Source organism: Glutamicibacter mishrai, from assembly GCF_012221945.1.
GTDB classification, from domain to species: Bacteria; Actinomycetota; Actinomycetes; order Actinomycetales; family Micrococcaceae; genus Glutamicibacter; species Glutamicibacter mishrai.
The window spans coordinates 2063879-2289797 of the sequence record NZ_CP032549.1; the positions used below are offsets into that span (position 1 = coordinate 2063879).

At 59.0% G+C, this 225919-nt stretch carries 224 protein-coding genes, 2 tRNA genes, 1 other RNA gene, 2 pseudogenes and 1 riboswitch (2 of these 230 cut by a window edge); of the genes and pseudogenes, 128 read left to right on the top strand and 101 right to left on the bottom strand.

The features are described 5' to 3' along the window. From D3791_RS09745 to D3791_RS09775, 7 genes are all read left to right on the top strand, one after another. Nucleotides 1-175: the final stretch of a methionine ABC transporter permease gene (locus D3791_RS09745; protein WP_022875398.1), read on the top strand. 542 nt of this gene lie to the left of the window's left edge; the window shows 175 of its 717 coding nt (coding positions 543-717); its start codon lies beyond the left edge, outside the window; its stop codon occupies nt 173-175. A 43-nt stretch (nt 176-218) separates the two neighbouring features. Then, complete coding sequence (locus D3791_RS09750; protein ID WP_022875399.1) at nt 219-1091, top strand: MetQ/NlpA family ABC transporter substrate-binding protein; 873 nt, start codon at nt 219-221, stop codon at nt 1089-1091. 92 nt (nt 1092-1183) lie between these two features. After that, nucleotides 1184-2401 carry an acyl-CoA dehydrogenase family protein gene (locus tag D3791_RS09755; RefSeq protein ID WP_022875400.1) on the top strand — a complete coding sequence of 406 codons (1218 nt, stop codon included), beginning with the start codon at nt 1184-1186 and terminating at the stop codon, nt 2399-2401. A 2-nt stretch (nt 2402-2403) separates the two neighbouring features. After that, entirely contained in the window at nt 2404-3822 is a 1419-nt protein-coding gene (locus D3791_RS09760; protein WP_172512048.1) for an NtaA/DmoA family FMN-dependent monooxygenase, read from the top strand. 104 nt (nt 3823-3926) lie between these two features. Next, entirely contained in the window at nt 3927-4343 is a 417-nt protein-coding gene (locus D3791_RS09765; RefSeq protein ID WP_022875402.1) for a CoA-binding protein, read from the top strand. 11 nt (nt 4344-4354) lie between these two features. Further along, nucleotides 4355-4774 (top strand): MmcQ/YjbR family DNA-binding protein, encoded by a 420-nt coding sequence (locus tag D3791_RS09770; RefSeq protein WP_022875403.1) that lies wholly within the window; start codon nt 4355-4357, stop codon nt 4772-4774. 4 nt (nt 4775-4778) lie between these two features. Then, on the top strand, nt 4779-5102 hold the full coding sequence (locus D3791_RS09775; protein ID WP_022875404.1) for a putative quinol monooxygenase: 324 nt from the start codon (nt 4779-4781) through the stop codon (nt 5100-5102). 71 nt (nt 5103-5173) lie between these two features. On the opposite strand, the gene D3791_RS09780 is transcribed toward D3791_RS09775, so the two are convergent. The 3 genes from D3791_RS09780 to D3791_RS09790 all read right to left on the bottom strand — a co-directional run bounded on the left by D3791_RS09780 (nt 5174) and on the right by D3791_RS09790 (nt 8467). Next, the gene (locus tag D3791_RS09780; protein ID WP_172512049.1) at nt 5174-7234 is read right to left on the bottom strand and encodes a bifunctional metallophosphatase/5'-nucleotidase; all 2061 of its coding nucleotides are present in this window, start codon (nt 7232-7234) and stop codon (nt 5174-5176) included. A gap of 174 nt (nt 7235-7408) precedes the next feature. Continuing rightward, nucleotides 7409-7621, bottom strand: coding sequence for a hypothetical protein (locus D3791_RS09785; RefSeq protein ID WP_022875406.1), 213 nt, complete (start codon nt 7619-7621; stop codon nt 7409-7411). A 138-nt stretch (nt 7622-7759) separates the two neighbouring features. After that, nucleotides 7760-8467 (bottom strand): HNH endonuclease family protein, encoded by a 708-nt coding sequence (locus D3791_RS09790; protein ID WP_022875407.1) that lies wholly within the window; start codon nt 8465-8467, stop codon nt 7760-7762. Between the two features lie 252 nt (nt 8468-8719). Between D3791_RS09790 and D3791_RS09795 the strand changes: the two genes are divergently transcribed. The 3 genes from D3791_RS09795 (at nt 8720) to D3791_RS09805 (ending at nt 11630) form a co-directional block, all read left to right on the top strand. Continuing rightward, a complete protein-coding gene (locus D3791_RS09795) occupies nt 8720-9304 on the top strand; it encodes a hypothetical protein (RefSeq protein WP_172512050.1) in 585 nt (194 codons plus the stop codon). Nucleotides 9305-9326: 22 nt separating this feature from the next. Beyond that, a riboswitch (TPP riboswitch) is annotated at nt 9327-9420 on the top strand. A gap of 84 nt (nt 9421-9504) precedes the next feature. Next, entirely contained in the window at nt 9505-10305 is an 801-nt protein-coding gene (locus D3791_RS09800) for a 3-oxoacyl-ACP reductase (RefSeq protein ID WP_172512051.1), read from the top strand. Next, complete coding sequence (locus D3791_RS09805) at nt 10302-11630, top strand: LLM class flavin-dependent oxidoreductase (RefSeq protein WP_172512052.1); 1329 nt, start codon at nt 10302-10304, stop codon at nt 11628-11630. The genes D3791_RS09800 and D3791_RS09805 overlap by 4 nt, the downstream gene beginning before the upstream one ends. Here the strand turns inward: D3791_RS09805 and fepB are convergent. The 3 genes from fepB to D3791_RS09820 all read right to left on the bottom strand — a co-directional run bounded on the left by fepB (nt 11627) and on the right by D3791_RS09820 (nt 15801). Then, a complete protein-coding gene (gene fepB / locus D3791_RS09810) occupies nt 11627-12658 on the bottom strand; it encodes a Fe2+-enterobactin ABC transporter substrate-binding protein (RefSeq protein ID WP_172512053.1) in 1032 nt (343 codons plus the stop codon). The two genes, D3791_RS09805 and fepB, sit on opposite strands and share 4 nt — an antisense overlap. Nucleotides 12659-12835: 177 nt before the next feature. After that, on the bottom strand, nt 12836-14551 hold the full coding sequence (locus tag D3791_RS09815; protein WP_172512054.1) for an alpha/beta fold hydrolase: 1716 nt from the start codon (nt 14549-14551) through the stop codon (nt 12836-12838). Nucleotides 14552-14631: 80 nt separating this feature from the next. Beyond that, entirely contained in the window at nt 14632-15801 is a 1170-nt protein-coding gene (locus tag D3791_RS09820; protein WP_172512055.1) for a siderophore-interacting protein, read from the bottom strand. A gap of 206 nt (nt 15802-16007) precedes the next feature. Here D3791_RS09820 and D3791_RS09825 point away from each other — a divergent pair, with 206 nt between their 5' ends. Both D3791_RS09825 and D3791_RS09830 read left to right on the top strand, forming a co-directional pair. Then, nucleotides 16008-16355, top strand: a complete 348-nt coding sequence (locus D3791_RS09825; RefSeq protein WP_172512056.1) for a zinc ribbon domain-containing protein YjdM — start codon at nt 16008-16010, stop codon at nt 16353-16355. A gap of 167 nt (nt 16356-16522) precedes the next feature. Then, a complete protein-coding gene (locus tag D3791_RS09830) occupies nt 16523-17905 on the top strand; it encodes an FAD-dependent oxidoreductase (protein WP_172512057.1) in 1383 nt (460 codons plus the stop codon). On the opposite strand, the gene D3791_RS09835 is transcribed toward D3791_RS09830, so the two are convergent. From D3791_RS09835 to purS, 6 genes are all read right to left on the bottom strand, one after another. Further along, complete coding sequence (locus tag D3791_RS09835; RefSeq protein WP_172512058.1) at nt 17897-18553, bottom strand: NADPH-dependent F420 reductase; 657 nt, start codon at nt 18551-18553, stop codon at nt 17897-17899. The two genes, D3791_RS09830 and D3791_RS09835, sit on opposite strands and share 9 nt — an antisense overlap. Before the next feature lie 14 nt (nt 18554-18567). Beyond that, nucleotides 18568-19629, bottom strand: a complete 1062-nt coding sequence (locus tag D3791_RS09840; protein ID WP_022875418.1) for an LLM class flavin-dependent oxidoreductase — start codon at nt 19627-19629, stop codon at nt 18568-18570. A 143-nt stretch (nt 19630-19772) separates the two neighbouring features. Further along, nucleotides 19773-20237 (bottom strand): GtrA family protein, encoded by a 465-nt coding sequence (locus tag D3791_RS09845; protein WP_022875419.1) that lies wholly within the window; start codon nt 20235-20237, stop codon nt 19773-19775. 223 nt (nt 20238-20460) lie between these two features. After that, entirely contained in the window at nt 20461-22776 is a 2316-nt protein-coding gene (gene purL, locus D3791_RS09850) for a phosphoribosylformylglycinamidine synthase subunit PurL (RefSeq protein ID WP_022875420.1), read from the bottom strand. Then, a complete protein-coding gene (purQ, locus tag D3791_RS09855; protein ID WP_022875421.1) occupies nt 22773-23525 on the bottom strand; it encodes a phosphoribosylformylglycinamidine synthase subunit PurQ in 753 nt (250 codons plus the stop codon). Before purQ ends, purL begins: the two co-directional genes overlap by 4 nt. Next, entirely contained in the window at nt 23525-23776 is a 252-nt protein-coding gene (gene purS / locus D3791_RS09860) for a phosphoribosylformylglycinamidine synthase subunit PurS (protein WP_022875422.1), read from the bottom strand. Before purS ends, purQ begins: the two co-directional genes overlap by 1 nt. A 269-nt stretch (nt 23777-24045) precedes the next feature. On the opposite strand from purS, the gene D3791_RS09865 reads away from it, so the two are divergent. Continuing rightward, entirely contained in the window at nt 24046-24408 is a 363-nt protein-coding gene (locus tag D3791_RS09865; RefSeq protein WP_246241988.1) for a YchJ family protein, read from the top strand. Between the two features lie 3 nt (nt 24409-24411). Here D3791_RS09865 and D3791_RS09870 read toward each other — a convergent pair whose 3' ends face one another. Then, on the bottom strand, nt 24412-25410 hold the full coding sequence (locus D3791_RS09870) for an ankyrin repeat domain-containing protein (protein WP_172512059.1): 999 nt from the start codon (nt 25408-25410) through the stop codon (nt 24412-24414). A 179-nt stretch (nt 25411-25589) separates the two neighbouring features. On the opposite strand from D3791_RS09870, the gene rlmD reads away from it, so the two are divergent. After that, complete coding sequence (gene rlmD, locus D3791_RS09875) at nt 25590-26720, top strand: 23S rRNA (uracil(1939)-C(5))-methyltransferase RlmD (RefSeq protein ID WP_172512060.1); 1131 nt, start codon at nt 25590-25592, stop codon at nt 26718-26720. Here rlmD and D3791_RS09880 read toward each other — a convergent pair. The 3 genes from D3791_RS09880 to D3791_RS09890 are packed head-to-tail and all read right to left on the bottom strand — an operon-like array spanning nt 26717 to nt 29705. Then, nucleotides 26717-28294, bottom strand: coding sequence for a cation:proton antiporter (locus D3791_RS09880; RefSeq protein ID WP_172512061.1), 1578 nt, complete (start codon nt 28292-28294; stop codon nt 26717-26719). The two genes, rlmD and D3791_RS09880, sit on opposite strands and share 4 nt — an antisense overlap. A 50-nt stretch (nt 28295-28344) precedes the next feature. Continuing rightward, a complete protein-coding gene (locus D3791_RS09885; RefSeq protein ID WP_172512062.1) occupies nt 28345-28773 on the bottom strand; it encodes a hypothetical protein in 429 nt (142 codons plus the stop codon). A 32-nt stretch (nt 28774-28805) separates the two neighbouring features. Then, a complete protein-coding gene (locus D3791_RS09890) occupies nt 28806-29705 on the bottom strand; it encodes a 3-methyladenine DNA glycosylase (protein WP_172512063.1) in 900 nt (299 codons plus the stop codon). A 78-nt stretch (nt 29706-29783) separates the two neighbouring features. On the opposite strand from D3791_RS09890, the gene D3791_RS09895 reads away from it, so the two are divergent. The 3 genes from D3791_RS09895 to D3791_RS09905 all read left to right on the top strand — a co-directional run bounded on the left by D3791_RS09895 (nt 29784) and on the right by D3791_RS09905 (nt 33359). Beyond that, the gene (locus D3791_RS09895; RefSeq protein WP_022875429.1) at nt 29784-30341 is read left to right on the top strand and encodes a mycothiol transferase; all 558 of its coding nucleotides are present in this window, start codon (nt 29784-29786) and stop codon (nt 30339-30341) included. A gap of 313 nt (nt 30342-30654) precedes the next feature. Beyond that, the gene (locus D3791_RS09900; protein WP_172512064.1) at nt 30655-32004 is read left to right on the top strand and encodes a TIGR01777 family oxidoreductase; all 1350 of its coding nucleotides are present in this window, start codon (nt 30655-30657) and stop codon (nt 32002-32004) included. A 215-nt stretch (nt 32005-32219) separates the two neighbouring features. Continuing rightward, entirely contained in the window at nt 32220-33359 is a 1140-nt protein-coding gene (locus D3791_RS09905) for a ferrochelatase (protein ID WP_172512065.1), read from the top strand. Between the two features lie 138 nt (nt 33360-33497). Here the strand turns inward: D3791_RS09905 and D3791_RS09910 are convergent, their stop codons facing one another. Further along, entirely contained in the window at nt 33498-34922 is a 1425-nt protein-coding gene (locus D3791_RS09910) for a CitMHS family transporter (protein WP_022875432.1), read from the bottom strand. 162 nt (nt 34923-35084) lie between these two features. Between D3791_RS09910 and D3791_RS09915 the strand changes: the two genes are divergently transcribed. Further along, a complete protein-coding gene (locus tag D3791_RS09915) occupies nt 35085-36803 on the top strand; it encodes a sensor histidine kinase (RefSeq protein ID WP_246241991.1) in 1719 nt (572 codons plus the stop codon). Then, nucleotides 36800-37471 carry a response regulator gene (locus D3791_RS09920; RefSeq protein WP_172512066.1) on the top strand — a complete coding sequence of 224 codons (672 nt, stop codon included), beginning with the start codon at nt 36800-36802 and terminating at the stop codon, nt 37469-37471. Before D3791_RS09915 ends, D3791_RS09920 begins: the two co-directional genes overlap by 4 nt. 9 nt (nt 37472-37480) lie before the next feature. On the opposite strand, the gene D3791_RS09925 is transcribed toward D3791_RS09920, so the two are convergent. Beyond that, a complete protein-coding gene (locus D3791_RS09925) occupies nt 37481-38236 on the bottom strand; it encodes an aminoglycoside 3'-phosphotransferase (RefSeq protein ID WP_172512067.1) in 756 nt (251 codons plus the stop codon). A 115-nt stretch (nt 38237-38351) separates the two neighbouring features. On the opposite strand from D3791_RS09925, the gene D3791_RS09930 reads away from it, so the two are divergent. Next, nucleotides 38352-39962, top strand: a complete 1611-nt coding sequence (locus tag D3791_RS09930; protein WP_172512068.1) for an alkaline phosphatase D family protein — start codon at nt 38352-38354, stop codon at nt 39960-39962. A gap of 82 nt (nt 39963-40044) precedes the next feature. Here D3791_RS09930 and D3791_RS09935 read toward each other — a convergent pair whose 3' ends face one another. From D3791_RS09935 to D3791_RS09975, 9 genes and pseudogenes are all read right to left on the bottom strand, one after another. Continuing rightward, nucleotides 40045-41331, bottom strand: a complete 1287-nt coding sequence (locus D3791_RS09935; protein ID WP_022875437.1) for an aspartate kinase — start codon at nt 41329-41331, stop codon at nt 40045-40047. A 172-nt stretch (nt 41332-41503) separates the two neighbouring features. Beyond that, nucleotides 41504-42055, bottom strand: a complete 552-nt coding sequence (locus D3791_RS09940) for a hypothetical protein (RefSeq protein ID WP_172512069.1) — start codon at nt 42053-42055, stop codon at nt 41504-41506. Between the two features lie 103 nt (nt 42056-42158). Beyond that, nucleotides 42159-42635 carry a MarR family winged helix-turn-helix transcriptional regulator gene (locus tag D3791_RS09945; protein ID WP_022875439.1) on the bottom strand — a complete coding sequence of 159 codons (477 nt, stop codon included), beginning with the start codon at nt 42633-42635 and terminating at the stop codon, nt 42159-42161. A 10-nt stretch (nt 42636-42645) separates the two neighbouring features. Further along, a complete protein-coding gene (locus tag D3791_RS09950) occupies nt 42646-44346 on the bottom strand; it encodes a DHA2 family efflux MFS transporter permease subunit (RefSeq protein ID WP_172512070.1) in 1701 nt (566 codons plus the stop codon). A gap of 384 nt (nt 44347-44730) precedes the next feature. Further along, nucleotides 44731-45321: pseudogene (gene recR / locus D3791_RS09955) on the bottom strand (recombination mediator RecR); the annotation flags it as partial. Between the two features lie 90 nt (nt 45322-45411). After that, nucleotides 45412-48870, bottom strand: coding sequence for a DNA polymerase III subunit gamma and tau (locus D3791_RS09960; protein ID WP_172512071.1), 3459 nt, complete (start codon nt 48868-48870; stop codon nt 45412-45414). Between the two features lie 9 nt (nt 48871-48879). Beyond that, entirely contained in the window at nt 48880-49800 is a 921-nt protein-coding gene (gluQRS, locus tag D3791_RS09965; protein WP_172512072.1) for a tRNA glutamyl-Q(34) synthetase GluQRS, read from the bottom strand. 27 nt (nt 49801-49827) lie between these two features. After that, nucleotides 49828-49924, bottom strand: an RNA gene (ffs, locus tag D3791_RS09970) — signal recognition particle sRNA small type. Between the two features lie 56 nt (nt 49925-49980). Next, nucleotides 49981-51513, bottom strand: a complete 1533-nt coding sequence (locus D3791_RS09975; RefSeq protein WP_172512073.1) for an HNH endonuclease signature motif containing protein — start codon at nt 51511-51513, stop codon at nt 49981-49983. A 188-nt stretch (nt 51514-51701) separates the two neighbouring features. On the opposite strand from D3791_RS09975, the gene D3791_RS09980 reads away from it, so the two are divergent. Further along, nucleotides 51702-51789, top strand: a tRNA-Ser gene (locus tag D3791_RS09980). A gap of 57 nt (nt 51790-51846) precedes the next feature. Here D3791_RS09980 and D3791_RS09985 read toward each other — a convergent pair. Continuing rightward, complete coding sequence (locus D3791_RS09985) at nt 51847-53028, bottom strand: IS481 family transposase (RefSeq protein ID WP_281350584.1); 1182 nt, start codon at nt 53026-53028, stop codon at nt 51847-51849. A gap of 313 nt (nt 53029-53341) precedes the next feature. Here D3791_RS09985 and D3791_RS09990 point away from each other — a divergent pair, with 313 nt between their 5' ends. Continuing rightward, complete coding sequence (locus D3791_RS09990) at nt 53342-53707, top strand: VOC family protein (protein WP_172512075.1); 366 nt, start codon at nt 53342-53344, stop codon at nt 53705-53707. A gap of 107 nt (nt 53708-53814) precedes the next feature. Here D3791_RS09990 and D3791_RS09995 read toward each other — a convergent pair whose 3' ends face one another. Continuing rightward, the gene (locus tag D3791_RS09995; RefSeq protein WP_022875446.1) at nt 53815-54855 is read right to left on the bottom strand and encodes an isopenicillin N synthase family dioxygenase; all 1041 of its coding nucleotides are present in this window, start codon (nt 54853-54855) and stop codon (nt 53815-53817) included. A gap of 464 nt (nt 54856-55319) precedes the next feature. Between D3791_RS09995 and D3791_RS16755 the strand changes: the two genes are divergently transcribed. Together D3791_RS16755 and D3791_RS10000 are read left to right on the top strand one after the other, a co-directional pair. Then, nucleotides 55320-55631, top strand: a complete 312-nt coding sequence (locus D3791_RS16755) for a type II toxin-antitoxin system VapB family antitoxin (protein WP_082689318.1) — start codon at nt 55320-55322, stop codon at nt 55629-55631. A 72-nt stretch (nt 55632-55703) separates the two neighbouring features. Then, a complete protein-coding gene (locus D3791_RS10000) occupies nt 55704-56330 on the top strand; it encodes a LytR C-terminal domain-containing protein (RefSeq protein ID WP_022875448.1) in 627 nt (208 codons plus the stop codon). A 19-nt stretch (nt 56331-56349) separates the two neighbouring features. Here the strand turns inward: D3791_RS10000 and D3791_RS10005 are convergent, their stop codons facing one another. Continuing rightward, a complete protein-coding gene (locus D3791_RS10005) occupies nt 56350-57039 on the bottom strand; it encodes a DsbA family oxidoreductase (protein WP_172512076.1) in 690 nt (229 codons plus the stop codon). Nucleotides 57040-57169: 130 nt separating this feature from the next. On the opposite strand from D3791_RS10005, the gene D3791_RS10010 reads away from it, so the two are divergent. Then, nucleotides 57170-57889 (top strand): YoaK family protein, encoded by a 720-nt coding sequence (locus D3791_RS10010; protein ID WP_061952925.1) that lies wholly within the window; start codon nt 57170-57172, stop codon nt 57887-57889. A 77-nt stretch (nt 57890-57966) separates the two neighbouring features. Here D3791_RS10010 and D3791_RS10015 read toward each other — a convergent pair whose 3' ends face one another. Continuing rightward, complete coding sequence (locus D3791_RS10015; protein WP_172512954.1) at nt 57967-59316, bottom strand: amino acid permease; 1350 nt, start codon at nt 59314-59316, stop codon at nt 57967-57969. Between the two features lie 243 nt (nt 59317-59559). Here D3791_RS10015 and D3791_RS10020 point away from each other — a divergent pair, with 243 nt between their 5' ends. Next, complete coding sequence (locus D3791_RS10020; protein WP_172512077.1) at nt 59560-60129, top strand: histidine phosphatase family protein; 570 nt, start codon at nt 59560-59562, stop codon at nt 60127-60129. Here the strand turns inward: D3791_RS10020 and D3791_RS10025 are convergent. The 5 genes from D3791_RS10025 to D3791_RS10045 form a co-directional block, all read right to left on the bottom strand. Beyond that, nucleotides 60126-61199, bottom strand: a complete 1074-nt coding sequence (locus tag D3791_RS10025; RefSeq protein WP_246241994.1) for an alpha/beta hydrolase — start codon at nt 61197-61199, stop codon at nt 60126-60128. The genes D3791_RS10020 and D3791_RS10025 overlap by 4 nt on opposite strands. Nucleotides 61200-61334: 135 nt before the next feature. Further along, nucleotides 61335-62972 carry a malate synthase A gene (gene aceB, locus D3791_RS10030; RefSeq protein ID WP_172512078.1) on the bottom strand — a complete coding sequence of 546 codons (1638 nt, stop codon included), beginning with the start codon at nt 62970-62972 and terminating at the stop codon, nt 61335-61337. Between the two features lie 79 nt (nt 62973-63051). Continuing rightward, nucleotides 63052-64365: an isocitrate lyase gene (gene aceA / locus D3791_RS10035; protein WP_172512079.1), complete on the bottom strand. Its 1314-nt coding sequence runs from the start codon at nt 64363-64365 to the stop codon at nt 63052-63054. 538 nt (nt 64366-64903) lie between these two features. After that, on the bottom strand, nt 64904-65506 hold the full coding sequence (locus D3791_RS10040; protein WP_172512080.1) for a HutD family protein: 603 nt from the start codon (nt 65504-65506) through the stop codon (nt 64904-64906). A 9-nt stretch (nt 65507-65515) separates the two neighbouring features. Beyond that, the gene (locus D3791_RS10045; RefSeq protein ID WP_172512081.1) at nt 65516-66136 is read right to left on the bottom strand and encodes a nucleoside/nucleotide kinase family protein; all 621 of its coding nucleotides are present in this window, start codon (nt 66134-66136) and stop codon (nt 65516-65518) included. Between the two features lie 242 nt (nt 66137-66378). Between D3791_RS10045 and D3791_RS10050 the strand changes: the two genes are divergently transcribed. Further along, a complete protein-coding gene (locus D3791_RS10050; RefSeq protein WP_172512082.1) occupies nt 66379-67842 on the top strand; it encodes a helix-turn-helix transcriptional regulator in 1464 nt (487 codons plus the stop codon). Nucleotides 67843-67885: 43 nt separating this feature from the next. Here the strand turns inward: D3791_RS10050 and D3791_RS10055 are convergent, their stop codons facing one another. The 3 genes from D3791_RS10055 to D3791_RS10065 form a co-directional block, all read right to left on the bottom strand. Beyond that, nucleotides 67886-68554 carry an alpha/beta hydrolase family protein gene (locus D3791_RS10055; RefSeq protein WP_172512083.1) on the bottom strand — a complete coding sequence of 223 codons (669 nt, stop codon included), beginning with the start codon at nt 68552-68554 and terminating at the stop codon, nt 67886-67888. Nucleotides 68555-68615: 61 nt separating this feature from the next. Continuing rightward, entirely contained in the window at nt 68616-69527 is a 912-nt protein-coding gene (locus D3791_RS10060) for a hypothetical protein (protein ID WP_172512084.1), read from the bottom strand. A 64-nt stretch (nt 69528-69591) separates the two neighbouring features. Next, complete coding sequence (locus D3791_RS10065; protein WP_172512085.1) at nt 69592-70008, bottom strand: GNAT family N-acetyltransferase; 417 nt, start codon at nt 70006-70008, stop codon at nt 69592-69594. Nucleotides 70009-70216: 208 nt separating this feature from the next. Here D3791_RS10065 and D3791_RS10070 point away from each other — a divergent pair, with 208 nt between their 5' ends. Further along, a complete protein-coding gene (locus D3791_RS10070; RefSeq protein ID WP_022875461.1) occupies nt 70217-70858 on the top strand; it encodes a hypothetical protein in 642 nt (213 codons plus the stop codon). Nucleotides 70859-70947: 89 nt separating this feature from the next. On the opposite strand, the gene D3791_RS10075 is transcribed toward D3791_RS10070, so the two are convergent. Continuing rightward, nucleotides 70948-73506 carry an ATP-dependent Clp protease ATP-binding subunit gene (locus tag D3791_RS10075; protein ID WP_172512086.1) on the bottom strand — a complete coding sequence of 853 codons (2559 nt, stop codon included), beginning with the start codon at nt 73504-73506 and terminating at the stop codon, nt 70948-70950. Between the two features lie 125 nt (nt 73507-73631). Beyond that, nucleotides 73632-74306, bottom strand: coding sequence for a response regulator (locus tag D3791_RS10080; protein WP_022875463.1), 675 nt, complete (start codon nt 74304-74306; stop codon nt 73632-73634). A 307-nt stretch (nt 74307-74613) separates the two neighbouring features. On the opposite strand from D3791_RS10080, the gene D3791_RS10085 reads away from it, so the two are divergent. Next, on the top strand, nt 74614-75798 hold the full coding sequence (locus D3791_RS10085) for a sensor histidine kinase (RefSeq protein ID WP_022875464.1): 1185 nt from the start codon (nt 74614-74616) through the stop codon (nt 75796-75798). Nucleotides 75799-76141: 343 nt separating this feature from the next. Here D3791_RS10085 and D3791_RS10090 read toward each other — a convergent pair whose 3' ends face one another. Continuing rightward, nucleotides 76142-77347, bottom strand: a complete 1206-nt coding sequence (locus D3791_RS10090; RefSeq protein ID WP_022875465.1) for a hypothetical protein — start codon at nt 77345-77347, stop codon at nt 76142-76144. Nucleotides 77348-77669: 322 nt separating this feature from the next. Here D3791_RS10090 and D3791_RS10095 point away from each other — a divergent pair, with 322 nt between their 5' ends. Next, nucleotides 77670-78947: an NAD(P)/FAD-dependent oxidoreductase gene (locus tag D3791_RS10095; RefSeq protein WP_172512087.1), complete on the top strand. Its 1278-nt coding sequence runs from the start codon at nt 77670-77672 to the stop codon at nt 78945-78947. Nucleotides 78948-78987: 40 nt separating this feature from the next. On the opposite strand, the gene D3791_RS10100 is transcribed toward D3791_RS10095, so the two are convergent. Beyond that, nucleotides 78988-79842 (bottom strand): NAD-dependent epimerase/dehydratase family protein, encoded by an 855-nt coding sequence (locus tag D3791_RS10100; RefSeq protein WP_172512088.1) that lies wholly within the window; start codon nt 79840-79842, stop codon nt 78988-78990. Nucleotides 79843-79945: 103 nt separating this feature from the next. Between D3791_RS10100 and D3791_RS10105 the strand changes: the two genes are divergently transcribed. From D3791_RS10105 to D3791_RS10125, 5 genes are all read left to right on the top strand, one after another. Continuing rightward, the gene (locus D3791_RS10105; RefSeq protein WP_172512089.1) at nt 79946-80224 is read left to right on the top strand and encodes a hypothetical protein; all 279 of its coding nucleotides are present in this window, start codon (nt 79946-79948) and stop codon (nt 80222-80224) included. 68 nt (nt 80225-80292) lie between these two features. After that, nucleotides 80293-81429 carry a glycosyltransferase 87 family protein gene (locus D3791_RS10110; protein WP_172512090.1) on the top strand — a complete coding sequence of 379 codons (1137 nt, stop codon included), beginning with the start codon at nt 80293-80295 and terminating at the stop codon, nt 81427-81429. Nucleotides 81430-81506: 77 nt separating this feature from the next. Beyond that, nucleotides 81507-81923 (top strand): LexA family protein, encoded by a 417-nt coding sequence (locus tag D3791_RS10115; protein WP_028268586.1) that lies wholly within the window; start codon nt 81507-81509, stop codon nt 81921-81923. A gap of 612 nt (nt 81924-82535) precedes the next feature. Continuing rightward, nucleotides 82536-82844, top strand: coding sequence for a hypothetical protein (locus D3791_RS10120; RefSeq protein ID WP_172512091.1), 309 nt, complete (start codon nt 82536-82538; stop codon nt 82842-82844). Between the two features lie 57 nt (nt 82845-82901). Next, nucleotides 82902-83075, top strand: coding sequence for a hypothetical protein (locus D3791_RS10125; protein WP_172512092.1), 174 nt, complete (start codon nt 82902-82904; stop codon nt 83073-83075). A gap of 355 nt (nt 83076-83430) precedes the next feature. On the opposite strand, the gene D3791_RS10130 is transcribed toward D3791_RS10125, so the two are convergent. Beyond that, a complete protein-coding gene (locus tag D3791_RS10130) occupies nt 83431-83787 on the bottom strand; it encodes a heavy metal-responsive transcriptional regulator (protein ID WP_425483161.1) in 357 nt (118 codons plus the stop codon). Nucleotides 83788-84027: 240 nt separating this feature from the next. Between D3791_RS10130 and D3791_RS10135 the strand changes: the two genes are divergently transcribed. The 5 genes from D3791_RS10135 (at nt 84028) to merB (ending at nt 88137) form a co-directional block, all read left to right on the top strand. After that, nucleotides 84028-84348: a hypothetical protein gene (locus D3791_RS10135; protein ID WP_216847342.1), complete on the top strand. Its 321-nt coding sequence runs from the start codon at nt 84028-84030 to the stop codon at nt 84346-84348. Continuing rightward, nucleotides 84345-85313, top strand: coding sequence for a cytochrome c biogenesis CcdA family protein (locus D3791_RS10140; protein ID WP_172512094.1), 969 nt, complete (start codon nt 84345-84347; stop codon nt 85311-85313). Before D3791_RS10135 ends, D3791_RS10140 begins: the two co-directional genes overlap by 4 nt. Then, nucleotides 85310-85858, top strand: a complete 549-nt coding sequence (locus D3791_RS10145) for a TlpA family protein disulfide reductase (protein ID WP_172512095.1) — start codon at nt 85310-85312, stop codon at nt 85856-85858. The genes D3791_RS10140 and D3791_RS10145 overlap by 4 nt, the downstream gene beginning before the upstream one ends. Before the next feature lie 128 nt (nt 85859-85986). After that, nucleotides 85987-87432: a mercury(II) reductase gene (merA, locus tag D3791_RS10150; protein ID WP_172512096.1), complete on the top strand. Its 1446-nt coding sequence runs from the start codon at nt 85987-85989 to the stop codon at nt 87430-87432. A 39-nt stretch (nt 87433-87471) separates the two neighbouring features. Next, entirely contained in the window at nt 87472-88137 is a 666-nt protein-coding gene (merB, locus tag D3791_RS10155; RefSeq protein WP_172512097.1) for an organomercurial lyase MerB, read from the top strand. A 152-nt stretch (nt 88138-88289) separates the two neighbouring features. On the opposite strand, the gene D3791_RS10160 is transcribed toward merB, so the two are convergent. The 4 genes from D3791_RS10160 to D3791_RS10175 all read right to left on the bottom strand — a co-directional run bounded on the left by D3791_RS10160 (nt 88290) and on the right by D3791_RS10175 (nt 94112). After that, the gene (locus D3791_RS10160; RefSeq protein ID WP_172512098.1) at nt 88290-88691 is read right to left on the bottom strand and encodes a hypothetical protein; all 402 of its coding nucleotides are present in this window, start codon (nt 88689-88691) and stop codon (nt 88290-88292) included. Then, nucleotides 88688-90283, bottom strand: a complete 1596-nt coding sequence (locus D3791_RS10165; RefSeq protein ID WP_172512099.1) for a site-specific integrase — start codon at nt 90281-90283, stop codon at nt 88688-88690. The genes D3791_RS10160 and D3791_RS10165 overlap by 4 nt, the downstream gene beginning before the upstream one ends. A gap of 506 nt (nt 90284-90789) precedes the next feature. Then, nucleotides 90790-92034, bottom strand: a complete 1245-nt coding sequence (locus D3791_RS10170; protein ID WP_172512100.1) for a hypothetical protein — start codon at nt 92032-92034, stop codon at nt 90790-90792. Nucleotides 92035-92573: 539 nt separating this feature from the next. Next, nucleotides 92574-94112, bottom strand: a complete 1539-nt coding sequence (locus tag D3791_RS10175) for a site-specific integrase (protein WP_172512101.1) — start codon at nt 94110-94112, stop codon at nt 92574-92576. 53 nt (nt 94113-94165) lie between these two features. On the opposite strand from D3791_RS10175, the gene D3791_RS10180 reads away from it, so the two are divergent. Further along, a complete protein-coding gene (locus D3791_RS10180) occupies nt 94166-95428 on the top strand; it encodes a Y-family DNA polymerase (protein ID WP_172512102.1) in 1263 nt (420 codons plus the stop codon). 42 nt (nt 95429-95470) lie between these two features. Continuing rightward, the gene (locus D3791_RS10185; RefSeq protein ID WP_172512103.1) at nt 95471-96706 is read left to right on the top strand and encodes a glycoside hydrolase family 3 N-terminal domain-containing protein; all 1236 of its coding nucleotides are present in this window, start codon (nt 95471-95473) and stop codon (nt 96704-96706) included. Nucleotides 96707-96786: 80 nt separating this feature from the next. On the opposite strand, the gene D3791_RS10190 is transcribed toward D3791_RS10185, so the two are convergent. The 5 genes from D3791_RS10190 to D3791_RS10210 all read right to left on the bottom strand — a co-directional run bounded on the left by D3791_RS10190 (nt 96787) and on the right by D3791_RS10210 (nt 103595). Continuing rightward, the gene (locus D3791_RS10190; RefSeq protein WP_172512104.1) at nt 96787-100071 is read right to left on the bottom strand and encodes a S8 family peptidase; all 3285 of its coding nucleotides are present in this window, start codon (nt 100069-100071) and stop codon (nt 96787-96789) included. Nucleotides 100072-100431: 360 nt separating this feature from the next. After that, complete coding sequence (locus D3791_RS10195) at nt 100432-100920, bottom strand: FBP domain-containing protein (protein WP_022875480.1); 489 nt, start codon at nt 100918-100920, stop codon at nt 100432-100434. 370 nt (nt 100921-101290) lie between these two features. Beyond that, the gene (gene thiD, locus D3791_RS10200; protein WP_022875481.1) at nt 101291-102112 is read right to left on the bottom strand and encodes a bifunctional hydroxymethylpyrimidine kinase/phosphomethylpyrimidine kinase; all 822 of its coding nucleotides are present in this window, start codon (nt 102110-102112) and stop codon (nt 101291-101293) included. 35 nt (nt 102113-102147) lie between these two features. Beyond that, on the bottom strand, nt 102148-102762 hold the full coding sequence (locus tag D3791_RS10205) for a hypothetical protein (protein WP_022875482.1): 615 nt from the start codon (nt 102760-102762) through the stop codon (nt 102148-102150). Nucleotides 102763-102887: 125 nt separating this feature from the next. Next, on the bottom strand, nt 102888-103595 hold the full coding sequence (locus D3791_RS10210; protein WP_172512105.1) for a TetR/AcrR family transcriptional regulator: 708 nt from the start codon (nt 103593-103595) through the stop codon (nt 102888-102890). A 352-nt stretch (nt 103596-103947) separates the two neighbouring features. Between D3791_RS10210 and D3791_RS10215 the strand changes: the two genes are divergently transcribed. The 4 genes from D3791_RS10215 (at nt 103948) to D3791_RS10230 (ending at nt 107476) form a co-directional block, all read left to right on the top strand. After that, nucleotides 103948-104658, top strand: a complete 711-nt coding sequence (locus D3791_RS10215; protein ID WP_022875484.1) for a queuosine precursor transporter — start codon at nt 103948-103950, stop codon at nt 104656-104658. A gap of 66 nt (nt 104659-104724) precedes the next feature. Then, the gene (locus D3791_RS10220) at nt 104725-105420 is read left to right on the top strand and encodes an ABC transporter ATP-binding protein (protein WP_172512106.1); all 696 of its coding nucleotides are present in this window, start codon (nt 104725-104727) and stop codon (nt 105418-105420) included. Continuing rightward, complete coding sequence (locus tag D3791_RS10225; protein WP_172512107.1) at nt 105410-107011, top strand: DUF6297 family protein; 1602 nt, start codon at nt 105410-105412, stop codon at nt 107009-107011. The genes D3791_RS10220 and D3791_RS10225 overlap by 11 nt, the downstream gene beginning before the upstream one ends. A 9-nt stretch (nt 107012-107020) precedes the next feature. Beyond that, nucleotides 107021-107476, top strand: coding sequence for a GNAT family N-acetyltransferase (locus D3791_RS10230; RefSeq protein ID WP_172512108.1), 456 nt, complete (start codon nt 107021-107023; stop codon nt 107474-107476). A gap of 70 nt (nt 107477-107546) precedes the next feature. Here the strand turns inward: D3791_RS10230 and tgt are convergent, their stop codons facing one another. Further along, the gene (gene tgt, locus D3791_RS10235) at nt 107547-108845 is read right to left on the bottom strand and encodes a tRNA guanosine(34) transglycosylase Tgt (RefSeq protein WP_172512109.1); all 1299 of its coding nucleotides are present in this window, start codon (nt 108843-108845) and stop codon (nt 107547-107549) included. A 133-nt stretch (nt 108846-108978) separates the two neighbouring features. Between tgt and D3791_RS10240 the strand changes: the two genes are divergently transcribed. Then, nucleotides 108979-110064, top strand: a complete 1086-nt coding sequence (locus D3791_RS10240) for an FUSC family protein (RefSeq protein WP_231733567.1) — start codon at nt 108979-108981, stop codon at nt 110062-110064. An 8-nt stretch (nt 110065-110072) separates the two neighbouring features. On the opposite strand, the gene D3791_RS10245 is transcribed toward D3791_RS10240, so the two are convergent. After that, a complete protein-coding gene (locus D3791_RS10245; protein ID WP_022875490.1) occupies nt 110073-110612 on the bottom strand; it encodes an NUDIX hydrolase family protein in 540 nt (179 codons plus the stop codon). A gap of 207 nt (nt 110613-110819) precedes the next feature. On the opposite strand from D3791_RS10245, the gene D3791_RS10250 reads away from it, so the two are divergent. Further along, complete coding sequence (locus D3791_RS10250; RefSeq protein WP_172512110.1) at nt 110820-112268, top strand: MDR family MFS transporter; 1449 nt, start codon at nt 110820-110822, stop codon at nt 112266-112268. A gap of 140 nt (nt 112269-112408) precedes the next feature. Continuing rightward, on the top strand, nt 112409-113185 hold the full coding sequence (locus D3791_RS10255; protein ID WP_022875492.1) for an SDR family NAD(P)-dependent oxidoreductase: 777 nt from the start codon (nt 112409-112411) through the stop codon (nt 113183-113185). Between the two features lie 25 nt (nt 113186-113210). Here D3791_RS10255 and D3791_RS10260 read toward each other — a convergent pair whose 3' ends face one another. The 5 genes from D3791_RS10260 to D3791_RS10280 all read right to left on the bottom strand — a co-directional run bounded on the left by D3791_RS10260 (nt 113211) and on the right by D3791_RS10280 (nt 122000). Beyond that, entirely contained in the window at nt 113211-114110 is a 900-nt protein-coding gene (locus D3791_RS10260) for a hypothetical protein (protein WP_172512111.1), read from the bottom strand. Between the two features lie 74 nt (nt 114111-114184). After that, nucleotides 114185-115198 carry a pseudouridine synthase gene (locus D3791_RS10265; protein WP_172512112.1) on the bottom strand — a complete coding sequence of 338 codons (1014 nt, stop codon included), beginning with the start codon at nt 115196-115198 and terminating at the stop codon, nt 114185-114187. Between the two features lie 38 nt (nt 115199-115236). Next, complete coding sequence (locus D3791_RS10270) at nt 115237-116061, bottom strand: Fpg/Nei family DNA glycosylase (RefSeq protein ID WP_172512113.1); 825 nt, start codon at nt 116059-116061, stop codon at nt 115237-115239. 25 nt (nt 116062-116086) lie between these two features. After that, a complete protein-coding gene (locus D3791_RS10275; protein ID WP_172512114.1) occupies nt 116087-120751 on the bottom strand; it encodes an ATP-dependent helicase in 4665 nt (1554 codons plus the stop codon). Between the two features lie 58 nt (nt 120752-120809). Next, nucleotides 120810-122000 (bottom strand): Fic family protein, encoded by a 1191-nt coding sequence (locus D3791_RS10280; protein ID WP_246242009.1) that lies wholly within the window; start codon nt 121998-122000, stop codon nt 120810-120812. A 186-nt stretch (nt 122001-122186) separates the two neighbouring features. Here D3791_RS10280 and D3791_RS10285 point away from each other — a divergent pair, with 186 nt between their 5' ends. Further along, the gene (locus D3791_RS10285) at nt 122187-122717 is read left to right on the top strand and encodes a GNAT family N-acetyltransferase (RefSeq protein ID WP_172512116.1); all 531 of its coding nucleotides are present in this window, start codon (nt 122187-122189) and stop codon (nt 122715-122717) included. Between the two features lie 323 nt (nt 122718-123040). Here D3791_RS10285 and D3791_RS10290 read toward each other — a convergent pair whose 3' ends face one another. Further along, the gene (locus D3791_RS10290; protein WP_172512117.1) at nt 123041-124270 is read right to left on the bottom strand and encodes an MFS transporter; all 1230 of its coding nucleotides are present in this window, start codon (nt 124268-124270) and stop codon (nt 123041-123043) included. Between the two features lie 52 nt (nt 124271-124322). Here D3791_RS10290 and D3791_RS10295 point away from each other — a divergent pair, with 52 nt between their 5' ends. Both D3791_RS10295 and D3791_RS10300 read left to right on the top strand, forming a co-directional pair. After that, on the top strand, nt 124323-125357 hold the full coding sequence (locus D3791_RS10295) for a GlxA family transcriptional regulator (RefSeq protein WP_172512118.1): 1035 nt from the start codon (nt 124323-124325) through the stop codon (nt 125355-125357). Between the two features lie 99 nt (nt 125358-125456). Continuing rightward, entirely contained in the window at nt 125457-125912 is a 456-nt protein-coding gene (locus tag D3791_RS10300) for a GNAT family N-acetyltransferase (RefSeq protein ID WP_022875503.1), read from the top strand. Between the two features lie 54 nt (nt 125913-125966). On the opposite strand, the gene D3791_RS10305 is transcribed toward D3791_RS10300, so the two are convergent. Continuing rightward, nucleotides 125967-126446 (bottom strand): GNAT family N-acetyltransferase, encoded by a 480-nt coding sequence (locus D3791_RS10305; RefSeq protein WP_172512119.1) that lies wholly within the window; start codon nt 126444-126446, stop codon nt 125967-125969. Nucleotides 126447-126499: 53 nt separating this feature from the next. Beyond that, nucleotides 126500-127087: a TetR/AcrR family transcriptional regulator gene (locus tag D3791_RS10310; protein WP_172512120.1), complete on the bottom strand. Its 588-nt coding sequence runs from the start codon at nt 127085-127087 to the stop codon at nt 126500-126502. 143 nt (nt 127088-127230) lie between these two features. Between D3791_RS10310 and D3791_RS10315 the strand changes: the two genes are divergently transcribed. The 3 genes from D3791_RS10315 to D3791_RS10325 are packed head-to-tail and all read left to right on the top strand — an operon-like array spanning nt 127231 to nt 130404. Continuing rightward, nucleotides 127231-128700 (top strand): APC family permease, encoded by a 1470-nt coding sequence (locus D3791_RS10315; RefSeq protein ID WP_172512121.1) that lies wholly within the window; start codon nt 127231-127233, stop codon nt 128698-128700. A gap of 39 nt (nt 128701-128739) precedes the next feature. Continuing rightward, on the top strand, nt 128740-129072 hold the full coding sequence (locus tag D3791_RS10320) for a cupin domain-containing protein (RefSeq protein WP_022875507.1): 333 nt from the start codon (nt 128740-128742) through the stop codon (nt 129070-129072). Nucleotides 129073-129081: 9 nt separating this feature from the next. Continuing rightward, complete coding sequence (locus tag D3791_RS10325) at nt 129082-130404, top strand: flavin monoamine oxidase family protein (RefSeq protein WP_172512122.1); 1323 nt, start codon at nt 129082-129084, stop codon at nt 130402-130404. A 211-nt stretch (nt 130405-130615) separates the two neighbouring features. On the opposite strand, the gene D3791_RS10330 is transcribed toward D3791_RS10325, so the two are convergent. The 3 genes from D3791_RS10330 to D3791_RS10340 form a co-directional block, all read right to left on the bottom strand. Further along, the gene (locus D3791_RS10330) at nt 130616-130915 is read right to left on the bottom strand and encodes a transcriptional regulator (RefSeq protein WP_022875509.1); all 300 of its coding nucleotides are present in this window, start codon (nt 130913-130915) and stop codon (nt 130616-130618) included. Continuing rightward, nucleotides 130899-131372 (bottom strand): hypothetical protein, encoded by a 474-nt coding sequence (locus D3791_RS10335; protein ID WP_172512123.1) that lies wholly within the window; start codon nt 131370-131372, stop codon nt 130899-130901. The genes D3791_RS10330 and D3791_RS10335 overlap by 17 nt, the downstream gene beginning before the upstream one ends. 61 nt (nt 131373-131433) lie before the next feature. Beyond that, a complete protein-coding gene (locus D3791_RS10340; protein WP_172512124.1) occupies nt 131434-131892 on the bottom strand; it encodes a 23S rRNA (pseudouridine(1915)-N(3))-methyltransferase RlmH in 459 nt (152 codons plus the stop codon). 63 nt (nt 131893-131955) lie between these two features. Between D3791_RS10340 and D3791_RS10345 the strand changes: the two genes are divergently transcribed. After that, the gene (locus tag D3791_RS10345; protein ID WP_172512125.1) at nt 131956-132669 is read left to right on the top strand and encodes a phosphatase PAP2 family protein; all 714 of its coding nucleotides are present in this window, start codon (nt 131956-131958) and stop codon (nt 132667-132669) included. Here D3791_RS10345 and D3791_RS10350 read toward each other — a convergent pair. Together D3791_RS10350 and D3791_RS10355 are read right to left on the bottom strand one after the other, a co-directional pair. Continuing rightward, nucleotides 132638-133609 (bottom strand): D-2-hydroxyacid dehydrogenase family protein, encoded by a 972-nt coding sequence (locus D3791_RS10350; protein WP_172512126.1) that lies wholly within the window; start codon nt 133607-133609, stop codon nt 132638-132640. The genes D3791_RS10345 and D3791_RS10350 overlap by 32 nt on opposite strands. A 126-nt stretch (nt 133610-133735) precedes the next feature. After that, on the bottom strand, nt 133736-135583 hold the full coding sequence (locus tag D3791_RS10355; RefSeq protein WP_172512127.1) for a calcineurin-like phosphoesterase C-terminal domain-containing protein: 1848 nt from the start codon (nt 135581-135583) through the stop codon (nt 133736-133738). A gap of 179 nt (nt 135584-135762) precedes the next feature. On the opposite strand from D3791_RS10355, the gene D3791_RS10360 reads away from it, so the two are divergent. After that, the gene (locus tag D3791_RS10360; protein WP_022875515.1) at nt 135763-136890 is read left to right on the top strand and encodes a hypothetical protein; all 1128 of its coding nucleotides are present in this window, start codon (nt 135763-135765) and stop codon (nt 136888-136890) included. Nucleotides 136891-136938: 48 nt separating this feature from the next. Continuing rightward, nucleotides 136939-137385, top strand: coding sequence for an acyl-CoA thioesterase (locus tag D3791_RS10365; RefSeq protein WP_172512128.1), 447 nt, complete (start codon nt 136939-136941; stop codon nt 137383-137385). 62 nt (nt 137386-137447) lie between these two features. Here the strand turns inward: D3791_RS10365 and pcaC are convergent, their stop codons facing one another. From pcaC to D3791_RS10395, 6 genes are read right to left on the bottom strand one after another with little or no spacing between them, the layout of a single operon-like run. Further along, on the bottom strand, nt 137448-137846 hold the full coding sequence (gene pcaC, locus D3791_RS10370) for a 4-carboxymuconolactone decarboxylase (RefSeq protein WP_172512129.1): 399 nt from the start codon (nt 137844-137846) through the stop codon (nt 137448-137450). Nucleotides 137847-137861: 15 nt separating this feature from the next. Further along, on the bottom strand, nt 137862-138659 hold the full coding sequence (locus D3791_RS10375; protein ID WP_172512130.1) for an alpha/beta fold hydrolase: 798 nt from the start codon (nt 138657-138659) through the stop codon (nt 137862-137864). Then, nucleotides 138641-140050 carry a lyase family protein gene (locus D3791_RS10380; RefSeq protein WP_246242012.1) on the bottom strand — a complete coding sequence of 470 codons (1410 nt, stop codon included), beginning with the start codon at nt 140048-140050 and terminating at the stop codon, nt 138641-138643. The genes D3791_RS10375 and D3791_RS10380 overlap by 19 nt, the downstream gene beginning before the upstream one ends. A 47-nt stretch (nt 140051-140097) precedes the next feature. Further along, nucleotides 140098-140676, bottom strand: a complete 579-nt coding sequence (gene pcaG, locus D3791_RS10385; RefSeq protein WP_172512131.1) for a protocatechuate 3,4-dioxygenase subunit alpha — start codon at nt 140674-140676, stop codon at nt 140098-140100. Next, the gene (gene pcaH, locus D3791_RS10390) at nt 140676-141482 is read right to left on the bottom strand and encodes a protocatechuate 3,4-dioxygenase subunit beta (RefSeq protein WP_172512132.1); all 807 of its coding nucleotides are present in this window, start codon (nt 141480-141482) and stop codon (nt 140676-140678) included. The genes pcaG and pcaH overlap by 1 nt, the downstream gene beginning before the upstream one ends. 35 nt (nt 141483-141517) lie before the next feature. Next, nucleotides 141518-142714, bottom strand: a complete 1197-nt coding sequence (locus tag D3791_RS10395) for a 4-hydroxybenzoate 3-monooxygenase (protein ID WP_172512133.1) — start codon at nt 142712-142714, stop codon at nt 141518-141520. A gap of 160 nt (nt 142715-142874) precedes the next feature. Here D3791_RS10395 and D3791_RS10400 point away from each other — a divergent pair, with 160 nt between their 5' ends. Next, nucleotides 142875-143345 (top strand): DUF3237 family protein, encoded by a 471-nt coding sequence (locus D3791_RS10400; RefSeq protein WP_172512134.1) that lies wholly within the window; start codon nt 142875-142877, stop codon nt 143343-143345. A 15-nt stretch (nt 143346-143360) separates the two neighbouring features. On the opposite strand, the gene D3791_RS10405 is transcribed toward D3791_RS10400, so the two are convergent. Together D3791_RS10405 and D3791_RS10410 are read right to left on the bottom strand one after the other, a co-directional pair. Next, nucleotides 143361-144104: an IclR family transcriptional regulator gene (locus D3791_RS10405; protein WP_172512135.1), complete on the bottom strand. Its 744-nt coding sequence runs from the start codon at nt 144102-144104 to the stop codon at nt 143361-143363. Between the two features lie 9 nt (nt 144105-144113). Next, nucleotides 144114-145307, bottom strand: coding sequence for an MFS transporter (locus D3791_RS10410; protein WP_172512136.1), 1194 nt, complete (start codon nt 145305-145307; stop codon nt 144114-144116). Between the two features lie 206 nt (nt 145308-145513). On the opposite strand from D3791_RS10410, the gene D3791_RS10415 reads away from it, so the two are divergent. Genes D3791_RS10415 through D3791_RS10430 form a run of 4 tightly spaced genes read left to right on the top strand, consistent with a single transcriptional unit; the run spans nt 145514 to nt 148908 of the window. Next, nucleotides 145514-146725: a thiolase family protein gene (locus tag D3791_RS10415; RefSeq protein ID WP_172512137.1), complete on the top strand. Its 1212-nt coding sequence runs from the start codon at nt 145514-145516 to the stop codon at nt 146723-146725. An 18-nt stretch (nt 146726-146743) separates the two neighbouring features. Next, complete coding sequence (locus D3791_RS10420; protein WP_172512138.1) at nt 146744-147415, top strand: 3-oxoacid CoA-transferase subunit A; 672 nt, start codon at nt 146744-146746, stop codon at nt 147413-147415. Next, nucleotides 147415-148071 carry a 3-oxoacid CoA-transferase subunit B gene (locus tag D3791_RS10425; RefSeq protein ID WP_172512139.1) on the top strand — a complete coding sequence of 219 codons (657 nt, stop codon included), beginning with the start codon at nt 147415-147417 and terminating at the stop codon, nt 148069-148071. Before D3791_RS10420 ends, D3791_RS10425 begins: the two co-directional genes overlap by 1 nt. Before the next feature lie 51 nt (nt 148072-148122). Then, nucleotides 148123-148908 (top strand): IclR family transcriptional regulator domain-containing protein, encoded by a 786-nt coding sequence (locus D3791_RS10430; RefSeq protein ID WP_172512140.1) that lies wholly within the window; start codon nt 148123-148125, stop codon nt 148906-148908. On the opposite strand, the gene D3791_RS10435 is transcribed toward D3791_RS10430, so the two are convergent. After that, nucleotides 148909-149796 carry an esterase/lipase family protein gene (locus tag D3791_RS10435; RefSeq protein WP_172512141.1) on the bottom strand — a complete coding sequence of 296 codons (888 nt, stop codon included), beginning with the start codon at nt 149794-149796 and terminating at the stop codon, nt 148909-148911. Between the two features lie 204 nt (nt 149797-150000). Between D3791_RS10435 and D3791_RS10440 the strand changes: the two genes are divergently transcribed. Further along, entirely contained in the window at nt 150001-150639 is a 639-nt protein-coding gene (locus tag D3791_RS10440) for an alpha/beta hydrolase (protein ID WP_172512142.1), read from the top strand. A gap of 62 nt (nt 150640-150701) precedes the next feature. On the opposite strand, the gene D3791_RS10445 is transcribed toward D3791_RS10440, so the two are convergent. Beyond that, nucleotides 150702-151799 carry an ABC transporter permease gene (locus tag D3791_RS10445; protein WP_172512143.1) on the bottom strand — a complete coding sequence of 366 codons (1098 nt, stop codon included), beginning with the start codon at nt 151797-151799 and terminating at the stop codon, nt 150702-150704. 79 nt (nt 151800-151878) lie between these two features. On the opposite strand from D3791_RS10445, the gene D3791_RS10450 reads away from it, so the two are divergent. Then, nucleotides 151879-152313, top strand: coding sequence for a MarR family winged helix-turn-helix transcriptional regulator (locus D3791_RS10450; RefSeq protein WP_172512144.1), 435 nt, complete (start codon nt 151879-151881; stop codon nt 152311-152313). 509 nt (nt 152314-152822) lie between these two features. On the opposite strand, the gene D3791_RS10455 is transcribed toward D3791_RS10450, so the two are convergent. Genes D3791_RS10455 through D3791_RS10475 form a run of 5 tightly spaced genes read right to left on the bottom strand, consistent with a single transcriptional unit; the run spans nt 152823 to nt 155505 of the window. Next, nucleotides 152823-153032: a DUF1653 domain-containing protein gene (locus tag D3791_RS10455; RefSeq protein ID WP_172512145.1), complete on the bottom strand. Its 210-nt coding sequence runs from the start codon at nt 153030-153032 to the stop codon at nt 152823-152825. A gap of 35 nt (nt 153033-153067) precedes the next feature. Beyond that, complete coding sequence (locus D3791_RS10460) at nt 153068-153559, bottom strand: MogA/MoaB family molybdenum cofactor biosynthesis protein (protein ID WP_172512146.1); 492 nt, start codon at nt 153557-153559, stop codon at nt 153068-153070. After that, nucleotides 153549-154025: a cyclic pyranopterin monophosphate synthase MoaC gene (gene moaC, locus D3791_RS10465; RefSeq protein WP_022875536.1), complete on the bottom strand. Its 477-nt coding sequence runs from the start codon at nt 154023-154025 to the stop codon at nt 153549-153551. Before moaC ends, D3791_RS10460 begins: the two co-directional genes overlap by 11 nt. Then, nucleotides 154018-155250: a molybdopterin molybdotransferase MoeA gene (locus D3791_RS10470; RefSeq protein ID WP_172512147.1), complete on the bottom strand. Its 1233-nt coding sequence runs from the start codon at nt 155248-155250 to the stop codon at nt 154018-154020. Before D3791_RS10470 ends, moaC begins: the two co-directional genes overlap by 8 nt. A gap of 3 nt (nt 155251-155253) precedes the next feature. Continuing rightward, a complete protein-coding gene (locus tag D3791_RS10475; protein WP_172512148.1) occupies nt 155254-155505 on the bottom strand; it encodes a MoaD/ThiS family protein in 252 nt (83 codons plus the stop codon). Between the two features lie 37 nt (nt 155506-155542). On the opposite strand from D3791_RS10475, the gene D3791_RS10480 reads away from it, so the two are divergent. The 5 genes from D3791_RS10480 to D3791_RS10500 are packed head-to-tail and all read left to right on the top strand — an operon-like array spanning nt 155543 to nt 158570. Continuing rightward, nucleotides 155543-156724, top strand: a complete 1182-nt coding sequence (locus D3791_RS10480) for a ThiF family adenylyltransferase (protein WP_172512149.1) — start codon at nt 155543-155545, stop codon at nt 156722-156724. Further along, nucleotides 156721-157128: a molybdenum cofactor biosynthesis protein MoaE gene (locus D3791_RS10485; protein WP_022875540.1), complete on the top strand. Its 408-nt coding sequence runs from the start codon at nt 156721-156723 to the stop codon at nt 157126-157128. Before D3791_RS10480 ends, D3791_RS10485 begins: the two co-directional genes overlap by 4 nt. A gap of 19 nt (nt 157129-157147) precedes the next feature. Continuing rightward, nucleotides 157148-157558, top strand: coding sequence for a hypothetical protein (locus tag D3791_RS10490; RefSeq protein ID WP_172512150.1), 411 nt, complete (start codon nt 157148-157150; stop codon nt 157556-157558). Continuing rightward, the gene (locus D3791_RS10495; RefSeq protein ID WP_172512151.1) at nt 157552-157866 is read left to right on the top strand and encodes a hypothetical protein; all 315 of its coding nucleotides are present in this window, start codon (nt 157552-157554) and stop codon (nt 157864-157866) included. The genes D3791_RS10490 and D3791_RS10495 overlap by 7 nt, the downstream gene beginning before the upstream one ends. Further along, a complete protein-coding gene (locus D3791_RS10500) occupies nt 157863-158570 on the top strand; it encodes a GNAT family N-acetyltransferase (protein ID WP_172512152.1) in 708 nt (235 codons plus the stop codon). Before D3791_RS10495 ends, D3791_RS10500 begins: the two co-directional genes overlap by 4 nt. Before the next feature lie 16 nt (nt 158571-158586). Here the strand turns inward: D3791_RS10500 and D3791_RS10505 are convergent, their stop codons facing one another. Both D3791_RS10505 and D3791_RS10510 read right to left on the bottom strand, forming a co-directional pair. Further along, nucleotides 158587-159780, bottom strand: coding sequence for a M20 metallopeptidase family protein (locus D3791_RS10505; RefSeq protein WP_172512153.1), 1194 nt, complete (start codon nt 159778-159780; stop codon nt 158587-158589). 226 nt (nt 159781-160006) lie between these two features. Continuing rightward, a complete protein-coding gene (locus tag D3791_RS10510; protein WP_172512154.1) occupies nt 160007-160951 on the bottom strand; it encodes a helix-turn-helix transcriptional regulator in 945 nt (314 codons plus the stop codon). A 104-nt stretch (nt 160952-161055) separates the two neighbouring features. Here D3791_RS10510 and D3791_RS10515 point away from each other — a divergent pair, with 104 nt between their 5' ends. The 4 genes from D3791_RS10515 (at nt 161056) to D3791_RS16770 (ending at nt 162692) form a co-directional block, all read left to right on the top strand. Beyond that, nucleotides 161056-161601 (top strand): DinB family protein, encoded by a 546-nt coding sequence (locus tag D3791_RS10515; RefSeq protein ID WP_022875547.1) that lies wholly within the window; start codon nt 161056-161058, stop codon nt 161599-161601. Nucleotides 161602-161656: 55 nt separating this feature from the next. Beyond that, entirely contained in the window at nt 161657-161998 is a 342-nt protein-coding gene (locus D3791_RS16760; protein ID WP_343034535.1) for a helix-turn-helix domain-containing protein, read from the top strand. Nucleotides 161999-162249: 251 nt separating this feature from the next. Then, complete coding sequence (locus tag D3791_RS16765; protein WP_246242018.1) at nt 162250-162480, top strand: DUF6036 family nucleotidyltransferase; 231 nt, start codon at nt 162250-162252, stop codon at nt 162478-162480. Continuing rightward, nucleotides 162477-162692, top strand: coding sequence for a hypothetical protein (locus D3791_RS16770; protein WP_246242021.1), 216 nt, complete (start codon nt 162477-162479; stop codon nt 162690-162692). The genes D3791_RS16765 and D3791_RS16770 overlap by 4 nt, the downstream gene beginning before the upstream one ends. Here D3791_RS16770 and moaA read toward each other — a convergent pair. Next, nucleotides 162689-163729, bottom strand: a complete 1041-nt coding sequence (gene moaA / locus D3791_RS10530; RefSeq protein WP_022875549.1) for a GTP 3',8-cyclase MoaA — start codon at nt 163727-163729, stop codon at nt 162689-162691. The genes D3791_RS16770 and moaA overlap by 4 nt on opposite strands. Before the next feature lie 132 nt (nt 163730-163861). Here moaA and modA point away from each other — a divergent pair, with 132 nt between their 5' ends. From modA to D3791_RS10575, 9 genes are all read left to right on the top strand, one after another. After that, nucleotides 163862-164632: a molybdate ABC transporter substrate-binding protein gene (gene modA, locus D3791_RS10535; RefSeq protein WP_022875550.1), complete on the top strand. Its 771-nt coding sequence runs from the start codon at nt 163862-163864 to the stop codon at nt 164630-164632. Then, nucleotides 164625-165431 carry an ABC transporter permease gene (locus tag D3791_RS10540; RefSeq protein ID WP_022875551.1) on the top strand — a complete coding sequence of 269 codons (807 nt, stop codon included), beginning with the start codon at nt 164625-164627 and terminating at the stop codon, nt 165429-165431. Before modA ends, D3791_RS10540 begins: the two co-directional genes overlap by 8 nt. After that, on the top strand, nt 165428-166168 hold the full coding sequence (locus D3791_RS10545) for an ATP-binding cassette domain-containing protein (protein ID WP_172512155.1): 741 nt from the start codon (nt 165428-165430) through the stop codon (nt 166166-166168). The genes D3791_RS10540 and D3791_RS10545 overlap by 4 nt, the downstream gene beginning before the upstream one ends. Further along, nucleotides 166165-167406: a molybdopterin molybdotransferase MoeA gene (locus tag D3791_RS10550; RefSeq protein ID WP_172512156.1), complete on the top strand. Its 1242-nt coding sequence runs from the start codon at nt 166165-166167 to the stop codon at nt 167404-167406. The genes D3791_RS10545 and D3791_RS10550 overlap by 4 nt, the downstream gene beginning before the upstream one ends. Next, nucleotides 167403-167984 (top strand): molybdenum cofactor guanylyltransferase, encoded by a 582-nt coding sequence (mobA, locus tag D3791_RS10555; protein ID WP_172512157.1) that lies wholly within the window; start codon nt 167403-167405, stop codon nt 167982-167984. The genes D3791_RS10550 and mobA overlap by 4 nt, the downstream gene beginning before the upstream one ends. Before the next feature lies 1 nt (nt 167985). Next, nucleotides 167986-168258, top strand: coding sequence for a DUF6457 domain-containing protein (locus tag D3791_RS10560; RefSeq protein ID WP_172512158.1), 273 nt, complete (start codon nt 167986-167988; stop codon nt 168256-168258). Nucleotides 168259-168352: 94 nt separating this feature from the next. Further along, nucleotides 168353-169798: an HNH endonuclease gene (locus tag D3791_RS10565; RefSeq protein WP_172512159.1), complete on the top strand. Its 1446-nt coding sequence runs from the start codon at nt 168353-168355 to the stop codon at nt 169796-169798. A gap of 59 nt (nt 169799-169857) precedes the next feature. Next, nucleotides 169858-170400, top strand: coding sequence for a YaeQ family protein (locus D3791_RS10570; RefSeq protein WP_022875555.1), 543 nt, complete (start codon nt 169858-169860; stop codon nt 170398-170400). A gap of 97 nt (nt 170401-170497) precedes the next feature. Beyond that, nucleotides 170498-171700, top strand: coding sequence for a glycerophosphodiester phosphodiesterase family protein (locus D3791_RS10575; protein ID WP_172512160.1), 1203 nt, complete (start codon nt 170498-170500; stop codon nt 171698-171700). Between the two features lie 196 nt (nt 171701-171896). On the opposite strand, the gene D3791_RS16920 is transcribed toward D3791_RS10575, so the two are convergent. Together D3791_RS16920 and D3791_RS10580 are read right to left on the bottom strand one after the other, a co-directional pair. After that, entirely contained in the window at nt 171897-172379 is a 483-nt protein-coding gene (locus tag D3791_RS16920) for an ImmA/IrrE family metallo-endopeptidase (protein WP_425483099.1), read from the bottom strand. Further along, a complete protein-coding gene (locus D3791_RS10580) occupies nt 172291-172866 on the bottom strand; it encodes a helix-turn-helix domain-containing protein (protein ID WP_172512161.1) in 576 nt (191 codons plus the stop codon). Before D3791_RS10580 ends, D3791_RS16920 begins: the two co-directional genes overlap by 89 nt. 139 nt (nt 172867-173005) lie before the next feature. Between D3791_RS10580 and D3791_RS10585 the strand changes: the two genes are divergently transcribed. The 31 genes from D3791_RS10585 (at nt 173006) to D3791_RS10735 (ending at nt 199999) form a co-directional block, all read left to right on the top strand. Continuing rightward, entirely contained in the window at nt 173006-173233 is a 228-nt protein-coding gene (locus D3791_RS10585) for a helix-turn-helix domain-containing protein (protein WP_172512162.1), read from the top strand. After that, complete coding sequence (locus tag D3791_RS10590) at nt 173230-173451, top strand: hypothetical protein (protein WP_172512163.1); 222 nt, start codon at nt 173230-173232, stop codon at nt 173449-173451. Before D3791_RS10585 ends, D3791_RS10590 begins: the two co-directional genes overlap by 4 nt. Before the next feature lie 70 nt (nt 173452-173521). Then, nucleotides 173522-173740 (top strand): hypothetical protein, encoded by a 219-nt coding sequence (locus tag D3791_RS10595; RefSeq protein WP_172512164.1) that lies wholly within the window; start codon nt 173522-173524, stop codon nt 173738-173740. Between the two features lie 64 nt (nt 173741-173804). Further along, entirely contained in the window at nt 173805-174596 is a 792-nt protein-coding gene (locus D3791_RS10600) for a phage antirepressor N-terminal domain-containing protein (RefSeq protein ID WP_172512165.1), read from the top strand. A 128-nt stretch (nt 174597-174724) separates the two neighbouring features. Continuing rightward, nucleotides 174725-175246 carry a hypothetical protein gene (locus D3791_RS10605; RefSeq protein ID WP_172512166.1) on the top strand — a complete coding sequence of 174 codons (522 nt, stop codon included), beginning with the start codon at nt 174725-174727 and terminating at the stop codon, nt 175244-175246. Between the two features lie 297 nt (nt 175247-175543). After that, nucleotides 175544-176347: a helix-turn-helix domain-containing protein gene (locus D3791_RS10610; RefSeq protein WP_172512167.1), complete on the top strand. Its 804-nt coding sequence runs from the start codon at nt 175544-175546 to the stop codon at nt 176345-176347. Beyond that, nucleotides 176344-176751, top strand: a complete 408-nt coding sequence (locus tag D3791_RS10615) for a hypothetical protein (RefSeq protein WP_172512168.1) — start codon at nt 176344-176346, stop codon at nt 176749-176751. The genes D3791_RS10610 and D3791_RS10615 overlap by 4 nt, the downstream gene beginning before the upstream one ends. Then, nucleotides 176748-178004: a replicative DNA helicase gene (locus D3791_RS10620; protein WP_172512169.1), complete on the top strand. Its 1257-nt coding sequence runs from the start codon at nt 176748-176750 to the stop codon at nt 178002-178004. Before D3791_RS10615 ends, D3791_RS10620 begins: the two co-directional genes overlap by 4 nt. A 36-nt stretch (nt 178005-178040) precedes the next feature. Then, complete coding sequence (locus tag D3791_RS10625; protein ID WP_172512170.1) at nt 178041-178613, top strand: DUF7340 domain-containing protein; 573 nt, start codon at nt 178041-178043, stop codon at nt 178611-178613. Between the two features lie 7 nt (nt 178614-178620). Beyond that, a complete protein-coding gene (locus D3791_RS10630; RefSeq protein WP_172512171.1) occupies nt 178621-179019 on the top strand; it encodes a hypothetical protein in 399 nt (132 codons plus the stop codon). A 248-nt stretch (nt 179020-179267) separates the two neighbouring features. Beyond that, the gene (locus D3791_RS10635; RefSeq protein ID WP_172512172.1) at nt 179268-180329 is read left to right on the top strand and encodes a nucleoid-associated protein; all 1062 of its coding nucleotides are present in this window, start codon (nt 179268-179270) and stop codon (nt 180327-180329) included. A gap of 122 nt (nt 180330-180451) precedes the next feature. Continuing rightward, complete coding sequence (locus tag D3791_RS10640; RefSeq protein WP_281350635.1) at nt 180452-181360, top strand: hypothetical protein; 909 nt, start codon at nt 180452-180454, stop codon at nt 181358-181360. Nucleotides 181361-181878: 518 nt separating this feature from the next. Then, nucleotides 181879-182352, top strand: a complete 474-nt coding sequence (locus D3791_RS10645; protein WP_172512174.1) for an HNH endonuclease signature motif containing protein — start codon at nt 181879-181881, stop codon at nt 182350-182352. Nucleotides 182353-182464: 112 nt separating this feature from the next. Then, on the top strand, nt 182465-182731 hold the full coding sequence (locus D3791_RS16925) for an HNH endonuclease signature motif containing protein (RefSeq protein ID WP_172512175.1): 267 nt from the start codon (nt 182465-182467) through the stop codon (nt 182729-182731). A 291-nt stretch (nt 182732-183022) separates the two neighbouring features. Beyond that, nucleotides 183023-183253, top strand: a complete 231-nt coding sequence (locus D3791_RS10655) for a hypothetical protein (RefSeq protein WP_172512176.1) — start codon at nt 183023-183025, stop codon at nt 183251-183253. Between the two features lie 61 nt (nt 183254-183314). Then, on the top strand, nt 183315-184718 hold the full coding sequence (locus D3791_RS10660; protein WP_172512177.1) for a terminase large subunit: 1404 nt from the start codon (nt 183315-183317) through the stop codon (nt 184716-184718). Between the two features lie 4 nt (nt 184719-184722). Continuing rightward, nucleotides 184723-186054, top strand: coding sequence for a phage portal protein (locus D3791_RS10665; RefSeq protein WP_172512178.1), 1332 nt, complete (start codon nt 184723-184725; stop codon nt 186052-186054). A gap of 57 nt (nt 186055-186111) precedes the next feature. Next, entirely contained in the window at nt 186112-186657 is a 546-nt protein-coding gene (locus D3791_RS10670) for a hypothetical protein (RefSeq protein ID WP_172512179.1), read from the top strand. Between the two features lie 27 nt (nt 186658-186684). After that, on the top strand, nt 186685-187611 hold the full coding sequence (locus D3791_RS10675) for a phage major capsid protein (protein WP_172512180.1): 927 nt from the start codon (nt 186685-186687) through the stop codon (nt 187609-187611). Nucleotides 187612-187710: 99 nt separating this feature from the next. Further along, nucleotides 187711-188154 (top strand): hypothetical protein, encoded by a 444-nt coding sequence (locus tag D3791_RS10680; protein WP_172512181.1) that lies wholly within the window; start codon nt 187711-187713, stop codon nt 188152-188154. Between the two features lie 271 nt (nt 188155-188425). Then, on the top strand, nt 188426-188746 hold the full coding sequence (locus D3791_RS10685; protein WP_172512182.1) for a hypothetical protein: 321 nt from the start codon (nt 188426-188428) through the stop codon (nt 188744-188746). After that, nucleotides 188746-189153 (top strand): hypothetical protein, encoded by a 408-nt coding sequence (locus D3791_RS10690; protein ID WP_172512183.1) that lies wholly within the window; start codon nt 188746-188748, stop codon nt 189151-189153. Before D3791_RS10685 ends, D3791_RS10690 begins: the two co-directional genes overlap by 1 nt. Before the next feature lie 70 nt (nt 189154-189223). Further along, on the top strand, nt 189224-189787 hold the full coding sequence (locus tag D3791_RS10695) for a phage tail tube protein (protein WP_172512184.1): 564 nt from the start codon (nt 189224-189226) through the stop codon (nt 189785-189787). Nucleotides 189788-189881: 94 nt separating this feature from the next. Further along, nucleotides 189882-190199: a hypothetical protein gene (locus D3791_RS10700; protein ID WP_172512185.1), complete on the top strand. Its 318-nt coding sequence runs from the start codon at nt 189882-189884 to the stop codon at nt 190197-190199. Between the two features lie 143 nt (nt 190200-190342). After that, complete coding sequence (locus tag D3791_RS10705; RefSeq protein ID WP_172512186.1) at nt 190343-190582, top strand: hypothetical protein; 240 nt, start codon at nt 190343-190345, stop codon at nt 190580-190582. Nucleotides 190583-190654: 72 nt separating this feature from the next. Next, entirely contained in the window at nt 190655-194434 is a 3780-nt protein-coding gene (locus tag D3791_RS10710) for a peptidoglycan DD-metalloendopeptidase family protein (protein ID WP_172512187.1), read from the top strand. Nucleotides 194435-194825: 391 nt separating this feature from the next. Then, nucleotides 194826-195287 carry a hypothetical protein gene (locus D3791_RS10715; RefSeq protein WP_172512188.1) on the top strand — a complete coding sequence of 154 codons (462 nt, stop codon included), beginning with the start codon at nt 194826-194828 and terminating at the stop codon, nt 195285-195287. Between the two features lie 57 nt (nt 195288-195344). Next, complete coding sequence (locus D3791_RS10720; protein ID WP_172512189.1) at nt 195345-197558, top strand: hypothetical protein; 2214 nt, start codon at nt 195345-195347, stop codon at nt 197556-197558. 58 nt (nt 197559-197616) lie between these two features. Continuing rightward, a complete protein-coding gene (locus D3791_RS10725; protein ID WP_172512190.1) occupies nt 197617-199035 on the top strand; it encodes a hypothetical protein in 1419 nt (472 codons plus the stop codon). A gap of 13 nt (nt 199036-199048) precedes the next feature. Next, a complete protein-coding gene (locus D3791_RS10730; protein ID WP_172512191.1) occupies nt 199049-199495 on the top strand; it encodes a hypothetical protein in 447 nt (148 codons plus the stop codon). Between the two features lie 231 nt (nt 199496-199726). After that, on the top strand, nt 199727-199999 hold the full coding sequence (locus tag D3791_RS10735; protein WP_172512192.1) for a hypothetical protein: 273 nt from the start codon (nt 199727-199729) through the stop codon (nt 199997-199999). Here D3791_RS10735 and D3791_RS10740 read toward each other — a convergent pair. Continuing rightward, the gene (locus tag D3791_RS10740; protein ID WP_172512193.1) at nt 199982-200362 is read right to left on the bottom strand and encodes a hypothetical protein; all 381 of its coding nucleotides are present in this window, start codon (nt 200360-200362) and stop codon (nt 199982-199984) included. The two genes, D3791_RS10735 and D3791_RS10740, sit on opposite strands and share 18 nt — an antisense overlap. A 339-nt stretch (nt 200363-200701) precedes the next feature. Here D3791_RS10740 and D3791_RS10745 point away from each other — a divergent pair, with 339 nt between their 5' ends. The 4 genes from D3791_RS10745 (at nt 200702) to D3791_RS10760 (ending at nt 203280) form a co-directional block, all read left to right on the top strand. Next, nucleotides 200702-201232, top strand: a complete 531-nt coding sequence (locus tag D3791_RS10745) for a hypothetical protein (RefSeq protein ID WP_172512194.1) — start codon at nt 200702-200704, stop codon at nt 201230-201232. A 76-nt stretch (nt 201233-201308) separates the two neighbouring features. Then, nucleotides 201309-202175 (top strand): hypothetical protein, encoded by an 867-nt coding sequence (locus D3791_RS10750; protein ID WP_172512195.1) that lies wholly within the window; start codon nt 201309-201311, stop codon nt 202173-202175. Between the two features lie 8 nt (nt 202176-202183). Further along, nucleotides 202184-202504, top strand: a complete 321-nt coding sequence (locus D3791_RS10755; protein WP_216847343.1) for a DUF2964 family protein — start codon at nt 202184-202186, stop codon at nt 202502-202504. Nucleotides 202505-202950: 446 nt separating this feature from the next. Next, nucleotides 202951-203280: a hypothetical protein gene (locus D3791_RS10760; RefSeq protein ID WP_172512196.1), complete on the top strand. Its 330-nt coding sequence runs from the start codon at nt 202951-202953 to the stop codon at nt 203278-203280. Nucleotides 203281-203364: 84 nt separating this feature from the next. On the opposite strand, the gene D3791_RS10765 is transcribed toward D3791_RS10760, so the two are convergent. Further along, a complete protein-coding gene (locus D3791_RS10765; protein WP_172512197.1) occupies nt 203365-204798 on the bottom strand; it encodes an ATP-binding protein in 1434 nt (477 codons plus the stop codon). A gap of 376 nt (nt 204799-205174) precedes the next feature. Then, entirely contained in the window at nt 205175-205435 is a 261-nt protein-coding gene (locus tag D3791_RS10770) for a GlsB/YeaQ/YmgE family stress response membrane protein (RefSeq protein WP_172512198.1), read from the bottom strand. A 175-nt stretch (nt 205436-205610) separates the two neighbouring features. On the opposite strand from D3791_RS10770, the pseudogene D3791_RS16930 reads away from it, so the two are divergent. Beyond that, nucleotides 205611-205820: pseudogene (locus D3791_RS16930) on the top strand (helix-turn-helix domain-containing protein); the annotation flags it as partial. 353 nt (nt 205821-206173) lie between these two features. On the opposite strand, the gene D3791_RS10780 reads toward D3791_RS16930, so the two are convergent. From D3791_RS10780 to tadA, 5 genes are all read right to left on the bottom strand, one after another. Then, nucleotides 206174-206440, bottom strand: coding sequence for a helix-turn-helix domain-containing protein (locus D3791_RS10780; protein WP_172512200.1), 267 nt, complete (start codon nt 206438-206440; stop codon nt 206174-206176). Between the two features lie 4 nt (nt 206441-206444). Beyond that, a complete protein-coding gene (locus D3791_RS10785; protein WP_172512201.1) occupies nt 206445-206657 on the bottom strand; it encodes a helix-turn-helix domain-containing protein in 213 nt (70 codons plus the stop codon). Nucleotides 206658-206725: 68 nt separating this feature from the next. Continuing rightward, nucleotides 206726-207862 carry a tyrosine-type recombinase/integrase gene (locus D3791_RS10790; protein ID WP_172512202.1) on the bottom strand — a complete coding sequence of 379 codons (1137 nt, stop codon included), beginning with the start codon at nt 207860-207862 and terminating at the stop codon, nt 206726-206728. Nucleotides 207863-207981: 119 nt separating this feature from the next. Further along, nucleotides 207982-208069, bottom strand: a tRNA-Ser gene (locus D3791_RS10795). A 94-nt stretch (nt 208070-208163) separates the two neighbouring features. Continuing rightward, entirely contained in the window at nt 208164-208640 is a 477-nt protein-coding gene (tadA, locus tag D3791_RS10800) for a tRNA adenosine(34) deaminase TadA (RefSeq protein WP_022875557.1), read from the bottom strand. A gap of 124 nt (nt 208641-208764) precedes the next feature. Here tadA and upp point away from each other — a divergent pair, with 124 nt between their 5' ends. Next, complete coding sequence (upp, locus tag D3791_RS10805; protein WP_022875558.1) at nt 208765-209412, top strand: uracil phosphoribosyltransferase; 648 nt, start codon at nt 208765-208767, stop codon at nt 209410-209412. A gap of 34 nt (nt 209413-209446) precedes the next feature. Here the strand turns inward: upp and D3791_RS10810 are convergent, their stop codons facing one another. Together D3791_RS10810 and D3791_RS10815 are read right to left on the bottom strand one after the other, a co-directional pair. After that, nucleotides 209447-210961 (bottom strand): sensor histidine kinase, encoded by a 1515-nt coding sequence (locus D3791_RS10810; protein ID WP_172512203.1) that lies wholly within the window; start codon nt 210959-210961, stop codon nt 209447-209449. After that, on the bottom strand, nt 210958-211698 hold the full coding sequence (locus D3791_RS10815; protein WP_022875560.1) for a response regulator transcription factor: 741 nt from the start codon (nt 211696-211698) through the stop codon (nt 210958-210960). The genes D3791_RS10810 and D3791_RS10815 overlap by 4 nt, the downstream gene beginning before the upstream one ends. A gap of 616 nt (nt 211699-212314) precedes the next feature. On the opposite strand from D3791_RS10815, the gene D3791_RS10820 reads away from it, so the two are divergent. The 4 genes from D3791_RS10820 (at nt 212315) to D3791_RS10835 (ending at nt 216666) form a co-directional block, all read left to right on the top strand. Beyond that, nucleotides 212315-213100: a winged helix-turn-helix domain-containing protein gene (locus tag D3791_RS10820; RefSeq protein ID WP_172512204.1), complete on the top strand. Its 786-nt coding sequence runs from the start codon at nt 212315-212317 to the stop codon at nt 213098-213100. A gap of 69 nt (nt 213101-213169) precedes the next feature. Then, nucleotides 213170-213697, top strand: coding sequence for a SixA phosphatase family protein (locus D3791_RS10825; protein WP_022875562.1), 528 nt, complete (start codon nt 213170-213172; stop codon nt 213695-213697). Between the two features lie 228 nt (nt 213698-213925). Continuing rightward, nucleotides 213926-215053, top strand: a complete 1128-nt coding sequence (locus tag D3791_RS10830; protein ID WP_216847344.1) for a DUF1611 domain-containing protein — start codon at nt 213926-213928, stop codon at nt 215051-215053. Nucleotides 215054-215061: 8 nt separating this feature from the next. After that, a complete protein-coding gene (locus D3791_RS10835) occupies nt 215062-216666 on the top strand; it encodes an ABC transporter ATP-binding protein (RefSeq protein WP_172512205.1) in 1605 nt (534 codons plus the stop codon). Here D3791_RS10835 and D3791_RS10840 read toward each other — a convergent pair. The 3 genes from D3791_RS10840 to D3791_RS10850 are packed head-to-tail and all read right to left on the bottom strand — an operon-like array spanning nt 216620 to nt 220349. After that, complete coding sequence (locus tag D3791_RS10840; RefSeq protein ID WP_172512206.1) at nt 216620-217222, bottom strand: TetR/AcrR family transcriptional regulator; 603 nt, start codon at nt 217220-217222, stop codon at nt 216620-216622. The two genes, D3791_RS10835 and D3791_RS10840, sit on opposite strands and share 47 nt — an antisense overlap. Beyond that, a complete protein-coding gene (locus D3791_RS10845; RefSeq protein WP_172512207.1) occupies nt 217219-219549 on the bottom strand; it encodes a YhgE/Pip domain-containing protein in 2331 nt (776 codons plus the stop codon). Before D3791_RS10845 ends, D3791_RS10840 begins: the two co-directional genes overlap by 4 nt. Further along, on the bottom strand, nt 219549-220349 hold the full coding sequence (locus D3791_RS10850) for a hypothetical protein (protein ID WP_022875567.1): 801 nt from the start codon (nt 220347-220349) through the stop codon (nt 219549-219551). Before D3791_RS10850 ends, D3791_RS10845 begins: the two co-directional genes overlap by 1 nt. A 221-nt stretch (nt 220350-220570) precedes the next feature. Between D3791_RS10850 and D3791_RS10855 the strand changes: the two genes are divergently transcribed. The 4 genes from D3791_RS10855 to D3791_RS10870 form a co-directional block, all read left to right on the top strand. Next, on the top strand, nt 220571-222487 hold the full coding sequence (locus D3791_RS10855; protein ID WP_172512208.1) for an ExeM/NucH family extracellular endonuclease: 1917 nt from the start codon (nt 220571-220573) through the stop codon (nt 222485-222487). A 283-nt stretch (nt 222488-222770) separates the two neighbouring features. After that, nucleotides 222771-224102 (top strand): ABC transporter substrate-binding protein, encoded by a 1332-nt coding sequence (locus D3791_RS10860; protein ID WP_172512209.1) that lies wholly within the window; start codon nt 222771-222773, stop codon nt 224100-224102. A 72-nt stretch (nt 224103-224174) separates the two neighbouring features. Further along, nucleotides 224175-225227, top strand: a complete 1053-nt coding sequence (locus D3791_RS10865; protein WP_052165235.1) for a carbohydrate ABC transporter permease — start codon at nt 224175-224177, stop codon at nt 225225-225227. Further along, nucleotides 225224-225919, top strand: partial view of a carbohydrate ABC transporter permease gene (locus D3791_RS10870; RefSeq protein ID WP_172512210.1) — the 5' portion only. 192 nt of this gene lie beyond the right edge of the window; the window shows 696 of its 888 coding nt (coding positions 1-696); the start codon lies at nt 225224-225226; the stop codon falls past the right edge of the window. The genes D3791_RS10865 and D3791_RS10870 overlap by 4 nt, the downstream gene beginning before the upstream one ends.

Here is a 225919-nt window from a genome sequence, read left to right on the forward strand (position 1 = left end):
CTCGGCCATGGCCGGACTGGTCGGTGGCGGCGGAATCGGCGACTTCGCCATCCGCTATGGCTACTACCGCTACGAAACCGGAGTCATGCTGCTGGCCATCGTTCTGATGATCCTGCTGGTCCATGCAGTCCAATTCTTCGGAACCCGGCTCTCGCGCGCCGCTGACAAGCGCTAATCCCTGAACCTACTCAACTCGCAATTCATCAAAGGACAACATCATGGCACTATCGCGCCGCAACTTCTTGACCTTCACCGCAGGCTCCGCCGCGGTCCTCGCCTTGACCTCATGCGGCCTGATGGGCGGCCAGGCAGCCGGCTCGGGCGACAAGACCATCAAGGTCATCGTCACCGAATCGGCACCTTCCCAGGAACCAACCAAGATCGCCCAGAAGCTCCTGGCTGAGAAGGGCTGGACCCTCGAAGCCACCTATGTCACCGATATCGTGCAGCCGAACCACGTGGTCTCCAACGGCGAATACGACGCCAACTTCTTCCAGCACGGCGCCTACCTTGAGCAGTTCAAGAAGGACCAGAACGTCGATGTGGAGCCGGCCTTCTACATGTACAGCTCGCCGGCCGGCGTGTACTCCAAGAAGTACGACGACATCAAGGACCTGCCTAATGGCGCGACCATCGCGCTCCCGGTGGACACGGCCAACAACGGCCGCGCATTGGCTTTGCTGGACAAGGCCGGGCTGCTGAAGGTCACCGAAGGCAAGAGCGTCATCCACCTGTCGCAGAATGACATCCTGGAGAACCCGAAGAACTTCAAGTTCGTCGAGGTGGATCAGCAGTCGCTGTCCAAGACCCTCCCGGACGTGGATGCAGGATTCCTCTTCGCCCGACTTGGCGCGGAAATCGGCCTCACCCCGCAAGATGCTCTGCTCTTCGAGGAGGAAGAAGAAGCGCTTCCGTACATCAACATCATCGGCGCCAAGCCAGGCTTCACGGACACCGAAAAGGGCAAGGCCCTGGAAGAGGCCTACCACTCCGACGAGGTGCGCGACTGGTACGCAAACTACCTCGACGGCGCTCTGGGCACCCCATGGGATCGTGATCTGGAAGCAGACTTCGCCACCTGGAACAAGTAGGCCCTCGGCCCCACGACGGTGCATCGCAGCGTCGCGGGGCCGCCGCTTTTTGATCTTCAACCCACATCATCGACGTTCTGCAGGGAGAACCAATGACGATTATCGCCACGGCAGCCACCGAGTCCCGCTACCAACAACTGCTGGATCGCTTCAGCCCGGTCTTCGCCAAAATCGCTGAAGGCAGCCGCGAGCGGGAACAAAACCGCATCTTGCCCTTTGAACAGGTGCAATGGCTCAAGGATGCCGGATTCACCACCCTGCGTGTTCCGGAAAGCCACGGCGGATCACCGGTCAGCCACGAGCACTTGTTCCGTTTGCTGATCGAGCTGGCCGCTGCGGATTCCAATGTCGCGCACCTGCTGCGCAGCCATTTCTCCTTCGTCGAAACCATTTCCTTGCAGCCAGAGGACTTCCAGGACCGCTGGTTCCCCAAGGTGCTGCAGGGACAGATCTTCGGCAATGCAGCCACCGAACGGGGCGGAAATGCCCTGGGAACCACCAATACCAAGCTGGTCCAGTCGGACGGAGGCTGGGTGCTGCGCGGCGAAAAGTACTACACCACTGGCTCGATTTTCGCGGACTGGGTTGTAGTCATGGCGACCACCGAAGGAGTGGAAGGCCGCCAGTACGCCATCGTTGATCGCCATGCCGAGGGCGTGCAGATCCTTGATGACTGGGACGGCTTCGGCCAGCCGCTGACTGGAACCGGCACCGCCATCTTCAACGATGTTGCGGTGGATCCGCAGAACATCATCCAGCGCAAGGTGGCGTCCACGCTGGAACCGGCGTTCTTCCAGCTGTGCCTGCTCTCGGTGCTCGTCGGCATCGGCAAGGCCGCCCGCAATGAGGCAGCCGGCATCGTGTCCAACAGGACCCGTACCTTCAATACCGGTTCCGGGGCGTTGTTCAAGGATGACCCGCAGATCCAGGAACTCGTCGGACGCTTGGCGGCCAACGTTTTTGCCGCGGAATCCATTGTCGTTACGGCAGCCCGGGAACTGGATGCGGCACTCGACCCGGAATTGGGCCTTGAGCCGGATGCCGCCTATCTCCGGGCGGAATTGGCGGTCCAGCAGGCCCACGTGGCAACCCCCAAGCTGATCCTGGACGCCACTAGCGAGCTCTTTGACGTCACCGGCGCCTCAGCGGTGTCCACCTCCAAATCGTTGGATCGTTTCTGGCGCAATGCACGCACGGTAGCAACCCACAATCCGGTGGCCTTCAAGGCCCGCTCGGTGGGGGACTACTTCATCAACGGCACGGTACCCACCGGGCTGAACTCCATCGGAGAAGCTAAGGCAGGCAAATAATCATGGCAACTTTCCAAGAACGTCCGCGCTTGCTGCTCTCAGCATTCCTGATGAACACCTCCAGCCATATCCTTGGCGGAATGTGGCGCCATCCGGAAGCCCAGCAACACCGTTTTAATGAACTGAACTTGTGGGTGGATCTGGCGAAGAAACTGGAGGACGCCAAATTCGATGCGTTGTTCTTCGCCGATGTGGTAGGCCTCTACGGGGACCACGAGGGCGGCTGGGCTTCCCATGTGCGCAAGGGATTGCAGGTCCCGAGCCACGACCCGCTGGTACTGCTCTCGGCGCTTGCTGCCGGAACCAAGGACATCGGTTTGGCAATGACCAGCTCGGTGATCCAGAGCCACCCATTCCAGTTCGCGCGGCAGATTTCCACCTTGGACCATCTGTCCCAGGGACGTGTCGCGTGGAATATCGTGACCAGCGTGCTGGAAAACGCCCACCGCAATTTTGGCGGCAAGGATCTGGTCGCCCACGATGACCGTTACGGCTGGGCCGAAGAATATGTCGAGGCCGCCTACAAGTTGTGGGAAGGTTCGTGGGAAGACGATGCGCTGCTGGCCGATAAGGAAGCCGGCCTGTACGCGGACCCGAGCAAGGTCAACAAGATCAACCACCGTGGCGACTTCTATTCGATCGACGGCCCGCATCTGGCCCTGCCCAGCGCCCAGCGCACGCCGTTCCTTTTCCAAGCCGGTTCCTCGGCCCGTGGTTCCCAGTTCGCGGCAACGCATGCCGAAGCGACTTTCCTCTTTGCCCCGCACGCGCAGTATGTGGCCAAGAAGAATGCGCAGCTGATCGAGAATCTGGCGGCTGCTGGTCGCAAGCGTGAAGATATCAAGGTGTTCGCCGGCTTGTCCTTTGTGGTGGGTTCCACCGAGGCAGAAGCCAAGGCGTTGGAAGCCGAATACGATGAGTACCTGGATCTGGATGCGATTGTCGCGCATATCGGTGGCGGGCTCGGGGTGGATCTTGGCGGACTGGATCTGGATACCCCGCTGGGAGACATCCAGACCCAGGGAGCCCAAGGAGTGCTGGAAGCGGTCAAGGCCTCGGTGCCTGGCGGCAATCCGACCTTGAAGGATCTGGCCCACTACCGTGCGAAGGCCCAGCAGATTGTCGGCACTCCGGAGAGCATCGTAGATGAGCTGGAGCGCTGGCAAGATGCCGGGATTGATGGCCTGAACATCATGAACCACGTGCTTCCGGGGTCCTACGACAACTTCATTGAAGGCGTCCTGCCTGAGCTGCGTCGCCGCGGGCTGGCGCAGAGTGAATATGATCAGGGAAGCCTGCGGCAGAAGGTCTTCGGCCGTGGCGATTACCTTCCCGAGAACCATCCTGCGGCTAAGTTCCGTGGTGCTTTTTCGGAGCTGAGCGCGGCCAACACCGAGGCGGCAGCCCAGCTGCAGCGCTAAGGAAATGATTCTGGCAGGGACGGCGGAGATCAAAACTCTCCTCCGTCCCTGCCAGGTTTAAACCGTGGCGACATCTGCAGCTTTTACCGAGTAAGGTGTCGAACATGAAGAACAGCCATGTCAATGATCCGCAGGCGATCCGCCGGCTTCTGAGCACACCGGGGCGGTGGGCCGTCGTTGGCCTGACCAACAATCCTTCGCGTGTGGCCCCGTCCATTGCGCGGTTCCTGCGTGACGAGTTATCCATGCAGATCATCCCTGTGTCATTGGATGCCCAGAACGTGATGGGGGAGCAAGGGTATGCGCGTTTAGCTGATATCCCCGGTCCCATTGACGTGGTTGACTGTTTTGTGAATTCATCGAAGGTTGGCGGCATCGTCGATCAAGCCATCAACGTCGGGGCGAAAGCCGTTTGGATGCAGTTGGGCGTGATCGATCATGAGGCGGCCCAGCGTGCCAAGGATGCTGGGCTGGACGTCGTGATGAATACCTGTCCGAAAATTGAATACCCATTTCGGTAGCCGAGGTGAGCATGAATAATAAAGGGAGCCAAGAAGCCCTGGAACAGCAGTGGACGCAGTTGTGCCTGAGCATGCCCCGCGCCTTTGCCGATTATCCGTTCGGACCTGAAAGCACGGTTTTCAAGGTCTCAGGCAGGGACAAGGCCAAGGCCAAGATGTTTGGCCTATTAATGAATGTGCGCGGCGACCTGGTGCTCAACCTTAAATGCGAGCCTGCCCTTGCTGACCAGCAGCGCAGCGAGCATCCGGAAATCACCCCTGGCTATCACATGAACAAGAAGCACTGGAATTCCATTCGAGCAGGGTTGGACCCGGAATTGCTGCTGGAACTGATTGAAGATTCTTATGATCTTGTGGTCGACGGCATGCCACGACGGGATAAAGAATACGTCCGATTGCAAGACACCATTAGCCAATCAGCCCTAGACTAGAACCATGTACTTCATCGTTGTTAAATATCAGGTAAAGCCAGAAAACACCGAGAACTTCATGGATCACGTTGCAGAGTTCACCCAGGCCACACGCGCCGAAGACGGTAACCTCTGGTTCGACTGGTCCGTGAGCGTGGAGGACCCCAACGAGTTCGTACTTGTTGAAGCCTTCCGTGATGACGAGGCAGCTTCTGCCCACGTCAACTCCGCACACTTCGCAGCAGGCATCGAATCCATGCGTCCGCTGCTGGTCTCCACTCCGAAGATCGTTTCGCGCAAGGTCGAAGGCGAAGGCTGGGACAGCATGGGCGAATTGGTCATCGACTAGTTTCCACTACGAACAAGGGTCATCACCACGATATTTCGTGGTGATGACCCTTGCTTTATGCCCTGTTGTTCTTAGCGGCCGGCCTTGTTGCCGAAGCGGCGAATCAGGAGCAAGACGATGCCCGCCAGGACAATGACGCCTGCGGCAATGCCGATCCAGCTGGCGCTGAAACCGGTGTCTGCCAGGTCTTCGTTATCCTGCTGGTTTGAATCATCCGAGGAATCTTCGGTTGGCTCCGCTGGGGAGTCTGAAGACTGGGTAGGCTCTGCCGAGTTGCTCTCATCTGAGCTTGGCGACGAGCTTGGGTCTTCGCTGGTCGACTCGGAAGGCGAAGCAGTTGGCGATTCGTCCGGGTTTTCGCTTGGCGATTCAGTTGGAGTTTCACTTGGCGATTCCGACGGTGCTTCAGGATCGATAGCTGCTGCGCGACCCAGCGGTGCTGGCTCGACCACATCATGGGCCTTGAAGTAGTTCACCGTGGCGTCCAGATCGATCTGGCCTGAATCTGCGTGGTTGGCGCCTTCAGCGAAGGCGGTGAAGTTATCGCCACCGGTAGCCAAGAAAGCATTGGCGGCGACGCGGAAGGTTGCCGACTCGTCCAATGGTTCACCATTGAAGGTGATCTCCTGGATGTGTTCACCCGCTGCCGCGTCTTCGACGTAGGTGTAGGACAGGCCATCCGAGATGCCCAGGTGCAGCTTGTTGCGCTCGGAGCCCTCCGGCTGCCACTGCTGTTCCAGTGCCTCGCGGATCTGCGCTCCGGTGAGGTCGAAGGTGATCAAGGTGTTGGCAAATGGCTGGACCTCAGCCGCCGCCTTGTAGGTCACCGTGCCGTCTTCGCCATAGAGCAGGTCCGAGCGAAGGCCGCCAGGATTCATGAAGGCAATCTGGGCTGGCTCACCGGCAAAATCCTCATTGGACGTAGCCCACAGGTGGATATCGGCTACCGTGTTGCCAAGCGTTGATTCGACACCGCGGTCCGAACCGGGAACGTCTCCGCCGCGCAGGATATCTTCGGAGATCTTGCCGACCTCAACGCTGCCGACAACTTCAGCTTCTGATTCGGCCTCTTCGACAATCTTTGCAACGGTTGGGTTGGCTTCGTAGTTGGCGGTCCATTCGCCGTCGGCCGATTCGGTGGCCAGCGGCAAGCGGGTGCTGGAAGCGTTCAGGACCTCACCGGTGGTTGGGTCGACATTGAGGCTGACCTTGCCCAGGGTCGTTCCATACTGGTGCGACTGGATGACCGGGCGCTCGCCGTCAGGGCCGGCGATGGAGCAGTCGTAGGAAGAGTGGGTGTGGCCCGAGAAGATCGCGTCGATATCGCCGCTGGCCTTGCGGACCAGATCCCCATAGGAAGTGGTTTCGCTGGCGATGGCAGAGCAGTCGGTGCTGGCCGAGCCATTGTGGGTCAGCAAGACGATCACGTCTGCCTCTCCATTGGCGTCGTCGCCGTCGCTAAGTTCCTTGGCAACGCGGTTAGCTGCTTCGACTTCGCTGCCGAAGTCCAGCCCGGAGATGCCGCTGGGGGAGACCAGCGATGGGACATCTTCGGTGACGGTGCCGATGAAGCCGACGGACAGGCCGCCGACTTCACGGATTGCGTACTCTTTGAGTGCTGGAGTCTTGGTGCCGGCCTTGTAGACGTTGGCGCCCAGTGCGTAGTCCTCGCCGGGCTGGCCGGTGGCTGCCGCAAAGCGGTCGGTGACGCGCGAGGTCAGGTCTTCGAAGCCCTTGTCGAACTCGTGGTTGCCCACGACGGAAACATCTAGTCCGGCGGCGCCGAGCGCATCGATTGTCGGAGCGTCCTCCTGGGACGCGGAAGCGAAGGTCGAGGCCCCGATATTGTCGCCAGCAGAGAGGAATAGCGTGTTTTCGTTTTCTGCACGCAACTGGTCAACGGCCCCTGCGAGGACTGCTGCGCCGGCGGAATCCCTGTCGGCGGCAATCCTGCCGTGGAAGTCGTTGATGCCAACCAGATCCAGGGTCACCGGATCTGCTGCTGCAGGGGAGGCGCTGTTGGTTGATTCCTCGGTGGGCGTTGCCTGGGCCATGGCGGTTCCGGTGGCTACCAGCGAGAGGGTAGCCAGGGAGGCGAGACTGAGTTTTCTCATCTGCCTGAATGCAGACATGGATACTCCTAAAAGTGACGAGTGTGACAAGACTTATGTCTATCGCATCTAGGTGAACCTGTCGATGCCTGCGGGTTAAATTGCTGTTTCAGGGCAACGAGAACTAGCGGTTAAATAGTCGAAGCAACGCATCAGCCTGTAGTTGATGCGTTGCTTCGAAAAATCGCCAGGAGGCTAGAGCTGTCGGTTCTTGCGTGTTTTGGCGGCGGTGACCGATGAGGCGCCAACGATGGCTCCGAGCATGAGCATGGCTGCGGCAATGAAGAAAATCGTGGACAGCACCCAGCAGGCCATGGCGGTATCCCGATGAGCTGTGTTCAGGGCAAACCCGAAGAGGCACACGCTGGTAAGCAACAGGAGAGCTCCCGACAACCGTGTCTTCATCATGTGGCCTTTGCAGCTGAGAATTTTGCCAACAGTCACTGAACATAATGGCTATTGGCTTGACTAATATCCATAGTGCCACAAATCCATCAATTTGACGATAGGCCTTAAGGGGGATCTTTTGCTGCGACTTTAGGCTGGCTACACGCAGTTTTTCAGGATTCGCTCGATGGCATCGTGCTCACCCTTGGTCATCCAAGCCCCGTACTTAGCTTTGACCTGAGTCTGGCGGGAGACATATTCGCAACGGAAGCGCTTGTTGGGCGGCAGCCATGAAGCGGCGTCCTTGTCACCCTTGGCCGCGTTGGTCGGGCCGTCCGAGGCCATGAGGTTCAGCGGGTCATTGGCGAACTCGAACCGGGCTTCTTTGTCCCAGTGCTGCGCTCCTTTTTGCCATGCATCCGACAGGGCGACGACGTGGTCAATCTGGACCGCGGTGCTGGTGCTCTGGCCTCGAACGAAGTTAATGGTGGTGTTCGTGTAGGGATCGTGAAAGGTTCCGCTGAGTACCACGCAGGGCCTGGAGGCGGATTTGTACTTCACGTCTTCCAGGTCGCGCGCCAGGATGTCATTGCGCGCATCGCAGCCATTGTGGTCCGGGTCTTTCCAGCCCTTGCTGAATTTTTCGCGTTCATAGCCGGTCTTCGGTGCGCGGCCCTTGACGTCGATTTTCGCGAGCAGCTCAAGCGAGTCGGTGTAGCTTGCGCGTTGCGCTGCGCCGTCATGGGTGGTGTCGGCCTGCGCGTCGGGAACGCGGTACTGCTCGATGGAATCGAGGGTTGAGCATCCCGTGAGGGCAAGGGATGAGGCGATGAGTGCAAATGAAATGGTGCGACGCAGCAGGCGCATGCGGTGGTACGACTCCTAGGGAAATGAAAGCTGGCAACGGGTATAAGCCCTTAATGAACTATATGGAGCAGGCCGGACCATTTAGTTGTGATGGCGCCGTGTTTTGGTGTGAGATGCGTGTGAACCGTCAGGAAGTGATATTTCAAGATTTCATAACGATTGTTATTCCTTGCCTTGACATGCATTGTTTAAGTCAGATTCCTAACATAAGGTCGATTGAAATAACTCATTCACCTCTGCATTGGAGCGCTCATGAAGCGGACTGCCCCGTTGGCCCTGGCTCTGCTTCTCGGGCTTTGCTCTTGCACCACTCCGGTCTCGCAATTGAAGCTTCCCGAAGAATCTGCCGAAGACCTGTCCTCGGGCGTCCTCGTGGAAGAAATCACCGAGGAAACTCATGAACCCATAGATGACATTGCCGGTTTGTACCCGCCGATGATCGCCTTTGCCGCGGCCAGCAGGGGAGAAACCTGGCTGCTTGGCTCATTGGAAGACCCGGGCGCCGAGTTTTTCGAGGAGAACGGCTTCAGCACCGGGGCGGGAACGATGAACACCTACCAACTGGATGATGCAGGTGAAATTCGGCCAGATCACATGATCGCCCCTACGGTGGCAGGGCAGAAGAATCTGCTCCAGTTCGCCTGCCAAGGAGTCGGATTCGTGCGCATCAAGGCTGTCAAAGATGACGCGGTGATCGCCGAGGACTCATTGCGTTGCGGGATCCCCGCCAACAAATTGAGCATGGAATTCACTGTTCCAGATGGCGGGGAGATCTGGATTGTCCAGGAACCGAGTGCCGATACGCGCGGGATCCATGAAGTAATGTTCTACAGCTAAGCCGTGCATGTGCTACTAATTGAGCAGTGACACGGGGTGCCGCACGGCGGCTGAGAAAACACCCGTTGAACCTGATCCAGTTAGTACTGGCGAAGGGAATGTCCTAGATTCGGCGTTTGCGTGCACTCTGAAGGGTTGAACCATTCGCGTCCTTGGCCAGGTTCCGTTCGCCCAAGACGCCGTCAAGGAGTTCAAGCACCATGAGCACGGATACCCACACATCAGCGCACCCGGCTGCCCTTCCACTCGAAGAGCAGATCATTCTGGTCACCGGCGGGGCGCGAGGACTCGGTGCGGCCATCAGCCGGGCCTTCCTGGCAGCGGGCGCGAAAGTCGCGATCAATTACCGCTCTTCGGCTCAGGCCGCTGAAGATCTCGTCGCGCTCTACCCGGACACCGCAGTTGCCATCCAAGCCGACGTCCGGGACCAGGACCAGCTCAAAGCGATGGCTGCTCAAGCCAAAGACCGCTTCGGGCGACCGGTCACGACCCTGGTGAACAATGCATTGGTGGATTTCTCCTTCAACGGCGACGCGCGTTCGACTGCGGAAGCGATCTCAGCAGCAGAACTGAGCGCCCAGTTTGCCGGTTCGGTGCTAGCTCCCGTGGCAGCCATCCAAGCAGTACTTCCGGGGATGCGTGAAGCCGGCTTTGGACGCATCATCAACATCGGCACCAATCTGTTCCAGCACCCCGTGGTTCCGTACCATGACTACACCGCCACCAAGGCGGCCCTCTTGTCCTTGACCCGTACCTTCGCCGATGACCTGGGCCCCGAAGGGATCAACGTCAACATGGTTTCCGGCGGACTTTTGCGCACCACGGACGCCTCCGCAGCGACGCCCGAAGCAGTATTTGACCTGATCGCCGCGGGAACACCATTGCGGCGGGTCACCTCGCCTGGAGAACTGGCTGATGCCGTGCTGTTCTTCGCCTCGCCGCTTTCCCGCGGGGTGACCGGCCAGAACCTCATCGTTGACGGCGGGCTGGTGAAAGGATGAGCCAGAAGAAACAAGTACACCTGAACTTGTTCCTTTATGGCGCCGGCCATCACCAAGCAGCCTGGCGCGCCGAGGACTCGGCCGCCGAGCAGCTTTCGGAAACGCAGTACTACATCAAGCTGGCGCAACTGGCCGAAAAGGGACTGCTCGACGCGGTGTTCTTCGCCGATGGGCAAGCGGTGTCAACCAGTGCCGCGCAGGCTGGCCCCACCTGGTTCTTCGAACCGGTGACACTGCTATCCGCCATCAGCCAATGCACCACGAACATCGGACTGGTGTGCACCATCTCTGCCAGCTTCTACTCGCCGTTCCATGCTGCTCGCATGCTAGGCAGCTTGCAGCATCTCTCGCAGGGGCGTGCCGGCATCAACGTGGTGACCAGCATGTGGGACACCGAGGCGCAGAACCATTCGCTACGCGAACTGCCCGCGCACGCGCAACGATATGCCAGGGCCGGTGAATTCATTGATGTTCTGCACAATCTCTGGGGTTCCTACCCTCAGCAAGCAGTCCGGATTGATCGGGCGGGGAACTTCACCGATGCATCCCTGCTCCAGGAAATCAATCACGAAGGGGAGCACTTTGCCGTGCGGGGCCCGTTGAATATGCCCAACTCCCCATATGGTGAACCGGTCCTCTTCCAAGCGGGATCCTCGCCCGCCGGACGTGAACTAGCCGCCGCCCATGCCGAAGCGATCTACTCGGTCGCGGCAGACCGCGGCATGGCGGGCGAATTCGCCCGCGATATTTCGCGACGCACCAAGGAGCAGCGAGGAACGGAGAACCGAGCCCTGATTATGCCGGGATTGGTTACCTACGTGGGGCGCACGCTGGAAGAAGCCCAAGCCAAACAACGCGCGCTCAATGAGTTGCTGCCCACCGAGGATGCGCTGCGCCAACTGGGCGTATTTTTGCAGCAGGACACCAGCTCGTGGCCATTGGACCAGCCCGTTCCGAAGCTGCCGCCACTGGAAGAGTTCACTGGCCCGGCTGGTAGATACACCACCATTTTGCGCCTCATAGAGCTGCACCAGCCGACGGTCCGCGAACTGCTCGGCCTGCTGGCAGCTGGCGGTGGGCACTGCACGATGGTGGGGACACCGGAACTGATTGCCGATGAGATGGAGCGCTGGCTCGATGAAGACGCCGCTGATGGGTTCAACTTGATGCCTCCGTCGCTGCCGGGAGCATTAGAGGACTTCATTGACCTGGTCATCCCGGAGCTGCAGCGACGCGGCAGATTCCGTACCAGCTATGAGTCAGCGACCCTGCGCGGAAATCTTGGCTTGAATATCCCGCAAACCGCGATACTTGAGCGCAGTTAATCTTGGGTTTGCGTTTCGGGCTTCAACCCTGGGAAATCATTCTCGAAGTAATCCAGGATTTTCTGTGCCGAATAGAAATCCATGAGGAATGATTCTTGAAGGGCAAAGACGTTGCCCTGGCGGATGGAAGGTATATGCGCCAGGGATTCGTCGGAGGAGAACTGTTCCGAGATTTCCGGGTCCGAGGAGAGCAGGAACGCTGCCTCTCCGGAAAGCGACTTGGCTAGGCCGTCATAACTGGTGAAGGAGAAATCCTCGCGTTCCTGAGTGGAAGTATCAAATTCTTCCGGAGGATCCACCACGGTGAAACCGAGTGCCTCGAATAACTGCGCATGGGGACCGGTGCTTTGCGCGACAGGGGAGATATTTCCCTGATCGTAGGAAAGAATCGACGCCGTGGTGCCGGAGGAGATCGCTAGCGATTGCTTGAGGCTGGCAACACGTTGCTTGATGATCTCGTTATTCCGGGTTGATGCGGCCTCAGCACCGGTAGCTTTGGCCAGGTCCGCACTCAGCGAAGTCCACTGCTCTTCGGTGTAATCAACCAGAAGCGCTGGGGCGATGTCCCGCAGCTGGTCCAGGTGCTCCAACTCGGAATCCGCGCCTGAAGCGGAGAGCAGGATCAAATCAGGCTTGCGGTCCCGTATGGCTTCAAGATCAAAACTCCCGATTTCATATAACGCGTCGACCGAGTGCTTTGAAGCGACGTCCGCCCACTGGGCCAGGAATCCGTGCTTGTCCGTGGCGGGGCTCTGCGGGGCAACCGCGGTGCCAACTACCGGTGCATCGAGGGACAGCAGGGTGCCGGTCACGGATACCGAGGTCGAGACAATGCGTTTGGGCTTGGACGGAATCTTGATGAGGTCGCCGGTTTCGTCGGTGACCATTCGAGGCCAGCCGTCGGCTTCAACAGTGGCGGTGCTGGCTTCACGGGCAGCTGGGGTTGGCGCAGATGTACAGGCGCCCAGCGAAAGCGCGAGAAAGCAGGTCAGGAGGAGGGCAGCGGTCTTGGACAAACTTGAATGCACTGACGCTACTCCCTGGCCTTGGCTTGTTGGACGGTGTCGATCAAGAACCCAACAATGAGTTCCATAGTCCACCACGGTATTAGATGATCTTGTGGATCTTCGGTCTTCAGAAACTATTAAAACCTCTATTGATCAGTCTATATTCAGGTGCGATGGGTGCTGTGCGCGTGCTGAAGATCATTTGCCGCACAAAGACGCCGTCTTTGGATAGGCGGTCACGCCTTCCAAGAGTGACTGCGTGAATCTCACGAGATCCTGGTTCAATGCTGATCCTTCGCCCACTAATGGCATGTGGTCCAGGCCCGGGTATTCGGCATAACCAATTTGTGCACCGTGCTGGCATGACGCCTGGACAAAATTACGTTGCATCGAAGGCACAACGAGCGAATCGGTGGCGCCTTGCGAAAGGAATATCGGGAGCCCCTTGGGAATTGGCGCGGAATTCTGCTCAAGCAATTCACTCAGCCCATGGTCGAGAGCTTCCGGGCTGAAGACCGGTTCGAACAGTTGGCTGGCCTGGGCAATGCCGGCAACAGCTCCGGCGCCGGTGAAACAGTTCTTCGACAGCTGATTTACGGCAAGTTCAGAACGCGGCGTGAGCCGGTCGACAATATCCATCTGCGGATACAGCTCGTTCCAACTCGCTGCGATGTAGCTTGAGACAATCTTTCCCGCCGACGTGTCCGCAATGGACTCGGCAAGATGCGGCAAGTCGGATGCGGGGGCCATGGCCGCAACGCCTAGGATGTCTAGATCTGGCGCGTACTCCTTGGCCTCATTGGCCGTGGCTAAAGCAGCGTGCCCGCCCTGCGAGTGGCCCCAAACGACACTTCGTTCATCCAGGCGCATGCCCTGTTCGGCCAGGGCATCGAGTTGCGCTGCCGCTCGGGTTGCATCGAGGACCGCGTGTGCTTCGGCTTGCGGCACCAAATAGGGGTGCGGGCCAGCGGTGCCCAAGCCGACATAGTCCGTGGCAACGATGGCCCAGCCCCGGGAAAGCATTTCTTCTCTGGCAATGGCAGGACCGTCATCGTACGGATTCGGACCCGCTGACAGGGCACATTGGGATGCTATGCCCTTGGTTCCGTTGGCCCAGGAAATGACGGGCAGCGCGCCACGGGCGTCGCGGGGAACGGTGCCAATGCCCGAAGCAATGGCCGCGCTGCCATCTTCGGAGGCAGTGGTGTAAAGGATCCGCCATGCTTCGGTATTTTCTAATGCCTGCTGCGCCAATGGTTCTGAACGGATAAGTTCCCCACGGGCATTCGGGACGGACGCTGGCGGCAAGTAGAAATCGTCAGCACTGGACGTGGAACTTTGGCTATGAAGAAAAGCGGTCAAACCGGCGGAACCTACTGCCCGCATCCATTTTGGCGGCGCTGGCAGTACATTGCGCAACGGGGTCGACAAAGCCCGGAGGCCAAGCAAGACCAGCCACATTCCAAAAACAACGCCCAAGACCCAGAGCGAGAGCCGCGGCCAGAAGATGCTGACTACCGCACCGAACACACCAGTGAGTGCGGTCAAAATTCCGCGGAAGGCTGGGGTTCTCGACCCCTTGGCCATGGAGGCAAACCGCAGCGCCCCGGCAAAAAATAGTGCCAGGGAAAGACACAGCGCCAGAACCGGCAAGCTTGCTGATCTGGCCAAGGGCAAGGCGAAGGCACTGAGAATCAGCAAGAGGCCGGCGACAAAGACCGGCGCACGGCGTGATGCGTTGTCCTGCATTTCAAGGAACCGAAGCAGCCCCGCAAGCAGCAGGCCAGCCGAAAGAAGCCAAATGATCACTTGAATGGCGCTCGCCGAATTGAGCAGGAGCAATACTCCCATGGCTACCAGCAAAGCGCCTGAGACTAGACGAACGGCAGAACTGACGAACCTGGATCTAGCCATGAAGGATCCTTTGAGGGAAAGTGGAGGATATTCATCCCTTTGACCTGAGCATGGATCACGGTCCCTGATGAGTTTGGATGTTACCGGCGCAACCTGCCTTCACGCAGGGTCCAGTACGAGGAAATATGCGAGGAGTGCTTGTCCAGATGCCAATACTCGGTAATCCGGCTAATGGCTTTGATAGTGGATCGTTCGGCATGGGCAACGACGCCCACTTGTCCGGCCGGCAGAGCCAGCGACTGGAGGGCTGAGGGGAGCACGCTGCTTTTGCCCGCGGGCATTGAATCTCGTGAAAGCCATCGTAAAACAACGCCTTCTGGATGTTTCACGTCAAACATTGCAGTATCGTCGGCCACTTCAAATAATGCTGTGCCTTCGGCGTTGGCCGGAAGCGCTTCTAGGGCTTTGGCAATGGCAGGCAAGCCGGCTTCATCCGCTGCAAGCACGTAGTAGCTGGCATTCAGCGTTAGCGAAGCTTTGCTGCGAGCGGGGGAGATGACCAGTGGATCGCCGGGTTGCGCCATTCCGGCCCAGTGGCCAACGGTTCCTGGCTCGCCGTGGACCACAAAATCTATGGCCAGTTCATTGAGCACCGGGTCGACCCACCGGATGGTGTAGGACTTGGAACGAGGCACTTGTTCGCGCGGCAAGCGATGGCGCAGAGCGCGCACGTCGTAGGGAGGAATAAGGCCCAGCGCGGGGTCGGCGACAAAAACTTTGACATACTCGTCAAGCGCGGAATTGGAGCGGTACCCATCGAGATTCGGAGCGCTGGCACTGAGCCGCACCATCTGGTCGTTGAGTCGTTGCACACGAGTGATCGTCAAAACATGCTGGTCCACTTTGGCCCGGGGTGTATCCAGCAATCCCAGGGGTGGCGAGTATTTGGCCAGCGGTTCTTCATAAGTGTTCGCCGGTGGTTCCGGGGTCGTGGCTCCCATGAGGTGAGAGTCCGCGGGCCGATGGTGATGGCTGAAGGACGTGCGAAGTGTTTTGTCCAGAACCTTGCGTGCCGCGGCCAATGCGGCTGCCGATCCGGCGCGCTGCGCCGCGGCAAGCAGTTCATCGGTTTCCTGCTCATTGAGGAACTGGTTGGAGGAGATGCTGCGGTATAGCTCTTCTTTGGCCACTGCGTATCCGGCTTTAGCTCCGGCTTTCTCTGCCATGGCTAGAACTTCCAAGGTCAGGCCCTCTTTGGGCGAGACGGAAAACTGCGCTCCGTAGCCGCGGTGCTTGTGGTGCTTAGACATGATGCGCCCCTTAGCTTCACTGTCGCGAGAATCAGCTCGTATGCCTGAGTATGAGTGAAAGACGGTGGGCAAAACAAGTGGTTTTAAAGCTGGGTATTCGGTCCGCTGGAGGTGGCCGGGGCGTCGGGATTTGCCGCCATTTACAAGGATTATTCGATATTCGATTCATTCGACAATAGCTGTTCGGAGTCACTAAAATTAGCCGCATGTCTGATTCTTTGCCACCGTGCCCTAAGTGCTCCAGCGAGTACACCTACGAACTTGACGCATTGCTGGTCTGCCCAGAATGCGCCCACGAATGGAACGCGGAAACCGAGGAATCCGAGCCGACTGAAACTGTCATCAAGGACGCGGTGGGCAACGTCCTGCAGGACGGCGACACCGTCAGCATTACCAAGACCATGAAGGTCAAGGGCGCCCAGAGCGCGCTGAAGGCCGGCACCAAGGTGCGCAATATTCGCTTGACCTCTGGCTCTGGAGATCACGACATCGCAGCCAAGGTTGACGGCTTCGGCCAGATGGAATTGAAGTCCTCCATCGTCAAGAAGATCTAAAGACCGGCATACTTGGCTCTGGCAGTCCGTTCTCCTTTCGGAGACGGGCTGCCTCTCTCGTTAAACAGGTCTAGTTGCCGCCCGATTCCCCTCGATGATTGACTCGCGTATCAATGTCCGAGCAGACTCAAGCTAGAACATTGACGAGGTCGGCAAGGGAGATCAGCATGAGGACCGAGACATCTAGTGGCAAGCTCGACACCATCGTCATCGGTTGGGGTAAAGGCGGCAAGACCCTGGCAGGGGCATTGGCCCGTGCTGGTGAGAAAGTGGCCATCGTCGAGCAGTCGGCGCAAATGTATGGCGGAACCTGCATCAACATCGGCTGCGTACCCACCAAAGCACTGATCCACGACGCTGAGCAGCATGTCGAAGGCATTCCGGCCAGCCAAAAATTCGACAACGCCGTACAGCGACGGGATGATCTCACCGCGCTACTGCGTGCCAAGAACTACTCCATGCTCAACGATCTGGACTCGGTCCTGGTGCTCACCGGCCGAGCCAGCTTCACTGGACCGAAATCCATCAAGGTGCGTACTGAGGAAGAAGAGCTGGAGCTGAGCGCCGCGCGGATCATTATCAATACCGGCGCGCAACCTGCTGTCCCTCAGATCCCAGGTGCCAGCATTGGCGGAAGGGTGCACGACTCCACGACTATCCAGCATGCGCCCTTGCCCAAGTCTTTGGTTGTCGTCGGCGGCGGATATGTGGGTGTCGAATTCGCCTCGGTGTTCGGCCAGTTCGGCAGCAAAGTCACGGTCCTGGACCGCGGGAAGCGTGCTTTATCCAAAGAGGACGCAGATGTTGCCAGCGAAGTGCAGTCGTGCCTTGAAGATGCCGGCGTTACCATTCTCAGCAAGGCCCAGGTCACTGGAATTTCGCAGGACTCGAGCTGCGCAACAGTCAGCTTCGAGATTGGCGGGGAGCCTCGGCAGATTTCTGCCGATGCCGTGCTCATTGCGCTGGGTCGAACCCCGGCAACCCGGGAGCTGAATCTTGAGGCCGCCGGAATCCGCAGCGGAGAACGCGGCGAGATCATGGTGGACGAATTCCTGGCGACCAGCGCCGAGGGCGTTTATGCGCTCGGTGATGTCACCGGCGGGGCGCAATTCACCTATGTATCCCTCGATGATCATCGGGTGCTTGCTAATCACCTGTTGGGCGACGGGACCCGAAGCACCAAGGACCGGGTTGCGGTGCCGTACACGATTTTCTGCACTCCTCCGCTCTCGCGGGTAGGGCTCAGTGAAGATCAGGCCAGGAAGCAAGGACTGAGCATCAAGACGGCGGTGAAGAAGGTCGCGGCGGTTGCTGCGATGCCGAGGCCGAAAATTGTTGGTGACCCCAGGGGCATCATCAAGTTTGTCGTTAACGCTCAGGACGACCAGATCCTAGGTGCCGCCCTCATGCACGTGGATTCCCAGGAAGTCATCAATCTGGTGGCCCTGGCGATGCGGCAGGGGATGGCGGCGAGCCAATTGAGGGATCAGATCTTCACCCATCCTTCCTCTACCGAAGCCTTGAATGAGGTGCTCGGAGAGCTACGCTGAAGCGGCCAGGCTGGCCGAATTGATCAGTTCGGCCAGCTGGGCGCTTGGCTGGTTGGCGCCAAAGGCCGGCTGTCCTGGCTGAAGGCGTACGCCTTCAGCCAGCGGGCCGATCGGCAGCGGATCAAATCCGAAGGCCTCGATGAGCCCGGCGACCTCATCCACATCGGCTGCGCCGTCCCCGGCCACGGCAATAGCCTTGCGTTCGGTGCCGCCAGGACGGGCCTCTTCCTCAAGGTCGTGGTAGCCCATGTGGTTGAAAGCCTTGACGACGCGGGCATCTGCAAGGAAGCCCTGGATCAATTCGCTGGTGGAGACCTCCGGGCCGTTGAGGTCCTCGCGGATCCCATCGGTTTCCCACCAGTAATTCATCGCGTCGACCACCAGCTTGCCTGAAAGCTGCTGGACAGGGATGCTCTGGTATTTGCCCAGAGGCAAAGCCAAGATGGCAATATCGGCCTTGCGGGCTGCCGTTGCAGCGTCAACTGCCACCGCGCCGGGGGTCAGGATCTCGATGGTCAAGGCGATGGCGCTGGGGTCGCCGGATCCGGCAATGAGCACCTCGTGGCCTGCTTTGAGGGCCAGTCGCGCCAATGCGGTGCCGATCTTTCCCGCGCCGAGGATGCCAATTTTCTGCTGTGCCATGTTCATTCCTTCGCAGCTGCCTATCGTCCGGCTGGGGCCGGCTGCTCGGCGAGCATTTCCCGGACCAGTGGAATGACTTTGTTGCCGTAGAGCTCGACGGCGTGCAAACGCGCTCCGGCTTCCACGGCTCCGCCGGAGTAGATCAGGTCGAAACGGCCGATATCCAAGGTCCTGATAGTGGTGGCGATCTTGCGGGCCACGGTCTCAGGAGAGCCGATGTAGAGCGATCCTTCACTGGCTTCGTGCTCGAATTCCGCGCGGCTCATCTCAGGCCAGCCGCGGGTTGCGCCAATCCGATCGCGTTGCGCCTTGTACGCATCGAACATGTGCTCGCGGGCCAGCTCATCGGTGTCCGCCACAAAGCCAGGGGAATGCAGGCCCACCGGCGTGCTCTGGTGCCCGAACTGCTCATTGGCCCGGCGGTAGAGGTCGATATACGGGGCAAAGCGTTCCGGAGATCCGCCGATCACTGCAAGCATCATGCGGAAACCGTAGTGTGCCGTGCGGATCACAGATTGCGGGGAGCCTCCCACGCCTACCCAGGTGCGCAGGCGGCCTGACTCGGTTTTGGGGAAGACATCCATGTCCACCAGATCGGCGCGCTTGGTGCCGTGCCAGGTTACCGGCTTCTCGTCGAGCAGCTTGTGGAACAGATCGATCTTTTCGTCAAAGAGGACTTCGTAGTCGGCCATGTCGTAGCCGAACAGCGGGAAGGACTCGGTGAACGAGCCGCGGCCAAGCATCACTTCGGCGCGTCCGCTGGATAGCGCATCGACGGTTGCGAAGCGCTGGTGGACGCGCACCGGGTCATCGGATGACAAGACGGTAACGCCGGAGCTGAGGCGGATGTTCTCGGTAGCGGTGGCGATGCCGGCCAGCACGGTTTCCGGGGAAGAAATGGCGTATTCCGGGCGGTGGTGCTCGCCGACCGCAATGACGTCCACGCCTGCCTGGTCGGCCACGATGGCTTCTTGCACGGTGGCGCGAATGGCCTGCGCGTGAGTCAGCAGCTGGCCCGAAGTTGAACTGGGCACATCGCCGAAAGTGTCGATGCCGAATTCGATGTTCTCGATGGCGTTCATGACCGCTCCCTCAGACAAAAATAAGTTGATGCATCAATCATGACTCAATATTGTTGACGTGTCAACCATATTGAAAGTGATGTGTGCCGGGGATGCGGGAACAGGGGAATCCGGCGGGCTGCCGGACCATTGGAATGGGCCGCTTAGGCCAGCTGATCAACCTTTTGCGGCTCGCTGCTGCCGCTGGGGAAAACGAACTTGTGCAGGGCCCACCAGCGGAAGGCCATGGCCAGCAGGGTCCCGATGATCGGTCCGGAGATGAAGTCGGCGATTTCCTGTTCCAGGAAAGTGACCTGCGGGTAGTGGAACCCGAAAATCCAGCGCGAGGCATACAGCGGCGCCGAGTTGATCACGATGCCGACGGCGGAAACCAAGGTGAATCCGATGATCTGGATTCTCTTGCGGAAGGCCGAATTGCGATCGGTGAAGGTCACCTGCCGGGTCAGGACATAGGAAACAACCGTGGCCACGCAATTGGCAATGAGGAACGCCGTGGTGGGGTGGTCGCCCAGGAGCAAGTACTTCAGCAGATAGTTGACGGCCAGCGTCACTATGAAACAGAAACCTCCGACGCCCAAGAATCTGACAAGGCGCGAAGCAGTATTCATCGTGTTGCTCAAATTGTTCCGTCCGTGGACAACAAAAGAAGACCGGCTCGTGGATCCGCGCTTTCGGGTGATGCCCGCGAGCAGCAGTGGAGCCGGTGCTGATGGGTATAAATCTAGACGGCTCGGCTGCAGGTATCAACATTGCGGCCTGCCGCGCCAACGGGAAAGGCCCGCCTCCCCGCAAGGGGAGACGGGCCAATAAGGGGCAAACCGGCCAGCGGTTTTAGCCGAAGTACTTCTTCATGGTGCCTTCGTTAGCCTCGCGAAGCTCATCCACCGAGACGGTGAATTCGCCCTGGACTTCCAAGGAACCGGACTGCGCATCGACGATGCCCAAACGGGCCACGGTCACGCCGCGGGCGCTGGTCATGTCGTTGAAGCGGACCTCTTCGCTGCGTGGAACAGCAACCACGGCACGCGCCTGGGTTTCGGAGAACAAGGCGGTGAAGGAATCGATGCCGTCACGGTCCTTGATCTCATCCAGCGCAACGCGAGCACCCACGCCGAAGCGCAGCACCATCTCGGACAGGGCTGCAGCCAGGCCGCCTTCGGACAGGTCGTGAGCTGAATCGATCATGCCATCGCGGCTGGCGTTGATCAGGATCGCGCCCAGTTCCTTCTCCGCCGCCAGGTCGACTACCGGCGGTACGCCGCCGAGGTGGCCGCGCAGGTTGGCGAATTCCGAGCCATCCAGCTCGTCCTTGGTGGTGCCGATCAGGTAGATCGCCTGGCCGTCGGCCTCTTCGCGCCAGCCCGAAGGCGTGCGGCGAGCGACGTCGTCGAACTTGCCCAAGGTGGCAACCACTGGGGTCGGGTGGATCGGTTTGTCGCCGGTCTGGTTGTACAGCGATACGTTGCCGCCGGTAACCGGAACGCCCAGCTCCATGCAGGCATCGGACAAACCGCGGATGCCCTCGGCCAGCTGCCACATGACATCCGGGTTCTCCGGGGAACCGTAGTTCAGGCAGTCCGAAACCGCCGCAGGGATCGCACCGGAGGTGGCGACGTTGCGGTAGGACTCGGCCAGCGCCAGCTGGGCGCCGGCGTACGGATCCAGGAAGGTGTAGCGGCCGTTGGCATCGGTAGCGATGGCAACACCCAAACCGGTGGACTCATCGATGCGGACCACGCCGGAATCATCCGGGGCAGCCAGCGCGGTGTTGCCGCCGACGTAGCGGTCGTACTGGTTGGTGATCCAGGACTTGTCGCACATGTTCGGGCTGGCGATCAGCTCCAGCACGGCAGCCTTCAGCTCTTCCCCGGTCGCTGGCAGGTTCTTGCCGGCCTCCGAGGACTTGAAGGTGTCAGCCTGCAGGGCATCCTGCCACTCGGGGCGAGCGTAAGGGCGGTCGTAGACCGGGCCGTCGTGGGCGACGGTCTTCGGATCCACGTCCACGATGACTTCGCCATCCCAGGTGATGATCAAGCGGTCGGTGTCGGTGACCTCGCCCAGCCAGGAGTACTCCACGTTCCACTTGGCCATAACGGCCTCGAACGCTTCGATGTTCTCAGGGGTGACCACGGCCATCATGCGTTCCTGGGACTCCGACATCAGGATTTCGCCCGGGGTCAGGGTGGAGTCGCGCAGCAGCACGTTGGTCAGCTCGACCTGCATGCCGCCTTCGCCGTTGGAGGCCAGTTCCGAGGTGGCGCAGGAGATGCCTGCGGCGCCCAAGTCCTGGATGCCCTCGACCAACGAGGCTTTGAACAGTTCCAGGCAGCACTCGATGAGCACCTTCTCGGCAAATGGGTCGCCCACCTGCACGGCAGGGCGCTTGGAAGGCTTGGTGTCGTCGAAGGACTCGGAAGCCAGCACCGAAGCGCCGCCGATGCCATCGCCACCGGTGCGTGCACCGAAGAGCACGACCTTGTTGCCCACGCCCGAGGCGTTAGCCAGGCGCAGGTCTTCGTGGCGCAAGGCGCCAACAGCCAGCGCGTTGACCAGCGGGTTGCCCTGGTAGATCGGGTCGAAGACGGTTTCGCCGCCGATGTTCGGCAGGCCCAGCGAGTTGCCATAGCCGCCGATGCCCGAGACCACGCCGTGCACAACGCGCTGCGAGTCCTCGTGATCGATCGCGCCGAAGCGCAGCGGATCCATCACGGCGATCGGGCGGGCGCCCATGGAGATGATGTCGCGAACGATGCCGCCGATGCCGGTAGCAGCCCCCTGGTAAGGCTCAACGTAGGAAGGCGAGTTGTGCGACTCGATCTTGAAGGTCACGGCCCAGCCGTCGCCCAGGTCGGTGACACCGGCGTTTTCGCCCATGCCGACCATCAGGTCCTTCTTCATCTCATCGGTGACCTTCTGCCCGAACTGGCGCAGGTGGTTCTTGGTGGACTTGTACGAGCAGTGCTCGGACCACATCACCGAGTACATGGCCAATTCTGCAGCGGTCGGACGACGGCCGAGGATCTTCACGATCTCGGCGAATTCGTTGTCCTTCAGGCCCAGCTCTGCCCAAGGCAGTTCCACATCCGGGGTGCCGGCGGCGTTATCGACGGTGTCGATGTTGAATTCTTTGGTGGCTTCCTGGCTCACTTTTTTCCTCCGACAAGGTGGGTCAGAACACTGGTGAAGAAGGTCAGTCCGTCGGTGCCGCGGGCATCGGGGCCAAAGCCGACCTCAATGGCATGCTCCGGGTGAGGCATGAGGCCCACCACGTTGCCAGCCTTGTTGCTCACGCCAGCGATCGAACGGCGCGAACCATTCGGGTTCCAGCCCACGTAGGAGAACGCAATGCGGTTCTCGGCTTCGAGCTCATCCAGGGTCTTTTCGTCGGCCACGTACTGGCCGTCCTGGTTCTTGAGCACGATGGTGATTTCCTGGCCAGCCTCGAACCCATTGGTCCATGCGGTCTGGTTGTTCTCCACGCGCAGCAGCTGATCGCGGCAGATGAACTTCAGGTGGTCGTTCTTGATCATCGAACCGGGCAGCAGGTGCGACTCGGTGAGGATCTGGAAGCCATTGCAAATACCCAGGACCGGCAGCTTGGCATCGGAGTTCGCGGCGTCGGCGATCTTCGACATCATCGGCGCAAAGCGGGAGATCGCTCCGGCACGCAGGTAGTCGCCGTAGGAGAAGCCGCCGGGGATCACCACGGCGTCAACATCCTGCAGGTCGGTGTCGGCATGCCACAGGGACACGGCTTCGGCACCAGAAGCGCGGACGGCACGCGCGGCATCGCGGTCATCGAGGGTGCCCGGGAAGGTCACCACGCCGATGCGCGCTCCTGACAATTCATTCGTTGGCGTTGAGTAATCGCCAATCAGGGGGAGTTCGGTGCTCATTAGTCTTCGACTACCTCGACGTTGACGACATCTTCGATCACCGGGTTGGAAAGCAGGGTTTCTGCTGCCTCGCGAGCCTGGGCTAGGATTTCTTCGGTCACCTCGCCGTCCACGGTGAGTTCAAAGCGCTTGCCCTGGCGGACAGCTTCGAAGGAGGTGAAGCCTAGGCGGGGAAGTGCTCCCGCAATGGCCTTGCCCTGAGGGTCAAGGATTTCTGGCTTGAGCATGACATCTACAACGATGCGGGGCATCCGGCATATCTCCTGTTGGCGAGGTTAAGTTAAATGCCACACGGAGATGCCGTCTCACACCAGGGGGATTTGGCGCTCCGCGAGCTTGCCCTAACAGTCTACCCGTGAATGTGATGGGCCAGACGTGCCTGTGTGCCATAGCACCCGATATCGCTGGTTATAAGTCATGTGATCTTTGGCTCACGGGAGTCATGATGATCCGCAACGCGTATTCTGAAAGCGTGGAAAACTCTAGTCAAACACCGTGTTACTGCCGAGAACTGGATGCCGTGAAGCTGTCCTACCAGCAGTGCTGCCAGCCCTTTCATGACGGGCGCGCAGACCACTCGGTACTGCCGGAAACCGCAGAGCAGCTGATGCGTTCGCGCTACAGCGCTTTTGTGCTGGGCTTGGTGCCCTATTTGCTGGCTACCTGGCATGAAAGCACCCGGCCCAAAGAGCTGGAACTGGACCCGCAGATGCGTTGGATGGGCCTGGAAATCATCAAGACGCGCAGCGGTGGAGCGGAAGCGAATCGTGGCGTGGTGGAATTCGCGGCGCATTACCTCGAAGGGTCGTATGAAGCGCAGCAGCACGAGGTCAGCACCTTCGTGCGGGAAAACGGGGCCTGGTACTACCTGGACGTCCTCTAGGCCTTAGCGGTTGCTCGCGGCCTGAACCAGCATGTTGAGCATTTGCGTCTGCTGGCGATCGCGGGCCATCTTGAAGGCGTCGGCGCCGGTGCGGTCCTTGAGGCGCGGGTCCGCGCCGTTGGTGATGAGCATCTGCGCGATGTTCACCGAGCTGTTGGTGCCCTGGCCCAGGACGATCGTTTCATGCAGGGCGGTCCAGCCCAGATCATTGACGTGGTCGATATTGATATCGGTGCGCAGCAAGATGCGCACGGCAGCAACCTGCCCATTTTCGCTGGCTACCGTCAGTGCGCTGCCGCCCATGCGGTTGACCTCGTGGACATTGGCACCGTCCTTGATAAACGCCTGCAGCGCCCCGGTCAAGCCGTTGGCGCTGGCGCGCAGGAATGGGGATTCCTGGTACTCGTCCTTGACGTTGGGGTCAGCTCCGGCCTTAAGCAGTGTCTTGGCGATTTGCTCGTTTTTCACGATCACCGCGCGCATCAGCGGGGTCCGGCCAGCATCATCCTGGACGCTGAGATCGGCGCCGGACTTCAAGGACTTCTTGACGTCCTTGAGATTGCCGGATTCGATCGCGGCATAGAGTTTGCGGGACGCTGCCGGCAGTGCCGGGGCGGCTGGAGCCACGGCCTTCAGCGATGCGCCGGAGGCGGCCCCGGAGGCCAGCGGGGAGAGCGTGGAGGCTGACGTCGTAGCGCTCGGAGTGTTGCTGGGGGTGCTGCTCGTCGCCGGGGTGCTGCTCTGGACCGGGGATGAGGAAACGGGCGCAGAGGACTGGACCGTAGGCGTTGGAAGAGTTGAAGCTTGGGTTGCAGGTGCTTTTTGAGTGGCGGAAGCGGAAGCCTTGGGCGTAGTGCTTGCCGCAGGGCTGCTGCTCGGAGCTTCAAGGGCTTGGGGTGAGGAAGCTGCGCAACTAGTGCAGGCGCCGATGACGGCCGCCAACGGAAGCGCAATTAACGCGATGCCACGACGGTGCGTGGTGAGCCCGGTTCGAAGTGCCATCTGTCCTTTCGCGGTTTCAACACCCGATCCCCATGGCAATAAATGCTGACAAGGGATATTGCTTGGAACTTTCGATTTCAATTGTGAGCTTATCTGTTCAAGCTGAAAATTTGCGGTCAATCAGCGCCAAAAGTTCTTGGCGTTGGGGCCCAGAGAACTTCGCTAAAATCGTAGACACCATGGAATGCCTCTACTTTTCTGCCTCCCGCTGCCGTTCGTGCACGCAAATGACGCTTCCCTATGCCCGACAGCTGCAAGCAAAAGTTGAGGATTGCCAGCACCAGCTCTCCGGCTTTGGCTCGCTGAAATTCCTTCCGGCCCAAGCCAGCAACGAACAGGGCTTCCGCAACAAAGCCAAAATGGTGATCTCCGGAACCACCGAAGAACCAACCATCGGCATCCTCGACGCCGATGGGCACGGGGTGGATCTGCGCAATTGCGGCGTGATCGCTCCGGCGCTGCGCTCGCTGCTCCCGGTGATCGAACGCTTCATCAAGGAGCTGAAGCTCATCCCGTACAACGTGCCGAAGCGCAAGGGTGAACTCAAGCATGTGATCCTCACCATGTCCGATACCGGAGCGGTGATGGTGCGCTGGGTGCTGCGCACCAAAAAGCACTTTGTCGCCCTGCGCGACTCGCTGCCGCAGTTCCTTGAGCAACTGCCCCACCACAGCGTTGTCTCGGTGAATTTCCTGCCCGAGCACAAGGCAGTGCTGGAGGGCGAGGAAGAGATCATCCTGACTCGCCGCAGCACCTTGGAATTCGGGCTCAACGGCGTGCCGATGCACCTGCGCCCCCAGGGGTTCTTCCAGACCAATACGGAGATCGCCGCCGCGCTCTACCGCCAGGCGCGCCAATGGATCGACGATGTGAATCCGGAGAGCGTCTGGGATCTCTACAGCGGAGTGGGCGGCTTTGCCCTGCACTGCGCCGGCGAAGACCGCACCGTGTACGGGATCGAAACCAGCACCGAAGCCGTGGCTGCCGCCAAGACCAGCGCCGATTCGCTGGGCCTGCCAGACGCGCACTTTGTTGCCCAGGACGCCACCGAATTCGCGTTGAACGCAGGCTGGGCTCCGGACGCGGTGATCGTGAATCCACCGAGACGCGGTATTTCCGCCGAGCTTTCGAAGTGGCTGAATGAATCGGATATCCAGCACGTCATCTACTCCAGCTGCAACGCCAAATCCCTGGCCCGCGACCTTGAACGCCTCGGGAACTACACCCCGCAGGTGGCCCGCGTCATGGACATGTTCCCGCAGACCGATCACTACGAGGTCATCGTGAAGCTGGAGCGCAACGCCGCCTAGCGGTCCAGGGTTGCGGTGCGCCGGTCCAGGCGTCCGACAATCTCATCGACCAGATGCGGGTCGATATTCGGTTCGCGTCGGGCCTTGAGCAGCTCGTCGCGGGCCGCTTCCAGGGCGATAGCCTGGATGGAATCGGCCTTGGCGATCACGGCGCGGATCTGCGTGTATTTTTCATCGGAAATCGCATCGTGCGGATCCGGATCCTTGGCCAGGATCGAATGCAGGGAATTCATGCGTCGGCGTACTGCCTGCTGGTAATTCTCCGGAAGCTCCTGCAACTCCACATTCTTGCGCAACGCATTCATGGCCACCGCTTCGGCCCGGCGGGCCAGCGCGCGCCGAGCGCGCTTGGTGTCCTGCTCGTTGTTGCGCAGTTTCAGCACCCGCATCAGGTACGGCAGGGTCAAGCCCGGCACCACCAAGGTGCACAGCAGCACCGAGCAGGCCGCGACGACAACGAAGTTTCGTTCGGCAATGACGGTGCCGTCGGCGGTGACATGCGGCAGCGCCAAAGCCAGGGCCAGTGTTGCCAATCCGCGCATGCCGCACCAGGTCAGGACCAGCGAATCCTTGCGGGCCGGGATCTTCGCCTTGTTACGGTTCGGCAGGTAGTAGGTCGCCAGCATCCACAGGGCGCGCACCGCGATCACCACGAAGCAGATGGCGGCGATGCCCGGGATGTAGCCAATCAGGTTGCTTCCTTCTTCCTGGATCACCTGATTCATTTCGATGCCCATCAAGCCGAAGGCCAGACCGGTCGCCAACAGTTCCAGGACCTCCCAGAAGGCCTGTCGGGTCAAGCGCTCCGCCGAGTCCTGGGGACGGTCGCGGCGGACCATTTCCAGCGCGGTGACCACCACGGCGATCACGCCGGAGACGTGGACTTCTTCAGCGATCATGTACACCGCATACGGGGCCACAAGCGTGGCCGCGCAACGGGCGGCGAGGTTGGGAACAAAGCGGTTGAGCGCACCGATGACCCAACCCATGGCCAAGCCCAGGACCACGGCGCCAGCGGCGCCGATCAGGAACTGCGGGATGATTTCCAAGCCGACTTCGGAATTATTGACGGTCGCCTGGACCGCCAGCTGGAAGATCACGATGGCCATGGCGTCGTTGAACAGGCCTTCGGTTTCCAGCAGCGAGGTCAAACGCCGTGGCATATTCACCTTGGTGGCGATGGCGTCTACGGCCACCGGGTCAGGCGGCGCGACGATGGCGCCAAGGGCCAGCGCCAAGGGGATGGAGACGATGGGGGAGAAGGCCAACGCCGTGGCGGCGACCGTGCCGGCGGTGACCACGATGAGGACTACCGCAAGGCGGATCAGCGCTTTCCATCTGAATCGGAAGACCGACCAGCTGCTTCGCTGCGCGGTGGCAAAGAGCAGCGGCGGCAGGAAGATCGGCAGGATCAATTCTGGTTCGATATGCATTTCGGGCATGAACGGGAGGAAGCCCGCCAGCGTCGCGAAAATGAGCATCAGGATCGGATATGGCAACTTAATGCGTTCGCCGATGCCAACGATCAGAATGGTGGCGAATAGCAATCCGATGATCAGCAGGAAGAAATCCATAGTCTTCCAATTGTAGTTGATTTACCCAACTAAATTGATGATTGTTGCTCTCAAAGTCCGGAATTGAAAAGGAATTCCGCATCCTCCCACTGGCTTATGAAACAGCCATTAGAGCGGGAGAATTCACTGTCAATTGGCTGTCCATTGACCGTTCCAGAGACCTCGGCGCGCTGCGGTCCACCGTAGATTTCCGTGCACGCAGTCGCCGGATCGAGAGATGGTGCTGCAAGGCTTGGCTGCTGGTTCAGCCTTGCGCAGGCAGCGGCGGCATCGGGCAAGGTACTGGAATTCATTGCTTGTTCGCCAGAGCATTCCAAGGTGTACTGCGCGGACACTTTAGTGCCATCTGCCTTGATAATGATTTCCAGTTTTATCTCCGAGGGTGCCGGGCGTTGCGCCTCGCAGGAGGACACGGCAAATGCCAGCAGCAAGACGCAGCTGCCGGACACTGCCCGTCGATGAATATCAGTGATGCCCACAGGGACATTGTGCGTTGCGCCGTGGCTGAATACTAGTCTTTTGGTGCAAGCTGCAGGCTGTTGGCAACCTCCAGCAGCTTGAGGCGCAAATGATCCGCTCGCGACGCAAAACCCTTTTGCCTCCGGATGTATTCGGCTTTGCCGGAGGGAGTTTCAATCCGAATGGGTTCGTGGCCCCAATCGGCCAAATCATAGGGCGAGGCCTGCATGTCCATGGTGCGGATATCCCACGCGAGTTCGAAGCAATCCATCACCAAGCTGCTGGGGACAGCAGGGGACAGCTTATACGCCCATTTGTAGAGGTCCATGTTGGCATGCAAGCAACCGGGCTGTTCCAGATCGCGTTGTGTTTCGCGGGTGGGCTGCAGTTCATTGAGCTCAATAGCCTGCGGCGTGTAAAAGCGGAAGGCGTCAAAGTGCGTGCACCGGATCTTCTCGGACTCCACTACTGCGTCGGTTCCCTTGGCCCCGAGCCGCAAGGGCAGGTACTCATGCCGAATTCCGTTGTCTTCCGATTTATACGCCATCGCCCATTCATGCAGACCGAAGCAGGCGAAATTCCCCGGCCGCTGTGAAGTCCCGGCCAAGATCACGCGGGCAAATTCTATGGCGCGAGCTCGCGCCTGGGCGAAGGCCTGGACATCAAATTCATATCCCGTGCCCTGACCGGTTTCCACTGCGCGATAGAACTTCCACGTCGCTCGCTCTTGGGCCTCTTGGCCGGTGAGTACAACATTCAGCCCCGGGTGCCAGCGATAGAGCTGGCCTGGCTTTTGCGTGTAGTAGGTGAAAAGAAAATCCTCTATGGGATGCTTCCGACCTGTCATGCGACGTTCGACAAAGGGTTCTCCGAAGGCGCGCGCACGAGCCTCATGGCTGTGGGCCAGGGGCGTCCACTGGGAGGCTTCCAAAACGGCGGCGGTAACGGGCATACTTCTCATTATTCAATTCATCCGCCCAACAGACCACTTTGGTACCTCAACTCACATCTCATCCCTCAGGAGCTAGACATGGCAGACTTTCCCATCTGGGAACCACCAATCTTCGCCAGCGAGCAGGAACATCTGTTCGCCATGCTTGATCGCCTTCGAGCCACTTTCCGCTACAAAGCCGATGGTTTGAACCTGGAGCAGCTCAAAGCCCGGCTGCCCAGCAGCGAGCTGAGCATGGGCGGATTGCTGCAGCATCTGTCGACCGTGGAAGACGAGAAATTCAGCTATTTCATTGCGCGCGAGCGCCCAGAGGTTTTGCTCGAATTCCTGGAGCAGGACAAGAATCCTTTTATCGTCCAAGACGATGAAGACCCTCGGGCACTGTATGAACGCTACGACAAGGCGGTAGCAAAGAGCCGGCTGATCCAGCAGCAGATTATTGACGATGGCACGCTGGATACTGCCTCGGGGCTGGGATTCGAGGGGCAACAACCCTCGGTGCGCAGGATTATCTGCGACCTGATTGAAGAGTATGGACGGCATACCGGCCATTCGGATCTGATCCGAGAAGCGATCGATGGGCGCGTTGGCGAAGATCCCCCGCAGGACTTCCTCCCAATGTGGTTCAAGGGCTAAGGGCCGCGCCACGCACGGGCCCCTTGCCGGGTAGCCCTGCGAGGCTGGGCCATTGAGGGGGGCGAGCAGGACGGGCAAGGGCATGGCGATGCCCAGTGAGGCCGGGTTGATATTGTAGGTGCTGGCCAGAAGACTGAAGGAAAGCGGGAGTTCTCGGATCGCTACGCGCCTTGCGGGGCGTTTCTGAAAACCGCCAGCCTGGCCGCGTACGTGGTGCTGCATCATGCAGCCGGCCCGGAGGAAAGCTGGGAGTATCCCGTGCTGCCGAGGCCTGTGCTGGGTCAGGCCGGAAAATGAATCCTATGATGAGCGCATGATCATTGAACGTTCCAGCCAACTGCCGGCAGATCCTTCCTCTGTCTTCGATTGGTTCTCCCGGCCAGGTGCCATTGTCCGCCTTCTTCCCCCTTGGCTGCCTCTGAAACCCCTTCGCGAGGCGGCGTCACTTGAGGATGGGACTGCCGTGTTGGGAATTCCCGGAGGTTTGAGGTGGATTGCGAAACACCAGCCCCTCGAGTTCTCCGAAAATCGCCGCTTTGTCGACCAGCTGGAGCCCGAAGGCCTTCGCGGCTTGCCGACCCGGCCGATTAAGTGGAAGCATGAGCACCTTTTTGAGCCTGCAGGAACAGGTGCGACTACGGTCAGCGACCGCATCGAATCGAATGTGCCGCGGCGCCGGATCGAGCAGATGCTCGCTTATCGCCATCGGCAATTGGCAGCGGATTTTGCCGCCCACCGCAGCGCGGCTGAAGCCGGGCTGGCTCCTCAGGTAATTGCCGTGACTGGATCCAGCGGCCTGGTTGGCGAGGCGTTGTGCGCCTTCTTGTCCACAGGTGGCCATCGCGTCATCAAGCTGGTGAGACGTGCGCCGGCATCGCCAGATGAGCGCCGCTGGGATCCGGATAATCCGGCGGAGGATCTGCTGGAGGGATGCGATGCCGTCATCCATCTGGCTGGAGCCAGCATTTTCGGCCGGTTCACCCAAGAGCACCGGCAGGCCGTGCTCAAGAGTCGCATCGGGCCAACACGCTCCTTGGCTCTGCTCGCGTCGCGATCCGGGGTATCCACATTTGTCAGCGCTTCGGCGATAGGAATCTATGGAGCCAGCACCGGTCCAGAGGCCGTCGAAGAGTCCAATGACCCGCCAGCCCAAGCCAGCGACTTTCTTGTTGAAGTGGTCCAGAGCTGGGAAGAGGCGGCGCGCGCAGCGGGGCCCGATCTTCGCAGCGTCCAAATCAGAACCGGCGTCGTGCTCACGCCCAAAGGCGGCATGCTGGCGGTGCTGCGTCCTCTTTTCGCCGCCGGTGTCGGGGGAAAGGTGGGCAGCGGACAGCAGCGTTTGTCGTGGATTGGACTAGATGATCTGCTGGATATCTACCTTCGGGCTCTGTGGGATGGCCAATTGTCTGGTCCAGTCAATGCCGTGGCACCGCATATGGCGAGCAACGCTGAATTCACCAACGCGCTGGCACATGCGCTCAAGCGCCCGGCTTTTATTCCAGTTCCGGAGGCCGCGCCCAAAGTCCTGCTTGGGTCCGAGGGTGCCCGGTTGCTTGCCCTGGCAGACCAGTGGGTTATTCCTCGCAAGCTGCTCGACGCGGGCCATGTCTTCCGCAACGAGCGCATCGAAGCTGAATTGGCCCATAGCTTGGGCGCAAGCTAGGCGTTATCAGAGAAGAGTCGATGGCAATTTGAGCGGAAGACTGGCTGCACCGGGACGGTGATTTCCAGTGAAAGTGCCGTGTGCTGTTTCCTTAAGGAAATGATTTATGTAGTTTAGCTAACTAGTTGCTAAGCTATATATCTCATGATGCTGTTGGCGGTTGGTCCCTGCGGGGAATCTGCCGGCGCAGCAGTGGTTCGATAGGAAAGCAGTAGATGAAAACGACAAATAGTGATCCGCTGGCTCCCTTCGACGCGGTAGTTCTTATGTCCTTCGGAGGGCCCGAGAAGCCTGCAGACGTTCTTCCATTTCTGCAAAATGTCACTCGCGGAAGGGGGATTCCGGACGAGAGATTGGAAGAGGTCGGAGAACATTACTACATGTTCGGAGGCAAGTCGCCGATCAACGAGCAGAACCAGAGATTGTTGAGAGCACTTCAGCGTGAGTTCGAATCCCGGGGGATCGCAGTGCCCCTGCTATGGGGAAACCGCAACTGGCACCCGTATCTGACCGACGTGGTCCGCAAGCAAGCGCGGGAGCATGGCGCTCGCAAGTACTTGGCCATCGACACCTCGGCATATTCCTCATATTCCTCTTGCCGGCAGTATAGGGAAGACTTCGCCGCTGCCGTGTCCACTTTAGACGCCGAAGGGTTATCGGTGGAATTCGACAAGATCAGGCAGTACTACAACCATCCGGGATTCGCGAAAGCCCAATTGGACTGCGTGCGCCGTGGCCTTGCCGAACTTGCGATGAGGGCAGGAAGCCTCGATGGGAAGCGCCACAAAATCCTCTACGTTACCCACTCGATTCCAACTTCCATGCAGGAATCTTCACAGCGATTCACGCCAGGATACGCAGAGCAGCACGAGGAGCTGATTGCGTGGATCAGTGGCCAGCTGAATGAATCGGAACAGCTGGACGCGGAGCTTGTGTACTGCTCTAGGTCAGGGTCCCCGGCCACGCCATGGCTGGAACCCGATATCAACGACCGCTTGCGAGAGCTATCGCGCTCCGGGGTTGAGGCGGTGCTAGCAGTTCCGCTCGGGTTCGTATCAGACCATATGGAGGTCAAATACGATCTGGATACCGAGGCGGCCCAAACGGCGCGCGAGGAGGGGCTCACGTTTCTGCGAGCTGAAAGCCTTGGCGTCTCGCCGATTTTTGCCAGCGGCTTAGTGGATCTCGCCATCGAACGGGCGGCGCAGGTCCGTGGAGAACAAGTGGAATCGCAGGTTATTTCCGGCAGTAGGCCGCTGGGGCCGGGCAGCGGCGCCTGCTCGATGAACTGCTGCGAAGGGCCCAAGAGCAAACGAGCCCTTCCCGCGTGGGCTACCGGAAGCATCCCTGGGTAGCGCTGCCGCTGGACGGGCGCTGCGCGCGATGGCGCACGGCAAAGTCCGACAGCCATCTGCTTAAACGCCGCACCCCGCTGGTCTCGGAAGCGAGACCAGCGGGGTGCGGCTGACGACAGACCGTTAGGCCTTTGGGCCTTAGCCCATGTGGATTGCGCCCAGCAGCACGCCCGAGGCGAGCATGACCAGGGATACCACTAACGCACGCCACAGAACCTTCTTGTGATGATCGCCCAGGTCCACGCGGGAGAGCGAAACCAGCAGCAAGATGGCCGGAACGAGCGGAGACTGCATGTGCACCGGCTGGCCGGTGATCGAAGCGCGAGCCATATCCACGGCAGGAACTCCGAAGTGCGCGCCGGCCTCGGTGAGCACTGGCAGGATGCCGAAGTAGAAGGCGTCATTGCTCATCAGGAAGGTGGCCGGGATGGAGATCAAACCGGTGATCACTGCCATGAATGGGCCAAGCGAGTCAGGGATGATGGCGACCAGCCACTGGCTCATCGCATCAACCATGCCGGTGCCCGAGAGCACGCCGGTCAGCACTGCCGCGCCGAGAACCATGGAGACCACGGCGATGATTTCGCTGGAGTGGCCTGCGATCATCTTCACCTGGTCGGAGACCTTCGGGAAGTTCACGACCAGGGCAATGGCGGTACCGACCATGAACAGGTAGGACAGCGGCAGAACGTCGACAACCAGCAGCACCATGATGGCTACGGTGAGGACCAGGTTGAAGTAGAAAGTCTTTGGACGCAGGGTTTCGCGGTTCGGATCCAGCACGGTGCCATCCATGGTGGCTGCCTCGGTGCCGTCGCCCTTGCGAGCCACAGCTTCCAGCACGGCCAGGTTGCCGCCCTTTGGCGATGCGCCAGCTGGCGAAGCGCCGCCGGTTGGGGAGGTGATGTTGCCGCCGCCCATTTCGGTGCCCCACAGTTCCGGGCGCTCACGCTGCAGGCGGCGGCGTTCGGAAACGCCCAGCTGCCATGCGAACAGGCCGATGACTACCAGTGCGATACCCAGTGAAGGGAGCATTGGAACAAAGACGTCTGCGGCATCGACGTGCAGCGCCGCAGCGGCGCGAGCGGTCGGACCGCCCCAAGGGACGATGTTCAGCGTGCCGTTGGTCAAGCCGGCCACGCAGGTCAGCACCACTGGGCTCATGCCCAGGCGCTGGTAGATCGGCAGCAGGGCTGCGGTGACCACGATGAAGGTGGTCGAACCATCGCCGTCCAGCGAGATCACTGCGGTGAGCAGCGAGGTGCCCAGAACAACCTTGGCGGGGTCGTTGCCCACAAGCTTTTGAATGCCGGCGACCAGGCGGTCGAAGAGTCCGACATCGATCATGATGCCGAAGTACATGATGGCGAACATCAGCAGGGCTGCGGTGCCGGACATGTCCTTGATGGCGTCCATGATCATGTCGCCCAGTCCGAAGCCTGCGCCGGTGAACAGCCCGAAGATGGTTGGGACGAGAATCAATGCCAGGAGTGGCGTCATGCGTTTGGTCATGATCAGCGCCATAAAGGTGGCGACCATGAGGAATCCGAGTGCAACTAGCATTGCCCCGACCTCCATTTCGGTGAGTGTACGTCGTTGTGTCACCCAATTGCTTCAGGGCACCCATTCAAGGTACGTGGCGGGGCTCACGTTGCGCGCCTTGTGCTGATTATTGAACGCTTAAGTTCTTTGCCATCTTTTTGCTCATTAAAATCGCGTTGTCCGATGAGTGCGTCTATGCTGGGTGGCATGTTCCGTTCCGGCCCGCGCTCGAGGCATTTCGCGTCGCGCATCATGCGCTTGCAGTTCCTCGTCATCGGCATCTTGATCGTGCTGGTCACCGCAGGAACGCTCTATGCCAGCTATGACCGCGTCTATTCGCGGGCCGAAGACACCTCGCTGACCATCGCCCGATCCGTCGCCGTGCTCCCGGACGTCATCGAAGAAGTCACACGCTACGCGGCCATCGAAGACCTCGACGAAAAAGAGCTCTCCAACGGAAAGCTCCAGCAGCTGGCCAACGCCATTCTGGAACAAAAACAGGCGTACTTCGTGGTGATCACCGAAGACCGCGGGCTGCGGCTGAGCCACCCGAACCCCGCGGAAATCGGCCAGATGGTGTCCACCGACCCGGTAGCCCTGGACGGCATCGAGGCGGTCTCCCGGGAACATGGCACCCTGGGCGAATCGGTCCGCGCGAAGGTCCCGATCCGCGGCGAATCCGGGCAGATCATCGGCGAAGTGTCGGTGGGCGTAACCACCCAGTCGCTGACCGGGGCGCTGCTGCAATCCTTCAGCTGGATCGTGCTTTTCGCGCTCCTGGCCGCCGGGCTGGCCACGGTGGCCGGGCGGGTGACCGTGCGCCGGCTCAAGCGCCAGACCCTCGGGCTTGAGCCCACCGAAATCGCGCAGCTGGTGCGCGATCAGCAAGCCGTGCTCTATGGCGTCACCGAAGGGGTGATGGGCATTGGCGCTGACCGGCGGATCACCGTGCGGAACAAGGCAGCCCGGCAACTTCTGGGCCTGCCGCACCGCACCGAGCTGCAGGACGTCGTTGGCCGTCATTTTGAATCCGCGGGACTCGACCAGCGGCTGGTCAAGGCCATCAAGGAACGCGATCCGGCCCCGGTGCGCTTGGAAGCGAACGGGAATTCGCTGATTGCCCGCGTGAATGAAGTGAACCGCGACGGGGTTGATCTGGGGCAGGTGGTCCTGCTCCACGACGTCACCACCATCGAGGCTTTGGGCACCAAGCTGGATGCCGTCCAGGATATGGCCGACGCGCTGCGCGCCCAGCGCCACGAGTTCGCCAACCGCATGCACGCGGTCCTTGGATTGATAGATCTGGGCAAGATCGAGCAGGCCGAAGCCTACTTGCGCGAGGTGATGGAAGCCGGGCCGAAGATCGCGCAGGTGCCTGGGCTGGAAGCGATCCAGGATGCCTATCTTTCGGCGTTCATCTCCGCCAAGGCCGTCCGCGCCCATGAGCAGGGCATCGAACTGCGGGTGTCGAGCCAGTCGATGCTCTTCGGCCAGATCGCCTCGGCCCACGATGCCCAAGACGCCACCGCGGTGCTGGGCAACCTGCTGGACAATGCCTTCACCGCTGCCTTGCGGGGCGAGGGGAAACCCTGGGTGGAAATAGACTTGCTCTCCGAAGCGACCACTTTGCACCTTGCTGTGGCGGATTCCGGCCCGGGCATCACCACCAGCGAAGATATTTTCGCGCGTGATGTCAGTACTGGTTCCCATCTGGGCAATGAACACGGCCGGGGAGTGGGATTGCCGCTGATCAAGCGGCTGGCGCAGGCACGCAGCGGAGATGTCTGGATTGCTGATCCGGGCAGCGGCGGCGATGGCGCAGTTTTTGCCGCCCGGCTGCCAGCGGTGCTGGTTGAACCAACCGCACCCGAGAACAACGAGATCGAAGGAGCAAAGCCGTGAGCGAGACCGCTACCGGAAACTACCAGGTCATGATCGTCGACGATGACTTTCGTGTTGGCGCCCTCCATGCAGAGATGGTCAACTCCATTCCGGGCTTCCAAGCTTTGGAGCCAGTACAGGATCCGCGCATGGTGCCCAAGCTCGTGAGCACGCTCAAGCCCGATCTGCTGCTCTTGGACCTGTACCTGCCGCACGTCAGCGGCATTGAGCTGCTGCGTGAATTGGATGTGGACGCCATTATGATCTCGGCGGCCACCGAGCCGAAGAATATCGCCAATGCCATCCGCCATGGGGCGCTGGCGTTTATCATCAAGCCTTTTGACGCCAAAACGCTCAGCGCCAAGCTCAAGGGCTGGGCGCGGTATCGGCGGCAGCTGACCGGGGTGACGGAGTTCAACCAGCAGGGAGTCGACCGGCTCTTCCGGGCCCTGCAGGGTGGCGAAGAAGCGGCTCCGGCGGTCGGTGCCGCTCCCACCGAGCAGGCAGTGCTCAGCTGCGTGAAGGAAGCTTCGGAACCGATGAGCGTGGCGGAGGTGGCAGAAGCCGTGGGTGTCGCCCGGGCAACGGCGCAACGCTACCTGGCAGCTCTGGTGGCCAACGAATCGTTGGAACTTCAGCTGGGATACGGTACACGTGGCCGCCCGGAACACCGGTACGTGGCACGCTAGAAACCACTGTCAGGTGGCATCCCAGATGCGCCGGTAGAAGGCGATCCTTTCCTCGTCAGGATCCATTCCGTAACCGGCATATACGCATTGCTCATAGCCGGGACCATAGTTCCATTCGGTGCTCCAGGCGGCGATGGCAAGATCAGCCCACCGGTCCGCGACCCCCAACTTTCCCAGGTCAACGTGGGCGAAGAAGTCGCCGTTCGCATCCAGTTGCGTATTGGGCAGGCAAGCATCGCCGTGGCACACCACCGCATCTATCGGCGGAGCATCGGCGAGCAATGCGGATTGCTGGCTGATGGGAAGGGAAGCGATGCGGGAGGAGAGGTCCCAGCTGAACGGGCATGACCCTGCCGGCAGCGAATCATGCAGCTGCCTCAGTCCCTGGCCGACGGCATAAGCTGAACGCTCCTGGTCGTTCTTGCTCCGATCGCTCACAGCGCTGAATCCCGGCAATGCCGCGGTGAGCAGCAACTGGCCTTCGGGGTGCTCCTGGAAGGACAACACCTCAGGGACGAGGATGTAGCTTCCGGCCCACCGCAGGCGATGGGCCTCGGATCGAAGATCGATCTCCGGGTGGATTATCGGGCCCGGCGACCATTTGGCGTAGCGGGTATCGGCTCCTTGCCCGATGCGGAACGTCGCCCCGCCCAGGGCGTTGAGCCACACGCCCTCGATGGCTTCGGTGCCGGCCGCTAAGCGCACCGCTTCCGGGATCGGGAAGCCGGCGGGAGGCGGGCCGGAGATGACTCGTTCATCGCTCATTGAACCAGCATGCCAGCAGCTAGACGGAATGCTGGGCAACCGAGTCCGCGAGGTTTTTCTTCATGTTCATCTCGGTGCCATAAGCTGGCTAAGCTCAGGCACCACAGTGGGAGACATGACTAATATTTCGCGTCGAAACCTGCTCACCGGAGCCTTGGGCGCTGGAGCCCTCGGCCTTGTTGGCCCTACCGGTGCCGCTTTGGCCTCCAGCAGCCCACGCCTGGTCCGATCACGCTTGGGACTGACCAGCGGCTTCTCCATGGGAGATGTTTCCACCAACAGTGCGGTGCTCTGGGCCCGCAGTTCAGGCGAAGGCCGCCTTCGCGCGCAGCTGCGCGCCGTGGATGAAGCCGGCCAAATCATCCGCGGGCGAGGATCCTTCGTCCGCACCCTGCGCGGTGCCCAAGCCACCGAGGCCAGCGACTTCACCGCAAAAATCAGCGCCGCCCACCTGCCAGCGGGAACACGCTTCTCGGTCAGCATCGGCTTCGAGGATGAGAACGGAACCGTTGGCGAAACCCAGCAGGGCTGGTTCAGCACCGCGCCTTCGGGAACCGGGCGCCGCAACCATGAGGCCGCCCGCGCCCAGAGCTTCGTGTGGTCCGGCGACACCGCAGGCCAGGGCTGGGGCATCAATGAGGAGATCGGCGGCATGCGCGCCTACGCCGCGATGCACGCCGCCAAGCCCGACTTCTTCGTGCACAGTGGCGACACGATCTACGCCGACGGCCCGATCCTTGCCGAGGTTGAGGAAGCGGATGGCCAGATCTGGCGCAACCTGGTGACCGAGGAAGTCTCCAAGGTCGCCGAAACCCTGGACGAGTACCGCGGACGCCACCGCTACAACATGATGGACGCCAACGTCCGCGCCATGTACGCCGAGGTTCCGGTCATTGCCCAATGGGATGACCACGAAACCCACAACAACTGGTGGCCGGGCGAGACCATCACCGATGAGCGCTACACCGTGCGCGACATCAATACCCTCGCGGCCCGTGGACGCCAGGCCTGGCAGGAATACCAGCCGATCGCTGACCCGCGGGCCATGAGCGGCGGCACCGGATTCGAAGCAGCTCGAATCTACCGAAAGATTTCCCGGGGACCAGCCTTGGATCTTTTCGCTTTGGATATGCGTACCTACAAGTCCGAAAACACCGACGGCAAGGAAAGCAGGGAAACCGCGATCCTCGGCGAAGAGCAGCTGAACTGGCTGGTCGACGGATTGGCTGCTTCGAAGGCCACCTGGAAAGTCATCCTCAACGACCTGCCTTTGGGCATCATCGTACCCGATGGCAAGGCGCAGGAATCCATTGCCAATGCAGATCACGGTGCGCCGCTGGGCCGCGAACTGGAACTGGCACGGCTGCTCAAGGCCATCAAGGACAAGGGAATCAAGAACGTCGTCTTCCTGACTGCTGATGTGCACTACTGCGCCGCCCACCACTACTCGCCAGAGCGAGCCGCTTTCAGCGACTTCAACGAGTTCTGGGAATTCGTGGCAGGCCCGGTCAATGCCGGATCATTTGGTCCGAACCAGATGGATGGGACCTTCGGTCCCAAGGTGGAATTCGCTTTGGCTGGTACGGTCGCAAACCAGTCGCCGCGTGATGGCAAGAGCCAGTTCTTTGGACATGTGGATCTTGATGATCAAGACATGTTTACCGTCAGCCTGCGCAACGGGCTGGGCGAGACGGTCTACTCCAAGACCCTGGAGCCGGTGAAATAGTAGGAAGCCGGCAGAAAAAGGTCATGCCTACGGCGCTGGAAAATCCAGTGCCGCAGGCATGATCTGTAGCGGGGCTGTGCGCCTAGCGTCCGGTGCCGCCGTAGACGGTGGCTTCCACATCGGTGTCCAAATCGAATGCGGTGTGGATGGCGCGAACCGCGTCATTGAGCTTGTCGGCGTCGGTGACCACGGAGATGCGGATCTCGGAGGTGGAGATCATGTCCACGTTCACCCCGGCGTTGTGCAGGGCTTCGAAGAAGGTGAAGGAAACGCCTGGGTTCGAGCGCATGCCCGCACCGATCAGCGACAGCTTGCCGACCTCGTCATTGTGCTCGATATCCTCGAAGCCGATCTCGCCCTGGGCGGTGGTCAGCGCGCCGAGCACGTTCTTGGTTTCGGTCATGGGCAGGGTGAAGGAGATGTCGGTCTTGCCCGAACCACGGGTCGAGATGTTCTGGACGATCATGTCGATATTGGCCTGGGCCGCGGCGATCACGCCGAAGATCTGGGCTGCCTTGCCAGGGATGTCCGGCACGCCGATGACGGTGACCTTGGCTTCGGAGTGGTCGTGGGCGACACCTGAGATGATTGGCTGTTCCAAGGGTTCTCCCTCTTGAATTTTGATTTTGTCGTCGGGGTTCGGGAGCACCCAGGTGCCCTCGTGAGTGCTGAATGAAGAGCGCACATGCAGTGGCACGCCGAAGCGGCGCGCGTATTCCACGCAGCGCAAGTGCAGGATCTTGGATCCGCTGGCGGCCATTTCCAGCATTTCTTCGCTGGTGATCTTCTCGATCTTCTTGGCCGAAGCAACAACGCGCGGGTCAGCGGTGTAGACGCCGTCCACGTCGGTGTAGATTTCGCAGACATCGGCGCCCAGTGCGGCGGCCAATGCCACCGCGGTAGTGTCCGAGCCACCACGGCCCATGGTGGTGATGTTGTTGGATTCCTTGCTCATGCCCTGGAAGCCGGCAACGATCGCGATGAAGCCGCGGTCGATGGCGCGACGTACACGCTGGGGGGAAACCTCCATGATGCGCGCTTTGCCGTGCGTGGAGTCGGTGATCAGGCCGGCCTGAGACCCAGTGAAGGAAGCAGCTTGCTCACCAAACTGATTGATGGCCATGGCGAGCAGAGACATCGAGATGCGTTCGCCCGCGGAGAGCAGCATGTCCATTTCGCGTGCAGGTGCATCGTCGGTGAGCTGGCCTGCCAGGTCCAGCAGGTCATCGGTGGTGTCGCCCATGGCTGAGACAACTACAACAACGTCGTGGCCCTGAGACTTGGTGTCAATAATTCGACGCGCCACACGCTTGATGCCTTCGGCATCTGAAACTGACGAACCGCCAAATTTTTGAACAATTAGGCCCATGGGCACTCACTCCACTTGTTGAAAGCTGTGACTCGTTATTGGCGCATGGCACAACACGAGGCATCTACCAAATAAATATTGTGACAGCTACAGGCCAACTTCTCCTACTTGTGACGGTAAACATTGGTCATATTGCCTAGGAAGATTAGTGGCTGTTGTTGAAAAGCGTGGGCTATTGCTTGAATTCAGCCAATATTTGTCGCCAAAAGCTCTTCCATTCAGACACCTGATCAGGTGTTTCAGCCTTAGTAATGTTAATGGCAACCGAGGATTTGTCGCCCTTAAGCCCAATATCCACTTGGGCCTTGGTGCCATCGCTGAAGCTGGCCCGCCAGTAGCGCCAGCGCTCGGAGCCGCTGCTGCGCGCTGGTTCGGCCAACGTTTGGCCATTAAAGACATCCATGCCGTCCACTTGTTCTTCCCAGCGTGCCAAGGCCGTATCCAGATCCGCAGCAACGGTAGTGCTGACCGATCCTTGGAAGGTTCCGTCTTGGGCCTGGCCGGGAAGGCGGCGGCCGATTTGCTGCTCATAGGCGACGGCCACCGATTGCGCCCACCACCCGGGGTTCTCCACGGCCTGTGGCATGAGGGAGTATGCGAGTTCAGCGATTTCCTTATGCGTCATTTCGCCGGCCTTGGCTTCGTCGAGCTGGGTGCTCCAGGTCGGCCAGGGCACCGAGGTGGCATTGGCGATGGCTGAGGTGTTGCTGCTCTTGATTCCCATACGTGAAGTCTAAGCAACGCAGACTGATTGATGGCAGAAAAATAGCCGGGCATCACGGTTTTCCCGTGATGCCCGGCCTATCGCACCGATCTATTGATTTAGGCTAGATCGCCTGGATTTCCAGATTCAGCCGTCCCAGCAGTTCCACCAGCGTATCCAGATCATCGTCAGCCCAGTTGCTCATGCGCGAACGAAGCTCCTTGCGCCATTCTTCGAAACCGCTGTGCCAGCGTTCCTTGGCGTAATCGGTGGGCAGCAGGTCCGAAGCTCTGCGGTCTTCCGCGTTGACTTCGCGGACCACCAGATCAAGCTGTTCGAGCTTGGAGATCATGCGGGAGAGCGTGGCCTTGTCGACCAGCAGCTTCTCGCAGATTTCCGATTGGGTGATCCGGCCGTTGCGCAAGATGAGCCCGAGAACCGGCAAGTAGCCGGGCGTCAATTGGCCGTTGAGCCGATGGGCGAGCTCGCGCTTGAACCGTGCGGTGACCGCAATCAGCGAGAACAGTTCCTGCTCTGCCAATGAGTAGCGGTCTGCGCGATCCTTGGTGCAGTTTGAAGCGTCCGCACTGGTGGTATCCACTGGGGTTCTCCTAGTTGCCGGTCGACTTCGTTGCTGCTCCCGGAACCTGGTTGCTGGCGGCAACCTGCTCCTGGATTTCAGCGTCGGCATTCTCATTGCCGGCAGCCAAGCCGTTGGCGCCCAGAGCGGCTTCGGCGTCGACTTCCTGCATGCGCTCGGAAGCGGTTTGAGTGGTCAGCGACTGGTTGGGGATCAAGCAGACGGAGATCACGACAATCAGCGACAGCGGAGCGGCGAAAGTGAATAGCGATGGGACCGCGTCACCGTAGATGGATTCGAAGATGACGCGCACTGGCTCAGGCAGGGTGGAAATGGTTGGCAGGTTGCCCGAGGACAGCACCTGGGCGACTTCCTGGCCCTTCGCGCCCAGCGATCCGATGGCCTGCATCAGATCTGCTTGGCGGTCGGCAATCATATTCGGAATGGTGGCTGCCAGGATGGCGCCCAGCCCGGCGGTGCCGGCGGTGCCGCCCAGGGTGCGGAAGAAGTTGACCGAGGAGGAGGCGACGCCCAGTTCCTTGATGTCAACCGAGTTCTGCACGACCAGCACCATGTTCTGCATGACCAGGCCCATGCCGGCGCCCAGGATAAACATGAACGAAGCGACCAGCGCGTAATTGGTGTTGTAGTGGATGGTTCCCAGCAGGAACAGGCCAACGACGATCAGCACCGAACCGACAACGACGAGGGACTTCCATTTGCCGGTGCGCGAGATGATCGCGCCGCCGATGGTTGAAATAACCAGCAGGCCGCCCATCAGCGGGAAGGTCATGAGCCCGGCCATGGTGGCTGAAGCGCCACGAGCCATGATCATGTACTGGCTGAGGAAGACCGAAGTGCCGAACATCGACACGCCAACTGCCAGCGAAGCGATCACCGCAAAGGTGAAGGTGCGGTTCTTGAACAGCGACATGCTCAGCAGCGGTTCAGAGGACTTGATTTCCACCAGGACAAAAGCGGCGAGCAGGACTACCGCGCCAACGACCATCAGCAGGCTGGTGGTGGAAGCCCATTCGAATTCGGAGCCGCCCAGCGACATCCAGATCAGCAGCAGCGAGACACCGCCGGAGAGCAGCACGATGCCCCAGTAGTCAATCTTGACCTTGCGCTTAGCGATGGCCGGAAGGTGCAAGGTGCGCTGGATCAACAAGACGGCAGCAATTGCGAAGGGCAGTGCGATGAAGAAGTTCCAACGCCAGTTGATGGTGTCGGTGACGAACCCACCGATCAATGGTCCGCCCACGGTGCCAACGGCCATGACAGCGCCGAACAGGCCCATGTACTTGCCGCGTTCGCGTGGCGAGAGGAAGTCGGCCATGACGATCTGCGCCAGGGCGCCGACGCCGCCGCCGGCCAGGCCCTGGATGACGCGCATGGCGATCAGGAAGCTGGTGGTCTGCGAGAAACCGGCTGCGGCGGATGCCAGGACGAAGATCGCCAGCGAGATCTGCAGCAGCAGCTTGCGGTTGCCGAGGTCGGCGAGCTTGCCCCAGATTGGGGTCGAGATGGTGGTTGCCAGCAGGGTGGCGGTGACCACCCAGGTGTAGGAGGTCTGGCTGCCGTTGAGGTCGGAAACGATCACTGGCAGGGAACTGGATACGACGGTGTTGGCCAAGATCGAGACGAACATGCCCATGAGGATGCCGGTAAGAGCGGTGAGGATTTCACGGTGTGTCATCTTGGGCTTGGCGACCGGTGCGATTGCGGTCATTGAAGCTCCAAAAATTCTAGGTTCAGGTCAAGAGGGCCTGATTGGTTGATTGATGTCAACTATACGACGATAGTTGACGACTATCAACTAAGGTGTTCCATCGCACACCGATGTATTAACCAGCGAACCCCGCACCTTCCTGCCAAGAGGAAAGTGCGGGGCTCGCTCGGGAACTGCTTATCGGCTGCGGTGGTTATCCATCTCGGGAACCACTGGATGCGATGGGCCGTCGGCCTCGCCTGTGGGGGTCTTCGCCGGGTCAACGGCCCGGAAGAGCTTGGGCGCAGCGTCCGAAGCCTGATCCGCCGGAACCTCTGGCTTCTGCGATGCAGCGGAATCATCAGAAGCAGGCGCCGGGCGGCGCGCGTTCGACGCGCTGGAACCGGCGGTGCGGCGGCCCTCGAAGGCGCGAGCCAACGTCACCTCGTCCGCGTACTCCAGATCGCCGCCCACCGGCAGGCCCGAGGCCAAGCGGGTGATCCGGATGCCCAGGGGAGCGAGCGCGCGCACCAGATAAACGGCGGTGGCTTCGCCCTCGAGGTTCGGGTCGGTCGCCAGGATCAATTCGGTAATGGATTCATCGGCAAGGCGCGTGACCAGTTCGCGAATGTGCAGCTGCTCCGGGCCGATGCCGGCCAGCGGATTGATCGAGCCGCCGAGCACGTGGTACTTGCCGCCGAAGGCGCGGGTGCGCTCAATGGCCATGACGTCTTTGGATTCCTCGACGATGCAGATCTTGGTTCCGTCGCGGCGTTCATCGCGGCAGATCGCGCAGATCTCCTGCTCCGAGATGTTGAAGCAGATCTCGCAGAACTTGACCTTCTCCTTGACCAGCTGGATGGACGCGGCCAGGCGCGTCATATCCTCGGCGTCGGCGTCAAGAATGTGGAAAGCGATGCGCTGAGCCGACTTCGGGCCGATGCCAGGCAAGCGACCGAGCTCGTCGATCAATTCCTGTACAGCACCTTCGTACACGTGCGCCTTCTTTCTGCGTTGCTGGAAATCTGTGGAAATCTTCCGTGTTACACCCTAGTGTCTCACCCCGGCAGCATGCCGTGGTGCGGGCTACAAGCTGCGTTTGATCTCCACGACATTGCCGTTCACATCCCGCTGTTCAATGACCATGCCACCGAGCAGGCGTTCGACTGCGGGCACGCCGATAAGCGCCGAATCCTCGACCTCGATGTCGTCGTCACTCGGGACGAACTCCTCGGGTTCCTGGTTCTGCACGGGGCTTGCCGAGGCGGAAGGGCCGCCCCAGCCGCCGGCGGCCTGGGTTGGCGCCGGCGCGCTCGGAGAGCTCTTGGCCTGGTTCATCAGCTGCTGATAGCGGCTCATGCGCTGGCTGGCAGCTGGTGCAGCCGGCTCGCTTGCGGCGGCCTGCTCCTGCTGCGGCGCACCCCAGCTCGGGGCGGCTTCCGGGGCCGGCGCAGGCTTGGGAGGTGCAGGTTGGACTGGAGCCTCAGTCCGGGCAGGGGCCTGGACCTGCTGCTGTGGCGCGGCGGGAGCAGGAGCTTGCGCTTCTGGCTCAACCACCGGTGCCGAAGCCGCCGATGGTTGCGGGGCCACCGGTTCCTGGACTTGCAGTTCCGGTTCCGCGGTGTCATGCACGGCCAGGTTCTGGAACGAATCCGTGGTGCTCTGCGGGTGCAACGGGGTGCTCGAAACCGGCCGCGGAATATTCGGCGTGCCGACTTCCGCCTGGCGGGCGCTGAGCCCTGCGGTCATGCGAGGCTTCGGTGCTACCGGTGGGCCGCCAAAACTGCGTGGCGCACTGGGCTGGCGTGGTTCGGGAGACGCGGCGGCCTGGGCCGCCGGGGCTGGCTGCTCGATAGTCTCGCGAGGCTGCGCTGTTTCAGGCTGGCGCTGCGGCTCGCGCTGCGCTGCCGGTTCCGGCGAATAGTACGGGTCATCCGGGAATGGCGGCTCATCCATGAACGGCTCGTCATAGGGTGGCGGCACATCATCGTAGGAGCTGACGTATCCATCGGCGGCGCGCGACTGCGGCGCCGCCGGAGGCGGTGCCACAGGCGAAGAAGCCGGGGATAACGGGCTGGCAGCAGGTGCCGGGGCGGCGGCTTGTGCGCGCGCGGCGGCACGCGCAGCTACCCCAGCAGAAGTTACAGGCTTAGTGAACTTGGTTGGTGCTGGGGTTTGCGCCGGGAGTGGCCGGCGCTCACCTTTTGGGGAACCACCGCCAGCCGGGTTGGATCCGCCTTCGGTGAGCACTATTTCTATGGGGGACCCGGCGATTTGTGAAACAACCCCGGTCAAGGTGTTCATCAAATCCGGACGATTGCGCAGGTTCACGATGGGCCCGGTGTTGCTGAACGCCAAGGTGAGCGTGCGGCCATCAAAGCCGGCCACGGACCCATAGGTCGCCACCATCGAGTGCAGCACGCGGGAATTGCCCTGCAGCTGCTCCAAGATCATTGGCCATGCCTGCTGGAACTTCTGAACCGGGGAACCGGCACCTGGCTGCTGCGACGGCTGCGCAGGCTGAGCTTGCTGTTGCTGTTGCTGTGCTTGTTCGCGGGCAGCGCGTTCCTGGGCTTCGCGTTCGGCTTGTTCGCGCTGCGCCTGCTCTTGCTGAGCCTGTGCCTGTTGTGCAGCCTGGCGCTGGGCAACGAGCTCTGCCTGGTCAGGCTGCTGAGCTGGAGCGGCCGCCGGGGCAGGAGTCTGGGCAGGCGACTGCTGCTGTGGCGCCTGGCTAGCCGGCTGCTGGGTACGGGACGCTGCAGCCTTGCGAGCGAATTCGGCCATGGCAGGGTTCTGCTTCACATCATCGATGGAGACCCCGGTGCCGAAGGACAGGTCTTCACCGCTGGACGGATCCGGCACCAAGCTGAACGGCGCAACACCCTCAGGGCGGGCAGCAGGAACACTTGGACCAGGCTGCACCTCGGTGGTCACCGAATAGCTGTCATCCTTCGGCCCCCAAGTTGCACCCCAGTCGGCAGCTTCGCCGGTGTTCAGCGAGGACTGCGCATCGGGATCCAAGGGCGCGTTGGGGTCATCATCGGCAGATTGCGGCTGCTCAGAGGCTTCGGCCTGAGGTGCCTGCTGACGCTGCTCAGGCTGCTGTGCCTGAACCGGCTGCGGCTGGGCCTGCTGAACTTGCTGGACTGGCTCTTCGGCCGGAGCCGGAGCTTCCTGCTGTTCGACTGGCGCCTGCACCTGCTCAGCAGTGGTTTCCTGGCTTTGTGCCGGCGCGGGCATGCCTTCACGGCGGGCCTTGGCCGCTGCCAACGCTTCACGCACCGCGGCAGCACCCTGGCGGGCCGCGCCAGGATTCGGCGCAGCGCCCAGCGAAGCCGAGGAGCCTTCGGCCTGCGCCTCGTCAAGGGCTGGTAACTCCCCGCCGGTCATCGCATGGCGTTCCAAGCGATCCAAACGAGCGGCAAAGGAAGAAACCGAGTTCTCGGAACCAGGCAGCATCAAACGGGCCGCGAGCAGCTCCAAATGCAAACGTGGCGAGGTCGCGCCGGTCATCTCGCTCAGCGCCTTATTGGTGACATCAGCCCAGCGCGATAGCTCGCCCGCGCCGACCAAGCCTGCCTGCAGGCGCAGGGCCTCCAGCTGGTCCTCTGGAACACCGCGAAGGATCTTTTCCAGGCCTTCAGGCATGGCCTTGGCGATGATCAGGTCGCGGAAGCGTTCAAGGATGTCTTCGACAAAGCGCCGCGGATCCAAACCGGTCTGGATAATGCGGTCAATGGCGCCAAAGAGCCCAGCGCCGTCAGCCTCGTGAAGGGACAGCGTCACCTCATCCAGGAGTGTCGAATGGGTGTAGCCCAGCAACGCGATGGCAGTCTCATAATCCAGCGTTCCTTCACGGGCACCAGCCATCAGCTGGTCGAGAACCGAGAGGGTATCTCGGACCGAACCGCCACCGGCGCGGATCACCAGCGGAAGCACGCCCTCGGCTACCGCAACATTCTCGCGTTCGCACAAAACCTGCAGGTACGCCAGCAAGGCTTCCGGCGGAACCAGGCGGAAGGGGTAGTGATGGGTGCGGGAACGAATGGTCCCGATAACTTTCTCGGGTTCCGTCGTCGCGAAGATGAACTTGATATGCGCTGGCGGCTCTTCAACGATCTTCAGCAGGGCGTTGAAGCCTGCCGCGGTGACCATGTGGGCCTCATCGATGATGAAGATCTTGTAGCGGTCACGGGTCGGAGCGAAGGTTGCCCGCTCGCGCAGGTCGCGGGCATCGTCTACGCCACCGTGGCTGGCCGCGTCGATCTCGATGACATCCAGCGAGCCTGGGCCGCCATTGGCCAGTTCGACACAGCTCGGGCAAGTGCCACAAGGAACCGGAGTCGGGCCCTGTTCGCAGTTCAGGCAACGAGCAAGGATTCGTGCGGAGGTCGTCTTACCGCAACCGCGCGGACCGGAGAAGAGGTACGCGTGATTAACGCGGTTTTTCTCCAGAGCCGTCATCAGGGGAGCAGTAACGTGTTCTTGTCCGATGACGTCGGCAAACGTATCGGGACGATACCTGCGATATAGCGCTGTACTCACACCGGTTCCCTATCGGTTGCGTGATGCCCCGGGCATCAGCTGTTGGACGATATTCTCTGGTTCAACGATCCACGGTTCACGCGGCAGGTTTACCGGATCGAAAGCTTCTAGGGCTGCCTGCAAACTCGTGCTGGGCAAGCCCAATGACTCTAGCAAAATCGCCACAACATCGGCTGGATGTACCCCGTGTTCGGTGATCTCTTCGAGTGTTACTGCGCCATCGCGCTTGGCCAGGCGCTGGCCCTTGGCATTCAAAGCCAGCGGCACATGGGCGTACTCCGGAACGTCGTAGCCCAAAAGCGTTGCAAGATATCCCTGGCGCGGGGCCGAGGAGAGCAAATCATCTGCGCGCACGACCTGATCGATTCCGCTCAGCGCGTCATCGACAACCACCGCCAAATTGTAGGCGGGTGCACCGTCATTGCGGATGAGGACGAAATCATCCACGACGCCCATGTAGTCGCCAGCCAGCTGGTCGTGAACCGAAAACTCGGTGACCTCGGCGCGCAAGCGCAGAGCCGCTGGGCGTTCCTTTGCCTTGGCCTCACGCTCGGCGGGGCTCAAGTCCCGGCAGGTTCCCGGGTACGCGCCGGGGGCCGCGTGCGGTGCGCTGGCGGCTTCGGCGATGTCCTTGCGCGAGCAGAAGCAAGGGAAGAGAAGATCCCGTTTTTTGAGCTGTTCTACGGCGTCAAAGTAAATCGGCAGGCGTTCGGATTGGCGCAAGAGCGGACCATCGAATTCCAAGCCCAAAGACTCCAGCTCGGCGAGCTGGGCAGCCTCGGCTCCGGAGCGGACCCGGTCAAGATCTTCGATCCGCAACAAGAAGTCGCGTTGCGTGGAACGGGCAAAAAGCCATGCAAGGATTGCCGTGCGCAAATTGCCAAGGTGGAGTGGCCCAGAAGGGCTAGGGGCGAAACGGCCAGCGCCCACGTGGACTCCATTCGGCTTGCGTGAAAAAGTAAAGACCCCTCATGCACCTGCCAGAGCCCATCTACCCTTGCTACCTTCCGGTCCTGGGGGAGTTCAACAGGATGACACCACACGAGGGGTCATCGAAAATACTACCCGAGGGTGGTGCTTGGATAAAAATCGGAGAGCGTGCGCTTGCTCTCAACCGGTATCCTCATCCGTTGATTCGAACCATCCCAGGACCTTGCGCACCCGCTCGTTGAGCTGAACTGTCGGAAGCATCGGCGTCTGATCCTTCTCGAAGTCGAAGTTCTGCACATTCGTGACGCTTCCGGGAAGCTCAATGCACACCACTCCATGTGGCGAACGCCAGTTCACTGAGCCATCAGGAAGATAAGTGGCCTGCCATCCCAAGGCATGCTTGAACATTTGATGCCGCTTGCACAGCAAGTGCGTATTGGTGCGCGAGGTATGTCCGCCGCTGGCCCAGGCCTCAATATGATCGATCTCCGAAGTCTCTGCCGGACGATTGCACCCGGGGAAGCGGCAGCAGATATCCCGATTGCGCAGCAGGTCGCGCAGCGCCTTCGAGGGCCGGTACTTCTCACGGCCGACATCAATCACTGCCCCGGACCATGGATCCGTGAGGACCTTCATGAAGGACGGGGCATCTTTGGCAATGCGTAACGCCGTCCCGATGGGAATGGGGCCGTAGCCTTCCAGATCGGCTAAGGCTCGCTGGGGATCGGTCAGCATTTCAAGCGCCGGAATAGTCACCGCGACCCGTGCCTTCAATGGGGTACCGCCTCCCGCGGGCCAGCCATCGAGCAGCGCATCGCAGATGATGTCCAAGCGGCGTTGCTGCTCGGTGCGCTCATCGTCGGGATCATTGTGCTGTGCCGCGTGCCAGTTCACGGTGTTGATGATGCTCAGGGTGTTTTCGGCCGGCATGTACAGCTGGATGACCGACATGCCGTTGGGCTCATTCCAATAGCTCACCTTGCGGTCCTCGGCGCTCTTCTTATGGCGTTCTTCAATGGGGCGAGGGTGAAGGCGTTCATGAATCTTTCTCGCGCGGTGGGCAACGGCCGAGTCGGTAGCCGTGCGGGCAATGGGCAGCAAGGTTTGTTGCATATGCTGCACGTCTTCCGGGTCGAGGTCCTGGGATTGCTTGACGATTTCTTGCGCTGTCCTGGTGGTGATCTCACCTCGGCTTAGTTCTTCGAGGGTCTCGGGGCAAAGGTGGCGCAGGCCTTCTGCGATAAATAAGCGGTCGCGCGCATTGGCCTCGGTGGACCGCAAGGCTATGGCGGTTTCGGCGACAAATGATGAACGAATCACTGTTTCTTCCGAAGGGTCGATGCCGTAGTACTGCGATGACTGGTCCTGGAGCGCGTCATTCGGGGCTTCAATGAGCGGGTCTTGCGCTCCCTGGGCGGTGGAGGCTTTCACTGCATGCTCGTATGAATCTGCAATCACTGCTGCTTCTGCGGCGTCCAGCATGCTCCGGAGCCGGGTTATGTCTTTGAGCGTTTCCAGGCCCTGGTCCGTTGTGGCTGCAGGTGGAAGTTCGTAGAGCTTGCGCGCTGTGGCGGCAACCTGCGTGAACAGATTGTCTTGATCCAGATTCGCTGCCCATAGCCCGAAATCTCCGGGCGTAGTCCGTTGCCCGGGTGGACCGATATGCAGGCGGCGAGGATCATCGCTGCTGTGAAATACCTCTCTTTTGCTCATATATAGCAGTATTCGCGCTTCTGGACGAGGTGGAACGAAGAAGTGACGAGGTGGGTATAACCTCTAAAAACGCCTAGATTCAGGGAAGAACGCCTTCGGTGACGGCATGGGAAACGGCGGGAGAACTCTCGATTCGTGATTGAGCGAGAATTTAGATATGCTGGATCCTGCTCCACGGAGCAAACTGAGGAGGATTCGCCTAGCGGCCTATGGCGCACGCCTGGAACGCGTGTTGGGTTAACGCCCTCAGGGGTTCAAATCCCCTATCCTCCGCCATTGTAATGTCTCGGGACATCGTACGTACGATGTCCCGAGACATTAGTCTTTTAACGGTCACCTATTCAGGCTCGAAATTGCTTTTTGGTAATCCTTCGAAGGGTCAATTTTGAAGTACCTGATGATTTCGCCGGTTTTTCTGTTGATGACGGTTACGTCCCGATCTTCAACCATCATGCGAACCGGAATGCCTGAGTAGGTGCGCCCCACACCGAGGTGTCGAAGCTGTCCTGCGTACCTGAGTGTGAGTTTTCCGTCTTTATCTACCGTGTCGGTTCTGATGCGCGGTTCATCGTGCGACAACGGTTTGGGAACGGCTTTGGGCAACGCGGTGTAACGCACGTTGGGTGGTTTCCTTCCGGCACCTTTGTGCGGCCGTTCCATGTTGTAGATTTGTTGAAATTCCTTCAGTTGCTTATTGAGTTCAGCTACCGTCGTGGCTTGCGGCTGGGCTTTGAGCCAAAGCTTGAGGGTGCGGTGAAATCGTTCGACTTTCCCCTGGGTTTGAGGATGGCTTGGGGAGCCGTTGATCTGCTTGATATCCCACTGTTGCAACAACTTCTCGAATTGGTTCTTCGCAGGCCCGTCGCCGTTGGTTTTTCCTGTGAAACGGGTGGTGAACACCAGCCCGTTATCGGTCAGTGATGATTGGGGCCGGCCATGTTTTTCGCAAGCGTCTATGAATTGTTTGATAACAAAACGCCCAGTCACGGTCCTGTAGGCGTGGATGCTGATCAGGTATCTGGAGTGGTCATCGATGAAGTCGAGGATCTCTGTGTCGCTGCCGTCGACTAGGGTCCAGTGCGTGAAATCGGATTGCCACATTTCGTTGGGGAGGGCTGATTCGAAGCGTATGAATGAGGATTTGGGGCGTTTTTGTGGTTGGTCCGTGACCTGGTTGCCCTGGCGCAGGATGCGGTGGATGGTGGATTTTGCTGGTGGGGTCAGTCCTTCTGTTTCGAGGTGGGATTGAATGGTTTCTGCTCCTGCGTCCAGCCCTTTTTTGGTGAGTTCGTCGCGGAGCTCGGTGATGCGGTTTCTGATGATCTCCGGTGTTTGGTTGGGTGATGTTTTGGGTCGTTTGGATCTGGGTTCGTAGGCGGCTTCCCCATCGAAGGCGTAGCGTCGGACGAGTTCTTTGACCCAACGTTCCGAGACGTTGAAGTGGTGTGCTGCGGCTTTGGCGTTCATCGATCCGTGAACGACTGCAGTGATGATTTGTTTGTTGCGTATATTCACATTTTGAGGGTGAACGATGTCCTAGGACATGGTCTGACGCCACGCTGATGAAGGATGTCTCAGGACATGTAGGTGGTGTCAGGAGATGGTTCTGGGTGTCCAAATCGTGATGTGGCGGGAGTGGAATGATGTCCCAGGACATGGGTGAACGATGTGTTGAATCTACACACCCTATCCTCCGCCATTTTTAATGTCCCGGGACATCGGTAAAACGATGTCCCGGGACATTATTTTTTTGCCTTCTGACATCGAGTGATTATTTGCCGGTATGATCCGAACCAACTGACGATCATTCTTTCGATGAGGCAAGATCATGGCAAGTGTATTGAGCGAGATTTCCGTGGACTGCGCGAACCCGATGCTTCTGGCTCGCTTCTGGTGCGAAGTGCTGGACTTTGAAGTGCGTGAAGAACAAGCCGGATTGGTGTCCATCGGCGCTCCCGATGGGAACAGCGGGGCTATCGTAATGACCTTCGCACAGGTTCCCGAACCGAAATCAATGAAAAACAGGCTGCACCTCGATGTGCGGCCATTTGGCACAGACCAACAGCAAGAAGTCGATCGCCTACTGTCCCTTGGCGCCTCGTACGCGGACGTTGGCCAGGATGAGGACGTGAGCTGGGTAGTGCTCGCCGATCCGGAAGGCAACGAGTTCTGCGTCCTCTCCGGCAACAGCTAAAGCTACAAGCAACAAAAAAGACCTGCCAGCCTCAACCCGAAATTAATCTCGGGCTGAAGCCAGCAGGTCTTCGTGTTTTCCTCCCCGGAATTCGGGGAGCAGATGAACTAGGCGCTCTTCTTGGCCTTGACTACCTCTGGGTAGTGGATGGCAGCGGTCTGGGGGTGGGCACGCAACCAGCCCTTGAGAACATTGGCACCGTAGGAAGCCAGCATCGGGTTCTCTGGATCATCGGAGACGCCGCGGGCTTCGGCTGCCAGTTCTGCTGGCAGCTCGACCTTGTCGATGACTGCGTCCAAACGTGGCGAGTAGAAGAACGGCACCGAGTAGCGATCAACGCCAGCAGGTGGTGCGATCACGCGGTGGATGGTGGCCATCAGGTAGCCGTCGGTTGCGACTTCCAGCATTTCGCCGAGGTTCACGACCAGTGCGCCTGGAGTCGGCGGAACTTCGATCCACTCTTCCTGGCCGTATGGCTGAACCTGCAGGCCGCCAACCTGGTCCTGCAGCAACAAGGTGACGAAGCCGTAGTCGGCGTGCAGGCCAACGCCCTGGTTGCCGGACTCCGGAACGACATCGCCGGAAACGTAATGAACCAGTTTGCCCATCCATGACGGGGTGTTGGCGAACGGCTCATCAAAGTGGTCTTCGGGCAGGCCCAGGCCAACGGCAATAGCAGACAGCAGCTCATGGCCGGTCTTGTTCATCAGCTCGGCCCACGCCATGGCGCGTTCTTCAAGCTGAGGGAAATCTTCAGGGAACTGGTTAGGGCCCTGCAGGTTCAAATAAGGCTTATCGGCTGGCACGACTGCCAGGGTGTCGCGCTCGGGTCCGTAGTCGATCTGTTCGCGGGCGTCGGCGCGGCCGCGGGTGATCTCGGTGCCCATGCGGGTGTAGCCGCGGAACTGGGCGCTGTTGCGGTTATCGAGCTTGATCTTCTGCTCTACTGGCTTGTTGAAGAACTCGGCGATGGTGTCCAACAGCTCTTGGTCTTGGCCTTCTTGTGAGCTGTAGCCAACGATTTGGAAGAATCCAACACGATGGGCCGCGTCGCGAAGTGCAGCAACGAAATCTTCGTTGAAGCTGCCGTCAGCGTTGCGCGAGGTAGAGATGTCGAGGACTGGGATCTCGGTGACTACGTTTTTCATAACCCCAGAGTGCACCTCATGACGGGATTGTTACCAGCCTAAGTTACGCCGGGTTCCCCCAAGTTTCTCGCCGTGTAACAATCCTTGCGAAGGATGAAAATGAGGTTCATAATAGGGTTTTTTGCCATCGGCGGGGAAATCTGTCTGGAAGATGCGGCCGCTGGATATCGTTCTTTTAGTCCTGGATATCCTGATGCGTGTACAGCATACGATGCCAGTGATCTGCCTATGCAAGGATTACGCACAGCACAGGGTTTTTGACGTGCCCGCGCCACAACTGGCCTCGCGCGTCCGTAATCTGGATGCGCGATTACTACCGTGGGTTCCGGGTCTCGGACAGGGCGGAACATAGTGAAGCTGGCGGTCAGAACCGGGACGCCCGCCGAGCGAAACTTATTCAAGCGCACACTGTCGCGCACCGAGTAATTCCAGTGATCTGACTACTGGGCGCTTATGCTTGAAGGGTGATATTTCGAGCAGTAGGTGACGGCCGTCCATACCCAGAACACGGGTTGGTCTCCTCACGCGACTGGAGCGAACTGCCTCCGCAGCAGGTGAAGCTGGATCAGCTTGTTACTACCAAGTCCACACTTGACTTGGAAGCGCTGCTCTCGGAAGATTCCACTTTTTACGGCGACTTGTTCCCCCATGTTGTCCGGTATGGCGGTGTCCTTTATCTGGAAGATGGCGTGCACCGAGCGTTGCGTTCCGCGCTTCATCATCGCTCCGTAATACATGCGCGGATATTGGATTTAGACGGCGATTCGATAAGCTAATTTCCACGAGGATGACGAGCTGGTTTTCCTCAGCTAGTCGTAGCCGCGGGCTACCCGGAGCTAGGTGGGAAGATGCGTGAACGCGAAGACCCGGCCGAATGGCACGGGGCGCATATTGTTGATGAGCAAGACTTGAGTTTCAGCTCGGATCAAAAAGCCAAGAGCCGTGCCCGCAGGCGCCAAAACGCGGTGTTTGCCGTCATGGCCGTGCTTGTTATGACTGTCACCGTGGGCGCGCTGCTCATCGCGACCGGAAACTGGAAGCCCGGAGCGGATGCCACGGCCGCGGACACCGCAGAGCCGACCCCTGTGAAAATCGAGAACGCCAAGTGCCCTGAAGTCGACTTCTCCTATCAGGATCCGCAGAGCTTCAAAATCCGGGTGCTGAACACCACGAATATCGCGGGACTAGCCTCGGACACCGCAAAATCCTTGGAAGAACGCGGCTTTAAGATTGCCTCGTTGACCTCGGGCTGGGATTCGCTGTCGGCAACCACCGGGGCTGTCATTGCCGGTCCAGATGGCTATGCCCAGGCCTTCACCGTCCAGCGCCAGGTGCCGGGCGCGGTCTTCATCTTCGATCCGGAAAAATGGGGCACGACAGTAGACCTTGCCGTCGGTGAGAAATACGAGGGCCTGCAAAAGGACCGCAAGCTCGATACCTCCGCCGGCAAGCTGGTGTGCGCGCCGGCGGAGTAATCGCATAAGGCTTTCAGACCTACTGGGTTTTCACATTCTCCGCGTAGACCTGGGTGAGGGCATTGGCGAAAACATCGGCCGGCTGAGCGCCGGAAATCCCGTATTTTCCATCAAGGATGAAGAACGGAACGCCACTGATTCTGATCTGCTGGGCCTGCGCGATGTCGGCGTTGACTTCTTCGGTGTAGGCGCCGGCCTCAATCTGCGCCCCGAGTTCCACTACGTCGAGATCCAACGAGCCAGCCAGCTCCAGCAGCGTCTGGACGTCGCCGGTATCCAGCCCCTTTTCAAAGTGCGCGGAGAGCAATAGCTCCTTCATCTCATTGCCCGCTCCGTGCTGCTTTGCGTATTCCAGAACGCGAAGGGCGGTGAAGGAGTTGGCCACCTTGAGGTTATCGAAGTCGTACTCCAGGCCTTCCTCGGCCGCCTGCGCGGTGACGTGCTGCAGCATCTGCTGGACCTGCTCCTGATCCAGGCCCTTCATTTTCGAGAGGTACTCGGCTTCGCTGCCGTCGTAGTTATCCGGCAAGGATGGATCCAGCTGGTAGGCGTGCCAGTACACGTCGACGTTCTGCGAATATTCAAACGCTTCGACACCCTGCTCGAAACGCCGCTTGCCGATGAAGCACCAGGGGCAGGCGATATCGGAGAAGATGTCTACGCGCAGGCGCTTGGGATCAGCAGGCTGTTCGCCAATAATTTCACTCATACTTGAGCTAACAACTTTGTCCTCGAATGCATTCCGCGTACCGGGTGGACCTGAAGCAGCCCAGTGGCTGGAATAATCGAGAGCAGGACAAGAAGTCCGAGAACGCAGAAGTACACAGGAAGCGGTGCACGTGGCAAAGAATCTTCGCTGGCGCGGAATCCTTTTTGCCGGAACCATCACCGCCATGGCCGGATTCGTGGACGGCGTCGGGTTCGTCCACTTTGGCGGCTATTTCCTCTCGTTCATGTCCGGCAACTCCACTCGTTCCTCGGCCGCCTTGATGACCGGGGATGTCACCGGGTGGATCAACGCCATGTCCCTGGTGGCCAGCTTTGTCGCCGGCGTGGTGATCGCGACCCTGATGACCTCGCCACTGGCTGCGCTTCGCAGGCCGGTGGCCATGTATTTCAGCGCCGCCTTGCTCTTGGCCGCTGCTGCCACCGGAACCATCCAACCTCACGCCACTGCGCTCTTATTGGCCGCCGCGATGGGCGTGGTCAATGTGTCCTATACGCGATCTGGCGAAGTGTCCTTGGGCCTGACCTATATGACCGGCACCTTGGTCAAGCTCGGCCAAGCGCTCGGCGGAGCGATCCTCTCAGTGCTCACCGGTTCCAACCGGGGAACCAACCGATTGCTGTGGCTGCGCTACGCGGTGCTGTGGGCCATGATCACCGTAGGCTCGCTCGGCGGCGTCCTCGCCTACCTGCACCTGGGCTTGGGCAGCCTATGGATCGTGGGCGCAGGAATGCTCCTCTGGGCCACCCTGGCGCTGCTCCAGGAGCTGCGCGCAAAAGGCGAGCTGCCCGCGGACGCAACCAGCGGCGCGCACCGGGAACTCATCGAGTAGCTACCTGCCTTCGGATACGAGAACAGCGCCTGGCCTCCCCATCGGGAAGCCAGGCGCCACATCTACGTTCAAGCGGATCAGCCCTGCACGGAGTCGCTGTCCTGCTTGATTGCAGCTGCTGGACGCACCAGCACCTTGTAGAGCACGCCGAGCAGCAACAGCCAGGCGATGCCGGTGTACAGGGCCACGCGGGTCTCGGCGCTCAGCGCCAGCAGCACCACGACAAAGGCCATGAAAACCAGCGCCGCCCATGCGGCAATGGTTCCACCTGGAACAGCGTATTCGCGGGGCAGCGAGCTATCGCGGCCGGCCTTGGATTCCTGCCGGCGCATGGCCAGATAGGAGGCCAGGATCATGATCCACACCCATACGGTCGCGAAGGTCGCGATGGAGGCGATGATGGTGAACAACGCTTCAGGCAGCAGGGCATTGAGCACCACGCCGACCAGCAGCACGATGGCCATGATGACCACGGTCATCCACGGCACGCCATTGCGGGAGACGCGGCCGAAGGACTTCGGCGCATGGCCCGCTACCGACATCGCGTAAAGCATGCGCCCGGCGCCGAAGGTGTCGGCATTGATCGCCGACACCGCCGCGGTGATCACCACGGCATTGAGCACGTGGGCTGCCGCCGGCAAGCCGAGGCCGTCGAAGATCTGCACGAACGGCGAGGCCGAGCCATCGATCTGGCGCCAGTCGAAGAGCATCATGACCACGGCCAGGGAAGCCACGTAGAACAGCAGGATGCGCCATGGCACGGTGTTGATCGCGGCCGGCACCGAGGTGGATGGATCGTCGGCCTCGCCCGCGGTGATGCCGATGGTTTCGATGCCGCCGAAGGCGAACATCACCACGGCGAAGGACAGCAGAAGGCCCATGAAGCCATTGGGGAACAGGGTTCCGGCGCTCATCAGCGTGGCCACGCCGGTGGCGGTGTCGGTGTCAGGGGCGTTGAAGCCGAAGACGATCAGGGCCGCGCCGCCCACGATCATGGCGATGATCGCGGTGACCTTCACGATGGCCAGCCAGAATTCGGTTTCGCCGAAGACCTTCACCTTCATCAGGTTGATCGTGGCGATCAGCAGCACCACGGCCAGCACCCAGATCCACTGCGGCACCTGCGGGAACCAGAAGCCCATGTAGATGCCGAAGGCAGTGACATCGGCGATGGCCACAATGGCCATTTCGAAGCTGAAGGTCCACCCGGTGACGAAGCCGGAGAAGTTGCCCAGGTAGCGTGACGCGTAGTGCGCGAAGGATCCGGAGACCGGATGCTTCACGGCCATCTCGCCCATGGCGCGCATGACGATGAAGACGGCCGCGCCGCCGATCATGTACGCAAGGAGCACTGCGGGCCCGGCGGCCTGGATGGCGGAGGAAGAGCCATAGAACAGGCCCGTTCCGATCGCCGAGCCCAGGGCCATGAAGCGGATGTGGCGGGCCGTGAGCCCGCGGGCGAGTGAGGCCTTGATATCGGTCACGATAGTATTGCTCGGATCCTGTTCGGGTGCATTCGTTTGTGGGCCTGAAACCGTTGAAAACAGAAATCAGCCGAGAAAATCCTATGTTCTCTCACGGTCCTGATGCGCCGAACGTGGCATAGGTCTACCGTGAGCTTAACCACCAGCAGTTGGCCCGGGGCACCTGCGCAGTGGGAGAATGGGCTTATGAAACTAGGATTCGTCCGTCACGGACAGACGCAATGGAATCTCGAAGGCCGGCTGCAGGGCTCCAGCGATATCCCGTTGAATGACACCGGGAGGGCCCAGGCCCGCGAGGCGGTAGAGGTCCTCGGCGCCGGCGGCTGGGATGTCATCGTTTCCTCCCCGCTTTCCCGCGCCCGCGAGACCGCGCAGATCATTGCCGATGGCCTGGGCCTGGAACTCGGCCCCAGCTATGACCTGCTCATCGAGCGCGACTACGCCCAGGGCGAGGGCATGATCGAAGCCGAAGCGCTGGCCCAGTGGCCGGATAAGAACGGCGGCGGAATCGAGCCGCTGGCCTCCGTGGTGGATCGCGGACTGCGCGCCATTGAGCAGATCGCCGCCGACTACCCGGGCAAGAACGTCGCGATCATCTGCCATGGCACGATCATCCGCTACACGCTCTCGCACCTGGCCGGCTACAAGCTGGACACCATCCGCAACGGCTCGGTGGCCATTGTGGGCCAGGACCAGGATGGCGCCTGGCAGCTGGAACTGGTCAACGACGAGGTCCCGGCCAAGATCAGCGGCTAGAAGTCGAGCACTTGGCTGCCCTCGGGCAGCACCGCACGGATGCAGGAGGCCAGCTGCGAATCGCGTTGCCGGGTTTTCAGCGCCGCCAGCCAGGAACCCAGCGAACGATAGGCCTTGGCCCGCACCATTGGGGCGGACAGGAAGATATCGTGCAGCGCTCCGGGCAGGCGCACCACGTGCAATTCGCGTCCCAGATCCAGGCTGCGCTGCGCCACCACCTGCACGTTCAGCGCCACGTCGGCGCGCGTGGCGGTGTCATGCCAGCGGGGCAGCAGGTAGTCCTCGGCCGAGAGCATGACCAAGGTGGGCATCTGCAGGTCCAGCCCCTTTTTCACCTTGGCCTGCGCAGCGAATACCGCGCCGATGAACCCGGCGGTGAGCTTGAAGCCATTGACCGGCCGCCAACCCAGGTCATAGTCCCACTCGCCATTGAACTGGTTGGACACCGTGCGGGTGTAGAACCCCGGATCCACGGTGGGCAGATAACGATGAGGGTTGCGCGTGCTGGCCGCCTGGATGATGCGGGCCAGGGCGGTGCGCCCGATTTCGCTGGCCTGGAATTCGAGCCAGGGGCTGTTCAGCGCCAGCGCATCGACCTTGTTCGGATTGGCCGCCGCATACATGGAGGCGCTGAGCCCGCCGGTGGAGTGGGCGAGCATCACGAACCTGGTGCCTGGGTGGGCGCTTGAAATGATCCGGTGCGCGGCGTCGAATTCCTCGAAGTACTCCTGCAGGTCGGTGGTGAACCCGGGGCTGATCGTCGCGGACAGGCCACTGGCGTGATCGGCGGGCAGGTTGCGGCCGTAATGGCGCAGGTCCAGCGCGTAGAAGTCGGCGCCGGCTTCGCTGAGGAACTCGGCCAGTTCCTTCTGGAAGAAGTAGTCGGACCAGCCGTGCACATAGAGCACCGCGATGCCGCGCAACGGCGGTGCCAGGCGCAGCATCTTGCGCGGACGATGCCGCACCAGGGTCGCGGTCGAGCCATCGGCCAGGGGCAGGGGCCGGTAGGAGAAGCCTTCCCCCAACAGGTCGGGCTGCCAGAGATCTTCGGCGGGACTCTTGAACTTCAATGCCATGGCAACAGCCTAGCCACTGCGCACAAAAAACGGCATCCACCCGCTGGACTGGTTACCAGCGGATGAATGCCGCTTCTCGTGGCCGATCTTTCGGACGACTGGTGACAATCGGCCCGGTCTAGTAGGGGCTTAGCCTGCCATTTCAAGGGTGCGAGCTGGCGCATCCAGGTAACGCAGGTAAGCATTCTTGGTCAGGAAGGTCGGGAAGTCATCACGCAGGGCGCAAGCTTCGAAGATTTCCATCGCTTCCTCGAAACGGTCTCCTTCAAAGCGCTCCATGCGATCCATGGTTTCCTCGGCCAGTTCCTGTACCCAACGACGAGTGATGATTTCACCCTCATCGGTGATGGCGGACTGGTGGATCCACTGCCACAGCTGTGAACGGGAGATCTCAGCGGTAGCTGCATCTTCCATCAGGTTACGCAGGGCCACTGCACCATTGCCGCGCAGCCAGGACTCGATGTAGCGGATGCCGATCTCGATGTTGTCACGGATACCGCGTTCGGTGATCTTGCCGGTTACGCTCTGAATGTTCAGCAAAGCGGTGTCCGAAACCTCAACATCTTCACGGGTACGCTGCAACTGGTTCGGGTTTTCACCCAGCACCTCGTCGTATACCTCACGAGCCACGGATACCAGATCCGGGTGAGCCACCCAGGAACCGTCAAAACCGTCGGCAGCTTCACGAGCCTTGTCCTCACGAACCTTGCTGAAGGCGATCTCATTGATCGATGCATCCTTGCGGCTAGGAACAAAGGCGCTCATTCCGCCGATGGCCGATGCCCCACGACGGTGGCAAGCACGAACCAACTGCTCGGTGTAAGCCCGCATAAACGGTGCACTCATGGTCACGGTGTCACGATCCGGGAAGACAAAACGTGGTCCACGGGAACGGAAATTCTTGATGATCGAGAAGATGTAGTCCCAGCGTCCTGCGTTCAAGCCCGAGGAGTGCTCACGCAACTCGTAGAGGATCTCTTCCATTTCGAAAGCTGCGGTAATGGTTTCAATCAGTACCGTGGCACGAATGGTTCCGCGCTCGATTCCCAACAGATCCTGAGCCATGTTGAACACGTCGTTCCACAAGCGTGCTTCCAGGTGGTTTTCCAGCTTTGGCAGGTAGTAGTACGGGCCTCGGCCGGCTGCCAGCAGACGCTTGGCATTGTGGAAGAAGTGCAGTCCGAAGTCCACCAATGCGCCGGAGATCGGGGTGCCAGCAACCAACAGGTGCTTTTCTGGCAGGTGCCAGCCACGGGGGCGAACCACAATGGTGGGCAGTTCGCTCAGTTCGTAGCTGTTCAGCTTGTACTCACGACCGTCGGGTGCGGTGAAGTCCAGCTCCTGATCCAGAATACGGATCAGGTTAACCTGGTTCTTGATCACGTTCTGCCAGGTCGGGGAGCAAGCATCCTCCATGTCGGCCAGCCATACGCTAGCGCCGGATTTCAGTGCATTGATCGCCATTTTGCGTTCGATCGGACCGGTGATTTCTACTCGGCGATCTTCCAGCCCTGGGGCGATCGGGGCGACCTGCCATGAATCATCTTCGCGAATGCTGCGGGTCTCTTCCAAGAACTTTGGATCACGACCATTGGCGATGCGTGCCCGGTTGACCTGGCGACGCTGCATGAGTTCGGCACGGCGGGATTCAAATGCGCTGTGCAAGGAAGACAAGAAGTCTAGTGCGTCGCTGGTCAGGATCTGCTCCTGGTAGCGAACTGGGGTAGCCGTGATGGTGATGTTGTTGAGGGTGATGGGGGAGTTCATGGCAGCGTCCTTAAAGATTAAAAATGGTGGTGGTGCTAGCCGGCGACACTGCCGGCTAGCACCATCGACCCATCAGGGTCTAATGGAATTGGCCTTCTTCGGTGGATCCCACCAGGGCCAGGGTGGAGGCGTTTGGGTTCAGCGCCGTGGAGATCGCGTCGAAGTAGCCGGTGCCGACTTCACGCTGGTGCTTGGTGGCGGTGTAGCCGGCAGCCTCGGAAGCGAATTCGCGTTCCTGCAGTTCGACGTAGGCGCTCATCCCGTCCTTCGCGTAGCCGGCGGCCAGGTCGAACATCGAGTGGTTCAAGGCGTGGAAGCCGGCCAGGGTGATGAACTGGAAGCTGAAGCCCATGGCACCGAGTTCGCGTTGGAACTTGGCGATGGTTGCGTCGTCCAGGTGCTTCTTCCAGTTGAAGGAAGGCGAGCAGTTGTAGGAGAGCATCTGGTCCGGGAAGTCCTTCTTGACCGCTTCGGCGAACTTGCGGGCCAGCTCCAGGTCAGGGGTGCCGGTCTCCATCCAGATCAGGTCAGAATACGGTGCGTAGGCCTTGGCTCGGGCGATGCACGGTTCGATGCCGTTGGTGACCTTGTAGAAGCCTTCCGGGGTGCGCTCTCCGGTGATGAACTGCTGGTCGCGTTCGTCGACATCCGAGGTGATCAGGGTTGCTGCTTCTGCGTCGGTGCGGGCGATGACCACCGAGGGTGTGCCAGCCACGTCGGCGGCCAGGCGGGCCGCGTTCAGGGTGCGGATATGTTGTTGAGTTGGGATCAGCACCTTGCCGCCGAGGTGGCCGCACTTCTTTTCGCTGGCCAGCTGGTCTTCCCAGTGGACGCCTGAGGCGCCGGCCGCAATCATGGATTTCATCAGCTCGTACGCGTTCAGCGGGCCGCCAAAGCCGGCTTCTGCGTCAGCGACGATCGGGACCATCCAGTCTTCGACGCTCTGGATGCCTTCGGAGAATTCGATCTGGTCGGCACGCTGCAACGCGTTGTTGATGCGGCGGACAACCTGCGGAACCGAGTTGGCCGGGTAGAGCGACTGGTCCGGGTAGGTCTGGCCCGAAAGGTTGGCATCTGCTGCAACCTGCCAGCCTGAGAGGTAGATGGCCCGCAGTCCGGCCTTGACCTGCTGCACTGCCTGGTTGCCGGTCAGTGCGCCCAGTGCGTTGGTGTAGCCGCCGGTCGGGGTTTCCTCGGTGAGCTGCTTCCACAGCTTCTGCGAACCGCGCTTGGCCAGGGTGTGTTCTTCCTGGACTCGTCCCTGCAGCTTCACGACGTCGGCGGCAGTGTAATCACGAGTGACACCGCTCCAGCGAGGGTTGTTCTCCCAGTCGGTTTCGATAGCTGCGATGCGGTTGTCGATCGAGGTTTCGTTGGTGTTCTCGGTAGTCATTGCCTTGGCTCCTTCGCGCAAGTTCCGGGTTCATGTTGATCGCTAGGTGATCGTGTGAACTTCTTCGTGGGAACTACTTTTCCTCAAACGCAAGAGCCGAAATAGAGGTTTTCCAGATTAAGATCTTCACTTCTTCTCGAAAATGAAAGATTTGCGATTCTTGGGCTGAAAGTGAGCCAAAGCGCTAAAAACTGACGTGGGTGAGCAAAATTACGGAGAAGAATTGTGAAAATTTAGCAGTCCCCCCACGATTGCGGGAGCGCGAGCGCGATCGAAGTCTCCAGACGGGCAGGGTGCCGCCCTGATTTGATATGGGAATTAACCGATGGGAAGCAGGGCTTTGGCTACGACAAGGCAGGGCCGCAAGGTTCAAAAGCGTGAAGCGCTGAGTAGCAAGACTTCTAGATGCCCTCAGGTGATGGGTGCATGGAAATGAGCTATTGAGCGTGTAAGTGGGGCGCCTGAAAAAGGAAACTGACTCGAAAAATCTTCGTTTCTTGATTACGGGGACCAGCTGCGTGTTTAGGCCCCTGGCTGGCTAAACCAAGTCGAAGGAAACGACAGCCATGACGCCGCGACCGGAAATGCGAGGTTCCCGGCCATCCGAACCGGCGACGGTATCGCGCACGTTCACGGGCTGCTGGTCTTCACCGAGGAGCAAGGCCGCTGAACCTTGCAGCAGGATGCCGAGCTGGCCATCAAAGAGGTACTGCTCGCGCTTCTTGGACAGCTCGACAATGCGCACGGTAGGGCGGACCTTCTGCGGATCTGCGGCAACATATACGGTGAGCAATTCTTCGGTGGGCTGGCTGGCCTCGACCGGAGCATCGGTGGTGAACTTCAGCGGGCGGAGAGGTTCCAGGCCGTGCTGTTCGCCGTCGACGGTGAGCTCGACAAAATCCCCGGCCACCAAGGTAATGACCTGGGCAGGGAGCGCGGGGGAGAAGGATGCTTCCTTCTCGATGGAGCGAATGGATACCTGCCAAGTTGCTTCGGCTTCGGAACTGCGCTGCAAGGTCCCGTCATCGGCAAGGGTTCCTGCGGCGATGAGCCGGACCTGTCCCAGTTCCCACTGCTTCTTGGCGCTCTTGGACAGCCCAAGGATGGACTCGGGGGCAAAAGTGGCCTGTGCTTCGCTCATGATTCGAGTCTACTTGCCTGCGATCATGCGTAACTGATCCACCAGTTGTGTCGTGGGCACCGATGCATCGAGTACCAGCCAACCATGCAGTTTCGCCAGGCGAAGATATTCAGCTCGTGCTGTCTGAAGGTACTCCAAGGGTTCCTCATCTTCCGCTCTTGCATTGATGCGTTCGAAAGCGAGCAGCGGCTCAACATCGAGAAGAATGACGGTTGTATTTTCGGTGCATTTGCGCGCGAGCCACGGCAGCAGCAAGCCTGGCTTATGGCCTCGGACATGGCGAAGAACAAGCTGGCAATACAGGTGGCGATCCATCACCGTCAGACCCGGGGCGTGCGCTGCGGCCAAGGAATTCCGAACGACATTAAAGATCCGCACGGTCGTCTCGATCAGTTCCTGAAGGACGCGAGGGATGCGGATTCCGGAGTTCAAAGAGAAGTTATTGAGCCAACGCCGGCCAGCAGCATTGGCGAGACTGCGTGCCGGGATCTGCTCATTATGCAATTCCTGCACCAAGGTGGCGATGGCGGTGCTTTTGCCTGCCCCGTCGATACCCATGACAACGAAGGTCCTCGGGGGATCGTGGGCAGAGTTTTTCGCGGAGAGGACTTTTTCTGCGATGGCGGTCATGGTGCTCCTTGGCGTTGGCCGGTTTCCTATTTCAACGAGCAACAGCCGCGCATGATTCCGCTGGCCCGCTGTGCATTCGGTATGAATGGCGCAAACCCGAGACGAATAGAAGAACTGAAAATATTTCACTCTGCGAGGCGCTTGATGTTGGGGTAAAAACATCTTTTAGGGTCGGTTTCTGGAAAAGTTCCTCATTCTTCACCTAGTCTGGGTATGTGACTGCAACCACATGGAACCGCGCAATGAAGCCGGAAAATGGCAATAGCTCCGGCGAAACCCCGGAGATGGATGCCATTGCCCTGGGGCGAAGGATTCGTTTCCTGCGCAAAAGCAAACAGATGACACTCGACGATATTTCGGCCTTGGTCGATACCGCGCCGAGCCAGCTTTCGCTGATTGAAAACGGCAAGCGCGAGCCGAAGCTGTCCCTGCTCAAAGCGTTGGCAGGCGCCTTCGAAGTAGGCGTGGATGACCTGCTGGGCAACGAACCGCCCTCACGCAGAGCAGCCCTGGAAATTGAATTGGAGCGCGCCCAGCGCGGCCCGCTCTACGAGTCGTTGGGACTGCCGACCGTACGCGTGGGCACCCGTCTTCCAATGGACGTGCTCGAGTCCTTGGTAGGACTGCAGCACGAACTCGAACGCCGGTTGAACGAACAGGCGGCTACTCCTGAAGAAGCCCGCCGGGCCAATACCGCCTTGCGCCACGAGATGCGAAGCCGCAACAACTACTACAAAGAGATCGAGCAGGAAGCTTCCAAGGTCCTTTCTGCTGTCGGCCACGATTCAGGACCACTGTCTCATCACCGTGCCGCCGATATCGCTGAACACCTCGGCTTCAGCCTGCGCTTCGTCGGGAACCTGCCGCATTCCACGCGCTCGGTGACCGACCTGAAAAACATGCGCATTTACCTGACGCAGGCCAACCGGACCGAGCATGACCCGCGGTCGGTGCTGTTGCAGGCATTGGGTCATCACGTGCTCGGACATAAGCCGCCGACCGATTACTCTGATTTCCTCTCCCAACGCGTAGCAACAAACTATTTTGCTGCGGCGCTGATGATGCCGGAGAAATCGACCGTCGAATATCTGCGCCGGGCCAAGAGCAACCGGGAGCTGGCCATCGAGGACCTGCGTGATGCCTTCGCCGTGTCCTATGAATCGGCGGCGCACCGCTTCACCAACCTGGCCACCGAGCATTTGGGAATGACCTGCCACTTCCAGAAAGTGCATGAGTCGGGCATTTTGCATAAGGCGTATGAAAATGATCGGGTGAATTTCCCGGCGGATCACACCGGAGCCATCGAAGGGCAGACGATCTGCCGCTATTGGACCAGCCGCGTCGTCTTTGAGCAGATGGACAAATTCCGATCATTTGAGCAGTACACCGATACCGTCAATGGCACCTACTGGTGCACGGCCCGCACCGAGCGGCACTCTTCAGGACTGTACTCGTTGTCCATCGGGGTTCCCTTTGAGCATGTGAAATGGTTCCGCGGCCGCGATACCAAAGAACGGTGCCAGTCCACCTGCCCGGATGAAAACTGCTGCCGCCGTCCGCCAGCGGACCTATCGGATCAGTGGTTTGGCAACGCCTGGCCAGCAACCCGCGCCAATACGCATCTGCTGGCTGCCATGCCTACCGGTGCCTTCCCTGGCGTAGATGAAACCGAGGTTTATAGCTTCTTGCAACGCCAGGAAGACTGAGGCCGCGCAGTTATCCCAGATGCTCAAGCGGGTATGACTGGAACTAGGGCTGGGAACATTGCTTGGCGATAAAACCAGCGGTAGCCTCAGCCAGCCATGCACCGTTTTGCGCCACGGTCCGTTGGGAGCGGGCTACCTTGAAGGAATGGTTGCCGCCTTCAAACCAGGCAAGTTCTGAAGAGCCGTTGAGCTTTGCAACGACAGCTTCCATCTTTTCGGGGTTTGCGAAGGGATCTTTGGTGCCTTCCAAAAACAACATTGGAAGCGTCAACGGGTAGAGGTGCTCATCGCGAAGCTTGTCTTCCTTCTTGGGTGCGTGCAGCGGATAGCCCAGGAAGATCAGCGCCTGCGCAGACATTCCATCGGCGATGGCCAGCGATGCCATGCGTCCGCCAAACGACTTCCCAGCAACAACGATGGGCAGGCCGTCGGCGAGATGTTCTTCTGCCCAAGCGCGAACCTGGTGCCAGACCGCAATCGCCGTGGGTGCCTTGTCCGGGAATTTCTTGCCTGCGTCCATGTAAGGAAAATTGAAGCTCAGGACGCTGATCCCCAGATCCGCGACAGCTTGGGCGTAGCCGGTCATGAAGTCATGATCTTTGCCTGCGCCGGAACCGTGAGCCAGGATCATCATCGCGCTCGCTTGCTCTGCAGGTGACCACAGTGCGCTGAGCTGGGAATCATTAAATGGAATCATCAGTTCTTGCGTCATGGATTCAAGCCTAGAGCGTGTCCTCCATGCTGAGGGAATCGCTGGCGACTATGGGATCTGCTTATTGCATCCATTCTTCGCGTAAGGCGGTGCCTGTATCTTCGCCGTCCCTGGCAATGACGGTCAGCTTTTCAACTTGTTCTCCGACAGCTGCTTTGTCGTTGATCTTGATGATCATGTTTCCTGAGACAAAACTTGATGCTGGCATATCGTAGGTTCCGTCCATCCATGGACCGTCTTTGATCGTGACGACAAGTTCGCCAAATGCAGGCGAGGTTACCTTATCCACGTACGCGTGTGGATCAGAAGGAAGACAGTTGCGGTACACCTCCAACGTCGTGATTTCTGCATGGCACATGGATTCGTAAACATCATTCATGCCCGATAACCATTGTGCGTATTTTTCTTTGGCCCAGGCTTTGCGATCGTTGGGGTCTGCGCCGGTTCGAGCACGGGTGTAGGTTCCTGAATTTTTGCCATCCTCGGTCGCGAAAGTGACGCTCTCCAGCTCAGGCGACTTCTCACCCACGCTCTCGAACATTACGAGGCCCATGACTCTAAGCTCGTCCTCGCGAGTTTGGTAGCTTTCCTGCATCCCATCACGGTTGAAGATCATGCTGTTGTCCAAATAGATCTTCAAAACGCCCTCTTTGGGAGACTCCCACGAGGTCATCAGATTGTAGGGATACAGAAATCCTCGGGTGGATTTGATGCCGGAATTGTCTTTCCACATCTGAATCTTGGAGTCCGCCCACTCCTGTCCAGTCAATGCCGAATCGGTGGGTTCAGTAGACGCCGGTGCGATAGAATTTTCGGCAAGTTCAGTCTCAGGATTTGTGGCTGCGACGGTTGGGTTAGCTGGAGCGCTCGCTGATTTTACCGGCTCTGCAGTCGGCGTAGGGCTTTCGGACGCGCTGCATCCGTTCATCAAAAGGGCCATAACGGACAAGGCAATGAAACTTCGGATGCGCAAAAGTTGCTCCTAGTAGAGTGGTGAATTTTCAGTCTATTAGGGCGTCTGCGCTAAAAGCTATCTATTAGAGAAACCGAGCGAAAATTCTCACGGAGCCATGCTCGAAATCAGATCCCTCGCTCAGGCCCATTGACTCATAAAATGCGCGTTGGCCCGGCTCGTCATCGGTAATGAGCACGAACTGGCGCAGGTGCTCGAATCGTTTTCGGACGGCTGAGAACAGTTCTCGTCCTGCTCCAGTGCGCTGGGCTTGCGGGTGGACGAGGATGTCTTGAAGGTAGCAAATGGTCGCGTCATCAGATATTGCGCGGGCCAATCCAATGAGCTGGTGGTCATCGTAGTAGGCATAAACAAGGAAATCCGAGTTGGCGTGCGCTCTGGCCAAAACGTCAGGTTGGTCGGTATAGGCGCTCCAGCCAACCGAATCGTAGAGGGCGATGATCTGTTCATGGGTGGGGACTTTTGTCGTGGATATTTCCATTGTTCAATTGCTCCCTGCATGTCCATGAATTTGCTTCAGGCTAACATGGCTGAGCCATCACGTTTGCGGAGCGTCGTAATTTGCTTGGACTAATTCATACCCGGGTCGGAGGCTTTGCCGTTGGCATCCTGAAAGACTGAACGGATGAATTTCATCCCGCTGTTGCCCTCGCACACTCCTGTGTCATCTCTTGAAAGACCCCTCTGAGATGGAAGAGGTGGCTGTTGAGAGCGACGGGATCCTTGAACTGCAAGACAACAAGGTGAGCCGGAAACAGCTGGCTTGGGGCTTCTTGCTTCTTGCTGTCGCGGCGATTTTCGGTCTGGGCGCTGGCTGGCTGTGGGCATGGTTAGACCAGCTATCGCCTTCTGGACAGGTGGTCTTTTTCATCGTCTCGGGATGGCCGATGGTATTTTGCGGATTCCTGATCAGCGGCCTGTCAGCCGTTGCAGGCCTGCTGTGTCTTGTGCCCAAGATGATCACCCGGATCGGGCGAAAAGGCGTTCGTGTATCGGTGCGGATTCTTGTACACCTGGGCGTTACTGCGGCATCGTTGGTCTGGCTCGGATTTTGGCTGATCTCGGGGCTGAATGCACTCATGTCCGACTACCACAAGATCAACGCGGAGACCGGCGAGAGCGTTGTAGTTTCCAAACCGGGTTTCGACCCGGCCGATTTCGTTGTTTATGCCCCGAAGTCGCCCTTCGTTTATCAAAGGGTCGACGGGATTAGCGGTCATTCAGAATCTAGGCTTTTCGTATCAGATCATTGCACTCTTGAGCGACAGGATACTGCCTTGACTTTAACCTGTGGAACTGACGTGGTGACGTTACCGAATCAGACCAATTAACTATCGGTTGGCATTCTCTGCATGCACAAGGGGCTTGACCCACCGAAGCAAAAGCTTCGGTGGGTCAAGCCCCTTGAGTCTATTTCGACTTAGTTATCGAAGTAGCTAGGCACGTGCTCACTCTGCGCTGGCGGGGTAGGCACATCAACCTTCTTGCGCACTACCAGCTTGTCCTGTGCGTAGTCCACCAAGACGGTGTCACCGGCAGTCAGCGAATCGTCGATCAGCAGATCGGCAATGGCATCCTGCACCTTGCGCTGCACCAACCGGCGCAACGGACGGGCGCCGAACTCTGGATCGTAGCCCTCGGAAGCCAGCCAATCTACGGCAGCTTCGCTGACTTCCAGATCCAGTTCCTGATCTGCCAAGTGCTTCTGCGTATCGGCGATGACCAGCTTGACGATCTGGCCGATCTCCGACTGCGAAAGCTTGGAGAAGAGCAGAACCTCATCCAGACGGTTCAGGAACTCGGGACGCATGAACTCGCGCACCTTGCTCATCACCTTGGCGCGGATCTCTCCGGCCTCGCTGGTGGCCTTGGCCGAGGTGAAACCGAAGTTTCCGGCCTTGTTGGCCAGGTACTCGCCACCGAGGTTGCTGGTCATCAGGATCAGCGTGTTCGAGAAGTCCACGGTGCGCCCGGCCGAGTCGGTCAAGCGTCCGTCATCCAGCACCTGCAACAGCACGTTGAATACATCCGGGTGGGCCTTTTCGATCTCATCAAGCAGGATCACCGAGTACGGGTTGCGGCGGACCTTCTCGGTCAGCTGGCCCGGCTCGTCGTGGCCGACGTATCCCGGAGGGGCACCGATCAGACGGGCAACGGTGTGCTTCTCGCCGTATTCGCTCATATCGACTCGCACCAGCGAGTCGGCCGAACCGAACAGGTTGGTAGCCAGGGCCTTGGCCAGCTCGGTCTTGCCGACGCCGGTTGGGCCCAGGAAGAGGAACGAACCGATCGGACGACCTGCAGGGGACAGGCCGGTGCGGTTGCGTCGCACGGCGCGAGCCACTGCGGAGACGGCATCCTTCTGGCCGATCACCGAAGCGTGCAAGGACTCTTCGAGGGTCGCCAGACGTGACTTGTCATCGCCCGTGATCCGGGAAGTTGGGATACCGGTGGAGCGGGAGATGACCTCAGAGATCTGGGCTTCATCCACCACACGGGTGATTCCTGCGTCACCGGCTTCCTCTGCAGCATTGATCCGTGAGGTCAGCTCGGCGATGTGGTCGCGCCAGGCGCTGGCATCCTCGAAGCGTTCCTCGCCGATGGCGCGGGACTTCTCGCGTTCGGCCTCCACCAGATCGGCGCGCAGTGACTGCACGTCCTCGGTATCGCCGGCGGCGATGGAGCGCCGGGCACCAGCGATGTCGATCAGGTCGATAGCCTTGTCAGGCAGCTGGCGGTCGGTGAGGTACCGTGCCGAGAGTGCCACCGCGGCCTTGAGGGCTGCCGGGGTGTACTGCACCTGGTGGTGGTCCTCGTAGGATTCGCGCAGGCCCTCCAAGATGGCCAAGCTGACTTCCTGGGAAGGCTCGTCCACCATGACTTTGCCGAAGCGGCGGGCCAGGGCGCTGTCCTTCTCCACCTTGCGGAACTCGTCCAGCGTGGTGGCACCGATCAGATGCAGCTCGCCGCGAGCCAAGCGGGGCTTGAGGATGTTGGCGGCATCCATATTCCCGGACTCGCCGGAACCGGCGCCAACCAACAGGTGCATCTCGTCGATGAACACCAGAACCTGGCCCTCGGAGTCGGCAATCTCTTCGAGCAGGCCGGTCAGGCGTTGTTCGAAATCGCCGCGGTAGCGGGTGCCGGCCAGCATGCCGGGCAGGTCGATGGAGATCAACCGGGAACCGCGGATCTGTTCCGGGACCTGGTCATCGACGATTGCCCGTGCCAGTCCTTCGGCGATCGCGGTCTTGCCCACGCCGGCCTCGCCGATTAGCACCGGGTTGTTCTTGGTGCGACGAGCCAGGATCTCAACTACCTGATCCAGTTCGTCGTCGCGGCCGATCACCGGATCGATCTGTCCGTCAGCTGCCAGCGCGGTCAGGTCGGTTCCGTAGCGTTCGAGCATGGAGGCATCGGATTCGTCCTGCCCCTGGTCCTGTCCGCCATTCTGGGCGCGCTGGGCCTGTTCCATTGCGGCCTGCTGCAGGGACTGGCCGGTGATTCCGTGCTGTGCCAGCAGGTGGCTGACGGGGGATTCCGGATTGAAGACGAAGGCCAGGAACAGGTGGTCCGGGTCGATGTAGGTCGAACCGTAGTTGCGCGCCACCTGGTAGGCGTCAAAGAGGCTGCGCTGGGCAGCGGAGGATAGCCGAGTTGGCTTTTCTCCGTTGTCCTGGCTCTTTGGCATATGAGCGATGGCGTCTTTGCTGAGCGCCTCGATGTCGATGCCCATGGCGGTGAGGTGCTCGCCGATGGGTTCTGTGCGGATCAGCGCGGCAAGCAGGTGCAGTGAGTCGATTTCGTCGTGACCGTGCTCGTGCGAGATCGCTGCTGCGGTAGCTACTGCCTCGTGGGTACGCGTGGAAAGCAGGCGGGTGATGTCGATTGGACGTGCTGCCTGGGCTCGCGAAGAGAGGAAACGAGAGAGGAATTCCTCAAACGAGCCGTCTGATGGTGCACCAAAAAATGCTGGCAAGTGAGCCTCCTAGTAGAAACTTGAGCGGTCTATGCTCATGTTCAACGTATGAGGCTCCAAGATATTCCCGAGGCGTTCAAAATTTCTTTTTGAGCGCTCGAGATCACACAGGGGAGAAGATGGGATTAGTCCTTGGGGATTTCAACGATTCCCATGCGCGCGGCCGCCACAAGTGCCTGTACGCGGTCGCGGACATCCAGCTTGACGAAAATCTTGGCCATGTGTGTCTTCACCGTGGTTTCGGTGATTCCTAGGGTTTTAGAGATTTCAGTGTTATTTAATCCCTGAGCAAGGAGTTTTAGAATCTGGATTTCTCTATTGGTAATGCCAAGGTCATAAATAAGATCTTCAACAGCTTGAGTATTATCGGTATAGGCTTCGCGTACTGCCGAAATTAGGTCCGAAGAAACCGATGGGGAAATGGCAGCGGTGCCCTGATGAACTGCGTGCACAGCATTAATGATTTCGCCTGGTTCAGAATCCTTAACAAGGTATCCGCTGGCGCCGGCGGTGAGGACCGGAACTAAATACTCATCCGAGGAAAATGCCGTAATTGCAAGGACTGCGGGGCTGTCTTTGCGGGATTTAATGGCGCGAGTAGCGCTAACTCCATCCATGATTGGCATCTGCAAATCCATCAGAACAACGTCGATCTCATTCTCGGAACAATAGTCGACTGCCTGCTTGCCATTTTCTGCAGAAAATACGGTTACAATTCCTTGATCCGTTGCTAGGATTGTGCCCAACGCATGCCGAATCAGGGGTTCATCATCGACGATTAGGACTTTGATCTGTTCCATTATTTCCTTTGGGTCGATGCTGCAGACCACTAAACGGACTGCTCACTTGCAAGTATATAAGTTGACGAGATGTGGGGTTTGTTATGAAGGGTTTGAAAATGCTGGCGGTTGCCGCATTAGTGTTGGCACCATTAACTGCTGTGGCTGCTCCCGCATCTGCGGCGCAGAGCCCATTGATCAGCAGCGGGTCAGTTGCAACTCCGGCTGGATGGGGAACTGACTTTTCACGGTGGATGTGCGATCACTACGGAGTAGCCTGCCCATAGGCTATTTGACTTGAAAGCTGTTGCCGTGAATTATTCGGCGTATGAGTGAACGACTAAAAGACACCCTGACCAAGCATCTTGCTGGTCGGGGTGTCATTGTTTGGGTTGGGATCGCAGTACTCATGCTGCTCTCGGGCAGCGAGTTCCTCACCCTGTTCAGGGACGGTTTCAGCCGAGCATCGCAAGTAACAATCCTCGGTGCTCTCGTGGGGCCCGTGCTTTGCATAGTTCTGGCTGTTGGGCTGCGATGGGTTGCGGTCTCCCTCGGACTATTCGTGGCCGTCGCGTTCTTTTTCCTCAACGATGGCTTCATGTTCTTCTTGACGATCACTGCATTCATGATCTTCGGATCGCTTGCGGGCACGGCAAGTGCACGAAGTGTTCGGGCGCTATTCCTCACGCTTTCAACGGCTTGGATGGTGCAATTCGGAATCCAAGCCCAGGGAGACGCAGTCTTGCTTGTCGCCTTGGCCCCATTGAGCGCGTTGTCATACTTGGTGACCCGCAGCATCTATTCACTGCGTGAGAAAAACGCCAACGCGGTCGAGCAGATGCAGCGCGCGCAGGAGCAGACCAGGACTGCCATCGATAAAGAGCGCAAGAATATCGCCCGAGATCTCCATGACATTGTTGCCCATGACATCACGATCGTCGCTATGCAATCGAAGGCAGCGAAATTCGCCAACGATGGACAGATGGCCTTGGAAGCCTTGGATGTCATTTCCAAGTTGAGTTCTGAAACTTTGCATGACTTGCGCCTGATGCTCAACGTACTGCGGGCCGACGGGACGATGTCGGATGAAGCCGCGCCCGGCATCGACGCGCCGGCGGCTACGACCGTTTATGCGCTCCAAGGCGCGGAGCTATTTGCCCAGCGTCTTAAAGATGCAAATTTTCAAGTGACTTCGACCATGGATGCAAGAATTTCGGATTTGCCTCGTTCGGCGCAGACCGCGATCTATCGCGTGATGCAAGAAGGTACAACGAATGTCATAAAGCACGGTGCCCCGGGAAGTTCCTGCACTCTGGAGTTGCTGTCGAACGGCACTGAAGCGGTACTAGAAATCACTAATCAGATAGATGTTTCAGAGAAAAAGATGAAGGGTCTTCCGGAAGGAGGAAGCGGACTGATTGGAATGTCCGACCGCATGCGTACTTTTGGAGGAAAATTCTCGACGAGCTCCAAAAACGGGTTCTGGACCCTGCGCGCAAGCATCCCGTTCTAGCCCCTACCCTCCTACTAAAGTATGATTTCGGATTTCTGGCGAACGCGATAGGTTAGACATGTATCGGTGAAGACCGATCACCAATAAGGTACTTGGTGGTGTTTTGCGAGTGGCATCATGGAGGACCTGAGGGTGATTAAAAGGTACGTTGCATTGTGTAAACGGACTGATCTTTCATCGGCGGAGGCGCCCCCATCGCCCGCCGTTGTCTGTCAGCAGTGCAGCGTACCTTTTATAACTTAATCGCCGGCTGAACGGTCCGGCACCGATATGCAGATGTTCTTAAAACGCGATGGCACCTGAGAATCTCCGGTGCCATCGCATTTCTTGGATCCAGCAGGTCCTACTTCTCCGAGGTGGTGGAATTGCTGTCCAGCTTCAGCACATGATCCGAAACCTTGCCCAGTGCGCGTTCCAAGGAGGAGCGAAGAACAACAGGGACGGTGATTTGGTCGTCGATTTCCACCAGGCCCTCGCGTTCAAAGATTCGCAGCAGGGTTTCAACCTGCGGCACGACCTCTTCGAGGCTCGGGATCAGGTGGTGCTGCTCTTCAGGCAGTTCCTCCTTCGTGGGAATCTGCAGAGCGAATTCGGTGCGTGGCGGAGTCGATGAGGCGGCATTGCTCAAGACGCCGGCTACCATTTCAGCAATCTGTGCCTGGCCTGGCTTCTCCAAAGTGTTGATCAGGATGTGCGAGTACAGCACCTCCGCAATCAGCTCCTTGACCACGCGCGCGCCGGCCCCGCTTGATGCCAGCAGCGCCTCGCTCAGCGATTCGGTCGGCTTGGCGTTAGGCGCCTGGTAGGTCAACATCGCGGTGCCGATCAGAGCATCCCAGTAGGCCGAGAGCCGCGGGATGTCGGCCAGCGAAGGAACTACGGTTCCATCTTCGGGCTCCCAGGAAACATCTTCGGGGACTTCGGCTGCCTCATCGACCTTGATGAACAAGCCCAATGCCTGGGCTGCGTCCTGCAAGGTTTCCCCGGTCAGCACGCCGGCCGGGGTGGTTGGCTTGCCTTCACCGACCCACTGGATCAGCTCGCGTGCCGCGAATACAAAGCGCATGGATTCGAAAGCGCCATTTGCCTCTTCGTCTTCGAGGTAGGGTGCAACGATCGGTGAATCGCCAGCCATGCGAGAAAGGAACTCGAAGGTCTGCTTGAAGTCGTCAACGCTGCCGCCGAAATTGGCGGAGGTTCCCAAGAACGTCAGGTAGTGCTTGAGGATGGCTGCGCTGGTTGCAGCTACTTCCTTGCCCAGTGAGGAGAGGTGGCCAAGCTGCTCGCCGAGAATCGTGGGGTCCAGCGACAGGACGTCAACGCTCTTGCGCAACTGGGCATGAACCGTCAGAAGGGTGGTCAACCCTTCGAGCGCTGCCCGGGTCTCGCTTGCGGGCTGCCCTTCTTCCTGAAAATGGCGGAAGAGCTGGGACTTGAACGGCTGCAGCGCCTGGCGCACTTCGGTTTCAAACGGTACTGAGCTTGCACCTGTTCGGCGTGCAGGGTGTCCCTGGGCTGGTTTCTTCTTGGCTGGTTTGCGTGAGGCCATGTGTGTGGTGGTGTTCCTTCGGGATGGCGGTAAAGAAAGGGGATTATTCGCTTCCTTTCAGTGTACGCAGAGTGCGATTCAGAGCAGATTCCCGGATATGCCTCAGGGCGCACCTCGCGGTTAAAGCTTTCGTATCCCCGGGGAGAGTTGCTGGAAATACGGCAATATAGCGAAATTTTCGCAGAAAACACAAGTCACATCGAAGTGTGGTGGCGCTCACCGTTGAATCCCCAGAATGCGTTGAATTTCGTGCTGGATCGCGCGACAGTGAACACATGCGGCCTCGTGTAATGAGGCCAACGGATTGCTAGGAGAGTGGGTCATGGCAGGGGTAGCTGCGCCGGATCATGTTGTCGTTGTAGGTGCGGGGTTCGTGGGCTTGTCTACGGCCTGGTACTTGCAGGAAGCTGGCGTGAAAGTCACTGTTGTGGATCGCGGTGGCGTGGCTTCGGGCTCGTCGTGGGGTAATGCCGGATGGTTGACTCCCGCACTGACCTTGCCCATTGCCGAGCCTGCGATTTTTGCCAACGGCTTGAAGATGATGCTCGATCCGACTTCGCCGCTTTATATTCCGTTGAAGACCGACGCGAAGCTGTTGCGCTTCCTGCTGGGCTTCGCCTGGCACTCGATGCCCAAGCGCTGGGAAGCTGCCATGCGCATCTTCTCCGAGATCGGAGTCACCGGGCTCGATGCATTTGACGAGATCGCCCAGCGCACGGCCGCCGGCCCAGGTGTCGCTGAACAGACCAAGCCTGCCAACCCGTTCTTGACCGGATTCACCTCGTTCAAGGATCGCGATTCACTCCTGCACGAGTTTGAGATGATCGAAAAAACCGGTGGCAATGTCGAATACGAGCTGCTGACCGGGGACCAGTTGCGTGGCATAGAGCCGACGCTTTCGGATAATGTCGCTGCTGGTGTCGCTATCAAGAACCAGCGCTACATCAACCCGCCGAAATTCATGGCGTCGCTGGCTGAATCCGTCATAGAACGCGGCGGCGATATCATCGGGGCCTTTAATGTCACCGATATTCGCGACAACAAGAACTCGGTGACGGTAATCGGTTCCGAAGGCCGGGCCATCACCGCGGATCACGTCGTGCTGGCTACCGGTGCCTGGATGACCGATATGGCCAAGAAATTCGGCGTTAATGTCGTGGTCCAAGCTGGCCGAGGCTACTCGTTCACCGTCGAGCCCGAGCACATGCCAACGCACCCGATCTACTTCCCGACGCAGCGCGTGGCCTGCACTCCGCTGGGCGACCGCTTCCGGATCGCGGGCACCATGGAATTCCGGGATGTGAACCACAAGCTGGAGCCAAAGCGCATCGAGGCGATCGTCGCGGCGGCCACCCCTGTGTACAAGGGGATCAACTGGGAACACCGCAAGGAGGAATGGGTCGGCGGGCGGCCTTGCACCGCCGATGGGCTGCCGCTGATCGGCCGTACAGGCTCCGAACGCGTCTCGGTGGGTGGCGGCCACGGCATGTGGGGCGTGGCTCTGGGGCCGCTGACCGGCAAGATCCTGGCTGCCCAGATCACTGGCCAGGATGCTCCGGCGATCGCCCGGCACTTCAACCCGCTGCGCAAGGGGTTCTAGACGCGGCCTTTCCCCTTGTCAGAGTAGGCGCCTAGATAATCTAGGCGTGCCGGGTGGAGGTGCCTGACAGGATCTCGCGGTAGCCCTCGATGAAACCCGGGTATTGCAGTTGCAGCCCGCTTTCAAGCAACCGCGAGTTATCCAGGCGCCGGTCACCGGCACGCCGTGTGGCTGACTGCTCTTCCTGTTCCAAGTGCTTCATCCCCAGCTCCGCGGCAAGGAATTGGTACACCGCGCCCAGCTGGGCCGGGGTGCTATCGGTAGCCAGATATAGTTCGGCGGCGCGGTCGCCAAGGTTGACCACGTGGACGATGGCTGCTGCAAGGTCATCGCGATGGATCCGATTGGTCCAGTGCGAACCGGCGGGAATCTTGGCGGTGCCGGAGGCCACCAGGTCGATGAGCCTGGTGCGCCCCGGGCCGTAGATCCCCGAAGCCCGCAAGATAGTGACCGGCAGTCCGCTGCCGGCGAGCGCTGCCTCGGTGCGAGCCAAGACCTTTGCGGTATCGCGGGTAGCGTGGACCGGTGCTTGCTCGGTAACCCATTCGCCGTTATCGCCACCCATCACGGCGGTGGAGGAGACATAGATCAGCCGGCGAAGGCGCGGCGCTTGCTCGCGCAGCCGGGCGCAGAGTTCTTGGGCGACCTGCAGGTAGCTGCGCTCATAACCGTCCACATCGCGGGACGCCGGCACCGGTGTCAGCACAACGACTTCCGTCGCGGGATCGATGTCCGGCCAGCTGGCCGGATCCAGCAGGTCTACATCGTGCCCGTCGAAAGCTTGGGGAAGCTTGCTGCTGTTGCGGCGCCACCCGGTAACCTCGTCTGATTGGGCGAGGAATCGCAGACCGGCTTCGGTGGCGACATCGCCACAACTGACTAGCAAGACTTTCATTGGGCTCCTTCGGGGATACTTCTTGTGCCTCTAGACTAAAGCTTCTGAGCTGATGGGGGATTTTCCCTCAGGGTGTTGCAATCTTTCCTTGATGTAACAGCGCATGCTGTCTTTAGGATGGGAATGCGCGGGCTTGTTATGCAGCCGTTCTGATTTCACTGGTTCTGATCCGGAATTATGGCCAGCGAAAAAGGCAAAACGCACCGGAAATGAACTAGCGGTTTTTGCTCTAGGGTTAATAGCAGGCGCAAATGAAGAATTAGCGCAGTCCGGCACCGATGAAGAATGCTGTTCTGCCAAGAATTTAATGTTCGCGCCGACAGAATTCCTTTACTGCCGCCAGGCGCTTGGGTTGCCGGGCCGCCAGATCCACCAATGCTAGGGTGATGATTTATCCGTTCTTCAATCATCAGGCCAGTCAAGCCAAGTACAGTCATCCTTGAAATAGTGATGGTCGTGCTCTTGATTTGGACGTTGATCGCCATCGAACCTACCGGGTGGGATCTGTCGGTGTACCGCGAAGGGGCGCTGACCTTGCTCCGGGAACCTGAAGATCTGTACGGGCCATTTGTCGGCCCCATCAACGCTCCGGGATTGCCCTTCACCTACCCGACCTTCGCCGCCTTGCTTTTCCTTCCCATGGCGTTCTTCCCCTATTGGGTCTCGGTGACAGTCACCATGGTGGCTTCCATTGTGCTGACTTTCTTTGTCGGCAAGGATCTGGCCACGCGCATTGCCCGACGCTGGCCGAAATTTGGACGCTGGGTCACTCCTTTGACCCTGACGTGCCTGATGCTGATTTCGGGTCCATTCCGCGACACCATTTGGTTCGGGCAGATTAATATCCTTATTCTCGGTGCGTGTTATCTGGCGCTGGTGAATTCAAAGTCTTTGACCCCTTTTGTGATTGCGGTCGGGATTTGCGCGGGCATCAAGCTCACGCCCATTGCGCTGCTTATTCTTCCGTTGGCCATGCGCAAATGGAAAGCGGTCGTCATCGGCACCCTGACTTTCCTTGGCACCCAGGTCATCGGGCTGGTCTTCCAATGGCGCAATACCCTGGACTACTGGTTCGACGTGGTGCGCGACCCGTCACGCGTGGGCAACGTCGGGTACATTGACAATATTTCCCTGCAGGGATTCCTGACCCGGCTCGGTGCCGGATCGCTGATCTGGTTCGTCGTGGCGCTCGCCGTGGGCCTGGCCTTCATCGCGCTGCTCTATAAGCTCGATGGCACCGTTGAACCGGTGGTGCTGCTGGGCATTGCCGCCACCTGCCCTCTGCTGGTTTCACCGGTGAGCTGGTCCCATCACTGGGTCTGGGGTCCAGTCATGGCCTATGCCTGGGCGGTGGTGGCCTTGCGTCTGGACGTCTGGCCACGGCGCATCATGCTGGGCGTACTCGTGCTGTTCAGCATGGAATTGATGATTTCGGCCAAGCGGGCCATTCGTTTCTTCGGCATCCATCCCGATCATGAGCTGGCGACGTGGTGGTACATCTGGCCTGCCATCCCGGTGGTGGGCATGGTGTTGTGCCTGGTGATTGCCTTGGTTTCCAAACCGCGGGAACTGCTGGAAACCCGCTGATGTGAAGCATCCTGCCAAGCACTGTACAATTCTTGTATTCGAACATTTGTACTAGCTTGCAGCAGGGAGTGGTGGGCGTGGCTGACGAACAAGAGTTGATGCCTCCGGGTGCCAGCCAGGGTCCGGTGCAAGCCGTCTCGGCCATGGGATTCCCCTCGCCGGCACGCGACTACTTCGACGGCGGCCTGGATCTGAACCGTCTGCTGGTAAGGGACCGGGTATCGACCTTCATCATGCGGGTGAGCGGGCATGCCATGCAGTCCGCGGGAATCTACGACGGTGATGAAGTGATCGTCGACCGCTCGCTCTCGGTCCGTGATGGCTCGGTGGTCATCGTGAATCTCAACGGGCAAATGCTGGTACGGCGATGGCATATCGACGGTTCCAATGTCGGGTTGCTCAGCGACGAATCGCCCCTGCCGGTCTGGCTGACCGAGGGTGATGAGGTCGGGGTCTTCGGGGTCATCACGAGGTGCCTGCATCATGTCCGCTGATCACGTGTCGCTGGTCGACGTGAACATTCACTTACCTGAAACATGTTGTTGGACGACCTGCCGACGGGCCCGTTACATGTGAATGTTAACTTCGATTGCCGGATTGGCGGTTAAGTTGCAGTCAAACTTGGCGGTTCAGCCGATGCCGATGACGGGCGTGGATCTTGCAGCTTCAGCAACGTCACCAGCATCGGCCAAACCCGCCAAGTGAAATTGGCAGCCGCGGGCCCAGGGTTGGGAACGACCGCCGCGTCCCGACCTGAACGGAACCGGGAAAACCCGCTGCCGGAGCCTTGCCGCCCAGCCGAGGGGGCAGCTGTTTGGCAGGCAACCAGGACGTCAAAGTGGGCCTGGCAGCCGGCGGAGTTGCCGGTTGATCGCCCCGCAACGGCCGGAGGGTCGTCGGTGGTGGGGTCCCCGTCGATGCCCGCTGAACTTGAACGGGCCGGCCAGCTGGCAGAGTGCGGCTCGCCGTCTGGGAAACGCCCCTTGCGGGAATTTCCGTACAAGTATTGACCTTCCATTATGGGGGAAGGTTCATACTGGTTGTATGAACCTGACAACCAATCGCCCGCTCCGGCCCCTGGTGGCGGAGCGTTGAAAGGAGGGACCATGTCAACTACTTCCGAGGACCAAGGCAGTCGGACGGGGCTGGTCATCGGCGGCTTTGTCTTGCTGCATGTGCTGTGTTGCGGGCTGCCGCTGCTGATCGCGGCCGGAGCGCTGGGTGCGGTCGGCTCATTCCTGGGCAATCCGTGGGTCATCCTTGCCGCCGTGGCCCTGGCAGTGACTGTACTGCTCTGGACACTCCGGCGCCGCCAACCGGGCACGACGGATAAAATGGAAGACTGCTGCAGTCCCGCTGCCGGGTCAGGCCAAGATTCCGCCCCGGGCAGGGTCACGCAACGCACTGGCCAATGACGGCCGCCCCACCGAGCGGACGAGCGGGGCTCCGACAGCGCCGAGGTGGCCTTCAGCATGGAATCCCCCGGTGCTGCTGCGTGCCACTTCTTGGGAAGCAGCACCGTTGGTATCGTTAATGCCCCACTCGGCACCGCAGGCAACAGGGCCGGGGAAGGCGTGGCGCCGGTGGCCGGGTTTGCCGCCCCGATGATCCATCGGGAACAGGTGCCGGTATCGGATCGAGGCTGACGATGCTCTTATTTCTTCTCCGATAGCTGCGGCGCCTGCGGGCCGGGAACCCTGGTACTCGCCGAGGTCCAGCACATCTCTCCTGCTGCCGCAAACCATGTCGGAATGTGCTGTGGGCTCTACGAAGCGGCCGGTGCATCAGTGAATTTCTGGCCCGGAACGGTGCGTTATCTTTGCCTTTGCCTCCGATGCACGGCTCATCGCCGCATACTGGATAAGCCAGGTAAGTGTGGCCATGGTGTTGGGCGTCGTCGGCACGGAGGCCTTCCTGGCCGTGGAGCCAGGCGCCGCGGAACTGCGGACGGCCCTGGCGGTGGGGAGTCGGCAAGGCGGGGTGGTTCACCTCGCCGCGGGCTCAGATGTAACTGCAGATTTGTTCAGCATCGCAGCGCTGAGGGTCGGCCGCCTCGGCGGTTGCATATTGTTCGGCCACGGTCACCCGGAGTGCGGTGAGCTCCGCGATTTGCCGGTCCAGGTCCGTCAGCTGTTTCCCCAGAACGTCCCGCACGTGGGTGCATGGCGTGAAGCCGTTGTCGCGGATCCGCAGAATGCCCTGGATCTGCGCCAGGGTCAGCCCGGCAATCTGGCCGCGGCGGATGAATTCAAGGCGGCTGAGGGTGTCGTGGGCGTAGTCACGATAGCCGTTGGCGGAGCGTTCGGCCGGCGGCAGAAGCCCCCGGTCCTCGTAGAACCTGATCGTCTTGGTTGTCATGCCGACAGCGGCAGCAGCTTCACCGATTCGCATTTCGGGTCCTCATCTCGTTCCGAAAAAAGCAGCTAACCCTTCCATCATACTGGAAGGTTACGTACCGCAGACCAGCAGTTCCCGTCGCCAGCTTGACCTTCCCCCATAGTGGAAGGTCCATGATGGGTTGAGACGGAATAGTCGTCCGGTTTTTTGTCAGGTGTCCCGCGAGGGGCGGGCAGGAAGCCGGGCAGAGGAAGGACAACCATGTCAATAAACGTGAAGGGCCGGGAGCGCCCGGGCCTGATGCTGGCGGCAGGCACTCTGCTGTCCTCGCCCGGTGTCGTGATGGCTGCACTGGTGTGCTGCGGGGTGCCGGTTCTTGCAGGGGCAGCCGGTGTTTTCGCTGCAGTCGGGCCGGCGACCGGCAATCTCTGGATCATTGCCGCCGCAGCCCTTGCCGCGGGGGTCGTGCTTATGCAGCCACGGCGCCGGAACAGTGCGGAGGCAAGGGCGGGCGGCTGTGCTCTGTTCCTGCAATCCCGGCCCGTTGCTCCTGCCGCTACGGATTCGGGGTCAAAGGGATGACGACGGGGGTTCTGGGCCTGGCCTTTCTGACCGGAATGCTTGCCACGGTGAATCCATGCGGGTTTGCGATGCTTCCAACCTACCTGGCGTACTTTATCGGTGCCGGGCCCGGTGCGGGACGGAAGCGGCCGTTGCTTGCAGGTCTTCGGGCCGGGGTTGCCCTCAGCGCCGGTTTCGCCACTGTCTTTGTTACGGCCGGCCTGCTCGCCGCTGTAGGCCTGCGTTCGGTGGCGTCGGCGCTGCCCTGGGCGGCGGCGCTGATCGGAGCCGTCATCGTGGCCGCCGGCCTCGGCATGGTGTTCGGTTGGCAGCTGCCCGGGACACGGTTGAATCTGTCCCGGATTCTGAAGACGGGCGGGACCGGTTCGGGGTTGAGGGCTGTCTTTGGTTACGGTGTGGCGTATGCGGTGGCCGCGCTCTCCTGCAGCCTGGCCCTGCTGCTGGCTGTCGTCGCCCAGGCCGTGTCCACCGGAAGCCTCGCCGGGCTGCTGGCGGTCTTCGCCGCCTACGCCCTGGGCTCCTCGGTGGTGCTGGTCCTTCTGTCCCTCGGTGCAGCGGTGGCGCGGGACGCCCTGGCACGCCACGTCCGGAGGCTGCTGCCCTTCGTTAACCGCCTCGGCGGAGCCGCGCTTGTCCTCGCCGGGATCTACCTGCTGCTCTACTGGCTGCCCGCCCTCTCCGGCGGGCAGGCCGGGGGGATCATGAGCGGGGCAGTCACCGAAGCCAGCACGGGCCTATCTGTTTTCATCGCGGGCAACTGGGCGATCATCACCTCCGCCGCCGTGGCCGTCGTCCTCGCCGCCGTTGCCCTGTCCCTGCGACGCCGCAGCAAAAGCAAGGCGCAGGACAGCAATATGCCCGCGGAGGAGGCTGAGAGCAGTGAGAACACCGAGTCGTGCTGCAGCCCGGCTCCCCACCTTCCCCACACGGCGCCAGTGCGCGACAACCAGCAAGGAAACCCATGACAACGACCAGAAACCACCGGCGCATCTTCACCATCACTGCCCTCATGGCCGCCGCGGCGCTCATCCTGCTCCTGGCCCTCACTGCGTTGAACCGCGGGAACGAAACCAATCCAGCCGCCGGGCCAGCCGGCGGAAGCAACGACGGCAGGATAGAGATCACGTCTGTGGACGGCCGGGAGCTCACCGTCCCCTCCACCCGCCCGACGGTGCTGTATTTCATGGCGAGCTGGTGCTATACCTGTGTTCCGCAGGCGGAGGCGATGAAGGAACTGGAACAGGAATATGCCGATAAGGCAGACTTCGTCGCCGTCGATGTGACGCCGGAGAACACAAAAACCGAAGTGGACCAGTTCCGTGAACTGGCCGGCAACCCCGGATACCCCTACGTTGTTGACCGTACCAGGGAGCTCATCCAAAAGTATGGGGTCATGTCCCTGGACAGCACCATCGTCGTCTCACCCGAGGGTGAAGTCCTGGCCCGGGCCGACTCCCGGCCCATGAAGGCCGATGCCCTGAAGGCATTTCTTGACGCAGCACTTCCCTAGCAGTGGAAAGCACCCAACTATTCGCACCGGCTCTTGACCTTCCCGTGCAGGGGAAGGTTTATACTGGGACGGCACACGCACCAGAAGAATGCCCCCCGGGTGTTCATCTAAGACTTGATGGAGGATTCATGCCTGAAGCAACAACACCCGATTTCGACCTGGCTGTCATCGGCTCCGGAGGCGGCGCCTTCGCCGCCGCCATCCGGGCCACCAACCTGGGCAAGCGGGTGGTGATGATCGAACGCTCCACGGTGGGCGGGACGTGCGTGAACACCGGCTGCGTGCCGTCCAAGGCGCTGTTGGCGGCTGCTGAGGCCAGGCACGTTGCCCTGGACGCGTCCGGCCGGTTCCCCGGCATCAGCACCTCGGCCGAGCCGGTGGACATGAAGGACCTGATCGGCGGCAAGCGCTCCCTGGTGGAGGCGATGCGCGCCGACAAGTACGTGGACCTGGCCGCAGACTACGGCTGGGAGCTGCGCCAGGGCAACGCCGTGTTCGCCGGCACCCCGGAGGAACCGGTCCTGGAAATCACCGGACCCGACGGCGCCCGCGACTCCCTGACCGCTGCCCATTATCTGGTGGCCACCGGCTCGACCTCCTGGGCACCACCGGTACCGGGACTGGATGAGGTTGACTACCTGACCTCGACCACGGCCATGGAACTGGACGAGGTGCCCGAGTCCCTGATCGTCTTCGGCGGCGGGTACGTGGCCCTGGAGCAGGCGCAGCTTTTTGCCCGCCTCGGATCGAAGGTGACCCTGCTGGTTCGCTCCAGGTTGGCCTCGCACGAGGAACCGGAAGCCTCCCGTGCGCTGATGGGCGTCTTCGCCGACGAGGGCATCCGCGTGGTCCGCCGCGCAGCCGTAACTTCGGTCCGCACAGATCCCGCCGGCGCAGAGGTCCTTGTCACCGCCACGGTCGCCGGGGGCCAGGAGGAATTCCGGGCCGCGAAGCTGCTGGTGGCCACCGGACGCCGCGCCGTCACCGACGGACTGAACCTGGACGCCGTCGGCGTCAAGACCGGCGACACCGGCCAGATCCTGGTCAACAACCGGCTCAACAGCACCAACGAACGGATCTGGGCCGCCGGGGACGTGACCGGGCACCGGGAATTTGTCTACGTCGCAGCCTCCCACGGCACCCTGGTCGTGGAGAACGCGTTCAACAACGCCGGCCGCGAGGTCGACTACGGGCACCTGCCCCGGGTCACCTTCACGAGCCCCGCCCTGGCCGCCGTCGGCATGACCGACAAGGAAGCCAACGAGGCGGGCATCCGGTGCGAGTGCCGGGTCCTGCCCCTGGAATATGTCCCGCGGGCACTGGTGAACCGGGACACCCGCGGTTTCATCAAGATCGTCGCCGACGCCGACACCCGGCGGATTGTGGGCATCACCGCCGTGGCAAAGGACGCCGGGGAGTTGGCTGCCGCCGGCGTCTACATCCTGGAGGCCGGGATGACCGTGGAACAGGTCGCCCACATGTGGAGCCCATACCTGACCATGGCCGAAGGCCTCAAGATCGCCGCCCAGTCCTTCGCCACCGACGTCTCCAAGCTCTCCTGCTGCGCCTCCTGACCCTTTCCCGTCAACCTCAAAAACTCAAAGGAACAAATCATGACGAACGACATTAGCCACGTTACTGAACGCCTCGCCACCGGGGAGACCGGCATGCAGCCCTGGCTGTGGTTGCCGCTGATGAAGCTCCTCGCCCTGGGTGACCCGGTCGATATCACGGACCTTGCCGCCGCGACCGGGCGGCCCGTCGAGGAAATCCGCGCGGCGCTTGAGGCCATGGCCGACACCGAATACGACGGTTCAGGCCGGATCGTCGGGCAGGGCCTGACTCAGCGTCCCACCCAGCACCGCTTCGAAGTCGGCGGCGAACAGCTCTACACCTGGTGCGCACTCGACACCCTGATTTTCCCCACCCTCCTCGCCGCCCCCGCCCGGATCGAATCCGCCTACAAATCAACCGGAACACCCGTTCGGGTACGCGTTGACAGCTCCGGTGTCACCAGCGTCGAACCGGCAACAGCCGTGGTCTCGCTAGTCAATCCGGAGGACATGAGCTCGGTCCGGTCCTCCTTCTGCAACCAGGTCCACTTCTTCGCCTCACCCGAAGAAGCAGAACCCTGGCTCGAAAACCACCCCGACGGGACGGTCATCCCCGTTGACGAGGCATACCGGCTCGCCTCCACCATGGCCGACCAAATGCTCGCCGGGACCACCAGCCAGAACAGGGAAAAACCGGGCAACGGAGCGCAAAGCTGCAGCTGCTGACACCCCCCGCCCCCCGGCGCCCTCCAGGGGAAGGGCGTGCGCGGGTGCGTTTGCTAACAAAATGACACAGTCCGCGCCCGCCCGCCTGACCCTTGACATTCCCGACGCCGCAAGCTGAGCAAGCGGCAGGTTTATCCTGTTGAGACCGCTACTTATCGGGTTGATCTGTTTATCGGCACGATGTTGCCGTTGACTTGCAGCTGTTCCAGCAGTTGGTCGCGCTCGTTGGTGACCATGACAAGCGCGGTAGCGTAATTTCGGAGCTGCTCGGTGAGTGCGTCGCGTTCTCGGCTGAGTCGCTTGGCCCGTTCCAGTTCATGGGCGAGCTGGTCACGAAGCGATTCCACCTCGGGCTTGCTGCGGTTGATTTCCCGTGCGCGTTTTTGGAAGGAGAGGTTTATGTCCGGGTTGTCGTGTGTCAGCCGGTGTCGTTTTACGCCGGCCAATTCGATCAACCGGACGCCCGTGAGGGGACCGGGAACCCGGCCTTCGAGGAGATCGTCCGCTGCTTTTTGCAGTGCAGCGCGGATGCTTGCGGAATCGTTTGATTTCATCGGTCTCGGTATTCGTGGCTCGTGATGATGCCGGTGAGGTGTTCGGCGACCTGTTGTGCTCGGTGATGCCGAATCGGGGGAGCGAATCTGTCTTGGGGTAGGCGATCCAGGGCAGCCTTGACTTCGAGGATATCGGCATCGGTGCGTGCGATATTTCCGCAAGTGCTGTGGCACCGTCCCAAGTTCGGGGCGTCCTCGTTTTTTGTGCAGAGGGCTGTCGTCTTGTCGAAAACGCAGTGAAGCCCATCGCCCTTGAAGACTTGCAGCGAAGGATCATTCAGGAGGTTTTCGGCTTGTCGTCGGGTGGGGAGCACGCGCCCTTGGAACTTTGAGGCGGCTTGTTGTGTGCGTTCGCGCAGTTCTTCGGCAGCAGGTCCGCTCACGTGTCCTCCGGATTCGAGGTACCGATCAATGTCAGTGAGCCTTTCGATGCGTTCTAGCCATCGTTCCATGGCCAGTTCGTTTGGGAAACCTGAGTGGTAGTTGCCGGAGTATCCCTGGGTGACAAGTGTGGAAATGTGGTTGTACTGAATAACGGCAGCGACCAGACCGCGTGGGCGTCGAACGATGTGCCAGGCCAGGGTTCTGCGGAATCGATTCGCCGTTATGCGTCCGTCCGCGTCCTCGGGGATGCGGTCATTGCGTTGGTGACGAACGCAGTAGTCATTGACCCAGCCAATAAATGATTCGATATCTGTTGTCATCTTTGCTGCGGTTTGGCCAGTTCCCGCGCGGGCGTCGGAACGCCCGTTGGTTCCACGAAGCGGCTTGGGTCGAAGGGTTTTGGGGAAAAGCAGTTCGGAGGTGTGGACTTGTTCAAGCACTTCAACGGCTTTGCCTGCTAGCGGATGAACGATCCAGGGGTTGCGACGCGGTTGGCCTTCAGGGTCTTTGGCATCATCGGGCGTGCGAGCATTTTTCCAGGTGGTTCCGTGTAGCTCGTGCAGCTTGGTGCTGGGATTGATCCTGTGGCATCCCCGTTCAAGGTTCAGGGCCTCGCCGGGCCGCATGCCGGAAAGATAAGCAATTGCAATGAAGCATGCGGTCTGTAAGTGCAAAGTCAGCGGGATGACCTCCTCCCAGGCAACATACGGCCCGCACCACAGCTGGCCGTCCAGCGAGGCGGTGCATCTGGTGGTCACATAACTTTGAGGGTCCACGGGCAGTCCACTATTTAGCACGATCTCGCGGTCGTAATAGGCGTGGGTATTCCCAACGCTTCCGGCGAGCCGTCCAAGATGCATCCAATTGATCTTTGGATCCCCACTGGGATCGGGATATCCAGGTAGACCAACTCCGAGCTGGCGCAGTCTATCGAGTGTGGCCTGCAGTCTTAGCCTGCGTGTTCCTGGTGGCTGGGGCTTACGGCTACCTTTCGACGTGTGCCGGTAGTCAGCGCTGATGAGCTTGAGGTAATCGTGGTAAGCAGCCGTGATATCGGGGGCGAATTCTTCAATGAAGCGGAAAGCCCACGCCATGAGCGGGATGAGGGTTTCATCGCCGATTCGAGGGGTGAGGTTTCCGGTGTTCTTGAAGCGGTGGGAGAGCAGATCGCCGGGTCGATCTTCCTGCCACGGGGCGGCTTCGGGCATTCGTAGCTGTGGGGATACGACGTTCCGGTGCGCCCACACACGTCGAGTTTCGACGAGAATCTGCCGCCTTCGGGGAAGTATGAGTTCCGATTCTCCCAAGTCGGCTAGTAGGCGATCCAGTACCTTCGGGCTGGCTGCCTGAAGCGTGTCGTATCCGTGTGCGTCGAACCAATGTATGAGCCATCGAAGAGATCTCATGGTCATTGCAATACTGGAGAGGGCGAGTTGTCTAGATGCACTGGGGGCGTTCAGGATTGGTTTGGCAGATTCTTCGTTGATCAGTATCCAGAAGTAGGATTTCACGGATGTCAGCCACTGAATGGGAATCTGCTCGAAGTTGATGATGTATCTCTGCGCGTGGTTCTCATGAATTCCGGGGGAGAGGTCCCATACGCTGTCTCCGAATCGCGACAACTTTGATGGGTGGGATTCCGGGCGGAGCGGGCGATTTGCGAGGACAATGGTGTTGCCATCGAGTGCACTGGGTTGTTCGTGTAATTGCTGAGTCATCGTAGTTCCAGGCCTCCATCTAGCACCAGATCGATCAATTCTTGTTCTTGGCTACTGACCGCAGGCGTGGCTGCCGATTGGCCCGCTCCTTGCCGGTTAAGCAGGTCATTGAGTTGGTGGTGCGCTGTGGAGAAGCGGCCCGCCCATTCTTCGTCGGTCATTTCGGGTCGTCGTCGCTTTATGCTTGCAAGCATTGCCGCCTGAATGGGAAGGTGTCGGGGTTCAGAACGAGCATTGGGGCATCCCAAGCAGAGCAGGAATGAGGCGCTGCAGGGGCTTCCTGCATTGCCGTAGGGGCTGTTCGTATGGTCTACGCATGCCGTGGCCACGGTGTCGAGGCGACCTTGGAGCAGGAAATGCAGTTGTTCCTCGGTTGTGCCGAGTTTTTCAGCTATGGGCGCGGGGTTCCTACTGGCCTCGGTTACCTCTTCATCCGTGAGGGTAAGAATGCTGTGGCCTGTTTGGATGCGGTTGACTTCGGTGTTTAGCACGTCGCCAACGACTTTTTGGTAGCCGGGTAGCGCTTCGGCATCTTTGGAGAGGTACTCCTTGGCTGCGGTCGTCACCGAGTGCGCAACGGGTCGCTGGTGCCGTTGAATGTGGGTCAGTCGCAGCCGGCGTGTGTTGACGCGTGAAAGAACGGTTCCGTCGGGAAGTCTGCCACGCCAGTTTGCTATTGCTGTTGTCGGTAGCTCGCGAATTTCGGGTGCGCCAGAGCCCACGTTGCTGCTGTAGAACACGAGCAGTGAGCTGGTTTTAGCGATTTCCCGTACGCGAGCACATAGTTCATGGGCAACGCGGTAGACACCGGCGGCGGAACTGTAGTCGTCCCGGCCAAGAGCCGGAACTCGATTAGGTGCCATGGCTAGATCCATTTCCGCGCCGTGACGGCCACGACGTGGTTTGGACGCTCGCGTCATGATCAGAGGTTCCTCGGTTTCTTGGTCATCCGCACGGAAATGGTCGGCGGTCAGGCCGCATACCGTGCTGAGGTTCTGTCCGGATACGCAGATCAGGAGTACGGCAAGGGCGGCAATCTCGGAGTGGCTGGGGAAAAGTTCCGAAAGAAGGGCAGCTGACTCCTTCCGCTGTGGCGGCGATTCCCTGAAGGCTCTTAGCTGTTGGGCTTCGGCTCCACCACGCATGATTCGATCGAGCAGCATACAACGCTGTTGGGCCTCGAAATCAAGGTTTGAGTCGTCTTGTTTCCAGCGTTCAAATTCGACTTCGAGTTTTCGCATCCGTGCAAGTGCAGTTCTAACTTCTGATCGAGCCGCACGCTGGATTCTTCGTGCTTCCGAGTCTGAATATGCTGAACTGCCGGGTCCTTGTACCGACCAGCCGTGGGGCGCATAGAGCGCTTCTCGAAATTCATGGGAGAGCCCCGTGGTCCGGCGAAACAAGACTCTGAAGAGCTGGATCAGCGAATGCGAGTACCGGGTTCGAGAAAGCTTGAACGAGGCCAGATGGGCCGGTGCCAGGGCAGCGAGGGTTTGGGGCGGGGACGGGAACTCCTGTAGTTTCCGTGCCAAGATCCTCGCCCCGGCGTATAGGGTCTTGGCCGACTCGACGGTTTTTCGGCTTCCGCCTGGACCGCAGGCCATGGCAAAGCCGGCGACGACCGCTGATTCAACTTCTGGTGCGAAACCAAGCTTGCGGAACTCGAAGTCTTTTGGGCGTCCGCCTGATTCCGGGGTGAACCGGACGTAGACTTCGTTTCCGGTATCGGTGACGGCTTCGGGCCGAGCATAGGAACTGTTCGGTAGGGCGGCGCGCACCGTCAGAACCTGCTTTCGTTGTCGTCGATGGTTCGCACCCGCGGGTCATCCGACAGGATGGCTAGCAGGGGTTCAAGATCAAGAACAGATTTTCCGTACTCGAGGAGCATCCGCGCGTCCAAGGCACGAAACGGTTCCAAATAGGTTCCTTTCGTTGTGTTGACGTCTGCATGTCCCAGCATCGTTTGAACCAGGGACCAGGTGTCGCCAAATTGTTCGCGCAAGTCGCGCTGATGTTCGGCATCCATGTCTTTGACTTGCTGAGACCAGATCAACCGTCCAACGGCAAACCAACGCAATGCGAAACTGTGCCGCAGCATGTGCGGGTGGCATTCCAGGCGGTCGATGCCGGCCTTTCTGACTCGGGAGTTCGCGAGGGCAAACGATTTGTACCAGGCAGATTTTTGACGGGGACTGCCATCCTCGTTTAACCAAAGGACAGCGGGCTCCAACCCCTCATCGGTGCGTATCAGCAACCGGCGTCGCTCCGATGGATCAAGATCGTTGATTCGGAGCGAGGCGGGGTAGCTCTTTGTTCCACGGAAAGTGTTCACTCGCAGTACGCCGTTGCGGACTTCTTCCACAACGATTCGCCCGCGCATTTCGTCGTACATCCCGGCTGTTTGAGCGGCGCGAACCGCGGATGCTCGTTCCGTTTCCTGATAAGTGGCAACTTGCTCAAGGACGTCACCCCGCAACCAGAAGGTGTGTCCGCGTCCCCCCTTGGCGCAGGCGTCGGCAAGCCGGAATGACGCGTATTCGTGGCCTGTTAATTCCCGGTCGAGCTCCAGCGTCAAGACGCTGGCCCACTCCTGCAAACGTAAGCCACTGCCATACAGTCCATCGACAAAGCCTGCGTCTCGAGACTGGGAGCGGGGCCGCCACCGTGTGCGTTCGGCTCCTTGTGGCGTCAGTCCGTGAATTCCAATATCTCGCCAGCGCTGGTAGGCGCGAGGTGTCAGCCATTTAACGTCGGCATTTCGAACAGTTGAAGGGCGAAGGTCAGCACCACGCGAAGGGTCTGAAGAGTATCCGTAGCGGGATTTTCGCGTAAGGATCTCATCGGATTCGAAAAGCGTGGGTACTTCTAGGACCCGGTGCCCCCAGTCGTAGAACGTGCTGAGCGCCGCCAGATCGTTTCCCCACGCAGACCCGGAGATTCTCCGCGGATTCCGGATGTCGCTTCGGCGCCAGAACTTGAAATCCATGACGTCATTTTCGTCTGCGGAGTCCCATTCCTTACCTTTTGAAGCTAGGAAATTTACCCAGACTGACAGCGAGTATGCGTAACGCTTGTTCGTCGCTTCTGCGCGGTTACGCATCTTGGCTCCCGCGAAGAAGTCGTTTAGGGCACCATGGGGGACGCCCAAGCTGTTTATGAAGATGGGTCGCGCCGCCCATCGTAACCACACGCCAGTCAAGTCCTGATCACTTGCTTGTGTCCTGAGCGCACGTTGCAGCAGCGGATCATCATGCGTGGTGATGTATTCAGGAGCAAAGAAGACTTTCCAAGCCAGCGGACTGTGGGTCATGGACAACATACTGGCCTGTCCATCACACGCGGCCCAAGCAACACGCTGGAAGGGGCTAGAGAATGAACAACTTCTACGTCTCCTGCGAGCGAGCCTTCGACTACTCGCTGCGCAATCGTCCGGTAGTCGTCCTGTCCAACAATGACGGCTGCGTGGTCGCGCGATCCCAAGAAGCCAAGGACCTGGGCATCGCCACCGGGGAACCATTCTTCAAGATCCAGCGGCTCATGGACAGCCACAACTTGGCCGTGCGCTCGAGCAACTATGAACTCTATGGCGATATGTCCGCCCGCGTTATGGAACTGCTCGGCCGCTACGGCACCTGGCATGAGGTCTACTCCATCGACGAATCGTTCATCGGGTTGGAAGGCAGCCTGGAACAGGTGCGCAGCACCGCCGCGCAGATCCGCAAGGCCATCGACAAGACCATCGGCGTGCCGGTCTGCGTGGGAGTGTCCACCACCAAGACGCTGGCCAAGTTGGCCAACCATATTGCCAAGCACAACCCCGGACTCGGCGGCGTCTGCGTCCAGCAGTTGATGGACCAGCAGGTTCTGGGCAATATCCTGACCCGCGTTCCGGTCACCGACGTCTGGGGAGTGGGACGCAAATCGGGTGCCAAGCTGATCAGCATGGGCATTGAAACCATCGCTGATTTGCGCGACGCTGACCCGTTGCTCATCCGCAAGAAATTCTCCGTGGTGCTGCAGCGTACCGTCTTCGAACTCAACGGGCAGCGCTGCATCGGGCCGGTGGAAGAACGCGCGGACCGCGGGCAGGTCATGTTCACCCGGTCCTTCTCGACCCCGGTCCGCACCCGCGAGGCCATGGAAGAAGTCATGTCCATCTATGCGCAAAAGGCCGCCAGCCGATTGGCAAGTGAAGGACGATATGCCACGCTCTTGACGGTCACCGCAGGCACCAGCCGATTTGCCCAAGGCGAATCATCCTTCCCCAGCGCCCAGGTGCGGCTGCCACGGCCGACACGGGACCCCATCCTGCTCAGCAAACTGGCTATCGCGGCCATGGCTGATCTGATGCAGCCCGGCATGGACTACGTGCGCGGGGGAGTGATCCTCTCCGGGCTCAGCGATTCGCCCGGTGAAAAGCAGCTGGATCTTTTTGATCTCGGCGACGAGCACGATGAGGAAGAACAGAAGAATGTCTCCTCGGTAGTGCAGGATATTTCCGCCCGTTTCGGTGCGAAGTCCATCGGCTTGGGACCAGCGGGCATGGCCCAAAGCCCGGCCTGGACCATGAAGCGCGAACACATCTCCCAGCGCTACACCACCGAATGGGATGAGCTCTTGGAAGTCCGCGCATAGAACTTTCGGCGTCTTCGCAGATCTGAGTGAGAGGATGAAATTATGACTACTCACGTCAGAGCGCTCATGTCATTGGGAATGCTCTCGACACTGCTGCTCAGCAGCTGCAGTGCGCCCAGTTCACCGACCGACGGCCCAAGCTCGCAAAACCCCGCGCCATCAACCTCATCCTCGCCCACGAGCCAGGCGACGGGACCCGCAGGCAGCGACGAGCCAGCGCCTACGCCAAGCCAGGAACCTACGGCTCGCCAGCAGGCTGAAGAACTCGTTGGCCAGCTCTCGGTGGAGCAGCAAGCGGCAAGCTTGGTGATGGCAGGCGTCCCGGCAACAGGTGCCAGCAGCAGAGAGCTGAAAGCCATGAAGAAGCAGGGCCTGGGTAACGTGTTCCTGCGAGGCAGATCGCAGCTCTCGCTCAAGCAGACCAAAGCGGAAATCGGGTCCATCACCAAAGCCCTGAAACCAAATCTTCCTGATCAGCTGCCGGTTTGGGTGGCCACGGACCAGGAAGGCGGATTCGTGAGGGTCATGCAGGGTGCGGGATTCACTCAGCTGCCGACCGCCACCAAGCAGGGCCAATGGCCAGAGGGCAAGCTGTCCTCGAGAATCAAGCAGGTCGGTGAAGAACTGGCCGAAGCCGGGATCAACGTGAACCTTGCGCCGGTGGCCGATGTGGTGCCGGCCAAGATCGGCGCCGCCAACGCACCCATCGGATACTTCGGGCGGGAATACGCCCACACTGCCGGCGAGGTCTCCTCCGCCATCACCACTGTGAACGATGCCCTGAACGACGCCGGGGTGCAGCCGGTGGTCAAGCATTTCCCCGGCTTGGGCAGGGTGGCAAAAAATACCGATACCTCCAGCGGTGTCACCGACACCGTGATCGGCATGGATGCTTCCGACCTTGAGCCGTTCAAGCAGGCGATCGCCCAGGATAATTCCTGGGTCATGATCTCCAACGCCCGCTACGCCGAACTTGATGCGAAGAATGATGCGCCGTTCTCGCAGAAGATCATCACCGGACTGCTGCGCGATGAACTGGGCTATGAAGGCGTGGTGATTTCCGATGACCTGTGCGAGGCACAGCAGGTTGCTTCGATTCCCGTCGGCCAGCGTGCTGTGAAGTTCGTGGCGGCCGGTGGCACGGTGCCATTGTGCGTTAAATCCGATCAGGCAATTCTCATGGCCAAGGCGCTGGCGGCCGAAGCCAAGGATGACAAGAAGTTCGCGGCAAAGGTTCGCGAGGCGGCCACAGTGATCCTGGAAGCGAAACTGCGCTAGGAATCTGGCATTAAAAAGATCCGGGGCACATTCCTACTCGCTAGGAAGTGCCCCGGACCTGGTCTCAGGAAAGCTGGAAGCTAGTTGCTCTTCGGCTTTCCGGTGCTACCGGAAACGATATCCAGTACCTGTGCACGGTCCTCGCTGGCGTTGTGCAGGTGCAGCAGCAGCGCCTTGGAGGCCTTGGTGCTATCGGCAACGGTGACCGGAATCTTGTTGCCCTTCAGGTCGGTGAACAGCGAGCCTTCTGCGCCAAAATCAACTTGCGGGGTCACCGCGTTGAACTTGATCCAGTCGGTCTGATCCACTGGAACCATCGAACCGGCATCATCGGTGTTGTACCAGGAGTAGCCGAGGACACGGTAGGAGATCTCGTCCGAGTCATCATCCAGGCCCAGGGCCGAGAGCGACACGGGCAGGATCGCCGTATTGGTGTCGTAGCTGTTGGTATCAACATCGCCCAGCACGCCGTTCACTGGCTGCAGGTCAACCTGTTCGCCGGTGTTCAGATCGAAGGTCGCGGCCAGATCCAGATCCAGCTCATCCATCACGGTGGTGAAGGTGACGAAGTCAGCCTTGCCATCGTTATTCGTGTCGATCTCGACATCCAGTTCGGTGCCACCGGCAAGGTGGGCCCAGTTATCCCAGGTCGAGATGCCGATGTTCAGCTGGCCATCGGCCACACCGGTGCGCGGTGCGGTGCTCGAAGCGCCAACATGCTGCAGGTCCATGGAACCTGCTGCCGGGACCGAATCCAGCGAAGCATCGCGATCGCTGGAAGCACCGAGTTCAAAGGCGCCGAGCAGCGAAGTCACTTCGGTAGCGCCCTCTCCGGCGGTGATGTCCTTGCCCTTCAGATCCAGGGTCGTGGTGTTCGAGCCCTTCTTCAGCTTCTTGACCGAACCGGACATGTCGGCGGTCAGCTTCGGAGCGGCCTGGACCGGGATGCGCAGGGTAGGAGCGTCGCTGCTGGTCAGCTCAACGCGACCGGTAGCATCAGCAAGCCATGCACGAGACAGGCCGGACTGGGTGGTGGCCATCGTTGGATCGATGGTCTTGGCCCACTTCTGTGGATCAACAGCCAGGGTCACGGTCAGCTGGGCAGTCTTGCCAGCTTCCACGGTGACGCTGTTGCGGTCCAAGGTGTAGGTCGCGCCGGGGATCTGCGTGGAAGCAACGTAGTCGGCCTTGTAGGTCTGGGCCTTGTCGCTGGTATTTTCCACGGTGATCTTGCGCTGGGCGGTGTACGCCTTCTTGCCATCGAGTTCGATGACGCCGAAGACGACGCTGGTCAGATCCGGTGCTTCGGAATCATAAGCGAAAGCAGGGGTCTGGATTGCGGCATCGGCCATTACTCGGCCTGCACCCACGCGGTTTGGACCGTAGGCTTCGCCATTGGCTGCCTTGATGTCCGTGGCCGCGGTGTTCATGATGACGCTCTTGGCCTCGTAAGGGGTGTAGTCGCTGCCTTCAAGAACCAGGGCCGCGATGCCCGCCACCAGTGGGGTGGCCATCGAGGTGCCGGACATGACGGCGGTGCCGGTACCGGTGCCGACGCCTACCGAGCCGATCTGGGTGCCCGGTGCGGCAACGTCAGGCTTGACCACGCCGTTGGTGCCATGAACACCTCGCGAGGACGAGGAGTTCAGGGTGTCTCCGGCGCCGGATTCGCTGGAAGAACCGCCAACAAAATCAGGGGACAGGGTCACCTTCAGCGTGCCAGCCTCTGCAGCTGGGCGCAGTCGCTGCGACTCATCCAAGGTGAACTGGGCACCTGGGATGGTGGCGTTGCCCGCAATACCGGCGTCGAACAGGTTGGCTTCGGAATCCAGGAGCACACCGGTGGCACCGGCGGCTTCAGCGTTGTTGAAACGAGCGCCGGATCCACAAGGGAATTCGCCGTTCTCGCTCCACTTCAGCCAAACCCACTTGCCTTCCAGGGAACCTGCTTCGAATGCGTCGCAACCATATTCATTGCCGGTTGGGGCCATGACAACTTCACCGGAGAGCTTTGCCGGGGCGGCATTGGTGTAGTTGAAGTTTGCGGAGTACTGGCCTGAGGCCGTGCCTGCGACATCGCTAGGCTCGTCCACCTGGATCTTGTCTAGGGTGACATGGGAGCCTACCGAGTTGGCAACGGTCAGCGACGAGCGGGAATTGCCCGGCGAGCCGCCGACATCGGTGACATCGCCGGCGTTGCCGGACGCGACGACCGACAGGATGCCAGCCTTGGTCAGGGCATCCACGATGTCGTTTTCAGGGTCTTCGGTCGGTGAGTGATCCGAACCCAGGGACATGTTGACCACCTGGGCGCGGTCGGAGAAGTCACCGTCGCCATTGGGGTCCAGGACGTAATCCAGTGCCTGGCCCACCACGGAGGAGGAACCTTCGCAACCGAAGACGCGGATGCCGATCAGCTGTGCGCCCGGTGCCGAGCCTGGGCCGACCTTCATTTCGGACAGGGCCTTGGCATCCAGGTCGGCGTAGTTGCCAGTGAAGGTGGAGCCGTCGGCATTCACGCCGTAGCCAGCGGTGGTGCCTGCGACGTGGGAGCCGTGGCCGGCTGCCTCGCAGTCCAGCGGGTTGGGGTCCGGGTGCGGTATCGGCTGGTAGCTGTCATCTGCATCATTGGCGTTGTAGTCATCGCCAACCAGGTCCCAGCCGCCGATGAACTTGTTGCCATCACGCAGGCCGGAGTTAGCCGAAGGCAGTTCCTCAGAAGCTTGGGCTTCCTTGTAGGCTTCCAGGGTGCCGGGGCCGCCGAAGCTTGCGTGGGTGTAGTCCACGCCGGTGTCCAGGACCGCAACCTTGATGCCTTCGCCGGTCTTGTCCAATGACTTCCATGATTCCAGTGCGCCGGTGTCAACCACGGAACTGCGGTTGGATGGCTTCTTCGGAACGATGGAGCTGATTTTCGCTACGTCGCTGCGTTGTGCAAGTTTGCGAAGATCGTCGGCTTCGCCGGTCAGCGCCACGCCCTGCAGTGCATTGTGCGTGGTGTAGATAATCGTCGAGTTGGACTCGGCGGCGAGCTGCTTGCCCTTGGCCTTGACGTCCTTGCCCATCTTCTTGACCTTGGCGGCGTCCTTTTTCTTGCCGGACTTCTTGATGGTCTCGAACGCGCCGTCACCTTCAAGCTGTACGAACACCGACACCTTGCCGGAGGCCTTGGCTAGTGGTCCAGAAACTTTGAGGTTCGACAGCGCCTGAGAGCTGCTGATCGGCAGCGAGAAAGCTTGTTCGCCATCTGCTGGTTGGGGAATGCCTGCTGCACTTGCCGGGCCTGAAAGGGTGACTGCCATTGCGAGTGCAGTGGCGGACCCCAAAATCAGACGCGGCACTCGTTGCGTGCGCCGAGTGACCATGGTTCTCCTAGCTGGGCTGGGTAGCGGTACTGCTCCCGTCACGGGCGGGCGAAAATGGCAAAGCGGTGCGAGCTTTGATGATCGTCCGATGCTTTCGTCCGCTGGTACGGAAGCCTATAGCTAGGAATCCTAGGTGACGCACAGCATATATCAAGGGGTTGTTGAATAATATTCTGTAAACGGCACGCGGTCTGAATCAGGTCTTTCACAATAAAATCCGCGCACCACCGCGAAAAACCCGCCCAGTGCTAGCGGTTGAGCGCGCAGATTTTTTAGAAAAAATCGACGCTTTGTTACTCAGCAGTTGGCTAGCGCTGGACGGGTCCGGTGTTAACGGGCGCGGAATGCTCCGCAGCTCTTCTACAGTCGGTTCAGGAAGCTGTGCACGCGCTCATCGAGCAGCTCGATGCGTTCGGCGACGACAACCATTGGATCCGGGTAGATCGGATTCTTCGGAGGCGGGATGCGCACATTGCGTGAGCACTCGAAGTTCAGGCAGATCAATGTGCCCAGGGTGTCGCCATCTCGACCGGCCTGTCCTGCCCGGCGCGTGGTCCACATGCCGACTGCCACTGGAATGTTGACGTCTCGGCACATCTCGCACATGGTGGCGTTATTCGGCTTGCGCCCGCCATCGGTGGGGCGCAGCAGGATGCCTCGGGTGCGTCCTGCTTCATCGGTGTGGAACAGGTAGCCGCGCTGCTGCATCTTGGGGTCACGCCACCCCAGGTACTCCAGGGCGTCCCAGTCGAGGGTGGCGAAGTTTTCCGGCAGGGTCAGCTTCTTGGCCTCTTGGCGGCTGGCGTTGATGAAGGAAGAGCGAATGGTTTTTTCGGTAATGGGCTGCATGATAATCCTCAAGGAATTCGTGCGCGCTAAAAAGGGCGCACGAAAGTATTAGTCAAAAAAGGGAAGATGAGGTCTGCAACGAAACGAAAGAAATGGGTAGCGGAAGAAAGCCTGAAGGCGATGGCCTGAGGCGGAATTTACTTGCTAGCCCCGTTCGACGCGCAGACGAACGGGTGGAGCGTCAAAGTGGCTTGCATAGCCGACCGCCCTTTCCCGTGACTGATTCACGCGTCGATGATTGATTTACTGCAACTACCGTAGCAAGACCCATTGGAAGATGCCAATGAGCACGCTCACGCTTAAACATGATGCCGGTCGCATCCGCTGAGGATACGACCGGCATCATGATTCGCAAAAGGGAACGCGAGGTTTAGCGGCGTCCGCCCTGCCAGAGAGCATCAAACGGGGTGTTGCCCGAAACGCGGTTGCGGATGCCTTCGGTGACAAACGCCTTCGCGGTGCGCGCGGCTTCAAGGGCGGTTGCTCCCTTGGCCAGTTCTGCGGTGACCGCGGCGGCCAACGAGCAGCCGGCGCCGGAAACGGCAACTTCGCCGATCTTCTTCTCGCGCAGCACTTCCAAGGTGGTGCCATCGTAGAACACGTCGACAGCGTCTTCGCCAGCAATGCGGACGCCGCCCTTGGCGAGAACTGCCGCGCCGGAGATTTCGTGGATCTTCTTGGCGGCCTCGATCAAATCCTCTTCGGTGCTGATCTTCACTCCGGACAGCTGTTCGGCTTCGAAGTGGTTTGGCGTCACGAAGGTAGCCAATGGCAGCAGCTCTGCCTTCAATGCTTCATCCGTGTCCAGGGCATGGCCTGGTTCCTGGCCCTTGCAGATCAGTACCGGATCCAGCAGCACGTTCTCCCATTTCTGGGATTTCAGGGCGGTGGCCACGGTGTTGATGGTCGCAGGGGAACCCATCATGCCCAGCTTGACGGTGCCCAGCTTGTCTTCGTAGCAGGTCTGGATCGCTTCGAGCTGGTCGGCGATGACCTGCTGGTCCACTGGGACAAAACGGTGGTTCCAGGAATCCTTCGGGTCAAAAGAGACAATGCAGGTCAGCGCTACGATGCCGTAGGTTCCCAGTTCCTGGAAAGTCTTCAAATCTGCCTGGGCGCCTGCGCCACCGGTGGCTTCGGAGCCCGCGATGGTCAAAGTGATGGCTGGATCAACAGTGTTTGTATTAGTCATAGTCTCAATTAGAAGTAGTGCGGATTGGAAATGGATTAATTGTGCTGCCAGAAAGTCAGTTCGGTCGCCTTGGACCAGCCGACCGGTAGCTGCGAAGCGTGTTCTTCTGTGGCTACCAACAGTAGCCAAGGAAGGCCGTGGCTGAAAGCGGCGCCGGCGAAGTTGGCCAGCACGGCGCGGCGAGCTACATCCGGGTCATCGGGGGAGAACAGGTCTGGATCGCTGAGCAATCCGTAGGCCGAGCCGAAATGCATGCGGCCGCGGGCTACCGGACGGTCGAAGTCCGTCACCTCGACGACGTCGTAGTTTTCCATTGGCGCTTCAAAAAGCCCCGAGGTGTCGGCCAGTTTGACTACCTGCTCAACGTCCTCGGGCTTCCCAGCGAGCAGGTGCATGGTGGCGCTGTGCTGCCATCCCTGGCTCTGCAAGCTTGCCCGGGTGCTCTCATCGGAAGGGCCCAAGAAGATCAGCCGCTTGGCATCTGCAGGTGCGGTCCATGAAGCATCGGGCCAGTAGCGCAGGATTTCTACGTCGTCCCCGTCCTGGTTTACCGAACGAACTTCCTGCTGATTCGGGAAGGATGCAATGCGGTCGCGAAGTAATGCGTAGTCGCTGGTCCAACTTGGCAACGTTCGCGCAGTTGAGCTCATGGTGCTGCGTTCTCCTTTTGGTTCGCTAGGAATCACCTATCGGCAACACTGACTTTACGCCTAAAATCCGGGCAATACTCAACTGTGTTGCCACGTTGCACGGGGCGCGTCTGGGCGCCTGGGACCTAGGAAGCCTTGGGTCTTCTGCGGGCGGAGCGTACCGGAGGATTCACCTCGGTTTGATCGTTCTCTTGAGGATCCATAAGGGCCAGGATGTCTTCGAAGAGCGAACGGACCACCGGCAGGCGGCAAAGCACCGCGAACTTGGCCACTACCGGCGCCATGTTCTTCATGAGCGCGCGGGAGCGGCGTTGCTGCGCGGACTGGTCATAAGCCCAGGCGGAGAAAACATGCCGCGACACGAGCAGGAGGAACTTCGGCAGATCGCGGCGGATTCCCAGCGGGGGCAGCGGGCGGGCGCCGGCAACCGCTTGCTCCCACAAAGAGAGCTCGATCCTCGAAACTTCCTCATTGGCGTGTTCGTCGGAAAGCAGGACTTTCAAGAAGACCGGGCCGAACTCGTGATAGGGCGCCAGCGCGCGGACCCCGGCATCGAGTACCGCGCGGATATTGGATTCCAGGGTATTGCCCTCGTCGAACGCGCCTTGGCAGTACTCGTACTGCTCAACGCGGAGGTTCAGCAACAGCTGGGCGACGATGTCTTCCTTTGACTGGAAGTAGTAGTACGCATGCGAAAGGGATACCCCGGCGTTGGCGGCGATAACCCGCATGCTCGAGGCCCGGTAGCCGTCCTCTGCAAAGCAGTCCAAGGCGGTCGCCAGGAGCTTGGCTTGCGTCTGACGACCCTTTTCAGTGCGTGGTTGGATGCTCATCGGCCCTTCAAGAGAAATGTGGTGGCGTTCAGTCTAACATTTTTTGAACGCGTTCAAAAAACGAAATTATTCATACGGATGCGCGGGATGGTGATCACGGTCAGATTTGATTCCTCGAATTACTGTTTCGAAGAGTTGCAAGTGAGATGTGAATTTTCGAGATTATTGATTCCCAGAACTTGGTTGCACTCTAAAGCATTTCGGGATTAGCAGAGATCAACATGGGATACTTGCTAGGTAAGTGCTAATACAGCGGAACAGCACGCAGGCAAAACTCTCCCTTTTCTTCTTGGCGCGGGAGCATGCCTTCGACGCAAAGTTCTGGCGAACCACTTTGACAAGGACAACTAGCATGGGCGAAATCAACGCCGCCAATAATCTGACCAAAACCAAAAAAGCGGTTTTCGCTTCGGCCGGTTCACCCTACTTCTCCACGGTGCTCACCCTGATGGGTGCGATCGTGATCCTCTCGAATATCGGTGCCTCCAAAGGCGTCAGCTTCGGGCCGATCATCACCGATGGCGGATTCTTCCTCTTCCCGATGGCCTACATCCTCGGCGATGTCATTTCGGAAGTGTACGGGCTGAAAGCCGCCCGACGCTCGATCATCCTCACCTTCGCCTTGGCCTTCTTCGCGGTGATCTCCTTCTGGATCATGATCCACCTGCCATCCGCGGAATTCTACGATGGGCAAGAAGCGCTGGAACGGACCTTGGGGCCAATCTGGCAGATCGTTCTCGCCTCTGCCTGCGGATTCCTCGTAGGCCAATTCGCCAACTCATGGGTGCTGGTCAAGCTCAAGGAACGAACCGGCGAACGAGGGCTGGTTGGACGCCTCATCGGCTCCAGCGGCGTCGGGGAATTCCTGGACACCCTGATCTTCTGCGCCATTGCGGCGCCGGTCATCGGAATCAGCGATGCGCCGAACTTCATCAATTACGTCGTCGTTGGATTCGTCTACAAGACGGCGGTGGAAATCATTCTGGTGCCAGTGACCTCGCTGGTGATCCGGTGGTTCAAGAAACGCGAACCAGGGTACATCCAAGCCGCAAACGCAAGCTAAAACATCAGTGGGCATCATCCGGAAGGACGATGCCCACAGCTGTACCTGGCGGCTAACGTAGTCAGTATGCAGACAGGTCAGAGCGCTGAATATCAGTTGGAAGCCAGGGAACTGACCATCGGATATCCGCAGCGGACCATCTGCGGCCCACTGAATCTGCAGCTGTCCGCAGGAAACGGCACCGGAATTATCGGTGCCAACGGCAGCGGAAAGTCCACGCTCATCCGCACCATCCTCGGCCACTTGCCACCGGTGGGCGGCGAAGTCGAATTCCTGGGGCTGCCAGTGGATGAAGACTCGATAACCTTCCGAAGACAAGTAGCGGTCCAAATCACCGACGGGACCTTCTTCGAGGAACTCACTATCGCTGAACATCTCGAATTGGTGGCTCGCGGCCATGGGGTGGCCGCGTGGGAACAGAAGGTAGAAGAGGAACTCGACTTCTTCGAATTGACTGCTGTCGCAGAAGTGCTTCCCGGCGAACTGTCCTCAGGCCAGCGGCGCAAGGTGCTGCTGGCCGCAACCCTGATCAGGCCCGCGCAGCTGGTGCTGCTGGATGAACCCGAACAGCGCTTGGACCTTCGAATCAGGCAGAAACTTTATGATCGGCTGGCCCTATTGCGGCAGTCCGGAACTACCCTGCTGGTTGTCACCCATGATCCGCAACTGCTCCGCAAGAGCCTGGATAGTGCATTGCTCCTTGACGAAGACCAGGGCGTAATCCTCGACGCCGAAGCTGGAGCGCAGTGGCTTGAGCGATAGCGATGTATCGGCCCGAGCCTCCGACTTTGATCCGCAGCAGCTCATCCTCCGCGCCAAGCGCCGGCGGAACTTTTCGGAACGCTTTGACAGCTTCTCGGACGCCTACGTATGGGTGCTGGCCGCGATTGTGGCCCTGGCCTACCTGTTCAGCGCGATCTTCGGCCTGATCTTTGCGCTGCTCGGACAGGGCATAGCCCACCGGCAGATGCCGACGGCAGTATGGACCCTCCAAGAGCTATCGCCAGTGCTGTTGGCGCTTGGCGCCATCTACTTGTTGCGGCTGCTGTTGAATCTAGGGCCGGTAGCGGTCAACGCAGCCCAAGCCGACTGGTGGTTGCCACTGCCGCTTAGCTCAGCAGCCCTTCGTGGCAGCGCCTTGCGCAACGCGCTTCTGACCGGGATATGCGCAAGCGCCTTCATCGGGGTCCTTTGGCTGATTGTGCTGTATGGGCTTGCCGGTGCCTTCGATCCGCTCTTGGCAGGTTGTGCGTTGGTGTGTTTCGCCCTTGCCGGCATCGTCTTAGCCAGTGCGGGAGTAGTGATTCAAAGTTTTGGGCAGCAGCGTCGTGCGCAACGTTGGATCGGGCGAGGCATTGCGGCCATTGTTGCCGTGCTCGTGGTCTTCTGGGCTTTGCTGACCGCCAAGAACCAATGGGCGCACAACGCGGTGGAAACCATGGCTGGTTCCGTGCTGGAGTTGCCCGCCTGGATCTGCGCTGCTGCGATACTGCTGGCACTGGGTGTTGTGAGCGTCTGGTGGGCAGTGCAGCGCAACCGGCATATTGGCTCTAGGTCCCTGCGGTCATCTGGCGAATCCCAACAGCGGGTTCTAGGTGCCTTGATGCAGGCGGACGGGCGGGCTGGCACCGCTCCCTCGACTGCTGCCATAGGCAGACGGCGTCGTTGGGGCCGCAGGATCACCGCGAACTTGCCAGTCGCGTGGCGGATCTTGGTGCTACGTTGGATTCGGGGAGGATATTGGCAGGCTGCTGGCGGCTACCTGTTGCTGGTGATGGCCTTGGCAGCCACCGTCGAACAAGTCGCGAACCCGCTGAGCGCGGTGGTCTTCTATTTGGGCCTCGGCGTGCTGCTGACCATCAATGTTTCGCGAGTCATCGCACCGCTGTTGACACAACGGCAGCTGACACAACATCTGGGACAGCCAGCTGCGAAATTGAAGCGCAGCGCGGCACTATTCGCCGTGATCTACAGCGCCGTGGCGTTGGGCCTATTGACCGGGGGACTAGGGCTGCTGGGCGTTGCGCACCTCGGCGGCTTCTGGTGGTGGAGCGCCGCAGTCGTCGTCGGGTCCCTCGGCGTTGCGGCTGCCAGCCTCGGACATGCCCAGCGGAAGGAACGCGACTGGGAGAGCCTGCTGGGCGCAGCCACCAGTGATACGACAATAGCCCTGGTCCTCTTCAGCGAACTCGCCACGCTGGTTCGCGCGGTTGCGAGCCTGGCCCCATTGTTCGCTTTGGTGCTGAGCCCGCAAACGGGTATCGCCTGGCCGCTGTGGATGATTTCCTTGCTATTCGCCCTTCCGGTTCTACGATTGCTAGTCGGAGAGTTTCCGAGAAGCATGCGCAGATAGGACGAGATGATGAGCGTGGAAATTGCAGTTCAAACACCCGGAGATCTTGATACCGAGCGGCTGTATGCCCTGCTGAAACTGCGCACCCACATTTTCATTGTTGAGCAGCGTTCCTCCTACCCAGACCTGGACGGCCTGGATCTTGCCGAAGGCACGGTGCACCTGAGCGCGTGGGAGGATGGCGAAATCCTGTGCACGGTACGCATTCTCGATGTCAATGGCGAAGAACCGCATATCGGACGCGTGGCCACTAAGATCGAAGCCCGCGGCCGCGGGCTCGCCGGGCAGCTGATGGAACGCGCGGTGGCCCTGTGCCGTCCCGACGCCCAGATCCACCTCGGCGCGCAAACCCAGCTGGAAAGCTGGTACGGGAAGTTCGGGTTCGAACGGTGCGGCGAAGACTTCGACGATGACGGGATCATGCATCTGCCCATGATCAGAAAAGCCGTCGCAGCTTCGGCCTGATCACGAAGAAGAGGCATCATTTTCCCGCCTACGGCGGGAAAATGATGCCTCTTGCAGTTCGCCTGGCCGGTTACTTCGTGGCCGGCTGGCCCTGCGGATCTGGCTTGCCGGCGTAGTAGCTGGCCAGGACCTGATCCTTGAGCTCGAAGAAGGTGCCGTCTTCCAGCGCCTGGCGGGCGGACTCAACCAGGCCCACGGTGAAGTGCTCGTTGTGGATGGAAATCAGCGTGTGGCTGAGCAGTTCCTTGCCCTTGTACAAGTGGTGAATGTACGCGCGGGTGAAGTTCTGGCAGGTGTAGCACTCGCAACCGTCCACCAGCGCAGTGAAGTCGCGCTTGTAGCGGGCACCTGACAAGTTGAAGCGGCCCCACGGGGTGTAGAATGCGGAATTGCGGGCCACACGGGTAGGGGAGACGCAGTCAAAGGTGTCAGCACCATTTTCAATGGCGGTGAAGATGTCATCAGGCTCGGAAATTCCCAACAGGTGGCGGGGCTTGTTTTCCGGGAGCTCTTCGGCGCACCAGCCAACGATAGTTCCCAGATTTTCCTTCTCCAAGGCGCCGCCGATGCCGAAGCCGTCGAAGGCCATGGATCCCAGATCCTGGCAGGCCTTGCGTCGAAGGTCCTCGTACTGCGCTCCCTGGATGACGCCGAAGAGCGCCTGGTAATCCTTGCCCTCGCGGGAATCGGTCAGCGAGAAGTGCTCGGCAATGCAGCGCTCGGCCCAACGGCGGGTGCGTTCCAGGGACTCGACCTGGTAGCCGCGCGAATTCTGCAAGGTGGTCAGCTCATCAAAGGCGAACATGATGTCGGCGCCGATCTGATGCTGGACGCCCATGGAGATCTCCGGGGAGAAGCGGTGCTTGGTGCCATCAAGATGCGACTTGAACCAGACGCCGTCCTCGTCGACATTGGCCAAGCGTTCCTTGCCGGGGGCCACCGCGTCATCCGGACCTGACTGGTCGACGGACTTCATATCGATGACCTTCTTGAAGCCAGAGCCCAGGGACATCACCTGGAATCCGCCGGAGTCGGTGAAGGTCGGCCCGTGCCAGCCCATGAACTTGCCCAGGCCGCCAGCCTCATCGAGGATGTCGGCGCCTGGCTGCAGGTACAAATGGTAGGCATTGGACAGCACTGCCTGGGCTCCAAGTTCTTCAACCTGGGCCGGGGTTACCGCCTTGACCGTCGCCTTGGTACCCACAGCGATAAAAGCTGGAGTCTTGATTTCGCCGTGCGGCGTACGGATGACACCGGTACGGCCCAACATCGGCGAGCCATCGGGTGCAGTGAGCCGGGTTCCGACTTCAAAGCCGAATTCTTCCTGGCGGGCATGCGGGGCGCTGGGGTCAAAGTTCTTTTCGGGCACGTACCAAGTCTGCCGTATTAACGCGCCGGTGAGGAAAACGACAATGCCAATCTGCCCACAAACCTAGCCCCTCACAAGGCGATGAGCGAATAATGGGAGGTACGTGTTGTGTCCAACGCGACGGAAGGAAATTGTGGGCCTGGAGAAACTGAAGGAATCAACAAAAGCGCTGATTACGCTAGGGCCGGCCCGCAAGGACCACTGGATCGGGTTGCGCACCGGTATCGGCGTCTTCGCACCGCTGATCACCCTTTTTGCCATTGACCGACTGGACCTCGTGGTTTTCGCCGTCTTCGGAGCCTTCACCGGGGTCTACGGCCGAGTCGACGGCTACTGGAACCGGCTGCGGATGCAGGTCCGCTCGGGCCTCTTATTATTTGTTGTCATCGCGGTGGCACTGTCGGCATCGTACTGGTGGGTTGATCATAACAACCCTGAAGTGATGCAGTGGCAGATTGTCGGCGCGACAACCCTGGTCGCAGGCATCTGCTCGGTGCTGGTCGGCTTCATGCGGCTGCGTCCGGGCGGATCCTTGTTCCACATCTTCGCTTTTGCTGCCATTGCCTCCATCCCGCACCCGGCAGCCATGGGCGAAGCCCTGCTGGTCGCGGCATTGACTATCCTGTTGGCCGTGGTGATCGGCTCGGCAGGAGCCTTGGGCCAGTGGGCCAACCTCTGGGAACGCACCCCGCTACCGCCGCTGTCCGATAACGTGCGCAAGGCGATCTGGTGGGAAGGCCTGTTCTACATTCTCTCCGCCGGGGTAGCCGGAATCCTGGCCAATACCGTGGGCAGCCAATTATCGGCCGGCCACAACTATTGGGCCATGGTGGCCGCGGTCGTGCCGCTGGTCGGCCACACCACCAGATTGCGCATCCGCCGCGGCGTGCACCGTGTGCTCGGGACCTTGGTGGGCATGATCTTGATGGCGCTGCTGATTTGGCTCAACCCCCAGATCTGGGTCTTGATGGCCTTCATCGCCGTCTGCCAGTTCATGGCGGAGATGTTCGTGATGCGCAACTACTTCTTGGCGCAGATCTTCGTTACGCCCATGGCCCTGGTGGGAGTCTCCTTGGTGACCGGCCTCAGCGGGGCGGTCATTTACGACCGCGTGGTCGAAACCCTGATCGGCTGTGCCGTGGGCATGCTCGGCGTGCTCTTGGGAAGTTGGTTCGGCATGGTCCTCAAACGCAAGCAGGGCCTCGATCCCAAGAGCTGAAGCCGAAGCTAGATATTCACCCCGACATGGGCTAATGCCTGACGGAGAATATTTTCACGGCCTCCGGCAAATTCGCCTTGGATGTCCGACCTCAAGGCCTCGGCAGGCGAGAGCCAGGTCAGTTCCAGCGCATCCTGGCGCGGGGTGGACTCTCCGCGGACCGGAACGATGTAGCACATGGACACAGCGTGCTGGCGATCGTCGGTCAGTCCTGTTTCACTCGGGGCGGGGAAGTATTCGGCCACGGTGAAAGGCACCGGAGACGCCGGGAGCTGCGGCAGCACCATGGTGCCCAGGTCCTTTTCGATGTGCCGGATCAAGGCGGCGCGAATGGTCTCGCGGTACATGACGCGACCTGAAACGAAGGTCCGCAGCATGCGGCCGTCGTCGTCACCGGTGAGCAGAAGGCCCACTTCGTTCACGTAGCCCAGCGGGTCAAGGCGAACCGGGATGGCCTCGACGTAGAGCATCGGCAGGCGCTGACGCGCCTCGTAGAGGTCTTCTTCAGAGAGCCATCCGGGATAGGGATCAGGCGTGCGCACGTTCATGCTTCTATCTTCGTACACAAACCCCGTTCAAGCCATGAAGCTGTATCTGTGTTGCGGAACTCACCAACTGGGTCCCGGCGCACTCTAGTGCCGGTGGAGTTCACCGGATAAAATTGATTGAGCTATCCCAATCTCTTGTCTGCGCGCTCGTTGCAGGCTTTGGAAAGCGCATCCCATTTCGATTACTCGTGGAAGCAGAATCCTGCCGTGACGAACGCTCCAGAACGACTGAGCAAAAAGAACTTCACCACGATTGCGGTGCTGATCGTATCCAGCTTCGTGGTTATCTTGAACGAGACCATCATGAACGTGGCCTTGCCTGTTCTGATGCACGAATTTAACGTCACCCCAGATGCCATCCAATGGCTCTCGACCATCTTCATGCTCACCATGGCAGTAGTGATTCCGATGACCGGATTCCTGCTGCAGCGGTTGAGCGTGCGCAATGTCTTCGTGCTGGCCATCGGCCTGTTCACGCTGGGCACCATCCTGGCCGCGGCTGCCCCGGGACTCACCGTCCTGCTGGTAGCCCGCGTCATCCAGGCCTGCGGTACCGCCATCATGATGCCGTTGCTGATGACCACCATCTTGCACCTGGTTCCGGCCGAACGCCGCGGCGTGCTGATGGGCAACGTCTCCATCGTGATCTCGGTGGCCCCTGCCATCGGCCCGACCCTGTCGGGACTGATCTTGCAGTACCTGTCCTGGCGCTTCATGTTCATCGTGATCATCCCGATCGCGATCGCCGCATTGATCATCGGCACCCCGCGCCTGTCCAACGAGGTTGACGGCGCGTCCACTCCGCTGTCGGCGACCTCGGTCATCCTGGCCATCCCGGCCTTCGGCGGATTGGTCTTCGGCCTGAGCCGGCTGTCCGTAGGCGTTACCCCAACCAACATCGCCATCCTCGTGGTGGCGCTGCTGTGCCTGGCTGCCTTCGTCTTCCTGCAGCTGCGTTTGCAGAAGGAAGACAAGGCCCTGCTGGACTTGCGTCCACTGGGCTTCAAGGACTTCACGCTCTCGCTGCTGCTGATGATGTTCGCGATGATTTCCCTGTTCGGCGTGATCATCCTGCTGCCGATGTTCTTCACCAACGTGCTGGGCATCGAGACCCTGACCACCGGCTTGATCATGCTTCCCGGCGGCCTGCTCATGGGTATTCTGGCTCCGATGGTCGGCAAGCTGTACGACCGCTTGGGCGCTCGCCCATTGATCGTCCCCGGCGCCATCATCCTGCTGGCCTCCCTGTTGGGCTACGCGCTGATCCTGGACGATAGCACCCCGATCTGGTTGCTGGTGGTACTGCACCTGGTGATGAGCCTGGGCCTGGCCCTGATCTTCACCCCGGCGTTCACCACGGCGCTGAACCCGCTGCCGCACCACCTGCACTCGCACGGTTCGGCATTGCTCTCCACCTTGCAGCAGCTGGCTGGTGCCATGGGCACCGCGCTGCTGGTGGGCGTGGTCGCGGCGACCACCACGGCAAAACTGGCTTCGGGCAGCGACCAGCTGACCGCCACCGTTGAAGGATTCCAGCCTGGCTTCCTGATCGGTGCCGGCTGCAGCGTTGGCATCATCGTCATCGGCTTCCTGCTGGGCGGCAAGAAGGATCTGGTGAGCCTCGGCGCTGAGCCTGCCGCGGCTGAAAAGCACTAACCGATCACTGATTCAAAGATTGCCGGATGTTCTTGATGAGCATCCGGCAATTTTTGTCTCTGGACCCGGCCGGCTCCTGTCCCGGTGGGTGGCTCGGCAGTAGGCTGGCTGATAAGTGTACTGACTACGAAGGGGTAAGCATGCAGTTGCAGGATTCGGTCGCGCTGGTCACCGGAGGGCTTTCAGGCCTGGGGCGGGCCACCGCCCAGAAGCTTTCGGCCACGGCCAAACATGTTCTCGTGGTGGATCTGCCGCGCGAAGACGGGGATGAAATCGCCGCGCAGATCGGCTCGAATGTCCGTTATGCCCCGGCCGATGTCACCGATCCGCAACAGGTAGCCACCGCGATCGAGCGCTGCAAAGAACTCGGCGTGCTGCGCGTTGTGGTGAACTGCGCCGGCGTGGCCACACCTGGCAAGGTGCTGGGCCGCGAGGGCGTCTTGCCGCTGGAACGATTCTCCAAGGTGCTGGACATCAATGTGAACGGCACATTCAACGTGCTGCGCCTTGCCGCTGAATCCATGGTTCACAGCGAAGCGCTCACCGACGCCAACGGGACAACCGAACGCGGAGTCATCGTGAATACAGCCTCGGTCGCGGCCTTCGACGGCCAGATCGGACAGCCGGCCTATGCCGCGTCCAAGGGAGCCGTGGCGGCCATGACCCTGCCGGTGGCACGCGAGCTGGCCAGCCATCAGATCAGGGTCATGACCATTGCGCCAGGTATTTTCCACACGCCCATGATGGATTCCCTGCCGCAGGCAGCCCAGGATTCATTAGGCGCGCAGGTGCCGCACCCATCGCGTCTGGGACGTCCGGACGAGTATGCGGCCCTGGTGGAACACATTGTTGCCAACCCGATGCTCAACGGCGAAACCATCCGTCTTGACGGGGCAATCCGCATGGCACCGCGCTAAAGCTGATGCCAGCGCGGCAAAAGTCCTAGAAATCTACGGGCTTGCCGCGCTGGGCGCGGTGTTCCGCGTGGCTGATCCGGAACCGGCGGTTTTCGGCCATGAGGAACACCAGCAACGACATCAGAATGCAGATCGCCGCCACCCATAGCCCGGTCGCATCCCTCAGCCACCCGTTGATGGCGGCGGCAATCATGGCGATGCCGAAACCGCTGGCCAGTGCGTGGCGCCCGCGTTCGGTATGCGCGTACCCGGCGGCCAGCAAGGACACGGCAACGGCAACCAGTGCGACCTGCAGGTTATGGCTGGTTTCGTTCCAGCCCGCCACGGCCAACCACAAGTGCAGCGTGTAGGCCATGGAAAAGCCGGCCAGGAAACTCAGCGGCGCATCGGTGAACCAATGCTCCTTCTTGTTGCGCGCAGTCAGGCGATTGAGTTGGTGCACTCCGACCAGCGCCAACAGCGAAGCAAGGGTAGCGAGAACTGCCGCGGCCGTCTGCAGGAACCCGGCGGCGAGGGTGATGGCGCAGGCAGCCATGGCTGAAGAGCTGATGGCGAAGATGCTGATGACGCGTTGACGGCGAGCCGAAAGCTGGCCGGGGCTCAGCGAAAAAGCGGCGCTGGCCAACAGGAAGACCGACGTAACTGGCCAAAGTATGGCCGGGACAATGCTGCTATCGAGCAGGCTAATGCGATCGCGTCCATCCATCGAGGATGAGAACACCAGGGATGTGATGAGCAGCAAGAGGGCTGCCGAAGCCAACAGGTAGCCTCGGATCTTGTCGAAGGGCTCGACTTCGGGATTCGGGCGATCATCCGGAGCCGGGTAGGGCAGGACAAAATCATGCTCGGCTGAGGTGGCAGGCGTGGCCAGCTGGCCGGGCTCCATCAGCGAATCGATGGGCGGGGTCGGATGCTGCTCGGCCATGATGCTTCGGTCCCTAACGATTGCTGAGTTATCAGAAATAGCCTAGGGCAGTTCGGTGGCGTTGAGAAGCACCGCTAGGCGATGGGCGATTCAGCCAGCTTCTGGGCAGAGGTGAAACTGCGGTCGATTCCGGTCAGCGGATCAGTGAAGGAAATGGTGTGCGCCAGAAGCTGCAGCGGGCGCTGGTAATCATCTGGAGCCAGATCCCATAAACGCGGGTAAAACGCGTCATTGATGATTCCCAAGCCCAGCGATGCCAGGTGCACGCGCAGCTGGTGGGTCTTGCCGGAATGGGGTTTCAGATCCATCAAGGCCACCTCCAATCCTGCATGGTGGCCGGAGCTGCGGCCTACTGCTTCGACATCAATGAAGGTCTTGGCATTCGGTGCGCCGTCCTCCACGATCGAACGCAGCTGGCCTTTGACCTTGGACATGCGGTTCTCGAAGATCATCGGCATCTGATCAAGAAGCTCGTGCAATTGCGCCTCGTCCTTGACCAGTGAGTGTTCGCCGTTGGGCTGGAGCACCCGACCGGTTTCCAAGCCGTCTCCCGGTTGCAAAGCGACGACAGCCTTGTAGCGTTTGCTGATTTCGCGGCGTTCAAAAAGCATCTGGTAGGCGCCGCGGGTTTCCGGGTTGACGGCAAAAAGGATGACGCCTGCGGTGGCTCGATCCAGCCGGTGCATTGGCACAAGATCATCGATGCCGGTCTGGTTGCGCAGACGCACCAGGGCTGATTCCTGGATGAATCGTCCGCCAGGAGTGGTCGGCAGGAAGTGCGGCTTGTCCACCACCAGCAGATGCTCGTCTTGGTGCAGGATCTTCGCTTCAAAAGGTATCGGTGTTTCTACCGGCAGCGAGCGGTAGTACCAGATGAACTCGTGCTCGCCCATCGGGGTCTGCCGGTCCAGCGGCACTCCGCCGAGCCCGACAATTTCTTGGTTGTCGAAGCGTCGCAGTATGCCTTCGGGGTCCACATGGCCGAAGCGCTCCAGCAAATAATCGGCCACGGTGGCCCATCCGCCGTCCTGCGGGAGGCGCAAACGGGTCGCATTCACGCCGTTGCGAACGGGGAGTGGGGATTCCATAGCCATAAAGGCTATTCTTTCATCTTTGCGCCAGGGCTTTAGACCGCTGGTTGGCAATGCGGGCACCAGTAGCAATCCCGCTCGGCGCCTTCCGGTGTGGAAGGGATCTTGAGCAGCTCGATACGTGTACCGCAGCGAAGGCAAGGTTTCCCGGCGCGGCCATAAACCCACAGCGGTTCCCGGGTGCGTTCTTGGCCGGTGGTCACACGACGTGCCCGGTCCTTATTGATGTCCAGCAGGCGATGGGCGATCTGCACTACCGTTGGCAGATCGGCAATCTGCCCGACTTCGGTCAGCGGATGCAAACGCCGCAGGAATAGGATTTCGCTACGGTAGACATTTCCCACGCCCGCCATGATCCGCTGGTCCAAGAGCGCCTGGCCGATGCCCTGGTGCGGATCGTGGCGCAGGTTATCTGCTGCCAGCACTGGATCCCAATTCGCACCCAGCAGATCCGGTCCCAGATGACCGACGAGGTCGGATTCCTGTTCGGTAGGCACCAACCGCACCTGGGCAATGTCAAAGCCCACGGCGGTGACCATGGCGGTCTTGAGCACTACCCGCGCGGTGTGCGCCGGTTTCTTCCAGCGCTCGCTGGGCGCATAGAGATCCCAGCGGCCCTCCATCAGCAGATGTGAATGCAAGGTCAACGGCTTGGCGGAAATTTCGGAAGCAACGCTTGCCGGAGGTTTCAGCCGCATCAGCAGATGCTTGCCTGCGGGAACGACCTCATGCACTGCATAACTCGTGAGATCCGTTGTCGCCAGGGCCGGTACACGAAAGTCCGAGGACAGCAGGGATTGTCCGGCCAGCGCGTGATGGAGCCGGGCCGTGGCACGATAAACGGAATCACCTTCGGGCATGAGCCTTCTTCTTTCTGCCGCTAATTCAGCGCCGGAATCGAATTCCTTGCGGCGTGGAATAGAATCCGGCTGCCAGCAGCGCTATTCCCACAGGATGGTCAAGAACCGGTTGTCCGTCCACGGTGGCGATAGCGATTTTCTCCACCTTCGCAGTACGCAGGGCTGCCACCAAGTGCATGGCGATGATGTTCCATGACTCTTCGGGAAGCTGGGCAAAGGTCAATACCGTGCGACCGCCGCGTTCAAGATAGAAGCACAATTGGCCATCCAGCAATCCGACGATGGCTCCTGCCTTGCGTCCGGGGCGATGTCCGGTTTGCGTGGTTGGCCAGCCCAGCGCAGCACCGTAAGGGTTGGCCGGGTCGGTGGATGCGAGCACCACCGCAACCGGCTGGCGTCGCGGATCCTCTGATAATTGGTATCCACGCAAACGGTCGATCGTGGTGGAAGTGGAGAATTGGGCTGCGCCCAGCTTTTCCACGAAGTAGCCGCGTCGGGCATGCCCGGCCTCTTCCAGCTTGGACAGCACCCGGTAGAGCTGGCCGAAACCGCCTGGTACTGCTTCAGCTGCGACTGAGCCGCGGGTGAGCACACCATAACGCTCCAGCATGATTTCGGCGGTAGCATGCGCGGAAATAGTCGGGTCCGCCACCGGTTGGGGAAGCAAGGACCAGCGTGCTGAACCACGCGGACCGCGCATCGGAGAGCCGCCCTGTTCCTGTGCCAGCCGGTTCAGGCCCGAGAGCCGGTTCAGCCGGGCGGCCCTGGCCCGCGGTGCTGGCTTGGCGATCTTGTGCGCAGTGCTTCCGCCCGCCAAGTAACCGCGAATCGGGGCCAGCGTGTCAGGCGAAATATAGCCTGCCCAGAACAGGCGCCAGCAGGATTCGGCAATATCGGTGGCACTTACCGGAGGCTTATCCGGATGGTGGATACGGGCGGCCAGTTCTTCAGCAAAGTAGGCGCCGGTCGCTTCAAAGGCTTCAAGTACGCGCAGATCCAGTGCCTGCAGGTCGTTCGCGTCAGGGGTCGGCAGGGAGAGTGCTGCGTGCTCCGCGGTATGCAATGACAACCAGCCGTCTTTGCCACCGGACGCTCCGGCGCCGCACACCAGGACATCCCCTGTGCTGCACAGTTCATCGAGCCAGGAGCTCTGGTATCCCTTGAGCCGGGCAGGAAGGATGAAGGACTCCAGTGCTGAAGCGGGAACTTCGGCCCCTGCTAGCTGGGCTACGATTTCATAAACTCCGTCGGCGCCGCTGAGCGTCGAACCTACCTGCTGCCAGGACGGAAGGAACCGGGCATAGGTATTTTGATCAACAGGTTCCACCTCGGCGCGCAGGGCCGCCAAGGACCTGGTGCGGATGGTGCGCAGCACCTGGACGTCGCAGTATTCATCACTGCTAATGCCTTCGGGGACAATTTCCACCGGACGGAAAGCTCCGACCGATAACCGGCCAGCGGCTACCAGCTGGTCGAGTATTGGTCGCAGCACCGCAACACCGAGCGAGAGCTCGGTCGCGATTTCGGTGAGCGTAAAAGGAACATGGGTGCGGGCGAAGCGCGAGATCAGATCCTGGATAGGGTCAGCCACCGGCTCCAAGAACGCGGCAGGAATTCCGGTGGGCAATGGGGTGCCCAGGGCATCACGCAGCTTGCCGGCATCTTCGATCGCCGCATAGGCCAAGGCGCCATTTTGGCGCAGGGTGAAGGCACGCCGGGTGGCAACCAGCGACTCGGCATGTTCCCTAGCCATAGCGGGATCAAGTGGCGCGCTGTCATCATTCGGATCTCGGAGCCGGGCGGCCAGCTGTTCGATGCTCAAAGGTCCCAGAAGGCGCAACAGGTCGGCTGCGCCTTCCATGCCGGCCAACCGCCGGTTTTCCGCCCGGTACTGCAACTGTTCCTGCAGTCCAGCGATGACTTGAGGATCAAGGATTTCACGGACGTCATTGCGGCCCAGCAATTCGCCGAGCAATACCGGATCCAGGCTTAGCGCTGCCGCGCGGCGTTCGGCTAGCGGTGCATCAGACTCATAGAGGAACTGCGCAACATAGCCAAAGAGCAGGGATTGGGCGAAAGGAGAAGGCAACTCGGTAGTGACTTCGACCAGCCGGATGGCGCGTGAAGAGACCTTGGACAGAATCGCAGACAAAGCCGGCAGATCATAAACGTCATTCAGGCACTCGCGTACGGTTTCAAGGATGATCGGGAAATCCGGGTAATTCCGAGCTACATCCAGCAGCTGGCTCGCCCGTTGGCGCTGCTGCCACAATGGCGTGCGCTTGCTCGGGTTGATCCGGGGAAGCAACAAGGCGCGAGCCGCGCATTCGCGGAAGCGGGAAGCGAACAACGCAGAATTCGCCACCTGCGAGGTGACCACGTCGATGATTTCATCGGCTTCAAAAGCAAAAAGGTCCGCTCCGGGTGCTTGGTCATCCATGGCCGGAATGCGCAGCACAATGCCATCATCGGCGGCCATCGCCGAGGCATCCAGCCCCCAGCGTTCGCGTACGCGCGCACCCACGGCCAGTGCCCACGGGGCGTGGACTGCCAGGCCGAAGGGGGAGTGCAGGATGACTCGCCAATCGCCGAGCTCATCATGGAAACGCTCGATCACGAAGTTCTGATGGTTCGGCACCTGGCCGGTAGCCCTGCGCTGTTCGCCCAAGTAATTCAGCAGGTTATTGGCTGCGAAGTCATCCAGCCCACCGGCACGCAAGACTTCTGACGCTTCGGTGCGTTCGCTGGCCAGCAGGCTGGTAGTGAATTCACCCAAGGCTGCGCCGAGTTCCACCGGGCGGCCCAGTCCATCACCGTGCCAGAACGGAAGCTTTCCGGGTTGTCCGAAGGCCGGGGTGACCAGTACCCGGTCATGGGTGATGTCTTCGATGCGCCAGCTGGTCGCGCCGAGGGCAAAGACGTCACCCACCCGCGACTCGTAGACCATTTCCTCATCCAGCTCGCCTACGCGCTTGGGTGCCTTGTCATCTTCGGCACCAGCAAGGAAGACGCCGAAAAGCCCGCGGTCCGGGATGGTGCCGCCGGATATGACCGCGAGGCGCTGGGCGCCGGGGCGCGCAGTGAGCATGCCGGCATCGCGGTCCCAGATCAGTCGTGGTTTGAGCGTGGCAAATTCATCTGAGGGGTACTTGCCCGAGAGCATGTCCAAGGTGGCTAGATAGGCGCTGCGCGGAAGCTGCTGGTAGGGCGCTGACCTGCGTACGGTCTCGAACCATTTCTCGACTTCCAGATCTTCCATGGCTACCGCGGCCAGGGTCTGCTGGGCCAATACGTCGAGCGGGTTGGCCGGGATGACCATTTTTTCGATGGATCCTTGGCGCATGCGCGTGACCACCAGCGCGGTGGAGAGCAGGTCGGCGCGGTGCTTGGGGAAGAAGATGCCTTGGGAAACAGAACCAACTTGGTGTCCTGCACGGCCCACGCGTTGCAGGCCGGAGGAGACGGAGTTGGGGGACTCGACCTGGATGACCAGATCCACCAGACCCATGTCGATGCCCAGTTCCAGTGAGCTGGTGGCGACCACGGCGCGCAGCTTGCCCAGCTTCAGATCCTCTTCAATCTGGGCGCGAGCATCTTTGGAGACCGAGCCGTGGTGGGCTCGGGCGAGCAGGGGCGCTTCCGGGTTCGAAGCCGCGGTGGATCCGGCCTGGGCCATTAATACGGCTGGGGAAGAGGTGGAAGTATCCTCGGCGCTGAATCCCTCGCGTTCGGCGTAGATTTCGTTGAGCCGTCCGGTGAGACGCTCGGCCAATCTTCGGGAGTTGGCGAAGATGATCGTTGAGTGGTTTTCCAGCACCAGGTCCACCAGCTGGTTTTCCACGTGCGGCCAGATGCTGGCCGATGCTGCGGGGGAGGAGCCAGGTCCCAGATCGTGGGCACCAGCTGCCGAAGGCAGATCGGTCATGTCCTCGACCGGGACGCGCACCGCCAGCTCCCACTTCTTGATGGACGGGGGGCGCACGATATTCACCGGTGCTGAACCCGCCAGGAAGCGGGCGACTTCCTCGGGCGGTTCCACCGTGGCTGATAGGCCAATGCGTTGGGCCGGAGTGGGGAGCAACGCATCGAGGCGTTCCAAGGACAATGCCAGGTGGGTGCCGCGCTTGGTATTGGCGATGGCGTGGACTTCATCGATGATGACCGTATGCACTTGGGACAAGGTTTTGCGGGCTTGGCTGGTGAGCATCAGGTACAGCGACTCAGGCGTAGTGATCAGGATTTCCGGCGGATCCTTGAGCAGCTTGCGCCGGTCATTAGCCGGAGTATCGCCCGAGCGTACACCCACCGAAACCGAAGGCTGGGACAAGCCCATTTCATGAGCGGTGGCGCGGATGCCGGCGAGTGGGGAACGCAAGTTGCGCTCAACGTCTACGCCCAAGGCTTTCAGCGGAGAAATATAGAGGACCTTGGTGCCGTTGCCTGTCGGATGATCCGCATCGGATTCCAGGCCAGGCAATGCTGGAGTGTCTAGTTCTGCATGGTGTAACCGGTCCAAAGCCCAGAGGAATGCGGCCAAGGTTTTACCTGAACCCGTTGGAGCGATGACTAGGGTGTGCTTCCCGTCGGAGATGGATTCCCAGGCGCCGCTTTGCGCAACGGTGGGCGCAGAGAAGACATCGGTGAACCACTTGCGGGTGGCCGCACCAAACCGGGAAAGCACATCACTCATGGAATTGATACTACGTTCTCAATAGGACAGTTCGAGAACGGCAGGACGTCAATGCTTTTTACCTGCGTCGTTTGGCACGGGCAGCAAACTGGTCAAGAACCTGCACGACATCTTCCGCCACCCAAATTCGATTGCGTCTGCCGTCAGTGATCTGGGTCAAAACTCCGACGTCGACTAGACGATTGATAGCGACCTGCGCATTGACCGTTGTAATGCCAAGTTGTTCGGCAGCGGTGGCACCGTTGATAACCGGCTGGCGAAGAAGGACGTTTAGTAACCGGTGCACCGATGAGTCTCGCCGAACTTTTACCTTCTCGCGCCATTGACCTTGGACAGCTTCCAAATCTTGTACCAGAACGCGGCCATTGTGAACCGCAGCGAAAGATGCGTCCGCGATGGCACGCACGATTGGCGCAATATCTCCGGAGCGATAAGCGCTCAGAGCGTCAAAATAACGAGAAGTGTCATGTAATAATCCTGCGGAGACAGGAACAGTGACGTTGCGTGTTAGCCGCGCCCCGCGCAACATTGCCTGAATGAGTGCTCGGCCAACTCTTCCATTGCCATCAGGAAATGGATGGATCGTTTCAAATTGGGCGTGGGCAATTGCCGTCTGTACCAGAACAGGAAGATCGGCTCGGTTTGAGAAGTCGACAAGATCGTCCATGAGCTCGGCGACTCGCTCATGATGCGGCGGTACAAACTGTGCCGTGTGGGGGCTCAGGCTTCCTCCGCCGATCCACACCTGTTGATCTCGCCAATGACCAACGATGTCGGGGTTGCTTTGCTCTAACAATGCGCGATGCATTTCTAGGATGGCGTGGCCATCGATAGATTCGGACAGGGCTAGCGCCGCCTGCATGGTCCTGACATTTCCGACGATCAGTTGTGCGTTCTTCGAGGCATGTTCCCCGAGTTCGGCTAAGGCGATCTGTCGAGCGCCGCTGGTCAGGTTTTCAATCTCTGAACTCGAGGCACTTTCAGTGCGTAGAAGTATGGATGCGAATGGTGCAGCGATGTGCCCTACCTCAGCATCAAAGCGAGAGAGTTCGCTGGCCGCTTCCTCGATTAGCGCTTGCAGCTCCCCATCGAGTTGGATATCCAAACCGGAAATGAGTGCGGGCACTGCCGCTAGGTACGGTCCGGCTGCTCGACGTCGTTGCGCTCGGGAGGCGTACTCGTCCTGAACGAGGTCCCAAGCTCGCTCTTCATACGCTGGTGGCGGCCAGTCCATATCCTGCTCAAACATTGGCATGGACTAACCATACCAATGCTTATCGCAATAAACATTGGTATGGGAAAAAGCCACTATCGTTTCTCGAGGGCCTGGGCTCAGCAATGTGAGTCGATTCTCTAAACTCCAGCAGTGGTCTTTGCCGAAACCATTAGGAATGGTTGGGTCCCAAGTCTGTCTGCGCGTGGAATACTTCGATGAATGACGGACACTAATCTGCTGCATCTTGCGACTCAGGACGACACGATTGGCATCGTTGAGCTTCGCGATTCACTGGCACGTTGGCAACAACAAAAGCAGATACAACAATGGGTGCCCGGTGAACTTTCAACTGAACAAGTTGCCGAACAAATTAGCCGCAATGAATGGTGGGTTTGCAAGGAGGACCGAAAGATCATCGCAATGGTTCGTATCGTTGAAACTGACGATTTGATCTGGCCTGAAGATGATCCGCAGGCTGCTTACATCCACGGGCTAATGGTCGATCGGTCTCTATCTGGACAGGGTATCGGACAAGAGGTACTTGCTTGGGCAGAACAAAGCATTTTTGCCACCGGTCATTCAATTGCTCGTCTCGATTGTGTTGCCTCAAATGCAAATCTCTGTCAGTACTACGAACGTCTCGGTTACTCGGAACGTGGAGTCGTCGACTTTGGGCCTGATTCCTCATGGTTTCCAGTGCGTCGATTTGAAAAGCGTGGACTGAGCGGAGCTGATCGTTCGTTTGAGTAACCCATCGCTGATTTGATGGCAGGAACTCGGTCATAACTCGAGGTCCGAACGTTGGATGGATAGCGTTGAAGAATGCTCAACCTTGTCAGCGCAACCGGCTGCGACATCGCCGAAATTTGCTCCTTGTGAAGGTTTGGTTGACACCAAGATTCATGCTTCCAGAGTGACAGGTTCGATCATTTTGGCCTCAAACTAGACCGGGTCGGTTTCCCCAACCCCGCTGCTTGCGCCACGGTGAGCCCTCTTCTCTAGCCACCCATCAATGGCCAGAATCCAAGCCGTACGTGTGGGTGAGGGGGCGCTCCCACCAGAAACTTCAATGCCTATGATTCTGAGGCGACCAATGACGAAGATTGGGCAGCTGCTAATGCATGGGCTCTGCGCGCACGAATACTCAGCCAAACAAGGTTCGTTAGGATGCTCGCAATGACCGCGAGCGCCAAGAGATTTATTCCGTTCCACCCAAGACTCTGCAGAAGCCAAGCAGCCGCAAAAGATCCTCCAGCCGAAATGGCGGCGGTAGCTCCGTCTGTGAAACCTTGGAGTTTCGCTCCTCTGCCTTGAGGATAAGACTGGAGAAGTAATGCCGAACCAGCCACGAATAGAACATTCCATCCAACGCCAACGAGCATCATCGTTGCCGTCATGCCCCAACCCGAGGCCGAAATTAGCCCAATCGCGCACCCAGACGCGATGACCGAGACACCAAAGACATTGGCCTTAAAAGCGCCATACTTTTTGAGCAATAGTGCGCTCAGAGCCGAAGGGGCAAACATCCCTACAAGGTGCCACTGGATCATTGCCGCTCCGACCGCAGAACCGTGGCCTGCATGATCGTTTGCCAACGGACCTGATGCCATAACCAGAGTCATCACTAGCCCTGAGCCCGCTAATATGAGTACTGCTTGTTGAAACGTAGGATTACCGATGCGTTCCTGAATCCTAATTGCGCAATTGTGTGCTTCCCTGTTTCTGCCTGTGGCTGGTGGCATGGTCGCGGCGAGTACCAGTGCGACGATCCCAAGAATTGCTATCAAGATACACGATCCTAAGTAGGGCTGTTCGGCTGTTCTTGAAGCGACGATGGCAGCGAACGGACCCAACGCCGCTGCGATTATTCCGCCGTACATGACTAGCGCGAGGGCACGTTCGCGCTTGGTTGGTGACGCATATTCTGAGGCCACGAATCGTAGGAATCCACCTACTGCCCTGTACCCTCCGGTCAATGCTGTACCCAGGCAAAACAGGCTGAACGAATGCGAAGCGACGGCGATAGCCGACACGGTCCCGCCAACAACAACCGTGAGTGCTCCGGTAACCATGACAGGTCGATACCCAAATCGAGCGGCAGCATGTCCGGCGATGAACGAGCAGACCGTACCGATAACGACGATAAGACTCAATGGAAGCGTCATTAGTGCCGGGACAGATGCTAGCGACATTCCAACCAATCCAGTCAAGGTTAGGTCGATGCTGACGATCATGTAATAGCAGGCCTGGGCGGCAATAAGTTGAGCCAGGAGGATTCGAAATCGGGGTGGTGATTTGATCATGTTCCAACGATTTCACTGGGCAAAAAAGTACGACAGTGGCAGGATTGTCACTATGCAAAAGAATTCTGCCAATTCGATTCAAGGCGTTACTGCCCAAAGCGGTGGACCGAAACCGATCAAAGTTGCGGTCTTGGCGTTGCCCGAAGTTCTAGCTTTGGATTTTGGCATTCCTATTCAAGTGCTCGGGAGAAACACCTCCGGCTTTTACGAGGTAGCAACCTGTGCGGAGGACAGCCAACCGGTACCCGCGACGGGAGGGTATTCGATAGTTCCAGATCGAGGGCTTGATCTGCTGGCAGAGGTGGATACGGTGATCGTTCCAGGATTCACTCACTCCCGAGATCCGCTTTCGCCTGATGTCCTTGAAGCGTTGATCGCAGCACAGCAACGCGGAGCCCGCATGGTTTCGATATGCACAGGTGCTTTTGCTTTGGCGCAGACGGGAATCTTGAACGGTTTGACGGCGACTACACATTGGGAATCGACTGGTGACCTCGCGCGTCTCTTCCCTCAGATCACTGTGGATGAAAATGTTCTCTTCGTCGATAACGGGCAGGTACTCACTTCCGCGGGCGTTGCTGCCGGAATTGACTTGTGCCTTCACCTGGTTCGAAAGGACTGGGGCGCTGCCCAAGGAAATCTGACCGCGCGATCCATCGTTTCCGCTCCACGGCGTGAAGGTACCCAATCGCAGTTCATTAAGAATCGATCGTTGTTTGGTGCCGTTGAGCATCCGACGGACGTTGCGGTTGCCATGGAATGGGCAATTAAGCACATGCACCAATCAATCACAATTGCGGATATCAGCGCAGCGACCTCGCTTAGCGAAAGAACGCTCGCACGAAGATTTGAGACGCATGCAGGGACAACCCCGATGAAGTGGCTTGCCAGTCAGCGGGTCGAACGTGCCAAGGAACTGCTTGAAACGACAACGGCATCTGTTGAAAGGATTGCCGCATGCACCGGACTGGGGTCAGGTGCTAACTTCCGCACCATCTTCAAACGGTCTACTTCGCTGACACCCAGCCAATATCGACACGCATTCAATTCCGGAGATGAATCGACAACACAGCTCGAAACGGCATGATCCACAGTTCCGGCGCGAAATGGAAAATCAGTAGCTGATTTGATGCCCCGAGCAGAGTCATAATTCGAGGATCGAACCACTGATAGCTAGCGTTGAAGGATGCTCAATCTTGTTCGTGCGACCAACGCCGACATCGCGGAGATCTCGGAATTCCTCAGCATCGCTGACCTCACCTTGAGCGGGCTGGACTCGCCCAACGTGCATTTGTGGATCTCACGGGATGAAACGACGGGACGCATTTTCGCCACCACTGGGTATGAAGGCAGCGAAGACGGCCAGCACGCACTGATTCGAAGTGTCGCGGTAGCTCCCGAGCTACGTGGCGGCGGAATCGGCTTGGATCTTGCAGAATTTGCGATGCAACGAGCTGTCGAGGCTGGAGCAAAACAAGCGTGGCTGTTTAGTCGCAGGTCTGGTCCTTTTTGGCAGAAAGCAGGATTCAGCTCAGCGCACACGGATGATCTTGCGTTGGCCCTAGCTTCGACGCACCAGGTTCAGCTCTTTACTGAAACCGGTCAGCTTGAACGCGAGGTTGCTTGGAGCAAGCGGCTCTAAGGGACTAACTACGAGACAGTACCGATTTTCGATAGAAGCGTGTCTGCATTTTGGTCAGCGCTCGGCAACGCGACGTAGGTCGAGGGTGAATCCGGGATATTCGGGGAAGTCGCCGACAAAATCAGGCTTGAATCCCAACGATTCGTAGAAGGCGACCGACTCAGGTGTTGCCTGCCAATCCAGAATCATTGGGGCTGGGCGTTGTCTTGCCCAAGCGAAAGCTGACTCAACCAAGGCACGCCCGGTACCGCTTCGACGAGAACCAGGTGCGACAAAGAGGTCGTGTATGCGGCCAACAGAAAACGCACCCCGTAGACCGCGCCCATAGTCTTGCGCTGCGACATACCCGCTCAGTGAATCTTGTTCTACGGCGACGGCCAGATGCCAATTCGAGTTCTGTAGCAATGTCAGGAAGTTAGGTTCAAAGCCCCTGAGCGTTGTTGCCAGTCCCGGGGTGAATAATCGAGCCAGCTCGTGGAATTCAGCGGCGTCCGACGCTTCAGCCGCTCTGATAATTGTGTCGCTGATTGCCATTTTCGTAGCCTACCGCTTCGAAAGCCTTCACCTTCTTCTTCGGTACAAGCCTCCTAGCTAGAACTATCTACCTGGGTGGTGGACAAATTTGCCTCGAGCAGTTTTTCGATGCATTCGATCGCGTCTTGCACCGACTTGGGATCTGCCACGGTGAGTTGCTGGAGCACCAGGCCGTCTAAAGTCGCAAAAATTGCGCGTGCCAACGGCCGCGTATTCACGTGCCCTTGTTTTGTCAGCAAGTTCTCCAGTGCTCCTATATAGCCTTCGTAGAGCGCGACCGCTTCATCGTGGAGATCGGGACGTCTTCGTGATTCGAGAATGAATTCATATTGGAACATTTGTAGATGTGGTTCGCGATCAACAAGTTCTACTAATTCGCGAGCGAAATTACTGTCGATTGAATCAGTGGAAGAGATGTCGCTCAGTCGCATGGAGCGGGCAGTTGCCCAGGCTACGGCTTCGTGTAACAAGGCATCTTTCGTGCCGAAGTGATGGCTGATCAGAGTGTTGTTAACCTGCGCGACTTCGCTAACTGCTCGGAAAGTCAACCCGTGAAGCCCACGCTCGGCCACCACCTTGACGGTTGCTGCCAGGAGCGCGTCTTTACCTTGGCCATATTTGGTCGTCCGCGTCGTATTCACATTACGAGTCTAATCCCCAAAAATATCTCTTGACACTAAAACTAAGCAGTTGCATAGTTTTAAAGCATGTGAGGCGGAACACGCCTCAGCGGCCGTGTGAACTACTTGCCTCGCGGTCTTAACTCGTGATCGAAAGGCCCTCCATGCCTGACTCGTTCGACCCCAATAGCTCTGTTCCAGTGCTCCATCGCACGCTTCGTTGGCAAGATGCGTTTGCCTTTGCGATGGCTGTCTCTGGCGGTCTCTTTGTATCCTTCGGCGCGACTATGGCTGCCATCGGCGCCCTATCGGCCATGTTTGTTTGGGCACTGGCGGCCGGTATCGGCTGGGCGCAAAACCACCTGTTCGCAGAGATGGCTTCCATGTTTCCGGATAAGCCAGGAGGCGTACCGATCTACGCTCATGAAGCGTGGAAAGGACGATTTGTCCCTGCCGGTGCTTTGGCGTCGTTTGGTTACTGGTTTGGCTGGTCGGCGGTCATTTCCGTAGTGAGTCTTACGGCTGGAGCCATCATCCAAGTTCGCTGGTTCCCAGAGGCAACGTGGGCCCTGAACTTGGGAATTGTGCAGGTAGGCCCGGCGCAGCTGATAGGCATCGTGCTCATCTCGGCACTAATGGTCCCTAACCTCTTCGGTGCACAACCGGCAGCTTGGGTAAACAAGATTTTCGGTGCACTGTTGCTGATACCTTTGCTCACTTTTGTCGTCGCCCCACTGGTCAGCGGCCAATGGAATGTCAGTAATCTAACGTGGGGGCTGGGCCAACCCGGTGCTGATCACTGGGGAGGGTGGAAGGACGCCGCTGTCTGGCTCTACCTTGTTGGATGGACAGCCTACGGCACAGAAATGTGCGCCGCGTTCACCCCCGAGTATCGCAGCACCAAAGATGCTCGGCGTGCGTTGTCGAGTTCTGGTGCCTTTACATTCATGATGTTTGCATTGGCCCCTATCGGCGTTGGAGGGCTCGTCTCGCAGTCCGACGCTGTTGCTGATCCTTCCGCCGTATTCGTTAACGGATTCGCTGCGGTGCTGCCTGCGGGATTTGCTGGCGATGCTGCCTTGCTTATCACCATTGGTGCGCTACTTATGGGTGTCAACGCCAGCATGGCCGACGGATCACGAGCACTCTACGGTGCAGCCGTGGATGGGCTGGTCCCTCGCCAGTTCGAAAAGCTGAACAGACATCAGGTACCTGCTAGGGCTGTTGTGACTGCAGTTGTTATGAATATCTTGCTAGTCATCTTTGTGTCTAATCCGATTTCAATTCTTGTCGCCGCAAATATGGGATATCTCTTGGCGATATTGCTCGCAGTCTCCGGGTTTATTCTTCTCCGGATTGATCGGCCGGAGGCGCCGAGAAGTTTTAGGCTCGGTCGTGCAGCAATACCTCTGGCCGTCGTCACGACCGTCTACGGGGCCGCGGTCTTAATTGTGGGAGCGGCATCATCCGAAATATCCGGATACGGCGGAACCTTCGAGCTGTCCATCGGCGTAGGCATACTTTTGCTCTCACTGGTTCTCTTTGTCATCAGGCGTCGATTCCAGGACAGGCTTCCGCTGCTGCGCGAACTACAACCTGATTCCGAACCAGAGTCTCAGGACTCCAGAGCTTAGATTTTCAATTTCCAACCAACCGAAAGAAGTACCAACATCATGTCTCAGGTATTCCACGCTCATCACGATCCGGCCGAGTTTGTACCATTCGAAGTCGGCACCGTGCAGTGGCTTCGCCGCAACGGTGACAATGGCAATCAGGCGCTAGCTTCTGGCATTTGGCAAATTACCCCTGAACAGGCGCCGGAGCCATTCGACTTGCCGATCAACGAGGACGAAACGATTTACATCGTTTCAGGTCACATCCGTATCGAGGTCGAAGGGCAAGAAACTTTTGATCTCACCGCTGGTTCAATGGCTTCATTGTCCAAAGGCGCCCTGACGCGCTGGAGCATTATTGAACCCACCGTCGAATTCTTCGTTTACAGCTAGGGATCAGACATGGAAACTACTGACGTTGTCATTATCGGTGCGGGCTTTGCCGGACTTACTGCTGCCCGCGAACTTTCCCGACGCGGATTCAACACGATTATTCTGGAAGCCCGTGACCGTATCGCCGGCCGGACTCATCTTGAGGAACACCTTGGAAGGAACCTTGAACTCGGTGGAACGTGGGTGCATTGGACGCAGCCTTACGTGTGGACTGAGATGGGACGCTATGGAATTGCGGCAATCGCCGCCCCCGAATTCACCAAGGCCTATTGGAGTGTGGAGGGGCAACACCGCAGCGGGCATGCTGACGAATTAATGGATCTGCTCGATGCCCCAAACCAAGCATTGCTCGCAGATGCGCGCAAGTATTTTCCGTTGCCATGGTCGCCACTGACGAATTCGGAAGTAACGGACATCGATGGCTTGACGCTTTCCGAAGCTATTGACCGATTGGATCTGTCTGAGGATCAACGTCAACTACTTCGTTCTTTCTGGGCTCTAAATTTCAACGGTCTACTGGATCAAGCGGCTTACACCCAAGCATTGCGCTGGTGCGCGGCAGCTAGCGGATCCTGGCAGCTCATGTTTGAAACTTGCGCCACCTTCAAAATCGAGGGCGGAACCCGACGTCTCGCCGAAGCCATCTTGGAAGATTCCACAGCGCAGCTACGCCTGAAACAACCAGTGGTTTCTATTCGCCAAGACGCAGAACGCGTCCACGTTCAAACAGCTGATGGTCAGGAGATTACAGCCCGTCAGCTAATTCTGGCAGTACCGCTAGCCACTGTGAATGACATTGATATTCAGCCGCAGCTCTCTGCTGCGAAGCGAGAAGCAGCGTGCCGGAGCCATGCCGGTCGAGGCGCAAAGTTGTGGATCAAGGTGAAAGGGCGGCAAGAACGCTTTGTTGCTATGGGGGCTGAAGATGCACCGTTGAACTTTGTCCAGGCAGAGTACATCGATGAAGACTCAACAACTCTTGTATGTTTTGGGCCTCAAGCGGCTGCTGTTGACGTTACTGACCGGGCCGCGGCGCAACAAATCCTCGACTCGCTCGTGCCTGGCTTGGAAGTCTTGGAAATCGCTGGACACAACTGGGTTGATGACGAGCAATCACGTTCCACTTGGGCAATGCACTATACCGGGTTCCTCAGCGAATCTCTGGCTGAGTTGCAGCGTCCAGAAGGTCTCATCCGAATTGCTGGATCCGACATCGCTAATGGCTGGGGAGGATTCATCGACGGTGCCATTGAAAGCGGAATAGCGGTCTCGCGGTCTGTAGCTCAGCAACTAGAGGAAACTGAAAAGGCTGATCTGGGTATTTCTGTTTGATCGTCTGCTGGGCGGACCACTAGCGGTCCGCCCAGCGCATCATGGACAGAATTGGATCGTTAAAGTTCGGCTCCAACTACTATCGAACGCGCCGAAAGTACTCGTCGTGAGAGGGCGACTCGGCGCATCCAAAGCGCAATTACTTGAGTAGCCAGTTGCGAACTGGAAATTGTTCTGTGATGTCGACATTCGTTAACAACTCGAGAAGATCTTATTCTGCAGTAATTTCACGCAACGCAGCAACATGGCCAACATACGCTCGACGGCCGATCCTGGTCAGTGAAACTCGCACATGGCTGCGGCCCAGTTTCGTGAACCGTTCAATATCAACGTACCCAGTATCGCTCAGTTGCTTCAGATGCTTGCTGAGCACCGAATCCGCAACGCCTAGGTTCTGCTTGAGCTGCGCGAATTCAGCCCATTCAACTGGGGCCAAGCTTGCACAGATCCGTAACCGCAATGGAGCATGAATCAGCTCATCAAACTGAGCCTTGCTAGTTGGCTTGATCATTGCCGTCCTCGACGCGCGCCTTGTTGTAGGCCGTTTGCATCTTGGTCACTAAGAACATGCCACTGATGAAAGTGACAAGAATTTTCGCGAGAACTTCTTCCATTCGCGTAGCATCCCAGAACCTGAGGCAATTGATCAGCAGGACGCATAGAAAGAAATATCCTGCGTAAGCGCCCGTCAGGAGACTTGGACTGTTGATCAATGTGCGTGGTTTTGCACGACCCCGTTGAGCCAAAACATACCAAAGGATTATTGGAAGATAGAGCAGTGTTAGCCAATAAGCCTGTGGTGGATAGGCCTGGATCAGCGTGAAGACCACAGCGGAGACGGCGACTACGCTGGTGAGCAAACCACGCGGGTTTCCAGAGGTCTTGACCATCTGTTCTGATTCTTGCGCTACAGATTGCAGCAGTCTCGCTGCGTCATCTTGTCCCGGACGATCATTTGGCGAAACCATGGCACCCACTTTCCGTTATGGAAAGTCTTGTCTTTCCAACTTGGAAAGTCAATAGGCGGGTTTACACGTGATGGTATTTTCCGCCACCCAAGATGTCCTGTGCGCGGTACAGCTGCTCGGTCAGAATCAAGCGCACCAACTGGTGCGGGAAGACCAGCTTGGACAGCGACCAAGTGAAATCTGCGCGGGCGTGCACCGTGGGATCAACGCCGTAGGCTCCGCCGATGATGATGACAACATTGCGTGAAGAATCGATAGGGGAGCGCAGCTTGTTTGCCAGGGCGGGAGAATCGATGTTCTTGCCTCGTTCGTCGAGGAGCACCACAAAGTCGCGGTCATCGATCTTCGCCAGAATGCGTGCCGACTCTTCTGTGCGAGCAGCGTCGTTCTCGCGTGAAGAGTGATTCAGCAACTGCCAGGTGAGGTTAAAGGGCTTCTTGAGTCGCTTCTCGTAACGGGAAATTCCTTCGTCTACCCACGACTCGTGTTTCTTGCCAACTGCCAGCACCTTGATTGTCATACTTCTATTGTTCCGCATTCCTCGGTTGGATGCTTTGAATCATGCACCGATACGATGGAGGACATGAGAAATCCGAGACCCCTTCCGTCAGGCCAACGACCTAGCGGCGTGCAGGTGCTCTGGATGATCTTCGGCATCGTCGTTGCCATCTTCTACTTCACCCGACGTGTATTGGTATCACTGCATGCCGGAGGTTGGGCCACGGACCTCGACGCACCCACCTACCAATGGGTTTTGGACAACCAGTCGCCGGTCCTTTTCGCAATCTCTGATTTCTTGTACTTCTGGGGATCAACACCCGGCATGAGCATCATCATGGTGCTGATTACCGGACTGCTGAGCTGGAAAACGCGAAGTATCTGGCCCTTTATCGCAGTGGCCCTAACCGCACTCGTATCCGTCGGGCTGACCATCCTGCTCAAGGCGAGCCTGCAGGTGCACCGGCCAGAAGGAATTCCCGGCGGTCCAACGCCGCCACTGTCTTACTCATTTCCCAGCGGGCACACGCTGAATTCCGCAGCGCTCATTGGCATTTCCAGCTACCTGGCCATCATTTACGGGCTGCGCCGCTACGCCTATCTCATCTCGATCGTGGCAACACTGTTTGTTCTGGCCATGGGCGCATCACGGATCTACATCGGGCATCATTGGGTCTCAGACGTGCTGGTGGGACTGCTGATTGGAACCGCGTGGGCCGCCGTAGTGGCGATCCTCCATTACTTCTTTGTCCCTCGGCGCAAATTGCCTAGCTCAGTACGCGGATCGGTGAACCGCTAGACCAAGCGCGGATATCTTCAACCGCGTCACGGTAGAACATCGAAAACTGTTCAATGGTTACGTAGCCAATATGCGGGGTCGCAATCACGCCACGAGTGCCCAGCAAACGATCCTTGGCCGGCAATGGTTCGGTGTCGAAAACATCGAGCGCTGCCAGATAGAGCAGCTCGTTTTCAAGGGCTGCGACGAGCGCGTCGGTCTGCACAATCCGGCTCCTCGACGTATTAACCAATATGGATTCTGGCCGCATCCATGCCAACTGCTTTGCGCCAATGGCGCCGGTGCTTCGCTCCGAGAGTTTCAGATGAACGGTCACTACGTCGCTGGTGGCAAAAAGCTCCGCCTCGGATACCAATTCCACGCCGACCTCGGTAGCCCGGGCCTTGGTGAGGTTCTGGCTATAAGCAATGACCCGCATGCCGAAAGCCAGACCGACCTTCGCCACCTTGGAACCCAGATTGCCCAAGCCATAAACGCCAAGGGTTTTGCCTGACAAACCCATGCCGAAACTCGTTTGCCACGGCTCAGCTTCGGAACGCGGGTTCGCTGAGGAGAACAGTTCCACGTCCAATCGGCGGGCGGCGGCTAAGATCAACGCCCACGTATGCTCCACTGCATCGGTGGGGACGTAACCGGTGTGCGAGACTACGACGCCGTGCGCGGCCGCCGCTTCCAAGTCGATGGCTCCGTTGCGTCGGCCTGTGGTGACCAGGAGCTTGAGGTTAGGCAGTAGCTGAAACCTCGATGCCGGGAATGGTGTGCGCTCACGCATGGCCACGATGACATCAAAGTCTTTCAGCGCCGCGCAGACAGTTGCATCATCATGCCCGAGGTGCTCATTAAAAACTGTCAGCTCGGCGTCGTGCTCGGTCGCCAGGCCTTCAAAATCTGCGAGGTCAGTAGCAACGTTCTGGTAGTCATCCAAAATGGCAATGCGCATGAGTTCATCCTAGATGTTCGCTTGCCGTACCAACGCGTTTTTATGCTCCGTGAGCGACTTTAATCCTTCAGGAGACAAAATGGTGGCTGGCGCACGATGCGCCAGCCACCACTCACAGACTGAAAACTAGTCGGTGACTTCGAAGTTAAGCTTGTCAGTGAAGGAGCGACCATGAACATCGGTGGTTGTCACTTCAGCGGTGTGCGATCCGGTCTTCAGATCATTTGGCAGTTCAAGGCGCCACAGGTGGCTGGTCTTCTCAGGCAGTCCACCGCCGTAGACAAACTGCTCGGCAATAGCCACTGGGTCCGAATACTTGGCACCAGTTCGGGCAGTTTCTCCGGTGAGCGACTGCGTACGCGTTGATTTGACTGGATCTTGTCCATCAATGGATACCTCGACCTTGGAACCGGTGCTGCCCATCCAGACATTGGTAGTCAGCCAGGTGTCCTTGGCAAGATCTTCACGGCTCACCGACAGTGGATTCTTCAGAGGCGCGATGGTGCCGTATTCCTTGTCGACGTTCTCCTCGTACCAATCGCGGTAAGCAGGAGTGTTCAGGCCGACAGCCATCTGATCGCTCTCATCTGCGCCGGTGGGAGTGAACCGCTCGGTGATCTTGGTGTTCTTGATGTCCAAGGTCAAAATACCTGGAGGGGTGCCATCCTGCTGGAGGGAAGTCGGGTAACCGGTTTCGGTGACTCGTCCGCCGTACCATTGGCCGGCAACAGCCGGAACGGTCAGGTGGGTAAATGGCAGGCCGGCTTCGCCTACTTCGTCCAGCCAGCCCTTCATCAAATCGCCCTTGCGAAGGTTTTCGGACATGTGGGTGTGGCCGCCCAAGGAGACCACTTCACGGCCCTTGAGAATCTTGTAGATGTCCTTGACCTCTTTGGTGGTGTGCTCATCGTTGAAGAAGAATTCCAGCAATGGGCTGTGGCCGGCCAGGACAATGGCCTTGTTCTTCGGCACCTTGGCAATGTCTGCGCGCAGCCATTCAAGCTGCTGCTTGCCTAGCTGGTAGGTGTAGTCGCTGCGCTTCGCTGGAACCTTGGTGGGGTACTCGATGGTGCTCAGCGCGACCACGTGGGTCTTGCCGGTGTCATAGGAGTAGTACTCAGGGCCGAATTGAGCGCGGTAGGTATCAAACTCGTGCACGCCGTCCAGGGAATCAAAGTCGATGTCGTGGTTGCCTGGGAGGAAGCGAGCCGGGCCGTTGAGCATGGAAGTCAGCTCGCGGGTCTGGGCGAACAGCGACAGGTCATTGCCCACGAGGTCGCCGATGAACAGCGCGCCGCAGCCGGTGTAGTCGGTGCGTGCGGCCAGGTCGGCGAAGGCACCCTTGCGAGCGTATTCGACTTCCTTCTGGTTATAGGTCTGCACATCGGCACCTATAGCGCAGCTCTGGTTCGGCGACTGGGTGGCAGCACTTCGCGTCAGCGGGAAGTTCACGGCCTCGGGCAGTTCGCCGGTAGGCGCGATGCCGCCGTATTTCAGCTTGGGGGAGCCTTCTGGCAGGTGGATGTAGGAGAACTGGGCCACGTTGTTTTCATCCACTGGCACCTGGAAGCCGCGAGGTTGGGTGACAAAGACGGTCATGTTCTCAAAAGCGGGAAGCTCGTAGCGTCCCTGGCCGTCGGTGGTGACTACGTCGCGGCTGTTGGAAACGGTGACGTTGGGCAGGCCTGGCTCATTGGCGTCCTGCTTGGAGTTCTTGTTGCTGTCCTCGAAGACTACGCCTTCGAGGGTCTTGTCTTTTGCTGCTGTTTTTTCATCTTGTGCACGGACGACCTGGACTGATCCTCGGTAAGCGGACGAGTTCCAGTCTGCAGTCTTCTTTGCTGCTGGTTCTGGATCGGGTGCGGAATTGGCGGCGGTGAGACCGGCCGAAGCTGCCAGGACAACGAGTGCTCCTGCGGTAGCTCGTAGTGGGGTGATGTGATTGGTTTTGCCGGGTCGAGCGAAGAATTTCACGTACGTTCCTCCGGGGTGGTGACAATCTGCCGGCCCTTTGGCCGACCTTTGCCAACGCTGTCAATCTAAGGTGAATAACAGCCCCCGCTCAGGTAATGTCGAATAATCGAATCCGTTAATACTTACAAGGTGTCTTGGGCGTATTTAGCTATCAGTGATCAGAGAAAGCGGTTGCGAGCATGGAGATTGTTGACGCACTACTGCAAGGGCAGCGCGGACGGCGGCTGTTGTGGGAATTTGCCATCGCCAGCGAAGGACAGAATCTGGCAACTTCTGACGAACGTCCTCTGCTCTCCGCGATGTTCTATGCGTCGTACAGTATCGAATCGGCCCGGGGAGACGGAGTAGTGCTCTTCTGCGGGGAACAAAGCGATGTGCCCGAGGTCGGTCCTGCTGGCCTTGCCCGGCTGCTTGAGGGCAACGAACTTGTCCCGGTCACCGAAACCCTGCTTCAAGCGGCGTTGGCACGTTCGGTAGATGCCGCACGCTATTGGCAAGAACCGGACGGCCACGACACTCTGCTGGCAGCGCCCGAGCTGGTTCGTGGCCTGGAACGCGTCGCACAGCATATCTCAGCTTCTTCGGCGGCCGCACAGTGGGCGGCGGCCATGGACGAACGCGCCCAGTTCCGCATCGAATTCGAGGAGCAGGATCCAGTTGTTGTTCCTCAGCGGACTGACCGCAAAGCGATCGATACGTTGCTTCGCTGGAAAGAGCAGTTGATCATTGCGGAAGCTCGTGCTGCAGCAGAAAGGCCAGTGCCGGTGACAGCTGCACTTAGCGGAGAATGGTGGTCCGTTCCTGACCAGCTCTTGCCTAGTAGCACCGGAGTTTTTGCCAACAAAGAACCCGTTGGACTCAGTTGCGTGGAAGACGGATTCGGCTGGGAACGTGCCAGCGCCAAGATCATGAGCGTGCCGCCTGCAGCGAATGTACTGGAAATCTCCACCGCAGAAGACTGGATACACCTCTGCAGAGAACAGGGAATCGACGTCACCGCGCAAAAGCGCCACGATTGGTACCGAGTCACTGGGCGCGATGGCGCGTGGAAGATCCCCGATTGGTTGGCGGTTGCACGTCGTTACGACGGAGTGCATTTGAGCATTGCTGCGTACCTGGCGCTAGCCGGCGAATGTCTGGCAGTCGACGAGAAATTTTCCACCGTGATTGCCGGCTGGGATCCAGACCGGACTTTTTGGTTCACCGACGCGCTGCGGTTCTACGGGCCTGCGCAGGAGTGGACCTGTCTGGAGGCCAATAGCGAGGATTCAAGGTGGGTGTCCTCTGGTGAAGCATCCACTTCATGAGCCGTAATGGGCACGGAAGCCAGCCGATATCCTGGTGCAATGGGTTACATGAATAAAGCACAACCCGATGAATTGGCAGCCGCAACGGAAATGGTGTTGCAGCTGCGTTGGTCGGATCAGGATGCATTGGGGCACGTGAATAACGCCCGCATTGTCACACTGATGGAAGAGGCCCGAATCCGCTGGACTCGCGAAGATGGTAGGACCGGTCGATTCGAGTTCGGAACGGTCGTGGCTTCCATCCAGATCGACTACAAACGGCCACTGTACTACCAGCCTGAAATGGTGATCCGTATGGGGATCAGCCGGGTCGGCAATAAGTCATTCACCGTGCGGGGTATCGGCTATCAGGACGGCCAGCCGGTGTTCGACTCGACCACTGTGATGGTTCCGTTGGATGCTGACGGGGTGTCCTCACGAGTGCTTAACGATCAGGAACGCAGCTGGCTGGAATCGTCGCTGATTCCAGCCGCTGGCGTACGATCAGGAAACTGATCTGAACTTCTGGCTCCGCATCGTTGGCGAGCTGTCCGCAGAACGAGCCGCGAGGGCGGTACCTACTTTGCTGCGTATTCGTCCAGAACCTTCTTGCCGATCTTAAACGCAACGTTCGCAGCAGGCACTGAACAATAGATGGCGCACTGCAGGAAGACTTCCTTGATTTCCTCAGGCGTCATTCCGTTGCGCAGTGCGGCGTGAACATGCATTTCCAGCTCTTCCCAGTAACCGCCGGCAATCATTGCGGTCAGGGTAATGGCGCTGCGGGTAGTGCGAGTCAAGCCATCGCGAGTCCAGATGGTGCCCCACGCGTAGCGGGTGATCATTTCCTGAAACTCGTCGGTGAACTCGTTCGAATTATTAGTGGACTTGTCAACGTGCTCGTTGCCGAGTACTTCGCGGCGAACGGCCATGCCCGCATCGTAGGAGTCGCCCGGAAGGCGCTGTGAATCAGTCATGCTGAAGTTGCCTTTCTAGCTGGTGAGGAAGAAATCGGCGAGTAGTGCTGCAGTCTCTTCTGGAGCTTCGGCGGGAGCCAAATGGCCCGCGGATTCCACAATGGCAGCCTGGCCCTTGGGCGCGTGCTGTTCGATGAACTGCGCGTCGGCCGGCGGGCACACCTCATCTTGTGCGCCGTTGATTGCCAAGATCGGATCGGTCGCGGTAGACAGTTGCTCGCGCACGTCGAAACCTGCCAAGGCGCCGCAGACGTGGGCGTAGGCGAAGCGGTCTGCATCCTGCAGGCTGTGCAGCAAGCTTGCTGAAATCTCTGGCTCCTTCTCGATGAACCCGGGAGCGAACCAGCGCTGCGCGGAGCCTGCAACCATGGTGGGGGTTCCGGCCTTCGCCACGAGTTCCGCCCGCTCGGTCCAACCCTCGGGCGTGCCAATTTTGGCCGCGGAGCAGATCGAGGACAGGGCGTTGAAGAAGCCGGGATGATCCACGGCCAGCTGCAGTGCGGTGGCGCCGCCCACCGAGACTCCCGCGTAGAACAGCTTGCTGCCATCGGCAATCACACCGTTAGAACGCAGGGCCTCGACCATGGTGGTGACGCCGGTGGCGAGCTCGGCTAGCGTGAACTCTTGTCTCGAGGGCTTGCTGGCACCGTGCCCGGGCAGGTCCCACGCGATGACCTGGAAATGATCTTTGAGATATGGAACAGCCGGACCCCACAAAGGCAGGGCCGCGGTGCCCAGCGATGGGCCTGCGATGAGGGTGGGGAGTTCGCTATTGGTGTGAAGTAGCGACGGAGTTAGTTCTGGGACTGCCATAGTTCCTTCCGTGCCGAGTACTCGGCCAATACGGTTGCGGTGAAGCGATCCGCGGCACCGAGGTAGCCTTCGGGATCAAAAAGTTCGGTCAGCTCGGCATCGCTGAGGTCTTGCGCGGGGATCTGGGCACGCAGCAGTTCGCGGAGGGGGAGCTCTTCGTTCAAACTGCGGCGCACGAGGGCCTGGATGGCAGGTTTGCCACCGGCCACCAGCGGGGCCAACACGGTAGCCAAGCGCTCGGAGAGCACAGCGTCCCCGCCCAAGGCGAGGTTGCGTTGCATGGCTGGAAGATTCACGCTCAGGCCATTGGCCAGGAACGATCCATGGAATGCCGCGCCCGCGGCAAGGCGGGCCAATTCGCGCAGGGCGCTCCACTCGGCGTGCCAGCCGCCGTCGGGGCGTTCATCCACCGCGGTGCCGGCGGCGGTGAAGAGCGTTGAGAGCAAACCGGGGGAGCTGAAAGCGGCGTTGCGCAGCAACACCGAGCGCACCGGGTTCTGCTTCTGCGGCATAGCCGAGGACCCTCCCTTGCCTGCTTCGCGAGGTTCGGACAGTTCGCCGATTTCCGGACGCGAAGCGGTGAGCACATCGGCGCCGAAGGTGCCCAGTGCGGCAATGGCTGCGCCCAGGGCGGAGCCGAGTTGGAGGATAGGCATGCGGTTGGTGTGCCACGGTGCCCCCGTATCCTGCAGGCCCAAGTGCTCGGCCAACTGGGAGCTGAGCTGCCCGCTGGTGGTTGCGGCAGTGTGATTGCCGGCCAGGAATTGTTCCAGGGAGGCCAGGGTTCCTACCGCGCCACCCCACTGCAACCGCAGCTGCAGTGATGCTGTCTCCAGCTGCTTTTCGGCATCCAGAATCGCCGAAAGCCAGCTGGCCGCTTTCCAGCCGAAAGTGGTGGGCAATGCGTGCTGGGTCAGTGACCGGGCGATGCAGACCGTCTGGCGGTGTGCCTGGGACAGGGCTGCGAGTCCGTCGGCGGTACTGCATAGATCGGCCTGCACCTGGGCCAGCGTCTTGGATAGGACAAGCATCAGCGCGGTATCGATAATGTCCTGGCTGGTCGCGCCGCGGTGCAACGCCGTGCTCGCGGACGCGGGGGCACCATCGTGGGCGAGCAGCTCGCGCATCATGCCCAGCAACGGGATCAACGCGTTGGCGCCATCCGGAGTTTTCGAGGCCAACAGCGCCAGGTCGTAGCGCTGGGCGCTGGCCACCGCGTGAACGGCCTGCGCATCCTTGGAGCTGCACAAACCGGCATCGGCCTGGACCTGCACCCAAGCGGCCTCGACATCCAGCATGGCCTGCACAAAGGCGGTGTCGCTGGACAGCGAAGCAGCCGCGGTGCCAGCCCACGCTGGAGCCAATACGCCGTAGTCTGCGCCGTCCATCATGTCCCTCGATTCTTTACTGAATAAGTTTGAGCTCTCCGTCTTGAACTCTAGCCTTCGCGCGGGTAGGAAAGGAAAACTGTTTCTTCCTCGCCCTGCAAACGGATATCCAGGCGCAAGGATCCGTCCGCTTCGCGGGTCGCAATCAGTGTTTTGCGCTCTGCCTCCGTCAGCGATGCCAGCAGGGGATCGTTGGCCAGCGCGGCGGTGTCCTCTGGCAGATAGATCCGGGTGAACAGCCGGTTGAGCAAACCGCGGGCGAACACCGTGAGCATGATGAACGGCGCTTTGCCTGGCTCGGTGGCGCCAGGGTTCAAAGTGGTGAAGGTGTAGTGGCCGACGTTATCCACCGCGGTGCGTCCCCAGCCGGTGAAGGTGTAGCCATCACGAACCAGCGAGCCTTCGCGCGAAACCACATTGCCGTCTTCATCGGCCTGCCAGATTTCCAGCAACGCGTCGGGAATGACTTCGCCCTTGCCGTCATAGACCACCCCGTGCAGTCGCACGGAGTTAGGATGAGCCTGGTTGACCAGCTCGTTGTCCTTCTCATAGGGCAGCGCGTAGCCGTAGAACGGGCCGATGGTCTGACCCGGGGTGGGCGCAAGTGTCAGTTCTGGAGCCTTGGACATTAGTGCTCGCCCTCTTCCTCTTCCATCCAGGTGCGGTTAGATCCGGTCAGTACGATGTCCCAGTTGTAGCCGGTGGCCCATTCGTGGGAGGTGATCGAGTGGTCGTAGGCGGCCACCAGACGGTCGCGCGCATCCTGATCTGTGATCGATTGGTAGATCGGATCCAGCGCGAAGAGCGGATCGCCCGGGAAGTACATCTGGGTGATCATGCGCTGGGTGAAGTCCGTGCCGAAGAGCGAGAAGTGGATATGTGCCGGACGCCACGCATTGTGGTGGTTCTTCCATGGGTACGGTGCCGGCTTGATGGTGGTGAAGGAGTACTCGCCGTTGGCTCCGGTGATCGTCCGGCCCACCCCGGTGAAATTCGGGTCGATCGGGGCTGGATGCTGATCACGCTTGTGCACGTAGCGGCCGGCGGCGTTGGCCTGCCAGATTTCCACCAGCTGCCCGGCCACCGGGCGGCCGTCGCCATCAAGCACTCGGCCGGAGACCACGATGCGCTCGCCGATCGGCTCGCCATTGTGCTGGATAGTCAAATCCGATTCCAGGGCGTGGACGTCGCGCTGCCCGAAGGCCGGGGAATACAGCTCAATGGTTTCGGGATCCGCGTGGTGCAGGTTCTTGGTCGGGTGGCGCAGCAACGATGAACGGTACGGTGCGAAGTCCACGCGAGGCTGGGTCTCGGCTTTTTTGCCGGAGAGCAGCTGCTGGCGGTAGTCCTCATGGATGCTGGAGATTTCGGCGCTGATATCTTCCTGCGTGGCCGTGGTGGCTGCGGGATCCAGTGCATTGGTGTTGGCGCTCATGTCGGCTCCTTTCTGAAAATTGGCGGGGGTGCGAATTAGGCGTGGGGCCAGCCGGTGTAGGACTCGGCGAGGTATTGCTGTCCGAAGCGCGAGGAGGTGACGGTATCCAATTCACCCAGTGCTCGCTTGGCCATGAACGGGTCGCCGCCCACCGGGGTGTGCAACATGGAAGTCATCCAGTAGGAGAAGTTTTGCGCCTTCCAGACCCGCTTCAGGGCCAGATCCGAATAGCCTTCCAGCAGTTTGTCGCTGCCGGTGGAGAAGAAGGAATCCAGCGCTTCAAAGAGCACTTTGACGTCTGCGAAGGCTAGATTCAGTCCCTTGGCACCGGTGGGCGGAACCGTGTGCCCGGCATCGCCGATCAAAAACATTCGGCCGTGGGATAGTGGCTCGCGGACAAAGGAACGGAATCCCAGCACGGTCTTGTCGAAGATCGGCCCGGTCTTCAGCTGAAAGTTATCCGGCCCGTCCACGCGCTTTTGCAGTTCGGTCCAGATGCGATCATCGCTCCACGCGTTCACGTCTTCATTGGGGTCGCATTGGAAGTACATGCGCTGCACGGATTCGCTGCGCTGCGAGATCAGTGCGAAACCATGGGGCGAGTTGGCATAGATCAGTTCCGGTGCAGATTTTGGTGCCTCGGTGAGAATGCCGAACCAGGCGAAGGGGTAGGTGACCTTAAATTCTTGGCGCAGGGTTTCGGGCATCTGGCGGCGGGCGAAGGAGCGCGAGCCGTCAGCGCCTACGATCACATCGGCGTGCACTTCAAATTGTTCGCCGGTCTCGTCGGTGAAGCGGAACTTCGGGGTGGAGGTTTCCATATCGAGGATCTGTGTGACTTCGCAGCCGTAGCGCACATCTCCCTGATCGCGCTGCCGGGCGGCGGCCAGATCGACGAACACCTCGTTCTGCGCATACAGGGTGACCGTGGCGTCCACCAGATCGCGGAAGTCCAGCGGGTGGGATTCACCGTTGAAGCGCAGGTCGATGCCGGCATGCTCATCGCCATGGGTGAGGACCCGTCCATCCACCCCAGTCTCGGTGAGCATTTTGACTGCTTGAGCTTCGAGGATGCCGGCGCGATGGGTATTGCGGATCGTTTCGTGATCGCGCATCTCCACCACGATGTTCTCGATGCCTGATTTGGAAAGCAGATGAGAGAGCATCAGGCCGGCGGGACCGCCACCGATGATGCCAACCTTGGTTTTCAGGATGCGTGGCGTCTTTGCCATGGGTCCACCTGTCTGTGTGCGAATGAAACATCATCAAGTGTGCGATGAGTGTGACCTCGCAGACAGCAACGGTCTCATTGAATGAGAAATATGCCTGGTTCTGGTCGAATAATTGACCACCTAGGTAACATCGGTGGCAACTCGGAAAGGACTTATCAAAGTGCGTTACCCAACCCCGCCGGCCTTGGAATTTGTGGCATCAATCGAAGTCGAAGTCAGCGAAACCATCACCATCGGCACCACTGCGCAAGGGATGCGCAGGGTGGCGCCGATTCGTGGCGGTACGGTTTCAGGCCCCGGAATTTCCGGTCGAGTGCTGGATGCCGGCGCAGATTTCCAACGCTACCCAAGCGAAGACCTTGGGTTGTTGGAAGCGAACTACGTGTTGGAGCTGCATGACGGGCATCGAATTCTGGTGGAAAACCGTGCGATGCGCGTAGCTACTGCCCAGGACCTAGCCAGCATGATGGCCGGCGAGCACGTGGATCCACGCCGAGTGTATTTCCGCTGCGTCCCGTCACTGTCCGCCGACGAATCTGGGCCATATGCCTGGATGAATCGGATGCTCTTTCTGGGCACCGGAGAACGCCGGCCAGAAGGTGTGCGCATCGACGTATTCCGCGTGAAATAGCGTGCCGAACTATCGTTAAGACCTAGCGCCCAGCGCGCGGGAAATGCCGCGCGCTGCGGTGCGCAAGGCTAGTGCCACCGACTGCAAAGTATCGGACTCACGCGGAACCACCACTGAAAGCACAGCAATTTGGTAACCCGACTCATCAAGGATGGGGGCTGCCGCTCCCGTGGTTTCCGGATCGATGAATCCATCAAAGGAAGCAAAACCGTTGCGTCGTATCTCCGCCATTTCGGCCCGAAAATTCGGATGGGTGGCGGCCATCAACTCCCTGTGCCGTTCTAAGAAACCGTGAATGACCTCTGGGCGTGAAAACGCCAGCAAGGCCATGCCCATGGACGTGCGATGCACCGGCATGCGGCCCGCGACATTGGCCTGGTTGACGACCGAACCTGGGCGCGAAAGCCGCTCGATAATCAGCACTTCATCCTGGTGCAGGACCGATAACTGGGTGTTCTGCCCGATGAGCTGATTGATATCTTCCATGAACGGCATCGCGGCGGTGCGTAAATCCTGCGTGGTCGCGCTTCTGTTGGCGAGCTCCCAAAGTCGCAGGCCCAGCCGAACGTTTCCCGAGTTATCCCGAGCCAGCAAGTCATGGCTGACCAGCTCATCAAGCAACCGGTACATCGTTGCTTTCGGGATGTCGGCGCGATGGGCCAGACTACTGACGCTTAATGAAGGATTATTCGCGTCAAAGGAATCAAGGATCCGCACCAGGCGGTCCAGCATTGAATCCCCGCTAGGAGAATTGGCCATGGAACAACTCTAACCACGCTGTGGCTTCGGGATCTGGGCAATAACCAGAACCGCCAGCAGCGCCGCACCACCGTAGAGGAAGAATGCGCCCGGGTAGGCGGTACCGGAGGCGACCATCAAACCGGTGATGTATGGGCCGATGATGGCGCCAAAGCGGCCGATGCCCGAGGCCAGACCGATGCCGGTAGCCACCAAATTGCGTGGGTAAACGTGCCCGGCGAAGGCGTACATCAGGCACTGGGCGGAGAAGACGAATACGCCGGTGACAAAGAGGACTGCGGTCAGAAGCGCCTGGCTTCCAAAAGGTATCGCCAGCACCAGAAGCAGTACTGCAGCAGCGGCGAACCAGATGAGCGAGACGAGTTTGATCCCCTTGGAATCGGCAGCATAGGCGCTAATGAATAGGCCTGCGATTGCGCCTAGATTCAGCACAAAGAGCATGGTTAGCGAGTCGGCGACCGGGTAGCCAGCGGCGCCCATGATTTTGGGCAGCCAGGCGTTCAGTCCGTAAACCAGGACCAGACCCATAAATGCGGCAATCCATAAACCGATCGAGGTGCGTAGATATTGCGGCTTGAGTACATCGGAGATCGAGGTGCGTTCACTGCTTGAAACAACTTCGCTTTCGGGAAGCTTGAACCAGAGCAAAGCCAGTAAGGCCAGGCCCAGCCCGCCACCTAGGAAGTACAGCACGGACCAGTGCACCCCGGCGGCCTTGCCAGCCAACGAGGCCAACACCGCGCCGAGGTGGTAGCCGACCATCGGCAGGTTATTGGCCAGTGCACGCCGCCCCACTGGAGCGTTCTCCTGCATTAAGGCCAGGGCTACCGGCATGCAACCACCAAGGCCAAGACCGGCGATAAACCGGAACAGCCCCATCAAGAAAGCGCTGGGCAGGAACGGGAAGAGCAGGGTGAACACCGAAAAGACGAGCACGGCAATCAGCAACGGTCGGCGCCGTCCAAAGCGGTCGGCCAACCGCCCCATGGTTGCCGCGCCAACTCCGACGCCGATCAGCGAAAAGGTATTAACCCAGTTCATTTCGCTGACGCTGAATCCGCCAACGCCTGGATCGGTCAGCACCGGGATGGTGGCGCCCAGGGCGACAATGTCGTATCCCTCAAAGACCACGATGAAGAAGCATAAGGCGGCGATCCAGCCGCCGAGCTTACGTTGTTGAGTTTCAGCTGTTGCCGAAGACATGAGTCGCCCCTTTGAGATCATGCAAATGTGATGCGTGACTCATTGCACGCAGTGGTGATCCTAGCACTAATTTCGCAATGCGCACCAGTGTTCGTTGAGTGAACTTTTTGAGAATCTCTTGATTGAGTTTGCAGCGACTGATAAAGTTCATATCACGAACTTAAGTTCACATCGTGAACATCCTTCAGCAACGGAGCAGTGAGACTATGCAGCAGGCGTACCTGTACGACGCAATTCGCACCCCCTTCGGCAAGATCGGCGGAGCATTATCGAGTCACCGGCCCGATGACCTCGCCGCGCACGTGGTGCGTGAACTGGTAGCCCGTTCGCCCAAGCTTGATGTGAACAGGATCGACGAATCCATCTTCGGTAACGCCAATGGCGCCGGCGAGGAAAATCGCAATGTCGCCCGCATGGCCACCTTGCTGGCCGGGCTTCCCACTTCGCTGCCCGGCACCACCATGAACCGCCTCTGCGGCTCCTCGCTGGATGCCTCGATCGCAGCTTCCCGCCAGGTCGCCACCGGCGATGCCGACCTGATTCTGGTCGGCGGCGTGGAATCGATGAGCCGCGCCCCATGGGTGCTGCCAAAAACCGAACGCCCCTTCCCGGTGAGCAACCTGGAACTGGCCAACACCACGCTGGGCTGGCGCCTGGTCAACCCCGCCATGCCGGGCGAGTGGACCGTCTCGCTGGGCGAGGCCACCGAGCAGCTGCGCGAAAAACACAACATCTCCCGCGAAGACCAGGACGAATTCTCCGCCCTCTCGCACCAGCAGGCAGCCGCCGCGTGGGATGCCGGCAAGTATGACAACCTGGTGGTGCCGGTGCCACCGGCCACCAAGCGCGGTAGTGAGGTCACTCGCGACGAGTCCATCCGCGCCGACTCCACCGCGCAGGCCCTGTCGCAGCTTCGCACCGTCTTCCGCACCGGAGAGAGCGCCACCGTCACCGCAGGCAATGCCTCGCCAATGAATGACGGCGCCTCGGCGGCCTTCATCGGTTCGGAAAGGGGCGGCGAGCTGCTAGGGCAGGAACCTATCGCGCGCATCGTCTCCAATGGCGCCTTTGCCCTGGAGCCGCAGTTCTTCGGTTTCGCCCCGGTCGAGGCCGCCAATAAGGCCCTGGCCAAGGCTGGCCTGAAGTGGTCGGATATCGCCGCGGTTGAACTGAACGAAGCCTTCGCGGCCCAGTCACTGGCCTGCATCCGCGCCTGGGATATTGACCCAACAATCCTCAACGCTTGGGGTGGAGCGATCGCCATCGGCCACCCGCTGGGAGCTTCCGGCCTTCGCATTCTGGGAACCCTAGCCCGCCACCTAGAAGAAACCGGCGAGCGCTACGGGCTGGCTGCCATCTGCATCGGCGTGGGCCAGGGCCTTGCCGTGGTCATCGAAAACGTCAACGCTACCAAGTAGCTTCGAAAGGACTTCATCATGGCACCACGTATTGCCAGCTCAGTGGCCGATGCTGTCGCAGAAATCAGTGACGGCTCGACCATCCTGATCGGCGGCTTCGGCAATGCCGGCCAGCCCATGGAGCTCATTGACGCGCTCATGGATTGCGGCGCCACCGACCTGACCGTGGTCAATAACAACGCCGGTCAAGCCGATGCGGGTCTGGCGCTGCTGATCAAGGAACGCCGGGTCAAGAAGATCATCTGTTCCTTCCCGCGCCAGTCCGACTCATGGCACTTCGATGAGGCCTACCGCGCCGGCGAGATCGAGCTAGAACTAGTTCCGCAGGGCAACCTGGCTGAGCGCATCCGCGCTGCCGGGGCCGGCATCGGCGGGTTCTTCACCCCTACCGGGTATGGAACCCTACTGGCTGAAGGCAAGGAAACCCGTGTGATTGACGGCAAGGGTTACGTTTTGGAAACGCCGATCCACGCCGACTTCGCTTTGATCAAGGCGCTGAAGGCCGACACCTTTGGCAACCTGGTGTACCGCAAGACCGCGCGGAACTTTGGCCCGATCATGGCCACCGCCGCCAAGGCAGCCATCGTGCAGGTGGATGAAGTGGTCGAGGTCGGAAGCATCGATCCGGAACATGTGATCACCCCGGGGATCTATGTGGACACCGTGGTAGCTCTTGGAGGAGAAAAATAATGACTGAAACGCGCACCACCGAAGACAAATTGACCCGCGATGAAATGGCGCAATTGGTAGCCCGCGATATTCCCGCCGGAGCCTTCGTGAACCTAGGCATCGGCCAGCCGACCAACGTCTCCAACTTCCTCACCGCGCAGCAGGGAGTCACCCTACACACCGAAAACGGCATGCTCGGCATGGGACCGGTGGCTAGGGGCGAGGACATCGATGAGGACCTGATCAACGCCGGCAAGATCCCGGTGACCGAACTGCCAGGAGCCGCCTACTTCCACCATGCCGATTCCTTCGCGATGATGCGCGGCGGCCACCTGGATGTCTGTGTGCTCGGCGCCTTCCAGATTTCCGAAGATGGCGATTTGGCCAACTGGCACACCGGAGCCGAGGGTGCGATTCCGGCCGTCGGCGGCGCCATGGATTTGGCCATCGGGGCCAAGGCGACCTGGGTGATGATGAGTCTGTTCACCAAGACCGGCGAATCGAAACTGGTAAAAACCCTGAGTTATCCGGTCACCGGGCTGGGCTGCGTTTCGCGGATTTACACCGAGGTGGCCGTCTTTGAGCTGCGCGATTCCAAGGTTTTTGTCCGCTCGGTGCACGGCATCAGCTTTGATGAATTGCAGGCGAAGGTCCCGGTAGAACTGACCTGGGCCTAGAGACACAGTAGATTAGTGGGGAGTCCCCTCTAATCAGTGTGTGCAAGGAGTATGGTGAGCGAGCAGGCAACACCTTCAACATCGGTCCAGTCCCTGGCCCGCGGATTGGCAGTGATCAGCTGCTTTGACGCGGAGCATGCTTCGATGACCCTGTCCGAGGTTGCCGCGCGCACCGAACTCTCGCGCGCCACCGCCCGCCGATTCCTACTGACCTTGCAGGAGCTGGGCTACGTGCGCTCGGACGGGAAGCACTTTGAATTGACGTCCAAGGTGCTGCAGTTGGGCTACTCCTATCTCTCCAGCGCCACCTTGCCCCAGCTGATCGAGCCGGTGCTGGAGGACTTGTCGGCCAAGGTGCATGAGTCCGCCTCCGCGTCGGTGCTTGATGGCTCTGAGATTGTGTATATCGCTCGGGTTCATACCCGATCGATTATGCGCGTTGGCATCTCGGTGGGCACCCGATTCCCAGCGGCCAATACCTCGATGGGCCGAGTGCTATTGGCCTTCGGCTCAGAAGAACTTCGCGAGAAAATTCTCGCCGAAGGTTTTGCCTCGCGCACCGGGCTGGGTATCAAGACGGCAGCAGCCCTGCGCGAGGAACTGGAACAGATCCGCACGCAGGGCTACGCAGTGGTTGATCAAGAGCTAGAAATTGGGCTGCGCTCGGTGGCGGTTCCGATCTACAACGCCGACGGTACGGTGGCTGCCGCCATGAACGTGTCGATGAGTGTACATCCGGCCAGCGAGCAATCAGCTAACGAAGCGGCACAAGCCATCCTGCCCGCGCTGCATCAGGCCGCCACGCAGGTGCGCGAAGCCTTGGCTTCTAGTCGCTAATTAGATCGTGCACGATGGGCGGTAGGCCCGGTCCGCCGGCCCTTCGGTGCTCAGTGCGTTGAGTACTAGCCGGTGCATTACCGGGTCGTGGTTGATCCCGACATGTCCAGATAGATCCAGTGGACATTTATCTTGGATCAGGATGTTGGTGACATGCTCCGGGGGGCCGTCGAGGAACTGGGAGCGGTACGGGGTGACAACTTCGTCGTACTTCGTAGCAATGACGGTATAATCAGGTCCTTTGACCGTATCGCCGATCGAGTTCAACTCGGTGAGGAATTCGCTGCCGGCTACCTGATCCATACACGCGTCGCAAGCAACAGCGCCGACAACGTTGATCAGTGTCATTCCTGTGCTGGAAGGGACAATGACACCTTGGGTGCCGTGGCTCGAAGGGGAGATGGCAACAAAGTCATTCACGTACTTCGCCCCACCCAGATGTCCCATATACCAGCGAGGCATCATCCCTCCTTGGCTGTGCCCGACCATATCGACCTTGGAAGCACCGCTCGCTGCGCGTACCTTGTCGACAAAGTCGCCCAGCTGTGCCGCTGATTTCCTGATATCGCCGGTGCCCGGAAGGCCACTTTCAAGGCCGTAGTTCAGGGCGTAAACGCAGTAGCCTTGGGCCTTGAGCGTTGGTGAAAGGGTTAGCCAATTATCGGCCATGGTTTCAAAAGTTCCGTGGACCAGGACTACCGGACGCGGATGCTTCGCGCTGGGCTCGCAATTCCAGTCATTCGCGCCCAAGGGGCTGATGTTTAGCGAAGCGGTGCTGGTGCTCTGGGCTTGAGCGGAATTTCCGGAAATTGGTGAGATCACGGGTGCGCCAAACGTAGCTGCAGCCAGGCATAGCGCGGCTAGTCCGGAGAAAATGCGTCGTTGCATGATGTCCTTCGGTGGAAGTGATGATGGACTACCCATCGTTACCGGTGAGTAGTTAGTGATCATGATCACAGTTGTTGTGGATTCTGTCTACAACTCCGGGGGGTCGGGGTAATGAGCGGGGGAGAATTTACTTGTAGCTTCAACTAAATGAGTTATGCTGAGTTAGAAAGATTTCCCAACGATCACACAGGGGTGCGCCTAAGCATGGCTCGGCAACTTGACGATGTGCGCAGTGCGCAATGGAGTAGTAATCCTGAATCCGGGGCGATCGTGCTCTTCTTGCACGGCTTTGGATCTAACGAGCATGACCTGAGTACCTTGGCTGAACCGCTGGACCTAGGACTGCCTTGGGCCTCACTCCGCGCGCCGTTAGAACTGGGGCATGGAGGTGCAGCATGGTTCCAAATCACCACTCCCGGTGCGCCTGATGCGGCGCCCGTGGAACTGGCAACCGACATGATTTGGGGCTGGGTAGAGGCGAACCTTGACCCTGACATCAAGATCATTCCCATCGGCTTCTCGCAGGGCGGACTGATGGCCAGTCAACTACTACGTACCCGTCCCGAGCGTGTGGTTGCAACGACGATTCTCGGCGGATTTGTGCTCGGCGCCGACCAGCCGGGTGACGAGATTCTTGCTGAGCAGCGTCCGGGTGTCTTTTGGGGCCGAGGCCAGCAGGACCAAGTTATTGCTCCGGTGGCCATTGATCGGACAACTCAGTTCTTGCCACAACATTCCACCTTGACCGAGCGCACTTATCCAGGCTTGGCGCACGGAATCAACGCAGATGAACTCTTGGATGTTCGCTCGCATGTGACGAGCCAATTGACTATCGGCAAATAAAAACGTCGCCAGTAGCTCACCGTGCGGTGAATGACTGGCGACGAGTATCGGTAGGAAGCGGACTACGCTGCCACGGTCCGTTCTACTTCTTCAATTTTTGCGTTTTCGTTGGCCAGGCGAGTGTTATGGGCGCTCCATGCGTGAGTCGCGCACATCAGCGCCATACCGGGGATTAGCCACAGGATCAGTCGCAGAATATCCATGCCGATTCCCTGTTCAGGGAAGTACACCAAAGTTTGTACCGCGTGCAACCATCCGGCACCATTCCAGAAGGTATTCAGTGCTCCGAAGAATCCAGGCTGCATGGCTGGCTGGAAAATGCCGCCGGAGCTAGTGAAGTTCAGCGCCACAAAGCACATGGTCAAAATCGGAGTGGTCCAATGGCGCAGCAATGGGTGTAGGCCCATGCCCAGCATGATGATTGAGACTGCGTACACCCACGAGATCAGCCAAATGTTGGCGAAATGGTTTTCGATTACCTGGTAAATCGGACCAGCGACGACCACCGCAATGGTTGCAATTACCGCTGCTGCAACAGCTGCCATGGCAAAGCGAACGGGCAGCCTAACCTTTCCCATGAAGCCGGCCAGTGGGACCGCGCTGGCATAACCACCGATGCTCAAGGCGACCAGTAAGAAGAACAGACCCTGCCCGCTGGTGTCATTGTCACCCGTTGGAACCACGTCGTTGACTTGGAACGGCTGACCCTGTTTAAAGGCAACGTTCATGAAAACTTTTTGGGCTACGTTGTCTGAGGTCTCCGACGCTGCACTTGAAACGTAGAGGGTGGCTGAATCTTTGGTGGATTCGTAGGCTGCCACGATTTCGCGATTCTCTACCAATGCCTTGGCGGATTCCTCGTTGTCGACAGTGCGCACGTTCAGTGCCCCGTCCGATTCATCCTGCAGTGTCTGGGCAAAGACCTTGGTAGCCGCTGAGTCTCCAACTACTGCCACCTGCACGTTGTGCGGTGTTGGCTGATGGAAAGCGCCGAGGTAGAACAAGCCCATGATCGCGCACAAAAAGAACGGGATCAGCATAGTTCGCGCCAGCTTGCCCCAACCCTTCGGAGCGGGCTTGGCCGCAGCAGTTTTTTGCGGTGCGGAATTGGAATGTTTGGCGGCTGGGGTGCTAGGTGCGGTGGTATCGGTGGCAGTCATGATGTTTTAAGAATACCGCTTGTGTTGCATAATGCAACAAATTGTCTTGAGTTGTGGGCCACGTACTAGACTCGGTGCTATGAGCGGGGAACGACGAGAGATAGATATCGAATCGGTCTATCACCACATGCAAATGATCACGCGACGCGCCAACTCGCGCGCACGACAATTGGCTGAGCCTCTGAGTATGGTGGAGCATTCACTGCTGCGATTCATCGCCGATACCCCCGGCACACGCGCTACCGACATCGCCGAAGCCTTCGCGTTGAACCGCTCAACTGTCTCTCGGCAAGTGGGGACGTTGCTGGACTTGGGCTATGCGGTCTACGACGATTCCGAAGCGGGACGAGGGCGCGTTCTAGAACTAACCAAACTTGGTCAGGAACGCCTTGATGCATCGGCTGCTGTACACCGCGCTGCGGTGACCGAACGCTTGGAAGGCTGGAGCGAAGAGCAAATTAGCGACTTCGTTTTGGCACTGAAACGCTACAACGAGGCCGACAACGATCTGTAACTAATAGCTCGAACAAAAGGAATTGCGTCATCCATAACACGTAGCAGGAGATCGCGGATTAGTTCGGGGTACAGAAATAGCAATTATTCATCAGCGTTGACTTGCTGAATTCGAAGGCGTTAATCTGGTTGTGCGTATTTTCGATGTGAGGAGCAGGATCTTGAAGACTAAGTCACGGATTGTTTCTGTACTTGCTACGGTGGGGCTAAGTGCAGGGATTTTACTATCAGCGTCCCCGGCACAGGCATACGACCACTACTGGGTGAGCAGTTTTGATACCAAAGCGCAATGCCAGGCGACTACGCTAACCAGAATTGCGGGACTGAGCGTGCAAAAGAAAAAGATCGTGAGCTCGACAATCTGCAAGTATTACAAAGGCGAGTACAAGCCGTACTTTTCAATGATTCGGTACCGCTAGATCGAGTTTTGCGACAAGTAGATTTGTAGGTTTATGGCGGGCGGAGCCAGCGGTGCCTTCATGATGGATTGATTGAATCCATGTCCGAAACCTAAGCCACCTTCGCGAACCGCGGCCCGCTATAACCACCGCGCTCGACGTGCTCGGTAAACATCTCCAGCGGTCGGGCCCAGAAGCTGTAGTCATCATAGAGCTTGCGGTAGAAGACCAAGGGCTCTTCGGTTTCGCTGTGTTTGCCCACGGCCAGCACTTCATAACGCTGCCCTTTGAAGTGTTGGTAGATTCCGGGTTCGACGCTCATGCTTCAGACTTCCTGATCAAAGTAATTCGTGTGGTTTAGCGTGGTCCGTGGCCGGAGCCACCGCTTCGCTGCGTAAGTAGATGCTCCAAAACAGTATCCAATACGGCCAGCCCGTCCTTAACCCCGCCGGTTGAACCGGGCAGGGTGATCACAAAAGTCTCACCGGCAAAGCCAGCCACCCCGCGGGTGATGATCGACAGTGCAGTGGACGCCTCGCCACGACGGCGAATGGCCTCGATGATTCCAGGAAGCTGCACATCCAAGAGTGGCTCCACCATTTCGGGGGACTGGTCATCAGGAGAGACCCCGGTGCCACCGGTCACGATCACCACCGAGGCGCCGGAGGTGAGTTCTTCTTGAACGGCGTCACGTACCGGCTGTCCATCGGCCACGACCGCAGGCTCAACTACCTGGAACTCGCGCTCACGCAACCACCGGCTGATCAGTGGGCCAGTTTTATCTTCAGCAGTTCCGGCGGCAGCGCTGGTCGAAGCGACCACTACGCCGGCTGTCCGATTAGTCTTCACGAACCCAGTCGCCACTCTTGCCGCCAGACTTCGCCAAAACCTTTACCGAGCGCACCTCGGCGTGCTTGTCCACGGCTTTGACCATGTCATACAGGGTCAACGCAGCTACGCTGGCTGCGGTCAACGCCTCCATCTCCACCCCGGTGACACCCTTAGTCGTCACCTGTGCGATGACCCGTACTGCAGAATCTTGTGCCTCGAAGTCGATGGAGACTTTTGAGATCGGCAACGGGTGGCACAACGGAACCAGTTCCCAGGTGCGCTTGGCTGCCATGATGCCGGCAACTCGGGCGGTGCCCAGCGCTTCACCCTTGGGCAAGTTGCCGGTCATCAGCATCGGAACCACATCTTCGCGGGTGGCAAAGATGGCTTCGGCGGTAGCAACACGCTTGGTTACTGCCTTATCGCTGACATCGACCATATGGGCGCTGCCATCTTCACGCAGGTGAGTAAGTTTTTCAGACATTCATGCTCCAAGTTTCAATTTGCGTACCGGCGCTCAGTTCACTGAGGCCCACCGGGATATGTACCAGCGCATCGGCGCAGGCCAGGTCATGAACCAAGTGGGATCCGGGATCCAGGATTTCCACTTGTCCCTCACGGATCACCGCCCGGCGAACCTGATGCTTGTGCTTAGGCGAGGTGATATCGGCTGCCAGCGGATAGTGCTGGGCGACGGGCTCTGGCAGGGCGTTGAGCTTGCGCAGCAGCGGCGCCAGGAATAGTTCGGCAGAGAGCAGCGCACTGACCGGGTTACCCGGGAAGCAGAGCACCGCGGCGTGGGGCAGCTTGGCAAAACCTTGGGGGCCGCCAGGCTGGAGAGCCACATGGTGGAAGGAACCGCCTACGGGGGCGAGCGCTTGGCGGACTACCTCGTAGGCTCCGGCGCTGATACCGCCCACGGTCAGAATCAGATCAACCTGCTCCTGCAACGCATCAATAGCCAGGGCGAAGCGCTGAGGATCATCGGGTAGTTGCAGGGTCCGCACCTGCACCTGATAACGGCGCAACCACGCAGAAAGCATGGGGGAGTTCGAATCCGGGATCTGGCCTTGGGAGAGCCCGCCATCGCTGAGCTCATCGCCGGTAGTGCATACCGCGACCTTCAGTGCGCGGCGTACTGGAACATCCCGCACTCCGCTGGAAATCAATGCAGCGATCATGGTTGGGGTCAGTCTGGTTCCGGCCTTGGCCACCAATGCTCCGGCTTCAAGATCAACGCCGGCAAGACGGATAAAGCGACCAGGTTCGCTGGGCGCGGTGAATTGCGCGTGCCCGGTCGGGGTGCCTTGGTGCGCTCGGACTAATTCCGGGAAGCGGCCCGCTACAGACTCTTCTACCGGGATCACAGTATCGGCACCATCTGGGATCATCGCACCGGTCATCACCGGGCTGACAGTACCGGCAGCTAGGGTGATCTGCGGATCGCCAGCAGCGGCAGTGACCCCGAGGGGTAATGCGACAGGGGATCCAGGCGCCGCGTGAGTCAGGTCCGAGCTGCGCGCCGCATAACCATCCATCTGCGAATTGGTGAAGGCAGGGATTGGCAACCGGGCATACACATCTTCGCTGAGGACTCGATCGCAGGCTTCAGGGCTGAGCACCGAAAGCACGTCAGTATCTAGCGAAGCGAAGACAGGAGCTAGCAGCGCCTCAAGTTCGGCGCGATGGTTTTCCAGGGTGCAGGTCATCGGTTATCCGCCAGCAAATGGCGGCAGCACGTCCACCGTAAGATCTTCGGCTGAGGCCAGCTCGCCGGCATCGCGGCGCACCACGCCGTTGATCAGGAAACTGCCGGCACGCAAAACCTGTGCCATTTCCGGCCCGTAGGAATCGATCAGTTCACTACGCAGGGCCGCAAGCGTTGGCGGGCGTTCCCAGCTCTCTTGCTCGCAGCCCGCTGCCGCCGCCGCAGCGGCGAAGTAGCGTATCGTAATCTTCGACATGACTTCATGCTATCGCGCCACAGCGATAAGGAGCACGATGAAAAGCGAACGCGACGTTCCCGCGCTTGTAGCCCCCGGGCCAGCACTCAGCGCCGATCAGGCTGCACGAGCCGCGCGCCAACTGAGCCTGCCAGGATTTGATGAGACCGCGCAGCGCAGGCTCGCCGCCGCCCGTGTACTGGTCGTTGGTGCCGGGGGACTGGGCAGCGCCAGCGTCCCTTATCTAGTGGGAGCCGGGGTAGGCACCATCGGCATCGTTGATGACGACGTAGTGGAGCTATCCAACCTGCACCGCCAGGTCACCCACACCACCGCGAATATTGGTCTTGCCAAGACCACTTCCCTGGCCCAAGCCGCCACGGCGCTGGACCCCAATGTGCATATCATCGAGCACAACCTGCGCCTGGATTCATCCAACGCGCTTCAGATCTTTGCGAATTATGACTTGGTCATCGACGGCAGTGACAACTTCCCGACCCGGTACCTCTCCAATGACGCAGCCCAGCTCACGGGCATACCGCTGATCTGGGGATCCATCCTGCAACACCACGGACAAGTGTCCGTGGCCTGGCATGAGCATGGGCCTGGCTACCGCGATCTCTTCCCTGTACCACCGGCCCCGGGAACCGTGCCCGACTGCGCCGCCGGGGGAGTACTGCCTGGACTATGCGGAACCATCGGCTCGCTGTTGGCCACAGAAGCCCTGAAGCTCATCGCTGGAATCGGCACCCCGCTGGTGGGCAAGGTGCTGATCTACGATGCACTGGCCGCCAGCACCCGGACCCTCGAATTCGCCCGGGACCCGGAAGGCGCCGAGGTCACGGAGCTGATCGACTACGTGCTCTTCTGCTCCGGAGCACTGCCCGAAGCCCAAGGCATCGACGCGACGGCGCTCGCCGAATTGCTGGCCGGAACCGACGCTCCAGTCTTGCTGGACGTGCGCAATGATGATGAACGCGCGCAGCAGCACATTGCCGGTTCCTTGCATCTACCGCTGCCAGATCTGGAAGCGGCCATCGAATCCGGCGCAGATGTGGACCAGATTCCCCAACAAGTGACGGTCTACTGTGCTCGTGGTCCGCGTTCGCAACGCGCAGCATCCTTGCTTGCCTCTCGGGGCATCACAACCAATTATCTTGAAGGCGGGCTTCCCGCGCTGGCCGAGGTGGCCCCGCAGCTGCTGGCTGAACCCGCACACACCGAAGGAGCCCGCTCATGAGCTACGCGCTGATCACCGAAGAACCCATCGACGAGGCCGCGGTCCGCGATGCCGTGCAGTCCGATACCGCCGGCGCCGTGGTGCTCTTCCACGGAATCATCCGCAACCACGACGGTGGCCAGTCGGTGAACTCCTTGGACTACTCACACCATCCGCAAGCACAGGATTTCCTTGAGAAGATCATCGCTGAGGAAGAAGAACGCACGGGCCTGAAGCTTTCCGCCGTGCATCGCGTGGGTCCGCTGAAGATCGGCGATGCTGCTTTGGTGGCCGCCTCGGCCGCCGCACACCGCAAGGAAGCTTTCGACGCGATCGAAAACCTCGTCGAGCGGATCAAGGCTGAGGTTCCCATCTGGAAGAAGCAGCACTTCACTTCTGGCAGCTCCGAATGGGTCGGACTGTAGACCAAATACTGTCTAGCTCATGCCACGAATTGAAAACGCGAATAGGTCTGACTACAGGGAAGTGGTGCCGGGAGAAGTTCCGCGCGACGAGTTCTTGCTGTCCAGGCTTCGCCAGCAATGTCTTCCGCTTCCGGACGTAGAGACCTCGACCGTGTCGATGCAAAGTGCGCTGGGATACAAGGTACAGAAGTATCTTTCTGGATCAGAACTACGCAATCTGACGCTTGATTACTTACTTTCGCATTATGCTGTTGAGGTCGACAGGGACGAATTCAACTCAGCGATTTCGAGTGTCACCAGTGCAGTTCTCACTCTCCGCGATGCGCCGGCAACTGAACAAACAGTGGACGAAGTGCTGCTGGCAATCCATGCCTATTTTTGGTTAGAAAATATAACCGCTGAAGCACTGCTGGAAGGTTTTGAATGCTAATTCCGATTCGCAATGTTTTCGGAACTCTCACAGCGTTGGTTCTGTTGGTGCTGAATTTTTGCTTCGTCATCTTCTACAAGTTGTGGCAAGGCATTGACAGTGAAACGATTAATGGCATGGAAACCAGTGCGCTGGTGGATCCCTCACTATTGCTCCCACACTCAAACCTCATGTGGTTGGTGGCGCATGGGACACTGATTTCTATCATCGCCTTGGATGTTTTGGCGATCGTGTTTGCTGCTAAGGCGATACCCTCCCGCCGCCATGTCGAGGCCGCTCGCGCGAAGTCCGGTAGTCTTTCGGCATGACGCTTCAATCTGACACCATCGCGATTATCCGGCAATCCTGGGCATCGATCCTGGGCGTATCGGCAGAAGCCTTGGCGCGGGGAGAGGGACGCATTTATCGCGAAAAGAACGACAGCGCCGTGCTCATGTTCGTTTCTCTGTTCGGAACCGGGATCTTGTTGGGCCCATCTTGGGCGATTGAGGCTGGCCGAAACCTTCCTGATACGGACCTGGTCAGTCACGCCAAACTGTTGGAGCTCAGTACTCCCTATGGCGGGCGGCCTCTCGGGGAAGCGAAACTGTACTACAGCGATTCAGCGCCAACACTGACAACGCCGAAAGCAAAGGTCAGCCGTGCGCGAGCGCATGCCGTTGCGCTCGAAGCAGCCTGCCCACCCGAAGACACCGCAGAAGTCGGCCTGAGCGCGATGGAAAATACCTTTACCTTGCTCAGCGATTCTGAGAAGGAACCGGTGCCTTTGGCTGGTGCTGGCTACGATGTGTGGGAAGAAGCCGTGGCCCATCTCGGAGCGCTCGTGTCACCCGCCAGTCGCCGGACCGGACTCGGATCCCAAGCCGTCGCAATTGCCCAAAAGCATGCACTAGACGCCGGTTTGATTTCTCAATGGCGTGTGCACGTCGACAACATCGCGTCCATCAGAACCGCGCTGCGCGCTGGGTTTGAGTATGCAGGAACCCAAACCACTGTAATTCTCAAGAATTAGCGCGCAGCGCACATAGTCAGCTGGCGGTGCGCTTGAACGCGATGGCCGCCAGAGCCGCCGCCTGATCACCGAGGATCTGGTCATCAAAGATGACGCGTGGGGAGTGATTCCATTCGATCTCCTCGGCCTTCATTTCAGGCGGGGAGGTGAGCAGTCCGATGAAGGTTCCCGGAACCTCGTCGAGTACAAATGCGAAGTCCTCGGAGCCCATCATCGGCGACGGCATGACTGCCACGCGCTGTTCGCCGTAGACTTCGCGCATCGTTTCCAGTGCCGCTTCGGTCTCAGCCGGATCGTTCACGGTCACCGGATACAGCGTTTCAAAACTAATATCTGCGGTGAGTTCGTGGGCCGCTGCCACACCGTTGATGACTCGTGGCAGCCCCTCTTCAAGGACAGCCAGCGATTCGTGGGACATGGTGCGGATGGTGGCGGTCAGCTCGACGCTTTCCGGAATGACGTTGATCGCGCCGTCTCCGGTGGACAGCCGGGTAATCGAAAGAACCACCGGGTCAAAGGCGTTAAAGCGTCGGGTCACGAAGCTCTGCAACGCCAGCACGAGTTCTGCCGCCGCGGGAACTGGATCCAAGGTCTGGTGTGGTTGCGAGCCATGCCCGCCGCGTCCCTGCAGTTTCACTGTCAGCTGGTTGGAACCAGCGGCGACAGGGCCGCCGCGAGTGGCGAAGAGTCCTCGCGGACCGGGGCCCACATGGATCGCGTACGCGGCAACCGGAGGTTCGCCGGCTGCGGTGAGCAGCCCCTCTTCGAGCATGATCTTTGCGCCGCCGTGTCCTTCTTCACCTGGCTGGAACATGAAGATGACCGAGCCATGAAGTTCATTCTGCCGAGCCGACAGCAACTTTGCCGCGCCAACCAGACCGGCGGTATGCAGATCGTGCCCGCAGGCGTGCATGTTGCCGTTGGCAGAAGCGAAGTCCAGATCGGTTTCTTCGACGATGGGCAAGGCATCCATATCGCCGCGAAGCAGGACAGTCGGGCCGGATAGCGCTCCACGGAGCACTGCGGTGACCGAGCTGGTTCGGGTGCCGGTAGTGATTTTCAGCGGCAGTCCTTCGAGGGCGTCGAGCACCTTTTGCTGGGTTCGAGGCAGATCGAGGCCGAGCTCGGGATCCGCATGCAAAGCACGGCGCAGCTCGACTAGTTCAGGAAGAATTGTTTGCGCGTCAGAGGTAAAGTCGGCAGGGGTCATGAATCAGCCTTTCAGAGGAGTGTTCGGCGCGATTGCAAGGGCCTTCGGAGGGGCCTCAATGTTGATCAATATGACCATGCTGATGGTTAAATCTTTAAGTATTCTCTAGTGAAAGCTTTAATCCTAATGATTTGAATGCGTTCAGCACGCCAGCGACTATACTCCCCGGGGTCGCCTTGCAAGCCATTCTCAAGGCGGTTTTTGTTGCATCTCACAACTTTCGCAATCAGGAGCTGAGATTCTCCATCCAAGAATCGAGGAGCGTGTGCAGTTCTGCTGGCTGGACGTCGCTGACTTTGGCCCGGCTCATCGCAAGTCCAAACGCGGCCCAGTTCAGGTTCATGTTCTCGGTGCGTACCAGGCTGCTGTTGTCGTCGATTTCCTCGATCTGGAACCAGCGGCCGATCAGCGGTTCCAACTCCTTGGTACTGGCATGGATCCGGGCACTCACATCTTGCTGCCCGCTGCCGCGCAAGCCTGCGCGAACGAAGCTGGCCGCATTCCCGCCGGGTACAACGCGGGGCGTAAACCGCAATGCCCTAGGTGACGGGTTTTGCGCGCGGTCCACACGGAAGCTGCGCCAATCATCGCGACCCAGATCAAATGCCACCAGATAGTATCGGTTGCCCACATTCACCAGCTGGGCCGGCTCAACCCTGCGCGAACTCTTGGCTCCCTTGGCGTCTTGATAGTCGAAGGCGATTCGTTCATGATCGCGGCATGCTTGGGCAAAGGCCACCAGTACCGCAGGATCCACGGGATCCGGCGCGGGGGACTGCGAATTGAGCGGGACAGTGCTCGCAGTCAATGCCTGTGCTCGCTTCCGCAGCCTGGCTGGGAGCACGGGAACAACCTTGCCCATCGCCCGCAGCGCCGCTTCGGCCAGCACGGAAGCCCCTGCGTGCACGGTGGATTGCAATGAGACCACCAGTGCTACGGCTTCCTCATCATCGAGCACCAGGGGAGGCAATGCCGTTCCCGAGGCCAGTTGATAGCCGCCGCCTACACCTCGGTCTGCCTGCACCGGGTAACCCAAGTCGCGCAGCCGGTCGATGTCCCGGCGAACGGTGCGCAGGCTGACGTCGAGGCGTTCGGCCAGCTCGTCTCCTGACCAATAACGATGGGTCTGCAACAACGAGAGCAAGCGCAAAAATCTGGTGCTGGTACTCATGGAATAAGTCTGCCTTGATTTAGGACAGAAACTGGCACTTTTCACTTCTAATCTGGTTATTGCCAGCTGGAAATACCGGCTGCAGCTTATGCCAGGAGGCAATCATGAGCACCATGGCCATCACCAACACCAAACTCACCGGCGAACGCGCCGACCTGTTCCAGGCTCTGGCCAACGCACGGCATTTCCTGCGTTTCACCGTCCAGGACCTGAATGATGAGCAGGCGGAGCAGCGAACCACCGTGAGCGAGCTGACCCTCGGCGGACTGATCAAACATGTCAGTGCAGTGGAAAAGCAGTGGCAGGAATTCATGGTCAAGGGCCGTGCTGCCATGGCCTGGGACGGAGCGGACTTCAGCCAGATGCCGCCCGAAGCGATCGAGGCCTTCCATAACGAATTCCATATGCAAGCCGGAGATACCCTCGACGCGTTGCTGGAGAACTACGCGCGGATCGCCGCCCGCACCGACGAACTGCTTGCTGAAGTGGATCTGGATACCGTGCACGAGCTGCCCTCGGCCCCATGGTTTGTCGATACCCACTGGTCGGTGCGCCGGACCCTGGTGCACATCATCGCCGAAACCACCCAGCATTCAGGGCATGCGGACATCATTCGCGAATCGCTGGATGGACAGAAATCCATGGGCTAACAACAGGCAGCAAGTACTTCTAGACTATGTCACCGTACGGTGACATTATTTGAATATGAAACCTCGATCGTTCACTGTCGCAAACCTGGCGGATAGAATCCGGACCCAACGTGGCGTCCTGGGTCTGACTCAAGCCGGCTTGGCAAATTCGGTCGGCGTTTCGCGTAAGTTCATCGTTGATCTGGAATCGGGGAAAGAGACGGTTGCTTTGGGGCTAGTGCTCCGGGTTCTAAAGAGACTTGGATTTGAAGAACCTGGACTACGCATCATTAGTGAACGGGGCGCTGAAATAGCTGAAGGCTTTCGCGAGACCTTGGAAGCCAAAGATTTCGAGTTCGCGCTGCGTCTTGTCACTGAATATTCGACCGAATCCCTCGCTGAAGGGCGCCCTCTCTAGGCACAGTCGCCCGAATTGGAAGACTGGCAATACCAAGTGGCACTAGCGGCCGTGACCAAGTGGATTTCGAACCAGACCAATTCACCAGTCCCGCAGTGGGCCGCGGACATGGCTCGACCCTCGGAAGCAGTGTTCCTCTCGGAGAAGGTGTACCCAGTAGGGGAGAAGATGAAGGAGCTGATTCGCGCTGAAACGCCTCCAGAACTTCGAGAACTGAACGTCTGGATTCGACAACGGAGCTTGGGAACAGTATGAGCGGATCAGGCCTGAGGAGAGACCGAGTTGTTGAGCTGCTCGCAGAACTCGAACGACGCTTGGCCGAGCGGGGACTCAGCGTGAAAATTAGAGTCGTCGGCGGCTCGGCCCTGCTTCTTCATGGCCTGATCGATCGTGCCACGGAAAATATCGATGCCTACTACTCGCATCGGGTTCGATTCTTTCCGCAGTCGAAGTTGCTGATTTGCAGGCCTTGGCCGCCATGAAGCTGGCGGCCGAGCGTGATAAAGGCATTCTTGATTTAGGGCACTTGGTTAACGCTCTAGGGCTCAGCGACGCCAACGAATTACTAGAACTCGCTTACGACAAGTATGGGGAAGACTCGATACCTCTGTCCCAGAGCAAGGAAAATTATGCGGTCGTTGCAGAAGAGGCCATAACCGCCGCACTGCGAATAAAACGCAGTAAAGGCCTCTAGCCCCCGATGTAGGACATCTCGATGCGTTTGCGGTTTCCCGGAGTCAGCGCGGCGCGCAGCTCGGAATAGTTGTCATCGCGCTTGCGCCAATGCCCGGTCAGTGCCTTGGCCAAATCCTCATCGCTGATCCCATCACGCATCAACTTGCGCAAGTCATAACCGGACCCGGCAAACAGGCAGGTGTAGAGCTGTCCCTCGGCGGAGACGCGCGAGCGCGAGCAATTGCCGCAGAAGGCATTGGTGACACTGGAGATCACGCCGATTTCCCCGGCGCCATCGGTGTAGCGCCAGCGGTTGGCGGTTTCGCCCGGCTCGGTTTTGGTCACCGGCTCCAGCGCCCAGCGCTCGTTGATCATTGAGACCACTTCGGCCGAAGGCAAGACCTCATCAAGCTTCCAGCCATTGGTGGTGCCCACATCCATGTACTCGATGAAGCGCAGGATCGCCCCGGTGCCACGGAAGTGCTCGGCCAGTTCCAGGATTTCATCGTCGTTGACCCCGCGCTTGAGAACGGTATTGATTTTCACCGGGCCCAGGCCGACCTCGCGGGCCACCTCGATGGCTTCCAGCACGCGGGCCACCGGGAAGTTCACGTCGTTGATGGCCTTGAACTTGGCATCATCGAGGGAATCCAGCGAAATGGTCACGCGGTTCAGTCCGGCATCCTTCAGCGACTGCGCCATCTTGGGCAGGGCTGAACCATTGGTGGTCATCGCCAAATCCACCGGTGCACCTTCCGGGGTGCGCAATTTGGCGAGCATCGTGACCAGTTCGGTAATGCCTCGGCGCAAGAGGGGTTCGCCACCTGTCAAGCGCAGCTTGGTAACGCCAAGGGATACGCTGACGCGGGCCAGGCGTTCGATCTCCTCGAAGCTGAGCAGCTCGGACCGCTCGCGGAAGGCGAAATCGCGGCCGAAAATCTCCTTGGGCATGCAGTAGACACAACGGAAATTGCAGCGGTCGGTCACCGAGATCCGCAAATCATGCAAGGGCCGCCCGCGGGCGTCGGTGATATCCCCGGCCGGTAGAACTGTCATAACTACCAGCGTAACTGGCGTTCACTAGCGGTGGAAGATGGGCAGGTAAAACAGCAACTCAAGACGTAAAATAACGCGCTTGCCCGGCGCCCGGTTGTAGCATGGGCACAAAGCTCGAGTACTGGAGAATTCATGCGCGTAACCTGGCCGCTGGCTGCCCGAATCCTGCTGGCAGGCACCGCTGCCACCCTTCTGCTCTCCGGCTGCACCAGCGATAAACCAGCTGATCAGCAGACCATTACGGTCTCCGCCGCGGCCTCGCTGCACGGCGCATTCGAGCAGATCGCCGACGAATTCCAGAAAGAACACCCTGAGATCAAGATCGCCGGCATCAACTATGACGGCTCCTCGACCCTGGCCACCCAGATCGTCGAAGGCGCCGACGTGGACGTTTTCGCCTCCGCCGACGAGCGCACCATGGCCGAGGTGACCGAAGCCGGGTTCGGCCATGAACCTGTGATTTTTGCCAGCAATACCCTGGTGATCGCCGTTCCCAAGGACAACCCGGCCAACATCGACTCGCTCTCGGATCTTTCCGGGGCGGACACCGTGCTGTGCGCCTCACAGGTTCCCTGCGGTAATGCCTCGCAACAGCTGCTGAAAAATGCCGGGGTCAAAGTTAAGCCGGTGAGCGAAGAGCAGAATGTCACCGCGGTGGTGCAAAAGGTCGCCGCCGGCGAAGCCGATGCCGGGCTGGTCTACGCCAGCGACGTGCAGGATGAGCCAGATCTGGCCGCGATCGTGCCCGAAGGCGCCGAGGATGTGGTCAACAGCTACCCGATCGCCACCCTGGACGATAATCCCGCCGCGCAGGAGTTCCTGGACTTCGTGATCGGCGAGCGCGGCCAGGAAATCCTGACCGATTACGGCTTTGGCAGCGGGGCTGCGCAGGGCAATGGCTAGCGACACTGGGCTGCGCGTCCCGGCTTTCACCCTGGCCCCGGCGGTGCTGGGGGTGGCCCTACTGATTTTGCCGCTGTTGGCCTTGCTGGGTCGGGCCAGCTGGTCCACGCTGCTTGCCGATGCCACCAGCGAACAAGCCCTGTCAGCCCTGTGGCTTTCGGTGCGCACCGGGGTTGCGGCCACCGCGCTGTGCGTAGTGCTCGGGGTGCCGCTGGCGCTGGTGATCGCCCGCAGCGGCCCGAAAGCCGCGCAGCTGTTGCGCGCGCTGATCGCCGTGCCCCTGGTGCTGCCCCCGATGGTCGGCGGCGTGGCGTTGCTGTTCCTCTTTGGCCGCACCAGCCCGATCGGCCAGCTGATCGATGCGCTGTGGGGGATCACCCTGCCCTTTTCCACCGCCGCCGTGGTGATCGCGCAAAGCTTCGTGGCCCTGCCCTTCCTGGTGCTCTCGGTGGAGGGCTCGCTGCGCGCTGCCGGCACCGGGTACGAACAGGCCGCCGCGACCCTGGGCGCCGGACGGTGGATGGTGCTCACCCGCATCACCCTGCCGCTGGCCGCGCCCGGTCTGGTGGCCGGGGTGATCCTGTGCTTCGCCCGGGCCATCGGCGAATTCGGGGCCACCGCGCTCTTTGCCGGCAACGCCCCGGGGGTCACCCAGACCATGCCGCTGGCGATCTACACGGCCTTTAATGGGGCTGGCACTGGCCGGGATACCGCCGTGGCGCTTTCGCTGCTGCTGCTGGCCACCGCGGTGCTGGTGCTTTTGTGTGTTCGCGCCTGGCGTCCGGGAGCCGTGAAATGAGGCTGCTGGCCCAGATGCAGGTTCCGCGCACCGGCTTTGCGGTCGACGTTGAATTCCAGGTGCGTTCGGGCAGCACGCTGGCGATCATGGGGCCCAGCGGGGCCGGCAAGTCCACCATCGTCAACGCGATCGCCGGGACCCAGAAGATCGCCAGCGGACGGATCGAGCTTGATGGCACGATCCTGGCCGATGCCCGCCGCCACCTGGCCCCGCACCTGCGCGGGGTGGGGCTGCTGGGCCAGGAACCGCACCTGTTCCCGCACCTGGACGCGGCCAGGAATATTGCCTTCGGGGCGTACGCCTCGGGGTTGGCCAAGCCCCGGGCCCTGGCGGAAGCCCACGAATGGCTGGAGCGGCTGGGCCTTGACGAGCTGGCATCGCAGCGCCCCGCGGCGCTTTCCGGCGGGCAGCGCCAGCGCATTGCCCTGGCCCGCGCCCTGGCCGCCCGGCCCAAGCTGCTGCTGATCGACGAGCCCTTCGCTTCCCTGGATGTCGAGGCCGCCATGGATATGCGCGCCCTGGTGCGCGAGGAGCTCACCCGCACCTCGACCAGCGCGATCGTGATCTCGCATTCGGCCGCCGACACCCTGGCCTTGGCCGCCCAGATGCTGGTTCTGGAGCGCGGGAAGATCGTCGACTCGGGCAGCGTGTCCGAAGTTTTTGCCAACCCGGTCAACCGGTTTATGCGCGCGGTGGTGGCCACCCTTCCGGCCGCCGACCCAGGAGGACAGCCATGAAGCAACAGCCCCAAGACGCGATAACGGTGGAGGAACACCGTGCCCGGCTGCTGGGCCTGGTGAAGCCGCTGCCGGCGCGCACCCTGCCGGTGGGCCCTGCCCTGCACGGCGCGGTGCTCGCCAGCGACGTATACGCCGGCCACCCGCTGCCGCTGTGGGAGAACTCGGCGATGGACGGCTTCGCGGTGCGCAGCGCCGACACCGCCAGCACCCCGGCCCAGCTGGAGGTGATCGGCGAAGTCCCCGCCGGCAGCAGCTGGGATCCCGCGCTCTTGCCCGGCCAATGCGTAAAGATCATGACCGGCGCCCCGCTGCCCACCGCGGCCGACGCGGTGGTGCGCATCGAGGACACCAGCGCCGCGAGCACCGGCTGGGATGTATCGACCGTGCAGGTCAATGTGCCGGTTCCGGCGGGCAAGGACGTGCGCGCCAGCGGCGAGGACCGCAGCGCCGGCGAGCTGATCGCCCGCGAAGGAGAAGAGCTGACCGCCGCCCGGCTCTCGGCCCTGGTTGCCGCCGGATCGGCCGAACTGGCCGTCCGCACCGCGCCCAGGGTTGCCGTGCTGGTCACCGGCGCCGAACTGCGCCCGCCGGGCGAGGAACTGGCCCGCGGGCAGATCCCGGAAACCAATTCGCTGCTGATCTCCGGCCTGCTCGCCGAATCCGGCATCACCGCGGCCACGATCGTGCACTGTGTTGACGACCTGCAGGCGGTGCGCGAAAAGCTCGAAGAACTCGCACCGGCCCACGATGCGATCCTGAGCACCGGCGGGGTCGGCCCTGGCGACTACGACGTCATGCGCAAGGTCCTGGTCGATCAGCCCGGGGTCTACGCCACCCGGGTGCTCGTGCGCCCCGGCCAGCCCCAGTGCGCCGGGCGTTTGGCTGGCGGCGCGATGATCTTCGCCCTGCCCGGCAATCCGGTCAGCGCCGCGGTCAGTTTCGAGCTCTTCGTCCGCCCCGTCCTGCGCGCCATGCAGGGCCACACCCAGCTGCAGCGCCCGCGATTGCAGGCCATCGCCGCGGTCGGCTGGAAGGCCGCCGGCAACCGCCTGCAGGTCTTGCCCATCGTCTTCGAGCATGGCGATCAGCTGCGCTGCGCTCCGGCGGTCGCGGCCTCGCGCATCTCCCATTCGGTCGGCGGCTTCGGCTCCGCCCAGGGCTACGCGCTGGTCCCCGCCGGCATCGAGCAGATCCACCCCGGCGATCGGGTCGAAGTCCTGCGGACCGCGCCATGAGCCTCGGGTTCGACGCGCTCATCCTCGCCGGCGGACGCGGCACCCGGCTGGGCGGGGCGAACAAGCCCGGGCTGATGCTCCACGGCCAGCGCTTGGTCGACCGCGTCATCCAGGCCTCCCGACAGGCCGGGGCCGCCCGCGTTCTTGTCATCGGCGATCAGTCCGCTGGCACCCTGGCCGATGGCGTGCTGCGCGAGGACCCGCCCTTCGCCGGTCCGCTGGCTGGCATCGCCGCCGGGATCGCGCAGGTGAGCAGCCCCTGGTGCCTGGTTCTCGCCTGCGATCTGCAGCATCCCGACACTGTCATCAGTGCCCTGCTGGATCATGCCGATCGGCTCGGCCCCGACGGGCTCGTGCTGCGCGATGCGCAGGGCTACACCCAATGGCTCGCCGGCTTCTATCGCACACAGGCCGTCGCCCAAGCCTGCGCGGAACTGGGTGATCGGCTCATCAATGCCCCGGCGCGCGCCGCGCTGGGCCAACTGGATTTGGCCGAGCTGCCGGTGGATGATGAAACCACCAACGACATCGACACCCCGCAGGCGCTGGAACGCGCCCGCCACGACGAAAGGCCCTGACATGGCTGTGCACTTGCCTCCCGAAGCCCTGAATGAATGGCTCGAAGCCGCGACCGCGGAATTGGGCCTTGATGCCGCCGAGATCGATATCGCCACGGTCCTGGACGTCGCCAAGCATGTCGCCCACGAAGTCGCCCGCCCTGCCGCTCCCTTGAGCACCTTCCTGCTCGGTGTCGCATTGGGCAGTGCCAAGGGCGATCTGTCTTCTCTTGCCAAGCAGCTGGTCTCCCGCGCCCATCAGTGGTCCGACGACCACCCGGACAACGAAGCCTAATACGCGCGAGTTTTCGAGTTTCCCACGTCCGGTTTCGATTTTTCGTTGTGGATAAACCCTATTATTCCGGGCCTATTCGGCGTATACTGGATATATGTTCGAAGACAATGGAGTATTCGGTAGTAACTTCGAAGATGTACTTCCAGTGGGAACCACCTTCGCTGATGCTCCATGCCTTTCCGAAAGCGATCAGTCTTTCATCAGCGCTGCCCTCGCGGATGATGATCCAACCGCAAGCATCATCGCACTTCAGAAAATAGAATCCCAGAATGCGTTCCTTTCCTCGATCCAAGCAATCCTGACTTCGCATTTGGATGCTACGCAGGGCGGAACCATTGGCGGGCCGGTGACGGCAAAGCAGCGCGGGACGGCCCACCATGTGGCCATGGCCCGCAGGCGTTCGCAGAATGCTTCCGTCGCTTATGTGCGTCGCATGCGATTCCTGATAGCCGACATGCCATATCTCTTTTCCCGTTTCCAGCAGGGCGACTTCAGCGAGAAACTGATCATGGCCATCCTGGCTCCGTTAGAAGATATGAGCCAGTCGGAGCGCCGGGAATTTGATAGGTTCATTGCCAGCGCCCCGACCATGTTTGATACGGCATCGGACAAAGAAGCCCGCGACATTGCGCAGAAAGCTGTTGATGAAGTGCGCGGTGAAAACCGCGATCAGGACATCGAAAAGAAAGCAGAGCATCGTGGCGCATCCTTTTTCAAAGGCAAGGACTGTGTCCGGCTGAGCGCCAGCCTTCCCATCGAAGTGGGTATCGCCGTGGAGGCGTCGCTTGAGGACGAAGCACAGAAATTGAAGAAGGCTGGGGACCAGCGTCCCATCTCCCAAATCAAGGTCGATCTTGTGGTTTCTCGTCTGACGGGTCATCCGGCAGACAAGCCACTTCCAATCAAGCTGCACGTAAATCTCGTGATGACGGATATGTCCCTGCTCATGGACGGAAAAGAACCAGCTTCCATACAGGGCTACGGCTCCGTGCCAGCGGAATATGCCCGTCGGCTGTTTGAAGCCTACGGAGAGGTTGATGACTGCTCTCCGGTTGAAGAACTTGATCAATTGCGCCGCAGGATCAGGGCTTACCCGATGATCCGAAGGCTCTATACGCTGCCCGGCGGCCAGGATTTGGTGGCCATGGATTCCAAGGAGCGGCTCTTCAAGGGATCATTGCGCAAGCTATTGCAGCTGAGGGACCCTTACTGCCGCACTCCTTACTGCAACAACAAACCACGCCACGCAGATCATGTGCATCAGCACAGCAAGGGTGGAAAAACCTGCAGCATCAATGGATGCATGAAGTGCGCCTTCTGCAATTTAGCCAAGGAAGCACCCGGCTGGACTGAAGAAGTCATCCAAGAAAATCCGCACAAGATCAGAATCCATCCTCCCGGAGAAGTCACCTATGATTCTTCGCCTCCACCAATAGTTGGATTGGCAAGAATGGATGAATCACTGACCAAGCAGATCCAAAAGCAAACGCGGATCCCGAAAGAGCCGATCATTATATGGCGCTTCCCGGAAGCATCTTGAACCCTCACAACCGAGGGTTGTCACATGGCGCTGTCACTTGCGCTGTAAACTCGAGAACTATGGCTATCGGCGCGACTATGCACACTTTTGACGTTCAACTTGCTGATGTAGATCGCGGGGTATACGAGGACCTGTCACTGCGCGTGGCACAGCATCCCTCGGAAACCGATGCCTACATGATCACGCGTGTCCTCGCTTATTGCTTGGAATACGAAGAAGGAATCAGCTTCTCGGCCGGCGGCGTATCAACGGGAGAAGAACCAGCAATCCTCGTCAAGGATCTGACCGGATTGATCACTGCATGGATTGAAATCGGTGCTCCCGACGCGCAGCGGCTTCACCTTGGCAGCAAGCGAGCAGACCGCACGGCTGTCTACACCCACCGAGACCCGGAAAAGCTGCTGACAGCGTGGCGTGGCAAGATCATCCATCAGGCAGAGCAGATCCGCTTCCGTTCTTTTGATTCCACGTTCATCGACGACGCCGTGCGTTGCCTGACCCGCAGGAACACGATGTCAGTTTCGGTGACCGAAGGCCAGATCTACCTTGAGCTGAACGGAACGAATCTTCAGACGCAGTTCAGCGAACACGTCATTGAGTAGTAAACATTAATCTCTGCTTCAACTGACAGTGAGGTGGAGGTCATGCGCGCGCGGAAGCATGGCTGGTGTTCATCAATGACACCAAAGGAAGTCCACCATGAAACTGCGCAATATCACCCTCGGGGCTCTTACCCTCTGCTTGACAGCCGGCGTTTGCACCCCTGCGGTAGCAACTGAAGTTGAGCCTTCGGATTCAAACCCTCTGGTCATCGGACACCGCGGTGCTGCGGGCGTAGCTCCGGAGAACACCCTGGAAGCAATCAAGGCCGGCAGCCAGTCGGGTGCTGAATTCATCGAGATCGACGTGCAGCTTTCCAAAGACGGCGTGCCGTTCATCTTCCACGATGGAACCCCAGCCCGCACCACCAATGTAGAAGACATCTTCCCGGAACGTGCCAACGATGCGATCACCTCGTTCACTTGGGATGAATTGCAGCAGCTGGATGCCGGCTCGTACTTCTCCGGCAAATTTGTCGGCGCCAAGATTCCGCACTTCGACGACGTTCCCGGCGCACTGACCGGCGAAACCGGCGTGTTCATCGAGATCAAGGACCCAGCGAAGTCGCTGGGCGTTGAAAAGGTCGTGGCCGATGCGCTGGCCAACGATGAACAGTGGAAGGCGCTGCTAGAGGGCGGCAAGATCGAGGTTCTAGGCTTCGATGCAGCCTCCAACGAACGCTTTGCGCAGCTGGCCCCTGAAGTTCCACTGCAGCAGCTGACCGGAACCGTGCCATCGGCGCAGGAACTCGAGCACTACGCAACCTACGCTGATGCTTTCGGCACCAGCTACCGCACCCTCGATGCTGCCGGTGCTCAGCGTGTGAAGGATGCCGGATTGGGCTTGGGCGTTTACACGGTCAATGCTCCAGAAGCAGCCGATGAAGCACTGGCTCTCGGTGTCGAGCGCATTACCGGCGACTTCCCTCAGCAGATCGATCGCCACCTGGAGGGGCAGAAGGTCTTCCCAGCCAACAACGGTGTGCTGATTTCGGATGCCGTCAATGATGTTCCGGGCAGCGACACCACCCCGGAAAACGGCGAACATGTGATCTTGGAGAACACCAGCCAGCGCACCATTGACGTGAGCGGCTACCTCATCCGCGATGCCGCCAACAACAAGCTGCAGATCGGTGAAGGCTACGAGTTGGCTCCGGGAGCAAAGCTGCGCGTGTACTCGGGTCCAGGCACCAACAGCGATGAAGCGTTCTACGTCGACGGCGCAGGCGTGCTGAACAACGACGGCGACGCGTTGGCGCTGTGGGATGCCAAGGGCAAGCTCACCGACCTCTTCGCCAACTAAGGCCTCCAGGCAAAGCAAAAGCCCGGGAATCCAAAGGATTCCCGGGCTTTTCTTGGCGGTGACGGTGGGATTTGAAAACTCCCCTGAGTAGTATTTTTATGTTCTGATCGCTCTGTTCTCGCGTGTTCTCGCGGATTCTACTGAGTACGAATCAGACCTAAATGCCTAATTGTTGCCTCTGGCAACTGGCTTATTTCTATGTGTGGAGCTCTGCCATGTAGTTCATTAGGTCCACAATCTGACCCATACTCAGCGTGTCAATGAAGGCCTCAACTACCGAGGGGAGCACTCCGAGGCTCGCAGCAACTGACATTGTGTCAGCGCTCGCCACGGAGTGTTCCTTGAGAAGATCGACTGTGAGCAGCTTCCTTGCCGCCCAGCGGTTAGCTGCGCGCTCAGTCTTTGGATGGTGCCCTGAATGCCCGAAATGGGCGTGGCCTAGTTCGTGAGTGAATGTTGTTACCAGCTGGGGCATGCCCATGCCGGGGCGCAATGTGATGAAGCGAAAGCGGTGCTCGTATACACCCCACATCGTTCCGGGCAGGGGGGGTGCGTATCGAACCCGCACCCCCATTTCGTGAGCTAACTGCTCAAGGTTCGTCAGGTAAGTCATCGAATCCAATGTTCGGTTCAGCCGGCCGAGCGGCCAAATCGTATCTGTTCTTTCTAACATCCTCATCGGACATGTTGGAGTAATCAGGGTCTTGCCACTGGGGTGAAACGAAGTTCTGGTACCGCTCCATCCGCTCGGCGTTCCAGTGGGAAGCCCTGTCCCCTCTGCGCAAGGATCTGCTCTTTAGCTCAAGGAGCAGATCGACGTCGCTAAACGCCTGAAGAAGGTATGCCCTCCGCGCCTCCGGAGACTTGGAATTCTTCGTGGCCCATGAAGGCGCCCAGTCCGCTTCCTCCGAACGCCTGTTCAGTTCCTCGATTTCTTCATCTGACAGCGCGGGTGGTGGTGCGTCATTCAGTGACTCTATGTAATCAACCTCGGATATTACCGATCCGAGAATCTTAGCCACTCTTGCCTCCTTGGACATCGGCACCCCGGATGATTCCCAGTTGGCAATTGTTCTTGGCGAAACGTCTAGATGCTCAGCCATTTCAGCCTGAGTTAGATCCATATATCTGCGAATTGATTGCAACTTATCTGCGTTGATCTTCATATAAGCCATCCTATGGCAACTCTTCGCAACTTTGCAAGCTGATTTTCCGCAGGATTGCGGGATTGTGCAAAAAACCTAGTTGCATGAGTTGCAAAAGTTGCGAACTGTTGGTTAGAGTTGCGGTATGGAAACTACAACGATGAAATTACGAATCAACGGCACCGCCGTTCGCGTAATCCGTGAAGCGCTTGGGGTTCGCGCTGTCGATCTGGCCGCTCGCTCGGAGATCACCAAGAGCACCTTGTCGCACGTGGAAAAAGGTGCGCGACAAGTATCGCCTGCAACTTTGCGCAAAATTGCAATCGGGTTAGGCGTCCCGACCGAAGCAATCAGTTATCCGGACTTCGTGCAGTCGGTGGCGGCATGACCGCCGAAGTGGAATCCCCCTTCTACCAGTCACCTGAAGCCGTTGCCCCAACACTGGGGATGACTAAGACAGAACTTCGCAGGTATGCCAAAGAGTCGGGGCACTTCACCACTCTTAGCAAGAACCGCATGGCTCTCGATCCAGAAGATATCGAGAACATCAAAACCTGGGTCAAGACCCGCAACCAGCAGAACCGCAAGAAAGACCCCTTCGCCTAATCAGGCATCACACCACTCTTTGTACCACCCCGCTTGTCTTTCGAGACTCGCGTTTCCTAGGGAGAGCTCTATGTATATCGCCTGTGACCGCAGCGCCAAGAAGAACGACATTCGTGACTGGCTGATCATTTTGGCCGGCGACAACGGCGAGACGCTTTCTAAGTCACGCGCTGACAAGTTGGCCAACAAGTTCAAGAAGGGCTTGTTTGATCCTGAGCTTGAGCGGGTCATTCAGTATTCAGATCCGACCGGCGAGACGGCAGTCAATAGGGTGCTTGCCGCCGCATGAAGAAAAACCCCAGCCTGGCCGCTGGGGTTTCGTTTTACCCCTACCAATTAGGAGCAGTAACTCAATGACTACTTTAGTCGAAATCCCGTTCCACACCACTACGATCACGGCAACCAATGAGGGCGGAAAGCAGTTCGTGAGCTTGCGCCACATGTGCGAGTCAATCGGCGTAGATTACTCCGCCCAGTTGAAACGCATCAAGGGTGCCCCTTGGGGAACCGTGGCAGTTATTGCCACGGTTGCCGAAGATGGCAAGCGTCGCGAAATGAGCATGCTTGAACGCAAGGTTATGACGATGTGGCTCGCCACGATTGACCATCGGCGGATCGAGAACGAGGATGCCAAGGCGTATCTCGCGCTCTTCCAGAATGAGGCTGCTGACGCGTTGGACGCGTACTTCCATGAGGGCGGCACGATCAACCCGAATGCTTCGGCCGCACAGCTGGACCGCCTCGCGATGACGATCAAGGCTCAGGGTGAGGCGCTACAGGCTTTGTCTCCGTTCTTGTCGCCGAAGTTCTTGGAGTCGAAGGCGAAGATCCTGGCTGCTCGTGCGTTGGGTGAAGAGCCGGAGATTGACCCGTTGGATCTGCCGTTGCATGTGGATGACTACTTGATCGGCAAGGGCTTGAAGGCCAGTGAGATCAAGTCTGAGCGTTCGATGTTTGGCCGGCGAATCGCTAAAGCATACCGGGAGTTGCATGGCGAGGCCCCGAAGAAGGCGACGAACGAGGTGAACGGTTCCATTCGGATGATCAACGCTTACACCAATTCAGATCGTCCACTATTCGATCAGGTGTGGGATGAGCACTACGCGGAACTGTTTGAACCGAGCTTGATGGAGGAATTGTCGTGAGTGCTACGGGCAGAACTCGCTATCAGATCGGCGATACCAACCAATCACTCGAAATAAAGAAAGGCCGCGACGCACTCGCCAAAGTATCCGTCGCAGCCTCAACCAATTACCTAGAAAAGGAACCAGCCGTGAACAATGTTACCAACTTTCCTCAGCCACCTGCAGGATTCAAGCTTGAATATGTCTGCTCATGCGGCATGGGCTGCACCCCCAAGGACCTGAACACCGATGAGAACTGCCAGATCCTCGGCTCAAGCTACGAAGGCCCAAGCGTTCACCTCTACAACTCCACCGGGACCCAGATCAACAGTCGCTGGACCGCTGAGCGCGGGATTTTCTTCGACGTCTCAAACTATGGGTACACCAGCGACGACGATGACGCCCAATACATCGAAAAGCCGTGGACCCGAGAACAGCTGGAACACCTGCCGAAAATGATCGAGCAAATCTTGAGCAAGATCGACCAGGAGCACGCGGTAAAGGTTATGACCGCTAACCCGGTGCAACGGAAAGACCCACGCTGGCACACTGTCACCGAACTCGCCATGTGGTGCGATACCCACAACATCAGCGCAGTAACCGGCTTCGCAGCGTTCGACGAATTGCACGGTGCCGAGTACCGAATCAACGGCGGTGGCGACAATGCTTAGCACCTCCACTGCAACAGCTGAATCAAAGGTTGCACCTGCCCCGGTGGAGCTGCACTACTGGCCCAAAGAAGATATTGCAGCTGGACGTTTCACCGTGGCGCTATGCGGAGATACAGCCGTCCCGGTAAAGGACAGCTACGGAGCAACCACAGGCACGTCCTACACCTGCCCAGACTGCATGTTGCGTTACTCATTGCTGCCTGGCGGAGAGTAACGAAACAAGAGCAACCCACGTAGTTATTCAGTGGCGAGGAACAATTACTGTTCCTCGCCACTGTGCATTTCATAGGAGTCCAAGTGAGCATCCGAGCTCTTAAGTGGGCCTTCGATCAGAAGATCCCCACAATCCCAAAATTCGTGCTCGTCGTCTTGGGGGACTACGCAGACGAGCGCCATTCGTGTTTTCCAGGGCAAAAACATATCGCCGATACGATTGGCGCTTCGGAATCCAGCGTGCGTCGTGCGTTGAAAGCCCTGGAGGATGAAGGGCTGATCATTCGCGAGCGAAGGACCCGGGAAAACGGTTCGCGCACCTCAGATCGATACGTCCTACCGGTCAACGTGACCGGTAGGGATAAGGGTGGACTTACCGGTCACAGTGACACCCCCCAACCGGTCAGAGTGACCGGTAGGGGAAAACTGCCCGAAAAGGGATCAAAATCCGCGCCAGATAAGGGAAGCGAACCTGTGGATAACGAAAAACCTACCGGTCACAGTGACACCCCCATATCCGTTCTATCCCAAAGTACTATCCCAAAGAACCGTTTCGACGAGTCGAAACCTTCAAAGAACACCCCCGCACAGCGAGTAACGACCGAAGCCTACGAAGCAGTCGGGAAAGCATTCAACTACGTCGCCGTCATGAAGCTGACCGAATGGATGCTGCGAGATAGACAGCTCACCGAGCCACAAGCAGTGCAAGCAATCGTTGACACCTACCGAGCTGGAAAACCGATCATCAAGACCACCCTCGGGCAGCTCATCGACGGCTATAACAGCAAAGCAAACACCTCGATGCAGTCCACTTCAGACCGCATGCAGCAGACACTCCTGCTCGCCCAAGAGCTAGAACAACGCAACCAGGGAGCAATCACCCAATGAATATCACCGACACCGCCATGGTTCTTGCCAAAATCCAAGCATTCAACAACCGCACCTTCGACCAACCAGCAATCCAGGCATGGCACGACACCATCGGCGACCTAGACCTGACCGACTCACTAAACGCTGTGAGCGAGTACTTCCGTGAATCCAAAGAATGGATCATGCCTTCGGATATTCGCCATGGCGTGAAGAAAATCCGCGAGGATCGCATCGGAAAAATCCGAACGGACATCCGCATCAGAGAGGAAGACGAGGACTACGACAACGTCAAACTATCCGTTGCCCGCAAGAAGCACCTCTACAACCTCGTCGCCTCAGGCTCTATCTCGCCGGAGGAGTACCACGCCTACCACGCAGGAACCTTCGAATTACCGGACATGCCGAAAGCGATCACGAAATGAGCGGGACTCTCGAACACGCGGAACTGTCCGTCATCGGTTCAATCCTCCTCACGGGAGGCCAAGCGCTTGATGAGATCGATTTAGACCCGTCGAGCTACCAAGATAAGCGATTAGAAGATGTTCATCGCCTGATGATCGGGATGAAAACCTGCGGCGAACCAATCAACGTTCTAACCCTGCCAAAGTACGCTCTCACGAACGCACAGCGGGTAGACGCGTCACTGCTGCACCAAGCCATGTCCGTCACTCCCACGGCCTCCACAGTGGCTTACTACGCGAAGATCGTTGCCGATGCTCATGCAGGGCGAAACCTCGCCGCGACTGCCGACTGGATCAGGTCTCAGGCCGAACGTGGAGTGGACCCTGAACATGTCATCGAGCAGGCGAAAGCAACCCTTGAAAGTGCTCGCGGCAGCATCGGTCTCCGTAAGATCGCACCTATCGGTTCGAACACCGAGACCTACGTGGACAACCTCGAAAAAGAGCGCGTCTACTATCAAACACCATGGCCGCAAATCAACGACCTCATCGGCGGGCTCATGCCAGGAGCGCTCTACGTCGTCGGTGCGCGACCATCCGTAGGCAAATCGGCGGTAGGTCTGCAACTTGCTCAGTCGCTTGAACCTTATGGGTCGGTTGCTTTCGTCAGTCTCGAAATGCTCGAAGCTGATCTCATGGACCGCCTCATAGCCAACGAGAAGAAAATTCCTTACCAGCGAATCACCGGAGGAAGCCTCACCTCGGAGGACTGGCAGCGAATGGCCGAATGGCTGCCCACCATGGAGAACCGGCGAATCTACGTGTCCGAACCTCGCACATCGACAATGCCCGCCATCCGGGGGTTCATCAACGACGTACACCGTACAGAAGAACTGGCCGGCGTTGTTATCGACTACCTACAGCTGATCTCCCAGGCAGGCGAAAGGATGACCGACCAAGAATTCCTATCAGACGTAACCCGCCAGTTGAAGCTGATGGCGTTACAAATGAACATTCCTATCGTTCTCCTGTCCCAGTTGAACCGTGGCAGCGCGAACCGAGAAGACAAGGTACCCCGGTCATCAGACCTGCGAGGTTCCGGCTCAATCGAGCAGGACGCGGACGTGATCATCCTCCTGCATCGTGAGCTGAAAGGCGAAGACTCATACCGGATGTACATGAACGTGGAAAAGAACCGACGAGGACGCGCAGGGGACACCGAAATGGTGTTCCAAGGTCACTACTCGAACATTCACGACGCACTCTCCGACTAAACCCTAAACCAAAGCAAAGGGAAACAAATGCACTCCGTGGAACTATCCAAAAACATAACCGTCCTGACCAAAGCCCATCCGGTGAAGCATATCGATCCCGAAAACGGATCAGTAAGCTACCCAAACGAAACCAGCCTCTTCGAGCAGATCCGCAAGGAGATTGGATCAAGCAGCCGCAGGGGAGGGAAAAGCGGATCCGGGTCACGCTCACCCGTGGCCCTCGCCGCAGTTGCCCTGTGGTCCGAGATCCAAGAATCACTCAACACCAGCTACATCGCAAACACGGGCACGGAGAACCCCGAGCTCCCGCCAGAAACGAAACTCGATAGCTGGGCCTCATTCGCGAAGGATGAAGAAACCATTATCCGATGCGTGGAAACTACAAGCCAATGGATCGCTGAGATCCGCGAACTCATCAACCCCGAACCATCCGTTGAACTAGTCGGACGATGCCCCGCCTGCGGGAACACCCACGCATTCACAGAGCAAGACGGCGAGACCATCCGAAACACTGCACTGAATGCCAGCATGTTCGGTGCAAATTGTAGGTCCTGTGGTGCACACTGGGAGCCAAAGCAATTTGAAGACCTCAAGCATCAGATTCGATAGGAGAATCATGTCAGAACGAGCATTGCGGCCTGGTGGAATGAACCCCGTCATGAGCGCACTGAAACGGTTCGAGCTACGACGAGATCTCGTGACCGGAAAATGGCATCCAACGTTGCCTAAAGATTTCCAATCGGTGCACGCGGTGGAGGACGCTTCATATATTCCCAGGTCCAAGGATCGATCACAGGACCCGTATTTTCTGGAGGGCCCCAACGAATACAGCTTTGCGCTGTGCGGAGCCAAGATCAAAGTTGTGTTAGCTGTCGAGTTCCGCCCTGTTGATACCCAAGCCTGTGAACGCTGCGTAATGGAATTAGCAGCGATCAACGAGCGCTACGCGACGATGACAAAAAATGCAGAACAAAAACGAAAGCTTGCACAGAACTATAAACCTGTTAAACTATAGGCACAGGAGAAAACTGTACCCAAAGGCTTCCACCACGGAGGCCTTATTTTTATGCCCGGAAACAGGCAGAAAGCGCCACGCCCCGCAGCGCTAAACCAAAAAGCGGGGCATCTCAATTATACGTGCCCTGAAGGAATGCGGTTAGATTGATCAGGTAGAAAGTCCGCAATGCGTCTAACTCTTCGCATCGATTGGACAGTCTGCATTAGCGTGGGTGATCATTGGCATAAACACATTCCGGAGGAAGCATGCCAGACTTCTCGACATTGATTCTAAAGAGCATCTTTATGCACCAGATCCTTCTGGTAGGTGAAGGTCAAGACCGCAGTTTCGGATTGGCATTAACAGACGTTCCTGTGGAATTAAACGATCGGGACCGTGGGTTCCTCCGAAGCCGATTTGTAGACGCACTGCGTTCAGGGGCGCTTGCCATCATTCCTAATGACGAGGTGGACACACCTACTCCGAGTCTCGTTGCTAAGCACATTGAGGAACCAGGATTAAAAGCTCTCAGTCATGATCTGGCTGAGCGACTTGTTGCCGCCCAGAGAATGAATGCAAAATCTGGAATTTTGGTAGTTGCAGACGCTGTAATGGAAGGTAAAACGTCTGTTCTAATTGCTAAAGTTGAACATCAAGAAGCAATGCAGGCTAAAACCAAAAAACTTCCTAACGGTGATCGAGCCTTGTCCATTAAGCGCATACCGGATCTCGTTTTCGGCGATCAAAACAGAATTTATAAGGTTGCGATTCTGAGCCCTGACGCCGAAGAGCAAGCTAATATTTCCGGGTATCTTGCTGATGTGCAGAATAGTGGACGTTTTGCCACATACTTCATATCAGAATTCCTCGGCATGCGCTTGGGTGACGAGCCTGAAGTTCTGACCAAAAAATTCATGGACACTATGACCGAAGCGATCTCGGCGAGCTCTATGGATGCTGAAGCGAAGATGGAAGCACAGGCTGCTTTATCAGTAACACTGAAGAGCAATTCGCAGTCACTCGATCCACGAAGATTTGTCAAAGATCATATTCCACAGGTCCATCAAACTTTCGTCTTCAGGGCAGCTTTGGAGCGGGGTGCGCCACCAGTTCCTTTCAACAAGGATATCAAGATGGTCAAGAACAACCTGGACAACATTCGGATCCAGCTGGGTAGTGATATTTCCATTGTGGCGCCAACCGAGGCGATCGGCTCTGACAGCCGGATCAAAGTGGAACGCAATAAAGAAAACAGCGTTGCCGAAACATACAACATTACAATCCCTGATGTGCCGCTGGAAAACGTCAAGAACACCCGATCTCGCTGACTATGTCTGGACAAAGCTGGTCGGCTGCTGCCACATATGATGCGTACAAGAGCAACTATGCACTCTACGAAAAAATACTGCTTACAGCAGCCAGACAGATCGAGGACTTGCTAGACGAGTCGATGCATAGAACTCCACTTGTGGAGTCTAGACCTAAAGATCCAATGAGCTTATTTGCCAAGCAAAGTAAGCCACCTAAGGATGGAAGTAGATCCTTTAAGTACGTCGACCCTTGGCGCGACTGCTCAGATCTCTTAGGGATACGAATTATCGTTCCTCTGGCCTCCCAGAAGTCACAGGTACAAGCTCTTATAGAGGCGTCCCATCTGTTTAAAGTTCTCGACGTTGATGATAAGAGTCAGGGTCGCGAGTATAATGAGCTAACTTATGGTGGACTGCACCTGGACTTGCTAATCTCTGGCGCGGTAACGCCGCTTTCTGATCATGTGCGATGCGAAGTTCAAATTCGTACACTCGCGGAGCATACATGGGCAGAGACTGAACATGAGTTTATTTACAAAGGACCAGATGGGGTTTCGAAGGATACGAAAAGGCAATTCGCTAGGGCTTTGGCTCTCGCAGAACTGCTCGATCAAGAGTTAGATAAGGGGGTTCAAGAAGTGAGCTTACTCAAGTCCAATGCCCCTCTTGACTTGATGAAGGGCCTTCAGGCTCTAGCCAAGCAAATGAACTGGAGCCTTGGTAGCCGAGGGCTCACGGCTGATCACTTGCGGGAGATTGGCGCTCTGACAGATCGGTCTCCTTCGGAATTACTTACACTATCTTCCGATTTTGCATCCAAGCATAGAGACTTACTGAACCGGATCCGGGATGAAATCGGGCCTCAAGCACCCGAGTTTGATATACGAAATCACGCATTGGCTGTACAGCCTGAAGCGATTTTAGTTGCGGCTTTGATTCACGAGAATCCTTTCGCTTTCAATTCTCAGATTGAATACAGTGACCTAAGGGATCTAGTGCTTCCTATCGCGCGTTTTGTTGATGAGACTGGAATCTTCTCAACCGATTAGCATATCGACTACTCAGCGGGCCAGCCTCGATGCCCAGTAGTCATTCTGGGGGCTTCTTTACAGGCTCAATGACTGAGGAACTCGCGCAACGAAATTAGACCCCATAACCTGACCAGGTTACTGGGGGGCTTAGGCACCACACAAAGCCCAGACCTGCACAGCAGAGCGGGCAAGCGCTACTAGGAACCGCCCTCGACCGCTCACGACGGGGTAGCGCACGACGGGTCAACACTCCAATGAGTGAAGGCTACCCAAGACGGTTGCGAGTAAGCACACGCTTAGTCTTCAACAACCCGAGGATAGACCTGCCCGATCAAATTTACATAGAATCCTTGGGTAGCTCCCGAGGCCAGAAAGCCCCTGACGTTCTCCTACGTCGGGGGCTTTCGTGTACCTAGGAGAAGTAGAAGAAGATCTGCATCTTTGAAGGATGCGACAAGAAGCATCATGCTCGCGGACTATGTTCATCCCACCGCCGGCAATCTGATGCAGGTAAACCGCTAACTAGACTGCGCGACATGGGTAATGGCAAGTCCTTTCAGGATAGGTTCTGGGCGAAAATTCAACGTACCGAAACCTGCTGGGATTGGACCGGCGCTATAAACAGCCGTGGGTATGGAGTGATCAAGAAGAACGACAATCTTCTGCTTGCTCACCGCTATTCCTATCAAGAACACAAAGGCAAGATCCCAACTGGGATTTCTATTGACCACGTTTGCCACAATAAGAGATGCGTCAACCCGAGCCATCTGCGACTGGCAACTGATAAACAAAATAATGAGAATAGGTCAGGCGCGAACAGGAATAGCACGACAGGAGTTCTAGGCGTCTCACGTACTCAAGATGGAAAAATGTACAGGGTACAGGTCATGCACAATCGAAAGAACTACCAAGCGGGCCCATTCGTTTCCATTGAAGAGGCGGAGCGCGCAGCGATTGTATTGCGAAACTCGATGTTTACGCACAACAACCTGGACCGCGTAGCTATGTAGATCCGCTAAGCCCAACGATGGGCCCGGCGCTGCGACCGGGTAACGATCCAGCAACCGCCGCCCGCGTTGGAACCGGACAACCAACGCGGGTAGCAACAAGAGGTGGTGAACGATGGCAACAGAGCGCAACGGACACGGACACCGAGCCTACCGACGCAAAGCCCAACACCTCCGAAACAAACAACTCCCATGCGCATGGTGCGGACAACCAATCGACTACACACTCCCACCAAACAACGCCATGGCATTCACCGCCGACCACACACAAGCAATCGCAAACGGCGGACACCTATACAACCAAGAACTCCAACCAATGCACCGCAAATGCAACGCAACCAAAGGCGCGACCACACAACCCAACATCCGCCCCGCCGGATAAGGGTGGGGGTACACCCCAAGGTCGCGCCAACTGCCTCGTCCCGGGCCGCTCTTGGCGTTTCTCTCTCCGCATTTTGTTCGGTGTACCTGATTAGTACCTGATAGGGGAATAGCGATGCCTAAACCTCCTGCGCCGTGCGGTACGAAGGCTGCTTATGAGCGTCATTTACGCAATAAGGAGCCGGTTGACGATGCTTGCCGGCGAGCTAATACAGTGTCGAAGCGTCGGCAGCGTGATGAGTCGCGTAAACCGTCGCCTGAGTCGGCTCCTGGGGGTGTTGTGGTGCCTGAGATGCCTTCTCGTGAGAACGACTTGGAGCGTGCTCGTGAGGTCTTGTGGGCTTCGATCCAATATGCGGTTGCTGAAGACCCTACTCGCGTTTCTGGGCTCACCAAGGAGCTGCGCGAGGTTTGGAAAGAGCTAGAGGCCATTCGTGGCGAGGAAAAGCAGGAGGCCGATAGTTTTGACAGCTTCCTCGACGGCGGCAACGTTGTTGGGTTCCCAAACGCCGCGAATTCTTAAGTCTCCTGAGCGTGTTGGAACGCATGGGCCGCGTGTTTGCCAGTTCTTGGACATGTGTGGCGTGAACTTGTTGCAGTGGCAGCGGGGCGTCATGGGTGAGCTTTTTGCTTATGACGCTTCTGGTGCGTGGGCTGCGACTGAGTTTGGTGCTCTTGTTGCCCGTCAGAACGGTAAGGGTGAGATCCTGCTGGGTTACGACCTGGCGCATTTGTTCATGTTTCCGCGGGCTAATGGTGCTCATAAGACGATTTTGCATACTTCGCATGAGACGAAGACGAACGATGAGGCTTTTCAGAAGTTGGAGGCTGTGATTCGTTCGGTTCCTCAGTTGGATGCTCGTGTTGCTCATATTTATACGGCGAATGGGCAGGAGGGTGTCACGTTGAAGCCTCGTAAGGGGCAGAAGCGTGGGGATCGTATCCGGTTCGTGGCCCGTTCCAAGAACTCGGGCCGTGGTTTTACTGCTTCGAACGTGATTTATGATGAGGCGCAGGAATTTAGCCGTCAGGCGTATAAGGCGATCTCTTATACGCAGACGACGATCAAGAATCGGCAGGAATTGTTCGCTGGGACTGTTCCCGAAGATGGCGTGAATGATTCTGAAGTGTTCGAGGGTTTGCGGGATCGTGGACGTGATACTGAAGCTTTTCCGCGCACTGGGTGGGCTGAGTGGTCCCCTACTGGCGCTGAAGATCCGGACCTTGCTGACAGTATTGACAAGTCTGACGAGGCCGCTTGGATGCAAGCTAACCCTTCTGCGGGTTATTTGATCGAACTTGAGACTATCGCTGAGCAGTTGGAACGTGATAAGTCGCCTAATGCTGAAGATTTCGGTATGGAGCGTCTGTCGATTTGGCCTGCTCGTCGGCCTGAAGCTGAGGTTGTCCTTCACGACATGGATTTGGCGCTTTGGGCGGATCAGGTTGTTTCTGAGAGCGAGTTTCCGCTTCCTGTTGGTGGCGCTTTGACGGTGAATCTTGGTCGTGGCGGTGGTTTTGCGACTGTTTCGTATGCTGCACGCCTTACTGATGGGCGTATCGCTGTTCGGACTTTGCATACTGCGACTCAGACCTTGTGGGTTCCTGCGAAGTTGCTTGAGTTCAAGAACAAGTATCAACCGTCGATTGTTGCTCTGGATTCTAAGAATTGTGCACCGGTTTTGACTGATATTGATGCTTTGCAGATCCCTTACATGTCTTTGAATGCGTCGGAGATCGCTGGCGCGTTCGGTTTGTTCATTGAGTCTTGGAATTCGGGTCAAGTCGCTCATTATGACGAGGTTGGATTGCGTGAGTCGTTCGCGCACGCTGGGACCCGTCCGCTCGTTGGCGGGACTACCTGGGAGCAGGTGGACCCAGCCGAACCAATTACTCAGGCTCAGTCGGTGACTTTCGCTTTCTGGGCTGTGAAGAAGTTTGAATCTGCGCCTCCGAAGGTTGAGGCCGTCATTAGAGGGATTAGGTGAGACTGTGGCTAAAACTGCCGATGAATTGGCTGGCCTGATTCGTGGTGATTTTCTGCGAGATGCTCGTAAAGAGTGGGCGCGGCTGCGCTGGTTGCAGAAGAACATTGATGGGGGTCTGAACAAGACGTGGATGCCGGAGAATGCTGACCTTGAATACCGGGATTTGTTCCGTAAGGCACGTTCTCCGTGGTTGCGCTTTGTTCGCGATTGCATCGCTCAAGGCCTCATCGTTGATGGGTACACGCATAACGACATTTGGTTAGATGCGTGGCAGGAGAATGGGATGGATGGCCGGCAGGGTCAGGTTACGCGGGAGGCTATCGGGCTCGGTTATTCGTTTGTCCTGTCTTTGCCTGCTGTTGGTGGCGGCGTGGTTATGCGCCCGTTGTCAGCGACTCGGACTTTTATGTCAAAGGCTGACCCGTGGGACGAATTCCCTGATCTGGTGCTGCATCGTGTCGCAGACAAGAAGTGGATGGCTGTCGATAACGAGGCGGTTTACCGTTTCGAGGGAGATCCTGAGCATATCGGCGAGATGGACGTTACCCGGCATGATCTTGGTTTTGTGCCTGTGGCGATGGTTCCAAATAGTTACGCTACTGACGGCTACCCGGAGTCGGAAATTGAGCCGGCGATCCCTGTTTACAAGCGGATCGTTGACGCAACTTTCACCTTGCAGATGGTGCAGCGCTATGGCGCTTTCCCTCAGAAGAACATGGCTGGTGGCTCTATTGCTACCGACGCGGACGGAAATGCGCTGATACGTCCTGCTGTGGATTCCCTGCTTCACTCGACGGACCCGCTAACGAAGTTCGGTTCTTTCCCTGCAGCGGATTTGGATAAGGTTTCCAGCTCGGTTGACACCCATATCAAGCATTTGTCAGCTGTGTGCCAAGTTCCTCCGCATTACCTATTGGGTTCTGTGGTGAATATGTCTGCTGAAGGTATCGCGGCTGCCGAGTCGGGTTACTTCCGCAACATTGACGATCACAAGGTTGTCATGGGTGAGGGTTATGAACTTGCCTTGCGTTCAGCTGCCGCGATCCTTGGCAGTGACGCTGCCGATGACACAGCTGCGGAGATCCACTGGCGCGACACGTCCACCCGATCTTTGGCGCAGACCAGTGATGCGGTTGTGAAGCTGGCGACTGTTGGTGCGCCACTTGAAATGCTGTTCGCTCTCATTCCTGGTTGGTCTAAGAGTGACGCGATTGAAGCTGCCGAGCATGTTCGTTCGAACGGTTCGCAGTCCCTCCCAGAAGCTATCCAGGCTAACGCACAGAAGGCCGTGGATGGGTTCAGGGGCCTAGAACTACCCGTTGAGGGTGATCAGTGACAGCGACTGTTTTCGCTGGAATATCGACGGATTTACGGATGAATCGAGGAAACACTCATGTCTAACGAACCTGCCGCGGTTGAGCCGGCTGGCGATCCTGCAGCATCGAATGAATCGGTGTTCACTCCTCCTGCTTCTCAGGAAGAGCTGGACAAGATCATCAATACTGCGGTGGCTCGCACGCATCGCAAGTATGCGGATTACGACGATCTGAAGAACAAGGTAAGCGGTTTTGATGCTTCCTTGTCTCAGGCGAAGTCCGAAGCCCGCACTGAGGCTGAATCTGAACTGGCAGAGAAGCTTTTCAATGCCGAAGTTCGTGCTGCCGCGATTGTGGCTGGGTTTCATGATCCAACTGACGCTATTGCGCAGTTTGGTGATCATTCTGGCGTGGTTTCTGGTTTGGATGTGGACAAGGACAAATTGTCTGCGCGTCTGACTGAGATTGCGACGGAGAAACCTTATTTGGTGAAGGCTGAACAGTCTAAGCCGAAGATCAAGCTGAAGCCGTCGCTCGGCGATTCACCAAAGGGGCAGGAATATCCTGCCGCTAAGGGGGCCCGTGCTGCTGCCGCGCTTCGTGAGTTTTCCTCAAAACGTTAACCATTCCTATTTTGGAGGTATTGCCAAATGGCACCTGTAACTCGCGCCGATATTGAGGCGCTGATCGAGGAAGAGTACAACCATACTCTGCTCAACCGTGCTACCGAGACTTCTACTGTCTTGCGAGCATTCCGTACCGCCCCTATGGGCGCTAAGGTTCAGAACCTGCCTGCTCTGGCGACTTTGCCAGAAGCTAAGTGGGTTGGTGAAACCGCTGAAACGCGCACCAAGCCAAGCACCAAGTTCTCGTTTGAGAACAAGATTCTCACCGCTGCTGAAGTTGCCGCGATCATTGTCCTGAATGAAGAAGACATTGAGGACGCTACTGAGGATCTGCTGTCGCAGGCCGCCGCACTGGGTGGTCAGGCTATCGGCAAGGCACTGGATGCCGCGGTCCTGTTCGGCACCAACAAGCCTGCTGCGTGGACTTCTGCGGATTTGTTCGCTGCTGCTACCGCTGCGGGCAACGTTTTCCAGGTCGGAACCGGTGAAGACGATCTCGTGGGTTCGATCTTCCAGGCTGCCGAGGCCGTAGATGATTCGGGCGCTAACCCTGACGTGTTCCTCGCTCGCGGTGGTCTGAAGTACAAGCTGGCTAACCTGCGTGATGCGCAGAATTCGCCAATTTACCTGCCTTCTCTGTCGCAGGCTCCGGGCTCCGTGGATAACGTGGCTGGTTTGGATGCGTACTGGAACAAGAATGGTGCGTGGGACAAGACCAAGGCTATGGCTATGGTCGCTGATCCTTCGCTGGCACTGATCGGTATCCGTTCCGATATTTCTGTGAAGTTCTTGGATCAGGCCACCATTGACGGTGTCAATCTGGCTGAGAACGATCAGGTCGCTCTCCGTTTCCGCGCTCGTTACGCATACACCCTGGCAGATGTTGTCGGCAACGATGGCGAACGCGTTGCGCCTGTTGCCGCTGTTACTCCGGCTGCGGTGACCCCGTAACGATGGCTGTTTTCGTGCATGAAGGTACGGGGCGGAAGGTTTCTGTGACTGGTAAGGTTGCAGATTTCTTCCGCTCCAACGGCTGGAAGGAGGCCGAGAGTGGCACATCTGATGACACTGGCTCAGGTCGAGCCACTACTCGCTCGGCCCCTAAACGACGCGGAAAAGCCGAGAGTAACTAGCTGGATCAACGCTATCGAGGCGTTTCTAGTGATGCGCTATGGTGAGGCCAAAGTAGCGGAGTTGCTGGATTATCTGCTCGTGTTTGTGGCTGACTCTATTCAGCGTCGCCTCGACAAGAAGAACCAGATGGCCGAGCAGGAATCTGCTGGGCCATTTTCGGTTCGTTGGTCGTCTGCTAGTTCCAAGGGTGGCTGGTTCCTCCCCGGCGAGCTAGCGGACATGGATGACTCTGCTGGTCTTGGCAGTGTCCGAACGTACCGCACGCCTGCTCCTGCGGGGGTTGTGTCTGGGAATCTTACGCCTGGGTTCAGCCCCCGCTCTGCATATGCGCCGGATGATGATTTTGATGGGTATTTCTAATGTTTTCTTATGGGGATACGGTCGTTCATCATCGTTTCACTGGCGTGACAAAGAATGCCCTGAATCAGACGGTGAAGCAGTTTGCGCCACCTGTTGAAGTTCATGGTGTTGCGGTGGCTCCTGGGTCTGGCTCTGAGCCGACTCAGGGGCTTTCGTACAGGGTCGTTTCTAAGATGACCATCTATTTGTCAGCCGGTGTTGGTTTCAGCGCACAGGATGAGGTTACGGTTCGCGGCCAACGCTATGGTGTTGACGGTGAGGCTCAGGGCCCGTGGGTGAATCCGTTTACTGGGTGGTCTCCGGGCGATGCTGTGACGCTGAAGCGGGTGACTGGTTGATGGCTCGTAAGTTGAAGTTCAATCAGAAGGTGTTCGAGGAAATCCGTAAGCTTCCTGCTGTCCGTGAGGATTTGAAGCGTCGCGCCGAGAACATTGCTGCGGCTGCTGGCGGTGAAGCGATGGGCTATAAGGTCACTGAGCTGGTTTTGGAAGATCCTCGTGGTGCTGTGTCTGTGATGGCTACGGGTCACGCTCACTTCCATAATCGTAAAAATCATGCGCTGATTCGTGCTTTGGATGCGGGGCGTGACTGATGGACGTTCTGATGTTTCAAGATCCGACACAACGGGCTATGGCTTATTTGGGGGCGTGGCTCCCGGCTGAGGCTGGCCCGTTCTTGGATGTTCCGCCTGAGTGGGCGTGGGATCAGCTTCTTGTGACTGTTGTTGATACTGGTGGTCGTGGTGAGCGTGATGTGGTCTTGGATGATGCACGGTTGACGGTTGAGGTTTCTCATCCTGATGCTGTGCGTGCGTCTGAGGTTGCGCGTAAGCTTCATGCGATTATTCGACAGTGGCCATTCCAGGAGAAGGGCGTGATTTTCTTGCGCACGTTGCAACGGCCTACTTTTCAACCGGATTCGGAGACTCGCACGCCGGGTTACTCCTTCACTGTGGAACTGAGTTTCAGAGCGTCCACAGTCGAGTTTACTGCTATCTAACCTAACCATTTTTCAAGCCTGATCACGTTTGTGGTTGGGCTTCTTTTGTATGCCCTTTAGGAGGCAAATCATGGCAACTGGTACAGCTGCTATTTTGACTGGCTCGCCGGTCACCGCGACTGGTGGACTGCTGTTCGGCGATTCCGACATCGCGGCTCCAACTGATGCTGCTACTGCTCTTGATCCTGCGTGGGTCAAGGGTGGATATATCGGTGAGGACGGTGTTACTCGTACCACCGACGCATCGGATGAGAAGATCCGTGCATGGGGTGGCGACGTTGTAAAGGTCGTCCGTACTGAACACAGCATCACTTACACCTTCCAGTTCTTGGAGTCCGCTAACGCCGATGTGCTGAAGCTGATTCACGGCGAGGACAACGTGACTGTTACTGCCGGCAAGGTGAAGGTCAACCAGACTTCGAAGATGCCACCACGCAAGGCGTTCGTGTTGGACATGCTCGATTCTGAAACCCATCTGCGCGAATTCATTGCCGATGGTCAGCTCACTACTTCCGGTGATGTCACTTTCGTTCACTCTGACGTGATCCGCTACGAGGTCACCATTGAGGCATTCCCTGACGCTAATGGCGTGAAGGCTGTTTCGTTCATTGATGATCCAGTAGTTACCCCGTAGTTACTGGTTCCTATTTTTCCTGTGCCCGGCGTGTTGGTCAGCTCCGCCGGGCACAGGTTCACCTTTTGACGCTGACTGACCCCAATTACTTTTATTGAAAGGGCTGACCGTGCCTACTTCGAAGAAGCGCAAGTTTGAGCGCAAAGTTGAAAAGTCTTACCCATTCGTCACTTTCAAGTCGGAACTGTTTGACGATGAGTTCAGTTTCCCGAAGCTTGAGAGCGCACCGTTGCGCGTTATCGAGGCGATGAACACTGGCGAAGTGCAGCACGTTTCCGCATGGTTGATCTCTGCTGGCGCGGATAAGGAAGCTGTTGAAGCGTACCGTGACCTGTCCCAGGAAGAACTGATGGAGTTCATTGAGGATTGGACTGCCGGTCAGCCGGTGGGTTTAGGGAAATCAGCGAGCTAATACAGCTCCACACCGAGTATCCCGCCGCGTTTGAAGCGTCCCTCATTGATCGGGGTTTGCGTTGGCGGGATATCGCCGCTGAGGACTTTACTTGGTCCGACTGTTGGGCTGTGATCAGCAATCTTCCTTACGATGACCCTTTGATGCGTGCCATCAATGGTAAGGACTGGTTCTGGTATAACCCGATGTTTGATGTGGCGACTGGGATCTATGACGGGATTAGTCAGCTTGTGGCGGTCGTGTCACGTCGCCATGGGATCAAAAAGTCTGAGGTTCCTAAGCCTGTTCCAAGGCCGTGGGATAAGAAGCAAGAGTCAGAGGTCCTGAAGGTCAAGCCGTCGAAGATTGAGGATCTTCGGAAGTTGCTCGGCTGGGACAAATAAATTCATATCAAGCAGGAAGGCACCGACTAATCATGGTCGGTGCCTTCCTTGCGTTAAGCCATGGGGGTCACTTTGGCATCAGTTGAACTTGCTACAGGTTACTTAACTCTCGCGGCTGAAACTAGCCAGCTCGCTAAGCAGGTTGGCGGGATTTTCAAGGGCGCTGAAACTCAAGCGTCGAAAACTGGCCAGTCTATGGGCAAGGCTATCGCTAATGGTTTCGATCAGAACAAGCCTGACGTTGACGCGTTAGCCAAAGATGTTGAAATAGCTGAAAAGCGTGTGGTTGCTCAGGCGGAGGCTTCGGCTAAGAAGCAGGAAGCAGCTAAACGCAAAGTAGAGATTGCTCAGGCGAAAGTCAACGAAGCGACGGAGAAGTTTGGCGCTAAATCAAGTCAGGCTCTAACAGCGGTTGACCGTTTAGCGACTGCTGAGCAGAAGCTTGAGGCTGAGACTAAGGGCGCTGCTGACGCTCAGAATCGTTTGCAAACTGAGCTGAAGCAGTCGAAGGATGCTTTGTCTTCGGCTACTAAATCGTCGGAGACGGCTTCTAAGACTTATGCCAAGGGTTGGAAGGGTGTTGGCCAGCGACTGAAGGCTGAGCTTTCCAAGGGCATGAAGACCGCCACGAGCTCTGCAACTAAGCAAGCCCAGGATGGTGGTAAGCGTGCTGGCGGTGGCTTCTCTGGTGCGTTCAAGGGCGCTATTGGTGGTCTTGCTGCCGGGTTCTCTATCGGCGCTGTTGTTGGTGGCGTCAAGGAAGTTGTAGGTCTTGCTGGTGACGCTGAACAGTCCATCGGCGCTATTGACACAGTGTTCAAGGATAACGCTCAGACGATGCATGATTGGGCGGCCACGGCTTCCCAGACTGTCGGCATCTCGGGCAATGAGTACCGTGAGCTCGGTACGCTTCTAGGCTCCCAGTTGAAGAACATGGGTACTCCCATGGATCAGATCGCCGATAAGACTAATGGGCTTATCGGCATGGGCGCTGACATGGCTTCCATGTTTGGTGGTACCACTAAGGAAGCTATCGAGGCTATTTCATCCGCTCTCAAGGGTGAGATGGACCCGATTGAGAAGTATGGTGTCACGCTGTCGGCGGCGGCTCTTGAGGCCGAAGCTTTAGACAAGAAGATCATTGCCCCTGTTGTTGACTCTGCTTCGGTGGAGGCGGCGGCAACGAAGATGAGTCTCGCTCAGAGCAAGTACAACGAGACTGTCAAGAAGTATGGCAAGGATTCGGACGAGGCCAAGTCTGCGAAGTTGAAGCTTACTTCGGCTGAGAATGCTTTCAATAAGGCTACTGCTGGCAAGATTCCTAAGTTGGATGCTGAGTCTAAGGCGTTGGCTATTCAGTCGGCGTTGTATGGCCAGTCTGCTGATGCTCAGGGTAACTTTGCCCGTGAGTCTGACACGTTGCAGAACAAGCAACAAAAAGCGTCTGCGTCGTTCCAGGATTTGAAAGAGACGATTGGTACGGCGTTCTTGCCTGCTATGACTTCGGCTTTTGGTTTCTTGAATGAGAAAGCTGTGCCAGCGTTGCAGAGTTTTGCTGGTTGGATTCAGCAGAATCAGGCGTGGTTGAAGCCGTTGGCGGTAACTATCGCGTCTGTTGCGGCAGCGTTCTTCTTGTTTAGTGGAGTATCCAGCATCATTGCCGGTATTACTTCGGCTATCGCTTTGTTCAGGGGTGGTTTTGCGGCTCTGAATGCGACTATGAAGGCTAACGTTTTCATTTTGATTGCTAGCTTGATAGCCGGCCTCGTTGCAGGGTTCATTTACCTTTGGAACACGAATGAGGGTTTCCGCAACTTCTTCATCAATATTTGGAACGGGATTGCTACCTTCTTCAAGGGCATCTGGGAAGGTGTTCTCAGGCCGGCATTCGAGGCCATCGGTCAAGTGTTCGGTGTTGTTGTTGGTGCGATAGCTAATTTCTGGAATAACACGCTGAAGCCGGTTTTTGCTGCGATTGGCTCGTTCTTCAAGGCTGTTTGGGAGACGGTCGTCAAGGTTGCCTTGTCTGCCTTGGCGATTTACTTCGGCGTTGTGTTCTATGCACTGAAAACGTTGTGGGATACCGTGCTGAAGCCTGTGTTCAAGGCTTTGGGTGACTTCTTTGTGTGGGTTTGGGAATCCGTTCTGAAGCCTGCAATTGGCGCGGTTGTGACGTATTGGAGGGACACTTTAGCGCCAGCGCTGAAGAATGTCTGGACGAACGTTATCAAGCCCGTATTCAAGGCATTAGGTGACTTTTTCAAATGGGTTTGGGATATCGTTCTCAAGCCTGTTTTCAACACTTTGATTTCGTTCTGGCGTGACACTCTCGCACCGGCGCTAAGCAATGTTTGGAACAACGTTATCAAGCCTGTTTTCCAGGCTGTTGGCGATTTCTTCAAGTGGGTTTGGGACAATGTTCTCAAGCCAGCTTTCGATGCCTTGAAGTCCGGGTGGAAGTCGCTTTCTGATGGAATCAAGAACGTTTGGAACACCTACATTAAGCCGGTGTTCCAAGCGCTTGGTGACTTCATTAATGACACGGTGAAGCCTGCTTTTGAAAAGGGTGTTGATGGGATCAAGAAGGTTTGGGACAAGATCAAATCGATCGCGTACAAGCCAATTGATTTCGTAGTCAACACGGTCTACAACAACGGTCTGCGCGACATGATCAACACCATGTCGGGCAAACTCGGGTTGGACTGGACTCTTCCTGAAGTGAATCTTCCTGCGTTCGCCAAGGGCGGGCAGATGAAGAACGGTTGGAAGCTCGTCGGCGAAGAAGGCCCCGAGCTGATCAACACCGGCCCCGGCTACGTGTACACCGCCACTGAGACTCAAAAGATGCTCAGTGGTGGTATGCAAGCGCCTATGGGTGCGTTGCCTGCAATGAACGGTGGGCATGACGAGAAGAAATCTCAACTTCCTATCGGCGGGTTCTGGTCCAACATCTGGGGTGGTGTCACTGACACTGTCGGCAAGGTGAAGGATTGGGCTGTTGGCATGCTCGCATCTGGTGTTCGTGCCGTCACGGAACCACTGAAGCAGTCGATTTCCTCGTTCATTCCTGGCGGCGGCTTCAACGAGCTGATTCGCGGTGCTGGGTTCAAGGTCATTGACAGTCTCACTGGTTGGGCGACGAAGAAGGATGAGGGAGCTCAGGGTTCAGGCGGTTCAAATACTGCCATGTACTTTGACGGTCCTCTTGGTTCGTTTGCTAAGCCTGCTAATGGTCCGATTACTTCGGGGTTTGGTACTTCGCGTGGGCGTTATCCTCATGCTGGTATCGACTTCGCGGTTGGGATTGGTTCGGCGGTTCGAGCGATGCTCAATGGTGTTGTTCGGAAGATCGGTGTCAACGCTGTTACCGGGCGTACCGGTAAGGGCATGGTGCTGGATCACGCGAACGGCATGTCGTCGTACTACGGTCACTTGTCCGGCTGGGGCAAGAAACCCGGCGACAAGGTGAAGGCCGGCGAGCGCATCGCATCATCGGGTAATACTGGTCGTTCTACTGGTCCTCACTTGCATGCTGAGTTGTGGAAGAACGGTGTTCCGTTCAACTACATGTCTTACCTGCATGATGACGGTGGTTGGTTGCAGCCGGGTGTTTCCACGATTGTGAACAAGACGCGTAAGCCTGAAGCGATCTTGAATCCTAATCAGTGGGACACGGTGACTAAGGCTGTGAACCAAACTGTTGAGGGTGGCTTCGCGGAGTCGGATATTGATCGTTTGATTGCTGCTATTCGTGAACGTGAGCAGGTTATCAGCCTTCAGGTCGATTCGCGGGAAATCGCTAAGGCGAACGTTACCGGGCGCAATAAATTGCGTTGGCCAGCAAGTAAATAATGGTTGAAGTGGCCCATCCTTCGGGGTGGGCCACTTCTATTTTGGAGGTCTTGTGACTGTTTATCTTGGAACGTTGGGTCGCATGATCCCCATTTATTCGACTCCGTCAGCGCAGTTGGATGCCGAAGAGCGATATTCATTCTCGACCACGTTGGAAGGTCGGCGTAAGGCTCAGGCGCGACCTATTGGCCGGCGAACTTGGGGTTTGAACGCACAGTTCGCTGACCCTTCGGAGCACTCCACACTGTCTGCTTTCGCTAATGGTGCGTGGGGTCCGGGTCCGTTTGTTTTTGTGTCGGCTGATGCGCCGCATACTAATTTGTTGTCGCCTAATTGGTCGCTGTGTGACCCCACAATTCCGTCGGCGAGTTCGGTGGTTGGTGCTGGGTCGGTGGAAGTTGAGCCGGGTCTTGTGATGCCGAGGTCTTACTTCAATTCCGATAGCGCATACGTGGTGCTGATACCGGACAAGGTGCCTGTCCTACAGGGTGTCGCGGTCACTGGTTCAGGCTATGTTCTGGGGGCGGGGATGCGCGTGCAGTTGCGTTTCCGTGACATCAACGACGTGTTGATTCAGTCTTACAGTTCCCCCACATCTGTTGGCTCGACGCAATGGCAACGCCTAAAGGTAACTCAGACGCCACCCGCCGGGGCGGCCTATGTCGAGATGGTCATCAATGGCGCAGGACGTTCCACCGGTCCTGTGGTGACGTGGACTGACACTGTGCAGCCGTGGTCTGCCGGCAACGGCTGTCCGGAAGCGGTAGTGGATTCGTTTTCGTCTGATCTGACTCTTGCTGTTCCTGGTGCTACGTATTCAAATGTTTCGTTCACTGTTTCGGAGGTGGGGTAATTGCAGGCTGGGTCTTTGATCAGCTCCAACGTTCAAACTTTCACATCGCGAGTTCTAGTGAACGGTGTTGAGCGTGAGGTTGAGTCGTGGAGCATCGGGCGCGACTTGCAGGGCGACCTACCTCAAGGGCTAGGAGGTGGCAACGGGGTTACGCAGGCAACGGCTGATGTGGTTTGGGCTGAAGGCAAATCGGTCCAGACGAACCACAACCCCTGGAACCCCTCGACCGGGTGGACTCCCAAACCGGGGGACCGGGTGCAAATCTTCGTATCTGACGGCGTGACCGAGTGGGTGCAGTTCACTGGTGCGATTGACTCACCATCGGGTGAGATCCTTGGTTCTCACGGCGCGTCACTCATCGACGACATTGACAAACTCAATGAGCCGGTGAATTACCCTGCACTGTTGGCGACCATGCCACCACTGAATAACAGCCCATCGAGCGAGTATTTCACGCACCGATTCCCCGGTCTCGGTGCCGCGTTCTATGCCAATCTCGCTGCCCGCGCAAGTGGTTTTTACTCCACACCTAAATCCGTGGAGGCGACAGTGCTGGACGTTCCAATGCAGGGCTCGATGATGCCACTAGTAGGGGACGTACTCACCGTCTCGGCGGGATCGAGCACGACTCAACCGCCGGTCACGTACTTCACCTCCTGGGGTGACGTGGTGGGCGACGTGTCAGCCCGGTTCATCCCCAAGACGGGGCAGACCGCTGGGCCGGTGCAGATCAGTCTCATGATCGCACCAACACATAATGGTGTGGCACGTGCGAAGGCGACCATTGGCGGCCAAGACTTCACACTACGAGCTGGCGCATCAACGATCACCGCTGAGGTGGACGGTGTGCAGGTAGCGTCCATCCCACGCAACGGCGCACAGAATATCGCCGTAGTCTTCCGTGAGTCCAACATGGCGTTGCGAAATGACAAGGGAGACATCGCTACCGCGACGATTACCACTGGCGGCCTTGGCCCTGCCGTGGAAATGGTGCAGTTGACCGGCGACGCAACAACACGTATCGCCGGTCTACAGGTAGAACGCCCGGTGACTACCGGAGCGGAGTTCCGTCAACTCAACTTCTCTCCAACCTACTCATTCAGCTTCGGTACAAGCCGAGTTTTCACCGCTCTCGCGCTTCCTTCCACGAAGAACACCCCGGCTATTGAGCTATTGCAGGACATTAGCGACGCGCTCATGACCCCTACCTGGCTGGATGAATCGGGTAAGCTGCGCACCGCTTCGGCCACGGCCCTCTACAACGGGCCAACCGTCGCAACCCTGACCACGCTGGACAACATCCTGGGCATGGGGTGGCGCAATGACCTGCTGATGCGCCGGTCCAAGATCAGCGCAAAATACCTGCTCCCTGTCGTATCTCAGCGTCGACGCTACGGCGTCACCGTCTTCAAGGGTGAATCTGAAGCACTCCAAGAAGGTGACACCCATGAAATCCTGATCGAACCAGAAGACGGCGAAGACTGGATCATGGTTGACCCTGCTGGAAACACCATTGGCCCTGAAGGCTGGAACTCGGCAATGGTCAACGCCGGGGATGGGAACGTCTTTGGCGGCATCTACACAGACGGCACCAACGAGCAGTACGCAAACCTACCATCACAAAATAAGCTGGTCAGCACTTATACGCGACTCGATCACGACTCATTCAAGTACAAGGCCACGGCGCAGGGCTTGGAGCCTGGCTATCAGGTGGAGACACGCACCCTATCACCGAATTTCACTGGCGTAACAGCCCTATGGCTTTCGTGGTGGGGTGAGAATCTGCCAATCATCCGCGCCAAGGCGAAAATCTCCTGGAAAGAGATGATCAAGGACCCTATTGATACCGGCGCACCGGGCCCAGCGTATGAACACGACTTCGGTGCGTGGGCTACCGGCAGTGGCGTGCAGGAAACCAACATCATGTCGAACCTGATTGACGGCATCGCGCAGATCGCCGTCGCGGGCATCCCACGTGTTGACCAGCTCACCGTAACCCCTGACCCACGCTTGCAACTCGGCGACCGGATCAAACTGAACTCTGAGGACTTCCTCGGTGTGACACTTGACGCGGTGATCATCGGGATTAATAGCGCATTCAGCGACAGCTACACCCAATCACTGAGTGTCCGAATCCTGAAAGCAACCACGACGTATACCACCTACGAGGAATTCAACTCTGACGGCGGGAACCTCACCTACGAGCAATGGCAAACCTTGGGTCCAGTACCTGAAACGTATGAAGAGTTCAACGACTCAACCCAGAACTAAACACCGACACCCGCGCTGATCATTCCGGCGCGGGTGTCTCCTATATGGAGGTACTGACATGGCCGAAACGTCGCCATACCAAATATTCTTCCCCCTCCCCAGTGACCCAATCAAGGACAAGGCTCTTGCGTCCAAGCTGGCGAATGACCTGAAAACGCTGGCGATGACAGTGAATCAGGCGCTCATCCTCATCACTGATGGGTATGATGCTCAGCTCGCCGCGATTGACCTTGAATCTGACCAGCATCTGACAGCGGACATCACTGGATACTACAAGCATCTGGTGAGCGCGAGCTGGAACCGCTACACGAAGGATTACGTGCAAGATACAGTTGGTGATTCTGTGGGTGCACCGCAGAAGCTAATCCCATATTTCGCGTCCATGCCACGCCTGATTGATGGCCTGATCCATCCGTCGATCATCCCCGATTTGCCGAAGTATGCGAAGCTCGACGGGTCTACCCCGTTCGACCTGATCCGCCTTGGACAGTCAGCGATACTGAAAGAGGTTCGTGGAGCGCGTGGCCACCGCATCCAGTTCAAGTCGAATCAGCCCGGTAATCAGGAAGCTCGACCATACTTTGAAGTTGATGCGTCCGATGAGGACTGGAACGGCGATGTAACAGCGGGCTTCCAGTCTCACGTTACCGGCGACGGGTCCACGCCTAACAGTGGTGAGCGCGTCTATTGGTTCCTAGAAGCCCACGGCCTAGAGCACACCGCGAACGCTAACCCAGACTTCGAGGGCTGGTACTCAATGGGTGTATCCAACCGCGCCGAGCTGACCGCACGTGGCAGGGGTCGTGCATTCATCCTGGACGCGGGCAACCGACCCGGCATGGCCATGCACTTTTATAAGCCGTATATCGAGCTGCAGCCAAACACAGCGTTTACCCTGGATGACCGGGCCCGCCCTGCATGGGGTGACGGCGCGGGCGTGAATCACTCAGCGCGTACCGTCGGAACACTGGTTGGCGGGCATTACATCAACTTCCGCCGCGAAGGTATGGTGGGTGCACGATTTGAAACGCTGAGCGACTCTCCGGCCACTTCGCCTGAATACATGATGCTTCGCTCACGCGGCACCGTCGAAGCACCATTACCGGTCCAAGCCGGCGACCGACTCAGCTCCACCAAATCGGGAACCGTTTATAAAGTGTCACCGGATTACGTGCATGTCCCCGGTGCAGGAACTGACCCACGAAATCAGCCGGTCGTCACTCAGCAGGATATTGCTGTAGCCACCGAGAACTTCGTGGCGGGTGTTGCACAGGGTACACGCAAGGAAATTCAGGTAACACCAAAGGGCAGTACGTCACTAGTTACCGGCTTGCAGGTGGAGGACCCAGAAACGGCGGGGGATACTTCCATCCTGGTTCGCGTCAACAAGGACGGCACACGCTCGCAGCAACGCGTAAAAATCGGCGCACCAGACTCAGGCGGCCCAGGCCTTCGCGCTCTCGTCATCCCAAACTAAGGAGTAAAACACTATGGCACTTCCACTACCTACTAACGTGACTGTCAATACTGCTGGGCACGCAGGCCTGCACAACGACACCAACGCTGAAGTGAACCGCCTCGGTCAGGACACCGGGCGGCGCAACGTCACCAGCCTGCTGATCAACGGGTGGACTGCCAGCGCTATCGAGATTCAGCGCCAGAATGACCGGTGCTACCTACGCATCACGGGCCTGAATGGTTCGGCGGCTACTAGCTCACGATTCATGGACATGCCCGCCGGGTTCCAGTCACCAATGATCCTTGAAACCTATCCGCAGCGCGACAGCTCCGGCACTATCAAACAGGGAATCACCTTGTCACTATCCGGCGGATTCACCATGCTCTCCGGTACGGTTCACGGTACCGCGTCGGCCCGTGAAATCTCATGGCCATGCACTGCCAACTGGCCAGCAACCCTACCCGGCGTAGCGATCTAGACAAGGCAGACACCACAAGCGCTCACAGGGGCGCATTTTTTATGCCCTCTGTGAGCGTTGCTCTTGGGCTATCGTCATACTAGCAAGGAGACAGAGAATGTCTTTTTTGGAAATTCTGAACGTTCTATGTGGTGCTTTTCTGGTTTACTGCATCATCCGACCGTTTGTCTTGGCCGCTATCTATACGGTCCGCGACATCGGACGAATCCGGGCCGAAGAAAGGTCGCAAAATTGAAGACACCAAATCGTGAAGCTTTGCGTGCAGCCATAGTGAATGATCCAGAATTTGCAGTTGACGCCATCGAAGCTCTGCAGGCCGCCATCAATGAATTAGCTTCAGACTCGCTCGAAGGTCTGGGATGGACAGAAGAAAGTATCCAGAGCAGAGACAGAATCGACGACATTAGGCATTCGATACACCTGATTCGACTGTCAGATGACCCGAAAGCAGAACACCACGCTTCGACACTAGAGAAGTTCCAGGCGCTACTGGCGGGACCTTAGCGGGAGTATATCCGACGGCATCGTTTTCTTTACGATGCTGCTCAACTCATAGGCGGCTATGTACGTCGTGCCCTTCTTGACGGTGGAGGCTTTCGGGCCTCCCGTTGCGTACACGTATTGTTCCGTTAGATCCATGCATTCGTTCAGGAGTTTGGCTGCTCGCTGGTAGTAGTCCTGCAGGTCATCATGGGAGATCGTAACCCACCCAAGCTTGGGGTTCAGATAGAGAATTTCTCCGCTGGATTTCTGCATCAGCTCTGAGTGAATGATGTTGTTTCGTTCTTCGTTCAGGCGCTTCGTCTCAGAGATCCACGTCTTGGTTGAGCCGATGAGGCTTTGGTGATCGGCGCCTAATTTGGACATGCGCGATCTGATTTCAGAAAGTGTCCTTGAAAGCGTGAGGCGCAAAATATGCGCGTCTCTTTCATCAGGATCAACATCGCCATATAAGGTCCTCAGGAAGTGCCCCGTACACTGCTCCAACCTTCCAAATTTGATAATGAATCTTCCTACGAGATGTTCGACATCCCCAAATGAATTAGTCGACGGTGACATTTTTCCCCTAGGTCCGAGATTGGCGAAAGGAAAGCATTTTCCAATGACTCGAATTCAAGCATTAATTTTTAACTTCCGCCTATTGTGGGGCGGTTGCCCCGATTGTTCTCGTAACATATGGAACCTTCAGCATGAGCCAGGATGCGATTGGAAACGATGCAAACACAATCTGCAAGCGCTAGGTTGTGGCGGGATGACACATGGCAGGTGGTGAGAATGCCCCCTATTCCTGAGTTTCTCGGCGGCCCGAACGGGGCGTTGTTCTGGACTTGTGCACTGATCCTGGTGGGCGGAATTCTATGGAAGCCGCTCAGAGTAATTGTCCGTCGGCTTCGCGAGTTTGCCGCTTTCCTCGACCAGTGGAACGGGAAACCAGAAAAGCGCGACAGAGCAGACCAGATCATTCAGCATGCTGTCCCTGGCGTATCAGCCCGCATCCTCACCTTGGAAGAAAAGACGGAACGCATTCATCACGAGGTGACACCGAACCATGGCGGATCAATCAAGGACGCGGTGAAGCGCATCGAGGACCGCAGCAATGAGACTGCGTACAAGCTTGCCGAGACCACGGCCAAACTAGACGAGCACATCGTCATCGCCAAGGAATCCGACAAAGCCCAAGAAAAGCTGGTCGAAGACGTTGGCAAGCTGAAATCGAAGTACGCACCCGAAACCTAAGCCACCCTCCGCGGTGGCTTTTCTTATGCCCAGGCCAAAGCGGTCTGGGTTTTTCTATGCCCGAAAGGATCTGGCAATGAGCTTTCATCTTGCCCCTTCGCTTGACGACCTCCGCAGCGAAACCAATACCCGATGGCCTGATCGTGACAAAGCATCTGATGGTTGGATCGGCGACACCTCGCACAGCGCCCGCGTCTCTGACCACAACCCGGACTACAGCGCTGGTGGCATCGTGCGTGCTATCGACGTGGACAGAGACGGGATCAGTGTCGAGGATTTCCTGAACGCTGTCATCTACGACAGCCGTACCAGTTACTGCATCTACAACCATCGCATCTGGGGCGGCACCCGCTGGCGCAAGTACGAGGGCGCGAATGCACACACCAAGCACGTTCACGTCTCGATCAAGCACACCACGGCAGCAGCCAAGTCAGGTTCGTGGGGCCTTGCCAAGGGTGAAGTGAAGTCGGTCGGAAAGCCTGAAGACGCGAAGGTGAAGAAGGTCAAAGACCAGTCGCCATCGAACACTCCGAACGGCTCAACTACTTTCCCTACCGACTATGCCGAACTGACGATCAACGGCAACTACAAGTCCTGGGAACAGGGCGCAATCCAGATCCTCATGCACCAGCTCGGCTACAAGTCGAACAAGCAGTGGGACGGGAAGATCGGCAAGCTCGGCTACACCGACTTGCAGAACTGGTTGCAGGACGTACGCGACCCGAACGGTAACCCGTACTACACCAAGACCCCTGTCGCGAAGTGGGGCGTCGCTAAGGGCACTCCACTCAAGGTGGACGGCAAGGACGGCAAGTGGTTCTGGTACGAATTCCAGCGCTACCTGAAAGACCGCAAGTTCTACAAGGGCATCCTCGACGGCGACCCCAAGAAGATGACCTACGAAGCCATCCAGCGCTGGCTCAACGACAACAACACCTACTAGGAGGCATCATGGCTAAGCATTCAGCCATCACCACGCAGTCCCAACACCCATGGCGAGCTACCGTCCGCACTATCCTCGCGGTCATCGTCGCTCTGTCTGCCATGGCACCATCGATCTACAGTGCTGCCACCCAGGGAAGTCCTGAAGCGGCTACCGGCGCCGCGGCGCTGGCTCTGGGTATCGCCGCAGCGGTTACCCGCATCATGGCACTGCCGATGGTCGAGGAGTTCCTGCAGCGCTTCCTGCCGTGGCTTGCCGCCGGCACCAAGGACGACGAGTCGTCTGCCGTAGGTTTCGAAGTGACCGGCCCAGTTACCTTGGACGAATAGACAGAACCGCCCCGCCCTCACTTGAGGGTGGGGCGGCTTTTGTGCGTTAAAAAGGCAACCCGCCAGCACTTGGGGAGGCTGGCGGGCTCGACTAGGATAATCCCTCTCTTGGGGGAAGAGGGTTATCGCCTGACTAGTCGTTAGAAGGTGGAAATCGTACCGTTCTAGACTCTATCGACTCTGCTCAACCAGACGCAACCTTTTTCAAGGATTGAAGCCTGAATGAATAAATAATCCATATTCACGGATCATGAAGAAATCCTATGCATAAACGCGCCTAACGCTCTAGCATGTGGTTAGGTTTCACGCTCGACCTAAGTTCTTTGGGGAAACTAAAGTCCTTGGGGTCATGGATGGGGATTCATGGCCCAGCGCAAAACTCGCAACCGGCCCCCGCTGACGATCTATTCAGCGGGGGCCGGATTATGTTAAGAGACAATCAACTGGTGGACTACTACGAAGACCCGTACTCGCCAGGACTCTACAGGTACGAAACTAACCGGTATCCCTACGTTGAAGTGGAGCATGACGGTGAACTATTCCACGCCCAAGCGCAAGGCTGGAAAGGCAACATGCTCATGATCGCCCGAATCAAAAACCAACTCGGCAGGGTAGACAACGGCGCAAAAGAAACACTCTGGATACCCGCCAACTCATGCCAACGAATCCGGCGCGAAGACTCAACTTGGGTCACCACCGAAGACGACCACGAATGGCACAAGTCCGAAGACCAAAAAATCAAATACCGGGCAGACCCGTGGACGGTCTATGCTTAAGGCCGATAACAAGAACGCCTTAATTTGGTGGCTGGCAGAGAAGCTATTTACCAAGCCCTTCTTGCGTGATGCTTCTACGGTACGTCAAGGATGCGGAATATAGCGACGCCCTTTGTTGCCGGATGGACCGCTCGGATCGATAATAATTACGTTTAACCTGACTAGTTCTGCGATGAGATTGCTGATTGCCTGAGTCTTACCGGAGGATAATCCGAATCTAGCTCGAAGGCTTGAGTTCGTCATATGTTCTCCATTGGCCCATTTCAAACAGCAATGCATATATGCTGCCCACTGTCGATCGTCGGGGCCCATTTGCTCCCAGCTTTGCGAGCCCCGAAGGATCACTCTGGTCATGTGGCTCTCTGTAATGAACTCGGGGGCAGCTCCCTGAATTTCCTCAAACGCCGCTAAGCTACGATCGACACCGCTGCCTCTATTCTCTGCCAAGCCGATGCGCCTCATGACATCTGACATAATCCGGTTTCGTTGGGCGTTCTGGGTAACAAATTTTTTTATGTCGATCAGCGGCGTCCCACCGTTGGAAATCTCTACGCGATCCTTGAAAACCTCGACCGTAGGGTAATTGCCGCCTGCTGTGCGGTGGAAGTCTTGATGGACAACTGCATTGGCTATAAGTTCTCTTAGAGCAATTACAGGATATGTAGGAACCTCCTCTCTCCTAGCCTGTGAGAAGTCCTCATGGTTTGGAAGGATGCTAGTCAAGAGCTCTACGGTGCGGGGCAGAGAATCGGCGTAACCGGAATCGTAGAACCGGTCTGAGATTGCGTCGAGCCTGCCGGTGCCTCCATAAGTTATGATCCGTAGCTTGTGACCCTGTAGTCCGAAGTCCAATAGATCTCTGGCAGCAATAAGCGCCCCCAATTTAAGCACGATCCATTCGCCGGAAAGGCTGGATTCTTTCACCAAGCCGAGCCTTTGAAACTCTTCTAGCTGACCTTCAGGAGTATGCGGGGCGTGGGTAGCAAGTAACCGGAAAACCACAGATGAATCCAGCAATGCTAGTACATCGTCGGCAGGCACGGGTGGGTAAGCTTCTTCTTCTTCATACGGGAGTCGAGCCTCGTCAAAGATCGCTTTGAGTTCGTCCGGAGTCATGCCGACTAGACTCTCCCCAGTGCGTGTCCAATAGGCTCCGTCAAGCTGCAAGGGGGTCCCGTGGGGCCTGGACGGAATGGCTAACCCAACAACACGCTTACCCTCGTAGTCAAACACTTTGACAGTAATTTTCAGTCCGAGCGCTTCAGCTAGTCGTCGCTCGGTTTCCTGAAGATCGCCGAAAGCGGAGGTACCGACAACCGACCGAGGGATCTGGTCAGTAATACCAAAGAACATCTCACCGCCACCAGAATTTGCTATCGCGGCGCAGTAACGTGCGGTCTTTTTTGCATCAAACCCGTTGACAGCCGCCTTGAACTCAAGTCGCCTGTCTTCCTTTCTTGCGATCCTCTGATCAATGTATTTCTTATGCACCTCTGAGGGTGAGGTTTCGGTGGCCATATAATAGACATTAGCGCATAAACTCGCGGTTTTTCATGGAAAGTCGAGGATTGATGCCCGTGGAAATATAAGAAGACGCAGGCTGTGGAAAACTCAGAATCATATAGGCAACTCCAGCCGATGCCTAGCCGCAATTTGACTCTACTGTAAATTCGAAATTGTTCGCTGATTATTGGCAGACATAATCGATAAGCCTTCACATGACGCTTATACGATTTTTTGCGCCAGAAGACTGCGGACTCAATTGTGCAACGTCGTAGTGAGAGGCACTATCGGATTCGGGTGGCGAGTTCAACGGAGAAGAGTCCTAATGAGTATCAGGGGAAGTGAAACGGGGCCTTACCCCGAAAGGTAAGACCCCGTTCTGTCGCGCAAACTACGCCTTCTTGCGTGTGATCAGTCCCCAGATAATGAGGACAATCAGTGAGCCGCTGATGGCCAGTAACCAGGTTGACAGTGACCAGAACTCGTTCACTCCGACACCGAAGATCGCGGATCCAAGCCAACCACCAACAATGGCACCAACAACACCCAGCAGTAGGGTAGCGAGCCAGCCGCCACCCTGCTCACCTGGCTTGATCGCCTTAGCGATCGCACCAGCAATAAGGCCTAAAACAATCCAACCAATGAAACCCATAACTTCCTCCTGTAGGGATCGAGTACTTCGTTCAGCATCTGGACTGAGATGCACTCGGAAAACAATACAGTACTTGGGAGTAGGTTGGAGTCCGGGCGAGCGGCGTGCGAGTGTGATCTAAGAAACGTTCAGATTTAGAAGGGAATGCGCTGTACATGAGAAGTACTTAACCACCCGTGACATGGCCGAGAAGTTCAACATAAGTCCTGAAACTGTTCGCAGGCACGCCGCAGCAGGACAATGGCCCGCTTCACGCATAGGAAACAGATACCGTTTCTCTCCAGACCATGCACGTCAGATCGAGTCGGAATCGGAAATTAGAACTGACAACACTCCAATTTTTCCGGAAGACCGCATACGCGATGCGCTAAGACATCTATCGTAATAATCTATGCTCCACAGTTTACCTATCTTTTAGGCGGCTCCGTAGGCAAGTGTTCGAGCCAGGATACGAGGTCGTCGTGCGGGATCACGCACTTCGTATTGGCGTACCGTGCGATCAGGTTGCCCATTTGGATATGGTGTTGGAGAGTGCGGACGCTATAACCCGTCTGAAACGCTGCTTCAGCCAGGGTGTACGCTAATTTCTGCTTCTGGTCGCCACTTGGATGATTACGATTTTCATCATGCGCATTCATCTGAATCACCTGGTACCTGTAATAAAATGACTACATGGTTAGCATAAGGATCCCCAGCAAAACTCTGCCTCCTTGCCTATCTGCAGAGTAACATGGCTTCCTAGTTCTCGGAGCTCCCAGAAATTTTGCGTAGTGCCCTGTGTAGATCAGAGTCATATTTGCGTCTTCCGAAATGACCCCTGTGTGGTCGTTGGTCGATAGCTGGGTTTGAAGTAATCAGGTCGAATTGTTCCTGGCTAAAGCGATAAGTTCGAGCGGAAATCTTCTGGCACTCCCATTCGCCGGAGTGGATCTTATTGAGCACCATTTGACTGGATACTTTCAGCTTTTCGGCGACTTCTTGGGGCGTATAAAACTCTTCGCTCATGAAATTATCCTCGTTCCTCTGGCAACGAATTGAACCAATCTCTCAGCTCGTCGCTCGCGATCACTGGACGGCTGCTCGGGTACCTAGCGATCAGGTTACCGAGCTTGATATGGGCTCGAATGGTATCCACTCCGACACCGTAGGACTCAGCCGCTTCCTGAACCGTGTAGGCCTTCTTGGGCACATGGCACGAGCAGCAGGTCAATTCATCGCTCAAGGTCCGCTCTCTCCATTCTTCCGATTGCAATAAAGCGCTGGGACTTCGAGACTACGATACTGCTCCATCTATTCCAAGGAGTCCGCCGCCCGTGCATCAGCGTCGTTGCGCAGGTGACCGTATGTGCCAATCGTCGTAGTGATCGATTCATGCCCAAGGCGCTCCTGGATGAGCATGAATTCGTTTCCCGCTTCTATGAGCATTGATGCGTGAGTGTGCCTCAAGTCGTGTGGCGTGGGGCGTGCATGGAGCACTGGACGCTTGCCACGCTCTGCCTCTACCAACGGATCTACTGCGGGTGCCCAGATAATCCGCGAGAAGTAGGAGCTGGTGATCTGCGTTCCAGTCGATGGGACGGTGAAGATCAGGTTGTCTTCTTCAATGCTGTCCAGCCAGGGCTTAAAACGTTCTGCTGCGCTCTTGCTCAGCGTGATGTTGCGAGTGCCCTTGTTGGTTTTCGGTGCTCCCAACGGTTGACCAACTTCCTTCCCTGCATGTCGCTTCCAGGCTTCGCGCACGGAGATGATCATTCGACCTCTGCGCTCGGTGATATGGCTGGGACGCAATGCGGTGATTTCACCGAACCTCATCCCGGTGTAAACCTTCAGATCCACCATCCGTCGATACACCTCATCTGGCATTGCGTCGATGAGAGCTTGAATCTCGTGCTTCTCTAGGAATACGGGGTCGCGGGTCTTCTTGACGGACTTGGGGGAGCGCACACCCTCAGCAACGTTGGCTTTGATGCGTGGCTTGTCCTGACGTAGCTCGGTGCGGATCGCGGCTGATAGGAGCGCATGAACGTTCTTCTTAGTCTTGGGCGACCTGTCTAGCTCATCGAACCATGTGCGCACTTGGCTTGTGGTGAGAACGTCGATAGGTGTTTCGCCAATGCCGGTACCGGTGAAGTAGATCCTGAGCATGCCCCGGTAGGTTTGCACCGTCCCTGGCTCCACCTCGCCACCAAGATTCTCGATGTGATGCTCTACGAGCTCTCGCACTGTTGGAGCTGTAGACAACGATCTGAGCTTCGCCTGCTGCGCGATGTTCATGCTGTTGTTGTTCGCGTCCAAGAATCGCTTAAGGTCTTTCGCCTTTTCCTCGTCGTTGCGATATGTCCGCTGCTGAAGTGTTCCGTCTGGTTCTCGCCAGACTACACGGTAGCTGTACCCGTGCTTGAGCGGTCGTTTCTGTATTGTCGCCACTTCTACCTCTATCCTCGGCTGTCCGATCCTTAAGGCAACAGATCCGGGATTTAAGGCAACAGGCCAAAAGTAGGTAAGAAAAAACCCCGGAATCACATGGATCCCGGGGCTATTCTACGCGGTGACGGTGGGATTTGAACCCACGGTACGGGGTTACCGTACACAACATTTCGAGTGTTGCACCTTCGGCCGCTCGGACACGTCACCAGACCTGATAACTCTATACCGAACCAAAGGTGATTACAAAAACGAGAGCCCGATATTCAGTGCGAAGTGGCTCGAAACACACATTTCAGCCGGTTCAGCCGCGCTTGCCTCGGAAAAACTCGCGCAGCAGGTCCGCGCATTCTCGTTCCTTGACCCTGGAATAAACTTCGACCCAATGGTTCAAGCGCGGTTCGCGCACGATGTCGAATACCGATCCGCAGGCACCGGCTTTTTCATCCCAGGCGCCGAAAACAAGCTTGGGGATCCTGGAGAGCACGATCGCCCCGGCGCACATGGCGCAGGGTTCCAGAGTGACGACCAGGGTGCAGTCGGCCAAGCGCCAGCCATCATCTTCGCCACGTTCTTCCAGAGCGCGCACCGCATTGCGAATGGCGACCACTTCGGCATGGGCGGTGGGATCCTTGACCGCTTCGCGCTCATTGCGCCCGGTGGCCAGAACCTGGCCTTCGGGAGAGATGATGACCGCGCCGATCGGCACGTCGTCCGTGGCCAGCGCCGCTCGCGCCTCGTCCAGAGCGAGGTCCATCCAGGCATCGTATTCGTGCAGCATAGTGCTTTTACTCTACGTGCTGGCGCCCGATTCCTGTTTCTTTGGGCACACCAAACTCGTTTAACAGCGGAATTTCGGGCAATTTCCTCGATTCGCCCGCCGGTGTGCTGATAGATTTCTACTTATGCGCGTACAGGTAGTCGACCACCCGCTGGTGGCACACAAGGTTTCGGTTCTTCGAGATAAGAACACCCCGTCTTCGATCTTCCGTCAGCTCACTGACGAACTGGTCACCCTGCTGGCTTACGAGGCAACCCGAGAGGTGACGACCGAAAGCGTTCAGGTTGAAACCCCGGTTGCCACCACCATCGGCACTGCCATTGCCAAGCCAACCCCGCTGGTTGTCCCGATCTTGCGCGCCGGCCTGGGCATGCTCGAAGGCATGACCCGCCTGGTGCCAACCGCAGAGGTCGGCTTCCTGGGCATGGCTCGCAACGAGGAAACCCTCGACATCATCACCTACGCCGACCGCGTGCCTAACGACCTGACCGGCCGCCAGGTCTTCGTCCTGGATCCGATGCTGGCCACCGGCGGCACCCTGGCCGAGGCCATCAAGTTCATTTTCGATCGTGGCGCCGAGTCCGTGACCTGCATCTGCCTGATCGCAGCTCCAGAGGGCGTGGCCCGTTTGGAAGAGATCCACGGCGACGACGATCGCGTGCACGTGGTGCTGGCTTCGCTGGATGAGAAGCTGAATGAGAAGTCCTACATCATCCCGGGCCTTGGCGACGCCGGTGACCGACTGTACGGTGTCACCCCGCCGATTGCCTAACCAGCATTAAGCACTAGCCCGAAGGCCGCGGTCATCAGACCGCGGCCTTCGGCATATCCGGCTGAGGTTCCTCGCCGGCAAGCGGCAGGCGGACCTCGAAGACCGTATTGCCAGGCTCGGAGGTCACCGAGATGGTGCCGCCGTGGGCTTCGACGATGCTCTTGGCGATCGGCAGGCCCAGCCCGGTGGTGCCATCGGACCCCGAACGCGCCTTGTCGGCACGGGTAAAGCGTTCGAAGACCTTTGGCAGGAATTCAGGCGCGATGCCTTCGCCGGTGTCATGGACTTCCAGCACCGCTTCATCGGTTTCATCATCCTGGTCCACCGTGACGGTGACGGTATTGCCAGCCGAGGTGTGCTTGCGCGCGTTGGCCAGCAGGTTGGTGATCACCCGGCGCAGCGAGGCGGAGTCGCCGAAGACCGTGGTCTGCTCGGCCAGGCACTCGAAGTCCCACTGATGGTCGCGCGCGGTCAGCTTGAAGTCCTCGGTGATGTCGGCCGTGAGCATGCCCAGATCCAGGTTGCTGCGCTTGAACGAATTTTCTTCGTCCAATCGAGCCAGCAGCAACAGATTCTCCACCAGCGATCCCATGCGGCTGCTCTGCTGCAGCACCCGGTCGACGGAGCGCTGTCCGTCCGGGGAGAAATGCTCGGTGGCGGAGAGCAGCTCGGTGTAGCCGCGAATCGAGGACAGCGGGGTGCGCAGCTCGTGGGAGGCATCGGCGACAAACTGGCGCATCTGGGCCTGCGATTTCTCACGCGCGGTCAAGGCCGTGGAGACATTGCTGATCATGGCGTTCAGCGCGTTGCCCACATTGCCGACCTCGGTTCCCGGGACCGCATCCTCGGAAGGAACCCGCTGGGTCAGCGCCACCTTGCCCGAATCCAGGTCTTCGGCCGCCACGGATGCGGCCACGGAGGCCACGCGTTTGAGCGATGCCAGCGAACGCGAAATCAGCCACGAACCGGCCAGCCCCGCGCCGGCGATCAGGATCAAAGCTATGAACAGGGTCAGCCAGGCCATGCCGCGCAGCGCCAAGTCCGTGCTGTGCAATGGCAAGCCGACGATCAAGATGCCGTTGGAGCCGGAGTCCTTCACCGCGACCAGGTAGTAGTCGCCGACCGTCAGGTGGGCTCGGACCGGATGGAAATTGTCCTTGTCCGGGTGCAGGTCGCTGAGCTCGAGATCCACCATCGGGATGGCGTCTTCCTGGCTAAGCTGCTGCAGCTCGCCGGTGCGTTCATCAAGCACGCCGCCGTTGAAAACGTACTTGTCCACAAAGCGCGCGGTGAGCGTGCCGGCGGCCTGGCCCGGCGCATCCAGGCGCGAGTTGACCGCTGGAGCGCCCTGCGAATAATTCAGCGCGCGTTCGGTGGTCAGCCGCAGCTGGCTGTTGAGCTGGTCCATCAGGGTCTGCCGCATGCCGGCGTTGTAGAGCACGCCGAGCAGGACCGAGACGGCGGTGAGCGAGGTCAGCAGGATGAGCAGGAGCTTGCGCTGTAGCGAATGCGGGGAGCTGACCTTGGTGCTAGGGGAGAAAAAACTCATGCCGCCGGCTTCAGTACGTAGCCGACGCCACGCACGGTGTGGATCATTGGTTCCGCGTCGACGTCGATCTTCTTGCGCAGGTATGAAATGTAGAGTTCGACGATATTTGCCTGGCCGTCGAAGTCGTAGTGCCAGACGTTATCGAGGATCTGCGATTTGGAGACCACGCGACGGGCATTGCTCATCAGGTAGCTGAGCAGATCGAATTCGGTAGCCGTCAGAGAGATGTCGCGGCCGGCGCGGGAGACATCGTGCGAATCCATGTTCAGCACCAGATCGCCCACCACCAGTTCAGCGGTATCCGCGGCTGCGGCACCTGAGCGTTCGACCAGGCGGTGCAATCGGATCAGCACCTCTTCGAGGCTGAATGGCTTGGCGACGTAGTCGTCGGCGCCGGCACCGAGGCCTTCGATGCGATCTTCTACCGCGTCCTTGGCGGTGAGGAAGAGGACGGGAATCTCGGGGAAGTGGGTGCGGACCTTGCGCAACACCTCGGGGCCGTCGAAGCCTGGCAGCATCCAGTCCAGAACCAGCACGTCGGGCGCGAGCGAACGCGCAGTGGCGACGGCTTCGGGTCCATCGTGGGCCATGGTGGCTTCCCAGCCGAGCATGCGGGTTCCCATGGCGACCAGTTCGGCCAGCGAAGGCTCATCGTCAACTACGAGGACCTTGATCGGGGTGCCATCGGGATGGGTGAGGCGGGGCAATTGCGAAGGTGAAAACCGAGATTCATTCATGTTTAACAGCGTCTCCTATTGCCTTGGGGTAAGAATATGATTTTGCTGTGCGCGAGCTATGACTGCAAGTCGATTTTATGCAGGATTTCTGCTGGCAGGTAGTGCTTAATTTGGTCAAGCCCTGCGATCGACGAATGATTGAAGTGTGGACAGCGTGTTGTGATGAATGGATATTCAGGGCACTGAATGGACTAGTCGGTATGCATGGTTTACTCGGAAAGCTTGAACATATTGAGTAGTTAAGCGCTTAGATCTCCTAGATATGCCTAAAGTGTCGTATATCACCTTTGAACGGTTTTGTCTCACTATATGGACATGCCCCTGGTTTGTTACTTGCAAGTTGACAATGTTACGAGGAAACTAGAGGTGTGAGTACGGCGCAGAACAGCAAAAAGCATCCCGGCGGGCAACCGCGGATTGCCAATGCACGTTGCAATCGAATGCTCGGCGTCAACACCGCGAAAACGGAATTATGAGTCACTCGTAATCGAGATTTTGCCGGTCGTTGACGGGAAACCCAACTGCTGGGCATGGACGAAGGCCATGAACAGCGCAAGCAAAACCCGAAGCACGAGCGCCAAGCCACTTGGCCTTCGCACTAAAAGAGGAAAACATCATGTCGGCTGGATCCGGATACGTCCACGTTTCAATTCGCAACGCGCAGAACCGCGCGGCTGCTGCACAGCGCCAGGCTGCTGGCAACTATGCACCAGCGGGCTATCGCCCACTGCGCGCAGTTTCCAACGTCCAGGAAACTCGTGAAGCTACGCATCAGCCGACCAACACCCCGGTGCAGCCTGCAAGCCAGGCCAGCGCGGATACCTCGGCCCGCGGATTCGTGCTGTATGTAGGCCTGGACGAAGCTGCAGCCCAGGCGCAGGGAACCTCGCTGGGCAAGCTGGCCACCCAGGTCCGCGCCTTCCTGGCAACCTTGTCGCCACAGGCCCAGACCCACGCGGCAGTCGCCTTGGCGCCAACCAGCGCCCAGGGTGAGCCAATTGACGTGGTCCGCCAGGCACTGGGCGACCCAACGGTTTCGCGCCGCCCACGCGCTGAAGCCCGCCCGAGCACCCCACGCCCATCCGGCGTGCTGATCGACCTGTCGCGCCGCGAAGTGTACCTGGACGGCGACACCCTGAACCTGACCTTCAAGGAATTCGAGCTGCTGAACTTCCTCGTGGAAAACGGCACCCGCACCGTAGGCCGCGAAGAACTGCTCGAAAACCTGTGGCGCAATGCCGAAGAGGTGCCTAACGAGCGCACCATCGACGTGCACATCCGCCGCCTGCGCTCCAAGCTGGGCCGCCTGGCCAACACCGTGCGCACCGTACGCGGCCAGGGCTACCGCTTCTACGAGCACCCGGAAGTTGTCGTTTGGGCAGCACCTGAATACTCGATCTAATCTGATCACCCAGCAGCGGCGGGCAAACCATATTCGGTTTGCCCGCCGCTGCTGTCTTAAGCTGGGAAGATGAACACCATGCATTCGCGCAAGCTCATCTTGATGCGCCACGCCAAGGCTGACTATCCGCTCGGCGTTGCCGATCATGATCGGCCGCTGGCCGCCCGCGGCCACCGCGAGGCGCCCTCGGCTGGCGCATGGCTGGTGGAGAACGACCTGATTCCGGACTACATCCTCTGCTCGGATGCCCTGCGGGCTCGCTCCACCTGCGCGTGGGTGCTGTCGGAGTTGGGGGAGAAGGGGCCTACGCCCTATGTGGATTCGCGGATCTATTCAGCGGGCGTCTCGCAATTGTGCTCCATTATCAATGAGGTCCCCGAAACGGTGAGCAACCTGCTGGTGATCGGGCACCAGCCGATCCTCCAGGAGCTGGCCCTGAGGCTCGCCTCGGTCGACTCCGACGAGGAAGCCGTTTACGAGCTGGCAATGAACTATCCGACCCTGGGAACAACGGTGTTGGAAACCAGCCACCCGTACTCGCACTTGGATGCTCGCGACGCTAAGGTGACGCATTTCCTCGCTCCGCGGCCCGCATGAGAGAACTCTCACCGAGTTTTTTCTTATGCACTAGTCAAACTACGTTATTTAGATGATCTGGGGTTATGAGAAGTAGATGAAAACCCTCTCATCGATCGCCCCGGAAGACCTCAGGGTTAGTTCATCTTCGGTTAACCATCCCTCGCTTCACTGAGAACTGTTGGCGCCACAGCCAACGCCGGAACACCACCAGGTGCCCCGGGTCTTGTGTGAAAGAGGAATGGGACCATGGCCGTCATCGCAGAATCACTTCCAGTTCAGAGCACCGCCGCGCGCAGCGAAGTGCAGGAGCATATCGACGCAGCTCGCGCCCGGGCCATCCGGGCCGCGTACACCACCCGTTTTGTCGCTGCCGAACTGCAGCGCAACCCGCAGGACTTCCAGATCGTGCGCCGGGCACAGGTGGTTCCGGCACCCGGCGACGTCGTGATCGCCACGGTCACCGAACTGGGCAAGCACAGCCGGCTTCAGTCACCGGTATCGCGCCGCCAGCTGATGTTCGTCGGCCAGGAAATCATGGTCGCCTACGGCCACCGCTATGCGCCGGACCAATTCCTCGCCCACGTGCCGGACGATCTGGGTCCTTGCCAGCTGGTGGCCGGGGGAGGCGTGGCCAGCGAAGTGATCGAACAGCACGCATCCATCGACAAGGCCACGCAGCTTGAGCCGGTGGGCCTGCTGACGCGCCACGGCAAGGTCGTCAACCTCTCGGACTTCGCGCCGCTGGATATCAACAACGAATCGCCGCAGGCCGCGCAGCTCGGACAGGTGCGCCCGCCGGTGATCGCGGTGCTGGGCACCTCGATGAATTCGGGCAAGTCCACCACCCTGGGCTGCCTGGTCAACGGGCTGGTCAACGGCGGGCTGAAGGTGGCCGCCGGGAAGGCCACCGGCACCGGAGCGGGCAACGACCCGAATCTGTTCACCGATGCCGGCGCGTTCAGCGTCTGCGACTTCACCGACTTCGGCTACCCGACCACCTACCGCTTGGACTACGAGACGGTGCGTTCGCTGCTGGTGGCGATGATCCGCGAACAGAGCGCCACCGGCGCCGACGCGGTGGTCATCGAGATCGCCGACGGACTGTTCCAGGGTGAAACCTCGCGGCTGCTGGCCGATCCGATCTTCGCCGAGCACGTCGACCGCGTGCTCTTCAGCGCCCAGGATGCGCTCGGCGCGCAGGCCGGCGAGCGCATCCTGCTGGAGGCCGGGCTGGATCTCGCGGCCGTCAGCGGCGTGGTGACTGCTTCGCCGCTGGCCGCGCAGGAAGCCCAAAGCCAGCTGTCCACCCCGGTGATCGGCACCTTCGATCTGTGCCAAGCAGAGGTGGCCGCCAGCCTGCTGCCGGCCAAGTAGCGATGCCCTTGGCACACGCAGAACGGCTTCCCCCGCTGTATGCGCCGGGACGCAGGATGCTGCTGGCGGGCCTGCTGGGCCTGGGCATTCTCGCCGGGCTGTTCTCGATCGCGGCCAGCTGGCTGATCGGGCAGCTGGCCGCCGGGTTCACGATGGCGGCGCTGTGCTCGGTGATCGGGCTGGTTCTCGGGTTTTTTGCCGCCAAGTACCTCGAACGGGTGCTGGCCGAGAAGCTGGGGCAGCACTATGTGGCGCAGCTGCGCCGCGGGCTGATCGCCCATGCGCTGCGCAGCGTGCGCGGCCCGTCGGCCGGGATCACCATCGCCCGCTCCACCAACGACCTATCCTCCATTCGAAACTGGATCGTGCAGGGCATGGTGCCCTTGGTGGCGGGCATTCCGCTGCTGCTGGTCAGCGGCATCGGACTGTGGCTGCTGCATCCCTTGCTGGCGGCGAGCCTGGGGGCGACCCTGGTGATCGAAGCGGCACTCCTGCTGGGGCTCGCGGGCGGGACGTTCGCCAGCGCCAGGAGCCTGCGGCGGCAACGCGGATACCTGGCCGCCCGGATCTCCGACACCGTAGCGGCGCGGACCGCGATCACTTCCGGGGGCGGGGTTGACCGCGAAGTAGCGCGGGTGCAGGCGAGCGCGCAGAAGGTCATGGATGCTTCGGTGCAGCGCGCCCGCTATGCCGGTGCCCTGCGCGCTTCGGCCTTGGCGGTGCCATTGCTGGGGACCGCGCTGGCGGTCGGGGCATGTTCGGTGGCGGGGTTGCCCCATACCGCGGTCGCGACGGCACTGACCCTGATGGGGATCTGCGCCGGGAGCCTGGGCGAATGGGGCAAGGCGGTGGAGTACCGGCAGAACTACAAGGCCGGACGCCAGATTCTCGCGCCGCTGCTGGCCCAGGAACAGCAGTGGTCAGGTGCCCAGCAGGCGCCGGCCAGCACCAGGAATGCCAAGGAGCTGATGGGCCAGGGCTCGGCGGTGCGGATCCATCCGCAGCTTGATGGCGCAGAGGCCTTCCCGGTGCTGCGCGCCCAACCCGGCGAACGCATCCAGTTGCTCGGCGCGCCCGCTGCTTGCTCGGCCTTGCTGGCGGCCATTGCCACCGGAAGCTTCGCCCAGAGCGGCCAAGGGCAGGCGGGCGTGTGGATCGCCGAAGGGCGCAGTGAGGATTTGCCGTCCACCGAACGGCGCAAGCTGGTGGGCGCGGCGCTGGAATCCATGGTGCCCGAGCGAGGAACCTTGGGCCGTGCACTGCGCTACCGCCACCCCGGTTCCGCCATGGGCAAGGCGCTGGAATTGGCGCAGCGCTGCGGGCTGGATCTGCAGTCGCTGCCCGAGGCGGAGCAGAGCAGGCTGCGTCGCGGCGGCGAACCGCTGGACCGCGGCCAGCAGGCGGCCTTGCTGGTGGCCCGCGCCTTGCTGCGCGAACCACCGGTGCTGGTGCTCGATGAACTGCTCACCCGGTTGCCGGCCGACGGATACGCCTATGTTCTCGGGCGGTTGAACGGCTATCGGGGCGTGGTGGTCTACTCCGGGCAGCTGCCGGGGCTGCAGGCGACTAGCCAGTGGCGGGCGGCCGGGTTGCCAGCAGGCCGTCAACGGTGAGCATGACGGCGTTGATGACCTGATCGCGCGCCAGATCCTCGCGCCAGGTGGCCCGCATCCGCGCGGTGAACAGGGCCGCGCCGAAAATGGTGGTGGCCACCGGCAGCTTGTCGGCCTCATCGAGGTGGGCCAGGCGTTCGAGCACCTGCAGGAGCAGATCGGTCACCCGGCTGTGCAGCGTCGTGGTCGTGGCGAGATCGGCATGCAGCTGCTCTTGCATCCACAGCTGGACAAAGGCCGGGTAGCTGGCCACGAAATCCATGGCGAATTCCACCATATGCTTCAGCGCCGCATAGGGGTCGGGCCCGGCGGCCACGCGCGAGAGCTCGTCCATCAGCTTGTTCGCGCCAAAGTCGAGGATCTGGCTGATCAGCTGATCCTTGGAACCGTAGTTGTAGTAGACGGTGCCCTTGGATACGCCGGCCGCCGCGGCGATCTGGTCCACCGATACTGCCTCCGGAGCACGGTTGCCCAACAGCGTCATGGCGGCCTCGAAAAGCCGTTCCTTGGAATCGGTGGCGCGCACTCGCTGGCGCTGGCTGGCGGGGGTGGTCATTCTTTCAGCTCCGGTTGCAGGGTCTTCAGGGTCCAGGTCTTATTCTTGCGCACCGCCAGCATGCTCAGCAGCAAACCGAGGACCGTGTAGGCCAGCAGGGAGCCGATGACCGTGGACATGACGCTCAGGTCGGCGCCGTAGACCAGGTGGCGCATGCCGAGCACGACATTGCCCATCGGCAGGATCTGGTGCAGGAACTGCAATGGCTCGGGCAGGGTCTGCCATGGGAAGGTTCCTCCGGCGGTGATCAGCTGCAGGACCATGAGTACCAGCACCAGGAACTTGCCGGCGGTGCCCAGCAGGGCGAAGAATCCCTGGATCAAGGCGCTGAAGCACAGTGCGGCGAGGACCAAGAGCAGCCAGGCCATCCATGGGTGCGCCGTGTTCAGGCCCAGGCCGAAGTGCACGGCCGAGTAGAGCAGGGTGGTTTGCACCACGGCGATCGCCGCGAAGGGCAGCCAGCCGCCGATCGAGATCTTCCAATTGCTGCCGTTGGAGAGCAGGGCGCGTTTGGTGATCGGGCGCATCACCTGGGTGAGGACCAAAACTCCTATATAGGTCGCCAGGGTCATGAAGAACGGTGCCAGTCCGGCGCCGTAGGACTGGGCAGCGGTCTGCTTGACGTTATCCAGGGCCACCGGGGAGCCGATCACGTCGGCCAGCTGGTCGCTGGTCTTCTCATCCGGGTTCGGGACTTCCTTGACGCCATCCTTCAGGCCGTCGGAGAGGTCGCCGGAGCCGTCTTCGAGCTGCTGCGCTCCATCGGAGAGGTCGCCCACGCCGTCGGAGAGCTGCACCAGGCCGCTGTGCAGCTGATCGCTGCCATCCACCAGGGAACCGGCTCCGTCATCCAGGGTCTTGGCACCGTCGGCGGCCTGGGAGGTGCCGGCCAGCGCCGACTTCTCGCCGTCGGCCAGCTTCTGGGCACCGTCATCTGCGCTGTGCGCACCGGCGGCAAGCTTGGCCGAACCGTCGGCGGCCGTGGAAATGCCATCAACCAGGGCCGGTACCGCGGCATCCAGCTTTTTGGTGCCATCGGCCAGGGTGCCCAGGCCGCTGGCCAGCTGCTTATTGCCGTCGGCGACCTTTTCGGAACCGTCGGCCAGGGTGTGCAGCTGGGTCTGCAGTCCGGAGAGGCCTGAGTTCACCTGCTTGACCTTGGCATCCAGGGCGTCGGGCACGGAGGAGTTCTCGACGCTTTGGCTGATGGTGGCCTTGATAGTCTTGGCCTGTTCCTCGGTCAGCGTGCCGTCGGCGACCAGGGCATCCAGTTGGGCCTGGGAGTCGCTTTTGACCTTTTTCAGCTGCGCATCGGTGTCTGATTGCAGCTGGTTGATCACCGAGATGGCATCATCTGCGGTGCCGGCCAGCTGCGCGTTGCCGTCTGCGACTTGGCGCGAACCGGTGGCCAGCTGATCGGCGGCGTTCTTGGCGCTGTGTGCTCCATCGTTGAGCTTGCCCACCGAGCCGGGCAGCGAGGAGGTCTGCGATTGCATTTTCTGCAGGCCGTCATTGAGCTTGTCGGCGCCGGTGGCCAGCTCTGAGGTGCCGTCGGCCAGCGCATTGGCGCCGGTGCTGAGTTTCTTCTGCCCTGCCAGCAGGTCATCCAGGCCGCCGGAAAGCTGCGTGGTGCCGTCCTTGAGCTGGACGGTGCCATCGCTCAGATCGCTGCTGCCGTCCACCAATTTGGTCGTGCCGTCGGCCAGGGTGACTACTCCATCGCCGAGGTTCAGGGTTCCGTCATAGAGCTTCTTGGCACCGTCGGCTGCATCGCCCATGGAGTCGTGGATATCCACAAATCCGGCGATCATCGCCGAGGCGGTTTCGGTCCCGACCTCTTCGGAGACCGAATTGCGCACCTCGCCGGCCAAGGTGCGGGCGAAGTTGGAAACCATGAAGTTATTCGCGTCGTTCGTCAGCAGCTCGAGATTGGCCTGGTCGGCCTTCTTGAAGTCGCCGGGGGAGACCAGGGCTGCGGAGAAGTCGTCGGGCAGCACCAGTGCGAAGGCGTACTCGCCGCTGGCGACCGCGTCTTCGGCCTCTTGGCGGGAGTCCAGATGGGCCCAGCTGAAGGTGCCGTCCTCTTCGAGGTTCTTCACCACGTCGTCGCCGACCTTGGTGTCCTTGCCGTCTTTTTCCGCTCCGTCATCGAGGTTGACCACCGCGGCGGTGACCTTGTCCAGGTTGCCCTGCGGGTCCCAGTTGGCGTACAGGTAGAGCGCGCCGTAGAGCAATGGCACGCAGGTCAAGGCGATCAGCGCCAGCTTCGGCAGGGTGCCTCGGGTCATGCGCTTGAGTTCGGAGAGCGCAAGTTGCAAAGTCGTCATTAGTTGTCCTTCGCTTCGCTGGATTCAGCGGCAGGTTCTTCGCTGGCCGGCTGGTCGATGACCGGCACTTGGCTTGTCGGCTCAGGCAGATCAAGGTCCAGTTCTTCTTGCACGAAGCCTTCGGAACTGGTCTCTTCGAGGGTTTCTTCCTCGATAGGATCAGCGATCTCCTCGGGTTGTTCAGGCAGCGAGCCGAGGTAGCTGACCGGCCCGTCCCAGTCGTAGGGAATATCGCTTACGATGGCCAGCACTGCGAATTCGCGAGGGGAAGAGGCAAACTCGATGAGCAGGTCCATCCACAACTCGTCGTGCAGATCGTGGCGGTCGGGGGAGTCGAGAACCAGTAATTCCACGTGCGGATTTTCGGCGGCCAGAAGCAACTGCAATTCCAGACGGCGTGCTGGGTCAATGGCATCGGCCCAGTCGGCGGCGACGTCATCAAAGCCATGTTCGCTGATCCACTTTTTGGCTCGTGGCTTGCGCCAAATAGGACCGGGGACCAAAGCGAGGTCCTCGCCAACCACGTCGCGGACCTTCATATGGGATTCTGGCTCGTTCACCTCAGGAGAATCGAGCAGCGCGCTGTGTCGGCGCAGGGTTTTCAGTGCGTCGGAATGGCCCCACGCTACTGCGCCTGAGGTGGGCTGCATGCGACCGCTCAGCGCAAGGGCCAAAGCGGTACGTGAAATCTGCGGGTCGGCGACTACCAGGTGCACTTCGCCTCGCTGCACACTCAGGGAAGTGGGCGGCACCAGCTGTTCGTGGCGGCCTTTGACGGTGACTGAATCTGCGATAAGCACAATTACAGACTAATTGAACTGACCGGTCAGTTCAATTAGTGCGAATATTCCTTTAATCACCTCTAGACGTAAACCGCTTGATGCCTTTGGATTGTTCTTGGGGCGTGTTGAAAACCGCGGTGCGAAGTTCATTAGTAGTTCATCGAACTTTGATTACCTCGAGCCCTCACCACTTGTGGCGGCCTGGCCGTCACGCAACGATCATCACCTAAAGGGAAAACATGAGCAAGAGAAGAACTACTCGCATTGCAGCGGTTCTGCTCGGCGGCGCCGTGGCTGTATCCAGCTTCTCGGTGGCCCAAGCGGACACAGTCGAAATCACCCCCATCGAACAGGTGCAGGGCACCGGCAACAGCTCGCCATTGTCCGGCCAGCAGGTCACCGTGCAAGGCGTGGTCACCGGCGCCTATGCCGAGGGCGGGATCCGCGGTTTCTATGTGCAAAGCGAAGGCACCGGGGCGGAAGTTCCCACCGCAGGCAGCCCGGCAATTTTTGTTTATGCTCCTGACGAGGTCTCCTCGGTGCAGGTAGGCGACTTTGTCCAGGTCTCCGGCGCGGTCAGCGAATACTACGGGCTGACCCAGATCAAGGCCCAGGGTGTCCAGCAGCTAGCCGAGCCGGCCGAAAGCGTGAAGCCGTTGGCGATCTCCCTGCCTGGCGACGAGGCAGGACGCGAGCAGATCGAATCAATGCTCGTTGAGCCTCAAGGAGAGTTCACCGTCTCGGATAACTACTCGCTGAACCAGTACGGCGAATTGAGTCTGGCCCAGGGGACTAGCTCGATCCTGCCTGGCGAGAAGCTTCTGCGCCAGCCGACCGATGTTTTTGCTCCCGGAAGCTCCCAGGCCAAAGCGCTCGCTGAAGAAAATGCGCAGCGTGCGCTCGTGGTCGATGATGGAGCCACGTTGAATTTCAGCACCGCCAAGAACACTTCCGTTGCCCTGCCTTATATCGATGCCGAGCAGCGAGTGAGCGTCGGTGCCAAGGCGAGCTTCACCGGCCCAATGATCCTGGACTACCGCTACGACCTGTGGCGTTTGCAGCCCCAGGGCCAAGTGATCGGCGCCCAGGACTCCGACATCGCGCTGGACTTCGAGCAGATCAGCAACGAGGCTCCCGAAGAAGTCGGCGGCAACCTCAGTGTCGGCAGCTTCAACGTCTTGAACTATTTCACTACCACCGGCGATCAGCTTGAGGGCTGCACCTATTACCGGGACCGTGAAGGCAACCCGCTGACCGTGAAGCAGGGCTGCGATGCCCGCGGCGCTGCCGATGCGATCAGCTTCGAACGCCAGCAGTCCAAGATTGTTTCCGCGCTGAGCAAGTTCACCGCCGACGTGGTGGTCCTTGAGGAAATCGAAAACTCGGCACGCTTTGGACAGGATCGCGATGCAGCTCTGTCCCACCTGGTTGATCAGCTGAATGCCGCCGCTGGCAGCAAGGTGTGGAGCTTCGTCCCGAGCCCGGCAACCGTGCCGGCCGATGAAGATGTCATCCGCACCGCGATCATCTACCGCGGTAAGGCGGTGAAGCCGATTGATGAATCGGTCATCTTGCAGGATGCCGCATTTGATAATGCCCGTGACCCGTTGGGCCAGGCTTTCCAGAAGGTCGGCGGAAACCAGAACACCCGCTTTGTCGTGGTGGCCAACCACTTCAAGTCTAAGGGATCCAACCCGAATGATGGTTCGGGCAATGCCGATTCTGGCGACGGCCAGGGCGCGTGGAATGCAGACCGTGTCGAGCAGGCCCAGGCATTGGTTCGATTCACTGAAGAGCTGAAGGTCTCGCGAAACACGCAAAAGGTCCTGCTGGCCGGTGACTTCAACTCCTATGCCGCTGAAGATCCGATTCGCGTTCTGACCGAGGCCGGGTTCACCGACATCGGTGCCAAGGCCGATTCCCAGAGCTACGTCTACGACGGGCTCAGCGGTTCATTGGACCACATTCTGGCCTCCCCTGAGCTAGCTGCAAAGGTCACTGGCCAAGACATCTGGAATATCAATGCGATCGAATCCGTGGGCTACGAGTACAGCCGGCACAACTACAACATCACCGATCTGTTCACCGCGAACCAGTACCGCTCTTCGGATCACGATCCGCTGTTGGTTGGACTGGAACTGAATAAGAAGGGCTAGTTCCCGCTGGCAATAACAGCCAGGCATTCCTTCGCTGCTCGAAGGCATGCCTGGCTGTTATTTTTTTGCCTGCAGAAGTTAGGGGTTGACAGGAAAGATCCATCGTGGAGAATTGTTGAAGACGTTTCGTGAGAGCGCTCACAAAATGGATAAGCGGAGCTGCTTTCATTGCCATGGCAAGCAGGGTTCAGGAATGGGCCCATTATTTTTGCCCAATTTTGAGAGCGCTCTCAAAATTTAGCAGTACCCACACTTGCACGAACTGAACTTGAATGGAGTCACCGTGAAATCTTCACGCACAACCCGGCTTGCCAAGGTAGTAGCACTGACCTCAAGCATCGCGCTGCTGGCTGCCGGATGCTCATCGGGAGCAAGCAAGGACGCTGCCCAGCCAGCCTCGGCCGATAACCCCGTCACCCTCACCGTCACCACCTTCGGCACTCAGGGACTGGACCCGCTGTACAAGCAGTACGAGAAGGAAAACCCAGGGGTCACCATTGAAGCCACCAACATCGACACCGGCGGCAACGCGCTGACCGACTGGAAAACCAAACAGGCTGCAGGCGCCGGGTTGCCAGATGTGCAAGCTGTAGAAGAAGGCTGGCTCGGCCAGGTGATGACAGTGTCCGACAGCTTCACTGACCTGAACGAATACGGCGCCAGTGACATCTCCGGCGATTGGGTGGACTGGAAAGTCAAGCAGGCCACCGACGCTGACGGACGAACCATCGGCTACGGCACCGACATCGGCCCGATGGGCCTGTGCTACAACAGCAAGCTCTTCAAGGCTGCCGGTTTGCCCAGCGATCGCGACAAGGTCGCCGAGCTCTTCGGCGGCGAAGACGCCACGTGGGATGACTTCTTCTCGGTGGGCGCAGACTACGTGAAGAAGACCGACAAGGCCTTCTACGACCAGTCCGGCTTCGTCTGGAACGCCATGGTGAACCAGCTTGACGAGGGCTACTACAAAGCCGATGGCACCTTGAACATCGACTCCAATGCCGAACTGCGCAAGCGCTGGGACCAGCTCTCGGACGCCGCATCCAAGGGCTTGTCCTCCGGGCAGACCCAGTGGGACTGGGGCAAGGGTCAGGCCTTTGTCGATGGCTCCTTCGCCGTCATGCCTTGCCCCGGCTGGATGCTGGGCAACGTCAAGGGCCAAGTTGAAGGCGCCGGCGGCGACGCTTCCGATGGCTGGGACTTCGCCGATGTCTTCCCTGGCGGACCGGCCAACTGGGGCGGCGCATTCCTGACCGTGCCAAGCACCTCCAAGCACCCCGCTGAGGCTGCGAAGCTGGCCCAGTACCTGACCAACGCCACCTCCCAGGCCACCTCCTTCGAAGAGGCAGGCGCCTTCCCGAGCAACCTTGAAGCGCAGAAGTCCAAGGCAGTGACCGGCGAGAACGATCTGACCAAGTTCTTCAACGGCGCACCGATCGGCGAGATCCTTGGCCACCGCGCCGAAGGAGTGAAGGCCCAGTACAAGGGCGCAGATGACTCGGTCATCCAGGAGCAGGTCTTCGGGCCGGCAACCATCGCCATTGACAAGGGCACCGACGGGGAAGCTGCGTGGAACAGCGCACTGTCAACGCTGCAGGAACTGGAAATCAAGTAAACGGATAGCCTCCACCGCCTTGTGAGGGGCCCGGCCCCGCACAAGGCGACTGCAGCAGAAAAGACGACACTGATGAGCACCACGACACCCATGTCACGGCCGACAGCAAAGGCCGAAAAACCCGGCGCGCCCACGGTTGAAAAGCTGGAAGAATCCAAAGCCGAGCGGGCCATGCGCCGCCGGCACCTGCGCGGCCGGCTGGATTTCAAATACTCGCCATACCTCTATATCTCCCCGTTCTTCATCCTCTTCGCGCTGGTCGGGCTATTCCCGCTGATCTATACCTTCGTGGTGTCGATCAACGACTGGGAACTGCTTGGCGGCGCCGGCGACTGGGTGGGGCTGGATAACTACAAGGCCGAACTGGCCTCGCCGCTATTCTGGAATTCGCTGTTCAACACCTTCAGCATCTTCCTGCTCTCCGCCATCCCGCAGCTGGTCGTCGCGACCTTCATCGCGGCGATGCTGGACCAGAATATTCGGGCGAAGACCTTCTGGCGCATGAGCGTGCTGGTGCCCTACGTAGTCACCCCGGTGGCCGTGACGCTGATCTTCTCCACCGCGTTCGATGAAAAGTACGGGCTGATCAACAACCTGCTCGGTGCCCTGAACCTGGATACGATCGCATGGAAAACCGACGTGTTCCCCTCGCATATGGCCATTGCGACCATGGTGAACTGGCGCTGGACCGGGTACAACGCGCTGATCCTGCTCGCGGCCATGCAGGCGGTGCCGCGTGAACTGCACGAATCGGCGGCCATCGACGGGGCCGGAGTGATCCGCCGCTTCTTCTCCATCACCCTGCCCAGCATCCGCCCGACCATGATCTTCGTGATCATCACGGCGACCATCGGCGGCCTGCAGATCTTCACCGAACCCAAGCTGTTCAACCCCAGCAGCTCGGTGCCGGGCGGCCCGGACCGGCAATACCAGACCACCGTGCTGTACCTGTGGGACTTGGCCTTCAACCGCGGAGATTTCGGGCGCGCCTCGGCCGTGGCCTGGATGCTGTTCCTGATCATCATCGTGATCGGCGTGATCAACTTCTTGATCTCCGGCACCATCGCCTCGTCATCGGATAAGCAGAAAACCCGCCGAATCGCTACCAGGAAGGGCAAAAAATGAGCAATGCGACCTTGCAGCGGACCGCCGCGCCCAAGCCGGTGCGCTTGGGGCGGGGCAAGAACTTTTCCGCCGATCGCCGCCCGGGATTCCTCACCTACGGCATCCTCCTGGCCTTCCTCATCGGCAGCACCTACCCGCTGTGGTACTCGTTCGTCATCGGTTCCTCCACCGGCGACGTGTTCTCCTCGGCGTGGCCACCGTTGCTGCCCGGCGGGCAGTTCTGGACCAACGTGGCCGAGGTCTTCGACTCGGTCGATTTCTGGGCGGCGCTGGGCAACAGCCTTATCGTCTCCTCGGTCATCACCTTCTCGGTGGTCAGCTTCTCCACCCTGGCCGGCTACGCATTTGCCAAGTTGCGCTTCCGCGGACGCCAGGGCCTGCTGGTCTTCGTGATCGCCACCCTGGCGGTGCCGACCCAGCTGGGCATCATCCCGATGTTCATGATGATGAAGCAGCTGGGCTGGACAGGGTCCCTGGGAGCCATCATGATTCCGACCCTGGTCACCGCCTTCGGCGTCTTCTTCATGCGCCAGTACCTGGTGGATAACATCCCGGACGAACTGATTGAAGCCGCCCGTGTTGACGGGGCTTCGATGATCGGGACTTTCTGGCATGTTGGCGTGCCGGCCGCCCGTCCGGCCATGGCGATCCTTTCGCTGTTCACCTTCATGACCGCGTGGACCGACTACCTA

Excerpts from the sequence above, each read along its gene's own strand:
- D3791_RS09750 (WP_022875399.1), top strand. The coding sequence starts at position 219 with ATGGCACTATCGCGCCGCAACTTCTTGACCTTCACCGCAGGCTCCGCC.
- D3791_RS09755 (WP_022875400.1), top strand. The coding sequence starts at position 1,184 with ATGACGATTATCGCCACGGCAGCCACCGAGTCCCGCTACCAACAACTG.
- D3791_RS09760 (WP_172512048.1), top strand. The coding sequence starts at position 2,404 with ATGGCAACTTTCCAAGAACGTCCGCGCTTGCTGCTCTCAGCATTCCTG.
- D3791_RS09765 (WP_022875402.1), top strand. The coding sequence starts at position 3,927 with ATGAAGAACAGCCATGTCAATGATCCGCAGGCGATCCGCCGGCTTCTG.
- D3791_RS09770 (WP_022875403.1), top strand. The coding sequence starts at position 4,355 with ATGAATAATAAAGGGAGCCAAGAAGCCCTGGAACAGCAGTGGACGCAG.
- D3791_RS09775 (WP_022875404.1), top strand. The coding sequence starts at position 4,779 with ATGTACTTCATCGTTGTTAAATATCAGGTAAAGCCAGAAAACACCGAG.
- D3791_RS09780 (WP_172512049.1), bottom strand. The coding sequence starts at position 7,234 with ATGTCTGCATTCAGGCAGATGAGAAAACTCAGTCTCGCCTCCCTGGCT.
- D3791_RS09785 (WP_022875406.1), bottom strand. The coding sequence starts at position 7,621 with ATGATGAAGACACGGTTGTCGGGAGCTCTCCTGTTGCTTACCAGCGTG.
- D3791_RS09790 (WP_022875407.1), bottom strand. The coding sequence starts at position 8,467 with ATGCGCCTGCTGCGTCGCACCATTTCATTTGCACTCATCGCCTCATCC.
- D3791_RS09795 (WP_172512050.1), top strand. The coding sequence starts at position 8,720 with ATGAAGCGGACTGCCCCGTTGGCCCTGGCTCTGCTTCTCGGGCTTTGC.
- D3791_RS09800 (WP_172512051.1), top strand. The coding sequence starts at position 9,505 with ATGAGCACGGATACCCACACATCAGCGCACCCGGCTGCCCTTCCACTC.
- D3791_RS09805 (WP_172512052.1), top strand. The coding sequence starts at position 10,302 with ATGAGCCAGAAGAAACAAGTACACCTGAACTTGTTCCTTTATGGCGCC.
- D3791_RS09815 (WP_172512054.1), bottom strand. The coding sequence starts at position 14,551 with ATGGCTAGATCCAGGTTCGTCAGTTCTGCCGTTCGTCTAGTCTCAGGC.
- D3791_RS09820 (WP_172512055.1), bottom strand. The coding sequence starts at position 15,801 with ATGTCTAAGCACCACAAGCACCGCGGCTACGGAGCGCAGTTTTCCGTC.
- D3791_RS09825 (WP_172512056.1), top strand. The coding sequence starts at position 16,008 with ATGTCTGATTCTTTGCCACCGTGCCCTAAGTGCTCCAGCGAGTACACC.
- D3791_RS09830 (WP_172512057.1), top strand. The coding sequence starts at position 16,523 with ATGAGGACCGAGACATCTAGTGGCAAGCTCGACACCATCGTCATCGGT.
- D3791_RS09835 (WP_172512058.1), bottom strand. The coding sequence starts at position 18,553 with ATGAACATGGCACAGCAGAAAATTGGCATCCTCGGCGCGGGAAAGATC.
- D3791_RS09840 (WP_022875418.1), bottom strand. The coding sequence starts at position 19,629 with ATGAACGCCATCGAGAACATCGAATTCGGCATCGACACTTTCGGCGAT.
- D3791_RS09845 (WP_022875419.1), bottom strand. The coding sequence starts at position 20,237 with ATGAATACTGCTTCGCGCCTTGTCAGATTCTTGGGCGTCGGAGGTTTC.
- purQ (WP_022875421.1), bottom strand. The coding sequence starts at position 23,525 with ATGAGCACCGAACTCCCCCTGATTGGCGATTACTCAACGCCAACGAAT.
- purS (WP_022875422.1), bottom strand. The coding sequence starts at position 23,776 with ATGCCCCGCATCGTTGTAGATGTCATGCTCAAGCCAGAAATCCTTGAC.
- D3791_RS09870 (WP_172512059.1), bottom strand. The coding sequence starts at position 25,410 with ATGGCACTTCGAACCGGGCTCACCACGCACCGTCGTGGCATCGCGTTA.
- rlmD (WP_172512060.1), top strand. The coding sequence starts at position 25,590 with ATGGAATGCCTCTACTTTTCTGCCTCCCGCTGCCGTTCGTGCACGCAA.
- D3791_RS09880 (WP_172512061.1), bottom strand. The coding sequence starts at position 28,294 with ATGGATTTCTTCCTGCTGATCATCGGATTGCTATTCGCCACCATTCTG.
- D3791_RS09890 (WP_172512063.1), bottom strand. The coding sequence starts at position 29,705 with ATGCCCGTTACCGCCGCCGTTTTGGAAGCCTCCCAGTGGACGCCCCTG.
- D3791_RS09895 (WP_022875429.1), top strand. The coding sequence starts at position 29,784 with ATGGCAGACTTTCCCATCTGGGAACCACCAATCTTCGCCAGCGAGCAG.
- D3791_RS09900 (WP_172512064.1), top strand. The coding sequence starts at position 30,655 with ATGATCATTGAACGTTCCAGCCAACTGCCGGCAGATCCTTCCTCTGTC.
- D3791_RS09905 (WP_172512065.1), top strand. The coding sequence starts at position 32,220 with ATGAAAACGACAAATAGTGATCCGCTGGCTCCCTTCGACGCGGTAGTT.
- D3791_RS09910 (WP_022875432.1), bottom strand. The coding sequence starts at position 34,922 with ATGCTAGTTGCACTCGGATTCCTCATGGTCGCCACCTTTATGGCGCTG.
- D3791_RS09915 (WP_246241991.1), top strand. The coding sequence starts at position 35,085 with ATGAGTGCGTCTATGCTGGGTGGCATGTTCCGTTCCGGCCCGCGCTCG.
- D3791_RS09925 (WP_172512067.1), bottom strand. The coding sequence starts at position 38,236 with ATGAGCGATGAACGAGTCATCTCCGGCCCGCCTCCCGCCGGCTTCCCG.
- D3791_RS09930 (WP_172512068.1), top strand. The coding sequence starts at position 38,352 with ATGACTAATATTTCGCGTCGAAACCTGCTCACCGGAGCCTTGGGCGCT.
- D3791_RS09935 (WP_022875437.1), bottom strand. The coding sequence starts at position 41,331 with ATGGGCCTAATTGTTCAAAAATTTGGCGGTTCGTCAGTTTCAGATGCC.
- D3791_RS09940 (WP_172512069.1), bottom strand. The coding sequence starts at position 42,055 with ATGGGAATCAAGAGCAGCAACACCTCAGCCATCGCCAATGCCACCTCG.
- D3791_RS09950 (WP_172512070.1), bottom strand. The coding sequence starts at position 44,346 with ATGACCGCAATCGCACCGGTCGCCAAGCCCAAGATGACACACCGTGAA.
- D3791_RS09975 (WP_172512073.1), bottom strand. The coding sequence starts at position 51,513 with ATGAGCAAAAGAGAGGTATTTCACAGCAGCGATGATCCTCGCCGCCTG.
- D3791_RS09990 (WP_172512075.1), top strand. The coding sequence starts at position 53,342 with ATGGCAAGTGTATTGAGCGAGATTTCCGTGGACTGCGCGAACCCGATG.
- D3791_RS09995 (WP_022875446.1), bottom strand. The coding sequence starts at position 54,855 with ATGAAAAACGTAGTCACCGAGATCCCAGTCCTCGACATCTCTACCTCG.
- D3791_RS10000 (WP_022875448.1), top strand. The coding sequence starts at position 55,704 with ATGCGTGAACGCGAAGACCCGGCCGAATGGCACGGGGCGCATATTGTT.
- D3791_RS10005 (WP_172512076.1), bottom strand. The coding sequence starts at position 57,039 with ATGAGTGAAATTATTGGCGAACAGCCTGCTGATCCCAAGCGCCTGCGC.
- D3791_RS10015 (WP_172512954.1), bottom strand. The coding sequence starts at position 59,316 with ATGGCCCTGGGCTCGGCGATCGGAACGGGCCTGTTCTATGGCTCTTCC.
- D3791_RS10020 (WP_172512077.1), top strand. The coding sequence starts at position 59,560 with ATGAAACTAGGATTCGTCCGTCACGGACAGACGCAATGGAATCTCGAA.
- aceB (WP_172512078.1), bottom strand. The coding sequence starts at position 62,972 with ATGAACTCCCCCATCACCCTCAACAACATCACCATCACGGCTACCCCA.
- aceA (WP_172512079.1), bottom strand. The coding sequence starts at position 64,365 with ATGACTACCGAGAACACCAACGAAACCTCGATCGACAACCGCATCGCA.
- D3791_RS10040 (WP_172512080.1), bottom strand. The coding sequence starts at position 65,506 with ATGAGCGAAGCACAGGCCACTTTTGCCCCCGAGTCCATCCTTGGGCTG.
- D3791_RS10045 (WP_172512081.1), bottom strand. The coding sequence starts at position 66,136 with ATGACCGCCATCGCAGAAAAAGTCCTCTCCGCGAAAAACTCTGCCCAC.
- D3791_RS10050 (WP_172512082.1), top strand. The coding sequence starts at position 66,379 with ATGAAGCCGGAAAATGGCAATAGCTCCGGCGAAACCCCGGAGATGGAT.
- D3791_RS10055 (WP_172512083.1), bottom strand. The coding sequence starts at position 68,554 with ATGACGCAAGAACTGATGATTCCATTTAATGATTCCCAGCTCAGCGCA.
- D3791_RS10065 (WP_172512085.1), bottom strand. The coding sequence starts at position 70,008 with ATGGAAATATCCACGACAAAAGTCCCCACCCATGAACAGATCATCGCC.
- D3791_RS10070 (WP_022875461.1), top strand. The coding sequence starts at position 70,217 with ATGGAAGAGGTGGCTGTTGAGAGCGACGGGATCCTTGAACTGCAAGAC.
- D3791_RS10080 (WP_022875463.1), bottom strand. The coding sequence starts at position 74,306 with ATGGAACAGATCAAAGTCCTAATCGTCGATGATGAACCCCTGATTCGG.
- D3791_RS10085 (WP_022875464.1), top strand. The coding sequence starts at position 74,614 with ATGAGTGAACGACTAAAAGACACCCTGACCAAGCATCTTGCTGGTCGG.
- D3791_RS10090 (WP_022875465.1), bottom strand. The coding sequence starts at position 77,347 with ATGGCCTCACGCAAACCAGCCAAGAAGAAACCAGCCCAGGGACACCCT.
- D3791_RS10095 (WP_172512087.1), top strand. The coding sequence starts at position 77,670 with ATGGCAGGGGTAGCTGCGCCGGATCATGTTGTCGTTGTAGGTGCGGGG.
- D3791_RS10100 (WP_172512088.1), bottom strand. The coding sequence starts at position 79,842 with ATGAAAGTCTTGCTAGTCAGTTGTGGCGATGTCGCCACCGAAGCCGGT.
- D3791_RS10105 (WP_172512089.1), top strand. The coding sequence starts at position 79,946 with ATGCTGTCTTTAGGATGGGAATGCGCGGGCTTGTTATGCAGCCGTTCT.
- D3791_RS10110 (WP_172512090.1), top strand. The coding sequence starts at position 80,293 with ATGGTCGTGCTCTTGATTTGGACGTTGATCGCCATCGAACCTACCGGG.
- D3791_RS10120 (WP_172512091.1), top strand. The coding sequence starts at position 82,536 with ATGTCAACTACTTCCGAGGACCAAGGCAGTCGGACGGGGCTGGTCATC.
- D3791_RS10125 (WP_172512092.1), top strand. The coding sequence starts at position 82,902 with ATGGAATCCCCCGGTGCTGCTGCGTGCCACTTCTTGGGAAGCAGCACC.
- D3791_RS10130 (WP_425483161.1), bottom strand. The coding sequence starts at position 83,787 with ATGACAACCAAGACGATCAGGTTCTACGAGGACCGGGGGCTTCTGCCG.
- D3791_RS10135 (WP_216847342.1), top strand. The coding sequence starts at position 84,028 with ATGTCAATAAACGTGAAGGGCCGGGAGCGCCCGGGCCTGATGCTGGCG.
- D3791_RS10140 (WP_172512094.1), top strand. The coding sequence starts at position 84,345 with ATGACGACGGGGGTTCTGGGCCTGGCCTTTCTGACCGGAATGCTTGCC.
- D3791_RS10145 (WP_172512095.1), top strand. The coding sequence starts at position 85,310 with ATGACAACGACCAGAAACCACCGGCGCATCTTCACCATCACTGCCCTC.
- merA (WP_172512096.1), top strand. The coding sequence starts at position 85,987 with ATGCCTGAAGCAACAACACCCGATTTCGACCTGGCTGTCATCGGCTCC.
- merB (WP_172512097.1), top strand. The coding sequence starts at position 87,472 with ATGACGAACGACATTAGCCACGTTACTGAACGCCTCGCCACCGGGGAG.
- D3791_RS10160 (WP_172512098.1), bottom strand. The coding sequence starts at position 88,691 with ATGAAATCAAACGATTCCGCAAGCATCCGCGCTGCACTGCAAAAAGCA.
- D3791_RS10165 (WP_172512099.1), bottom strand. The coding sequence starts at position 90,283 with ATGCCCGAAGCCGCCCCGTGGCAGGAAGATCGACCCGGCGATCTGCTC.
- D3791_RS10170 (WP_172512100.1), bottom strand. The coding sequence starts at position 92,034 with ATGCGAAAACTCGAAGTCGAATTTGAACGCTGGAAACAAGACGACTCA.
- D3791_RS10175 (WP_172512101.1), bottom strand. The coding sequence starts at position 94,112 with ATGTTGTCCATGACCCACAGTCCGCTGGCTTGGAAAGTCTTCTTTGCT.
- D3791_RS10180 (WP_172512102.1), top strand. The coding sequence starts at position 94,166 with ATGAACAACTTCTACGTCTCCTGCGAGCGAGCCTTCGACTACTCGCTG.
- D3791_RS10185 (WP_172512103.1), top strand. The coding sequence starts at position 95,471 with ATGACTACTCACGTCAGAGCGCTCATGTCATTGGGAATGCTCTCGACA.
- D3791_RS10190 (WP_172512104.1), bottom strand. The coding sequence starts at position 100,071 with ATGGTCACTCGGCGCACGCAACGAGTGCCGCGTCTGATTTTGGGGTCC.
- D3791_RS10195 (WP_022875480.1), bottom strand. The coding sequence starts at position 100,920 with ATGCAGCCCATTACCGAAAAAACCATTCGCTCTTCCTTCATCAACGCC.
- thiD (WP_022875481.1), bottom strand. The coding sequence starts at position 102,112 with ATGACTAATACAAACACTGTTGATCCAGCCATCACTTTGACCATCGCG.
- D3791_RS10205 (WP_022875482.1), bottom strand. The coding sequence starts at position 102,762 with ATGAGCTCAACTGCGCGAACGTTGCCAAGTTGGACCAGCGACTACGCA.
- D3791_RS10210 (WP_172512105.1), bottom strand. The coding sequence starts at position 103,595 with ATGAGCATCCAACCACGCACTGAAAAGGGTCGTCAGACGCAAGCCAAG.
- D3791_RS10215 (WP_022875484.1), top strand. The coding sequence starts at position 103,948 with ATGGGCGAAATCAACGCCGCCAATAATCTGACCAAAACCAAAAAAGCG.
- D3791_RS10220 (WP_172512106.1), top strand. The coding sequence starts at position 104,725 with ATGCAGACAGGTCAGAGCGCTGAATATCAGTTGGAAGCCAGGGAACTG.
- D3791_RS10230 (WP_172512108.1), top strand. The coding sequence starts at position 107,021 with ATGAGCGTGGAAATTGCAGTTCAAACACCCGGAGATCTTGATACCGAG.
- D3791_RS10245 (WP_022875490.1), bottom strand. The coding sequence starts at position 110,612 with ATGAACGTGCGCACGCCTGATCCCTATCCCGGATGGCTCTCTGAAGAA.
- D3791_RS10255 (WP_022875492.1), top strand. The coding sequence starts at position 112,409 with ATGCAGTTGCAGGATTCGGTCGCGCTGGTCACCGGAGGGCTTTCAGGC.
- D3791_RS10260 (WP_172512111.1), bottom strand. The coding sequence starts at position 114,110 with ATGGCCGAGCAGCATCCGACCCCGCCCATCGATTCGCTGATGGAGCCC.
- D3791_RS10265 (WP_172512112.1), bottom strand. The coding sequence starts at position 115,198 with ATGGAATCCCCACTCCCCGTTCGCAACGGCGTGAATGCGACCCGTTTG.
- D3791_RS10270 (WP_172512113.1), bottom strand. The coding sequence starts at position 116,061 with ATGCCCGAAGGTGATTCCGTTTATCGTGCCACGGCCCGGCTCCATCAC.
- D3791_RS10275 (WP_172512114.1), bottom strand. The coding sequence starts at position 120,751 with ATGAGTGATGTGCTTTCCCGGTTTGGTGCGGCCACCCGCAAGTGGTTC.
- D3791_RS10280 (WP_246242009.1), bottom strand. The coding sequence starts at position 122,000 with ATGTTTGAGCAGGATATGGACTGGCCGCCACCAGCGTATGAAGAGCGA.
- D3791_RS10285 (WP_172512116.1), top strand. The coding sequence starts at position 122,187 with ATGACGGACACTAATCTGCTGCATCTTGCGACTCAGGACGACACGATT.
- D3791_RS10290 (WP_172512117.1), bottom strand. The coding sequence starts at position 124,270 with ATGATCAAATCACCACCCCGATTTCGAATCCTCCTGGCTCAACTTATT.
- D3791_RS10295 (WP_172512118.1), top strand. The coding sequence starts at position 124,323 with ATGCAAAAGAATTCTGCCAATTCGATTCAAGGCGTTACTGCCCAAAGC.
- D3791_RS10300 (WP_022875503.1), top strand. The coding sequence starts at position 125,457 with ATGCTCAATCTTGTTCGTGCGACCAACGCCGACATCGCGGAGATCTCG.
- D3791_RS10305 (WP_172512119.1), bottom strand. The coding sequence starts at position 126,446 with ATGGCAATCAGCGACACAATTATCAGAGCGGCTGAAGCGTCGGACGCC.
- D3791_RS10315 (WP_172512121.1), top strand. The coding sequence starts at position 127,231 with ATGCCTGACTCGTTCGACCCCAATAGCTCTGTTCCAGTGCTCCATCGC.
- D3791_RS10320 (WP_022875507.1), top strand. The coding sequence starts at position 128,740 with ATGTCTCAGGTATTCCACGCTCATCACGATCCGGCCGAGTTTGTACCA.
- D3791_RS10325 (WP_172512122.1), top strand. The coding sequence starts at position 129,082 with ATGGAAACTACTGACGTTGTCATTATCGGTGCGGGCTTTGCCGGACTT.
- D3791_RS10330 (WP_022875509.1), bottom strand. The coding sequence starts at position 130,915 with ATGATCAAGCCAACTAGCAAGGCTCAGTTTGATGAGCTGATTCATGCT.
- D3791_RS10335 (WP_172512123.1), bottom strand. The coding sequence starts at position 131,372 with ATGGTTTCGCCAAATGATCGTCCGGGACAAGATGACGCAGCGAGACTG.
- D3791_RS10340 (WP_172512124.1), bottom strand. The coding sequence starts at position 131,892 with ATGACAATCAAGGTGCTGGCAGTTGGCAAGAAACACGAGTCGTGGGTA.
- D3791_RS10345 (WP_172512125.1), top strand. The coding sequence starts at position 131,956 with ATGAGAAATCCGAGACCCCTTCCGTCAGGCCAACGACCTAGCGGCGTG.
- D3791_RS10350 (WP_172512126.1), bottom strand. The coding sequence starts at position 133,609 with ATGCGCATTGCCATTTTGGATGACTACCAGAACGTTGCTACTGACCTC.
- D3791_RS10360 (WP_022875515.1), top strand. The coding sequence starts at position 135,763 with ATGGAGATTGTTGACGCACTACTGCAAGGGCAGCGCGGACGGCGGCTG.
- D3791_RS10365 (WP_172512128.1), top strand. The coding sequence starts at position 136,939 with ATGAATAAAGCACAACCCGATGAATTGGCAGCCGCAACGGAAATGGTG.
- pcaC (WP_172512129.1), bottom strand. The coding sequence starts at position 137,846 with ATGACTGATTCACAGCGCCTTCCGGGCGACTCCTACGATGCGGGCATG.
- D3791_RS10375 (WP_172512130.1), bottom strand. The coding sequence starts at position 138,659 with ATGGCAGTCCCAGAACTAACTCCGTCGCTACTTCACACCAATAGCGAA.
- D3791_RS10380 (WP_246242012.1), bottom strand. The coding sequence starts at position 140,050 with ATGATGGACGGCGCAGACTACGGCGTATTGGCTCCAGCGTGGGCTGGC.
- pcaG (WP_172512131.1), bottom strand. The coding sequence starts at position 140,676 with ATGTCCAAGGCTCCAGAACTGACACTTGCGCCCACCCCGGGTCAGACC.
- pcaH (WP_172512132.1), bottom strand. The coding sequence starts at position 141,482 with ATGAGCGCCAACACCAATGCACTGGATCCCGCAGCCACCACGGCCACG.
- D3791_RS10395 (WP_172512133.1), bottom strand. The coding sequence starts at position 142,714 with ATGGCAAAGACGCCACGCATCCTGAAAACCAAGGTTGGCATCATCGGT.
- D3791_RS10405 (WP_172512135.1), bottom strand. The coding sequence starts at position 144,104 with ATGGCCAATTCTCCTAGCGGGGATTCAATGCTGGACCGCCTGGTGCGG.
- D3791_RS10410 (WP_172512136.1), bottom strand. The coding sequence starts at position 145,307 with ATGTCTTCGGCAACAGCTGAAACTCAACAACGTAAGCTCGGCGGCTGG.
- D3791_RS10415 (WP_172512137.1), top strand. The coding sequence starts at position 145,514 with ATGCAGCAGGCGTACCTGTACGACGCAATTCGCACCCCCTTCGGCAAG.
- D3791_RS10420 (WP_172512138.1), top strand. The coding sequence starts at position 146,744 with ATGGCACCACGTATTGCCAGCTCAGTGGCCGATGCTGTCGCAGAAATC.
- D3791_RS10425 (WP_172512139.1), top strand. The coding sequence starts at position 147,415 with ATGACTGAAACGCGCACCACCGAAGACAAATTGACCCGCGATGAAATG.
- D3791_RS10430 (WP_172512140.1), top strand. The coding sequence starts at position 148,123 with ATGGTGAGCGAGCAGGCAACACCTTCAACATCGGTCCAGTCCCTGGCC.
- D3791_RS10435 (WP_172512141.1), bottom strand. The coding sequence starts at position 149,796 with ATGCAACGACGCATTTTCTCCGGACTAGCCGCGCTATGCCTGGCTGCA.
- D3791_RS10440 (WP_172512142.1), top strand. The coding sequence starts at position 150,001 with ATGGCTCGGCAACTTGACGATGTGCGCAGTGCGCAATGGAGTAGTAAT.
- D3791_RS10445 (WP_172512143.1), bottom strand. The coding sequence starts at position 151,799 with ATGACTGCCACCGATACCACCGCACCTAGCACCCCAGCCGCCAAACAT.
- D3791_RS10450 (WP_172512144.1), top strand. The coding sequence starts at position 151,879 with ATGAGCGGGGAACGACGAGAGATAGATATCGAATCGGTCTATCACCAC.
- D3791_RS10455 (WP_172512145.1), bottom strand. The coding sequence starts at position 153,032 with ATGAGCGTCGAACCCGGAATCTACCAACACTTCAAAGGGCAGCGTTAT.
- moaC (WP_022875536.1), bottom strand. The coding sequence starts at position 154,025 with ATGTCTGAAAAACTTACTCACCTGCGTGAAGATGGCAGCGCCCATATG.
- D3791_RS10470 (WP_172512147.1), bottom strand. The coding sequence starts at position 155,250 with ATGACCTGCACCCTGGAAAACCATCGCGCCGAACTTGAGGCGCTGCTA.
- D3791_RS10475 (WP_172512148.1), bottom strand. The coding sequence starts at position 155,505 with ATGTCGAAGATTACGATACGCTACTTCGCCGCTGCGGCGGCGGCAGCG.
- D3791_RS10480 (WP_172512149.1), top strand. The coding sequence starts at position 155,543 with ATGAAAAGCGAACGCGACGTTCCCGCGCTTGTAGCCCCCGGGCCAGCA.
- D3791_RS10485 (WP_022875540.1), top strand. The coding sequence starts at position 156,721 with ATGAGCTACGCGCTGATCACCGAAGAACCCATCGACGAGGCCGCGGTC.
- D3791_RS10490 (WP_172512150.1), top strand. The coding sequence starts at position 157,148 with ATGCCACGAATTGAAAACGCGAATAGGTCTGACTACAGGGAAGTGGTG.
- D3791_RS10495 (WP_172512151.1), top strand. The coding sequence starts at position 157,552 with ATGCTAATTCCGATTCGCAATGTTTTCGGAACTCTCACAGCGTTGGTT.
- D3791_RS10500 (WP_172512152.1), top strand. The coding sequence starts at position 157,863 with ATGACGCTTCAATCTGACACCATCGCGATTATCCGGCAATCCTGGGCA.
- D3791_RS10505 (WP_172512153.1), bottom strand. The coding sequence starts at position 159,780 with ATGACCCCTGCCGACTTTACCTCTGACGCGCAAACAATTCTTCCTGAA.
- D3791_RS10510 (WP_172512154.1), bottom strand. The coding sequence starts at position 160,951 with ATGAGTACCAGCACCAGATTTTTGCGCTTGCTCTCGTTGTTGCAGACC.
- D3791_RS10515 (WP_022875547.1), top strand. The coding sequence starts at position 161,056 with ATGAGCACCATGGCCATCACCAACACCAAACTCACCGGCGAACGCGCC.
- D3791_RS16760 (WP_343034535.1), top strand. The coding sequence starts at position 161,657 with ATGAAACCTCGATCGTTCACTGTCGCAAACCTGGCGGATAGAATCCGG.
- D3791_RS16765 (WP_246242018.1), top strand. The coding sequence starts at position 162,250 with ATGAGCGGATCAGGCCTGAGGAGAGACCGAGTTGTTGAGCTGCTCGCA.
- D3791_RS16770 (WP_246242021.1), top strand. The coding sequence starts at position 162,477 with ATGAAGCTGGCGGCCGAGCGTGATAAAGGCATTCTTGATTTAGGGCAC.
- moaA (WP_022875549.1), bottom strand. The coding sequence starts at position 163,729 with ATGACAGTTCTACCGGCCGGGGATATCACCGACGCCCGCGGGCGGCCC.
- modA (WP_022875550.1), top strand. The coding sequence starts at position 163,862 with ATGCGCGTAACCTGGCCGCTGGCTGCCCGAATCCTGCTGGCAGGCACC.
- D3791_RS10540 (WP_022875551.1), top strand. The coding sequence starts at position 164,625 with ATGGCTAGCGACACTGGGCTGCGCGTCCCGGCTTTCACCCTGGCCCCG.
- D3791_RS10545 (WP_172512155.1), top strand. The coding sequence starts at position 165,428 with ATGAGGCTGCTGGCCCAGATGCAGGTTCCGCGCACCGGCTTTGCGGTC.
- D3791_RS10550 (WP_172512156.1), top strand. The coding sequence starts at position 166,165 with ATGAAGCAACAGCCCCAAGACGCGATAACGGTGGAGGAACACCGTGCC.
- mobA (WP_172512157.1), top strand. The coding sequence starts at position 167,403 with ATGAGCCTCGGGTTCGACGCGCTCATCCTCGCCGGCGGACGCGGCACC.
- D3791_RS10560 (WP_172512158.1), top strand. The coding sequence starts at position 167,986 with ATGGCTGTGCACTTGCCTCCCGAAGCCCTGAATGAATGGCTCGAAGCC.
- D3791_RS10565 (WP_172512159.1), top strand. The coding sequence starts at position 168,353 with ATGTTCGAAGACAATGGAGTATTCGGTAGTAACTTCGAAGATGTACTT.
- D3791_RS10570 (WP_022875555.1), top strand. The coding sequence starts at position 169,858 with ATGGCTATCGGCGCGACTATGCACACTTTTGACGTTCAACTTGCTGAT.
- D3791_RS10575 (WP_172512160.1), top strand. The coding sequence starts at position 170,498 with ATGAAACTGCGCAATATCACCCTCGGGGCTCTTACCCTCTGCTTGACA.
- D3791_RS16920 (WP_425483099.1), bottom strand. The coding sequence starts at position 172,379 with ATGAGGATGTTAGAAAGAACAGATACGATTTGGCCGCTCGGCCGGCTG.
- D3791_RS10580 (WP_172512161.1), bottom strand. The coding sequence starts at position 172,866 with ATGAAGATCAACGCAGATAAGTTGCAATCAATTCGCAGATATATGGAT.
- D3791_RS10585 (WP_172512162.1), top strand. The coding sequence starts at position 173,006 with ATGAAATTACGAATCAACGGCACCGCCGTTCGCGTAATCCGTGAAGCG.
- D3791_RS10590 (WP_172512163.1), top strand. The coding sequence starts at position 173,230 with ATGACCGCCGAAGTGGAATCCCCCTTCTACCAGTCACCTGAAGCCGTT.
- D3791_RS10595 (WP_172512164.1), top strand. The coding sequence starts at position 173,522 with ATGTATATCGCCTGTGACCGCAGCGCCAAGAAGAACGACATTCGTGAC.
- D3791_RS10600 (WP_172512165.1), top strand. The coding sequence starts at position 173,805 with ATGACTACTTTAGTCGAAATCCCGTTCCACACCACTACGATCACGGCA.
- D3791_RS10615 (WP_172512168.1), top strand. The coding sequence starts at position 176,344 with ATGAATATCACCGACACCGCCATGGTTCTTGCCAAAATCCAAGCATTC.
- D3791_RS10620 (WP_172512169.1), top strand. The coding sequence starts at position 176,748 with ATGAGCGGGACTCTCGAACACGCGGAACTGTCCGTCATCGGTTCAATC.
- D3791_RS10630 (WP_172512171.1), top strand. The coding sequence starts at position 178,621 with ATGTCAGAACGAGCATTGCGGCCTGGTGGAATGAACCCCGTCATGAGC.
- D3791_RS10635 (WP_172512172.1), top strand. The coding sequence starts at position 179,268 with ATGCCAGACTTCTCGACATTGATTCTAAAGAGCATCTTTATGCACCAG.
- D3791_RS10640 (WP_281350635.1), top strand. The coding sequence starts at position 180,452 with ATGCATAGAACTCCACTTGTGGAGTCTAGACCTAAAGATCCAATGAGC.
- D3791_RS10645 (WP_172512174.1), top strand. The coding sequence starts at position 181,879 with ATGGGTAATGGCAAGTCCTTTCAGGATAGGTTCTGGGCGAAAATTCAA.
- D3791_RS16925 (WP_172512175.1), top strand. The coding sequence starts at position 182,465 with ATGGCAACAGAGCGCAACGGACACGGACACCGAGCCTACCGACGCAAA.
- D3791_RS10655 (WP_172512176.1), top strand. The coding sequence starts at position 183,023 with ATGCCTTCTCGTGAGAACGACTTGGAGCGTGCTCGTGAGGTCTTGTGG.
- D3791_RS10670 (WP_172512179.1), top strand. The coding sequence starts at position 186,112 with ATGTCTAACGAACCTGCCGCGGTTGAGCCGGCTGGCGATCCTGCAGCA.
- D3791_RS10675 (WP_172512180.1), top strand. The coding sequence starts at position 186,685 with ATGGCACCTGTAACTCGCGCCGATATTGAGGCGCTGATCGAGGAAGAG.
- D3791_RS10690 (WP_172512183.1), top strand. The coding sequence starts at position 188,746 with ATGGACGTTCTGATGTTTCAAGATCCGACACAACGGGCTATGGCTTAT.
- D3791_RS10695 (WP_172512184.1), top strand. The coding sequence starts at position 189,224 with ATGGCAACTGGTACAGCTGCTATTTTGACTGGCTCGCCGGTCACCGCG.
- D3791_RS10705 (WP_172512186.1), top strand. The coding sequence starts at position 190,343 with ATGCGTGCCATCAATGGTAAGGACTGGTTCTGGTATAACCCGATGTTT.
- D3791_RS10725 (WP_172512190.1), top strand. The coding sequence starts at position 197,617 with ATGGCCGAAACGTCGCCATACCAAATATTCTTCCCCCTCCCCAGTGAC.
- D3791_RS10730 (WP_172512191.1), top strand. The coding sequence starts at position 199,049 with ATGGCACTTCCACTACCTACTAACGTGACTGTCAATACTGCTGGGCAC.
- D3791_RS10740 (WP_172512193.1), bottom strand. The coding sequence starts at position 200,362 with ATGTCCAAATTAGGCGCCGATCACCAAAGCCTCATCGGCTCAACCAAG.
- D3791_RS10750 (WP_172512195.1), top strand. The coding sequence starts at position 201,309 with ATGAGCTTTCATCTTGCCCCTTCGCTTGACGACCTCCGCAGCGAAACC.
- D3791_RS10755 (WP_216847343.1), top strand. The coding sequence starts at position 202,184 with ATGGCTAAGCATTCAGCCATCACCACGCAGTCCCAACACCCATGGCGA.
- D3791_RS10765 (WP_172512197.1), bottom strand. The coding sequence starts at position 204,798 with ATGGCCACCGAAACCTCACCCTCAGAGGTGCATAAGAAATACATTGAT.
- D3791_RS10770 (WP_172512198.1), bottom strand. The coding sequence starts at position 205,435 with ATGGGTTTCATTGGTTGGATTGTTTTAGGCCTTATTGCTGGTGCGATC.
- D3791_RS10780 (WP_172512200.1), bottom strand. The coding sequence starts at position 206,440 with ATGAGCGAAGAGTTTTATACGCCCCAAGAAGTCGCCGAAAAGCTGAAA.
- tadA (WP_022875557.1), bottom strand. The coding sequence starts at position 208,640 with ATGCTGCACGAATACGATGCCTGGATGGACCTCGCTCTGGACGAGGCG.
- upp (WP_022875558.1), top strand. The coding sequence starts at position 208,765 with ATGCGCGTACAGGTAGTCGACCACCCGCTGGTGGCACACAAGGTTTCG.
- D3791_RS10810 (WP_172512203.1), bottom strand. The coding sequence starts at position 210,961 with ATGAGTTTTTTCTCCCCTAGCACCAAGGTCAGCTCCCCGCATTCGCTA.
- D3791_RS10815 (WP_022875560.1), bottom strand. The coding sequence starts at position 211,698 with ATGAATGAATCTCGGTTTTCACCTTCGCAATTGCCCCGCCTCACCCAT.
- D3791_RS10820 (WP_172512204.1), top strand. The coding sequence starts at position 212,315 with ATGTCGGCTGGATCCGGATACGTCCACGTTTCAATTCGCAACGCGCAG.
- D3791_RS10825 (WP_022875562.1), top strand. The coding sequence starts at position 213,170 with ATGAACACCATGCATTCGCGCAAGCTCATCTTGATGCGCCACGCCAAG.
- D3791_RS10830 (WP_216847344.1), top strand. The coding sequence starts at position 213,926 with ATGGCCGTCATCGCAGAATCACTTCCAGTTCAGAGCACCGCCGCGCGC.
- D3791_RS10840 (WP_172512206.1), bottom strand. The coding sequence starts at position 217,222 with ATGACCACCCCCGCCAGCCAGCGCCAGCGAGTGCGCGCCACCGATTCC.
- D3791_RS10845 (WP_172512207.1), bottom strand. The coding sequence starts at position 219,549 with ATGACGACTTTGCAACTTGCGCTCTCCGAACTCAAGCGCATGACCCGA.
- D3791_RS10855 (WP_172512208.1), top strand. The coding sequence starts at position 220,571 with ATGAGCAAGAGAAGAACTACTCGCATTGCAGCGGTTCTGCTCGGCGGC.
- D3791_RS10865 (WP_052165235.1), top strand. The coding sequence starts at position 224,175 with ATGAGCACCACGACACCCATGTCACGGCCGACAGCAAAGGCCGAAAAA.